This is a genomic window from Absiella sp. AM09-50, assembly GCF_003433845.1.
Classification (GTDB): Bacteria; Bacillota_I; Bacilli_A; order Erysipelotrichales; family Erysipelotrichaceae; genus Hoskinsella; species Hoskinsella hominis.
Genome location: NZ_QVFI01000005.1, coordinates 1 through 209,043, shown reverse-complemented (window position 1 = coordinate 209,043; position 209,043 = coordinate 1). Strand labels below are relative to the sequence as shown.

Annotated in this window: 198 protein-coding genes, 1 other RNA gene, 1 pseudogene, 1 riboswitch and 1 other annotated feature; of the genes and pseudogenes, 31 read left to right on the top strand and 169 right to left on the bottom strand. The window is 34.5% G+C overall.

From position 1 onward, the window contains the following. Nucleotides 1-435: 435 nt before the first annotated feature. The 32 genes from DW114_RS07060 to DW114_RS06905 all read right to left on the bottom strand — a co-directional run bounded on the left by DW114_RS07060 (nucleotide 436) and on the right by DW114_RS06905 (nucleotide 26,487). Nucleotides 436-738 (bottom strand): MazG nucleotide pyrophosphohydrolase domain-containing protein, encoded by a 303-nt coding sequence (locus DW114_RS07060; protein WP_117453070.1) that lies wholly within the window; start codon nucleotides 736-738, stop codon nucleotides 436-438. A 308-nt stretch (nucleotides 739-1,046) separates the two neighbouring features. Continuing rightward, nucleotides 1,047-1,429: a transfer-messenger RNA gene (gene ssrA, locus DW114_RS07055) on the bottom strand. Between the two features lie 52 nt (nucleotides 1,430-1,481). Then, nucleotides 1,482-1,931: an SsrA-binding protein SmpB gene (smpB, locus tag DW114_RS07050; protein WP_178695168.1), complete on the bottom strand. Its 450-nt coding sequence runs from the start codon at nucleotides 1,929-1,931 to the stop codon at nucleotides 1,482-1,484. A gap of 26 nt (nucleotides 1,932-1,957) precedes the next feature. Next, nucleotides 1,958-4,126: a ribonuclease R gene (rnr, locus tag DW114_RS07045; protein ID WP_117453068.1), complete on the bottom strand. Its 2,169-nt coding sequence runs from the start codon at nucleotides 4,124-4,126 to the stop codon at nucleotides 1,958-1,960. 58 nt (nucleotides 4,127-4,184) lie between these two features. After that, nucleotides 4,185-4,415 carry a preprotein translocase subunit SecG gene (gene secG / locus DW114_RS07040; RefSeq protein WP_117453067.1) on the bottom strand — a complete coding sequence of 77 codons (231 nt, stop codon included), beginning with the start codon at nucleotides 4,413-4,415 and terminating at the stop codon, nucleotides 4,185-4,187. A 94-nt stretch (nucleotides 4,416-4,509) separates the two neighbouring features. Next, a complete protein-coding gene (locus DW114_RS07035) occupies nucleotides 4,510-4,953 on the bottom strand; it encodes a chemotaxis protein CheW (protein ID WP_117453066.1) in 444 nt (147 codons plus the stop codon). Continuing rightward, entirely contained in the window at nucleotides 4,946-6,961 is a 2,016-nt protein-coding gene (locus DW114_RS07030; protein ID WP_117453065.1) for a chemotaxis protein CheA, read from the bottom strand. Before DW114_RS07030 ends, DW114_RS07035 begins: the two co-directional genes overlap by 8 nt. A 17-nt stretch (nucleotides 6,962-6,978) precedes the next feature. Next, a complete protein-coding gene (locus tag DW114_RS07025; protein ID WP_117453064.1) occupies nucleotides 6,979-7,905 on the bottom strand; it encodes a diguanylate cyclase domain-containing protein in 927 nt (308 codons plus the stop codon). A 23-nt stretch (nucleotides 7,906-7,928) separates the two neighbouring features. Continuing rightward, a complete protein-coding gene (locus DW114_RS07020; protein ID WP_117453063.1) occupies nucleotides 7,929-8,408 on the bottom strand; it encodes a chemotaxis protein CheD in 480 nt (159 codons plus the stop codon). Then, nucleotides 8,401-9,024: a chemotaxis protein CheC gene (locus DW114_RS07015; protein WP_117453062.1), complete on the bottom strand. Its 624-nt coding sequence runs from the start codon at nucleotides 9,022-9,024 to the stop codon at nucleotides 8,401-8,403. The genes DW114_RS07020 and DW114_RS07015 overlap by 8 nt, the downstream gene beginning before the upstream one ends. A 5-nt stretch (nucleotides 9,025-9,029) precedes the next feature. Beyond that, the gene (locus DW114_RS07010; protein ID WP_117453061.1) at nucleotides 9,030-9,401 is read right to left on the bottom strand and encodes a response regulator; all 372 of its coding nucleotides are present in this window, start codon (nucleotides 9,399-9,401) and stop codon (nucleotides 9,030-9,032) included. Beyond that, on the bottom strand, nucleotides 9,398-11,092 hold the full coding sequence (locus DW114_RS07005) for a methyl-accepting chemotaxis protein (RefSeq protein WP_117453060.1): 1,695 nt from the start codon (nucleotides 11,090-11,092) through the stop codon (nucleotides 9,398-9,400). Before DW114_RS07005 ends, DW114_RS07010 begins: the two co-directional genes overlap by 4 nt. Nucleotides 11,093-11,108: 16 nt before the next feature. Next, nucleotides 11,109-11,582 (bottom strand): chemotaxis protein CheD, encoded by a 474-nt coding sequence (locus DW114_RS07000; protein ID WP_117453059.1) that lies wholly within the window; start codon nucleotides 11,580-11,582, stop codon nucleotides 11,109-11,111. Beyond that, nucleotides 11,579-12,169: a chemotaxis protein CheC gene (locus DW114_RS06995; RefSeq protein WP_117453058.1), complete on the bottom strand. Its 591-nt coding sequence runs from the start codon at nucleotides 12,167-12,169 to the stop codon at nucleotides 11,579-11,581. The genes DW114_RS07000 and DW114_RS06995 overlap by 4 nt, the downstream gene beginning before the upstream one ends. Beyond that, the gene (locus DW114_RS06990) at nucleotides 12,166-12,531 is read right to left on the bottom strand and encodes a response regulator (protein WP_117453057.1); all 366 of its coding nucleotides are present in this window, start codon (nucleotides 12,529-12,531) and stop codon (nucleotides 12,166-12,168) included. The genes DW114_RS06995 and DW114_RS06990 overlap by 4 nt, the downstream gene beginning before the upstream one ends. Continuing rightward, nucleotides 12,503-13,528, bottom strand: coding sequence for a CheB methylesterase domain-containing protein (locus DW114_RS06985; protein WP_117453056.1), 1,026 nt, complete (start codon nucleotides 13,526-13,528; stop codon nucleotides 12,503-12,505). The genes DW114_RS06990 and DW114_RS06985 overlap by 29 nt, the downstream gene beginning before the upstream one ends. After that, nucleotides 13,518-14,333: a CheR family methyltransferase gene (locus DW114_RS06980; protein ID WP_158552342.1), complete on the bottom strand. Its 816-nt coding sequence runs from the start codon at nucleotides 14,331-14,333 to the stop codon at nucleotides 13,518-13,520. Before DW114_RS06980 ends, DW114_RS06985 begins: the two co-directional genes overlap by 11 nt. Then, nucleotides 14,326-14,730, bottom strand: a complete 405-nt coding sequence (locus tag DW114_RS06975) for a chemotaxis protein CheW (RefSeq protein WP_117453054.1) — start codon at nucleotides 14,728-14,730, stop codon at nucleotides 14,326-14,328. The genes DW114_RS06980 and DW114_RS06975 overlap by 8 nt, the downstream gene beginning before the upstream one ends. Further along, on the bottom strand, nucleotides 14,727-17,078 hold the full coding sequence (locus DW114_RS06970) for a putative bifunctional diguanylate cyclase/phosphodiesterase (protein ID WP_117453053.1): 2,352 nt from the start codon (nucleotides 17,076-17,078) through the stop codon (nucleotides 14,727-14,729). The genes DW114_RS06975 and DW114_RS06970 overlap by 4 nt, the downstream gene beginning before the upstream one ends. Beyond that, complete coding sequence (locus DW114_RS06965; RefSeq protein ID WP_117453052.1) at nucleotides 17,068-17,508, bottom strand: hypothetical protein; 441 nt, start codon at nucleotides 17,506-17,508, stop codon at nucleotides 17,068-17,070. The genes DW114_RS06970 and DW114_RS06965 overlap by 11 nt, the downstream gene beginning before the upstream one ends. Nucleotides 17,509-17,664: 156 nt before the next feature. Continuing rightward, a complete protein-coding gene (gene eno / locus DW114_RS06960; RefSeq protein ID WP_117453051.1) occupies nucleotides 17,665-18,963 on the bottom strand; it encodes a phosphopyruvate hydratase in 1,299 nt (432 codons plus the stop codon). An 88-nt stretch (nucleotides 18,964-19,051) separates the two neighbouring features. Beyond that, nucleotides 19,052-19,240, bottom strand: a complete 189-nt coding sequence (locus DW114_RS06955; protein ID WP_117453050.1) for a hypothetical protein — start codon at nucleotides 19,238-19,240, stop codon at nucleotides 19,052-19,054. 67 nt (nucleotides 19,241-19,307) lie between these two features. Further along, complete coding sequence (gene nusG / locus DW114_RS06950; RefSeq protein ID WP_117453049.1) at nucleotides 19,308-19,874, bottom strand: transcription termination/antitermination protein NusG; 567 nt, start codon at nucleotides 19,872-19,874, stop codon at nucleotides 19,308-19,310. Nucleotides 19,875-19,889: 15 nt separating this feature from the next. After that, on the bottom strand, nucleotides 19,890-20,066 hold the full coding sequence (gene secE, locus DW114_RS06945; RefSeq protein ID WP_117453048.1) for a preprotein translocase subunit SecE: 177 nt from the start codon (nucleotides 20,064-20,066) through the stop codon (nucleotides 19,890-19,892). A 12-nt stretch (nucleotides 20,067-20,078) separates the two neighbouring features. Continuing rightward, nucleotides 20,079-20,228 (bottom strand): 50S ribosomal protein L33, encoded by a 150-nt coding sequence (rpmG, locus tag DW114_RS06940; protein ID WP_117453047.1) that lies wholly within the window; start codon nucleotides 20,226-20,228, stop codon nucleotides 20,079-20,081. A gap of 52 nt (nucleotides 20,229-20,280) precedes the next feature. Then, entirely contained in the window at nucleotides 20,281-20,883 is a 603-nt protein-coding gene (locus DW114_RS06935; protein ID WP_117453046.1) for an RNA polymerase sigma factor, read from the bottom strand. A gap of 19 nt (nucleotides 20,884-20,902) precedes the next feature. Next, nucleotides 20,903-21,625, bottom strand: coding sequence for a 23S rRNA (guanosine(2251)-2'-O)-methyltransferase RlmB (rlmB, locus tag DW114_RS06930; RefSeq protein WP_117453045.1), 723 nt, complete (start codon nucleotides 21,623-21,625; stop codon nucleotides 20,903-20,905). A gap of 4 nt (nucleotides 21,626-21,629) precedes the next feature. Beyond that, nucleotides 21,630-22,010, bottom strand: a complete 381-nt coding sequence (locus DW114_RS06925) for a Mini-ribonuclease 3 (protein WP_117453044.1) — start codon at nucleotides 22,008-22,010, stop codon at nucleotides 21,630-21,632. Continuing rightward, nucleotides 22,010-23,344: a cysteine--tRNA ligase gene (gene cysS, locus DW114_RS06920; protein WP_117453043.1), complete on the bottom strand. Its 1,335-nt coding sequence runs from the start codon at nucleotides 23,342-23,344 to the stop codon at nucleotides 22,010-22,012. Before cysS ends, DW114_RS06925 begins: the two co-directional genes overlap by 1 nt. Before the next feature lie 278 nt (nucleotides 23,345-23,622). Continuing rightward, nucleotides 23,623-23,802 carry a hypothetical protein gene (locus tag DW114_RS06915; protein WP_117453042.1) on the bottom strand — a complete coding sequence of 60 codons (180 nt, stop codon included), beginning with the start codon at nucleotides 23,800-23,802 and terminating at the stop codon, nucleotides 23,623-23,625. A gap of 116 nt (nucleotides 23,803-23,918) precedes the next feature. Next, the gene (gene gap, locus DW114_RS06910; RefSeq protein ID WP_117453041.1) at nucleotides 23,919-24,932 is read right to left on the bottom strand and encodes a type I glyceraldehyde-3-phosphate dehydrogenase; all 1,014 of its coding nucleotides are present in this window, start codon (nucleotides 24,930-24,932) and stop codon (nucleotides 23,919-23,921) included. Between the two features lie 250 nt (nucleotides 24,933-25,182). Beyond that, complete coding sequence (locus DW114_RS06905; RefSeq protein WP_117453040.1) at nucleotides 25,183-26,487, bottom strand: esterase/lipase family protein; 1,305 nt, start codon at nucleotides 26,485-26,487, stop codon at nucleotides 25,183-25,185. A gap of 110 nt (nucleotides 26,488-26,597) precedes the next feature. On the opposite strand from DW114_RS06905, the gene DW114_RS06900 reads away from it, so the two are divergent. Beyond that, a complete protein-coding gene (locus tag DW114_RS06900; protein WP_117453039.1) occupies nucleotides 26,598-27,173 on the top strand; it encodes an ATP-dependent Clp protease proteolytic subunit in 576 nt (191 codons plus the stop codon). Here the strand turns inward: DW114_RS06900 and DW114_RS06895 are convergent. The 7 genes from DW114_RS06895 to DW114_RS06865 form a co-directional block, all read right to left on the bottom strand. Further along, nucleotides 27,160-29,721, bottom strand: coding sequence for an EAL domain-containing protein (locus DW114_RS06895; RefSeq protein WP_117453038.1), 2,562 nt, complete (start codon nucleotides 29,719-29,721; stop codon nucleotides 27,160-27,162). The genes DW114_RS06900 and DW114_RS06895 overlap by 14 nt on opposite strands. A 117-nt stretch (nucleotides 29,722-29,838) precedes the next feature. Then, a complete protein-coding gene (locus DW114_RS06890; RefSeq protein WP_117453037.1) occupies nucleotides 29,839-30,561 on the bottom strand; it encodes an ABC transporter ATP-binding protein in 723 nt (240 codons plus the stop codon). After that, nucleotides 30,554-32,104, bottom strand: a complete 1,551-nt coding sequence (locus DW114_RS06885; protein ID WP_117453036.1) for a glycine betaine ABC transporter substrate-binding protein — start codon at nucleotides 32,102-32,104, stop codon at nucleotides 30,554-30,556. Before DW114_RS06885 ends, DW114_RS06890 begins: the two co-directional genes overlap by 8 nt. 71 nt (nucleotides 32,105-32,175) lie before the next feature. After that, nucleotides 32,176-32,412 (bottom strand): hypothetical protein, encoded by a 237-nt coding sequence (locus DW114_RS06880; RefSeq protein ID WP_117453035.1) that lies wholly within the window; start codon nucleotides 32,410-32,412, stop codon nucleotides 32,176-32,178. Between the two features lie 17 nt (nucleotides 32,413-32,429). After that, complete coding sequence (locus tag DW114_RS06875) at nucleotides 32,430-33,944, bottom strand: serine hydrolase (RefSeq protein ID WP_117453034.1); 1,515 nt, start codon at nucleotides 33,942-33,944, stop codon at nucleotides 32,430-32,432. A gap of 221 nt (nucleotides 33,945-34,165) precedes the next feature. Next, nucleotides 34,166-34,816, bottom strand: coding sequence for a hypothetical protein (locus DW114_RS06870; protein ID WP_117453033.1), 651 nt, complete (start codon nucleotides 34,814-34,816; stop codon nucleotides 34,166-34,168). A 113-nt stretch (nucleotides 34,817-34,929) separates the two neighbouring features. Beyond that, nucleotides 34,930-36,000: a tyrosine-type recombinase/integrase gene (locus DW114_RS06865; protein ID WP_117453032.1), complete on the bottom strand. Its 1,071-nt coding sequence runs from the start codon at nucleotides 35,998-36,000 to the stop codon at nucleotides 34,930-34,932. Between the two features lie 249 nt (nucleotides 36,001-36,249). On the opposite strand from DW114_RS06865, the gene DW114_RS06860 reads away from it, so the two are divergent. The 6 genes and pseudogenes from DW114_RS06860 to DW114_RS06835 all read left to right on the top strand — a co-directional run bounded on the left by DW114_RS06860 (nucleotide 36,250) and on the right by DW114_RS06835 (nucleotide 41,697). Next, on the top strand, nucleotides 36,250-37,071 hold the full coding sequence (locus tag DW114_RS06860; protein ID WP_117453031.1) for a PTS sugar transporter subunit IIC: 822 nt from the start codon (nucleotides 36,250-36,252) through the stop codon (nucleotides 37,069-37,071). Continuing rightward, nucleotides 37,061-38,065, top strand: a complete 1,005-nt coding sequence (locus tag DW114_RS06855; protein ID WP_117453030.1) for a PTS system mannose/fructose/sorbose family transporter subunit IID — start codon at nucleotides 37,061-37,063, stop codon at nucleotides 38,063-38,065. The genes DW114_RS06860 and DW114_RS06855 overlap by 11 nt, the downstream gene beginning before the upstream one ends. A gap of 108 nt (nucleotides 38,066-38,173) precedes the next feature. Beyond that, nucleotides 38,174-38,839 (top strand): hypothetical protein, encoded by a 666-nt coding sequence (locus DW114_RS06850; protein WP_117453029.1) that lies wholly within the window; start codon nucleotides 38,174-38,176, stop codon nucleotides 38,837-38,839. Nucleotides 38,840-39,072: 233 nt separating this feature from the next. Further along, nucleotides 39,073-39,894, top strand: a complete 822-nt coding sequence (locus tag DW114_RS06845) for a PTS mannose/fructose/sorbose/N-acetylgalactosamine transporter subunit IIC (protein WP_117453028.1) — start codon at nucleotides 39,073-39,075, stop codon at nucleotides 39,892-39,894. Beyond that, a pseudogene (locus DW114_RS06840) lies at nucleotides 39,884-40,885 on the top strand (PTS system mannose/fructose/sorbose family transporter subunit IID). Before DW114_RS06845 ends, DW114_RS06840 begins: the two are co-directional and overlap by 11 nt. A gap of 113 nt (nucleotides 40,886-40,998) precedes the next feature. Further along, complete coding sequence (locus DW114_RS06835; RefSeq protein ID WP_117453027.1) at nucleotides 40,999-41,697, top strand: hypothetical protein; 699 nt, start codon at nucleotides 40,999-41,001, stop codon at nucleotides 41,695-41,697. An 83-nt stretch (nucleotides 41,698-41,780) separates the two neighbouring features. Here the strand turns inward: DW114_RS06835 and DW114_RS06830 are convergent, their stop codons facing one another. Genes DW114_RS06830 through agaB form a run of 3 tightly spaced genes read right to left on the bottom strand, consistent with a single transcriptional unit; the run spans nucleotide 41,781 to nucleotide 44,021 of the window. Further along, nucleotides 41,781-42,689, bottom strand: a complete 909-nt coding sequence (locus DW114_RS06830; protein ID WP_117453026.1) for a PTS system mannose/fructose/sorbose family transporter subunit IID — start codon at nucleotides 42,687-42,689, stop codon at nucleotides 41,781-41,783. Next, nucleotides 42,679-43,485, bottom strand: coding sequence for a PTS mannose/fructose/sorbose/N-acetylgalactosamine transporter subunit IIC (locus DW114_RS06825; protein WP_117453025.1), 807 nt, complete (start codon nucleotides 43,483-43,485; stop codon nucleotides 42,679-42,681). Before DW114_RS06825 ends, DW114_RS06830 begins: the two co-directional genes overlap by 11 nt. A gap of 59 nt (nucleotides 43,486-43,544) precedes the next feature. Beyond that, nucleotides 43,545-44,021: a PTS galactosamine transporter subunit IIB gene (agaB, locus tag DW114_RS06820; RefSeq protein WP_117453024.1), complete on the bottom strand. Its 477-nt coding sequence runs from the start codon at nucleotides 44,019-44,021 to the stop codon at nucleotides 43,545-43,547. Nucleotides 44,022-44,440: 419 nt separating this feature from the next. Here agaB and DW114_RS06815 point away from each other — a divergent pair, with 419 nt between their 5' ends. Both DW114_RS06815 and DW114_RS06810 read left to right on the top strand, forming a co-directional pair. Next, nucleotides 44,441-45,613, top strand: coding sequence for a helix-turn-helix transcriptional regulator (locus DW114_RS06815; RefSeq protein WP_117453023.1), 1,173 nt, complete (start codon nucleotides 44,441-44,443; stop codon nucleotides 45,611-45,613). Nucleotides 45,614-45,700: 87 nt separating this feature from the next. Further along, nucleotides 45,701-46,543, top strand: coding sequence for an SWIM zinc finger family protein (locus DW114_RS06810; RefSeq protein WP_117453022.1), 843 nt, complete (start codon nucleotides 45,701-45,703; stop codon nucleotides 46,541-46,543). A gap of 29 nt (nucleotides 46,544-46,572) precedes the next feature. Here DW114_RS06810 and yajC read toward each other — a convergent pair whose 3' ends face one another. Genes yajC through DW114_RS06795 form a run of 3 tightly spaced genes read right to left on the bottom strand, consistent with a single transcriptional unit; the run spans nucleotide 46,573 to nucleotide 48,521 of the window. After that, nucleotides 46,573-46,872, bottom strand: coding sequence for a preprotein translocase subunit YajC (yajC, locus tag DW114_RS06805; protein ID WP_117453021.1), 300 nt, complete (start codon nucleotides 46,870-46,872; stop codon nucleotides 46,573-46,575). Between the two features lie 10 nt (nucleotides 46,873-46,882). After that, nucleotides 46,883-47,311: a PTS galactosamine/N-acetylgalactosamine transporter subunit IIA gene (gene agaF, locus DW114_RS06800; RefSeq protein WP_117453020.1), complete on the bottom strand. Its 429-nt coding sequence runs from the start codon at nucleotides 47,309-47,311 to the stop codon at nucleotides 46,883-46,885. A gap of 31 nt (nucleotides 47,312-47,342) precedes the next feature. Further along, nucleotides 47,343-48,521, bottom strand: coding sequence for an SIS domain-containing protein (locus DW114_RS06795; RefSeq protein WP_117453019.1), 1,179 nt, complete (start codon nucleotides 48,519-48,521; stop codon nucleotides 47,343-47,345). Nucleotides 48,522-48,704: 183 nt separating this feature from the next. Between DW114_RS06795 and DW114_RS06790 the strand changes: the two genes are divergently transcribed. Then, the gene (locus tag DW114_RS06790) at nucleotides 48,705-49,247 is read left to right on the top strand and encodes a hypothetical protein (RefSeq protein ID WP_117453018.1); all 543 of its coding nucleotides are present in this window, start codon (nucleotides 48,705-48,707) and stop codon (nucleotides 49,245-49,247) included. 69 nt (nucleotides 49,248-49,316) lie between these two features. Here the strand turns inward: DW114_RS06790 and DW114_RS06785 are convergent, their stop codons facing one another. The 41 genes from DW114_RS06785 to DW114_RS06580 form a co-directional block, all read right to left on the bottom strand. After that, complete coding sequence (locus DW114_RS06785; RefSeq protein WP_233509485.1) at nucleotides 49,317-50,240, bottom strand: GNAT family N-acetyltransferase; 924 nt, start codon at nucleotides 50,238-50,240, stop codon at nucleotides 49,317-49,319. Then, entirely contained in the window at nucleotides 50,224-50,502 is a 279-nt protein-coding gene (locus DW114_RS06780) for a hypothetical protein (RefSeq protein WP_117453017.1), read from the bottom strand. Before DW114_RS06780 ends, DW114_RS06785 begins: the two co-directional genes overlap by 17 nt. A gap of 68 nt (nucleotides 50,503-50,570) precedes the next feature. Then, nucleotides 50,571-50,873, bottom strand: coding sequence for a helix-turn-helix domain-containing protein (locus DW114_RS06775; RefSeq protein WP_233509486.1), 303 nt, complete (start codon nucleotides 50,871-50,873; stop codon nucleotides 50,571-50,573). 62 nt (nucleotides 50,874-50,935) lie between these two features. Beyond that, nucleotides 50,936-51,451, bottom strand: a complete 516-nt coding sequence (locus DW114_RS06770) for a nuclease (RefSeq protein ID WP_117453016.1) — start codon at nucleotides 51,449-51,451, stop codon at nucleotides 50,936-50,938. A gap of 38 nt (nucleotides 51,452-51,489) precedes the next feature. Next, nucleotides 51,490-52,431: a DNA-binding protein WhiA gene (whiA, locus tag DW114_RS06765; protein WP_117453015.1), complete on the bottom strand. Its 942-nt coding sequence runs from the start codon at nucleotides 52,429-52,431 to the stop codon at nucleotides 51,490-51,492. Between the two features lie 2 nt (nucleotides 52,432-52,433). Beyond that, nucleotides 52,434-53,378 carry a gluconeogenesis factor YvcK family protein gene (locus DW114_RS06760; RefSeq protein ID WP_117453014.1) on the bottom strand — a complete coding sequence of 315 codons (945 nt, stop codon included), beginning with the start codon at nucleotides 53,376-53,378 and terminating at the stop codon, nucleotides 52,434-52,436. 4 nt (nucleotides 53,379-53,382) lie between these two features. Further along, nucleotides 53,383-54,237 carry an RNase adapter RapZ gene (gene rapZ, locus DW114_RS06755; protein ID WP_117453013.1) on the bottom strand — a complete coding sequence of 285 codons (855 nt, stop codon included), beginning with the start codon at nucleotides 54,235-54,237 and terminating at the stop codon, nucleotides 53,383-53,385. Nucleotides 54,238-54,307: 70 nt separating this feature from the next. After that, on the bottom strand, nucleotides 54,308-54,901 hold the full coding sequence (locus DW114_RS06750) for a hypothetical protein (RefSeq protein WP_117453012.1): 594 nt from the start codon (nucleotides 54,899-54,901) through the stop codon (nucleotides 54,308-54,310). A gap of 178 nt (nucleotides 54,902-55,079) precedes the next feature. Continuing rightward, nucleotides 55,080-56,000: a thioredoxin-disulfide reductase gene (trxB, locus tag DW114_RS06745; protein WP_117453011.1), complete on the bottom strand. Its 921-nt coding sequence runs from the start codon at nucleotides 55,998-56,000 to the stop codon at nucleotides 55,080-55,082. Continuing rightward, nucleotides 55,979-57,451, bottom strand: coding sequence for a prolipoprotein diacylglyceryl transferase (gene lgt, locus DW114_RS06740; protein ID WP_117453010.1), 1,473 nt, complete (start codon nucleotides 57,449-57,451; stop codon nucleotides 55,979-55,981). The genes trxB and lgt overlap by 22 nt, the downstream gene beginning before the upstream one ends. A 14-nt stretch (nucleotides 57,452-57,465) precedes the next feature. After that, nucleotides 57,466-58,410, bottom strand: coding sequence for an HPr(Ser) kinase/phosphatase (gene hprK, locus DW114_RS06735; RefSeq protein WP_117453009.1), 945 nt, complete (start codon nucleotides 58,408-58,410; stop codon nucleotides 57,466-57,468). Nucleotides 58,411-58,414: 4 nt separating this feature from the next. After that, a complete protein-coding gene (gene uvrA, locus DW114_RS06730) occupies nucleotides 58,415-61,237 on the bottom strand; it encodes an excinuclease ABC subunit UvrA (RefSeq protein ID WP_117453008.1) in 2,823 nt (940 codons plus the stop codon). Between the two features lie 133 nt (nucleotides 61,238-61,370). Beyond that, entirely contained in the window at nucleotides 61,371-62,963 is a 1,593-nt protein-coding gene (locus DW114_RS22060) for an ATP-binding protein (protein WP_117453007.1), read from the bottom strand. A gap of 102 nt (nucleotides 62,964-63,065) precedes the next feature. After that, nucleotides 63,066-63,920, bottom strand: a complete 855-nt coding sequence (locus tag DW114_RS06720) for a DegV family protein (protein ID WP_117453006.1) — start codon at nucleotides 63,918-63,920, stop codon at nucleotides 63,066-63,068. A gap of 66 nt (nucleotides 63,921-63,986) precedes the next feature. Continuing rightward, complete coding sequence (locus DW114_RS06715; RefSeq protein ID WP_117453005.1) at nucleotides 63,987-64,844, bottom strand: DegV family protein; 858 nt, start codon at nucleotides 64,842-64,844, stop codon at nucleotides 63,987-63,989. A 124-nt stretch (nucleotides 64,845-64,968) separates the two neighbouring features. Continuing rightward, nucleotides 64,969-67,089 carry a type I pullulanase gene (gene pulA / locus DW114_RS06710; RefSeq protein WP_117453004.1) on the bottom strand — a complete coding sequence of 707 codons (2,121 nt, stop codon included), beginning with the start codon at nucleotides 67,087-67,089 and terminating at the stop codon, nucleotides 64,969-64,971. A gap of 183 nt (nucleotides 67,090-67,272) precedes the next feature. Continuing rightward, nucleotides 67,273-67,947, bottom strand: coding sequence for a PspA/IM30 family protein (locus DW114_RS06705; protein WP_117453003.1), 675 nt, complete (start codon nucleotides 67,945-67,947; stop codon nucleotides 67,273-67,275). 72 nt (nucleotides 67,948-68,019) lie between these two features. Further along, nucleotides 68,020-69,000 carry a hypothetical protein gene (locus tag DW114_RS06700; RefSeq protein WP_147322619.1) on the bottom strand — a complete coding sequence of 327 codons (981 nt, stop codon included), beginning with the start codon at nucleotides 68,998-69,000 and terminating at the stop codon, nucleotides 68,020-68,022. Between the two features lie 231 nt (nucleotides 69,001-69,231). Beyond that, complete coding sequence (locus DW114_RS06690) at nucleotides 69,232-70,395, bottom strand: M20 family metallopeptidase (RefSeq protein WP_207732781.1); 1,164 nt, start codon at nucleotides 70,393-70,395, stop codon at nucleotides 69,232-69,234. A 93-nt stretch (nucleotides 70,396-70,488) separates the two neighbouring features. Beyond that, on the bottom strand, nucleotides 70,489-72,900 hold the full coding sequence (locus tag DW114_RS06685) for a glycogen/starch/alpha-glucan phosphorylase (protein WP_117452999.1): 2,412 nt from the start codon (nucleotides 72,898-72,900) through the stop codon (nucleotides 70,489-70,491). Between the two features lie 202 nt (nucleotides 72,901-73,102). After that, complete coding sequence (locus DW114_RS06680) at nucleotides 73,103-73,327, bottom strand: acyl carrier protein (protein WP_117452998.1); 225 nt, start codon at nucleotides 73,325-73,327, stop codon at nucleotides 73,103-73,105. 2 nt (nucleotides 73,328-73,329) lie between these two features. Beyond that, complete coding sequence (locus DW114_RS06675; RefSeq protein ID WP_199483539.1) at nucleotides 73,330-74,526, bottom strand: alanine racemase; 1,197 nt, start codon at nucleotides 74,524-74,526, stop codon at nucleotides 73,330-73,332. Next, a complete protein-coding gene (locus DW114_RS06670) occupies nucleotides 74,510-76,033 on the bottom strand; it encodes an amino acid adenylation domain-containing protein (protein WP_199483537.1) in 1,524 nt (507 codons plus the stop codon). The genes DW114_RS06675 and DW114_RS06670 overlap by 17 nt, the downstream gene beginning before the upstream one ends. Before the next feature lie 2 nt (nucleotides 76,034-76,035). Further along, nucleotides 76,036-77,169: a hypothetical protein gene (locus DW114_RS06665; protein WP_117452995.1), complete on the bottom strand. Its 1,134-nt coding sequence runs from the start codon at nucleotides 77,167-77,169 to the stop codon at nucleotides 76,036-76,038. 9 nt (nucleotides 77,170-77,178) lie between these two features. Next, nucleotides 77,179-78,834, bottom strand: coding sequence for an MBOAT family O-acyltransferase (locus tag DW114_RS06660; protein WP_117452994.1), 1,656 nt, complete (start codon nucleotides 78,832-78,834; stop codon nucleotides 77,179-77,181). A 95-nt stretch (nucleotides 78,835-78,929) separates the two neighbouring features. Beyond that, the gene (locus tag DW114_RS06655) at nucleotides 78,930-79,982 is read right to left on the bottom strand and encodes an NAD-dependent epimerase/dehydratase family protein (protein WP_117452993.1); all 1,053 of its coding nucleotides are present in this window, start codon (nucleotides 79,980-79,982) and stop codon (nucleotides 78,930-78,932) included. Between the two features lie 9 nt (nucleotides 79,983-79,991). Beyond that, nucleotides 79,992-80,717 carry an IspD/TarI family cytidylyltransferase gene (locus tag DW114_RS06650; protein ID WP_117452992.1) on the bottom strand — a complete coding sequence of 242 codons (726 nt, stop codon included), beginning with the start codon at nucleotides 80,715-80,717 and terminating at the stop codon, nucleotides 79,992-79,994. A gap of 70 nt (nucleotides 80,718-80,787) precedes the next feature. Continuing rightward, nucleotides 80,788-83,514, bottom strand: a complete 2,727-nt coding sequence (locus DW114_RS06645) for a CDP-glycerol glycerophosphotransferase family protein (protein ID WP_117452991.1) — start codon at nucleotides 83,512-83,514, stop codon at nucleotides 80,788-80,790. An 18-nt stretch (nucleotides 83,515-83,532) separates the two neighbouring features. Further along, nucleotides 83,533-85,188, bottom strand: a complete 1,656-nt coding sequence (locus DW114_RS06640; protein ID WP_117452990.1) for a CDP-glycerol glycerophosphotransferase family protein — start codon at nucleotides 85,186-85,188, stop codon at nucleotides 83,533-83,535. Then, complete coding sequence (locus tag DW114_RS06635; protein WP_117452989.1) at nucleotides 85,188-86,330, bottom strand: CDP-glycerol glycerophosphotransferase family protein; 1,143 nt, start codon at nucleotides 86,328-86,330, stop codon at nucleotides 85,188-85,190. The genes DW114_RS06640 and DW114_RS06635 overlap by 1 nt, the downstream gene beginning before the upstream one ends. A gap of 17 nt (nucleotides 86,331-86,347) precedes the next feature. Then, nucleotides 86,348-87,391 (bottom strand): acyltransferase family protein, encoded by a 1,044-nt coding sequence (locus tag DW114_RS06630; protein WP_117452988.1) that lies wholly within the window; start codon nucleotides 87,389-87,391, stop codon nucleotides 86,348-86,350. 57 nt (nucleotides 87,392-87,448) lie between these two features. Next, complete coding sequence (locus tag DW114_RS06625; protein ID WP_117452987.1) at nucleotides 87,449-88,288, bottom strand: ABC transporter ATP-binding protein; 840 nt, start codon at nucleotides 88,286-88,288, stop codon at nucleotides 87,449-87,451. Between the two features lie 12 nt (nucleotides 88,289-88,300). Beyond that, entirely contained in the window at nucleotides 88,301-89,119 is an 819-nt protein-coding gene (locus DW114_RS06620) for an ABC transporter permease (RefSeq protein WP_117452986.1), read from the bottom strand. Between the two features lie 140 nt (nucleotides 89,120-89,259). Next, complete coding sequence (locus DW114_RS06615; RefSeq protein ID WP_117452985.1) at nucleotides 89,260-90,213, bottom strand: DMT family transporter; 954 nt, start codon at nucleotides 90,211-90,213, stop codon at nucleotides 89,260-89,262. 267 nt (nucleotides 90,214-90,480) lie between these two features. Next, nucleotides 90,481-90,990, bottom strand: a complete 510-nt coding sequence (locus DW114_RS06610) for a hypothetical protein (protein WP_117452984.1) — start codon at nucleotides 90,988-90,990, stop codon at nucleotides 90,481-90,483. A 233-nt stretch (nucleotides 90,991-91,223) separates the two neighbouring features. Then, nucleotides 91,224-92,231 (bottom strand): hypothetical protein, encoded by a 1,008-nt coding sequence (locus tag DW114_RS06605; protein WP_117452983.1) that lies wholly within the window; start codon nucleotides 92,229-92,231, stop codon nucleotides 91,224-91,226. 70 nt (nucleotides 92,232-92,301) lie between these two features. Further along, complete coding sequence (locus DW114_RS06600) at nucleotides 92,302-92,487, bottom strand: hypothetical protein (RefSeq protein WP_117452982.1); 186 nt, start codon at nucleotides 92,485-92,487, stop codon at nucleotides 92,302-92,304. Between the two features lie 71 nt (nucleotides 92,488-92,558). Beyond that, nucleotides 92,559-93,536: a glycosyltransferase family 2 protein gene (locus DW114_RS06595; RefSeq protein ID WP_117452981.1), complete on the bottom strand. Its 978-nt coding sequence runs from the start codon at nucleotides 93,534-93,536 to the stop codon at nucleotides 92,559-92,561. Nucleotides 93,537-93,572: 36 nt separating this feature from the next. After that, nucleotides 93,573-94,448, bottom strand: a complete 876-nt coding sequence (locus tag DW114_RS22055) for a collagen-like protein (RefSeq protein ID WP_233509487.1) — start codon at nucleotides 94,446-94,448, stop codon at nucleotides 93,573-93,575. A gap of 28 nt (nucleotides 94,449-94,476) precedes the next feature. Next, on the bottom strand, nucleotides 94,477-95,562 hold the full coding sequence (locus DW114_RS06585) for a patatin-like phospholipase family protein (protein ID WP_117452980.1): 1,086 nt from the start codon (nucleotides 95,560-95,562) through the stop codon (nucleotides 94,477-94,479). A 79-nt stretch (nucleotides 95,563-95,641) separates the two neighbouring features. Continuing rightward, a complete protein-coding gene (locus DW114_RS06580; protein WP_117452979.1) occupies nucleotides 95,642-95,872 on the bottom strand; it encodes a putative signal transducing protein in 231 nt (76 codons plus the stop codon). A 184-nt stretch (nucleotides 95,873-96,056) separates the two neighbouring features. Between DW114_RS06580 and DW114_RS06575 the strand changes: the two genes are divergently transcribed. The 5 genes from DW114_RS06575 (at nucleotide 96,057) to DW114_RS06555 (ending at nucleotide 100,899) form a co-directional block, all read left to right on the top strand. After that, nucleotides 96,057-96,731 carry a response regulator transcription factor gene (locus DW114_RS06575; RefSeq protein ID WP_117452978.1) on the top strand — a complete coding sequence of 225 codons (675 nt, stop codon included), beginning with the start codon at nucleotides 96,057-96,059 and terminating at the stop codon, nucleotides 96,729-96,731. After that, on the top strand, nucleotides 96,721-97,737 hold the full coding sequence (locus DW114_RS06570; RefSeq protein WP_117452977.1) for a sensor histidine kinase: 1,017 nt from the start codon (nucleotides 96,721-96,723) through the stop codon (nucleotides 97,735-97,737). The genes DW114_RS06575 and DW114_RS06570 overlap by 11 nt, the downstream gene beginning before the upstream one ends. A gap of 141 nt (nucleotides 97,738-97,878) precedes the next feature. Continuing rightward, on the top strand, nucleotides 97,879-98,085 hold the full coding sequence (locus tag DW114_RS06565; protein ID WP_117452976.1) for a hypothetical protein: 207 nt from the start codon (nucleotides 97,879-97,881) through the stop codon (nucleotides 98,083-98,085). Then, a complete protein-coding gene (locus DW114_RS06560; protein WP_117452975.1) occupies nucleotides 98,082-98,849 on the top strand; it encodes an ABC transporter ATP-binding protein in 768 nt (255 codons plus the stop codon). Before DW114_RS06565 ends, DW114_RS06560 begins: the two co-directional genes overlap by 4 nt. Beyond that, nucleotides 98,839-100,899, top strand: a complete 2,061-nt coding sequence (locus DW114_RS06555; RefSeq protein ID WP_117452974.1) for an ABC transporter permease — start codon at nucleotides 98,839-98,841, stop codon at nucleotides 100,897-100,899. Before DW114_RS06560 ends, DW114_RS06555 begins: the two co-directional genes overlap by 11 nt. 28 nt (nucleotides 100,900-100,927) lie before the next feature. Here DW114_RS06555 and DW114_RS06550 read toward each other — a convergent pair whose 3' ends face one another. The 20 genes from DW114_RS06550 to DW114_RS06455 form a co-directional block, all read right to left on the bottom strand. Beyond that, nucleotides 100,928-101,587: a hypothetical protein gene (locus DW114_RS06550; RefSeq protein ID WP_117452973.1), complete on the bottom strand. Its 660-nt coding sequence runs from the start codon at nucleotides 101,585-101,587 to the stop codon at nucleotides 100,928-100,930. Further along, nucleotides 101,584-102,834, bottom strand: a complete 1,251-nt coding sequence (locus DW114_RS06545; RefSeq protein ID WP_117452972.1) for an AAA family ATPase — start codon at nucleotides 102,832-102,834, stop codon at nucleotides 101,584-101,586. The genes DW114_RS06550 and DW114_RS06545 overlap by 4 nt, the downstream gene beginning before the upstream one ends. Before the next feature lie 170 nt (nucleotides 102,835-103,004). After that, nucleotides 103,005-103,805 carry an ABC transporter permease gene (locus DW114_RS06540; RefSeq protein WP_117452971.1) on the bottom strand — a complete coding sequence of 267 codons (801 nt, stop codon included), beginning with the start codon at nucleotides 103,803-103,805 and terminating at the stop codon, nucleotides 103,005-103,007. Further along, on the bottom strand, nucleotides 103,802-104,686 hold the full coding sequence (locus tag DW114_RS06535; RefSeq protein WP_117452970.1) for an ABC transporter ATP-binding protein: 885 nt from the start codon (nucleotides 104,684-104,686) through the stop codon (nucleotides 103,802-103,804). Before DW114_RS06535 ends, DW114_RS06540 begins: the two co-directional genes overlap by 4 nt. Continuing rightward, nucleotides 104,683-105,303: a TetR/AcrR family transcriptional regulator gene (locus tag DW114_RS06530; protein WP_117452969.1), complete on the bottom strand. Its 621-nt coding sequence runs from the start codon at nucleotides 105,301-105,303 to the stop codon at nucleotides 104,683-104,685. Before DW114_RS06530 ends, DW114_RS06535 begins: the two co-directional genes overlap by 4 nt. 306 nt (nucleotides 105,304-105,609) lie before the next feature. Next, nucleotides 105,610-106,401 (bottom strand): DeoR/GlpR family DNA-binding transcription regulator, encoded by a 792-nt coding sequence (locus tag DW114_RS06525; protein WP_117452968.1) that lies wholly within the window; start codon nucleotides 106,399-106,401, stop codon nucleotides 105,610-105,612. A gap of 86 nt (nucleotides 106,402-106,487) precedes the next feature. Further along, nucleotides 106,488-107,120 carry an HAD family hydrolase gene (locus DW114_RS06520; RefSeq protein WP_117452967.1) on the bottom strand — a complete coding sequence of 211 codons (633 nt, stop codon included), beginning with the start codon at nucleotides 107,118-107,120 and terminating at the stop codon, nucleotides 106,488-106,490. Then, complete coding sequence (locus DW114_RS06515; RefSeq protein ID WP_117452966.1) at nucleotides 107,098-107,934, bottom strand: BtpA/SgcQ family protein; 837 nt, start codon at nucleotides 107,932-107,934, stop codon at nucleotides 107,098-107,100. The genes DW114_RS06520 and DW114_RS06515 overlap by 23 nt, the downstream gene beginning before the upstream one ends. Nucleotides 107,935-107,946: 12 nt before the next feature. Beyond that, nucleotides 107,947-108,783, bottom strand: a complete 837-nt coding sequence (locus tag DW114_RS06510) for a PTS system mannose/fructose/sorbose family transporter subunit IID (protein WP_117452965.1) — start codon at nucleotides 108,781-108,783, stop codon at nucleotides 107,947-107,949. Nucleotides 108,784-108,788: 5 nt separating this feature from the next. After that, entirely contained in the window at nucleotides 108,789-109,538 is a 750-nt protein-coding gene (locus DW114_RS06505; RefSeq protein WP_207732782.1) for a PTS mannose/fructose/sorbose/N-acetylgalactosamine transporter subunit IIC, read from the bottom strand. Beyond that, entirely contained in the window at nucleotides 109,538-110,023 is a 486-nt protein-coding gene (locus tag DW114_RS06500) for a PTS sugar transporter subunit IIB (protein ID WP_117452963.1), read from the bottom strand. Before DW114_RS06500 ends, DW114_RS06505 begins: the two co-directional genes overlap by 1 nt. A gap of 16 nt (nucleotides 110,024-110,039) precedes the next feature. Beyond that, complete coding sequence (locus tag DW114_RS06495; protein ID WP_158552201.1) at nucleotides 110,040-110,420, bottom strand: PTS sugar transporter subunit IIA; 381 nt, start codon at nucleotides 110,418-110,420, stop codon at nucleotides 110,040-110,042. Between the two features lie 331 nt (nucleotides 110,421-110,751). Next, a complete protein-coding gene (glgB, locus tag DW114_RS06490; protein WP_117452961.1) occupies nucleotides 110,752-112,608 on the bottom strand; it encodes a 1,4-alpha-glucan branching protein GlgB in 1,857 nt (618 codons plus the stop codon). A gap of 325 nt (nucleotides 112,609-112,933) precedes the next feature. Beyond that, complete coding sequence (locus DW114_RS06485; protein WP_117453072.1) at nucleotides 112,934-113,275, bottom strand: cupin domain-containing protein; 342 nt, start codon at nucleotides 113,273-113,275, stop codon at nucleotides 112,934-112,936. A 115-nt stretch (nucleotides 113,276-113,390) separates the two neighbouring features. Then, complete coding sequence (locus DW114_RS06480; RefSeq protein ID WP_117452960.1) at nucleotides 113,391-114,836, bottom strand: glycoside hydrolase family 1 protein; 1,446 nt, start codon at nucleotides 114,834-114,836, stop codon at nucleotides 113,391-113,393. Beyond that, nucleotides 114,833-115,474, bottom strand: a complete 642-nt coding sequence (locus DW114_RS06475; RefSeq protein ID WP_117452959.1) for a YczE/YyaS/YitT family protein — start codon at nucleotides 115,472-115,474, stop codon at nucleotides 114,833-114,835. Before DW114_RS06475 ends, DW114_RS06480 begins: the two co-directional genes overlap by 4 nt. A 3-nt stretch (nucleotides 115,475-115,477) precedes the next feature. Further along, on the bottom strand, nucleotides 115,478-116,914 hold the full coding sequence (locus DW114_RS06470; RefSeq protein ID WP_117452958.1) for a glycoside hydrolase family 1 protein: 1,437 nt from the start codon (nucleotides 116,912-116,914) through the stop codon (nucleotides 115,478-115,480). Between the two features lie 12 nt (nucleotides 116,915-116,926). Next, nucleotides 116,927-117,265: a PTS lactose/cellobiose transporter subunit IIA gene (locus DW114_RS06465; protein ID WP_117452957.1), complete on the bottom strand. Its 339-nt coding sequence runs from the start codon at nucleotides 117,263-117,265 to the stop codon at nucleotides 116,927-116,929. 22 nt (nucleotides 117,266-117,287) lie between these two features. Continuing rightward, entirely contained in the window at nucleotides 117,288-118,529 is a 1,242-nt protein-coding gene (locus DW114_RS06460) for a PTS sugar transporter subunit IIC (protein ID WP_117452956.1), read from the bottom strand. A gap of 113 nt (nucleotides 118,530-118,642) precedes the next feature. Beyond that, the gene (locus DW114_RS06455) at nucleotides 118,643-118,957 is read right to left on the bottom strand and encodes a PTS sugar transporter subunit IIB (protein WP_117452955.1); all 315 of its coding nucleotides are present in this window, start codon (nucleotides 118,955-118,957) and stop codon (nucleotides 118,643-118,645) included. Between the two features lie 223 nt (nucleotides 118,958-119,180). On the opposite strand from DW114_RS06455, the gene DW114_RS06450 reads away from it, so the two are divergent. Then, on the top strand, nucleotides 119,181-121,097 hold the full coding sequence (locus DW114_RS06450) for a BglG family transcription antiterminator (protein WP_117452954.1): 1,917 nt from the start codon (nucleotides 119,181-119,183) through the stop codon (nucleotides 121,095-121,097). A 39-nt stretch (nucleotides 121,098-121,136) separates the two neighbouring features. On the opposite strand, the gene DW114_RS06445 is transcribed toward DW114_RS06450, so the two are convergent. The 6 genes from DW114_RS06445 to DW114_RS06420 all read right to left on the bottom strand — a co-directional run bounded on the left by DW114_RS06445 (nucleotide 121,137) and on the right by DW114_RS06420 (nucleotide 126,012). Beyond that, entirely contained in the window at nucleotides 121,137-121,607 is a 471-nt protein-coding gene (locus DW114_RS06445) for a DUF1307 domain-containing protein (RefSeq protein WP_158552200.1), read from the bottom strand. Between the two features lie 137 nt (nucleotides 121,608-121,744). Then, nucleotides 121,745-122,344, bottom strand: a complete 600-nt coding sequence (locus tag DW114_RS06440; RefSeq protein WP_158552199.1) for a carboxymuconolactone decarboxylase family protein — start codon at nucleotides 122,342-122,344, stop codon at nucleotides 121,745-121,747. A 96-nt stretch (nucleotides 122,345-122,440) separates the two neighbouring features. After that, the gene (locus DW114_RS06435) at nucleotides 122,441-122,689 is read right to left on the bottom strand and encodes a hypothetical protein (protein WP_117452951.1); all 249 of its coding nucleotides are present in this window, start codon (nucleotides 122,687-122,689) and stop codon (nucleotides 122,441-122,443) included. 57 nt (nucleotides 122,690-122,746) lie between these two features. Further along, entirely contained in the window at nucleotides 122,747-124,441 is a 1,695-nt protein-coding gene (locus DW114_RS06430; RefSeq protein WP_117452950.1) for a phospho-sugar mutase, read from the bottom strand. 163 nt (nucleotides 124,442-124,604) lie between these two features. Next, complete coding sequence (locus tag DW114_RS06425) at nucleotides 124,605-125,477, bottom strand: nucleotidyl transferase AbiEii/AbiGii toxin family protein (protein WP_117452949.1); 873 nt, start codon at nucleotides 125,475-125,477, stop codon at nucleotides 124,605-124,607. Beyond that, nucleotides 125,449-126,012: a type IV toxin-antitoxin system AbiEi family antitoxin domain-containing protein gene (locus DW114_RS06420; protein WP_158552198.1), complete on the bottom strand. Its 564-nt coding sequence runs from the start codon at nucleotides 126,010-126,012 to the stop codon at nucleotides 125,449-125,451. Before DW114_RS06420 ends, DW114_RS06425 begins: the two co-directional genes overlap by 29 nt. Nucleotides 126,013-126,694: 682 nt before the next feature. Here DW114_RS06420 and DW114_RS06415 point away from each other — a divergent pair. Beyond that, nucleotides 126,695-131,095 (top strand): Ig-like domain-containing protein, encoded by a 4,401-nt coding sequence (locus DW114_RS06415; RefSeq protein ID WP_117452947.1) that lies wholly within the window; start codon nucleotides 126,695-126,697, stop codon nucleotides 131,093-131,095. 154 nt (nucleotides 131,096-131,249) lie between these two features. Here DW114_RS06415 and DW114_RS06410 read toward each other — a convergent pair whose 3' ends face one another. The 3 genes from DW114_RS06410 to DW114_RS06400 form a co-directional block, all read right to left on the bottom strand. Continuing rightward, nucleotides 131,250-134,612, bottom strand: coding sequence for a diguanylate cyclase (locus DW114_RS06410; RefSeq protein ID WP_117452946.1), 3,363 nt, complete (start codon nucleotides 134,610-134,612; stop codon nucleotides 131,250-131,252). Nucleotides 134,613-134,815: 203 nt separating this feature from the next. After that, entirely contained in the window at nucleotides 134,816-136,156 is a 1,341-nt protein-coding gene (locus DW114_RS06405; protein ID WP_117452945.1) for an MATE family efflux transporter, read from the bottom strand. A gap of 85 nt (nucleotides 136,157-136,241) precedes the next feature. Continuing rightward, nucleotides 136,242-137,060, bottom strand: a complete 819-nt coding sequence (locus tag DW114_RS06400; protein ID WP_117452944.1) for a polysaccharide deacetylase family protein — start codon at nucleotides 137,058-137,060, stop codon at nucleotides 136,242-136,244. A gap of 80 nt (nucleotides 137,061-137,140) precedes the next feature. Between DW114_RS06400 and DW114_RS06395 the strand changes: the two genes are divergently transcribed. Then, a complete protein-coding gene (locus DW114_RS06395; protein ID WP_117452943.1) occupies nucleotides 137,141-137,869 on the top strand; it encodes a UTRA domain-containing protein in 729 nt (242 codons plus the stop codon). Here DW114_RS06395 and DW114_RS06390 read toward each other — a convergent pair. The 19 genes from DW114_RS06390 to DW114_RS06300 all read right to left on the bottom strand — a co-directional run bounded on the left by DW114_RS06390 (nucleotide 137,866) and on the right by DW114_RS06300 (nucleotide 160,379). Then, the gene (locus tag DW114_RS06390) at nucleotides 137,866-139,089 is read right to left on the bottom strand and encodes a neutral/alkaline non-lysosomal ceramidase N-terminal domain-containing protein (protein ID WP_117452942.1); all 1,224 of its coding nucleotides are present in this window, start codon (nucleotides 139,087-139,089) and stop codon (nucleotides 137,866-137,868) included. The genes DW114_RS06395 and DW114_RS06390 overlap by 4 nt on opposite strands. A gap of 3 nt (nucleotides 139,090-139,092) precedes the next feature. Next, complete coding sequence (locus tag DW114_RS06385; protein WP_117452941.1) at nucleotides 139,093-140,508, bottom strand: PTS transporter subunit EIIC; 1,416 nt, start codon at nucleotides 140,506-140,508, stop codon at nucleotides 139,093-139,095. 105 nt (nucleotides 140,509-140,613) lie between these two features. After that, on the bottom strand, nucleotides 140,614-141,444 hold the full coding sequence (locus DW114_RS06380; protein WP_117452940.1) for a PRD domain-containing protein: 831 nt from the start codon (nucleotides 141,442-141,444) through the stop codon (nucleotides 140,614-140,616). Between the two features lie 215 nt (nucleotides 141,445-141,659). Beyond that, a complete protein-coding gene (locus tag DW114_RS06375; protein ID WP_117452939.1) occupies nucleotides 141,660-143,552 on the bottom strand; it encodes an ABC transporter ATP-binding protein in 1,893 nt (630 codons plus the stop codon). Next, nucleotides 143,539-145,278, bottom strand: a complete 1,740-nt coding sequence (locus DW114_RS06370) for an ABC transporter ATP-binding protein (RefSeq protein ID WP_117452938.1) — start codon at nucleotides 145,276-145,278, stop codon at nucleotides 143,539-143,541. Before DW114_RS06370 ends, DW114_RS06375 begins: the two co-directional genes overlap by 14 nt. 59 nt (nucleotides 145,279-145,337) lie before the next feature. Continuing rightward, nucleotides 145,338-145,766 (bottom strand): MarR family winged helix-turn-helix transcriptional regulator, encoded by a 429-nt coding sequence (locus DW114_RS06365; RefSeq protein WP_117452937.1) that lies wholly within the window; start codon nucleotides 145,764-145,766, stop codon nucleotides 145,338-145,340. A 98-nt stretch (nucleotides 145,767-145,864) separates the two neighbouring features. Continuing rightward, nucleotides 145,865-147,991 carry a sensor histidine kinase gene (locus DW114_RS06360; RefSeq protein ID WP_117452936.1) on the bottom strand — a complete coding sequence of 709 codons (2,127 nt, stop codon included), beginning with the start codon at nucleotides 147,989-147,991 and terminating at the stop codon, nucleotides 145,865-145,867. Nucleotides 147,992-147,996: 5 nt separating this feature from the next. After that, nucleotides 147,997-148,710, bottom strand: coding sequence for a response regulator transcription factor (locus tag DW114_RS06355; protein ID WP_117452935.1), 714 nt, complete (start codon nucleotides 148,708-148,710; stop codon nucleotides 147,997-147,999). 140 nt (nucleotides 148,711-148,850) lie between these two features. Then, the gene (gene uvrB / locus DW114_RS06350) at nucleotides 148,851-150,833 is read right to left on the bottom strand and encodes an excinuclease ABC subunit UvrB (RefSeq protein ID WP_117452934.1); all 1,983 of its coding nucleotides are present in this window, start codon (nucleotides 150,831-150,833) and stop codon (nucleotides 148,851-148,853) included. Beyond that, nucleotides 150,826-152,304, bottom strand: a complete 1,479-nt coding sequence (locus tag DW114_RS06345) for a S41 family peptidase (protein ID WP_117452933.1) — start codon at nucleotides 152,302-152,304, stop codon at nucleotides 150,826-150,828. Before DW114_RS06345 ends, uvrB begins: the two co-directional genes overlap by 8 nt. Before the next feature lie 94 nt (nucleotides 152,305-152,398). After that, complete coding sequence (locus DW114_RS06340; RefSeq protein ID WP_117452932.1) at nucleotides 152,399-152,800, bottom strand: hypothetical protein; 402 nt, start codon at nucleotides 152,798-152,800, stop codon at nucleotides 152,399-152,401. A 5-nt stretch (nucleotides 152,801-152,805) separates the two neighbouring features. Beyond that, nucleotides 152,806-153,315, bottom strand: a complete 510-nt coding sequence (locus DW114_RS06335; protein WP_117452931.1) for a LytTR family DNA-binding domain-containing protein — start codon at nucleotides 153,313-153,315, stop codon at nucleotides 152,806-152,808. Beyond that, complete coding sequence (locus tag DW114_RS06330) at nucleotides 153,312-154,751, bottom strand: hypothetical protein (RefSeq protein ID WP_117452930.1); 1,440 nt, start codon at nucleotides 154,749-154,751, stop codon at nucleotides 153,312-153,314. The genes DW114_RS06335 and DW114_RS06330 overlap by 4 nt, the downstream gene beginning before the upstream one ends. Before the next feature lie 146 nt (nucleotides 154,752-154,897). Next, nucleotides 154,898-155,800 (bottom strand): permease-like cell division protein FtsX, encoded by a 903-nt coding sequence (gene ftsX, locus DW114_RS06325; RefSeq protein WP_117452929.1) that lies wholly within the window; start codon nucleotides 155,798-155,800, stop codon nucleotides 154,898-154,900. Beyond that, the gene (ftsE, locus tag DW114_RS06320) at nucleotides 155,793-156,482 is read right to left on the bottom strand and encodes a cell division ATP-binding protein FtsE (protein WP_117452928.1); all 690 of its coding nucleotides are present in this window, start codon (nucleotides 156,480-156,482) and stop codon (nucleotides 155,793-155,795) included. Before ftsE (DW114_RS06320) ends, ftsX (DW114_RS06325) begins: the two co-directional genes overlap by 8 nt. Nucleotides 156,483-156,521: 39 nt before the next feature. After that, the gene (locus DW114_RS06315; RefSeq protein ID WP_117452927.1) at nucleotides 156,522-157,922 is read right to left on the bottom strand and encodes a murein hydrolase activator EnvC family protein; all 1,401 of its coding nucleotides are present in this window, start codon (nucleotides 157,920-157,922) and stop codon (nucleotides 156,522-156,524) included. Next, nucleotides 157,919-158,815, bottom strand: a complete 897-nt coding sequence (gene ftsX / locus DW114_RS06310; RefSeq protein WP_117452926.1) for a permease-like cell division protein FtsX — start codon at nucleotides 158,813-158,815, stop codon at nucleotides 157,919-157,921. The genes DW114_RS06315 and ftsX (DW114_RS06310) overlap by 4 nt, the downstream gene beginning before the upstream one ends. Next, nucleotides 158,808-159,497: a cell division ATP-binding protein FtsE gene (gene ftsE / locus DW114_RS06305; protein WP_117452925.1), complete on the bottom strand. Its 690-nt coding sequence runs from the start codon at nucleotides 159,495-159,497 to the stop codon at nucleotides 158,808-158,810. The genes ftsX (DW114_RS06310) and ftsE (DW114_RS06305) overlap by 8 nt, the downstream gene beginning before the upstream one ends. A 117-nt stretch (nucleotides 159,498-159,614) precedes the next feature. After that, entirely contained in the window at nucleotides 159,615-160,379 is a 765-nt protein-coding gene (locus DW114_RS06300; RefSeq protein WP_117452924.1) for a nucleoside phosphorylase, read from the bottom strand. Between the two features lie 120 nt (nucleotides 160,380-160,499). On the opposite strand from DW114_RS06300, the gene DW114_RS06295 reads away from it, so the two are divergent. Continuing rightward, nucleotides 160,500-160,943 carry a hypothetical protein gene (locus DW114_RS06295; protein ID WP_117452923.1) on the top strand — a complete coding sequence of 148 codons (444 nt, stop codon included), beginning with the start codon at nucleotides 160,500-160,502 and terminating at the stop codon, nucleotides 160,941-160,943. A 180-nt stretch (nucleotides 160,944-161,123) separates the two neighbouring features. On the opposite strand, the gene DW114_RS06290 is transcribed toward DW114_RS06295, so the two are convergent. The 22 genes from DW114_RS06290 to DW114_RS06185 all read right to left on the bottom strand — a co-directional run bounded on the left by DW114_RS06290 (nucleotide 161,124) and on the right by DW114_RS06185 (nucleotide 183,801). Continuing rightward, a complete protein-coding gene (locus tag DW114_RS06290; protein ID WP_117452922.1) occupies nucleotides 161,124-161,987 on the bottom strand; it encodes a YitT family protein in 864 nt (287 codons plus the stop codon). Between the two features lie 96 nt (nucleotides 161,988-162,083). Further along, nucleotides 162,084-163,185, bottom strand: a protein-coding gene (gene prfB, locus DW114_RS06285) for a peptide chain release factor 2 (protein WP_117452921.1) whose coding sequence is annotated in 2 segments (ribosomal slippage) — nucleotides 162,084-163,112 and nucleotides 163,114-163,185 — 1,101 coding nt in all. Because the reading frame shifts where the segments join, the coding sequence is not laid out codon by codon here. A gap of 12 nt (nucleotides 163,186-163,197) precedes the next feature. Then, nucleotides 163,198-165,543 (bottom strand): preprotein translocase subunit SecA, encoded by a 2,346-nt coding sequence (gene secA, locus DW114_RS06280; RefSeq protein WP_117452920.1) that lies wholly within the window; start codon nucleotides 165,541-165,543, stop codon nucleotides 163,198-163,200. Between the two features lie 127 nt (nucleotides 165,544-165,670). Then, nucleotides 165,671-165,868: a cold-shock protein gene (locus tag DW114_RS06275; protein WP_117452919.1), complete on the bottom strand. Its 198-nt coding sequence runs from the start codon at nucleotides 165,866-165,868 to the stop codon at nucleotides 165,671-165,673. Between the two features lie 193 nt (nucleotides 165,869-166,061). After that, nucleotides 166,062-166,418 carry a hypothetical protein gene (locus DW114_RS06270; RefSeq protein ID WP_117452918.1) on the bottom strand — a complete coding sequence of 119 codons (357 nt, stop codon included), beginning with the start codon at nucleotides 166,416-166,418 and terminating at the stop codon, nucleotides 166,062-166,064. Between the two features lie 166 nt (nucleotides 166,419-166,584). After that, nucleotides 166,585-166,782 carry a cold-shock protein gene (locus DW114_RS06265; RefSeq protein WP_117452917.1) on the bottom strand — a complete coding sequence of 66 codons (198 nt, stop codon included), beginning with the start codon at nucleotides 166,780-166,782 and terminating at the stop codon, nucleotides 166,585-166,587. A gap of 5 nt (nucleotides 166,783-166,787) precedes the next feature. Next, nucleotides 166,788-167,480, bottom strand: coding sequence for a ComF family protein (locus tag DW114_RS06260; RefSeq protein WP_178695145.1), 693 nt, complete (start codon nucleotides 167,478-167,480; stop codon nucleotides 166,788-166,790). Beyond that, nucleotides 167,481-168,629: a helicase-related protein gene (locus DW114_RS06255; RefSeq protein ID WP_117452916.1), complete on the bottom strand. Its 1,149-nt coding sequence runs from the start codon at nucleotides 168,627-168,629 to the stop codon at nucleotides 167,481-167,483. It lies immediately after the preceding gene. Nucleotides 168,630-168,865: 236 nt separating this feature from the next. Further along, nucleotides 168,866-169,528: a DNA alkylation repair protein gene (locus tag DW114_RS06250; RefSeq protein ID WP_117452915.1), complete on the bottom strand. Its 663-nt coding sequence runs from the start codon at nucleotides 169,526-169,528 to the stop codon at nucleotides 168,866-168,868. Continuing rightward, a complete protein-coding gene (locus DW114_RS06245; RefSeq protein WP_158552197.1) occupies nucleotides 169,529-169,858 on the bottom strand; it encodes a DUF4274 domain-containing protein in 330 nt (109 codons plus the stop codon). 10 nt (nucleotides 169,859-169,868) lie between these two features. Continuing rightward, nucleotides 169,869-170,678: a Cof-type HAD-IIB family hydrolase gene (locus DW114_RS06240; protein ID WP_117452913.1), complete on the bottom strand. Its 810-nt coding sequence runs from the start codon at nucleotides 170,676-170,678 to the stop codon at nucleotides 169,869-169,871. 33 nt (nucleotides 170,679-170,711) lie between these two features. After that, a complete protein-coding gene (locus tag DW114_RS06235) occupies nucleotides 170,712-171,089 on the bottom strand; it encodes a DUF3795 domain-containing protein (protein ID WP_117452912.1) in 378 nt (125 codons plus the stop codon). 71 nt (nucleotides 171,090-171,160) lie between these two features. Then, on the bottom strand, nucleotides 171,161-172,534 hold the full coding sequence (locus DW114_RS06230) for a polysaccharide deacetylase family protein (protein WP_117452911.1): 1,374 nt from the start codon (nucleotides 172,532-172,534) through the stop codon (nucleotides 171,161-171,163). A gap of 141 nt (nucleotides 172,535-172,675) precedes the next feature. Then, on the bottom strand, nucleotides 172,676-174,541 hold the full coding sequence (locus DW114_RS06225) for a PTS beta-glucoside transporter subunit IIBCA (RefSeq protein ID WP_117452910.1): 1,866 nt from the start codon (nucleotides 174,539-174,541) through the stop codon (nucleotides 172,676-172,678). Nucleotides 174,542-174,551: 10 nt separating this feature from the next. Beyond that, a complete protein-coding gene (locus DW114_RS06220) occupies nucleotides 174,552-176,216 on the bottom strand; it encodes an alpha-glucosidase (RefSeq protein ID WP_117452909.1) in 1,665 nt (554 codons plus the stop codon). Further along, nucleotides 176,158-177,060, bottom strand: a complete 903-nt coding sequence (locus DW114_RS06215; protein WP_158552196.1) for an HAD family hydrolase — start codon at nucleotides 177,058-177,060, stop codon at nucleotides 176,158-176,160. The genes DW114_RS06220 and DW114_RS06215 overlap by 59 nt, the downstream gene beginning before the upstream one ends. A gap of 103 nt (nucleotides 177,061-177,163) precedes the next feature. Then, a complete protein-coding gene (locus tag DW114_RS06210; protein ID WP_117452907.1) occupies nucleotides 177,164-177,931 on the bottom strand; it encodes a MurR/RpiR family transcriptional regulator in 768 nt (255 codons plus the stop codon). Then, nucleotides 177,921-178,658, bottom strand: a complete 738-nt coding sequence (locus tag DW114_RS06205) for a MurR/RpiR family transcriptional regulator (RefSeq protein ID WP_117452906.1) — start codon at nucleotides 178,656-178,658, stop codon at nucleotides 177,921-177,923. The genes DW114_RS06210 and DW114_RS06205 overlap by 11 nt, the downstream gene beginning before the upstream one ends. 8 nt (nucleotides 178,659-178,666) lie before the next feature. Beyond that, nucleotides 178,667-179,779, bottom strand: a complete 1,113-nt coding sequence (locus tag DW114_RS06200) for a DUF4261 domain-containing protein (protein ID WP_117452905.1) — start codon at nucleotides 179,777-179,779, stop codon at nucleotides 178,667-178,669. Between the two features lie 137 nt (nucleotides 179,780-179,916). Continuing rightward, nucleotides 179,917-180,693: an HAD-IIB family hydrolase gene (locus tag DW114_RS06195; RefSeq protein WP_117452904.1), complete on the bottom strand. Its 777-nt coding sequence runs from the start codon at nucleotides 180,691-180,693 to the stop codon at nucleotides 179,917-179,919. A 122-nt stretch (nucleotides 180,694-180,815) separates the two neighbouring features. Then, a complete protein-coding gene (locus DW114_RS06190) occupies nucleotides 180,816-183,032 on the bottom strand; it encodes an EAL domain-containing protein (protein ID WP_117452903.1) in 2,217 nt (738 codons plus the stop codon). Nucleotides 183,033-183,075: 43 nt separating this feature from the next. Further along, complete coding sequence (locus tag DW114_RS06185) at nucleotides 183,076-183,801, bottom strand: metallophosphoesterase (protein ID WP_117452902.1); 726 nt, start codon at nucleotides 183,799-183,801, stop codon at nucleotides 183,076-183,078. A 336-nt stretch (nucleotides 183,802-184,137) separates the two neighbouring features. On the opposite strand from DW114_RS06185, the gene DW114_RS06180 reads away from it, so the two are divergent. Beyond that, on the top strand, nucleotides 184,138-185,577 hold the full coding sequence (locus tag DW114_RS06180) for a hypothetical protein (protein WP_117452901.1): 1,440 nt from the start codon (nucleotides 184,138-184,140) through the stop codon (nucleotides 185,575-185,577). Between the two features lie 14 nt (nucleotides 185,578-185,591). Here the strand turns inward: DW114_RS06180 and DW114_RS06175 are convergent, their stop codons facing one another. The 3 genes from DW114_RS06175 to DW114_RS06165 are packed head-to-tail and all read right to left on the bottom strand — an operon-like array spanning nucleotide 185,592 to nucleotide 187,731. Then, nucleotides 185,592-185,879: a hypothetical protein gene (locus DW114_RS06175; protein WP_117452900.1), complete on the bottom strand. Its 288-nt coding sequence runs from the start codon at nucleotides 185,877-185,879 to the stop codon at nucleotides 185,592-185,594. Further along, nucleotides 185,879-186,682, bottom strand: a complete 804-nt coding sequence (gene proC, locus DW114_RS06170) for a pyrroline-5-carboxylate reductase (RefSeq protein ID WP_117452899.1) — start codon at nucleotides 186,680-186,682, stop codon at nucleotides 185,879-185,881. The genes DW114_RS06175 and proC overlap by 1 nt, the downstream gene beginning before the upstream one ends. A gap of 11 nt (nucleotides 186,683-186,693) precedes the next feature. Next, nucleotides 186,694-187,731: a suppressor of fused domain protein gene (locus DW114_RS06165; protein ID WP_117452898.1), complete on the bottom strand. Its 1,038-nt coding sequence runs from the start codon at nucleotides 187,729-187,731 to the stop codon at nucleotides 186,694-186,696. Between the two features lie 166 nt (nucleotides 187,732-187,897). On the opposite strand from DW114_RS06165, the gene DW114_RS06160 reads away from it, so the two are divergent. From DW114_RS06160 to trpA, 10 genes are all read left to right on the top strand, one after another. Continuing rightward, nucleotides 187,898-188,341, top strand: a complete 444-nt coding sequence (locus tag DW114_RS06160; protein WP_158552195.1) for a DUF2975 domain-containing protein — start codon at nucleotides 187,898-187,900, stop codon at nucleotides 188,339-188,341. A gap of 15 nt (nucleotides 188,342-188,356) precedes the next feature. After that, entirely contained in the window at nucleotides 188,357-188,563 is a 207-nt protein-coding gene (locus DW114_RS06155) for a helix-turn-helix domain-containing protein (RefSeq protein ID WP_117452896.1), read from the top strand. Between the two features lie 18 nt (nucleotides 188,564-188,581). Continuing rightward, nucleotides 188,582-189,892: a DUF4153 domain-containing protein gene (locus DW114_RS06150; RefSeq protein WP_117452895.1), complete on the top strand. Its 1,311-nt coding sequence runs from the start codon at nucleotides 188,582-188,584 to the stop codon at nucleotides 189,890-189,892. 526 nt (nucleotides 189,893-190,418) lie between these two features. After that, nucleotides 190,419-190,662 (top strand) — a binding site (T-box leader). A 140-nt stretch (nucleotides 190,663-190,802) separates the two neighbouring features. Further along, a complete protein-coding gene (locus DW114_RS06140; RefSeq protein WP_117452893.1) occupies nucleotides 190,803-192,248 on the top strand; it encodes an anthranilate synthase component I family protein in 1,446 nt (481 codons plus the stop codon). Beyond that, on the top strand, nucleotides 192,245-192,817 hold the full coding sequence (locus DW114_RS06135) for an anthranilate synthase component II (RefSeq protein ID WP_117452892.1): 573 nt from the start codon (nucleotides 192,245-192,247) through the stop codon (nucleotides 192,815-192,817). Before DW114_RS06140 ends, DW114_RS06135 begins: the two co-directional genes overlap by 4 nt. Further along, on the top strand, nucleotides 192,811-193,833 hold the full coding sequence (gene trpD / locus DW114_RS06130; protein WP_117452891.1) for an anthranilate phosphoribosyltransferase: 1,023 nt from the start codon (nucleotides 192,811-192,813) through the stop codon (nucleotides 193,831-193,833). Before DW114_RS06135 ends, trpD begins: the two co-directional genes overlap by 7 nt. Continuing rightward, on the top strand, nucleotides 193,830-194,579 hold the full coding sequence (trpC, locus tag DW114_RS06125) for an indole-3-glycerol phosphate synthase TrpC (RefSeq protein WP_117452890.1): 750 nt from the start codon (nucleotides 193,830-193,832) through the stop codon (nucleotides 194,577-194,579). The genes trpD and trpC overlap by 4 nt, the downstream gene beginning before the upstream one ends. Then, nucleotides 194,566-195,171, top strand: a complete 606-nt coding sequence (locus DW114_RS06120; protein ID WP_117452889.1) for a phosphoribosylanthranilate isomerase — start codon at nucleotides 194,566-194,568, stop codon at nucleotides 195,169-195,171. Before trpC ends, DW114_RS06120 begins: the two co-directional genes overlap by 14 nt. After that, on the top strand, nucleotides 195,168-196,352 hold the full coding sequence (gene trpB / locus DW114_RS06115; protein ID WP_117452888.1) for a tryptophan synthase subunit beta: 1,185 nt from the start codon (nucleotides 195,168-195,170) through the stop codon (nucleotides 196,350-196,352). The genes DW114_RS06120 and trpB overlap by 4 nt, the downstream gene beginning before the upstream one ends. Then, the gene (trpA, locus tag DW114_RS06110; RefSeq protein ID WP_117452887.1) at nucleotides 196,345-197,139 is read left to right on the top strand and encodes a tryptophan synthase subunit alpha; all 795 of its coding nucleotides are present in this window, start codon (nucleotides 196,345-196,347) and stop codon (nucleotides 197,137-197,139) included. Before trpB ends, trpA begins: the two co-directional genes overlap by 8 nt. 75 nt (nucleotides 197,140-197,214) lie before the next feature. Here trpA and DW114_RS06105 read toward each other — a convergent pair whose 3' ends face one another. The 10 genes from DW114_RS06105 to DW114_RS06060 form a co-directional block, all read right to left on the bottom strand. Further along, nucleotides 197,215-198,072 carry a sigma-70 family RNA polymerase sigma factor gene (locus DW114_RS06105; RefSeq protein WP_158552194.1) on the bottom strand — a complete coding sequence of 286 codons (858 nt, stop codon included), beginning with the start codon at nucleotides 198,070-198,072 and terminating at the stop codon, nucleotides 197,215-197,217. 117 nt (nucleotides 198,073-198,189) lie between these two features. Next, nucleotides 198,190-198,837, bottom strand: coding sequence for a CBS and ACT domain-containing protein (locus DW114_RS06100; RefSeq protein WP_117452885.1), 648 nt, complete (start codon nucleotides 198,835-198,837; stop codon nucleotides 198,190-198,192). Between the two features lie 6 nt (nucleotides 198,838-198,843). Beyond that, nucleotides 198,844-199,548 carry an ABC transporter ATP-binding protein gene (locus DW114_RS06095; protein WP_117452884.1) on the bottom strand — a complete coding sequence of 235 codons (705 nt, stop codon included), beginning with the start codon at nucleotides 199,546-199,548 and terminating at the stop codon, nucleotides 198,844-198,846. Between the two features lies 1 nt (nucleotide 199,549). After that, nucleotides 199,550-200,326, bottom strand: coding sequence for an ABC transporter ATP-binding protein (locus DW114_RS06090; RefSeq protein ID WP_117452883.1), 777 nt, complete (start codon nucleotides 200,324-200,326; stop codon nucleotides 199,550-199,552). 1 nt (nucleotide 200,327) lies between these two features. Next, entirely contained in the window at nucleotides 200,328-201,284 is a 957-nt protein-coding gene (locus tag DW114_RS06085; protein ID WP_117452882.1) for a branched-chain amino acid ABC transporter permease, read from the bottom strand. 12 nt (nucleotides 201,285-201,296) lie between these two features. After that, nucleotides 201,297-202,178: a branched-chain amino acid ABC transporter permease gene (locus DW114_RS06080; protein ID WP_117452881.1), complete on the bottom strand. Its 882-nt coding sequence runs from the start codon at nucleotides 202,176-202,178 to the stop codon at nucleotides 201,297-201,299. Nucleotides 202,179-202,266: 88 nt separating this feature from the next. Continuing rightward, complete coding sequence (locus tag DW114_RS06075; RefSeq protein ID WP_117452880.1) at nucleotides 202,267-203,448, bottom strand: ABC transporter substrate-binding protein; 1,182 nt, start codon at nucleotides 203,446-203,448, stop codon at nucleotides 202,267-202,269. Between the two features lie 230 nt (nucleotides 203,449-203,678). Continuing rightward, nucleotides 203,679-205,076: a hypothetical protein gene (locus DW114_RS06070; RefSeq protein ID WP_117452879.1), complete on the bottom strand. Its 1,398-nt coding sequence runs from the start codon at nucleotides 205,074-205,076 to the stop codon at nucleotides 203,679-203,681. Next, nucleotides 205,048-206,034: a hypothetical protein gene (locus DW114_RS06065; protein WP_117452878.1), complete on the bottom strand. Its 987-nt coding sequence runs from the start codon at nucleotides 206,032-206,034 to the stop codon at nucleotides 205,048-205,050. The genes DW114_RS06070 and DW114_RS06065 overlap by 29 nt, the downstream gene beginning before the upstream one ends. Before the next feature lie 253 nt (nucleotides 206,035-206,287). Beyond that, on the bottom strand, nucleotides 206,288-206,503 hold the full coding sequence (locus DW114_RS06060; RefSeq protein WP_117452877.1) for a hypothetical protein: 216 nt from the start codon (nucleotides 206,501-206,503) through the stop codon (nucleotides 206,288-206,290). A 33-nt stretch (nucleotides 206,504-206,536) separates the two neighbouring features. Next, nucleotides 206,537-206,621: riboswitch (cyclic di-GMP riboswitch) on the bottom strand. A 466-nt stretch (nucleotides 206,622-207,087) separates the two neighbouring features. Here DW114_RS06060 and glmS point away from each other — a divergent pair. Then, the gene (glmS, locus tag DW114_RS06055; protein ID WP_117452876.1) at nucleotides 207,088-208,902 is read left to right on the top strand and encodes a glutamine--fructose-6-phosphate transaminase (isomerizing); all 1,815 of its coding nucleotides are present in this window, start codon (nucleotides 207,088-207,090) and stop codon (nucleotides 208,900-208,902) included. Nucleotides 208,903-209,043: the final 141 nt, after the last annotated feature.

Here is a 209,043-nt window from a genome sequence, read left to right as displayed (position 1 = left end):
GGCTTTGCGGACATTTAAGAAGATATAAAAAGATAGTCAAAAACACATATATAATTTTTCGTAACTCTTCAAGTTTTTTCATTTGTTAAGTATCTTCTTTCATATAGTAAAAAATGACCAATTACATTTAATGATAACTGGCCATTCTCACGACTTTTTTACGACTTTTCACAGAAAAATCGTGTTTTTACGGAAAAATATTTACTTTTTATATGCGTTTGTATGCTACCTGTATGATGCCAAAAACCCTTTAGTTATCGGCTTTTTAACGTTGTATGCTATGTGTATTATTTATTCTGCATGCGCATGTGAGGAAAAGCTAACACCTACGTTCGCATGAATTACCTTTCTCGCTCCTTTTAATGCTTTAACATTTGACACCTTATTTACATTTATGGCATAAGATATTTACATCTAACACTGTACATCAGGATTTTACCAGCGCTTCATATTTTTTTCAAACTTTTCAACATAAGCGGATTTTAACTCTTCTGAAGATATATCATAGCATAATAAAATATCATTATAGTACATTAAAACATCAGACAATTCTTCAATTAATTCTTTTCTTACATCTTTACTATTGCTTGCTTTTAAACCTCCATGTTTTTTTACAATATCTATTACTTCGCCAATTTCTCCTACCATCCAAAGTAATTTGTTCTTACCAACTTCTGGAGAGATTCCTTCCCATTTATCTTTATACTTTTCCTGTAAAGTCCTTTGCATTTCTTTCATTTACGGTGGTTTCATCCATTTATCATAACCTCCATAATTTTAAATATGTATATTTTCACTGCACTCATATGTGTATTCATCATATCACGGTATACGTATCTCCTCAATAATCAATCTACCAAATATTTTTCATAATGACATCCAAGTTGGCACTATTCTTTGTAGATACGTGTCCAAAAACAGCTTGTTTTTCAGAAAATATAGATGACATCCACGGTGATGCGACAAATAAAAAAGACGGACAAATCATCGAATAAGCCTTTATTTATCGGCTTTTTTACGATGACATCCGTCCTGGCACTTTTATTTGGTGGAGGTGGCGGGAATTGAACCCGCGTCCAGAAACAGCACCACGTATGAACGTCTACAGTTTAGTTCATGTCATATATTCAACAGGTAATCATGAACAACTCCCATTGAATGTGCCTGATAAATTTTCGTGAAACAACTCTCAGGCGAAAGACAGCTTCCTTAACCTTCGTATCTTAAGCGCACATCCAAGCACCAAAGGTCAATGCATTGGCAGCGGCTGCGAACCTATGTCGGTTATTAAGCAGCGAAAGCAACTCTCTGGTTTCCACCAAAGATGTTAGCTAATTTAGTTTTTCCAGTTAAATTTATTTTGGTTATAACGTAACCACTCGACTGCAGTTCATACCATACATATCCCTGTCGAAACCAGTACACCCCCGGTTTTAGGAACAGTTGTAGTTTACCACAAAATGCAGTAAACTACAACAACGTTAATAATGATTTTTCAAAGCTTTTTCAATTTCACGTTTTGCGTCTTTTTCTTTTTCCGCATTACGCTTGTCATGAAGATCTTTCCCTTTCGCAAGAGCAATCTCAAGCTTAGCCATACCTTTTTCAAGATATAAAGAAGTTGGTACAACCGTATAACCTTTCAGTTTCACTTTCTGTGTCAGCTTCTGTATTTCACTTTTATGCAAAAGCAGTTTACGATCACGCGTTTCATCATGATTAAAACGATTACCGAATTCATAAGGCGGTACATGCATCATTTTGATGTATGCTTCTCCATCCTTAAAACTGATATAAGCATCCTTCAACTGCGCATGACCTTTACGAATTGCTTTGATTTCTGTACCTTGTAGAACAAGTCCAGCTTCAAAACGCTCCTCCAGAAAATAATCATGACTGGCTTTTCGATTATATGTAATCACTTTTCTCATAAGAAACAACGACCTCCTTTACTACTTTATGCGCGATTCTTTTTACGTATTCTTTGTTTAGGCAGCTCTTTTATATCATTTTTCTTCTTTTTGTTCTTTTTTGTTAAAATCTCAAAATCTATCTCACGTTTAAAGCGGTTTGCGCCAACACATTTCACACGCACTTTCTGACCCATACGATAAATATTAGCTGTATGCTCACCAATCAATGCTTTCATATTGTCATCATAATGATAATAATCATCAATCAAGGTAGAAATATGAACAAGACCTTCTACAGTATTATCCAATTCTACAAATACTCCAAATTTTGTAATACCACTGATAATACCATCATAAGTGCAGCCGATATATTTTTCCATATATTCCGCTTTTTTCATATCATCAACTTCACGCTCAGTATCTACAGCGATTCGTTCACGAACACTTGCCTGATTTGCGGCATCTTCACACCATGCTTCATCCTTTTTCATTTTATCTGGATTTTCACATTGTGTAAAGACATATTTTTTTAACATACGGTGTACAACAAGATCTGGATAACGTCGAATTGGGGAAGTAAAGTGTAAATATTCCTTTAATGCAAGCCCAAAATGTCCCAAGCAGCGGTTATCATATCTTGCCTTCTGCATGCTACGCAACATAAAACTACTCAAAACAGAATAGTTCTCCTGTCCTTTCGCTTCTTTCAATAAGTTAGAAAACTGCGCGGGATAAACAGACTGTATTCCACCCTGGAACGTATATCCCAGTGTCTTGGCAATTCTTGCGAATTCGCGCACCTTTTTAGGTTCTGGTGCTTCATGTATACGATACATAGAAGGCGTTTCCAGCCATTTTACATGTGTAGCAACACATTCATTCGCCGCAATCATAAAGTCCTCTATGATGCGCTCTGCCTGCCCTCTTTCACGTAATATAATATCTGTTGGTTTGCCTTTTTCATTTACAATGATTTTTGCTTCTTTTGTATCGAAATCAATGGCACCAAGTCCTTCTCTGCGTTTGCGGATGATATCAGAAAGAACTTTCATATGCATGCACATTTTCAATAAATGCGGATATTCCTTTTGCGCAGTTTCATCGCCTGCCAGTATGTCATTAACCTTGCGGTATGTCATTCGCTCTGTGGTTTTAATCACAGAAGGGAAAATCCGATAATTCATGACATTGCCTTTTTTATCAATATCCATCATACACGTCATTGCCAAACGCTCTACTCTTGGATTTAATGAACAAATGCCATTACATAATGCATGGGGAAGCATTGGTACAACCCGATCCACAACATAGACGCTGGTACCACGATGATATGCCTCTTTATCTATCGCACTGCCTTCCTTCACATAATGTGATACATCTGCGATATGTACTCCTAATCGATATCCACCTTCAATTTTCTCTACTGAAACAGCATCATCCAGATCCTTTGCATCATCGCCATCAATGGTAATGGTCAATAAAGAAGTCAGATCTTCTCGGTTTTTCTTTTCTTCCTGATCAATTTCTTCAGGAATACTTTTAACTTCCTGCATGACTGCTTCACTAAATTCTGGTACGACATCATGATCTAAAAGAATAGATAAAATATCTACACCTGGATCATATTTATATCCGATTACCCGTTCGATATGGGCTTTAATTGTTTGACCATAGCTGTCAATTGCCACCAATACTTTTGAATCATGCACAACCCGGAAATCCTGAAAGTTTGTAATTTTTATACGACGATTCAGCATTTCTGTATCTGGCAGAAAATATTTCTCACCACTCTCACGAATTTTTACAACACCTACCAAAGTCTTGGTATTATGTTCTAAAACCTCAATGACTTCGCCTTCTACACTTCCATCATAATTATTCCAGGTCTTTGCGTATACTTTATCCTGATCCATACCTAAATGAAGTGCTTCTCTTGCGATATAAAAGCTTTCCTCTCCGGTTTCCACAAATCCAAAGCCTTTCGGATTAATACGCAGAGTCCCTGTTACATACCCTAAATGTTCACTTGTGAAATAACGTTCACGCTGATCTCTTGCAAGGACATGTTCAGCTTCTAATTCATTTAAGCATTTCATCAGTTTTGTAAAGGAAGCTGCATCTTCCATTTTTAATTCTCTGGATAGATGTGATGCATCCATTCCTTTATATTTTTGACTCTGCACGATGTCCAGTATGATTTGACGTATATCCATCGATCATACCTCCTTTCTTTATATTAGTATAGTAAATAAAAAAGACCATATACGGTCTTTATTTCATAATACGAATGATTAATACCAAAGCGAAGAAGATGATACCTGTCACCAATGTCACATTAGACATTACTTTTTCTGCGCCACGTTCCTTTACGTTAGCGAACAGGTTTAGCCCTTCACCACCAGTAAAGGCACCACTAAGACCATCTGATTTTCCACTCTGTAATAAGGAGAGTATTATTAGTACGACCGCTGAAATCATTAACAAAATATCTAAAATGCCCATAATAATCCTCCTTTCTTACGATATTGCTTATTCATTATAACAGAGTTCTAGCAGAATTACAATCATTTTTATCTCAAAAGTAAACTTTAAAAAATTAGTCCTGCACATATCTGTCATCTAGAAGTTCCCTGCTTAAGTCATGAATAATATTTTTAATATCCACAACATAAACGATACCATATTTACTTTGGCATAACTCATCAACCTTTAACAGCCGGTCATTTTTCTGATATTTGGTTCTGACGGTTATCTCATCTTCATAAATCACTGTAGGAACATCATTCATCTGTAAGATAAATTGATCCTGTTCCAGTTCTACAAGTATCATACATTTTCTTGTTAATGGAATTTCTCTTTCACAAAGATGAGAGAAGGAAATCACAGGATAAATCATACCATTGTGACTGCATAGTCCAGTAAATGCATAATGTAAACATGGAACTGGCGTTACTTTCTGTTCCTCAAAGGTTTCAATGACATAATCTAGCGGTATGCCATATAAGCGGTTGAATGCAGAAAAGCATAGAAGATCACTCATAAACACCCACTTCCTTTCCTAAACAACGATCCAGCAGATATTCAATATTCAAGGACATACAGATACTTCCATCACCTAAAAGACTACAACCCGAAATACCCGTTGCTTTTTTAAAATCAATATTGATGATGGATGGTAATGGTTTATCTACAATATGTTGATATCCAATAATTTTATCCATGACGATACAAGCCTCTCTTTGAGAAGAATGAATATAGATAATAATCTTTTTTGTGGCTGGTGCAGCTTTTTTTATCCCGAAAAATTCATTTAAATCTATCAAAGGGATCGCTTTTCCATTATAGAAGAAAGTCGCAGAATTTTCATCTTCCTGCACAGTTCCATCATCTATATCATATGGAAAATAACGCAGAATATTGTAAGATGGAATAGAAAACTTATGTTCCCCAACCATAAACAGCATGCTTTCCACAATCGTCAAGGTTAACGGCAAATGCATGGTAATTCTGGTACCATGATGCAGACGGGTGGATAAACTGACATTTCCTCGAAACTGATCCACCATGTTTTTTACAACATCCATGCCTACTCCACGCCCAGATATCTCATTTGCCTGCTTTTTGGTTGAAAATCCAGGCATCATGATCATAGATAAGATCTCCTGCTCGCTGTATTCCTGATCCTCTTTTATCAGGCCTTTTTCTTTTGCCGTATTTCTAATTTTTTCTACATCCAGTCCACGTCCATCATCTTCAACATGAATTGTGATTTCTCCATTGTTATTTTCTACTGTCAGTTTAATAACACCTTGTAATGGCTTATTAATTCTTACACGCTCTTCAGGTGGTTCAATCCCATGATCAATCGCATTTCTTAATAAATGCATCAAAGGGTCAAATAAATGATCAACAATCTCTTTATCTATTTCTATATCTTCCCCTTTAACAACGAAAGTCACCTTTTTATCTTCTTTGTGCGATATATCACGAATCACACGATTTAGTTTTGGAACGATCGTTGATATCGGTATCAATCTAGCACTCATCACAATTTCTTCAAGCTCCATAAAGGCTTTATGAAAGCTTCGTTCAAACATGAATGATAATTCACGATCGTTATCCTGTTCCAGTCTTGTCATCATCACAGATTCCGCAACCATCAGTTCTCCTAATAAATTCTGCATTTTATCCAGTTTTTTTACCTGTACGGGAATAACAGATGATGATATTTCTTCATTTCGTTTATCTTTTGATAATACATTATCTTCATCATTCTTATTTTTTTGATTCAGCATCGCCATAAATTCATCACGCTGAATAATTTTACAGGACTCTACAAACAATGCACGATGCAGCATTTCTAATACTTTCTTGCGATTTGTAGATTGAAAACGTATAAAAAATCCAAATTCTTTAATAAATTTTGCCGCATCCGGATTATTTTCCAGTTTTTGTGGAATACTTTCCAGCTTTTCACAATAAGGTATGATCTGTGATATGATCATATAAGCACGGATATTTTCCATACTGGATTCTTTTTCATAACGCAATCGTATGAATACATCCTGTTCATTTATCCTTGTATCTGGTTGGGATGGTTTGGGCAGGACTTCCTGTTTTACTTCATTTGGTTCCTTCATTAATTTTTTCTGAATGGTTCTGGAAGTATGAATCAATTCCTCAGGACTTGCTGGCATATAGTTATCAAGTTTCATATGCTCTAGTTCCCCATGCATAAAATCAGATACATCATATAATAATTCAAACAGTTCACTTTTACAATAAGCTAATTTTGATTCATCATCTCTTAACACTACAAATGCATCTTCAACAATATGCATCAACTCCGCAATACCATCTAATCCCATCATGGATGATGAGCTTTTGGTGGTATGCATAATACGAAATATGGAATGAATGTCTTCTTTATTGATTGTTTCTTGCTTTTCCGATTCAATTAGTATTTTATCCAATTGTTCAAATAATTGGTTTGTTTCATATAAATATACATCCAGCATTGATTTCTGGTCATCATCAAATATCGTCATAGCTCATTTTCCTGCTTTCATTTATAAATGCCATCATACCAGATGGAGCAGTTCTTTCCACTGCGTTTTCCAGTATATAACGCTTCATCCGCATGTTTTAAGTTATCGTCAAAGTGAAGGGATGGTTCATAAAGTGCCAGACCAATAGATATGGTGCATTTGAAACGAATCCCCTCGCTGCTGAAAGGAAATGCTTCAATGCTTTTGCGTATATGTTCGCTGATCTGATAGATTTCCTCTTTTGATTTACCAAACAAGAATATCAAAAATTCTTCTCCACCCCAGCGTATCACACTCATATCATCCGCAGCACTCTCCAGAATATTTGCAATACCAATCAAGACGATATCCCCGATTTCATGTCCATAATAATCATTGATATGTTTAAAATCATCAACATCACACATCATCATGCCAATCTGGCATCTGCTGCTTAATAATTCACTTTTTAAGCGTTCGGATACATAGCGACGGTTGAATAAACCGGTTAAGGAATCACGAAAAGCCATGGAATTTAATTTTCGCATATTCGCTTCCATTTCTTCATTCAGTTTCCTTAAATCATCATTTTGCTGTTTTTCTTTTAAATGCACCTTGATCCTGGATTTCAATATTTCATTATGAAAAGGTTTATTGATATAATCACATGCACCTAAGGAAAATCCTTTTACTACATCACTTTCCTGAGCTCTTGACGTCAGAAAAATAATAGCAGCATAATTTTTATCTATTTCTTTTATTTTTTGATATAGATCATAGCCTTCAATATCAGGAAGTACAACATCCAAAAGGATTAAATCAGGTTGAAATGAACAGACTTTTTCCAGAGCTTCTATGCCGTTATTCGCAACTTCAAGGCTTATATTTTCATTTTCGAATATCTTTTTTATCTGTGCACAGATATATGCACTATCATCAACTATTAAAAGTTTCGGTTTTTTCATTTCAGCCTCAACCTTCCTTTCTTTTATATTACATACGTACCATGATTTACTGTTTTTACTTCTAAGGAGCCATCTTTAGCTTTAAACCAAATCGAACGTCCAAAGTTTTTACCTGTATCCTGTGCCACAATTGGTATGCCTGCAGTTTTTAATACTTTGATGACAGCTTCCACATTTTTAAGTCCGATTCCACTACTTTGTAGTCCATAAGTAGAAAACATTTCTGCCCCGCCTGCAATTTTCGCAACAATACTTTTTTTATTTGCACCTTGTTGAAGCATCTGCTCCAGCAGCTTTGAAATTCCACTGTCCGCAAATTTGTATTCGTTACTGTTTTGTATATCATGTCGTGATGGCAAAAGAATATGAACCATTCCTGCAATATGATTACGAAAATCGTAAAGACATACCCCCACACAGGAGCCCAATGCGTAGGTCACAAGTACATCAGGCATTTTTATGATGCAGGCATCTCCAATACCTACAGTAAAAAGATTACTCATACAATGATCCTAAGGTTTGAAACATAAAATTCAGGGATTCAAAATCCGGGAAGAACAGGATATGACTGACAACAGGAACATCATCCAGCTGGAAACGATTTTCAATAAACAAAAGCTCATCTCCCAAGTGTGCAAATTTAATCATTGGTACACTTAAGATTGCACCTGCCATATCACAGCATACTGCTGGTAAAGATACGTGAATATCCACATGAAGCAGTAATGATAATGCGTTGATATAGGAACAACACATAATATTTCCTATTTCACTGATAGCAGATTTACTAAGTTCATCTAACTCAAAAATATCTTCTACTTTGGCGTCCACAAGCTTTTCAATGATTGTCTTAGCGAATTCTTCATTCAAAAGAAACATAAATGTACCACTTAAATCCCCTGATACTTCTAATAAAATACCAACCTGTATCGTTTCCGCTCCCCCTAGCATATCCGGTACTTTTTGAAATGGTACGATACATACTTTGGGAATCTCCATTTCTAAAGGCTGATCAATCATCTGCGATAAGGAGGTGATTGCATTTCCGGTACCAATATTCCCCAGCTCTTTTAACATATCTCTTTTTTCTTCATCTAAATCAGAATATGATTGCAGCATGCCGTCTACCTCCCATTTTCTTCAAGAAAACAGTTTAATACTTCTTCTATTTCTTTATCTTTAAATGGTTTGACGATAAAATCTTTAGCGCCAAGTCTTCCTGCTTCTAATATTTTTGATTCCTGACCGATGGCAGAACACATGATTACAGGAATACTGTTATCATGCTCCATCATATAACGTAAAGAAGTCAATCCATCCATTTCTGGCATGGAGATATCCATAATGACCAGATTCGGCTTATGTTCTTTGAATAATTCAAATGCCTGTAATCCATCTTTTGCTTCTATGATCTGATAACCAGATGCTTCTATGATCTTTTTTAGCTTCATACGCATAAATACTGCATCATCGACAATTAATATGGTTTTGTTCATACATTTAGTCCTTCCTCATCTCGAAGTTCAAATTTATTTACCAGCTCTCTTAACAGCTGTGCCTGTGCTGCTAATTCTTCACTGGCTGCGGCACTTTCTTCTGATGTCGCAGAATTTCCCTGTACGATATCTGAAATCATGCCAATACTTTGGCGAATCTGAATAATAAAGTTTGCCTGCTGGATATTGGATTGTGAAATACGTTCAATTTTATTTGCGACTTCACGTGCTCCTTCCACAACATGCTTCATTGATTGCTCTGCGGAGGATATCAGGGTGCTTCCTTCTTCAACGGAAGTTGTTGATTTCTTAATCAGTTCTGCAGTTGTCTTGCTGGCTTCCGTCGTCTTGGTTGCTAATTTTCTAATTTCTGATGCAACAACACTAAAGCCACGACCTGCATCGCCTGCTCTTGCGGCTTCTACTGCTGCATTCAATGACAATAAATTGGTTTGGAATGCGATATCTTCAATATCTTTTACAATACCTGTGATATCCATGGAGTTTTGTTTTATTTCTTCGATTGCTTCTGTAACACGATCCATCTGTTGACTGCTGGCAACGATTTCATTTTCTACGACATCTGCTAGTTCACTTGCTGCTACGGTATCATCTGCATTATTTTTTACATTTTCAGATATTTCATTGATACTTGTCGCAAGTTCTTCAATAGAACCAGCCTGTTCACTTGCTCCCTGAGATAGCATCTGGGCACCATTTGATATCTGCTGGGCACCACCGGATACCTGTTCAGCACTATTGGCAATTTGTAACATAGATTTACTCAATAAAGAGGATATCTGGTTCAAAGATTCGCTTAGTGTGATAAAATCACCTTTAAATTCCACTCCAGCCTGATAATTCAGCTTACCTTTTCCAATCATCAGCATCGTTTTTTCTATTTCATTAACATAGACGCTTAATGTTGTAATCGTTTCCCGCATGCTGTCCGCAAGGGATCCTAATTCATCCTGTGAATGATATTCCAGTTTTGTATGTAAATTTCCATTTGATAGATCTTTTGCAGCTTTTTTCAAAGTTTGTATTGGTTTTGTGATACTTCTTGCGATAATAAACCATAAAGCTGATGTTAAAAGCAGGGTCACGATACTTAATACCACAAGGCTGATCAACATGACAGATGCGCTTTGATTACTTGATAAATAATAAGCATCTGCGGCCTTTTTGGTTTCTGTTTCCAGATCTCTCAAAAAGCTTCTTGCTTCTACTGCCTTAGGACTGTAATCATTTTGATAAACTTTCATCGCATCATCATATTTTTCATTTTCTAAAAGGGTCATGACTTTCTCTCTTGGAATTACCAGTTCTCCATGCAACTGTTTTAATTCTGACATCATGTCATTTTCACCATTTAATTTCATCAGATTTTCCATTGCCTGATCAACGATTGCCATACTGGTTTTGGCTTCTTTTAATTCTTCCGCTGTTGTTTCTGTATTTTTTTCATTTACAATAAGCAGCATATCTCTTGCGACAATGTATTGATTTAAGCGAAAATCCATAGACTCTTTCACAATCTGATAAGATTTGTTATAGAATTCATCAAAGTTGCCGGTAATCTTACGCACACCATAAAGTGCAGTAAACACTGTTGCCAGATATAATATCACAATCACAATAAAGGATATTAGTAGTTTTTTTGTAATTTTCATATTTTTTAATTTGTTCATTTCACGTTTTCCTTCCTTAAATAGTATATAAGTATTTATTTTTCGTCATGATATGAACCAGACCATCTTCCACTTGAAAATGTAATGTTCTTCCATATCTGTCACCAACATCTTCTCCGGCAAGCGGCAGTTTGAGTTCTTCCAGCATGTGATAAGCACTTTTGGTATTGGCGCGGCCAATGTCTGCTACAACTTCATCAGGAAACTGAAACAGTGTTGCACCACCTACCAGTTTCACTACCAGATGTTCATGCTGGCAGCCTTCCTTCAGCATCAGCTCATAAAGTTGTTTAAAAGCGGTATCAATATACTTTAAATCATTGTCATTTTGTTGCCTGGCTTTTGGCAGAAGGCTTTGTATAAAGCCAGCAATATGCTTCATCGTATCATAGATACAGATACCCATTCCACTTCCCAGTGCATAGGATGTGATCACTTCATCATCTTTCGCAATGATCAGTTCTGCCGGATGTGCAATTATCTCTTTCATTCCCTCACCTCCAAATACGTAAGTACCTGTAAGATGCTTTTTCTAGAAAGCATAAGAATTAAATCGTATGTATGTGATATTTTTAAACTGTGTATTAAATAAATGGCCTCATCATCCAGCATCAGCATATTGGATAATGCTTCGTTGATTATAGATTCTTTCATATCCCTTGAAATAGCCGGCTGTCGAATCTTCAAATGCAGATTGGAATAGGATGCTACCGCCGAAAGATATGACGATATCAAAATACTACTTATTTCCATTAATACTTCCAATACTTCATCATTTTCTGATTGTTCATCGATTCCATGAATAGAAGCGATATCCTCACGAATATTTTTTTCATCCATCAAAAACAACGCAAAGCCATTTAATTCTTTTTCAAGTGGAAAAAGGATACCAATCGTCTGTTCGTATGCATCTTTCCACTGGATAAATGTCTGTTCATCAATGATATTGACCTGAGAAGTTGTGGTTAAAATCTGTCTGCCCAGTAATGAGGACAGGGAGGTTGCGGCAGAGCCAATCCCAACATTTCCAAGTTCTCCTACAATATCCTGTATGATGTTTTCTTTATATGCTTTCATTGTTCTGTAATAGAAGCAATGGTACGGATGAGTCGTTCCTCCTGAAATGGTTTCACAATAAAATCTTTGGCTCCTTTACGTAAAGCATCCGCAATTACTTTTTCCTGTCCCATCGCTGAACACATGATGATTTTCGCATTTTCGTCCAGCTTTAATATTTCATTTAATACTGTGATTCCTGATTCATTGGGAAGTGTGATATCCAATAAGACAACATCAGGATGATGCGCCTGATATTGTGTTAATGCTTCTACACTATCCTTTGCAAATATGATATCCTCATAATCATGCTTCTTCAGCATGCCGCTAATCAGTTTTCTCATAAATAAAGCATCATCTACGACCATAATTTTCTCTTTCATTTGCGATCTCCTTATTTTTTCTTTTAAAACGACCATCCAGTCCATTCAAAAATGAACCAATCTGTTGTAATGGCAGCTCTATACAATGCGCCTGCATTGCTTTCGCAACTTTCGGCATACCATATACATCACAGCTGTCCTTATCCTGTATGATGGTAAATGCACCTTTATCCTTCATTGCCTTTAATCCTGCTGCCCCATCTTCTCCCATACCAGTCAATAAGACACCACAAGCAAGGCATCCTGCTTCTTTTGCGACAGATTCAAATAATACATCAATAGATGGACATACACAATTTATCTTCTGACTATTGGTATAATGTAAATGAAATCCATCTTTTTGCCGTTGTATCGTAAGGTGGCGTTTTTCTTTTGCGATATATACAACACCATTTTTTACCAGCTCATTTTCTCTGGCACCTACCACATGCGACGAACATTGTTTATTTAAATAGTCCGCAAATCCCTGTAAATTTTCATCATTCATATGCTGTACAATGATTACCCCATAACTTTGTGTCCGAAATACTTTTAATATTGTTTCAATTGCTCTTGGTCCTCCGGTAGAAGCACCAATCACAATGATATGGGTACTATGTAAATCTTCTAATACGTTTTGTTTTGCCGGCATGCTTAGAAACTTGATTTTCACAATCAAAGAACGGATAAAGGATACAGTTTCATGTTCTGGCTTATAGATAACCTGTAAATCCTGTAGTTCATGTGCATATACCGTTTTATTGACTTGTCTAATCAGCACCAGCACAGGCAGCTCTGCATTTTTTATTTTATTTATTTCGATGATATCCCATGATGTTAATATTTCCCCATCATATATAACACATAAGCTGGAATATAATTTTTGATAACGATTTAAACTAGATAATACTGTGATTCTATGTACCATAATGCCCTTTTCCTGCGATAAAATATCAAATAAAAGATTTTCTTTTCCATGATTTTTTTGATAAAGCAGAACATGAATATCATTCACCATGTACGCTCTCCTTTACCTGATAAATAGAAGCTCCATGGTACTTAAATAATACATGATTCTGTAGGATCATTTCTGCCATTCCCAAAATCAAAAATCCTTTTGGCTGCAGGCTGTTATAAAAGCGTTGATAAATCTTGTTTCGTGAACGTTCATCAAAATAAATCAATACATTTCTGCACATGATCAGATGAAACTTTCGTTTATCATAAGGCTCCATAATATTATGATATTCAAATGTTACCTGCTTTCTGATACATTCTTTTAACTGAATCGTTCCATCGCTTAATGAGCGACAAAACCTTTTTCTCCATAACTCTGGTAGATTCGCAATAGCTTCTTTAGGATAAATCCCTGTCTTTGCCTGTTCTAAAGCAACGGTGTTGATATCTGTCGCATAGATATTGATAGGGGGAAGTACCATTCCACTCAAACGTAATTCTTCTAAAATCATCGCCAGGGTATAGCATTCCTGTCCATAAGAGCATCCTGCGATCCAAACAGAAAATGGCTTACTCACACAGAGTTTGGGTAATATTTCTTTTTTGATAAATTCAAAATGCTGAGGTTCTCGCATAAAGAAAGAATAATTGGTTGTTAACTTGTTTAACATTTCTTCTTTCATCTTTCCACTTTTATCTGTACGTAATAATGAAAAATACTCCTGAAAACTATTGACCTGATACTTTTGCAGAATATTCATAAGACGATACTCAATCAACACGCGTTTTTTACGCATATTCAATCCATAAGACTGATACAATAATTCACATAAATATTGAAACTCATCATCCCTGATTTTAACCAACACCATCACCTCCCCATGCTTTAATGTCTAAACGATAAATCCTATGTCCCTTTATATTACATGAAAACTCAAATACCTCATCAGGCTGATGTACCCATGTATGATCACTAACAGCAATTTCTCTTTCAATACGATGTGCACCAATACCGATTTCATCATTACCCAATGATAAAATCATAAAATATTTTAATGCTTCTCTGCTTTCCCCAAAAAATGGTAGGGATTCATCCAAAATCAATACTGCTTTGTTGTTTCGTTGAAGTACGCCTTTTACATGAGGAATCGCAATAGGTAGTGGTGTAATCTCACATGCCGGTATGACTTCTACGATTTGTTCTCCTGGAACTGCAATAATTTTTTCTCCCAGATGACATGCGATATACAAATGTTCACTCATGATACATCTTCTCCTTCAAAGTTTCCCCATAAATCAAGCTGATTGATTTCATTTGGGCGAGCATAATAAAATCCCTGTGCAATTTCACAACCGATGGTTTTTAGGAAAGCTACATGTTGTCTTGTTTCAATTCCTTCTGAAACAATTGTCATATCCAGCTGCTTTGCCATACGGATAATATTGGTTAGAATAATTTTTTCTCGTTTATTCATCTGTGTCTGAAAGAAGGTATGATCCAGCTTTAATACATCCATTGGCAAATCCTTTAATAAGCTTAAAGAAGAAAAACCAGTACCAAAATCATCGATAGATAACAAGAAGCCTTCTGCTTTCAACTCTTTAGAACGCTCTATCGCAATGCTTTCATTCTCAAGGAAAGCACTTTCTGTAATTTCTAATTCGATCAGACTGCGATTGATCTGATAGGTATCGCATATTTCTACAATCTGTTTAACGATATCATTGTTTTTTAAATCTACTCTGGAAATATTGACAGATACCGGCAATGGTTTTTTCCCTTGTTTGATCCATGTATTGATCTGTATACAAACCTGTTCTAATACATACATATCTAAATCAATAATGAAATGGTTCTTTTCAAACAATGGAATAAATTCAGAAGGATAGATCATATTGCCATCCTGCCTTCTCCAACGGACCAATGCCTCAACTCCCACACATTGATTTGTATAGATATTGACTTTAGGCTGATAAAATACAATGAATTCATGATTTTTCAAAGACTGACGCATAATGGAAGATAAGCGGTGTTCTCTGATAAATTTTTCTTCCAGTTTTCCATTATAAAATGCAATACAGCTTTCATGAGAATCTTTAATTGATTTTCTTGCGGTATTGGCATAATCAATCATCTGTGCAATATCCATGGTGATATCGTTGATTAGATAAATACCCAGCATACAGCTGATATTCGTAATAAGATCATAGCGTATATTATAACGTTCGATTTTTTTGATTAATAAATTTAAGCGTTGTTTCAATTTCTCTATATCTTCATAATTTAACAATAAAATAAAGATATCCGCATCAATTCTTGCGAAGCATTCCTCATCTTCCATATACAGATTCAAGATTTCCACAATTGCGACCAGAATTCTATCGCCATAAGCATATCCATATTCCGAATTGATATATTTAAAGTTTTTGATATCCATGGTGATCAATGCATATTTTTTCTGATTTCCCACGCTCATGTTTTCTACAGCTTTTTGATAGAACTTCTTCAAATTCCATGCTTTTGTTAAGGTATCCTGACTGGATTTTTGATGATGCTGACGCAGCATACGCATCTGTAGAATCGCAGTATTTATGATTTTAATCAATAGAAAGAAAGTCGCAATTTCCTGACTTGTCCATATCCGTTCCTTTTCACAGTCAATCATGCAGATATAACCAATGAATGCTCTGTTTTCCTGCAGTTTTCCCTGCATCAATGATCTTGCGCCACGTATCTTCTCCCGTAGTGCAACAAAGGAATCATAATGAAACATATCCGATAACTGATTACATGCTAATATGTCTTCATACATAAAACAATTTTGATAATTGTCCCCGACAAACAGCGGCAACGTATTTAAATTTTCATTTTCCACCAGCATACTTTCCGGACGACATTCATATAACACTTTATATGCATCATCTTCCCGTTCTATTTCATAGATATACTGTGTATGGAAATAGGCACATATTTTTCTCAAAATAAGTGGAATCGTTTCAATCATATCTTTTCCATCATACATCTCATACATGATTTCTGCCGCAAATTCCATGTCTGCCAGTTTGGTATTGATTTTCGATGTCGCAAATGGCTTTGGGAAATTCAATGGGTATGGTTGATCCGTGTCCATACAGAATAATACATGGGTATGTAATGCTTCTTCATAACATGTACTAGCTTTATGCAGCAATTCCATAAATCCCGTTTCCTTTTGCACATGATAAACTCCTACATGCATATGTTTTTGCATATGTTCGGCATGTTCACAATTCAGTTGATGATATTGCTTGATCAGCTGTTTTAATTTACGCTCCATATCTTCTTCATTAAGATATCCTACTGCATAAACAAAAAACGCAGCTGGCCCTACTCTTACAAATAAATCTGTTTTGTCGAAAATCTTCGTTAAAGAATAAGCAGCCTCTGCGACCATCATACTGTTGTCAAGTTCTTCCTCACTCATGAATTGTTTATAATCAATTTCTATCAATAATGCCGTATCCACGCCATCTCCTGCACCATTTTTCAGATAGCGATCCATTTGTGTATCCGCTGCACACGGCAAATAGAATTTTGTTAAGGCATCCATTCGTTTTTGTTTATTTTCCATATACAGCCTCCCTATCTATGATTTGATGCTGATGAAGCAGTTCATCAAGATCTAATTGATATCCGATTTTTTGTGTATCCAATGGATAACAGGTTTCTATATAAGAAAAAGGTGGACGCTGCATGTAAAAAGGTAATGTACATGGTTCGTCCAACAATATAACATTTAACACTTTTGCGACAAACAAGATATAGTCCCAATCATCACATTGAATTAATATTGCATAATTCACCATTTCTTTATCCTGTTTCAATAATTCATACAAAAAATAACCAGAATATTCTACTCCCTCAAGTAGATACTGATTTTCATTTTTTCCCTTTACCTGCTCCATGGCATAAACTTTTTTTACCATTTGAATTGGTAGTAATACGATTACATTTCCACATGTAACTGCTAATGCCTGCCTATCCTGTTCTCCATTTTTCATACGCTCACCAATCTTACCCAATTGTCATATATATGTTTAACTATCTTATACATGATTTTCAGAATAATAGGGATTTTTTTTCAAATAATTCCGTTATTCTGTAAAAAAAGCATACAAAAAAAGACTGAGCATAATTTCTGTTCAGTCTTATGGATACTAATGTTTATAAATATTGTAGAATGCAGATTTTCCTGGGAATACAGCTACATCACCTAGTTCTTCTTCAATACGGATCAATTGATTGTATTTCGCAATACGATCTGTTCTTGACATAGAACCTGTTTTGATTTGCCCTGCATTGAATGCTACTGCGATATCCGCAATGGTTGTATCTTCTGTTTCACCGCTTCGATGTGAAACAACGGCTGTATATCCATGTTTTTTCGCAAGCTCCATTGCATCAAAAGTTTCTGTCAATGTGCCAATCTGATTAACCTTGATCAAGATAGAATTAGCAATATCTTTATCAATACCTTCCTGTAAAATAGCAGGATTGGTCACAAATAAATCATCACCAACTAATTGAATCTTTTTACCTAGATGTTCACTTAGTTTTCTCCAGCCATCCCAATCACGTTCTCCTAAACCATCTTCAATAGAGATGATTGGATATTTTTCCACAAGTTCATCATACCATGCAATCATTTCATCTGTTGTCTTAGAACCCTGTCCTGACTTATTTAAATCATACATTTTGGTTTCGGTATTATAAAATTCACTTGCTGCCACATCCATCGCAATACAGATTTGTTCACCAGGTACATATCCAGCTGCCTGAATTGCCTCCATGATACATTTTAATGGTGCTTCATTATCTTCCAGATTTGGAGCGAATCCACCTTCATCTCCAACCGCTGTGACCTGACCTTTATTCTTTAATACTTTCTTTAACGCATGGAATGTTTCTGCACCCATACGAATAGCTTCTTTCACGCTGCATGCCCCAACTGGCATAATCATAAACTCCTGGAAATCTACAGAAGAATCTGCATGACTTCCACCATTTAATACATTCATCATTGGTACCGGAAGCGTTTTTGCGTTGATACCGCCTAAGTAGCGATATAATGGAAGATCATAATATTCTGCAGCAGCATGCGCAACTGCCAAAGAAATACCAAGGATGGCATTAGCACCATATTTTGATTTATCCTTTGTACCATCTGCGTCAATCAATGCCTGATCAATTGCTGCCTGATCTCTTACATCTAAACCAATCACCACATCTGCCAAAATATCATTCACATTTTCTACAGCTTTTAAAACACCTTTTCCTAAAAATCTTGATTTATCTCCATCGCGTAATTCTAAGGCTTCACGCTCTCCTGTGCTGGCACCACTTGGTACCATCGCTCTGCCCATAAAACCACTTGCTGTTGTTACTTCTACTTCAATTGTAGGATTTCCTCGAGAATCGAGAATCTCTCTAGCGTGTACATTTGTAATTGTTGACATATATGTATCCTCCTTTATCTAATCACAGTATAACACAGCATTTTTCATTGCGAAAGAAGTTTGCTCAATCTAACACACTTTCACACATTTAACGTGATGTTCGTTTTTTCTTCTTTCTGGGTGTAATGAGAAGTAATCCAATCAAAATTAATACGATTGGCCAGTACATCATCGCAAGCTGTGTCATATCCTGAAGAATGATCTGTACATCCAGATCTGGTTGAAGCAATAAAATAGCTCCTGTTAATGCAAGGATCAAACCGATCCTTTGTTTCATGTTCATCACTCCCTATGATGCAGTATATAAAGGATTTTATGCAAAAGATGTCAAAAAAAAGAAGAATCTATTTAGATTCTTCCAATAAATCGATTTTTTCCAGATCAGCATAACTTAAATCTGTTGGTGTTTCTCTACCAAACAGAATTGTTAAGACTGTTGCTGTCTGATTTTCATCATCCAATGCTTCAACTGTACCTTCTACATTCGCAAAAGCACCATTCAATACGCGAACACGATCTCCAACTTCAAAATCAACCTGAACCTTGCGTTCACTCATACCTAAACGGCGTAAAATAGATTCCATTTCTTCTTCCGCAACTGGGAATGGTTTTGCTCCACCACCACTTGAACCGATAAATCCTGTTACACCTGGTGTATTACGTACAATGTACCATGCTTCATCTGTCATGATCATTTCCACAAACAAATAACCGCTGAAAAGATTATTTGTCTTTTCAACTTCTTTACCATTTTTGTATTCGATTTCTTTTTCTTCTGCTACAACGATACGGAACAGATAATCCTGTAATCCCATCGTTTCTACACGTCGCTGTAGATTTTCCTTTACACGATTTTCGTGTCCAGCATACGTATTAACTACATACCATTCTTTTTTAATTTCCTGTGCCATAAAATCCTCCTCGCATTACATTCCGATTAATGAAAGGAAACCTGAAGATACAAGCTGACATAAGAAAAAGAAAAGTGCCAGAATTGCTGTGAATACAATTACTGTCATACTGTCTTTTGCCAAATCCTTCATCTTTGGCCAGCGGATTCTTTTTGCTTCTGTCATGATACCATTGATACTAAACCATTTCATTCAGATCACTCCTTATTTCGTTTCTTTGTGAATCGTGTGTTTTCCACATTTTGGACAGAACTTCTTTAATTCGATACGTTCTGTATGGGTCTTTTTATTTTTTGTTGTTGTATAATTCCTTGATAAGCATTCGGTGCATGTCAATATTACTTTATCACTCATAAAAACACCTCGTTTTCGTGCTTATTAACTTTATCATAAAGTGGGACGATAGTCAATCAACGTATCGTCTTTTCTTTCGCTTTCGTATCTTGCATAAGGTATTATCCACCTTTTTCTTAGGGATATTCAATTTTTCCGCAATCTGATCATAAGAATAACCAAGCGTTCTTAAGCTCAGGATATCAACTTCTAATGGATTCAATCGTTTTTGTGTATATAACACATTTTCTTTGATATGTTCTTCCTGTTCATCTTCTTCAGCAGGTATTTCATCCACAATCATATCCATCAATCGATAATTTGTTTCACCCTCCTGAATATGCATATCTAAACTGACCATATACTTATCCTGTCTTCGACTATAGGTGTTCATTGAACGAATCATATCCACGGTTGTATGTTTTAAAACCTTGAAATAATAATTATGGAAACTTGATTGATCAGCTTTGTAGTCGTCAATTGATTCATGAAGCTTCAATAAGGCGATTTGATAAAAATCTTCCTGATCTTGATATCTTGGGTACGTACGTAAAATATGACGCAGCCATCTTCTTATTTCAACTTGATATTTATTAACCAGAAATGCAAATGCTTTTTCATTTCTCTGGCGTATCATGTAAATCAGTTCGTTGTCATTGAGTTCCTCTATCTGCATCTATTTACCTCACTTTACTTTATAACGGATGACGTTTACTGTGGATTTCATACAGCAGTATTCCACAAGCAACACTGGCATTTAAACTTGTGACGCTGCCTTCCATTGGAAGACGTACACAATAATCACAATTCTTCGCAACTAATGGACTAATGCCAAAGCCTTCTGAGCCAATGATTAAAACAAGTGGTACATCATATTGTCCTTCACGATAATCTCTGGAATTTTCAAGGTCTGCCCCTACGATCCAGAAGCCCTGCTTTTTCAAATACTTGATTGTCTGTGTCAGATTGGTTACCATGCTGACTTTTACTGTGTCAATAGCCCCTGTACTTACTTTCGCAACCGTTGGTGTTAATTTTACATTGCGATGTTTTCCAATAATTACACCATCCACCCCGACACAATCACAGGTTCTTAAGATTGCGCCTAAATTATGTGGATCTTCCAGGCCATCCAATAATACCAATAAAGGCATCTTCCCTTTTGGTACACTTTCTAATATTTCTTCTAATTCATATGTTTTATAGTCGTCAATTTTAGCCGCAATTCCCTGATGATTGCCACTCAGCATGGTATCCATCTTTTTCTTACCCATTGTTTTTAATGGAATCTTTTTTTGTTTGATAGCATCCACTAATTCTGTATCGCGAATGCCTTCTGCCATGATGATTTCATATATTTTTTTATCATCCTGTAACAGTTGTTTGACAACATTTTTTCCATATACATATTGTGTCATAGTCCTATTCTCCAATTTCTTTTATCGCCTGCCAAAGCTCGTTTAGACGTGTTTCTTGTTTCGTAAGATACAAATAGCCAAAAAGTGCTTCCAGTCCTGTGGATAAGCGGTAGGTCTGTACACTGGCGTTTTTCGCATGAGAGGAAATATTCGTATTTCTGCCACGCAGTATGATATTCCATTCCTCTTCTGTGAAGAAGTTTTTCTCTTTTAATTTCATCAAAAAATCAGCCTGCGCCTTTGCGCTTACCCATGCGACACTTTTTTTCTGTAAGACATTTGGCTTTTGATAGCCCAGTTCTAATAACATTTCTCTTACATACAGCGACATCACGGCATCGCCGATATAGGCAAGTGATGTTCCATTGTATTCTTTAATATCCATTAAAGGATTCCTCGCTCCATCAATTCTTTACGATAGCCATCTGCTGTATCAAAATCTTTTTCTTTGACTGCTGCTTTCCATTTTTGATGAAGTTCTTTATCTTCCTGCGTTAATGTTAATCTTGGAATATCGATTCCTAATACATCCATCATCTTTTCGATTGCACGTGTTTGTAAAGCAAGTTTTTCAAAATCAACATCACGTTGACGAATTGTCTGATTTAATACCTTCACCGCTTCAAATACTGCCGCAAATGCATTTGGCGTATTTAAATCATCCTGCATGGCATCCATAAAAGGTGCATAAAGTGCTTCATCATATGCTTCATCTACTTCTTTATCCGAAAGGCCCAGTTTCACATATGCCTGTTTCAAGGAAGTTTGTACCTTGTTTAATTCTTTCTTAGCAGCTTCAATTGCTTCTTCATTAATATTTAATGGACTGCGATAATGTGTTCCCAGCATTAACCAGCGAAGTACATTGCCTCCAATCTTCGCAATCATATCCTTCGCCCAGATGACATTACCTAACGATTTACTCATCTTTTCACCATCAATATTTACCATACCATTGTGTACCCAGTAATTTGCGATTGGTGTTTCATATGCTGCACGGCTTTGTGCAATTTCATTTTCATGATGAGGGAATTTTAAATCCATACCACCACCATGAATATCGATTAGATTTCCATCAAATTCCTGATTGATCATCACAACGCATTCTGTATGCCATCCAGGACGCCCTACAGACCATGGTGAATCCCATTTAATTCCTTCCTCTGTACGTTTCCACAGAGTAAAATCCAATGGATTTTCTTTTTTGCTGTTTTCATCAATACGGGCACCTACCATTAAATCATCGATTTGCTGGTGGGACAGGTTTCCATAAGATGGTACACTGTTTACACGGAAATAAACATCGCCATCTACTTCATAGGCATTGCCTTTTTCAACAAGCAGCTTGATAAAAGCAATAATCGCATCCATTGTATCAGTAACTTTAGGTGCTGCATCTGGCATCATTGCATGCAATGATAATCGGTCTTGATTATATGCTTTAATAAATTTATCTGTAATTTCTTTTTCTGTAACGCCACATTCTTTAGCGACCTTGATGATTTTATCATCCACATCTGTATAGTTTGATACCATCTTTACATCATAGCCTAAAGCCTGAAAAGTACGTTTTAATGTATCAAATACCACAATTGGTCTTGCATTTCCAATATGTGGATAGTTATATACGGTAGGTCCACATACGTACATATTGACCTTGCCTTCCTGCATTGGTTTAAAATCTTCAATTTTTTGATCCATACTGTTAAATAGTTTCATATCCATATCCTCCTTGTGAAATAAAAAAAGCTCTTTAATGTAAAGACGCATAACGCGCGGTTCCACTTTACTTGAAAGAAGCTTTCCACTTTTACACGTTAACGCCGTATTACGTATTCTTCTACTTTATCGAAAAATCCCTGAAAGGTGCATTCAACAAGTCGTTTTTCGCTTTCACCATCATCGAAAATCGCTGTTTAGTAACTGTCTACTTCTCCTTTGTCATCAGTTTGACTTTTTTATACTATACCAAAATATGCCATTATTTTCAATTGTTTCTACTTGTTTTCTTCTTTCTTTTCTTCCAGCTCTTTACTGATTGCCGCAAACTGCGCTAAAAAATCTTCATCTAAGCCATTCTTTTTTAAACCATCCACATAGACTGCATCTAAATCATCCAATACATCCAATCCATTATTGCCTTCTTCATTTGTATTTAATTTTGTTTTTAATGCCATGATTTTCACCTCGATATATCTGTTGATAGTTTACACCAGAAATGATGATTTGAAAACCCCTTTGCACAAAAAAACCAGGCATTTCTGCCTGGTAAACACTTACTTTATTTCTAGAATTAAGCCAATTCTGAGAAGTATTTAATTGTTCTAACCATCTGGCTAGTGTAAGAGTTTTCGTTGTCATACCAAGATACAACCTGTACCTGAGTATTTCCGTCTTCCATTTCGATAGCCATAGTCTGAGTAGCATCGAATAAAGAACCGAAACGCATACCAACGATGTCACTTGAAACGATTTCATCAGTGTTGTAACCGAATGATTCGTTAGCAGCAGCTTTCATAGCAGCGTTGATTTCGTCAACTGTAACTTTTCCTTTAACTACAGCAACTAAGATAGTTGTTGATCCTGTAGGAGTTGGAACACGCTGAGCAGAACCGATTAATTTACCGTTCAATTCAGGGATAACCAAACCGATAGCTTTAGCAGCACCAGTAGAGTTAGGAACGATGTTTACTGCAGCTGCACGTGAACGACGTAAGTCACCTTTTCTCTGAGGTCCGTCTAATGTCATCTGATCACCAGTGTAAGCGTGAACTGTAGTCATGATACCACTCTGGATAGGAGCCAAATCATTTAATGCTTTAGCCATAGGTGCCAAGCAGTTTGTAGTACATGAAGCAGCAGAAATAACTGTATCTTCAGCAGTTAAGATATCGTGGTTAGTGTTAAATACAACTGTTGGTAAATCATTTCCAGCAGGTGCAGAAATAACAACTTTACGAGCTCCAGCTTCGATGTGTGCGCTAGCTTTTGCTTTTGATGTATAGAATCCTGTACATTCTAATACTACGTCAACACCTAATTCTCCCCAAGGTAAGTTTTTAGCATCAGCTTCAGCGTAGATAGTGATTTCTTTTCCATCAACTGTGATTGAGTTTTCACCAGCAACTACTGTGTCAGCCTTTTCGTATCTTCCCTGTGAAGAATCGTATTTTAATAAGTGAGCCAACATTTTAGGAGAAGTTAAGTCGTTGATTGCAACTACTTCATATCCCTCAGCTCCGAACATTTGTCTGAATGCAAGACGTCCGATACGTCCAAATCCATTAATAGCAACTTTTACTGTCATCTTCAAAGTCCTCCTTTTTAACCACCCTTATTATACGTACTTCCTACCTAAATGTCAATTGAGAATTATTTCACGATACGCTTTTTTTTACAAATTTTCTGTATTTTACAAGCACTTCTTTTCAAACATGAAAACATCATTCATAAATTTAGCTTTTATGTTCATATTTTCTACCATTTTCCATATATTTTATAATTTCTGTGAAAGCGTTATCAATCCTTTATCTGTATTTCCCGGGTAATCTTACTTTCTAATATCCTTTATCTTTCAGTTCTTTTACAATATCCACATAGGTTTCACATACCTGAAATCCTTTATAATCTTCTCTGGTCAGATCAATGATATCCCCATGTGATATTCCACGATAATGTTCATTCTCAAAAGTTTTACGAAAGTTTCCCCATTTGGCACTTTCCTCACTAACCAGACCATCACTTTTTCCATCCACAAGTTTGATAAACAGATATGGAATCGTTAATAGTATATGAGAAAAGGCACCATGCATGAAACTCATATAGCTTTGATAATAGACATTTGGATCATCTTTGATATCTGTGTTGAATTGCTTTGCCCATGTTGTGGAAAACTGATGTGTGACTGTATAGAAATCAGGATATTCATCACCAATGCGATGAAAGAAACCATCAAAGATCGATGATAAACGCCGATAGATACCATCAGGTACAATTTTAATCAAAACATCCACAAAACGACATCCTCTGTGTGGAGTAGAAATCGTTGTCAATGATGCCACATGTTCTCCCATGCCACAGGCATGAATCACATAACGTGCATCTAGTCCACCTTTGGAATGTGCGATGATATTTACTTTATCACAATGCTGTTGTTCACAGATTTCAAGAATACGATGCTGAATCTGTTTCCCATTATGCTCGACAGTCGCAAATGCTTCCTGATTTCCATAATAAATAATGGCTCCATTTTCACTTAATACTTTAGGAATCCTTCCCCAGTAGTTTACATATTTAAAATCACGAAAGCCTACACCATGCAGCATCAATATTGGATATCGGGTTGCGCATATTTGTTTATTTGCGCGTAATGCCCGAATATCGACCATATATAGCTCATGATCCCATTCTTCTTTTGCTTTATAGCGAAGATAGCATAATACCGGAATATGAACGATAGGAATGAATAATACAAGACAGATCAATCCTCGTTTGATGATTCTTAACCGTTTGCTGAAAATAAAAATCAACCCTGCCCCACACAGAATATATAGATATAAGAAACAAAGCATCCAGATGATATCCGCAATATACCATGCTATATTCATAGGAACCTTCCAAATGATAATGATGGACAACAGATAGCCCCATAATCCATATGCGATCATTTTGCGGCCTTTCATTAATATTTGTATACGTTTATGTTTTTTCTTTATGACAGATAATATCCCCCATACGATATTGATTAGCAACAATATCAACATACCTGCAATCTGCCAAAATGTGCATTGTGCGATGATCCATGGCAAATGCGCACAAATGAGTAAAAGTGTCATTTGAAATAAAAGTTTGATATAACGCATACGCTTTCCTCCTGTCGTATTTACATGATACTCTTTTTTTTATGCTTTGTCTAAGATGTATTAAATGAATGCCTTTGTGCATACTCTTATATATCGGGAGGGACTACGCTATGGTGATTGTACCAACTATTATTGAACGAAATGCAAACAGTGAACGTGTTTATGATTTATATTCCTGCTTATTAAAAGAACGTATTATCATATTGACCGGTGAAATTGATGATGCAATGGCATCTAGTATAACTGCCCAGCTGCTATATCTGAATTCTTTAGGCAATGCGCCTATTCAAATGTATATCAATTCTCCTGGAGGCAGTGTTACCGCTGGTCTTGCGATTTTTGATATTATGAATTTCATCAATTGTGATGTTTCCACCATCTGTATGGGCATCTGTGCAAGTATGGCTGCAATTTTATTATGTGCTGGCACAAAAGGTAAACGCTGTGCTCTTGAAAACAGTGAAATTATGATTCATCAACCCCTTGGTGGAATGCAGGGGCAGGCTAGTGATATGGAAATTGCAGCTGAACATATGCAGTATATTAAACAAAAACTATATCATATTTTAGAAACGCAAACAGGCCAAAAACCTGAAACCATACGTAACGATTGTGATCGTGATACGTATATGAATGCGCAGAAAGCAAAAGACTATGGCATGATTGACACCATCATTCATCCATAGTCTTTTCTTCTATTAATCGTTTTGTGATTTCTTCTTCATTCACTGGTTTTCCAAACAGATATCCCTGATAATAATCAAGTTCAAGATCAGAAACAAAGTCGAGTTCTTCTACTGTTTCAATACCTTCTAAACAAACCTGAATATCAACACAATGACATATTGCGATAATAAACTGAATAAACAAGACATCAAATTCACTTTTCTGGATATCTTTCACAAAGGCCTGATCGATTTTCACAACATCACTGACTCCTTTTTTCAGGTTTTCCAATGTAGAGTAACCTGTCCCAAAATCATCCATCGCAAGTCTTACGCCTTGACTTCTTAAATCATCAAACATATCCTGAATGATCTGCATATTGCCAACTGTGTTACTTTCCGTTAATTCTAAAATCAAATTTTTAGATGGAAATGCCAGTGCATCCATCCTTTGTTTTACTTTTTCTTGAAAATCGCCTTTTAGTATTTGTAAAGCTGACACATTTACACTGACAGAGAATTCCGGTTCTACTGCCATCCATTTTTTACAGGCATGCATTGCCTGTTCTAGCACCCATAATCCCATGGTTTCTATCATACCATTTTCTTCCATGACTGGTATGAATTCTATTGGTGGCACAAAGCCTAGATTACCGCCATTCCAACGCATTAATGCTTCTACACCCATCATTCTTCCTGAACTAGTTTCTATCAGTGGCTGATATGCGACAGAAAAACCACGATAGTTTTCCGCAATACACTCACGAAGCGAACGCAGGATATCCAAAGATCGTAATTTGTTTTCTAGAATCTGTGGTTCAAAGAAACACAGACGGTTTTTCCCTTTGTTTTTTGCCAACTGTAATGCATAATCCGCAAAGGTATATAATTCTTGAAAATCTTGCTGTTTACTTATAGATATCGCACAGCCTGCGGATATCTGTATCACACATTGAAAACGTTCCTGCAGCTGTTGGTGTAATAATTGACGTTGTAATATCTGATACATCTCCTGAATTTCATTTGCCTGCGCGTTTTCTATCAAAACACCCATTTGATCATTATCCAGTTTGTATAAACTGGCATTTCCAGGCAGACTTGACTGTATCAATTGCGAAGTTGCTTTCAACACCATATCCCCAAAGGAGCGATCATATAGTTCATTTACATTTTTAAAGTCATCAATATCAAGAACAACAACGCTCAGTGTTTCAATTGCACGATCTTTTAATTTTTGTGCGCCCGCTTTATCAAATTCTTGGCGGTTTAATAAATGAGTCAATGGATCAATCTTGTTTTGACGATCCAGCTGTGTCATGATGCCCGCAAAAATACTTGGTTCCCCATATTCATCACGCATAAGCTGTCCACGACATTTTAACCAGATATATTCGCCTTCCACTGTCTTTGCACGAAATTCCACAGAATGATAATCCATTTGATTTTCACCTATTTGCATATTAGATTTATAGAAGCGCTCCCAGTCTTTTGGATGAACGATTTTCTTCCATAAAGGCAATGGGTTTTCAATAATTTCCTGTGGCAGGCCAAACAGTTTTACCTGTGCTGGTGAGTAACGGAAAATCCCGCTTTTCATATCACAAATATATATAAAATCATCTGTACTGTTCAATAATGCATCATACAAAAGATTACTGTCAAAATGAAATTCTTCTTTATGTTCTTTCTCATGACGGAAAGGATTTTCACGCTCTGCCATTCGGGTTTTATGAATTCTTAATTTTTGTTTATACATGATATCATCTGCATTCGCAATAATATCGTCAATATCTAAAGTATCATCCCATGTAACGGTATAGATGCCATAACAATAAGACATTTCATAGTCTTTATGATATGTTTTCTTCAATTGTTGTACATGCTGCATTTCCTTATACATAAAATGCGCTATCTGTTTTTCATCCATAGCAGTACTGACGATTACAAATTCATCACCACCCAGACGAAACATAAAATCTGATCCCTGTAACTGTTCTTTTAAAACAGAAGTCAGCGTCTTTAAAAGAAAATCGCCTTCTCGATGGCCATATTGATCATTTACAATCTTTAGATTATCGACATCCAGCAATACCAGTTGTACATTTTCTTTTTCCTGTTTTGCTTTATTTAACGTCTGACGCAATAATTCCTTGCCTGCTCGACGATTAAATACCTGACATAAATCATCTAAGCTGGCCATTCTATTTAACTCTACAGAATCTGTGATATCTAAAGATTGTTGAAGATGTGCCTTGCGTCCATCAAGCCATGTTACTAAGCAATCATAGTTTTCAAAATCTTTATCTAGTTTGGTATTATGCTCTTTCCATATGATATAACCATCCCGATCTTTTGATTGCATTAATTTCTTCTTAGGACAAAACTCACATGGTGTTTCTTTATGATCCTGTAATACTTTATAACAGATTTCTCCTTCTGGATGCTCTAGCTGAAAGATAGCCTTCATCCGCTGATTCATGAATAAAATTTCATCTGTTTCTAAATCTGTTACATAAATGCCAGTTTTTAAACGATCTAGAACATCTATCATATTATCTGTTTTTCCCATATTTCCTCCACATTACCACGAACACATATTCTATTCTTATTATACCTTTTTTACGTAAAAATTGGTAACGCATTCGATTGATTTATGAAAAAAGTCACAATTACATCTCATTTTGTGTTACATATATGACAACAATTGCTTCACGAAGGCAGTTTTGGGATGATTTCTTATATTCTGTGCTGTATCAAACTGTTCCACAACACCATCCTTCATGACAATCACACGTTCTCCCAAATACAGTGCTTCTTTGATATCATGTGTCACAAAGAGCAAAGTAAATGGTTCTCTTGCGTGAATTTTCAATAATTCTTCTTGCAAGGTATGGCGGGTAATTTCATCTACAGCACCAAATGCCTCATCCATTAATACAACACCCGGGTGTGCTGCCAATGCTCTAGCAATTCCAACACGCTGTTTTTGCCCACCACTTAGTTCATCAGGATATCGGCGCAGTAATTCTTCTTTTAAATCCACGATTTTCAACAATTCAAGTATTCGTTTTTGAATGCTTTGATGATCTTCTTTCTTCAGGTGTAAAACATAAGCGATATTTTCTTCAATAGTCATATGCGGAAACAAAGCAATACTTTGAATGACATAACCAATTCCCTGACGCAAGATATTAGGATTCATTTCTTTGATATTCCTTCCATCAATATAGACAGAGCCATGATCTGGTAGAATCAGTGCATTGATCATCTTCAACAGCGTTGTTTTTCCACTTCCACTGCCGCCAATGATGCTAACACGTTCATGTGTATGAATAGATAAGGATACATCCTTCACAACCTTTTGTGTCCCATAACTTTTTTCCACATGTTCCACTTTTATTTCACTCATGATGCTTCACCTCCAGCAAGCCTTTTTTCTCCAGGAATTCTTTTGCGACTTCTTGTTCATTTCGTTTAAAAGATTCTACCTGATCATTCATTTCAGCCATTTCCTCATCACTGATCAAATGATCCATCAGCATTAAGATATCCTTTAGTTCAGGATATTTGATAAGCGCATCCTCCCTTATCACAGTCCCTGCATAATAGGATGGAAAGAAGTGGTGATCATCTTGTAATAATACAATATCAGGATCATGTAATCGTCCATCTGTGGTAAATACTATGATGCTATCTACCTGTCCTTTTAATAACGCATCATATTTTAAGCCGATATCCAGATCCATGGTTTTATCAAAATGAAGCTGATATTCTTTTGCGATGGCATCATAGCCATCATCTCGTTCATAATAATCATATTCTCCACCAAAAGAAAGCTTTGATGATACCTTCGCAAGATCTGAATATGTTTTTAAATGATATTGATCTGCTGTTTCTTTTGTGACTGCGATGCCATAAGTATTATTGAATCCATATAATCCTATCCATGCCAGTTGGTATTTTTCATGATATGCCTGCTTTAATTTCTGATATAAGACATCATCTTGTGGAATTGTCTTTTCTTTCAGCACAAAACTCCATGATGTACCTGTATATTCTGGGTATAAATCAAAATCACCTTTGACAAGTGCAGGATGAATGTTGCTGGTGCCTCCACCAACCCCTTTGGTAATTTCCACCTGTATATCACTGCGATCTTCAATCAACAATTTCAACATTTCGCCAATGATAAATTCTTCACTCATTGGTTTTGTGGCAAGCTGTAATACTGCTTTTTTCTTAGGGGTATAAAACAGGGATCCTCCCAATACCATAAAAACAACAAGTACTATGAGCATCACGCGTTTTTTCAACTGTTTACTGTGATGGCGATTCCTTAAAAATCTTTCCAAACAGCCAATGAGTATATCGATCATAAATGCTAAAATGGCAACTGCCAGACTGCCGGCAAATGTCATCGTCATATTGTTTGTTGTAATCCCTCGATAAATTGCGACTCCCAAACCACCTGCGCCTATGAATGAAGCAATACCGGCTAATGCAATCGTCATAACACTCATGTTTTTAAAACCAGAAATAATGATGGGCATCGCAAGTGGCAGTTTGATTTTGTACAATATCTGTAGATCACTACTTCCCATACCTCTGGCTGCTTCCACAACATCTTGATCCACATTCTCTAAACCCGTATAGGTTGCACGAATAATTGGCAATAATGCATAAATACTTAAAGCAATGATGGCACTTTTATTTCCTATTCCACTTACCGGAATCAAAAACCCCAGCATAGAAATAGATGGTATCGTATATAAAAAGCTGACAATTCCTAACACAATCGGTGATAAACGTTTCTTTTGATGGATAAATACACCCAAGGATACACCTAACACACTTGCAATCACAATTGCGATAAAAGATATCTGTAAATGTTCCATCACCAATGACATGATAAAATCAAAACGTGTTTTATAAAATTCTAATAAATTTCCCATAGAATCACTTCCTTCCTTTATATAAAAGACAGGATATGAAACGAAATATTCATATCCTGCTCATCTAAGCATTAACAATGACCATCTAAATACATTTGTTCCTGATCTTGATATTTCTTTGCTTCCTCCTCACTTAAGAAAATAGTATGATGTATTTGGGAAGAATCTAAAATATGCAGACCACCACAACCTCCATAGCCTTCAATACTGAATGTTTCATGCTCCTTTGTTTTTTTCAGGTCAATTACTTTTCCACTCATTGCAAAACCATTTACTAGAAAATATACCTGCATGCCTTCTTTTAACATATCTATTTCTCCTTTCCTTAATATATGTTCGCAGCTTCACGAACCAGATCTTCTAAAAGTTTCTGCATCTTTTGAATTATTGGATGATTTTCCATACCATATGGTGCAGCTAGTTTCTGACTCTTTACAAATCCTAGCCAGATGCTTCCTGCCTCATCACGCCAAACACCAATTTTTAATGGCAACTCCAACGCAATGCTTTGATCCACCTGCATTAAATGGGTACCAACAGATGGAGCACCAAATACCAGAATCGTTGTTTCTCTTAAATCCATTTGTACATCTCTTGCATTTTGTGCATGATCGAATTTCGCAAATACTGGAATATCTCGTTTCTTTAACGCTTTTTCTAATCGTTCTATCGTTTCAGATACAGAAAACTGACTTTCCATCAAATATAGATGTTGATCATCATAATTCGTAGATAATAAATCTCCAAATGCGCCTGCAATTTTTCTTGCCAGATTAGTGAAATCAATACCTTCTTTATTCGCAAGCAAGGTTACACATACCAGTTCGTTTGGATCTGTAAAACGGCTCAAAAACATTGAATAACCGGGAATACTGCCTTTGATATCCATCAATCCACGATGATTATAAAACTGCCATCCTGCAACAGCCGGTATTTCTTTTCCATTAGCCAAAGTCCATGGTCCATATACCAAACGACGATTTTGAGGTTCATGAATCAATACACCACCAGCAAGCGCAATATCCCAATAAGAAATATCCTGTGCACTTGCCCACAAATCATGATAACCTTTCATGCCGTTTGCCTTTTTCACATCGATTTTATTTCCATCCTGATCATAGCTTTCTGCTATTTCTGTTGGATCAATCATTTCACTGTGCAATTTAAACAATTGATGAACCGGATTATTTTCTGTAATGTCCTCATGATGAAATGCATCTAAATCCTCATAGAAACCAGTATGTTTTAAACCAAGATAATCAATTTGATGTTTCCAGATAAAGTCATGATAGCTTATATGAGTGACACGTTCAATGATTTCACTTAATACCAAGAAGTTTGTGGCACTTTGTTCAACATCTTCATTTGGCATAAAATGCAGTTTATCTTCTACAAGCATCATCGCTTCTTCAAAGTTTTCCTTACCTGTATACGCTTGTGCTTTTGTATAGTCACTGCAGCCACTTGCATGATGCATGGCATCTAATATGGTGATATCATTCATAAAAGCAGGCAGTTCTGGTATCCATTTTCTGATAGAATCTTGTAGATCCAATTGTTTTTCTTCATACAGCTGCATGATAGCGACTGCGGTAAATGCCTGAGATATGGCGCCAATTGGCCACATGGTATTTACACTGGCCAGACGTTTTGTTTTAATATCACTGCATCCATATCCCGCAACTCTTGGAATATAAGGTGCCTGCACAATAGACAGCGTTAATCCATCAATTTCCTCCTGCTTCATAAAATCAATAATCATCTGGTCAACACTGAAATTCAAATAACTTACATCATAATCTCCACGTTGCTTTACAACTGTATGTTCCTTTGTATTCATAAAAATACTCCTTCCCAAAGACATCCTTCGATATCTTTATCATGAATGCGAAACGCTTACTGCTTGTGTTACTTGATACATGATCTTATCTGCCATATCATCGCCTCTTAACTGTAACTTTTATTATTACATTTATATCATAACTTGTGTATCTCTGTTCGTCAATTCATATACACTCAAAAAAAATACCATACAGATGTATGATATTTCTCGTTTTATGATTAAGCTAATTTGTGTGTAAGTTCTTCTACATGTTCTTTTGCGGATTTTGCATAATAATGGGATTCATTAAAACATCCTAAACAGCTTTGAAAATATGCCTGCGCCATCTCCCAGTTTCCCATTTGTTCATATTGTTCTCCAATATAATAAGCGCATGCGCCAAGTTCAAATGAACGAAGTGTTTCAACCAATGCTTCCATTTCTTCTAAATCTTCACTGTTCTTATGAAAATTGACATCAAAAGCATACTGGCTTACTTTTTTAAAATTGACATCCGTACTATTCATGATTTTGTCCAAAATAGCCTGTGCCGCCTCTTCATTTTGCTGATATAGATATAAATGATAATATGTTTCCATTATATCTTTTTTATTTTCTTCATTTACTTCATTTTTATATACGTTAAACAAAACTGACAGAAATTCAGAAGTTTCCATTTTCAGAAAGCTTGCCCGCAATAAATATAAATCACATGTATGTGATAACAACATTTTACGATTCCATTTGTTTTCTGCCATGGAAATCACAGCATCATAGTTTTTAGCTTCTAAACATGCATTGATCATCTTCAGTTTTGACTTTCTGATCATATCAAGGGAAAAGACTCCAATTAAAATAATTCCTATAATCAAAATGGATAATGTACTCATAATTTTTACCTCAATTCTAATGTCATTATTATACTATATTTTACCGGTAAAGGACATTGCTTTTTTATAGATGTTTTTTTACTATTTATCTTGTAGCTAACAAATAGCTAACACTAATCAAGAGCATTGATTGCTTTACGTAATTGAATTAAATCTTTGTGCGTATAAATCTTTTCCGTCATGGCATAAGATGAATGCCCAATCAGCTTTTTGATACTTGTTGCATTCGCATTTGCATTAGATAAACGTGTCGCAAAAGTATGACGACAATCATGTGGTAAATGATCCATATTCAATTTCTTCATGATAGGATCAAAGTACATATAACGATAATGATGATAATTGATTTTTTCATTGGTTTTTGGATGACGGAATAAATACTCATCTTTTGAATTCCAGTGCTTCATAACATATGGCACAATCAGGTTATGTAATGGCACCATACGGTTCTTTCCTGCTTCTGTTTTACTTCCACCTGTGATTGTCATCGTCTTTAAATTAACATCTTCATTCTTTATCTCAAATAATTCTCCAACGCGAAACCCTGTATAAATCATAATCAAAATCGTATCCACAAATGGTATTTCATCATGACGGAATAACTTTTTGATTTCACCTTCAGTAAAAGGTTTATGGATATCTTCAGTTTCTTCTTTCCGATTGATCATGACGTATTTTGCGTAATTTTTCGTGATTATATCATTTTGCATCGCATATTCACATACTGACACCATCAGACTTTTTAATTTTAAATCACTCGCCACAGAAAGCTCACTTTCATCCATGATCTGTTGAAAATGCATCGTCTTTAAATCTGCGATTTTCATATGTTTAATTGCCTCACATTTGGCATATGCAGCCTTATATCCATTTACCGCATTCTGGCTTAAATTTTTATATTTCATTTTTGACCATTGATCATAGATATTTTCAAAAGTTAATGCACCCAGCTTTTGCAGTTCTTCAAAAAGAACGGGATTTCGATTATATTTCCATAAAGAAAATTCTGCGGCCTCCTGACTTTCATAAAATCCGATAATTTTACGTTTCTGTTTATATTTAGATTCACTTTGTTCAATACTTGTCGTGACACATGCGACCCATGGTCGTCTACGATTTCCTTTCAGCTTATAGACACTACCCATGCCATTTGCCTTTTTTATCGTCTTTTTCTTACTCGACATGTCTACACTCCCTCAGAATATTACTTTTCCTTCTACTATACGATACAATGTTCTACTATCTAAATCAATTATATCAGGGAGTGTAGCAAACAAGTAGCTAACATATTTTTTCAAGAATTAATCTTTAGACCCTTTCATTTACAGTATTTTCCTTGATTTATTAATTTATAAGCGAATTCTTTAAATAAGAAATAAATAGATATTTCAAATTATTTAATCTCAAGAATTAAGTAATGAAAGGAGAAAAAAATGGATGTAAATTTTATACAGGCACTATTGATTTTCGTAGTTGCATTTATCATGGGTATTGACCAGTTCAGTTTCCTTGAATCATTGTATCAACCTATCGTTTTAGGCCCAATTATTGGTGCAATCTTAGGAAATTTTGAATTAGGTATTGTTGTTGGTGGTGCTTATCAGTTAGTTCAGATTGGTAGTATGCCAATTGGTGGTGCACAGCCACCTAACGCAATCATGGGAACATTGATGACCGCAGTGTTTGCTGTATCTATGCAGTTAGAACCAACTGCTGAAGGTGTCGGTTTAGCGGTTGGTTTAGCTATCCCATTTGCAGTATTTGGACAGTATGCAGTTACTTTAACATTTACGATCATGTCAGGTTTAATGGCAAAAGCTGATAAAGCTGCAGAAGAAGCAGATGTAAAAGCTATCGCTACAATCAACTATACTGAAATGGCTATCTTAGGTGTGTTGTTTGGTGTATTGGCTGTTGCTGGTGTTTATAGTGGAAAAATCTTAGGTGAAACATTACGTGACTTATCATTCCAATTCTCTTGGGTGATGGCTGGTTTAGATGCTGCTGGTGGAGCAATGAAGTTTGTTGGTTTCGCTATCCTGATGAAAGTTATGATGTCAAGTCAGATGTGGGGTTTCCTGTTTGCTGGATTTGTAATGGCAAATGTTTGCCAGAATATCCCTGCATTAAGTGGGGCAACTTTGTTATTGAGCGCATTTGTTGGTCTTGCAATCGCATTGTATGACTACCAGGTTCATTCAAAAATCAAAGAAAGCGCTGGATCAAATGTAGGAGGTGTTTCTGATGGCATATAATATTCCTGAAAAATATCAAGATTTGACACCTGCTGCTCAACTTGATAAGAAAACTTTAAACAAAATTGTATGGATGTCTTGTTTCCTTCAAGCTTCATTCAACTATGAAAGAATGCAGGCTTGTCGTTGGTTATGGGGTATCTTACCTGGCTTACAGAAAATTCATACAAACAAAGAAGATTTAAAAGCTTCTATGGCTCACAACCTGGACTTCTTAAATACTCACCCATTCTTAGTAACATTCGTTATGGGTATCGTATTATCACTTGAACAAAACAAAGCAGATACTCAAACAATTCGTTCTGTACGTATCTCTGCAGCTGGTCCATTAGGCGGTATCGGTGATGCATTGTTCTGGTTGACATTAGTGCCAATCACTGCGGGTATTACTGCTAATATGGCATTAAATAACAAGAGTATTATTGGTGCTATCTTATTCTTGGCAATCTTTAATGCTGTACAGTTCGCAATTCGTTATTTCTTGATGCACTGGTCTTATAACTTAGGTACAAAAGCAGTTACAATGTTAACTTCTAATGCAAAAGAATTTACTCGTGCAGCCAGCATTCTTGGTATTTTCACAGTAGGTGCATTAATTGCTAACTATGGTACGACTTCATTACGTATCATGATTGTTGATCCTGCAATCAACGTGCAATCATTATTAGATGGTATTCTTCCTAAATTAATACCATTATTGATTACTGTTGGTTTGTACTTCCTAATCAAAAAAGGATGGACACCTATCAAATGTATTATCCTGATTCTGATTACTGGTATCATTGGTTGTGCATTTGGTATCTTTGCTGGTGATTCTAAAGCAATCGACGCTGATGGCCACCCTATTCCTGGTGGATATAACCCATTAGTTCAATGGTATGATTATCCTGCACCTGCAGCACCTGAAAAAACAGGACAACAGGCTTGGGATGCATTACAGAACGTTGTTGATCAGTTGGCTAAAGAAGGTACAACTGTTACTATGCCAGAATAATTAAACGATAGAAAGCACTCTCCAATCTATTAACTGCAAAAGGTCATGGATAATCATGACCTTTTCTCTTAAAACTATAATAAATTTTATAAAGTTGAGGTCGATATTATGAGTACGATTACCATATTTATTGTTGCACTAGCTGTTTTTTTCACATTATTATATCAAGTGTTAAAGCGTATTGCATTGAGCATGTTACAGAAAAGTCTTGCAAAACAAGATTATGCGACGGTTATCACAGTTGCTGATATGGGGTTAAACAGGCGTTTATTAAAAGATTATCTTTGTGACTTATATAAACTAAGAGCTTATTATCTTGATAAAAATGAAGATGAATTTGATAAACAATTAGATCATATGATTCAGCAAAAAGGATATAAGCTTGAAGATAAAAAAGATTTTCTTACCAATTATTTCCACACTTTTTTAATTAAAGAAAATAAAAAATACGCAAATAAACTTTTAAAAGGGATACAGCTTATAGGTGATTCTGATTTTAGCATATACAATGAACAGGCATATGAAGTCATCTTTGAAAAGCGTACAGATTTAATCGATACTATGGTTGATGAAATTAATTCTAAAAAATACTATGGGTTTCCCCTAGGAGTTATCGTATATACCATAGCTAGACAATATTTATATTTAAATGACATGGAACATGCATTGATATATTTTCAGAATGCATTGGTCTGTTTTCATCCAAAATCCATATATGTTCCAGTAATCAATGATTATATCAAAGAGTTACAAGCACAAGAAAAAAGCACCTAAAAAATCAAGTTATTCAAGTCATTAATTTCAGTATTTACTGCATATTGAAATTAATGACTTTTTTATTTTTACGCAATTATAGTTATCTTCGTATAAACATTTAATTTCATGTGATATTTAAATATATTTCTAATTTATTTAATAAATTAAAAATGTTGCCTGGTTATTTAAATAAGAATTAAAAAATTTCAAATTATTTAATTGTAAGAATTAAGTAATGAAAGGAGAAAAAAATGGATGTAAATATTATACAGGCTTTATTGGTCTTTGTAGTAGGATTTATCATGGGTATTGACCAGTTTAGCTTCTTAGAATCATTGTATCAGCCAATCGTTACATGTCCAATTATTGGTTTGATCCTTGGTAACTTTGAATTAGGTATCGTTGTTGGTGGTGCTTACCAGTTGATTCAGATTGGTAGTATGCCTATCGGTGGAGCTCAGCCACCTAACGCAATTCTGGGTGGAATTATGGCAACTGTATTCGCTGTATCATTAAACATGGAAGCAACAGCTGATGGTGTTGGTGCAGCAATGGGTCTTGCTATTCCATTCGCAGTATTCGGACAGTATGCAGTAACTTTGACATTTACAATCATGTCAGGTTTAATGGCTAAAGCTGATGATTATGCAGCAAATGCTGATGTAAAAGGTATCCGTAATATCAACTTTATGGAAATGGGTATCTTAGGTGTCCTGTTTGGTGCTTTGGCTGTAGCTGGTTTATATGGTGGTACTGCTTTAGGTGCAACATTAAAAGACTTCTCATTCCAGTTCTCTTGGGTAATGGCTGGTTTAGATGCTGCTGGTGGAGCAATGAAGTTTGTTGGTTTCGCTATCCTGATGAAAGTTATGATGTCAGGCGAAATGTGGGGCTTCCTGCTTGCTGGTTTCGCAATGGCAGTTATCTGCAATAACATCGCTGCAGTTTCTGGCGCAACTCTGTTATTGTGTGCATTTGTTGGTGTTGCAATCGCTCTTTACGATTACCAGATTCACACAAAGATCAAAGAAAGTGCTGGATCAAATGTAGGAGGTGTTTCTGATGGCATATAATATTCCTGAAAAATATCAAGATTTGACACCTGCTGCTCAACTTGATAATAAAACATTGAACAAAATGGTATTGATGTCTTGATTCCTTCAGGCTTCATTCAACTATGAAAGAATGCAGGCTTGTGGTTGGTTATGGGGTATCTTACCTGGTTTACAGAAAATTCATACAAACAAAGAAGATTTAAAAGCTTCTATGGCTCACAACCTAGACTTCTTAAATACTCACCCATTCTTAGTAACATTCGTTATGGGTATTGTATTATCACTTGAACAAAACAAAGCAGATACTGCAACAATTCGTTCTGTACGTATCTCTGCAGCTGGTCCATTAGGTGGTATCGGTGATGCATTGTTCTGGTTGACATTAGTACCAATTACAGCTGGTTTAACAGCTAATATCGCAATGGAAGGTAATATCTTAGGTGCTATCATGTTCCTTATTATCTTCAACGTTGTTCAGTTCGTTGTTCGTTGGTGGTTAATGCACTGGTCTTATAGCTTAGGTACAAAAGCAGTTACAATGTTGACTTCTAATGCAAAAGAATTCACACGTGCAGCTTCTATCTTAGGTATCTTCGTTGTTGGTGGTTTAATCGCTGCTTATGGTACAACTTCTTTACGTATCATTGTTGGTAACCCTGCAATTAATATTCAGGGATTGATTGATGGTATCCTTCCTAAATTAATTCCATTATTGATTACATTAGGTATTTACGCATTAATCAAAAAAGGATGGACTCCTGTTAAATGTATCCTTCTGATTTTGGTTTGTGGTATCGTTGGTTGTGCATTCGGTATCTTTGCTGGTGATTCTAAAGCAATGGATTCTGATGGAAATACTATTCCTGGTGGATATAACCCACTTGTTCAATGGTATGACTACCCAGCTCCAGCTCCAGCAGAAAAGACTGGACAGCAGGCTTGGGATGCTGTTAAGAGTGTTGTTGATCAGTTAGCTAAATCTGGTGTAACTGTAACAATGCCAGAATAGTTTAAAACAATAGAAAGGCAACTCTCCGTTCTATGTAATGCTAGTAGGCATTTAAAGGTCATGAACTTTCATGACCTTTTTCTTAAAATTTAGAAAAGTCGAGGAATAAATCTATGAACCCAATTACGATTGCTTTGTTTATTATGATTGCATTGATTGCTCTTGTTTACTTAGGAATGAAACAATTTAGTTTAAATAACATGAAAAAAGCGTTAAACCGCCAAGATTATGAAACTGCAGTTAAAATATCTGATATGAAGGTAAGCAGAAGATTACTAGGTGAATTTGTATGTGATTTGCATAAAATCAGAGCTTACTATCTAGCAAAAGATGTAGAGAATTTTGATGAACTGCTAAATAAAATGATTCATAATTATAACTATGGCGATGAAAACAAAAAAGAATTTCTAACCACATATTATCATACTTTCCTTTTGAAAAAGAATCAAAAATATGCAGATCTTTTACTGGAAGGTATTAGAGAAACAAGAGATCAAAGATATATCGTTTATAATGAACAGGCATATGAGGTTGTATTCCATAAGCGTAGTGATTTATTAGAAATCATGGATCAACAGATAGATTCCAAGAAATATTATGGATTTCCTCTTGGTGTAATTGTTTATTATATGGCAATACAATACCTTTATCTTAATGATAAAGAGCATGCACTGATATATTTTAAAAATGCATTGGTTTGTTTTCATCCAAAATCAATATATGTGCCATTTGTAAAGGATTATATTAAACAATTAGAAGATGAGATCAGCGAAGAAAAAGCACGTATTGACGAAAGTATGACAACATATTAAATAAAATAAAGAGCCAAAATCGTAAGATTCTGACTCTTTTTTCATTAAGATAGATATAGTTAGAGAGCTATGGTAACTATAATTTACCCAATTACATTCCAAGGAACTGGAACTAATGGTGTATAAGTGCCAGCCCAGATACCGAAGATAGCTCCAACAATACCAATTACTAGGAATAATAAGATACATTTACTTGGTGTCCAGCCTTTTTTCTTGATTAAGAAATAGCACATTAATGTAAACAGTAATGGAATAATACAAGGCAAGATTTTATTCAAGTAATCCTGAATATTGATGAATACATCAACCATTTCACCAGTAGCAGCATCTAGTGTCTGACCATTTGGAATAGAGATACCTAATTTAGTTCCTCCACCATAGTTAGCAATCAATGCTCCAATTACGAATACACCAAGGATAGATGCAGCACGAGAGAATTCTTTCGCATTTGCTGTCATCATAGAAACAGCTTTTGTACCTAAGTTATAAGACCAATATAATAAGCCATAACGAAGAGCCATTTCAACACCGAAGGCAATAATGAAATACAGAATTGGTCCCATAATATTGTGGTCGATTGCCATGTTAGCAGTCATACCAGCAGTAATAGGAATTAGTGTAAACCAGAATAATGCATCACCAATACCACCTAATGGAGCTGCAGTAGAAATACGTACAGAACGAATTGTCTGAATATCCATTTTCTGCTGTTCCATAGATAATACCATACCCATAACGAATGTTACCGCAAATGGGTGAGTATTTAAGAAGTCCATATTGTGTGTCATAGATGCAGCTAAGTCATCTTTATTTGTATGGATTTTCTGTAAACCTGGTAAGATAGCCCACAACCATCCAGCTGATTGCATACGTTCGTAGTTGAACGCAGCCTGCAACTGCATAGAACGCCATACCATTTTATTTAAAGTTTTATTATCAAGTCTGGCAGCAGGAGTCGTATCTTTGTAAGTTGTCATAGCACTAGATTCCATCACTCATACCTCCCATTCCGTTTCCAGCATTTTCTTTAATTGCTTTCTGAGTCAAGAAGTCGTTCAGAGCGATAGCAATACCGATAAATGCTACTAAGATCAATGCAGCATCAGCAAGAGCTGGTATATTACCAAACAGTTGAACAAGTGCGAAACCTGCTAACAGATAACCCCACATGTCGTTTGATAACATGATCTTCAATAAGATAGCGAAACCTACGAAACGCATCATACCGCCGGCTGCAGCAAGACCACCCATTAACCAGCTAGCACTCTGCTGTAAGTTAGTTAATGTTTCAGCCATAGCTGTACCACCAGTGTAAGCAACAATAGCGATTACTGCGAATAATGTACCCATACCTGCCATAGAGATATTTAATACATTTGTAATTCCTTTAGGATTTGCTTCAGCAGCAGCTTTGTCAGCTTTTACCATTAATCCAGACATAACTGTAAACATGATTGTTACAACGAATTGTCCGAAAGTAGCGAAGATCATAGCTGTACCTAATGCAGCGTTTGTATCCATGTGCGCTTTTACAGCAAACACCATAGCTACAACACTACCGATAACGGCGTTAGGTGGCTGTGCCCCACCAACTGGCATGTTACCAATCATAATCAACTCATAAGCACCACCAACGGCTAAACCTGTAGGCATATCGCCAAGAATTAGACCGATAATTGGACAAGCGATGATTGGACGGTATACGATTTCTGTCAATGAGAACTGGTCGATTGCGAACAGGAATGTTACTACGGCCAATAAGACACATTCAATAATATTAAAGTCCATATTTTTCTCCTTTCATTACTTAATTTTTTCAATTAAATAATTTGAATTTTTTTTAATTCTTATTTAAATAATTTGTCAATTGATTCAGCTGCAGTGTCTGGAACACGTTTGATTTCCAATTCTACACCTAAATCCTGTAATTCTTTGAAGCAAGCAACATCATCATCATTAACTGCTACTGATGTAGCCACCTGACGTTTACCCTCCGCCATGTGCATGTTTCCGATGTTTACTTTTTTAATTGGCACGCCGCCTTTCACTAGTCTTAATACATCCTGTGGATTTTCACAAATGATTGCGATTTTCTGTGCTGGACTAGCTTTGTCGATAATTGCACAAGTTTTTTCAATTGAGAAGAAACGTGTCTGTGCATAAGCTGGTGCAGCCATGTTCATCAATCCCTGACGGAATTCATCTTTAGATACTGCATCATTAGCAACCAACAATAAGTTAGCTCCTACAACTCCACACCACTGTGTAGCGACCTGTCCGTGAATTAAACGGTTGTCAATTCTTGTTAAAACGATATTTGGCATTTTTGCTCTCTCCCTTCTATCTTTTTTAACATGAACTTAATGCGTAAGCGATCTTTGATGAGGAAGATCTTTTACGAAAACCCTTTCATGAAGTTCATTAAAATTTTATGTCAAAACAAGTCAAAATGCTTTACACTTTTTATGTTTCGATTTGCACTTTTTAACAATTTAACATCTTTTTTTATATCAATTTAGACAAATTCAAAAAATTCTACATGCCGACCGCAAGATTTTACATATTCTTAAGGATTGTTAAGATTGCATGTATTTTTTTGTCTAAATCTATGATAATCTCATAAATGTAAACTCTTTCATCAACTTTTGAAAATTTGTAATAAAATTCTTATTTTTATGTTTCTTGCTTTTCTCTTTTCGGATGTTAAATTTTTTGATATACTTAAGGCAATGAGGTGATTTCGATGTTTAATAAAACTACCAGCTTTATTTTCAATCGTTATGGGGAAATCATAAACGATCTGTCACGCCTTCGCCAGAAAAAAATGAGTCATACGATTATCAAATTAAAAGATAAGGAATTTGATGTTTTTTATCAATATAATAAAGATGTATATATACGTGTTGAATCTGGTATCGTCATGCTTGTCGTCAGTAATGATGATACCTGTAAAGAATTTGAACGATTTGTCATCCATCGTTTTATTAAAGTTAAAGCCGGTGTGAAATTCAATTTTCTTTGTATTTCCAATAATGCAAAAGTCATGATGGAAACAGATCCAAAAACCAAACGTACAACTGTAGATACTTTTGGAAAAATCCCAATTGTATATGAACCTATTACACCCTCCTTTGATATTAAAGAAATTCTTGGATATTATTATCAGGTACGTAATGCGAATTACACCTTCCCTGGAGAAAGCCACGATTATTGGGAGCTTACATTCATCGATAATGGTGAATTAGCAACAACCGTTGATGATGAACCTTATGAATTAGGTGAAATGGATTTAATCTTATTCTCGCCAGGGCAATATCACACACAAAAAACAGGGCATAGCCAGTCTGTATCTTACCTGACAATCCTATTTGATATGGAGATGGCTGATCCTTACTTAATAACAAATCGTGTATACCATGCACATCGTGATATTCACAATGCATTAAATGAATTTATCAAAGTAAGCAATAATGATATGATGTATGACAGTGAACTAATGCTATGTTATTTAAAAGAACTGATCATTCGTGTATTACAATATGATTTCTTAAATTCATCACCAATTGCTTCTACACCAATGCAGCAACGATTTGAAAATGAATTATTAAATGAGATTATCATTTATATCAATGATACGATATACGAGCAATTAACGATAGAAGAAATATGTCATAAGTTCTCCATATCACGAAGCAGTTTACAAACATTATTTAAAAACAATTTAAATGTTGCGCCAAAACAATATATCAGCGATTTAAAATTGAAGAAAAGCAAACTGTTGATCAAAGAAAGTATGTACACCATCAGTGAAATTGCCAGTATGCTGGGATTTACTAGCATTCATTACTTTTCAAGAAAATTTAAGCAGCAATATGGCATTACGCCTACAGACTATGCCAAAACAATTTACAATTAGACATGAATTTCATGTCTTTTTTTTCATTCTTACAAGAATGATGTAACAATATGCTATATACTTTAAATATAAGGAGGTATGCTCGAGATGAAAATCTATTTTGAAGATCAGTTCATGCCAGCTATATTAGAAAGAGGATATACCTATTTTTCAGAAAATCACGTACATGATGTAATTGTGGATGATAACACATATTCAGCTACAATATTGGGTAGTGAAATTTATGAAACATCTGTTACTGTGGAAAATAACACAGTAATATCCATGGAGTGTGATTGCCCTTTTGCAAGTGAGCATGGAAATTGTAAACATATGGCTGCTTTGTGTTATACCATCGAATCTTCGATAGTTGGAATAAAATATGAGGAACAAATCAAAAAATTAATTGCATCCTTAACTGAAGAAGAAATGTGCAATATATTAATTAAATTATGTAAAAAAGAGGAGAACTATGATATGGTGAAAAATATGCAAAAGCCACATGCTATCGATGATTTGTTACTACAACAGATTGACGATCTTTTGGAACAATTACAATACCCTTTGAATTATAATCAAATGATGAAGTGCTTTAATGAAACTGAAAAAATTATAAACAAACTACACAAATTGTCAACAGCTGATCAGTTTCCTTATCTGCTGTCATTGATGGAATTAAAAAATCTGGATGAGAATGAAAATTTCTATGAATTTTATGAAGAAGTAAAAGAAATGTTTTATGATGGAATTTATGATGAAGAACCAATATATTTAGATTGGTTCTGGGAACAAATGTCGCATCCATCCACATGCGATGATGATATCTGGGATATTTTCTATGAATTATTTGATACGGATACATGTATGATTCATTTGAAAAACATGTTGTCAAATTGCGAAAATAAGGAAGATAAGAAGATTTTACAACAGGCTATAGACTCCTGTAACTGAAAAAAACCGGCAATTATGCCGGTTTTTAATTATTTTGCTTTTTTGTTAGAAAGAACTTCGCTGACTGCAAGTTTTGAAATTGTGAATTCAACACCTTTTGAAACTTCTACATTTAGATATTCTTCTCCAACTTTTGTGATTTTTCCTTTGATTCCTCCAGAGAATAGCACTTCTTTGCCTACTTTCATGCTATCTAAGCGCTCAATCATTGCTGTTCTGCTCTTCTTCATTGCTCTTGCACTATAGATGTAATAGAAAATCAAGAACAAAATAATCATTACAACAATGGTAAAGCTTGACCAGAAGATTGTGTTCCAATCAAATGTCATACGCTACACCTTAAATGCCATCTTCAGGAATATCCTGTTCAACTGGTTTAAATTCATAACGAACAACCTGGTCTTTTCCTGTATTCATAGCCATTTCTGTAAGTGCAGGTAATTCTTCGATAAATTTACGTGCCATATTTACTTCAATCATCATTGGAAGGTTAGTTCCTGCCAATACTTCAACATTACCCTTTGGATAACCAATAGTAACAGCTGTTTTAAATGGAGAACCTCCACCTAAATCAGATAATACTAAGATTCCTTCACAGTCTTTCAATTCATCAAAAGCTTTGTTTAATTCTCTTTCCAGATCTTCTACTGAATATTCTGGTAAAAAGTCTACTGCAACATATTTTTCTGGATCTCCTGCAATTAATTTTAATGAACTAGTAAGTCCTGTTGCAAAATTTCCGTGTCCTGTAACGATTAATCCGATCATATAATATCCTCGCTTTCTTATTTGATTTTTCTTACGCTTTTGTGTATGGGTGTAAAATAACACCTTTTACTACACGGTTTACTTCTCCACTTGGACATGGATTGTCTGGTGTAATACCATAAGATAATGATTTAAACAATGCCAATACCTGTGCAGCTGTAATATAATCAAATCCTAACAACATATTGTCGTGTTCTTCATTTAATTCAAATGCATATGCATAATCTACTAATTCAGCTACTTCTTTATCCATCTTGTTCATGATTGCAACAATTTTGTTACCTTTACGCTGAGCGCTCATTTCTTTGATTAAGTCAACTTCATACTGACGAGTGTATGCGTTGTCACTTACATAGATAACAGTTAATGTTTCATCATTGATGATAGATTTAGGTCCATGACGGAAGCCCATAGGTGTATCAAACATTGTAGCAACTTTACCAGCAGTTAATTCCAGCATTTTTAGCTGAGATTCCTGTGCAATACCTTTTAAAGCATTTGCACCAAGGTAAACAATACGGTTAAAGTTATAATCTTTTACGATATTTGCAAAGAATCCATAATCATTTGCTAATGATTTTTCAGCAGTTGTAATTACATCTTCTAATTCTGCTTTTACAGCATCTAAATTGTCTAAGCAGAAGCATAATAATGTAGCAAGCATCATATTTGAGAAGCTTGAAGTCATAGCAAAACTCTGGTCGTGAGTTTCAGGAGTTAAGTTAATTGCAAATGCATTATCGCGTTTTTCAGCAGCTTTACTTAATGCTCCTTCATGGTTACAAGTTACAAATAAATGATAAACGTTATTGCCACATACTTCATCAGCAACATCAACAGCACCTACGGATTCAGGAGAGTTTCCACTACGTCCAAAGCTGATCAAAAGTGTTGGTTTGTTCTGTGATAAGTAGTTTTCAGGAGTAGCAACGATATCTGTTGTACCAAAAGATTTTGTTTTGTAGTTTGTCAATTTGTTCAGGTAAGAATAAAGTGCATTTCCAACGAATTCACTTGTTCCAGCACCTGTAAGAATAATGTCGTAATCTTCATTTTTCGTTACGTTTTCGATGAATGCCTTTAATGCATCCTTATTGTCTTCGATTTGTTTGATTGTCTTTCTCCAAGTAGCTGGCTGCTGGTTAATCTCCGTTGCAGTAAAGATTCCTTTCAAACTTTCCCATTCTGTGTTGTCTTTTCCAAAAATCATGTTCATCGCTCCTTTTCTATGAAATCCTTTTCATTACGTCTTCATTATAAAACAATGGTTGTAAAAAAACAACGGATGAAATAAATCATTACTAATTTGTGCAAAATAATTATTAATTTATAGACTGGTTTTGCTAGACGAATAAAAGGTTTACATATATAATGATACCTAGAGGTGAATAAAATGGCGAGAAAAGGTAATAAATATCAAAAAGATGATAAATTAAAATTAGGTGGCATTCATATTTATGAAGATAGTCATGGACGTGCTGTGTATTATGATGTTTTCACAAAATGCGGATATGTGCTGGATGATCGTGAACAGGCTTATCGTCCCTATGCAATGCGTTTTGTAATCGGTATATTTGCGGCAGTATTAACTTATATGTTTGAGCTTCCTTTATGGATGTGTCTTGGGCTTGGTGTTGTCGCATATGGTGTCATGGAAGTAAAATTCCGTAAGTTCTTAAAAACTGTGCCACAAATGATTGATTTCAAACCAAAGAAACGTATTGGTCTTGTGGAAAGTGCCGCAGACGACACAAAAAACAGAATTTTATTGAAAGTGTTGTTATATTTTGCATTGGCAGTATTGATCATATTAAATGCTTATCAACAAAAATTCACTGGCTTTATGCTGGGATTAAATTATTTAATCTCTGTATTTGGTGTTGTATTTGGTATTATTCAGATAATGGCATTTGTTAAAAAAGGAAAAGAAGCATAAAACAATAGAGGTGACAGTTAATTTACGCTGTCACCTTTTCTATAAACAAAAAGCCTTCAAAATGAGGCTTTAATAGTATTCATGAAGCCATAATGGCTTTTTTAAGATTTCAAATGCTTCTCTTGCATTTTTTACCTGCTTATTAAAATATTTATTAAATAATTCATAATTGTTTACCCGTACCATCATAAATCCCTGCTTTTTGGGTATCGCAAGAGGAAATATCTTTTCTAAATGTTCTTTCTCGCTCACTTCAATTAAAATTTCTCTTTCAGGTTCACTGATTGCTTTCAACATTCTCATTAATGAGATACTATCCTGATAGATTGCTTCTTTAACCTGTATTTCATCTTTGATGATCTGATAGATCAAATACCCACATACGCCCTGTACAGGGTCACGATAAACAACCATGCGTTTTTCTTTTAATTCCAGCTCCTCTAATAAACGTTCATAATATGCAAGATCACGTATATAATACCCATCAAACTTCACAATAAAGCGTTTATATGCATACAACAATTGAGAAGCAGTTGCTTCTTTTTGCGTATGTAAACAGCTGACTTTATTTAATTCTTCCGATTTGATCAAAAAATGACGGTGGGCATATACTGTTTCAAAACCATATGGTGCATAAAGTTTTGGATTAAATGCTTTAATGAAGGTAAATAAATAGTTATGACTAGTTTCATCAAGTGCTGCCTCCATTAAGGTACGCATGTGTCCTCGTCGACGATAATCTGGCAGGGTGCTTACGCCAAGCAGGTATGCAATCGCAATCTTGCGAGCGCCAAATGAAATCACATGTTCATTCATTTGAATGGATGAAATTACTTTATTATCCTGTTCCTGTAGTAGACAGGTGCCCTGATCAAACAGGGTTTTGAAATAATAAGTCAGATAATTCTGGTTCTGGCTGGGATAGCTGGCTTTCCATAGCTCATAGACCTGTTTTTTATCTTCTAATGATGCTTCTTTAATCATCACTGTCATCTACACTCTCTGTAAATTCTACATCGATGATGTCATCGCTTGATGATGAAGAATGATAATATCCAGTATCATTGCGATCATCATAATAGGTTTGATCTTGTTCCATTTCATCCAGCTGTTTTTTTACTTTATGTCTTGCGTAAATACCATATATCAAAACAGCAATCACCAAAATCGCAAGCCCTGTTAATAAAATAGGGGCAATCCAGATAACTACCGCAATAATTGCGACAAATATTAATAATGAAATCAAAGTTTCCATATATCCACCAACTTTCTGTTTTTATTATACAGGAAACCTGTAAGATTGACAAACAAAGAGAGAGTATTTCACTCCCTCCAATTAAAAAATTCTTTTTCATGCACTTCCAGTGCTTTTGCAATCGTTTCTATTACCCGTAACGTGACATTTCGTTTTCCGTGTTCTATTTCCGAAATGTAATTCTGATGGAGGCCACATCTTTTGGCTAATTCCACCTGCGTAATACAACGTTTTCTTCTTAAGAGCTTTACATTCACTCCAAAGCGGGCTTCAATACGCATGGGTGTTTCTATAATGTCTTCTTGTTTCTGCTTACAGTTCTTCAACTCCTTTGGCAAAGCAGAGGAAGTGACCAGTGGTTTATGTTCCATAGTCCTCCCTTACCTTTCTTTAGTCGTATTGTAACATAAAACAGCCAAAAGAAAAACTATTTTTAATCATTTTTTTGCTTTTTTTTGTGTAAAAAAATGAACAGAAAAATACACCATACACAGGATAGTATAAAAAGGAAAATTGGTGCATTTTTCGCATGTGCCTTCTTAACAATAGGATCACTTTCAGGTGCCATAACGGTATCTGTTTTCTCTACATCTTCCATTTGTTTTTCATAAGTATATTCTGGATTTCTAATCTGGATATATGCCTCTTGCTGCTTGATGAGTTCTTCCTGCACAAGGGTATCATCCGCAAACAGATAGACTGGAAGAGGCGATGTAATTGCACTGGATGGATCTATTTCAATTGTGATTTTTTTCGCTGATGACAACAGGTCACAGGTTTTATTCCAGACAGCTTCATCTTTCATTTTGATGTTGAATAATGCAACAGGTACTTCTTCACCCTGAAGTTTTAATATGATTTCTTCGCTTTTACAAGAAACAAGCTCACCATGATAGCTGGTGGCATGAAGAAAAGGAAAAAGCGCTAGTAACAGTAGGATTTTTTTCATAAGTTTCACCCTTACTATTCTGCGCCTTTTTTCTTATTTTATACTTTACTGCGGTATTGCTCCGCCATATCTTTGATTTTTGCCAAACGATGCTTCATCCCTGACTTGGAAATAGATTCCCCATATTCCTGTTCACAGAATTCACAAAGCTCCACAAGACTTGCCTCTGGCAGTTGTTTTCTTGCATTGACTACATGCTGCAGCTTTTCTGGTAAAGAGTCAATGCCCTGATAATTTTCAATCCATTCAATATCTTCCAGCTGCTTCTTGCCAGCTGCCATACTCTTCATCTCATTGGCCAGTTCACAGTTATCTAAACGTGTTAAAGAATTCATGAAATCCCGCTGGATACGACTGTCCTCAAAGGCAAACAGTGCATCACTTGCGCCAATACAACGAAGGAAATCACCAATCTTATCACTAGCCTTTAAATATACAACTTCCTGATTTCTGCGTTTGATATATTTCGCAGGCATATCAAAGCGAAGCATAAGCTTTTGAATAAACTTCGCTAAAGATAAAGATGTTGTACTAATCTCTAAATGATAATTGCTTTTATTGGGTGAATTTACACTTCCTCCCGCAAGGAAGGCACCTGCTAAATATGCTCTGGCACAACATTCCTTTCGCACCATTTTTGCGCTAGGATGCTCTTGCAGACCATCATCTGTCAATATTTCCAAATCACGCAGGATTTCCATTGCTTTATTTTTCACACGGATCATATAAACATTGTTTTTCTTTAATTTCATCTTTTTCAAGACAGACAGTTGTGTATCTACCTGATACATCTCTTTTAACATTTTAAAGATACGTTTTGCGGTGTTTGCATTCTCTGTTTGTACATGTATCTGCATACCTTCACTTGTGAAATTCATCGTCGCACACATTTGAATCAATGCGGTCAATTCCGCTTTCTTACAACAGGCATGCAACTCATTTCCTGCTATTTCGGCTTTTACTTCCGTAGTAAATGACATAGTTATTCATCCTTATCTAACCATTCCTGAATCACATCACGAATCTTATTGGAATCATGACGGATCAGTTCATCTTCAAATGATAAAACATCTCTTTCCAATATCTTATAGGGATGATTTTCTTCTGCGATTTTCACAGGTTCACTTCCCATTTCTTTATATTTATATAAGATTTCTTCACTTGCACGATTGGTATGAGTAATGACCACATCAACCGCACCTGGAAAGCTGTGTTTTTCAATTGCTCTTACATGATCTTCCAATGAGAAACCATCTGTTTCTCCCGGCTGTGTCATGGCATTACAAAAATATATTTTTTTGGCTTTATTCATACGTACTTCTTCACTGATGCCATCCACAATCAAATTAGGCATGATTGACGTATATAAACTGCCAATCCCATATACAATCAAATCTGCTTCATGTATCGCCTGTAAAGCTTCTGTTGTCGGCTCTACCTTGGTTTCATAAAAAACATGATCAATATGGTTATTGAAAGCTGGTATATTGCTTTCTCCACGTACAATCGTACCTTCCTCCATCATCGCATATAAAGTGATGATATCCAAAGATGAAGGTATGATTTCACCTTTTACATTTAAGAATTTTGAGAAGGTGCGAATAGCTTCCATAAAACTGCCTGTCGTCTGCGTTAAAGCGGTCAATATCAGATTTCCCAGATTATGTCCGCCAACATCGCTTTCCTCTCCATCAAAACGAAAATTCATCAGACTGGTAAAAATCGTTTCCTCCTGTGCCATGGCGCACATGACATTACGTACATCTCCCATAGCCGGGATATGAAACTGACGGCGTATTCTCCCAGTACTTCCACCATCATCCGCTACTGTAACGATTGCACTCAGATTGATATCCTTGATTTGTTTCAATCCACGCATCATTACAGAAAGGCCGGTTCCTCCTCCGATTACTACAACGTTTTTCATCTAGTTATCCCACTTTCTTGTCCCTATGTGACTTATAGCAGTGAAACTGATCTTTATAATGATCATACAGCCAGTTGGTGATAGATACACTGCGGTGATGTCCACCCGTACATCCGATACCAATCGTTAAATGGTTTTTCTTTTCATTCTTATACTGTACAAACATATAATCCAGGAATGCTTTCAGTTGTCTGATAAATTCCTTCGTCTGATCAAAGCTCATCACATATTCATAGACAGGTGCGTCATCTCCTGTCTGATTTTTCAGTTCTTCTATATAATATGGATTTGGTAAGAATCTGACATCAAAAATAAGATCCGCATCTAATGGAACCCCATGTTTATATCCGAAGGATACAAAGGAAATAGAGAATACTTCATGACTGTTTAAAGAAAGTTTTTCCATCAGGACGGTTTTTAATTCCTGCTGGGATAACTTGGTGGTATCAATATGCAATACCGCACGTTCATTTAATGCATCAAACATATCACGTTCTACTTCTATCGCTTCTTCTAGCGTATTCGCTTTCTTGAATAACATCATTGGATGATGTCTTCTTGTAAATTTATAACGCAGCAGCAGCTTATCATTGCTGGCATCTAAGAATACCACACGTACATTCACATCAATATTTTCAAAATACTGAAGAAATTTAGGATAATCTAGTGCTGTTGTTGCCAATGCGATATTGGTATATCTTGGATCTGGTTTTGTATTTATGATTTCACCTAAAGAATCAATCAGCTGAACTGGAAAATTATCAATACAATGATATCCCATATCCTCCAAGATATTCATCGCAGTCGTTTTTCCGGCTCCTGACATTCCGGTTATCAATACAACATTCTGTTCGTTCATAAGGATCACCTCACCATAAGTTTACCACATGCGTGTAAGATGTGCCATATTTAATCTGATGTTATATGGATTATTGAATATCTGTGATGCTGTATTTCCCATTTTGTTTTTGTATTATAAAAATTTTTTCACACACTTCATACACCGACTGATCAATTGCTTTCTTCATTTCTTTGATCAGATATGGCGCCTGTTTGATTCTGGCAAAACGTTCCATTTCCTGCATATCTCCATGATCTCTAATCTGGATTATTTCTTTAAGATTACGCTCATCCTGCATAATACAACGTGCTATTCCATCATAATCAATGGCCTCTACATAATTTTGAAAGGATTTCGCACTGGCGATTTCCATCTGTACAAGTATCTGAAAAGTATCACCCTTGGCTGTATAAGATTCTATATGCCATGTTCGATATAAGTGTCCATATAAATAATGAATGAGCTTTTCAGCTTCTTTTGCGGTTTCTTCTCCATACATATCCTGATTAAGAAATTCGCGATAGCCATCATATAAGGAATCCAACATTGCCTGATATGTTTTAAAACAGGATTCACTCATCAACACTTGTAAGCCTTCCATGCTGCCTGCCTGTATATTTGTGAAAAAGTTTTCCACAATTTGAATTTCTGGTAGTTTCATTTGCATTTTAGAATATATCATGCCACATTACACCTTTCTTTTAAAAACTGGAATTTGCATTATCATATCATAAATTCAGGCTAAGGAACATAAAAATCGAAAAATTTGGATATCATGAGATAAATTGTAAGAATTTCGTAAAAAAATGATGTCCATATCCAAAACATGAAGAAAGCATCCGATAGGGATGCTTAAGAAATTATAGTTTTTTGATTTCGTGAAATGCGTGCTGTGCCGCAATTGCGCCATCATTTGTTGCTGTGACCACCTGACGCAGTTTCTTATCAATAACATCTCCGGCACCATAGATGCCTTTGACTTTTGTTTCACAGTTTTCATCAACAATCATATATCCTGCTTCATTTAATACTGGCAGACCTTCTAAGAAAGATGTTGCTGGATCTAATCCGATATATGGGAAGATTCCATGTGTTTTAATTTCTGTTTGTACATGTGTATCTACATTTTCCACAACTAGACCAATCACACGTTTTCCATCATCTACCACTTTTATCGGGATATGTTTCGTGACAATCGTGATTTTAGGATTCTTTTTAATCGTTTCTTGTACAATACTGTCTGCACGGAATACATCTCTTCGGATAACAATGTTAACACGTGATGCAAACTGTGTCAGATAATTTGCTTCTTCTAATGCAGAATTGCCACCACCAATGACTACAACCTCTTGATCTTTAAAAAATGCTCCATCGCATACCGCACAATAGCTGACCCCACGACCGACATTTTCTTCTTCTCCTGGAATATGCATCATACGTTCCTGGGTACCAGTAGCAACGATTACCGCTTTTGCTTCATAAATATTGCCATCATCACAAATAACTTTTTTGTATTCGCCATCTTCTACTTTTACTACATTGCCATAAAGATATTCTGCGCCAAACGCTGTAGAATGTTCAAACATATCACTTGCAAGTTTTGCACCATTCGTACTTGTGATACCCGGCCAATTGCTGATTTCATATGTTTTCACAAGTTTTCCACCAGGTGCCCCCATTTCCAGCATTGCTGTTTTTAAACCAGCTCTTGAACCATAGATAGCCGCAGACATTCCTGCCGGTCCTGCACCAATGATAATTAAATCGTAACGTCGCTCCATTCGTGATCCTCCTTTACCAGAGTTATTAACTCCTGCATATCGTTTATGATAGCACATGGATGTGTATCCTGCATTTGTTTTGCTCTTGATTTATCCAGCACAAATGCCACAGAGAAAGCACCCATTCGTTTTGCTGCTTCTATATCTGTTGGTGAATCCCCAACATAGATGACATCATCATGAGAACGTGGAATCATGGCGCAAGCCTTTAAGATCCCACTTGGATCAGGTTTTGGCTTAACCACATCTTCTCCACCTAATACAACTGTAAAATAAGAAGTAAGACCAGCACTTTCCAGTCCCATCATCACAACATCTTTTAATTTATTGCTCATTACCGCAACATCATAGCCCTGCTCCTTCAGATAATCCAATACCTGTTTCACATGTGGTACTTCTTTTATATAGTCATCATGATACTGGTGGTTAAATTCACGATAATATGCAATGATTCCATCTACCTGACTGGCATCAAAATATCGTAAAAAACTGTCTTTTAAGGTTGGTCCTAAAAAGCTTTGCAGTTCTTCTTCACTTAGGGTATAACCTGGCTTAAATTTTTCAAAAGTATGCCTAAAACTTGCGTAAATTAAATCTTTTGTATCCACTAGAGTGCCATCTAAATCAAATACCACAACAGGTTTTGCTTTTTTAAACAGCCATAAGTTATGAAACAGCTTATCCCATACACCCAGTATTCCACATAAACCGATTACGATTCCCACAATCGATACTACCTGTGCAATACGTAATGGTCCTAACATCAAAGAATCTGTACGCATGCCTTCCACAAAGAAACGCACCATACCATACCATGTTAGATAAGCCCATGCCATATCTCCACGTTTTTTACGCCCGTATTTTTTATAAACAAAGGAAATTAAGAAGAATCCAATCAGATTGCCAATGCTTTCAAATAGGAATGTAGGCTGACGATAATGTCCATCAATATACATATTGTCTTTGATAAAAGCTGGAAAATGATCATAGAAGGAATCCGCAACGATTCCACCATATGCTTCATGATTCATAAAGTTTCCCCAACGACCAATTGCCTGTGCTAGCATTACATTAGGAAATATTGCATCCGCAACACGCAGTCCATTGATACAATGTTTTTTAAAGTACCATACACCAAACAATACACCGGCAATCAAGCCTCCATGTATTGCCAATCCACCTTCCCATATATAGAATGCATGAATTGGATTTGCGGCATACTGATTACTCCATTCAAAAATTACATAATAAATTCTTGCGCCAATAATACTGATTGGCAGCATCATGATAAAGAAATTTAGAAACAGATCTTCATCATATCCCCATTTTTTTAACTGGCGAATAGATAAATGATACGCCAGGAATGCCCCTGTTAAAATAATGACAGCATACCAGGTCACACGAAGCGGTCCTATGGTTAATACTGTTTGCATATCTGGAAATAATGACATGACGTTCCTCCTGTCTATTGTGCATTTTTGTTCTTTTCAATATAATCCAATACACGTTGTTCAAATTCTTTAGCGCTATCCATTCCCATTTCGGATAACATATAATTGGTTACCGCTGACTCAATAATGACGGCCATAGAACGACCTTCTCTGACTGGGACAACGATTTTAGGAATATCCACTCCCAGAATATTTTCGTGTTTCTTTTCTTCAATACCCACACGATCATAATCCTGATCAGGTTTCCACATTTCTAAATTCACCTGGAAATCCACCTGTGTTTTTGGAAGCACAGAACTTACGCCAAACATACGGGCAACATTGATGATCCCGATTCCTCGTATTTCCAGCATCCCACTTAACAGCTCTGGCGCTTTTCCCACAATCTTATTGTGGATACGATAACAATCTACACGATCATCTGCGACTAATAAATGTCCGCGTTTGATTAACTCCAGTGCAATTTCACTTTTTCCCATACCGCTTTCTCCACGAATCAGCACGCCTTTTCCATAGATGGATAATAACCCTCCATGCAGACATTGAGAACTGGCTAGTTTTTCATCCAAAAACGCTACCAGATCTACAATTAGACGTGTTGTCGCAGACTCAGAACTTAAGACTGGGAAATTTTTGCGTTTCGCACAACGTTTTAATACATCCGGGCATTTGTGTCCTTTTGTGATAATAATCGCCGGTGTAATTTCATTGGTGATAAAATCAAAAGCTCTGCGTTGTTTTTGTACACTCATTGTTGAGATATAGGCAATTTCTTTATCCCCTAATACAACAAGACGCTTTACCTGACTGTTTTCAAAAAAGCCGGCAAGCTCTAAACCAGGACGATTGGTATCAGCCATGACAATCTGACGATTCAGGCTTTCTTCATCTCCTGTAATCTGTTCAAAGTCAAAGGCCTCCACCAGCGCTTTGACGGATACACTTGTTATTTCTTCCATATCGTTATCCTTTCTGCAGTACCTTTTTTAAATACTGACCGGTAAAGCTTTCTGCCACTTCCGCTACCTGCTCCGGTGTTCCAGTTGCGATAATGCTTCCACCATCATCTCCACCTTCCGGACCAATATCTATAATATAATCTGCGCATTTGATGACATCCAGGTTATGTTCAATGACTAAGACAGTATCTCCGTTTTCCACAATACGCTGTAAAACCTCTAATAACCGCTTCACATCATGCGTATGTAATCCAGTTGTTGGCTCATCCAGAATAAACAATGTTTTCCCTGTCGCTTTACGCTGCAGCTCACTGGCAAGTTTTACACGCTGTGCTTCTCCACCAGATAAACTTGTGGCACTTTGTCCAAGTTTGATATAGCCAAGTCCTACATCTTTCAATGTCTGTAGTTTATGTTTGATTTTAGATACATTAGAGAAGAATTCCAATGCTTCATCCACTGTCATTTCCAAAACATCATAAATATTTTTACCTTTATACGTTACCTGCAAAGTTTCTTCATTATAACGTTTTCCACCACATTCCTCACAAGGCACATATACATCAGGTAAAAAATGCATAGAAATACGCAGGATGCCATCCCCTTGACATGCCTCACAACGACCGCCTTTCACGTTAAAAGAGAAACGTCCTTTTTCATAACCACGCATTTTCGCTTCTGGTGTATGCGTGAATAATTCACGAATATCATCAAATACTCCGGTATATGTGGCAGGATTACTTCTTGGCGTTCTGCCGATTGGATCCTGTGAGATGTCAATCAGTTTATCGATATAATCGATGCCTTTGATTTTTTTATGTTTTCCTGGTTTAATGCGTGTTCTTCCCAGAGCATGCATAATGCCTTTACTCAATACTTCATTCACCAAAGAACTTTTTCCACTGCCACTGACACCAGTCACAACGATAAAAGAACCTAATGGGAATTTAACATTTACATTCTTCAGGTTATTTTCACAAGCACCCATGACTTCTAATTTCTTGCCATTGCCTTTTCTGCGTTTCGCAGGTATTTCAATCTTCATTTTTCCACTCAGATACTGCCCTGTAATAGAATCAGGATTTGCCATAACTTCCTCAGGTGTACCAGCAGCTACAACATTGCCACCATGAATACCAGCACCTGGTCCTATATCGATAATATAATCACTTGCACGCATGGTATCTTCATCATGCTCTACAACAATCAAAGAGTTGCCCAAATCACGCATATCCTTTAAGGAATTGATCAAACGATCATTATCACGCTGATGTAAACCAATACTTGGCTCATCCAGCACATATAATACACCACTTAAATGAGAACCAATTTGTGTAGCCAGACGAATACGCTGCGCTTCTCCACCAGATAAAGTTCCCGCTAAACGATCAAGTGTAATATATCCCAGTCCAACATTGTTTAAAAAAGTCAAACGCTCTCTGATTTCTTTCACAATCAGTTTTGCGATTTCTTCCTGCTGTTTTGTTAATGTTAATTCATTCATAAATGTAATCGCATTGACAATCGACATCTGTGTCCATTCATAGATGTTTTTACCACCAACTATAACACTCAATGCTTGTGGATTTAAACGTTTTCCACCACATGTAGGACATGGTGCTTCCGCTAAGAAGGTCGCATACCACTCACGTGACATCGTAGAACTTGTTTCCATATAACGGCGTTCAATCAATGTACACACACCTTCAATAAATTCTGTTTTCTTTGTGACATTGCCACTGCGACTTGCCAGTTTATAACTGATCAAATCTTTAGAGCCATATAACATCACATCCATCTGTGCTTTACTTAAGTCTTTTAGCGGTGTATCAATACTAATATCATAATAATCCAGCAATGCCTTAAAACGCTGCCATTCCAGATTTTCTGTATTTACGATATTTTTATAATAAACAATACCGCCTTCACGAATTGATTTACTACGATCAGGAATCAGATAATCCAAATCTACCTTCTGTGTAATACCTAAACCTTTACATGTATCACATGCGCCAAATGGTGCATTAAATGAAAATAAACGTGGTTCCAGACGTGGCACAGAAAAACCACAATATTTACAGGAATAATTGCTGGAGAATAACATCTCCTGATCATGATAGGCAACAATTGCCAAACCATCACTTAGTTTCAATGCTGTTTCTAAAGAATCATGTAAACGGGAACGATCATTTCCTTTTACGATACGATCGATTACCACATCCACATTATGCTTTTTATTTTTTTCTAAAGCTTCCACATCTTCCAAAAGTTTTAATTCCCCATCCACACGGACACGGATATAACCTTCTTTTTGAAGATTTTCAAACAAATCTTTTTGTGTACCTTTTTTTCCATGAACAATAGGAGATAAAATTGTTAATCGTGTTTTATCTTCCAACTCCATTACTTTGTCTACCATCTGTTTAATGGTCTGTGATGTAATGGGTTCATGATGGGTAGGACAATAAGGTACCCCTACACGTGCATATAAAAGACGTAAATAATCATAAATTTCAGTCACAGTACCCACGGTAGAACGTGGATTATTACTGGTTGTTTTCTGATCAATAGAAATAGATGGTGATAATCCTTCAATAGAATCTACATCCGGCTTTTCACTTCCACCTAAAAACTGTCTGGCATATGCACTTAAACTTTCCACATAACGACGCTGCCCTTCTGCATAAATCGTATCAAACGCCAAAGAGGTCTTTCCTGAACCGGAAACACCAGTCATAATAACAAACTTATCTCTTGGAACCTTGATATCAATGTTCTTTAGATTATTCTCTCTGGCACCTTTTATATCTATATAATCATGTTTCATAATGGTAACCTCCAAACTTCTCTACTATTATACATTAGTCTTACCCAAAATTCCTATGATTTGACAATTTATTTTTGAGAACAATGTAAAAAAGACAGGGAAATAACTTTTGTAACCCCTGTCAGTTATATTCTTATGATTTTCGTTTATATCTTCGATTACGATTAGCCCCCAGCGTTTCGACCTTGCCTGATTCAATCAACGCCTTCATCAAAACCTTAACACGTGTTTCTTTCAGAGAAAGCAATTCACAAAATTCTATTAAACGATATTCCAAACCTGTTTCCATATAATCTAAGATTGCCTGTTGATATGTTTGTGTTTTCGACGTTACATCTTTTTTTATCGTCACTTTTTTATCGTCACTTTTTTCTTTAGGCACATGATATTCTGTTTCTGTTTCTTTGATAAGCATAGTGCTATCATCTGTAAATACTGTTTTTTTACGCTTATCGCCACTTTTTATCGTCACTTTTTTATCATCACTTTTTATCGTCACATTTCTTTTTGATAACGGCAGAGTCAAGATCGTACGGTTGGGATGAAATTGTTCTTCAATCATGGGCGTATCAAAATTTTCATTTTCCCACACCTGGAAGATATCAGGCACACCACTCCCTGCTCTTTCTCCAATTTTGATAAGATTAAACATTTTCATCAAAAGCTTATTTCTGGGATCAGATATACCACCTCGTATCATTTGCTGTTTTCCGGTTCTTATATCCCCGGGATTTTCGATAATAATTTGATCACTGCTTTTTTTGATCACGATTCCACGTTTTCCATAATAATCTGTATTGATAATACAATTTGCCAACGCTTCTCTTATCGCTTTATGAACCATCGTATCATCTATACGGTTTCCATGCTCAATTTGAAAAGGTACTTTAACATCTTTTGTTAGTTTATGATATACTCTAAAGTAAAAATCAAATAGATTACCCGTCCAATCTCCTGAATTAGAATGCATGCGATCTGTCCATCGAATGGTTGGATCCAGCAATTCCTGATAATCTAAAAAATATTCAGGAAATTCTCTTACGATGCAGTATTCTTCTCCAAACATCAATAAGCCTGCTGCTGTAGGATGTAACTTTTTATCATTTCTAGTTTCAGCAATCGCACCGATTCTTTGAAGATATTCATCTTTTTCCAGTTTTTCCCAAAGATGATGATGACTCAACAGAACATGCCGGTTACGATACGCTTTTATTGTATCCTCATTCAAAACATCAATATCAAAATAATCTAAGACTTTCATGTCCATTGTTTCTTCAGGCTGATCACGAAGCATCGCCATAACTTCATCTTTTGTACAACGATAATCTCCTTCATAATTTCTTCGATAAGTTCCTTTAAACATATCACCATTAATATAAATTGGCCGTTCATCTCTACCTGCTTTTGGTATATAAATTACCATGATAATGTTTCCATCTTGTTCATATATTTCAATATCATCATCACGTAATAAATTCATACTTACTTTTTGTCTATTATTTATAATATTCCAAAATTCTTTTAGTAATTTTGAAGAATCTGCTAAACCAGAAGCATGCCATGAACCATTTTTATTCTCTTCTACACCTAATATAATGACACCACCATTAGAATTCGCAAAAGAAGAATAAGTTTCCCATAAACTTTGTGGCAAACCGTTTTTGGCTTTTTTTACTTCATAACGATTATTTTCTCTATATTCATAAAATTTTTCAATTTGAAACATAACATCACCTCCATATTCTTTATACCTTATGTATGCTTAGTATACCATATTTTTATACCCTTGCAAGCTAAAAAAAGAAGAGCTTTCCGCTCTTCACATTTCTTAATCTTTGATCATTTTAAAATACTGTACCGCCTGACAGCCTCTGCCGGTGTGAACACCAACAACGCTAACCAATTTAATAATCTGATGCTTGGCATTAGGAAAAGCTGCTTTGATTTTTTCCATATATACATCAGCCTCTTTTGCGTCATCCGCATGTGCTACGGTAATCAGATAAGAATCATCCACATGTTCCTTTTTCATAATCTCTATGACATTATCCATAGCACGATGCATTGTTCTTACTTTATCCGCAACATCTATTTTTCCATGTGTTTCCTGATTAATCTTCAAAATTGGTTTGATTTTCAATAAGCCACCAAGTGTTGCGGCAAGTGGCGTTAAACGACCGCCACGTTTTAAATGCTGAAGATCATTTGGTAAAAGGATAGTATTGGTTGTATCTACGATTCTTCCCAATACTGCTTTAATTTCTTCCATGCTTTTGCCATCTTCAAATAAAGCCTTTGCCACTTTGATCATATATTCCTGCACAACTGCAGTTACATGGCAATCTACATATTCAAATACAATACCTAATTGTTCACAACACATCGCCATAGCATTGATCGTACCACTTAATCCACTACAAATTGGTACAGCGAAAATACGTTCATATCCTTCTTCTTTTAATTTAGAAAATAATTCTTCTATTTTACCTAATGATGGTAAAGAGGTAGATAACATCTTTCCATCCTTCATTAAAGCATATGCTTCATCTATTGTAATATCTTCCTGATCATGAAAGTTTTTACCATCATAACTTACCTGTAAAGGCACACTGTAAATCCCATCTGCCATCAGTTGTTCAACGCTTTTCCCACAACCACTATCTGTCACAAATGCTGTTTTCATTTGATTCAACCTCCCATTTTATAATTTATATTATACACTTTTTGATAAGAGAAAAAAACTGTATTACTACAGTCCTTTCACTTTTTTGATATATTGAATACCCAGACATCCTAAGCCGGTATGTGCTGAAATAACAGCCCCGATCAATCCATAATAGATATCCAGCCCTAGGAATGATTCTTGCATTAGTTCTTTTAACTTTTCACCAGCTTCTGGTGCGCCACTATGCAGAACAGTTAAGGTATAGGTTTCATCAAGATTGGCACTTTTAAAAGTGTCCAGCATTTTTTGTTGCGCTTTTGACGCTGTACGCACTTTATCAAATACATCCACTTTTCCCTGGGATGTTTCATTTAATTGAAGAATCGGCTTGATTTTTAATAATCCACCTAATGCTGCCGCTAATGGTGTTAATCGTCCACCACGTTTTAAATGCTGTAAATCATCTGGCATTATCAAAGTATTGCTGTTTGCGGCACTATCTTTTAAACGGGTTAAGATTTCATCTAATTCTATTCCTTGTTTAACTAACTGTATTGCTGATAGAGCAAGATAACGTTGAATATTGCAGGTTGTATATGTTTCGATTACTTCTAAAGGCAATTCACAGCGTTTTGCACATGCCTGCATTACACTGCATGTAGAGGATAATCCTGATGTCAAAGGTATGGCGATTGCAGCTTCATAGCCTTGTTTTTTGATTTCATGGAATACTTCTTCCATAATCCCCATAGGAGGCATTGAAGTAGTTGGCATTTCTCCATTTCTTAAAAATTCATAGATCTCTTCTACGGTTATATTTTCTCCATCCAAATACATTTTATCATTTACGATAATCTGTAATGGCAGATAATAGATTCCAAGTTCATTGGCCTGTTGTTTTGTTAATCCACTTCCACTGTCTGTTATTACGGCAATTTTCATAGCTTTCCTCCATTCCATCAGAATAGTTTATATTCTGACAATGTGTAAAAATTGATTTTTTTTACCTGTTCCATTATACCAAGTATAATTTGAATGTCAAACAAAAAGCCGAAATTATCGGCTTTTATACATATTTCTTTAAAAAGATCATGGTACTATATGGTGTAATATTTGCATATTGAATCAAGATATCTTCTGCAGGTCCATCATGGTATAACAATTGATATGCATCCGATAAATCATAATGGAAAGTTTCCCCTGTAGGATTAAAGATTGTGATAATTTCTTCGTTATCATCTTTTGCCTTATATAGCAGCACCTTTTGATCAATTGTATCGAAGGATACATTTTTTGCGACTTCTTCCGCATCTGCATAGCGAAGACATGGATGTGCTTTACGGATTTTAATCAAAGCTTTTGTACAATCCACGATATCCTGATAACGATTTCTTCTCGCATAATCTATCTTATTGATTTCATCGCTTTCTTCATATGTGTTGTTCATTCCATGTTTTGTACGGGCAAATTCCTGTCCACTGTGGATAAAAGGAATCCCCTGCGCCATTAATACTGCCGCAATCATCATTTTCTGACGAGATATCCGTACATCACGATCATCTTCTTTACAGCATTCTTTAACCTTATCCCAAGAAGTCATATTATCATGGCATTCTACATAATTTACAGCATTTCTAGGATGTTGGAACATTTTTTCCACGCCAATATCATTACAGCTTCCACATAGACAGTTTTTCATGATATCAATCAGATAAACAGCTCCTGTACAATATCCTTTCACATTTACTTCATTTACATCCGTTCTGCCTTTGATAACATCACGGAAACGATCAGAGAAATGTGCAACTCTTGGCATTTGTGCATTATTACGAATACTTGCACGTTGACGATAATCTAAAAAGCTTGGCATATCCCATCCTTCTCCATATACCATAAAGTCAGGGTTAATAGCTGCGCATGCCTGATATATCTGATTCAGAGTATCAATATCCAAAATACCCATTAAATCAAATCGTAGTCCATCAATATGATATGTTCTAACCAGCCAAACACATGTATCAATCATATACTTACGTGACATCTTTCTGGTAGAATCCACATCATTTCCACAATACGTTCCATTAGAAAAATCACCGTTTGCATTCATTTGGAAATAATAGTTTGGTACTGTCTTTTCAAAAAATGAATCTTCTTTATCATATACGTGATTGAATACGATATCTAAATTGACACGGATATCATTTTTATGACATTCTTCAATCAACTTGGAAAATTCAAATATTCTTCCATAAGGATTCGTAGGTTCTACACATAAACTGCCTTCTAAACAACGATATTGTACTGGATCATATCCCCAGTTATAGTGCATCAATGGATAAAGCTCATTTACTGATCCAAAATCAAGTACCGGCATCAGCTGGACATGGGTAATCCCTAAAGACTTTAAATACGTAAATCCGGTATCCAACTCTTTTGTAGTTTCATTTTCTTCCACAAATCCACTATATTTACCAGGCTTTGTGACACCAATACCTTTTTGCATTGTAAAATCACGCACACTTGTTTCATAAATAATTGCATCTGTGGCATGCTTCATTGGTGTCAGAGGATAATCTCTTATACGGATTTTATCAGGATCAATGACAGCTGAGCGAGCATTGTTTTCTACGCTGGCGCATGCATATGGATCAATCGTCTGAAGCCATTGTCCATTAACTCTTACAAGATATACATATGTTGCATTTTCTAGATTTTCTAATACAGATAATCGAAATACACCATAGTTACTGCGTCGCATTTCCAATGTTTTCACTACACCGTTTTTACATATCTCAACTTTTACACGAGCCGCAGTTGGTGCCCATAAGGCAAAAGATGTATGGTCACGATGATATACACAGCCTAAATCATCTCCATCATAGTAAAACATTTCATCAAAACGTTGGGTTTTAACGATTCCACTGTATTGCAGGACAATTGAACGTGCATGCTGATGTACAACATAATACTCTACACCAATTTCTAAAGGCTCATATAAAGATAGTGTAAATTTATTGTAGTTATTTTGCGTTGTTTCAATTGTTTGTATATGCAAATCAATAATCTGACCATATTTGTTTGTCAGATAAAATTTATTACTGATGCCACCATAGCTATTTTTAGATAAATAAACAATAACTTTATCAAAATCATCCAGGTAGGCCTCATAAAATGTTTGTTGTCTCATGTTCATCACCTTATTTATTATACCAAAAAAAGTGAAGCTACGCTCGCTTTATATGAAATTGATTTTAATTTTGTGCAGTTTTTTTTTAAACTTATCACGGTTATAAAATTCCTTAAGAAATTTATAAAGAAAAACATGCGATATGTGACATTTCACTTATCGCATGCTTCTGCATTTTTTATATTACAGACCCATTTCTTGTTTCATTTTTTCTAAAGCTTCATCTACAGAGGCTGAACTTCCTGCATATTTAGCTTCTAATTCTGAAGCAGCATCCGCTGGTTCTTCGTTTAATTCTGCGACTGCATTTGCTTCATCTAGCATACGGTCAGCTTTTTCTTCCATTCTTTCAAATGCACGCATAGAACCGCTGGCAGCATCCATAGATCCTGTAACTTTATTGATTTTTTCCTGTGTTTTTGCGACTGCCACTTTTGCTTTGACATTTGTTCTACGTTGTTCTAATGATTTTAAATCATTTGTTAGTTTATCGTGCATCTGACGCATTTTCACAGCATTTTCATGTGCAACTGCATAAGATTTTTCTAAATCAGCGCCACTTGCTTCATATTGCTGTTTCTTTTCAAGGAATACTTTTGCATCTCCTTCATTTCCAGCTGTTAAAGCTTTTCTTGCTAAGCCATCATACTTGGCAATCTGTTCTTTGTTTTCTTCTACTAAACGAGCTGTACGTTTTTCTTCAGCCATAATACTGGCTGTTTCTTTTTTCACTTCAGCTAACTGTTCTGTAACCTGACGCATATATTCGTCAATCATTTTTGATGGATCTTCACATTTGTCCAATAATGCATTGATATTGGCTGTCATAATATCCTTAAATCTTGCTATAATTCCCATAATAAATCTCCTTCCTCACGTGTTTTTATCACGGATATGTAAACAGAAAACATGGGATTTTCCGTTTATCGCCTAATCTTTGTATTTTTCTTCTAAATCACTTGTATCATCTCCAAAAGTTTCTAGTGGTTTCTCCAGTATATCTTTTGTGAAGTCTTCTTTTTCTTTTGCACGTTTCGCTTTAATTCTAATAATCATCACAAGTGCTACGATTACTGCAATGATACATAGTGCGATAACAGCTACTTTCATAAAGTCCCAACCATTGGTTGGCTTGCTCATAATTGTTTTCGCTGTATCGGTGAACGTTTTAGAAATCATTTTTTCCATGGAAAGAGAAGTATCTCTATAATTTTTTTCAAAATTACCCCAAAAGATTGAAATCGCTTCATTGTCCATGATTGTATCTGCGGAATAACCACTTAAATATCGGAAACTTCCATCCATTTCACTTCGAGAATCATTCCTGCAAGCAAAATATGCAAATACGAAATGTCCTTCATCTTTGAATGTATCAGAATATAGTTTCTCTAAATATTGATCAGCTTTATTCGCATTGATATCATTTCCATTCCACATATCACTGTTATATGGAATAATTGCAACATAAGGCTGTACACCTGTTTCATCATAAAAATCCTCTAATCCTTCGATCATCACTTTTTTATTATGAACCCAGCCCATATCATCCATATACCAATCACTCTTCGATACTACACCGCTTAATGGTTCTCGTTTTGTAGTATTCTTCTGTTGTGGCTTGCTGTCAGCCTTGAATGCAAATAACACTACTACCAGAACAATAATTGCTGCCAAAACATAAGAAATCAAAGGTGTTCTACGATATGGTCCTCTTGGAGGTCTTGGTCCTCCGCCATAGTAATATGTTCTATGGTATCTTGGACGATAGGATGAACGATACCCTGAATTGCTGCTGTGTCCACCACCAAAGCTTCCACTTGATCTTCCTCCGCCGCTAAAGCCGCCAGAAGAATGTCCGCCGCCAAAACCGCCGCTGCTGTGTCCGCCGCCACCGCCACTACTTCTGCCCATGACATCACCTCCATCATGTATATTCTCATTATATCAAAATTAGAAATAAAGGAAATCAATTTTTGAATTTAGGCCCTAAATTTGTAAATCAACTATGTAAAATATATATTTCTGATGATTTTGACCATCTCTTTCTGATTTTTTTATTTTTACAAAATGGAAAAACTGTAATTCATATCCAAAAAAAGTATCTCATCACATAAAATGACAAGATACTTTTTTTAATTTTTACTATTTACTGATTGTTTTTTTGAATTCCGCTTTTGCTTGATCTAGCAAACCATCTTCTACGATCAATCGACGAGCAAGATTAGATAATGCAATTGCTCCATCTCTTAATGCCTGTGTACCTGCTTCTGATATTGTTGCGCAAGCCATTTCTTTTGAATGACCATTGACATTCTCATCAGCAATTTTTATATATCCATGTAATGTTGGACAACAATAGCTGACACTTCCTACATCACTGGAACCGCAAGGAACTTCATCCACTGGTTCTACCTGTGTTCTTCCAAGCGCTACATATTCTTCTTTCAAAGCGTCTGCCAAAGTATAATTGATAATACAATCATCATAAGGACATTCATAAGTACTGACTTTATACGTACAGCCAGTAGCTGCACAAGCCCCTTCCACACATTGAATTGCCTTTTGGCTTAATTCTTTCACATATGCCATGGTTTCACCTCTAAAATAATATTCCATAGAAGCATATGCAGGAATAACATTTGCGGCTTCCCCACCATTGCGAATAATGCCATGGATATAAGTGTTAGGTAGTACATATTGGCGCATCATGGAGATTGCATTATATGTTAACACAGCTGCATCCAGTGCACTTTTCCCATGTTGTGGAGAACATCCATGCGTATTTACACCAAAAAATTCAAACTTCAATGGATTTAATGCTACTGTTCTTCCACCTAAACCATTTTTTGTATCTGGATGAATCATCATTGCGGCATCTACATCATCAAATACATGAGCATTTGCCATGGATACTTTTCCACCAAAATTTTCTTCAGCAGGTGTACCAATGACACGAATTTCTCCACCAATTTCATCAATAATGCTTTTTAAAGCACAGCCAGCTGCAAGTGAAGTTGCCGCAATCAGGTTATGACCACAGCCATGTCCTACTTCTGGCAATGCATCATATTCACACATAAAGGCAATGACTGGTCCAGGTTTATTGCTTTTATAAGTCCCAATAAAACCTGTTGGAACTACAAATGCTTTTTCTGTCTGAAATCCATTTTCTTTTAGTGTATTACTTAACAACTCCATTGCCTGAAATTCTTCATTTCCTACTTCTGGATGTTCATACAAAAATTTCACAATAGATGTATACGTATCCATATGTTCCTCGATATAATTTATTAATCTTTCTTTCACAAAAATACCTCCCTTATTTTCTTTCCTCTATTGTATCTTAAAAACCTAGAATATGACAAGAAAAAATAGAGACAAAACGTCCCTATCTTTTCTCTATTTTACCTTGATTGGATGAATATCCCAGATTTCATCAGCATATTGTTTAATTGTACGATCACTGGAGAAGAAACCAGATTGAGCGATATTAATCAAACAAGCTCTAGCCCATGCTGCTTCATCTCTGTATTTTTCTTCGATGTTACGCTGTGCATGTGCATATGCTTCAAAATCAGCCAATAATAAATATTCATCATTTTTGAACATCAATTCGTTATAAATCTGTTTAAAGTCTTTTGGATCATTTGAGAAAGTACTATCCACAAAACTATTTACAATTTTCTGGATATCTGGATTTTTATTGTATTTATCCCAAACATTGTAGCTGTTTTCATGTCTGATCAATGCTACATCATCTGCACGTAAACCGAAGATTTCTGCATTATCATAACCAACACGTTCCACAATCTCAACATTCGCACCATCCATTGTACCAAGCGTCAATGCTCCATTCATCATAAACTTCATGTTTCCTGTACCACTTGCTTCTTTACCAGCAGTAGATATCTGTTCAGAAACATCAGCAGCATTCATTAAGATTTCTGCAATACTTACACCATAGTTAGGAATAAATACCACTTTCATATAAGGATTAATGTCAGAATCATTGTTCACTTTATCTGCAACACAATGAATTAGCTTGATTACTTCTTTTGCAAATGTATAAGAAGGAGCTGCTTTTGCGGCAAAGATAAAAGTTCTTGGATAAATTCTAAAGTTTGGATCAGATTTCATCTTGAAGTACAAGTGAATAATATTCATCACATTTAACAACTGACGTTTATAAGCATGTAGACGTTTTGCCTGTACATCAAAGATAGAATTAACATCAACTTCAATACCTAATGTATCTTTGATATATTTTGCTAAAATCTTCTTACGTTCCATCTTCACTTCCATGAAATCTTTTTGAAGTCTTGGATCATCTACATAATTCATCAAATCGATTAAACGTTCTGGATTTTTCTTGAAGTCTGGTCCGATTGTTCTTTCTAGCAGCTTTGTTAACTGTGGATTAGAATAAATTAACCATCTACGGTGTGTAATACCATTTGTCTTGTTGTTGAATTTTGCTGGATAAATGTCATAGAAGTTCTTCATAACATCTTTTATTAAGATTTCTGTATGAAGTGCAGCTACACCATTGACACTGTGTGAGCCAATGATAGCAAGGTTAGCCATGTGTACCTGTCCATCTTTTAATACACAACATTCATTCATTAAATCTGCTCTTCCCATATCATGAGAAACCCAGTATTTGAAACGACGATCAATTTCTTCAATAATCATATATACACGAGGCAATAATTCCTGTACATATTGAATTGGCCATTTTTCTAAGGCTTCACTTAATACGGTGTGGTTTGTGTAGGCCATGGTTTTTGTTGTAATATCCCATGCCTGATCCCATTCGTATTTGTATTCATCCATCAAAATACGCATTAATTCAGGAATACATAATACAGGGTGTGTATCATTTAACTGAATTGCATTCTTTTCTGCAAAGTTATCCAAATTTGGATAGTTTTTCAGATGGGAATCGATAATGTTATAAAGTCCTGCTGATACAAAGAAATACTGCTGTTTCAAACGTAAGATTTTTCCATGTTCTGTAGAATCATCTGGATAAACATTTCTACAGATTTCACGTACTTCATTTACATATTCGCTTAAGCTAGCAGCATCACATGCATCATCTGCAACTTCAGCACTCCATAAACGAAGTGTATTTGTAACTTTAGTATCATAACCTACGATAGGAACATCATAAGGTACTGCACGTACAATCAAACTTGGGACATGGTTAACGATAGCTTTGCCATCTTCCCCCATCCACATATCAACATGACCGCCAAATTTTACATTAACAGCATGTTTTGGTTTACGTACTTCCCATACATTTCCTAAAGAAAGCCACTGATCAGGTACTTCGACCTGTTCGTTGTTTACGATTTTCTGTTTGAATAACCCGTATTCATAACGAATACAGTTACCATTACCAGCAAGATTTAAGCTTGCTAGTGAATCAAGGAAACATGCAGCAAGTCTGCCTAAACCACCATTTCCAAGTCCTGCATCGCTTTCTAAATCTTCTAATTCGTTTAAATCGATTCCTAGATCTTCTAGACCTTCTTTTACGATGTCATAGATTCCTAAGTTCATCAAGTTGTTTGTCAACAATCTCCCCATTAAGAATTCCATAGAGAAATAGTACATCTGTTTTTCGCCCTTATCAGATATAACATCTTTTGTTTCCTTAGAGTGGAAGCTGGCATAATCTCGTACCATTTCGCCTAGAATCATATATTTTTCAGTGATGTGCGCCTGTTCGATAGAACGGCCGTAGCGTTCGATGATTCTTCTCTTGAATTCCTCTTTGAATTCTCTTTGGTTTTTGAATTCGTTCATTTTAACTACTCCTCTCAACCTCACGTTTCATTTTACAATATTTAGCTTGTAATTACAAACGTATTTCGGTATATTCCAAGTGAAATTATAGACATTTTTTTAGATTTTATGCCAGTTTATGTTATGTCAACAATAAGCAAGCGGTTCCAAAAATTTGTAAGAAAAAAGCACAGATTATTTAAATTCTGTGCTAGATTTACGCTTATCCCTGTAAACGTTGAATCATTTCCCAAAGTGCTTTTGCGGAATTGAAGTTTTCTGGCACAATGTCTGGTGCAGATACTTCTACATCAAATTCATCATTGATTTCAGATACGATTTCCAAGATTGCAAAAGAATCTAATAAACCATCATCAATCAATGTTGTGCAATTTTCATAATCAACATCTGGGTTTACTTCATTTAAAATTTCTAATAATTTTTCCATTTCTATCTACCTCCTATGGATTTATAGTTCAACACATTTGTTTCAAATGTGTCTCGCATAAGTGTTAACCCTTCCTGTTTATCGTATAGATAAATTTTAGGAAGATCTCTGCTTAGGAATAAAGATATTCCTTCATACATGCAATATGCTCCAGTATTTTGAAATTCAATAATATCACCAATTTCAGGGTGATGCAGTGGAAGACTTTTCACAATATTATCATTCACTGTACATAATGAGCCTGAAATATTACATTTAACTTCTTCATTACCTGTTTCTTGAGCTTTTAATTGGCGATAATAAGGAATTTTCATTGCCATCATTTGACCAAAATAATTTATTTGATGCATACCACCATTTACAATACACCATATAATATCATTGTTTTTCTTCATATCAACGATTTTTGTATAATATGATCCACATGTTGCTGCTATAAATCTGCCAAGCTCTAAAGTAATTTGTCCTTTGAAATTCATATTGTTTAGAAGCTCTTTAAATCCTTTTAACAGTTCTTCTTCATCATAAGGTTTTGCGTCTTTAAAAAATTCGACATAAAATCCAGGACCAAATTCCAATTCTTCTGCTTCATATCCATATTCTACTTTTAATTTTGAAAGTAAATCATCTGCATATTTTAATTCTTCCTGATATCTAGAAAGTTTTTTTCTCTGTGTTCCAGAAAAATGTTGAATACCTATAATTCTTACACCTGTATATTGATTTCTGTCTTTCACTAATTGACACAATTCTGCTTCATCAATACCAAATTGATTGCCTGTAGTTACACGCAATAATACACGAACACAAATGTGATTTGTGTTAGCCGCCTCATCAATCAAATGAAACTGGCGTACTGATTCACAAGTATAAACAATAGCATCTTTATAAGTTGACACAATACGTTTTGTATCATTTTCCTCTTTATAAACACCTGATAAAACTACTTTATCCATAGGAACCTTTGCTCTTTCACAGATTTTAAATTCTCCTGGAGAACACACCTCATAGCGATCAATTGCATCTTTTATATTACCTACTACAAAAGGATTGGCTTTCATAGCATAACATAAATGCACATTTTTTCCTAGTAAATTTTTAATCTTTTGAATTCTTTCTTTCAATACATCTATATCAAATACATATGCTGGAGTATTCGTTGTAGACATTATTTCTTGATAATTAGGCCTGTACAACATCTTCACCTTCAATCTTTTTCTTTAACTCTGTACGATCTATTTTCCCGTTTTTTGTAATTGGAAACTGTTCTACTTGAATAAATACATTAGGTATCATAAATACCGGCAATGTCTTTTTCAAACCTCGCACAATTTCTTTTTTATCAATCGCTCCATCATAAAATGCATGGATTTTATTGTTTTCAAAAATACAGCACGCTCTTTTAATTTCATGTATACTTTCCATAGAACCTTCGATTTCGCCCAACTCTATGCGATGTCCCATGTGTTTAATCTGGAAATCCTTCCTAGATGCAAAACATAATAAACCATCTTCATTGTAATATGCTAAATCTCCAGTACGATATATTGTTTCCAGATAATAAGGATTCAATGGATTTTGTGTAAATGCCTTTTGCGTTTGTTCTGGGTTATTGTAATACCCTAATGTAACAGCAGTTCCACTAACACAAAGCTCACCTTTTTTTCCAGGTTCTTTAACTTCTTTATTTTCATCGTCTAATAAAAACACACGCTCATTTGGGAAAGGTTTTCCAATAGGAATTACATCCCCTGGTTCATAATCTTCTTTGATGATATGATAAGTACAATTACATGTTATTTCTGTTGGCCCATATAAATTAACATACATTGCATCAGGCAAGTATTCTCTCCAAATATTTAATTGTTTTACAGGCATTACTTCACCGGAAAACATTATTTTGTTCAATTTTGTAGGGACCTTATATTCAAATCCTTTTAATGTGCTGATAATACATATAGCAGATACTGCCCAAATAATCGTAGTCACTTCACGTTCACAAAGGAAATCAATCAACTTTGTTGGGAATGAGAAGAATTGTTTAGGAATAATCTGCATGGTTGCACCTGTAGCAATTGTTGAATAAATATCTTTTACAGAAACATCAAAATCCCAAGGTGCCTGATTTCCAATTACATCTTCACTCGTAATTCCAAAGGTTTCTGTAAATACATCAATGAAATCAATTACACTTCGATGAGCGACAATTACACCTTTTGGAATGCCTGTTGAACCTGAAGTAAAAATTCCATACAGTGGATCAGTATCTAATGCCTGTTCTTTGATTTTCATTAAGGAGTTTTCATTTATTACATTATCTTCTTCTAATTCTTCCAGATATATGACTTTTCCAGCAAATTCTATCTTTTTTAAATCTCTATCATAACCCATTGATGTAATCAATGTATTCACATTCAATGTATTTAATATATGATCTAATCTTGTTTTAGGTTGTTTTGTATCTAGTAAAACATAAAAACATCCTGCATATACTATTCCAAAGAACAATGAGATAGTATCCACACTTTTTTCCATAAAGACTGGAATAGGTGTTCTTGGTGAAAATTGTTTTGCTAATTGAGAACCAATCCCTTTAGAACGTTTTACTAATTCTTCATAGGTTATACTTTTATCTTTATCTGCGAAAGCAATTTTATCTGGATACTGTGCTGCTGACTTCTCTAAATAAGTTAATATATTAAACATAATTACTCCTCCCCATCAGAAAAAATAATATCTTCAAATTTTCTAATATCATATTTTATATTTTCATTATTTTGTATTTTATTTTCAACCCATTTAAATATACGAGAATATGTTTTATATTCGATATTCCATTTTTCTTTTGTTTTATCAGAATGATGATCTCCACTCAAATGATATTCTTTATCAAATAGAGAGGCTAGATAACGTGTAACTTTCTGCTGACCATATATATTTACATGATTATGATCATAAAAATCTTCATGAACATCTAGTCCTATCTTTTCTAAATCATAATCCAAATCATATACTTTATAGCCATACTGACTAATAACTTTACTAGCTTGTGTTAATGCTCTTCTTTGAACAAGCATTCTTTTTTCATAATATCTTGGAGTATTAACAAAAACTACATTCTTAATTTCATTTTCCTTTAAATAATCTAATAAATCATATAAATGCTTTCCAGATTCATTAAATAATGGTTGTGTTTCATGATAATTAGTGATATCTATAATATTTTTTCTATTAGCTTTTTTTGCAGTACCACTCATACCACTTACTGATAAATTATTCCTATCAAAGAAATAACGTGTTTCTAGTATAGACATTTTTATACAATACCCCAACTTTTCCCAGTTATTATGATATTTAAGAACTGGATTAATATAACTATCTCTTTGATCCTTTGGAACTAAATAATTAATAGTATCTATTTTATTTTGAGAATAAGGCATATTATCAATCCATAATCTTAATGAGCCTTCTTTAGTTTCTAAATTATCATTATACATAACTCCATTCATATCAACAACTATTAATTTAGGTTTTTGTGTTTTCATTGTTTCTATTAACATTGATTTCATAATTCCCATAGGCGCTCCAGAAGTAGCTAAAACATAACTAGTAAACCCATATTCCTTCCATGCTAAAGGAGAACTGAATGAAGTATAAACAGAACTGGAGCCAATAACTACCATATCTAAACTATCTTTTTCTTCTTTATAAAAATTCTTGACACGAACTTCATTTGGTGTCAATTGTCTATCAAACGCAAAAGCACAACTAGTAAAAGCTAGTAATAATGCAATGGCAATAATACTAATTTCTGCTAAATTTCTTAATTTTCTTTTCTTCATAAAGTCCTCCTAAAATTGCATATATACAAATTGATTAGAGCTCATACCAGGTCCATACATTCCTAAAGCAATAATGGCTGCAAATGCTATAAAGTAAATAAAAAATTTAAAGACCAAATTCCTTTTATTAAACCAATCACGTATTAACATCTTTTCTTGGAAAACATCAATAATAAATAAAATGATCAAAGATGCTAATAAAACTATGTAATTTGCTTTATTTAATCCAAAGGTTAATAATTCTGCTTTAATGTTTAAAGGGAAATCAATTATTTGGAAAGATTTTAAAAATATATCCCATGCTGCATGCAAATTCTCAGCTCTAAAAATGATGCATCCAATACATGTTATCCAGAAAGTTCTTAAGATTTGAAAACCAATGAATAATTTTGAGTTTGTTTTAATTTTCAATTTCGTATTTAACCAATCAAATATTGGTTTCATTAAACTAGCTATTGCGATTAATACGCCATAAAATAGCCCCCATACTATATAATTCCAATTGGCCCCATGCCATACTCCAACCAAAAAGAATACTAAAATATTTCCAATAGCAACAGGAAGTGTTCTTCCTAAATATTTACCAAATCTCTTTTTAGTTGCTTTTCCTAATTTACGCATAACTTTCGTCAATGAGAATGGATAAAAAACATAATCTTTCATCCAAGCACCTAAAGACATATGCCATCTTCTCCAAAACTCTGGAATCGTCCTTGAAAAATATGGTCTTTTGAAATTCTCTGCCATCTCAATTCCCATTGCTTGAGCACAACCTCGCGCTATATCTATACATCCAGAAAAGTCAGTATAATCTTGTATTGCATATAAGAAAATCCCAATTATTGTACCAACACCAGAGATGCTTAAATAATTTCCAAAAACAAAATCTGCAACTACAGCTACTCTATCAGCTATTACCATTTTTTTAAAATATCCCCACATCATTAATTGAACACCATAAACAATATTTTTTTCTGAGTTGGCATTAGGTTTATACAATTGTGGTGCTAAATCTTTAAATCTTCCAATTGGACCTTCTATTATTTGAGGAAAAAAAGACACAAATAAAGCTACTTTTCCTAAATTTCTTTCAGCATTCACTTTTCCCCAATAAACATCAATAACATATGACATTGTCTGAAAAGTATAAAATGATATCCCTAATGGTAGGATCAGATTAAAAGTAGGAACTCTATTCGCCAAAGAAATAGAATCAAATAATACATTTAAATTTTGTGCAAAAAAGTTAAAATACTTTAAGAATACTAAAATTCCAAAATTTAAAACAAGTAAAGAAATTAAAATGAACTTCCTATTTTTCTTGATTTTTTCTTTTTCTATTTTCTTCTCAGCAGCAGTTAAATCCATATCTTTGATTTTTCTTTCTTCAACATGTGTTTTATCAATCATAATAGCTCCAATATAAGAACTTATTGTTGTTATAATTATAAATAATGCAAATTTCACACTTGCATATAAGTAGAAAAAATAGCTAGAAAGAAGTAAAAAAATCCATCTATATTTTAATGGTACTATATAATATAAAATCAAAATCACTACAAAAAACAATAAAAATGTTAACGTATTAAATGCCATATTTATGCCCCAATCCTTATCTTTTTTTAATATCTGCTTAATTTCAAAGCCATTTTTAGTATATATCATATATATAACGTATGTCTACTTAAGAAATCTTAATTGATAATATAAATAAAAAGTATCATTAGTCATATGTTTGGCTTCATGATACTTTTTTAAATCTATAAACAACCTTTTTCTTTCTCAATTTCTAAATAATGTATAGTTCTTAAAAAGCCTTCTTCCAATGTATTATTCGGATTCCATCCTAACTTTCTTAATTTTGCGCTACTAAGTATTCCTCCAGTAAAAGGAGCACAGCCATTATTTTTTTCTTTTGGTATATCAAAAATCAATTTCAATTTCTTTTCTGGAGTTATCTTAACTAATAATTCTGCGAGTTCCTTAATAGAAACTTTGCCATTTTCATCGCCAATATTATATACCATGTCATCACTGTTCAATAAAACATAAAACATTCCAGCAATAGCATCAGCAATATAGGTATATGTACGTACACTTGTTCCCTCACTTTTTAATACAATATTTTCATTAAACAAAACATTTTTTAAAAAGTCTGCCTGAACACGGCCATCATAAATCGACATCCCAGGACCATATGTATGAGCTAATCGCGCAATTTTAGTATTTAGTCCATACTGTGATTTAAAACTTGAACACATAGTTTCAGCTGCTTTCTTTCCTTCTGGATAACAAGATCTTGGATCTAACGGATTTACAAAACCATAACTGTTTTCATCAAAAAATTCTTGTCCAGGATATGGTTGTCCATAAATTTCACGAGATGATATGAACATATAACCTTCTGATTTTTTTTCATGAGCCAATTGTAATGTATAAAATGCTCCTAATGTATTTGCAGCAACTGTACCTACAGGATCATCTTTCATAATGCTAGGGCTAGCAGGACTTGCAGCATGTATAATATAGTCCACGTTCCCATCATAATTAAATGGTTTTGTAACATCGTGCGATAATAGTTCGACATACGCATTATCTTTTATATCCTCAGCCACTTTTTTCACATTTCGTACGACTCCAATTACTTTAATACCCATATTCATTGATTCATTTAACTCTAATAAAGTTCTAACAAAATATGAACCAACCATGCCACTTGCACCTGTAACCATTACACTTTTATTTTTTAGAGCATTCCAATTAATATTTTGTTTTACGATTCTTTGTAAATCTTCTTTTAAAATACAATTCATAGTTACCTCCTATTTTAAACCTAAAATTTGTTCATTTTCTTTATACTGCAATAATGCCCTTAACACATAAAAATCTTCAGGTGTAGTAACTTTTATATTTCCTCTATTTCCTTGAACGATATAAACTTGTTTACCTAGATTTTTATATAGATTACATGAATCAGCGATGTCTATATATTCAGGATTAATTTTTCTCATTTCTTCATGTGCACTTACAATTTCTCCTAAATAAAAACTTTGAGGGGCTTGTGCAGTAAAGGTTTCTTTCTTTAATGGCATTTCTTCTACTTGATGTCCATCTTTACTTAGAATAGGTGTTTCAAAGAATGCAGTACACGTAATTGCACTACCATATTTTTTTACACTTTCAATATTCTTTTCTATAACCTCTTCACTAACAAAAGGTCTAACTCCGTCATGTATTAAGACAATAGAGTCTTTAGGATTCTCATTATACGCTGCTTTTAAAGCGTGAAAAATAGAATCCTGCCCTGTTACTCCACCTTCTACTATTTTAGCGACTTTTGTAATTGCAAATCTATTGGTTAAATTTTTTAAAGTTTCCATATAGTCTGCTTTGCAAGCTATATAAATTTTATCAATTGCTGGGCTATTTTGGAAATTATCTAATGTATGTATGATAATAGGCTTCCCATTAATTTCCAAAAACTGTTTAGGCATCCCTGCCCCCATTCTTACACCACTGCCACCTGCAAATATAATTGCTATATTCATATTTATTCACTCCTTACGGATTTTTCTAATCCTTCCTATTTTATTATAACTTTTTCAAATTGAAATGTCTTTATTTTTTTCTTGATTTATCAATATCAACCTGTTTTTGGTATTTCATAATCTCCTTATAAATTCTTTCACAATTATTATGATCATTATACACATAAAAATTATCTGCTCGTTCTCTGTACATATCTTTCATATTACATCCTTTTCTCATATAATCACATAAAACATCAACTAATTGATCTGATTTCGTACAAATTTCCCCAAATCCCATTGAATCATAAAAGAAAATACCATCATCATAATGTGGAGGTAATACCTCAGGATGAAAATAAACTATAGGTTTTCTCATATATGCAAAATCAAACTGCACACCAGAGTAATCAGTTACCATTAAGCTTGATTCTGTTAATATTTTTTCATAACTTAAATCTCCTACAGATGGAATTACTTCAAGTTCAGAATTTGGAGTAAAATCATCTTTTTGTGAACTCAAAATAGGATGCAAAAGAAATTTAATTTTATAACCATATTTTTTTGCACATGCAATTAATTTTTCATTATTGATTAAATCATTATATACATGAAAATATAGTGAATTTTTAAATTCTGGATTATATCCTCTCTGCTCTCCTTCACTAGTTGTGACAGGAAGAGCATTATACATTCTCCATGTTGGTGATAATAAAATTTGTTTTTTATCATTATTTTTTAAGCCATCATAACGTCCTATACCAGTTAATTTCAAAATATCAAAACCTTTATAACCATAAGCATGTTTAGATAAATTATCATATTCAAATTTACTTGCTAAAAAATACATCATTGTATTATCAATAATCCTTCTTTGAGCAATTGCACATTTTTGAACAGATAAACCATGTTGTAAACACATTGATCCAAAGTTGCATAATCCTCTTATATATTTAGAAGTTCCTTTATTATATCCATTAAAAGGGAATAAATGGGAATTTGTTATCAAAACAATATCAGCATTTACGAAAACCAGCTTATGCTTTAAACTACCATTTTTCAATGGTTTATAACCGTCTTTTACTAAATTTTTATAATCTATTGTATTTTCATTAATCAAATAATATTTTGTAATTCCATCTTCAAAATTTGCACAGTATCGATATAAATATTCACAACTATCTCCACCCTTATACAACTTATCTAACATTAACCATATTTTTTGTTTTTTGAAGTATGGATGTGTAATCCAATATAACCATCGAAAACCCAAAGCTTTAAAATCTTTTTTCTTATGGTTTCTAATCAAATTCAATTGAAACTGAATTTCTCGCTTCAAAACATTTGTTTTAGTTGCCAATTTTATATTAATACCATTATTTGCATGGTGACATAGATACTTATTAAATCTCCAATATGAATACCTAGGTGATTTAGATAATTTAGCCCAATGATTTGCAAAAGATATTTTCATTTGAAATTCTTCACCTTGAATCTTTGCATAAAAAGTTATCCTTTGCATTTTTTTGTTTTCATCTAAAGGTATTTCTAAATGATAAGTCAATCTACGATAGCCTGGAACGCCAAAATATTTAGTTAAAGAATAAGCATCGGTATCTTCTACTATATATTTTTTATCATTAAATAATGCATAAAACTGAACATCACTATGTTGAAAAATACTAATTAAAGAACCATCTATCCAAATTTTCCCATTAACATAATTCATTACATTAATAGTAAATCTGTGAGTACTTAATGTTGAAATTAAAAACTCTTTAAATCGCATATCGATATCTCTGCCCTCGATACTATCATATGCATAATAATTATATTTTACATTCTCTTTACCATATTTAATACGCAGATACATACATCTAATCTCTGGATTTTTTGTTATATAGGGCAATTCATCCTGATTTAACAAATAATAATCATCTATTTCAAGAAATAATTGATGAACTAAAATTAAATATTCTTCTAACGACTTACCTAATAAAACCTTTTTGTTTCTATTATCTTTATTAGCCATCATTCTACAATTTATATAGTAAACAAAATAATTTTGAAGAAAAGCTGGTAAACATTGTTTTTTTTCTTTTGCGTATTCTATAAGATCAAATACATAATCTTTTATCGATTCTTGATACCATTTTATATCATGGGATGGGACATGATATAAAACTTGATTTTCTCTTGGTGCATAATATTTGTAAAATGCTTTAGGAACAGAAATATATTTAGCATTATTTAATAAGAGTTTCATCACCATATCTGTACCATATTCAAAAGGAAGATTTTCTTTGAATTTTATACTTTTTATTTCTGTTGTTTTGAAAACAGATGAATCTAAAGCAGTAGTTAACCTCTCATATGTTTTGGTTAAGTCGCATATTTCATATTCCTCAATGAATTTTTTACTTAAAATATGCTGAATTTTATCCTTGGTCATTAATGGATTTATACAATAGGACTTTGTTACAGAAAATGATGCTTCTTTATATTGTTTCAATGCTTTTAAATTTTCATTTATAAAATTTGGGCTTAAGATATCAAATGATTCCATAAACATAACATATTGAGTAGTGACCATTTGAATTGCTTTATTTAATACTTCACCAGGGGTCCCTTCATATTCTAAAAACAAAAAATTATCTTTTGGTATTTGAATTAATTCTTGAACTTTTTTTATATCTTCCCCTACTATTAAAACATTATAACTACAATGCTTTTGCGATTTTATACTTTTGATTGTTTGAAGCAGGCCTTCTATACCGTTTTTTAGAGTTATAACAATTGTAATTTCAGTTTTATCCATTATATACACACCTCACTATTATTCCTTATTTAATAATATTTTATCTATTGCAATATCACTTGATAACCTTTTGTGATCATTAAAGCTTTCATTTAAAAAATCATTTAATTTATTCATGTCATATTTATTGTTTTTAATTACTTCTATCACCTCTTCAAATCTTTCGCAAACGACTCCAGGTGCCTGTTCAAGAGTTCTATGAACACCACGTGTTAATTGATAGAAATCTTTATCGAAAGCATAAAAAATCATAGGTTTTCTTTGTAATGCAAATTCATAAATATTACTTGAAAAATCTGTAATCAACACATCTGTTACATAAAACATTTCATTAATATCACCATAATTTGAAAGATCTTTTATATATTTATTATTTTCTTTAGGAATTTCAATTTTTTCAGTTATAAAAGGATGCATCTTGAAAATAAATGCATATTCATGTTCACATAGTTCTTTAACTAAATTCATATTAATTTTATCATAAGGATAGTATGCTTCCTTTTGTGTATTTCCTCTATATGTAGGTGCAAACATTATAATTTTCCTTCCTAATAATTCAGGAAAATCTTTATAAAATTGATTTTTAAATTCACTGATTTTGTTTTGATTTAAATAGTCATCTAGTCTAGGTAGTCCAGTTGCAATAAAATGATTTCTTGGAATACCAAAAACTTCCTCATAAACTGGTATTAAGCCATTACTTCCTACTAATGCGTAATCATATTTTCTATGGCAAGAATCTTTAGGTAACGGTGATCCTGCTTTTCCAAATCTGGAATATCCAACAGATTTAAACCCAACTCCAGCATGCCATACCTGAATTAACTTTGTATCTTTATACAAAGTTATTGTTTTAAATATAGGAACATAATCATCTACAAAAATGTAATCCTGTTTTGCAATAAGCCATAATAATCTTGACCATGTAAAAAAAGTTTTAAGTTTACTTTGCTGTAATGTTTTTGAAAAAGAATAACTTATTTTGAATTCTTTATCTAGACCTCGTTCCTTTATTCTTGAGTCTATCGCTTTTAAATTACCGCCAATAGGCACTCTAGTTTCTGACATAAACAAAATATGTTTCCCATCTTTTTTTCTTATTTTATTTAGTATTGCGTAAATACTTCTTATTGTTGATTTTGTAACTATAAAAACGATTTTTCGTAATCCTTGCTTTAATGAATTCGATTCCAAAATCACATCTTTTTTTTCTGGATGTTTATTTTTTTTCATGTATGTAGTAAACATGCAAAGTATCAAATCATTTTCATTAATAAGGAACTTATCACCAACTATATTTTGCTGGCTTATTTTTTTTTCTAAAATAGATTTATCTACTATCTGAAAATTTATAATATACGAATAACATTCACTTCCATATCGATATATTTTATCTAAATTTTCTAAGGTATATCCAAATTTAGGGTTTATTGATAAAATATTTTTTTTATCATTTTTCATATAATAAAAGTACCATTTACCATTATCTAATAGTTTTGTATCATTTATATTAACGATATTAATCACTAATTGATTATCATCTGCTTTTCCTAAATTATAATCATTTTTCAAATCTGTAACATAATAATCAAAATCATTGACTTCCTCACCTTCAAATTTAATTGTTAAATAAATACTATGCCATGACATTTCTTTTATTTTAACTTTTCCCATCAGGCGTCACCTCTTATCTTCATATTACTAATGATGAACTCCGCAATATCTTTACTTGCGTTTTTGTGATAAATCACATATTTTTTGCAAAATTTATCTAATTTATCAAAATCATAAGTCGTGTTCTCTATTGCATTTATTAATTTTTTAGGATCTTTACTAATGACACCTGGTAATTCATGCTCATAATCAATAGCCAATCCCCTTACACCAGTATACTTGTACATATCAAAATTATAGAAATATAAAGGAATATTTAATAATGCCGCCTCGTAGATAATGCAAGAATAATCGCTAATCAAAGCATCAGCCACAAATAGCATATCAAATGAATCAAAATCAGGTGTTAATAAAACTTTCAAATTATCTGTATTAAGTTTAGACAAAGGATGCAATTTTAGAACTAAAATTTGATCATCCTTTAAAGATATACTTAATTGTTCTACTGCTTTTTGCATTTCTGACTCATCTTTTCTAAAAGTTGGTGCATATAATATTACTTTTTTCTCTTTCAATTGTGGATATTTTTGGTAAATCTGTTTCTGTTTTTCAATTTTAAAATTTTTATCTTTTAAAAGATCTACTCTAGGTAATGGCATTATTTTAACTATTTCTTTTGAGCAATTAAAACCTTTAGCTAAATCACTAACATAAGCTGGTGAACTAGCTAAAACATAATCATATTGTTCATGCATCCTCATCATTTTAGCTATACTTTTTTGAGTTCCTTCAGCTGTATCAAGCGTAGTATACCCAAATTTTTTCATAGTCCCAATTGAATGCCACATTTGAATAATGCATAATGATTTTTTGTGTTTTAATAACGATACAACAATACAATAAGTATCTAATACAACTACTTTACTTGTTGCTATTTCTTTCATTTGTTTCAACATATGAAAAGCATATTTTATTTTATTTAGAATTGATGAATGTAATCCGCCATCTAAAGTATGGCATAGAAATACAACTTCAATATTTGGATTCAATTTATTCAAAGCGATTTTCAATAGTTTAAAATCTCTAGATGGTTCATTACTCTGTCTAGAAATCATAACAACTTTATCTCTAACGGGTAAAAGTTTTATAAAAAAATATATAAAATTTAAAATAGCTGTTAAAAATTTAATTAGTATTTGCATAATTATCCACCATTTCCTTAATCCTTTATAATTATTTTCTTTAAAAACATTGGCATTTTTATTATAAATTTCAAAAATTTATTTATAAACCAGATAATAGGTATCATGATTATAAATATAATTATTGAAGCTAATACTGCATAGACTTGATTTTTTTGAAACAAAGGAAAAAACGCTTGTAAAATGCGTAATAAAGGAATGTGTAATGCCAAAATAATTAACGTATTTTTCCCAATATATGATAAAGCCTTAAAATGCAAACCACTTCTGAAAACAACATAAATTAGAACAAACGAAAAAGATAAAGATGTAATTAAAGTATACGTAAAATTCCTATATAATTCATTAGATAAATCCACTTGTTTATTTATTAAGCAAAAAAACGAAGCTATGATAACAATTGCAAGAATTTTCAAAAAGGTTTTATTAGCTAAACATTTTTGAAAGTATCTAAAATTTTTCCTTAGTATATAGCCACTACCATAATAAAACTGAGCTACTAAAGCTACATCAAGATGTAATGGAGCATCAAATTCTTCTTTTCCTAAAGGTGCAATTAAACCAGTCAAGCATATAACGCATGACATTATAAATACAGATTTATCGTCCTTTAAATAATGATATAAAGTATAATAAATAATTTGTGTCAAAAACATAGTCATTAAAAACCAAGTTGCATTAGATGGAGCTCTTACAACACTAGCATTGGAATAGAAAATACCAATTAAAACTTTTATAAATGAATCATGTGGAACCATTCCAGTTATTTTATTAATATACCACAAAGGTAAAACCAAAATATTCAACATTATATAGGGATAAACTAATTTTATAATTTTATCCTTTATACATTCTGATATCCGTTCATATTTATTTGGATTAAAAGTAAAGCCAGAGATGATAAAAAATAATGGCATATGAAATGAATATATTACTTTAAACATTAAATGTTTTTTAAATTTTAGTAAAGAATGCCCTAAAATGACTAAATACATAGAAATAGCTTTTAACTGATCTAGCCAAATTAATCTTTTTGAATTAACACAAATCGTATTATCCATAAAAACCTCCTTTTTTATCATTAGATAGAGCAAAAGCAACAACTAATTGTTGCTGCCTTATTTCTTTGAAAATAGTCTATCAAAAAAACCTAGTTTAACATCATGTATAACACGTTGTTCAAATTTTTCTTCAAGCTTTTTTTTCTTTTCTTTATCACTTAAAGCATTATATTTATCCACATATTCAGAATAATGATCGCAAACCTCATCAATATTCCCAATTTCTACCAATTTTCCACCCTCAATCCACATTCCTGTTTTACAAAATTCTCTTACTTGTGGTAATGCATGAGATATAAAGAATATTGTTTTACCTTCCTCATCACGTAATTTTTTCATACGGTTCATACATTTTTGAGCAAACCCTTTATCACCAACTGATAATGCTTCATCTACAATAAATATATCTGGATCTAATGCCAAAGATATAGAAAATCCAAGTCTAGATTTCATTCCACTTGAATATTTTTTTACTGGTTGATAAAGAAAATCGCCTAATTCTGCAAATTCAATTACATCATCTGTTATTTCTTGAATTCTTTTTTTAGAAAGTCCCATTAAAGCACCTTTAACATTAATATTTTCTAACCCTGTAAGTTGCTGATTTAAGCCTGTATTGATAGATATTAGCGCTTGTTCCCCATTAATAGTCATTTCTCCACCATCAATATCAGAAATGCCTGCCAATATTACGGACAAAGTAGATTTTCCAGAACCATTTGTTCCTAAAATCCCGACAACATCGCCTCGTTGAATTTTCATACTTATATCCTTCAGAGCATAAAAGCTTTCATGATCATTACTTTTTTGACCATCTTTTTTTTGTAATTTATATATTTTAGAAACATTTTTTAATTCCACAGCATATTGACTACTCTCATACATATTTTTTGACATGATATCACCTCGTTAAATTAAATCAATAAATTTGCGTTTAAATTTATACATTAGCATACATCCTATACCAAAAAGCACTAATACTACACACCAAAAATATAAACCTTGAGCAGGATGTGCTAAGATTGATTTATCATAAAATACTGAATCACGATATCCATTCACTATATAGTATACTGGATTTAATTTCATTAAAGAATTTAAAAGATTATGAAAAGGTACTTTAGCATCAAAATGGCAATCCCATATAACGGGAGAAAAATACATTAACATTCGCATTAATGATGTTATTAGTTTTCTTACATCTCTCCACAACATAGTCAATACTGATAAGATCAAAGATACTGCTTCTACAAAAGCAAATGCACAAATAGCATAATATATCATTCCTAACCAATAAAAATTAGGATAATATCCGCATATCAACAATGTTACAATAGCAATTGCTAACATACATAAATGATTAAAAAATTCTTTCGCACATATTGTCGCAGGTAAAACACTTACTGGAAACTTCATTTTAGTAATAACGCTTGTTTTAGAAAATACAGCGCTACAACCATTTTGAATACAGGGTTGTATAAACCACCATGCTGCATAACCAATAACTAACCAAGGTAGATATTCAACTTTCCCAATTGGTTTTTTATGCCATGCAATTCCAAAAATCAGCCAATAAGTTAGAACTTGAATAGCTGGAGATGCAAAATTCCAAAATAAACCAAATTTAGAATCTCGCATATCTGCAAGTAATTCGTATTTTGCTATACAGAATATACGGTATAGATTTGTAAAATTTTCTTTTAAAACATATTGAATACTCTTAAACATAATAGTAACTCCTTCATCTTTTTTCATCATTGATATACAAAAATCATACACAGCCGACCATATTATACTACAGAAGACAATAAGAAACTAGAAAACTTTTAAATTTTCGTTATTTTCACATTTTCAGACTAATGAAACGCTTAATTTTTCTGATATTTCTGATTTTTTCCTTTCAAATTTACCACCATGATCCCTATTACAACAAGTAATAAAGCCATAATTCCCTGCAAACTAAAAGCCTGTGAGCCTTCCTGCAGAATAATTGCAGACAACAAAACACCAAATAATGGGTTCATAAAGCCATAGATACTTACTTTACTTACAGGATTATACTTCAACAGAATACCCCATAATGTATAGGCTACAGCTGATATAAAAGCCAGATATAATGTAATTAGATAAGATGATAAATTACCAAAACAGATTTGTCCACCCATCACAAATCCAATTCCAGCAAGTACGATTCCTCCAACAAAAAACTGACCTCCACTCAACATGACAGGATCATCTTCATTTCCAAATTTCTTAATAAAACCACTAGATAAAGCATAAGCAACCTGCGCCAATAATACAAAGCCTTCTCCCATAATCGAAAAAGAAGCATCTAATTGAGCACTAGGAGTTATATTGATGATAACAATTCCAGCAAATCCTAAACAACATCCTATCATTTTTCTTTTACTTAATTTTTCAAAATGGAAAATAAAACTGGAAACTAAAATCGCTAAAAAAACATTCATCCCTGTAATTATTGCACCTTTTACTCCACTTGTATGTGCAAGTCCTACATAGAAGAAAAAGTATTGCCCAATTGTTTGAAATAATGCTAAAATAGCAATTCTTTTTCCACTTCCTCTTTTAAACTGAATACATCTTTTTGTTAGTATCATCTGTAGTAGTAATACCATTACACCAGCCAGCATAAAACGAATACCAGCAAACAATAGAATTGATGGTGTATCTTGTGCATTAATCTGTAATAATGCGTAACCAGTCTTGATAGATGGTGTTGCACTTCCCCATAAAAAGCAACAAAGCGCTGCCAACAACAAAACAACTGGACCTTTACTTAAATATTTCTTCATTTCTACCATATGTTCTCTCCTTATTTCAAAACTTTGCTTATTATACTACAAAAATTGGAAAATTCTATCAATATATAAACTCATTATATGAGAAAAGCGATAGAATCCCCTTATACAAGCTTTGAAATCTAATTTTTTATTTTCCCATTAACAAATAAGAATCATAGCATATTTCAGCTTTTTTACTTTGCATAATTAGTAATCAATACTAATGGTGTCATATTTGACATAGAAAATAATGTTAGAACATCTTTTTAAAACACCACTTTTTCTTTATTATCGATCATCACAATATCTATTAAATAATTCTTTTGCTTCTGCTTTTCGCTTTAAAGGCTCATTCAGTAAATATTCAATCAATGTAGATATAGATTGTCTACAGTCCTTATCTTCTAATTCAGCTAACGAAACAATCAGTGAAAACAATAAATCTTCTGATTTTTCGTTATGATTTAGATCCTGATAAACCTTGTCAATATCTTCATTTAGTAAATCTTTGACAATCTTTGCACCTTTTTCATTTAATGTAAAGCATCTGTTTAAACAAAGCAGCATCTGTAATCTTAATTCAACTGATTCTACTTCTTCTATTTCATCATATAATGTATTCAATGTTTCATCATAATCTCCAAATTCTTCATCCACATCATATTCTGCTTCTGATACCCTTAATGCAAATTCCTCTAATTCCGTAACATCTAATGAATAAGGTTTTTTCATCACAGGTAATTGAGGATGATCTTTCAGATACATCAAAGCAGCAACCTCATGTTTACAATCATCCATATACTCACAATTACATTCTAAATTTACTTCTCCATCATCAAAATGAATGATTACTGTATAAAGAATTGTGCCTTTTACCTTGCATATGACAGTTTTTTCATCGAATGCATAAGCTTCTTTGACTTCACCTTCTTCATAAAGTTCTATACCTCTACTCTAGATTTTACCTTGAAATAGATTGAATACATATTCTGGCAACGTAAATGTGTAATACTCCATATGCCTTATCTCCTTTATCTTTTTAATTGTTTAATATCTACTTGTAAATCTTTGTAAGAATAACCATATTTTATACACCAGCCAATACAGGCTAAAGTGATTTCGTTTTGTTCATAGCATTCAAAATCCTTTAAGATATTATATTTTCGAAATGCATCTTTACAGTTGCGAAATGCTTTCCTACCATAAAAGCAATTATATAAATAATCTGTATCGTAGCGATTAGGATTTAGTCGATCAATAAACCGCTTTAATATTTCTTTCTTATCCAATTCTATTCGATATATTTCATCTTCTTCATCAATATCCATATACATCATATCATCATCTGTATAAAATGATTTTGTTGTTTCATCATAATATCCGTCATTTCCATAAGATGTTTCTTGCATTGATGCTTCCAATATCATGGTATCTATCTGTTTTAATTTCATATTTTTAAATGATGGTATCTTCTGTTTAGGAAACATTTTCTTGATTCGCTTTAGTAATTCCATATCAGTTTTATTTTCTGTTTCATATGCTTCTATATAACAAAGATAGTAACTTAATAAATCAGTTGCATATAAATACTTCAAATCATCAATGGTATCATAATGAAAATATGTACAGGTTTGTTCAATTTGATCAATGAATGATGGTAGCATTTCATGTGCTAAATACCAATTGCTTTCTTCATATTCATAATCTCCATTCAAAAAGCTGCAATCTTCACTGATATTATCAAAATATCGATAAGGTAACTTATCGTTTCGACAAGCAAGCGTTAGAATAGAATCCAGCATTTGATGTTTATTTATCATCGAATATTCTTCATCAAAACCTGGAAACATACAATCTTTTGAAAAAAGTTCTTTCATTGCATCTTCAACATTTGAAAATCTTTTAAGATGTTGTATACAATCCTCTTCATCTTTAAACAAACGCATATGGATCAAATATTGTATGGCATCTTTTGTATTCATTTGTGAAATCATCTTTTTAAAGTTTTCCTGCTGTTTGAAAAAGTCATGTTCTTTCATATACGTATACTCCTTTTCTAAAATTTATCGATTATCTTTGTATGCTTCATTTGTTCTTCAAAATTCATTATTATTCATACTCTTCATAATCCATATAGTTAGAAATAACATCTATTTGATGATATTCCCTAATCACTTCCTCCATCATATTTTTGCTTGTAATTTTATCATATCTAGTTACATTTTTGATTAATGTTGCTTTGACATCATACATTTTTTCCTTAGACCACTTATTTACCGTATCTAATAGTTTCATAAGTATTCCTCATTTCTTGTATAGCTTTATAGTATCACAGAAACAAGGATTCCATTAACAAAAAAATAATTTCATTTTATATTAAGCATTTCTTTACAAATCGCAATTCTTTTTTTAGGAAATTCATCATAGCATTCCCTTCGCACAAATCCTCCACTTTCTAAATTCATCTGACAATGTATAGCTGCCTCAAACCAGTACATTGCCTGCATCCACTGTCCTCGATCAAACAAATGCTGACCTATATCACAACATAATTCTGCACGTGGAACATCATATAAAAAACTTTCAAAATAACAACGTAGTGCATCTTCTTCCCGATTCACATAGTAACAGCAATACCCCATCATCTCACAGGCATCAATATTATTTTCAATCCAGCCTTGTTTCCCATTTAAAAAGGCTTGGAATTGATCAATTGCTTCTGCATATCTTTGATGATAGTATAATTCTCTTGCATAATAAAATTGTTCTCTTGGTGAGAAAGAAACACCTTTTTGTATCAAACCTTCAAATATTTTTATATTACGATCAGGGTCTGCCACATGTTCTTTGCGATGTGTAATCGCAATGTCTTCATATTGCAGTTTTCCTATCAAAGGAATCACTTCATGAATCACTCCCTGCCACTTTAAATGACTATTGGCATTGATCAAACGCTCCCGATAATACGTGAATACAGGATTCCCGTCTTGATCGAATGCGGTATGATATTTCATCAATACGATATCCACATCTAAAGTCAGACGTTGTTTTAAATCTTTGATTTTTTGTATATCCTCATCTAATATGACATCATCCGCATCTAACCACATCCTGAAATCCTTTGTTGCTTTTTCAAATGCGAAATTTCTTGCCTTACTAAAATCATCGCACCATACAAAATCAAATACCTTATCCGTATATGTTTCCGCAATCTTACGACTTTGATCATCACTTCCTGTATCAACAATAATCATTTCATCTGCGAATTGTTTTACACAGTTTAAGCAGCGTGCCAGAACATCCTCTTCATTTTTTATAATCATACAGACACTGATTTCTATCATATCCATCCCCCTATGTACAGGCAGGTTTCCCTGCCCTTATGCATTGATCTGATATGCCACCAGATAGGCATTCACGGTATTATTGCGACAGCATAATGTGATACAGTTTTGACTATCCGCAAGCAGACCTAATTCATCCCCCTCATTTAATGTAAGAATACATACCCCGCTGACAAGTGTATTCTCACATATTGCTGGCATTCTGCTTTCTTCTATCAACATGGAATGATTTAACTCCAATGCGATACTATCTCCATCACATGGTGCATTTCCAATCAACATACCATATTGGACCACATAAGTGCCTGGCTGATGAATGATTAAACTTTGAAAATCATTTGATACGCCTAATCCATAGTTGATATTACTGACATCAAAAGCTACTGGTGCTTGTGAACAGGCTTCTTTTCCACTATAGGAATATAACGCTCCACTGGCAAATTGTGGCATAACTGCAGACTCTCCAGCAGGACCTGTTGCTCCCATGACACCTTGTGGTCCTTGTGCACCTGTTGCTCCAGTTAATCCCCTAGGGCCTTGTAACCCCATAGGGCCTGTTGGTCCAGGAATCCCCTGCATACCAGGTGTGCCTTGTGGTCCTGTTACCCCTTGTGGACCTCTTGGGCCTTGTAATCCTTCTCTACCCTGTTGTCCTTGTAAACCACGCGGACCTTGCGGACCACGTGGACCTCTTGGACCCATTGGGCCTACACAACAGGATGACTGTGTACAATTCTGTTGAAAATCATCATTAAAATCATTGTTGAAATCATTGTCATAATCACAATTGCAGCCACAATCACAGCAATCCTCACATCCGCAATCATACTCATATCGATTCTGATACATAGCATGTCCCCTTTCTTGTGAAACACTTCTTTGCTGTTTCAATTTACTATATGCCTGATTCATAAATGTGTTCCTGTCCTATATTTTTCGCCTATGCAAAACAGCGCAATAAACACTCTGTCAACGTTTCCCCATGCTTCGCAATCATATCAAAATCCTCCGGTTTTACCCTTGTTAAGGTTGTCTTATAATCAGCTACTTTCTTTACATCCTGATCATTTAAAGCAGATACCAGTAATTCATCTTTTTGATTTTGTGTTAATTGACAATGATCTAATATTTCATCAACATGTGCATTGATTTTGATATACAGTCCTCGATGATACATTTGAAAATAATTCATAACACTTCTGCTTTTTAAAGATTCTACCTGATCCATATTGATATCTAATAACCGTTTTAAGTTTTGGATAGAAAAACTCATATGCCGGCTTTGATGTTCAATATTGCCAGAGGCATTGCTTATAATCAAATAGTCGATATCATCAGAAAGACCTGGATGTTCATCAATATGAAATAAGGGATCTAAGCCCATATTATCGTAAACCCCACCATCCCATAAATGTAAGATTTGGTCTTGTGGAATGATTGGATTTGCATGATCATCTATCCAGTGGTAATCTTTGGTTTTTAATTTATATGGACCAATGAACACAGGAAAACCTGCACTTGCTGCCATGGCATGTGTCAACATAAAATGAGGCTTTACGACATAGCCACTTTGTAAAGAACCCATCTGTGTGGTATCCATACGAAAATCCTTTCCTGTTTCATAAGCGGTAGTATTGATTGTCCATTTGGGATAGACAAAAATATCTTGTAGACAGCCACTTACTTTCCAGCGTTTTTCCATTACATTCGCTAACAGATTTACTTTCTTATCCCAATAATAAGGTTCTACGATTAAACGCAATATCGCATTCCATTGGATATCTTTTTGTGTAATCATCGCTTTAATTTTAGGCAATACAGAAGTTAAGAATACATCATCATTTGGCCAACAGTTTCTATTACAGCCATAAATCAAACCCATACAAATACTTGCGCCTGATACGGTAGAAATATGGGATACCTGAGCTAACATCTTATGCTTCGCCAAGGCTTTTAAAACACCCAGATGAAATACTGCTGCACGCATGCCTCCACCGGATAATGCCAATCCTATTCGCTTTTTCATTATTTTCACCTATTGCATTATATGAAAGCATCTTCTACATGTACAAAAAAGCTCAATCCAATGGATTGAACCTCCTGAATCATTCATGCTTTGGAAATAATACTTCTGTGACAAATCGTTGTGCTTCCTCAACATCTTTTTCATGCACATACAATTGATAAGCATCGCCTAACTCATCATAACCAAATTCTGATTTCGTCGTACGTACCAGATATTCAATATTCTCTTTATCTAATATTTCCTTTACCCGCTCTAAATTTTCTTTGGTATATGTGGAATATACCACAACTCTATTAAATATTGTCAACATGTATGTGACCCCCTTTTTTTCCTTTGATTCTTATATCTTCATTATACACTTGATTTTGTAAAAATTCTTAAAAAAACAATCAAATAATGAATTACTTTCTATTTACGTAAGAATGGAAGATTTGTATGAGAAAATAGAAAAAGCATCAAAACTTGTGTATAATAAGAACAGGTGGTGAACTTATATGTATAAAATAATGATTATAGAGGATAATGAAAAAATAAGAAATGAATTAAGTGATTTTTTAGGTAAAAACGGTTATGAAACACTTGCGCCTGATGATTTTGAACATGTTATGGAAACAATCCATCAACAAAAACCTGATCTATTATTACTGGATTTAAATCTTCCAGTATATGATGGTCATTTTATCTGTCGTGAAGTACGTAAAACCAGCAATCTGCCAATAATTATCGTCACAAGCCGTGATTCTGATATGGATGAATTGATTTCCATGAATTTAGGTGCAGATGATTTTGTGACCAAGCCTTATAATCTGCAGATTCTGTTAGCAAGATTATCCCGCGTACTTCAAAGGACCTATGAACATGCCAGCAGCAACATCTTATCTATTCATGATATTGCTCTTGATGTTAGTAAAAGTACCCTTACCTATCAGGGAAAAACAATTGATTTAACCAAAAATGAGCAACGCATCATGCATTGTTTGTTTCAGAATAAAAATAAAATCGTATCCCGCAATGAGCTGATGCAGCATATGTGGGATTGTGACTTGTTTGTGGATGATAATACTTTAACTGTCAATATCAACCGTCTGCGTAAAAAGCTGGAATATCTTCGTTTAGATGATCTGATTCAGACAAAACGTGGTATGGGGTACATCATTTATGAAGACTAGTGCCTATATTAAAGAAAAGCTATATTTGATATGCATTGCCTTTTTAACATCATGTATTACCATATTATTTCTATCCGCAATCAACGTCAATCATGAAATGATCTTGGTGGTATCTTTCCTGTTTTGGGGAATGGTGCTTGCTATTTTGATTATTGAATATCTTCGACGTGTGGGTTATTATCGTCGTCTACAAGAAACCCTTACGCAGCTGGATAAAAAATATCTTATCACTGAAATCATGGAAGAACCTCTTTTTATGGATGGAAGAATCATGTATGATACATTAAAAATTGTTGATAAAAGTATGAATGATTATGTAAACAGCTATAAGATCACACAAAAAGAATACAAGGAATATGTCGAGATGTGGGTACATGAAATTAAAACACCACTGGCTGCCGCAAAACTGATTATTTCTAATAATCCAAATGAAGTTACACATAGTATCTATGAGGAAATTGAAAAGGTGGAAACATATGTTGATCAGGCGTTATTTTACGCCCGCAGCACTTCTGTGGAAAAAGATTATGCGATCAAAGAAATGCAGCTTGCCCCAACGATTTCAAAGGTGATTCGTAAGCACTCTAAAACCTTTATCTATGAAAAAATCAAAATCACATTAACAGATCTGGATAAAACGATATACAGTGACTCTAAATGGCTGGAATTTATATTTGATCAAATTATCACCAATGCTTTAAAATATACTCCATCACAAAGTGGTGAAATAAAAATCTATACAAGTGAAGAACCACAAATGACTTATGTTCATATACAAGATAATGGTATAGGAATCCCTGCAACAGATCTGCCAAGAATCTTTGATCGTGGCTTTACTGGAAATAATGGAAGAAAGAATGAAAAAGCTACCGGTATGGGATTATATTTATGTAAAACCCTGTGTGATAAATTATATCTAAAGATTTCCGCATCCTCTGTGCCTTCAAAAGGTACCACAATCACCATTGGTTTTCCAGCAAGTGATATGTATCGAATGCATTCATAATCATAAAATCTTAAAGTTATGGAAGGGAAAATCACACCCTTCCTTTTCTTCCTTACAAGAATGTAAGGATAATGTAATAGACATCCATGGAAGAACTTTTCAGAAACCATTAAACTATAGGTGTAAGGAAGGTGAACCAAAATGGAAGCACTATGGAAATATCGTTTTGAAATTTGTATCGCCTGCTCAGGAGCTTTGTTATTTATCAATATACTGCTGCCTGATTTTCTAAGTGATGGCATCAATCTTTGTATGTTGTTTCTATTTCTGATGTCCATCATCCTATTGAAATTATCAACAATCAATGAACATTTGAAAACTAAAATTCATCAAGGAGGAAATTTATGAAAAACATTTTATCAGTTGAGCATATTGAAAAGTATTATGGTAATAAAGGAAATCTGACAAAAGCTGTCGATGACATTTCTTTTCAGGTAGATGAAGGAGAATTCGTCGGTGTCATGGGACCTTCTGGTTCTGGTAAAACAACCCTATTAAACTGTATATCTACCATTGATACAGTTACCAGTGGACATATCTTCATCAATGGTTCTGATATTACAAATATCAAAAAGAATAACTTAAGCAAATTCCGTCGAGAAGAATTGGGCTTCATCTTTCAGGACTTTAATCTGTTGGATACATTAACTGCCTATGAAAACATCGCTATCGCTTTAACCATTCAAAAAGTCAAAGCCAGTGAAATCGATCGTCGTATCAAAGAAGTTGCGATGAAGCTGGATATCATGGAAGTCTTGCAGAAATATCCTTATCAAATGAGTGGTGGTCAAAAACAACGTGTCGCAAGTGCGCGTGCCTTAATCACCAACCCAAGTCTGATTCTGGCAGATGAGCCTACTGGCGCATTAGATTCTAAAAGCAGTCGTATGTTGTTAGACAGTATGGAAAAATTAAACACAGAATATAACGCAACGATCATGATGGTTACTCATGATGCATTTACCGCATCTTATGCACACCGTATTCTGTTTATCAAAGATGGTAAAATCTTTAATGAATTGATTCGTGGAGAAGATTCCCGTAAAGAATTCTTTAACCGTATCATGGAAGTTGTGACATTATTAGGAGGAGAAAACGGCAATGTACTTTAAACTTGCCCTGCGTAATGTCAAGAAAAGCTTTCGGGATTTCTTGATTTACTTTATCACACTTGCCTTCTCTGTATGTCTGTTTTATATGTTTAATTCTTTCCAGGAGCAACAATATGTCATGCAGCTAACCACGGCACAGACAGATATCGTGGAATCTTTATCCCGAATCATGAGTAGTCTGTCAATCTTTGTGGCAGTTGTACTGGCTTTCTTAATCTTATACGCTAACAATTTTCTGATCAAAAGACGCAAAAAAGAACTTGGTGTATATACCTTGCTGGGTATGCCAAAACATCAGATTTCACGTATTCTGGTGTATGAAACATTCTTAATTGGTTTATTGTCTTTAATATCCGGCCTGATTATCGGCTTTTTCCTATCACAGCTGCTTACGGTTGTGACAGCTCATTTATTTGAAGTACAGTTGAACTATACCTTTGTCTTTTCCTTTAAAGCTACCATCATGACTATCTTGTCTTTTACACTTATTTTTGTGGTAATCATGATCTTTAATTCCTTTATACTGAATCGTTACCAATTGATTGATTTATTAAATGCTGATAAAAAACACGAACAGTTAAAAATCAAAAATATCTGGGTATCTGTACTAATCTTTATTATCTCCATTATCTGTATCGGATGGGCATATTATAAAGGAATTCATGAAGGCTTATTAGCAATCGAACTATTAGGACCAATCATTCTAGCAGGAAGTATTGGTACAGTATTGTTCTTTTTATCACTGGCAGGTTTTATGTTGACGATTCTACAAAACAGTAAGAATCTTTATTTCCGTAATCTGCACTGCTTTATCGTTCGTCAGATTCATGCCAGTGTCAATAGTAACTTTTTATCCATGAGCGTGGTATGTATTATGCTATTATTAAGTATCGGCGCATTATCCTGTGGAATCAATATGAGTAGTATTTTAAATAAAACAATAAAATTCTCTACTCCTTACGATTATACATATACCAATCATATGCATTACTATGATTATGAAAAAGATGAATTTGATTTATACACAACTTCTCCTTTAAATATTGAAAAAGCTATTGATGATATTCACTTAGATCCATCATATATTGCATCTAAAACGATAGCACGCACATATATGGATAAAGATTTATCCACTTCAAATCCAGTATTTATTGATCATATTAAAAAACAAGATATCAAAGATTACTTTAAAAATCAGATTGGTTTTGTGGAAATCGTATCCCTGCATGACTATAACACAGCACGCCAAGCTTATGGTATGGATCCCATTCAATTAAAAGATCATGAGGCTTACTTATATAGCAATTATGAAATGGTCATGGATGGTGTAAAAGAAATTATATCTAAACATCCTGAAATTTCTGTATTTGATCAAAAAGTTAAAGTCGTCAATGATGACTTTGAACGTGTATCCTTATTTACAACCGTTGATAATGGTTCCATGGAATATATGACGCTTGTTGTCCCTGATGCTATAATCCCTGCCAATGCAATTATACATGATGAATATTGGAACGCAAATCTAACAGATAAAATCACACCAGAAAAATTTAGCACATACTTTAAAGATCAGATGTATAAAACATATGATGTTCCTGAGGATATCCATCGTTTCCTACAGGAATATTACATAATGGATAAAGATAATGTTTATCAATCCAGTAAAGGATTATCCGTAACCTTTACTTATATAGGCATCTATTTAGGTATCGTATTTATGATTGCAAGTGCTGTGATTCTTGCGCTTCAGCAGTTATCTAATGCGGATGAAAATAAAAAGCGTTATCTTATCCTAAATAAAATTGGTACGGATCAAAAGATGATCAATCGTACAATTTTCTTAGAAATTGCAGTATATTTCTTACTGCCACTGCTGCTTGCCATTGTTCATAGTATCGTTGGTATTCAGATTGTGAATAATATTATGGTTATGTTTGGAAAAGGAAATATCTTTGTATCTGCTCTGTTTACCGCTGGTATCATCGTTTTAATCTATGGTTCTTATTTCTGTGTAACCTATATTGGATATAAAAACATTTTGAAGTCTTAACAAAAAAGTGCAAAAAAATTGCACTTTTTTAATTTATATATGATAGCAATTCAGAATATGCTTCTTTATGAAATTTAATATAGCTTCTTTTAAATTCTGCAAACATAGATTTTTTATCTAAAAAACCTTTTAGCGTTCGCTTAACTATGATTGAGTGGTCACCATTTCTATAACGCTCTAAAGTATCAAAAAAAACATTCATTTCACTCAATAGTGCATTTAATCTCATTTGACTTTTATTTTCTCTCATTCCTGTATTTTTTTTATTGAATACTTCCATCATTAATTTTGCAGTAATGACAGCCTCATAATCATTTTCATTTTTTGCTCTAACAACTATATTTTTCCCATTAAATATAAAATCTATGCATTTCTCAGGATCCCGTTTACAACAATCCAAAACATTATCATCATATATATCTTGATTTTTTATACTATTACAATGTCCACAAGACAAAAACAAATTGTCCCAATCAAATTTTCTATCTAAATATTTACCATTTTTATGCGGCAATCGATGTTCTATTTGAGGATCTTGTAATGGAGCTATACCACAGATATAGCATTTATTATGAAAATCATTTATTAATTGCTTTACAACATCTTTTCCATCATATCTCCCGTTTACCTTTTTAGATTCTGTTTCTAATGATTTTGGAGCTGGATAACTTCTTTCAATTTTGATCATTGCAAATCTGTTCTCCTTTCAAACTCCAATTTTAAAGCCTGATATTCTGTCGTAATATCTAATGCTAAATAATCCGGAATTTCCTCTAAAAACATTTGTAATCGTGCTATTTCACTAAAATCTTCATCCTCTAACTGCTCTTTTTTTACTAATTCTTTATAACGGTTAAATTTTTCTTCTAAATCTTTAGACAGTAAATTTACGTTAAAATAGCTTTCGATAATACCCTCATATGGAATATCGTTTAATCCATTTGGAATTAAGGTATGATTTTCTAAATCGTAAATTACTGCATTGTTAATACTGTTTATTACAAAAGGTGAATGCGTTGTAACGATAAATTGTATATTAGGAAAAAAACTAGTTAAAAGTTGCAAAATATTTTTCTGTAATTCCAGATGTAAATGTGTTTCTATTTCATCAATTAAAACAATACCAGGCATACGATATTCAAATTTTCTATTTGTATATTTTTCCATTCGCATGATAATATCTACTACGATATCTAAAATAGCTGCGTATCCACTGGATAAGGTATTAAAATCAAATTTTTCTCTATTTTGCATACTAATATAGAATTGAAATTGTTCTTCATCAAAAATCAATTTAATTGATTCATCTCCAAAAATACTTTTTAATAATTTTTCAAGAGATTGAAACCATTCATCAATCTGATCTGCTTTTTCTTTTTTATTGCCTGTTAATGCTAATGCCTGTGTAACTTTTAAATCAACTAAATATTTCACAAATTTCGTGCTCGGCTTTTCATTTATCGAATATTTTTCATTAAAATTAACTTTCTCGACATTTTTCACTTCTTCTGTTTTAAAAACTCTATCTGCGCTGTAATATGCTAGAATCATATTACCATTTTGAAACGCTCTATACATATCAGCTGTTTCCACATTAAAACTGATTTTTAAACCTTTTCTTGTTTCTTGAATTTTATCCTCATAAAATTGAATTTGTGCTTCACATTGATTTATTTCCTGAATATTATTTTGCTGTTTCAATTCTTCTAATCTGTTTTTATAAAACACAAGGGAATCTTCATAATCATTAAATGAACGATCATCAGCAACACTTTTTAAATAAATTGATAATGCTTCTAATACACTTGTCTTTCCACTGCCATTTTTACCTGTTATTATTAAATTTTTTCTCTTCTCACCAAATAAAGGAATATTAATATCTTTTAAATGCCTTACAGAATCAATTTTTATATTAGTGATATAAATTTGTTTCATAATTACCTCCAATGTCTCCTTTATGGTATTATTATAAAAGAGAACTACACGATTGTGTTTTCCATTTTATTATAGCCTTAAAAATAAGTTATTACAATAACATTCTCCCCATATATGTAATGCCACTTTGATAATTGAAGACAATATAAAAAGTGCAAATTTATGCACTTTTATATTGATAAATCTTTTCTTTTGAAAATCATCACACCCAATGTAAAAAGCAGAACTGCGCCAACATATAGGATGCCTACACTCCATAAAGCACCTTGATCCATAGTGATAATCTCTTCTGGTCGAAATAAAGTTAATGGTGTTACATATTTTAGATTTTCTAATTTATCTCCAACTTGTGACAGCATCTGAATCAATACAGAAACAATACATAAAGCAGCGCCTACCCCTGTCGCAAATCTTGTTTCATTAAAGATACATGCAAATAGAAAGCACATACTTGCAAAAAACAACATCATGCCATATAAACCAATATTTAATGTCAGGAAAGCAGAAAGATCAATTCCTTCATCAAACATTAAATTTCCACATATAATAACCAAAATCGTTACATACGCAACTAAAATCAATATACCCATTGCAAGCATACACAACTGTGTCAGAATGATTGTTGAGCGCTTGTGTGGTGTTGACAGTAAATAAGCCATAGAACCACGATCTACATAACGTACAATCAAACGATGACACATAAGGATTACGAAAATCAATGGAAAAACAATCAGGATAAACCCATATAAATAATTTGCGATGAATTCGATTAATGTTGAACCAGGGTTGCTCATTCCAAATGCTTCAAATACGCCTGGCATAGATTCTTTAAACATCTCTAAACTTTCTCCAAGTTTTGGATCATACATTGCCACAATCAATGAGCTATATAAGCTGAGCACCAGTAAAAACAATAAAATAACTTTTATATTTGCTTTGCATTCCCTTTTCCACAATGTTTTAGAAATCATTGATCTTCACCTCCATAATACTGCATAAACAGTTCTTCCAGACTTTGTGTACGCATTTGAAGATCCCGAATGGTATATTTCGATAAATCTTTGATAAATGCATCCACCTGTCCCTTTAAGGTGATCATGATTTCTTTTCCATCCCTTGTACATCCTTCATGGTTTTCCACAAATGCGATTGCATCCTGCTCATTTTCAAAACGCACTTCATAGATTTTTCGCTTATTATGACGTAATTCTTCCATATCTTTTGTGGCGATAATACAGCCATCTTTTATGATGACAACACGATCACATGTATGTTCAACTTCTTCAAAGATATGACTGGACATCAAAATTGTTTTCCCTTTGGCTTTTTCTTTTTTGATTAACTCCACAAATTTACTTTGCATCAAAGGATCGAGTCCACTGGTTGGCTCATCCAAAATTAAAATAGAAGGATCCTGCATAAAGGCAATCACAATGCCAATCTTTTGTTTCATCCCTTTTGACATTCTGCGAATCTTTCCTTTTGGATCTAATTCTAAATAATCAATCAATTCCTGTGCTTTGGAAAAATCTTTGATATGTTTCATATCTGCCATAAAATGGATAAACTCAATTCCTGTCATATCCTCCATAAAGGCAATTTCTCCAGGCAAATATCCAAGCTGTGCCTGTACCTTATCTGCATCCTTGAAACAATCTAGACCCATGATGGATACACTACCTTTATCTGGTGCAATAAATCCCATCAATTGACGAATGGTTGTAGTTTTCCCAGCACCATTAGGTCCTAGAAAGCCCACCACTTCCCCTTTTTCTACTGTAAAGCTTACATCAAATACACCTTTGTGATCCCCATAATCTTTGGTAATCTGGTGAATTTCTATCACACTCATAAATACTCCTTTCGATAGACCATCTGTTTAAACATTTCTTCCCAGCGATCATAATCTTCCATAATTTCATTGATATCCAGTTTTTCTTTTGTTTTTTGCTTCGTACGAATATAACCATCAGCCATCCATTGCAGCATCTGAAAGATATAAAATGGATCGATTCCTTCCTTGAATTTAAAAAGATCAATATGTGAAAAATAATCTGTAAACATTGTATTCACTTTTTGTTGGATATCCTGCGTTATTTTTTCTGCAATATTTTCATCATTCATATAATATGCTTTCATACAAAACTCCATAATATAAGCATGATTTGCGATTAATTCCATTTTCTTATCTGCGCCAAATCGCATAATTTCAAAGAAATCTGTTTTATTTTTTACACCTGCTTCATCAATTGTATCTACTAATAATTGTAGACAATATTGATAAACGTATTGATATAAGCTCTTTTTATTTTTAAAATAATAAAACAATAAACCTTTTGATATCCCTGCTTTTCTTGCAATTTCATCGGTCACTGCATGTTTGTATTCATTTGTGCCAAATACTTCCATTGCCGCATCAATGATACGCATTTGCTTTTCTTCTGTTAATTCCAGAAATTTCTCATTCATCTTTTTCCTCCATCACAAAGCATTAACTGACCTGGTCAATTACCATTGTAAAGCATTGACTATTTTTTACAAGCCCCCTTTGATATAAATTCGATATATTTATAAAAAGGCGTTGTCTATTTCTAGAAATATTCTTATTAATCATGCAGTCATGATGTTTATGAGCATATCCTATTTTGCTCATAGTTTATGCTGAAAAACGCCTTTTTATAGTTTTTGTACTGATATGACATACAATATAAAAGGCATAATAAAAAAATACACTTTATTCATATATATGAGTCAGTGTATTTTTATAAAACTAATTTAATTGTTGTTTTCTTCATTTACCAATATGATGTTTTCACATGCTTCTTTAATTTTTTTCAATTCTTCTGGTTGCATGCGATCATCACTAATCAATGTATCAATCGCATTAATATCACATAGACTCCAGCGCTTAACTAAGCCATATTTAGAACTGTCCGCACATAAAATGATATCTTTTGATGATTCCATCATTGCTTTTTTTATGAGTATATCATCATAATCTGTATGTGTGATACCACATTTAAAATCAAATGCAGATGTTGCCATAAAATACTTATTTGCATTCAATGATTTTAAGATATCTACAGCAGTTGGTCCATAAATATCAAATGAATCTTTATGTTTCATTCCACCTAAGATGATCAATGAAATATTTTCATTTTCAGACAAGGTATATGCTACCTTTAAATCATTCGTAATAACTGTGATATTTTCTAAATCTTTTCTTGCAAGTAATGCTCTGGCAAGATAATACATCGTACTGCCTGAATCTATGATAATAGATTGATTATTTTCAATCATTGATACTGCTTTTTCCGCAATTTGTTTTTTATAATCTTTATTATAAACTTCTTTTTTACTGCTGGATAATTCAAATACCTGTGAAGCTATTTTACTAACCACACCACCATGGACCTTTTGAATACTGCCTTCATTTTCTAAATCTGTTAAATCACGATTCAGGGTAGCTTTTGATACCTGAAATTTATCAAGCAGTTCCGCAATTGTCACATGTCCTTTCAAATTAATATATTGTTGAAGATCAATTTGACGCTGAAATTTCATCATATCAATTCCACTATCCTTCCATAATTAAACGTTTCAAACTTAATATACCATCTCTTTTCTATATTTTCAATCAATTTTAGCCCTGTTCAGGTATATAATTCACAGAAATTGTAAATTTCTTTATCCGCTTTCGATGTGTCTTGCTGTATAATAGAGCCTTTATATCCAATCACATACATATCTGCAGCTTTACCAGCCTTGATACCATTCACAGAATCCTCAATCACCATACATTCATCATGTTTACATCCTGCCTGCTTTGCCGCAAGATAAAATATTTCCGGATCTGGCTTAGAATGCTTTAGATTTTCTCCACTGATAATGATATCGAAATATTCCCGTACATGTATGCCATCTAGTACTGTATTGATCCAATGCATATCAGAAGATGATGCCAGAACAATGGTCATATCTTTTTCTTTTAAATATTTTAAATACGTAATCAAATGAGGCATAGGTGTAAGTATTGTTTCTTTTAATTCTTCATCAAAATATAAATCCTGTTTTTCCATTAATTCCTCCATTGGAATATGATGCAAATGATAAGTATTTTGTAGTTTTTGGGTAATATCTTTTGCATTCATACCAACAAGACAGGATAATGTTTGTAAGTCTTCTTCTATATCAAGGGTTTTCAAATACTTTTGTAATGATTTTAAATAGATCACTTCACTATCAATCAGTACACCATCCATATCAAAGATTACAGTCTTCATCATATTTTTTTCTTAATTCTTTTACTTTATTCATAAATTCAGATACACGGTTCTGATCAATTTCATTTCTGAATACACCATCTCGTTTGAAGCCAGTTCCAATAAAGAATCCATCTACAGTATCCATATAATCTTGCACATTATTGATTCTTACTCCAGTTGCCGCAAATATTATAGCATCTGGGAAAGCTTCCCTACATTTTTTCATAACATTAGCATCTGCTTTTTGTCCTGCTACCATACCTGCAACTGCTATCGCATCAGGTCGATCAAGGAAATATGTAGGCTTCATAATCGAAATAGCATCACGACAACCCAAATCTGCACTGGATTCTGGCATTAGATAATGTACTAACTTAAAATCAGGAATACTTAACTGATGTTTTAAACGTACAGCTCCTCCACCATCACTATTACAAAGTCCTGCGCTTGTGGCCCATGTTCCATGGAATACACCTCTAGTAAATAAAGCGCCGGTTGCACTTGCTAGAGAAATACTAGCCATATCATCACTGATACAGTCATTACCATAAGGCAGTTTGATTTCATCTTTTAATGCGCCCATTACATAAGCCATTGCTGCTACTGTTTCTGGTCCTACTTTAGAAAGATATGGAGTTGAAAATTCATTACTGAATAATAAACCATCTACACCGCCTTCCTGTAAACATCGTACATCATGTCTTGCCATTTCAATTACTTTTTCCATGCCACCTTTTTCATCATAATATGGATCACCAGGCAATGGCTGCATATGTACAAGCCCAATCACTGCTTTTTTTGTATGAAATGTTTCTTCTATCCAATTTTTACCCATAATGTTTCTCCTTTAAAATATGCCAACAAAGGCCCCTAAAATACCAATAACAACTAACACACCCATAATCTTTATCACAGAAACATTTTTTCTGATTAAAGCATATAGAATAAATACAGTGCCAACGCTTAGAATGCCTGGCATAATTTCATCCAACAATGCTTGAATTTCTATAACTGTATCACCAGAAGTAAATGTTGCGACTGTTTGTATCGATACATAATTTGCGATCATACAACCAGCAACCGTCATGCCAAGTACACCCATGCAATCTGTCAATTTTCTAATGATGGATGTATCACTGATTTTACTGAATGCATTTTTTCCAAGTTTATACCCAGAAAAGAACATGGTATATCCTACACCAAGGATATAGGCCGTATATAAAACGAAGAAGATAATGGATCCCCAGACATTGCCTTTTAATCCCATTTCAACACATATTGCCAACAGAATTGTTTTCACAAGTCCTTGTGTAATTGTATCTCCAACTCCGGCAAGTGGTCCCATCAAACCAATTTTCAACCCATTGATTACTTCATCAGAATAATCTGTGCCATTCGCACGTTCTTCTTCAACAGAGGCAATCATACCCGGAATCAAAGCACCAAACTGATTTTCTGTATTAAAGAACGCCATATGTCTTGTCATTGCATCTGCTAAATCATCTTTATCAGGATATAATCTTTTTAAGATAGGAAGCATTGCATGACAAAATCCTAATGACATCAAACGTTCATAGCTTAAACACATTTCAGATGTCAGTTCCCATATCGCAAAACTTTTCATTAAATCAGATTTTCTTAATTTAATTCTTTTTTCTTCCATAATTTCTTGATTTTCAGCCATGTCAATTAAACCTCCTCACTATTTTCTGGTTCACGATAAGAGAACCAATACATCAAAGCAAATGCAACACCTACAAGTGATACAGCTATCATGCCAAGTTCTAGATATGATGATAATACATAACCAATGATGAAATATGGTAAGAATTTCAAGTTGAAAATAGCTTTCATCAACATTGCGATTCCTAATGCAGGAAGCAACATACCAACAGCTTCAAGTCCAGTTAATATCACTTCTGGAAGTGCATCTAGTAAATCAGTTAAATATTCAGCACCAAAACGAACTGCCAAAAATGCTGGAATAAAATAGAAGAAGAAATTGATGATCTGTGGACATACCACATTATAGAAAGTAATGCCTTTCGTATCTGCCCTGGCGGCACACTTATCTGCACGATGGACAAAGATAGAACAAAGTGTCATTTTTCCAGATTCTGCAAGCATTCCAAATAACCCAAAAGATACCGCAATCGTAACCCCCATTTCCGGTGCAGCACCAGTCGCAACTGCAAGAGCTGTGGCAACACATCCTGCCATAGGATAATCCACAGAGCCTACACCACCAACCATGATGTTTCCCATGTATACTAACTGTGTTGCACAACCAATTTGTAAACCTAATTCCATATTTCCCATGATAGCTCCAACAATTGGTCCAAAAATGATAGGTGAACACAATTGGATAGACCAGCATGTAAATTCAATACCTGAAGCACAAACCCATGTACATAAAGCGACTAAAACTGCCTGTAGCATTATAACCCTCCTTTTATGAGTGAATGTAACTCAATCTGCTTATCATTTGGTGTCGCCTGAAAATAAACTTTCACACCCATTTCTTCGATTTCTTTTAGAATAGCAACTTCTTCCTTGCTTGCGGATACGTTTTTATAAAGCGCTTCACGTTTCGCATTAGCTCCCATTCCACCAACATTTAATTCTTTCAACAGTACTGGACTTTCAAATACTTTTTTTGCAGTATCTGGTGTTTTCATCAGAAGAATAGCATTTGCTTTATTTTCTTCAATTGCCTGAATTGTTTCATTCAAATGTTCTGTTCCTTTGATGATCAGATCCACACCACTAGGTTTTACCATTTTTAATACGTTCTTTAAAAACTCATCCTTTGCAACAATATCATCAATGATTAAAATTTTCTTTGCCTGATATGTTTTAATCCATGCGGTTACGACTTGTCCATGAATCAATCGATCATCGATTCTAATAAACTTAATTGACATTATCAATCCCTCCTTACTAACTTAAGATATCATCTTTTGTGATAATGCTTTGTATCCCTTTCTCTTTAGCAAACGCACATGCATCTTTTAAATCCTTGATTTCTGTATTTAATACGATTTCAAGTAACATCCCCAGATTGGTACCAGCAATAAATGATACTTGCTCTGATTTAAGTTCCTGAATCAGACTATTGAATGGCGTTCCTCCAACGATATCCAAAAATACTAATGTCTGATCATTCCCGATGCAATCAACAAGTCTTTCACGATAGTCATCCACTGACATATCAGGCTGAAGTCCTAAAGCCTGAATTTCAGGATGCTGTCCTACAATCATCTCCATTGTTGATTTTAATGCGTCAGCGAGATTTCCATGAGTCGCTATGATATATTTCATCATGTCCTCTCCTTTCTATACTCAAAGTATATCATAACATTTCATTTTATCAACAATAAATTTCATTATTATATCATTATATTTCTGTTTTATATCGATAATTTCATTATTTTATGAAACAATGAGATAATTCGAAACATTAAACACTTGATTAACATGCGTATTTACTGTCATTTCATAAGAACAGACGGAATTTACTCACAAATCATCTCATTTTTAAATTTTTTTATGAGATTTTTTCCAAATACTGTAAGCACCGTTATTTCAGCCATTTTAATCATTTCAAACATATAAAAACCATGAAGTATATTAGCCTCATGGTTTTTATAGTTTATTTTGTTGTTTTCTTTTTCGTTTTTGTTACTTTATGTTCCAACATTATGCCACCAAATGGAGGAACATTTACTGTAATCGTAAATGGCTGTTTATTGCATTCACCTTTCACAGATTTCACTTTCTGTTTTTCTGTAATTGCACCACCGAATACATCAGATTCTGTATTGATGATTTCATTATAAGTGCCTGCATAGCCTACGCCAAATGTATGAGCTTTATACGTATTAGGTGAGAAGTTTAGAATAATGATATATTCCCGATCTTCACTTACACGTTTGTAAGTAAACATATTTTCATCAGCATTATCCGCATCAATCCACTGGAAAGACTGCCAATCATATTCTTTTTCATACAGTGTTGGTGTCTTTTTATAGATTTCACCTAATTTTGCGAAATATTTATGGAATGCATCATGTACAGGATATTTCAATAAGAACCAATCACATTCTTTCGTTTCATCCCATTCTCTAAAGTGAGCCAGTTCATTACCCATAAAGTTTAATTTCTTACCAGGATGTGTAAACATATACAGATATAATGTTCTTAACTGTGAGAATTTCTGTTCATAAGTACCCCAGATTTTGTCTACGATTGTTTTCTTTCCATGTACAACTTCATCATGAGAGAATTCCATAATAAATTTTTCAGAATAGAAGTATGCCATAGAGAATGTAATATTATTGTGATGCCATTTACGATAAACAGGATCTTTTTCAAGATACTTCAAAGTATCATTCATCCATCCTAAATCCCATTTATAATCAAATCCTAAACCGCCATCCAGTGTGGATTTCGTAACATTTGGATAATCAGAAGAGTCCTCAGCAATCAGCATGACACCATGGAATTTCTGACTCAGATTCCAGTTCATACGTTTTACAAAGTCAATTGCGCCAGTATTTGCGCCTAATTCTTTATTTCCATGCCAGAAAATCACGTTACTGATTGCATCCATACGTAAACCATCAAAATGATATTTATCAATCCAGAATGCTGCCGCAGACATTAAGAAAGAACGTACTTCTTCTTTCCATAGATTAAAGTTTGCAGTTCCCCATTGAGAATCAGCATCTACAGCTTTCTCATATTCATATAATGGTGTTCCATCAAAATAAGATAGTGAGAAATCATCTCTAACAAAGTGTACAGGCACAAAGTCCATAATCACACCAATTCCTGCTTTATGGCAGGCGTTTACCAAATACATCAAATCTTCTGGTGTACCATAACGTGATGTTGCGCTAAAGTATCCACTACACTGATATCCCCAGCTTCCATCAAATGGATGTTCATTTAATGGCATTAATTCAATATGTGTAAAATTGTTCTCTTTCACATATGCAATCAATTCTTTTGCGATTGCTTTATAATTTACCCACTCTACATCTTCATCTTTTCTCCAGCTGCCAATGTGTAATTCGTAAATATTCACTGGTTTATCAAAGTTTTTATCTCTGGCAGCTAACCATTTTTCATCAGACCATTTCTTATAATTTAAATCCACAACAATACTTGCTGTATTCGGTCTAAGTTCACTATAGAATGCATATGGATCCATCTTATCCACAACACGACCTGTTGCCTGGGTTACACGATATTTATACATATCGCCAACTTTTGCACCACCTACAAAGATTGACCAAATACCCTCTTTATCTTTTCTTTTCATTTGATGACCTTTACAACTCCAGTCATCAAAACTTCCGATTACCTGGATCTTTTCCGCATGAGGCGCAAATGTCGTAAAACAAACACCCTTTACACCTTTTTCCACACATGGATGAGCACCGAAATAATCATAGGCATCTAATGCCTGTCCCTTATAGTAATTATCCACAATTTTATTTTTCACAGTCTTGTCCTCCCTGTCTTTTTCTATCTTCTATTTTACTCTATTTCACTCATAAAATATAGCATTTTTATATATTTTTAGTATTTTTTGTAAAGGGTTACATAATTTTTTGCGTTTTTTACGCATATTTGATTAATATTTCATAATACTTTGAAAACGAAAGTTTTCATGCTTTGATAGTAAAAGTTTTTTATTAATCTTGTTTTATCTGATATATTTTTCCCTCTTTAGGACAACTATTGTCATAGTTTTTTACCATATTTTAAATGCGCTATAATGTGGACAATTACTTCAAAAAAACATGTGCATAAAATCAAGCACATGTTTATTCATTTGGGAACACAACAACTAAACACATTTTGAAAGGTTCAATTGCATATACAGAATGTGGTTTATTTGCAGGCATAACGATGGATTCACATTTTGATAGTTCAAAGACTTTTCCATCAATAGTAAATCTCCCTTTTCCATACAAAACGCTAACCATAGCATCACCACCTGATTCATGCGTACTAATTTCTTCTCCCTGATCAAATCCAAATAATGTAACACTTACAGAACCATTTTGTGCAAGTGTTTTACTTACCACCTGCCCTGGCAGGATATCTATCTGATCAGCCAGACGTACTACTGTTTCATGATTCATATTTTTTATACCATTGTTCATAGGAAAGCCTCCTTGTTTTACAAAGCAAGCATAACATATATTCCATACCAATTCCGTTGTATTTCCAACATACGAAAAAAAAGATGAAGTCATTTGGCCTCATCTTTTCATCTTGTTATAATTCTTCACCATTTGTTTCAATTACATGTTGATACCATGCAAATGAATCTTTTTTCATTCGCTTCTGGCTGCCATTGCCAAAATCATCACGATCAACATACACAAAGCCATAACGCTTACTCATTTCTGCAGATGAAGAACTTACAATATCAATAGGTCCCCATGCACAATATGCAAAGATATCCACACCATCTTTAATACATTCTTTTAATTGTTCAATATGCTTTCTTAAAAAGTCTATACGGTATGGATCATGAATGCTTCCATCACTTTCTACTGTATCTAACGCTCCAAATCCATTTTCTCCAATCATCATAGGTACCTGATAACGGTCCCAGTATTGAGATAAGCAGTTATAAAATCCTAAAGGATCCATGCGCCATTCCCAAGGTGTAGGCTGTAAATTTGGATTTTGTTCAGCATCAGTTGGTGACATCCCATTTTTCGTACTATCCACAATTTTACTTGAATAATAAGATACGGCCAAGAATTCCATAGGATTTTCTTTGATAACTTCTTCATCCCCATCTTCCATATGAATATGGATATCGTGTTCTTCAAAATAACGAAGCGCATAAACTGGATATTCTCCACGTAGCTGTACATCTGTGAAGAAATACTGCATGCGATTTCTCTGCATTGTTAGTACTACATCTTCTGGTTTACAACTTGCTGGGTAATATGTGCAATCTGCAAGCATTGTTCCTAGTTTTGCTTCAGGATCAATTTCTTTTCCTAATGCTTTTACTTTTGCACATGCAACAAACTGATTATGTACTGCCTGATACATCAGTTCTTCCATATTTTCTGCTTGATCATCATAGATTCCCAGTGAACCAAATTGTACTGTAGGTACAAGATTAATCTGGTTACAGACAATCCAATATTTTACTTTGCCTTTAAATCTTTTTAATAACACACTTGCATAGTTCACAAATAAATCAATAACTTTACGATTCGCAAATCCTCCATATTCTGTTACTAGGTATAATGGCATATCATAATGTGACATTGTGATTATTGGTTCCATGCCATCTCTGATAATTTCATCAATTAAATCATCATAAAATTTTAAACCAGCTTCATTGGGCTCTGTTTCATCTCCATTAGGAAATATTCTGGACCAGGAAATACTTGTACGGAAACATTTAAATCCCATCTCTTTCAATAATGCTAAATCTTCTTTATATGTATGATAGAAATTGATTCCATAACGTTTAGGATAGTATCCTACCTGGTCTGCAGCTTTTGCCTTGATTTCTGCTAATGTTCCACCACCTTCTTTTTCGATAAATGCGCGATTTAAATTTTTCGTATATTCATGGATATCAGATGTAGATAATCCTCTTCCATCTTTATCATATTCTCCTTCACTTTGACAAGCAGCAAATGCGCCGCCCCATAAAAAGTTTTCAGGAAATGTCTTAGGTACTAGTTTCATATTGTTTGTTTCTCCTTTATTTTTAATATATTTTGTAATGGTTTATCCATGCTTTTCATAAAGAAATCAGAGCATGGTCCTAGTAATATCAATACTAATATTGTGCCAGTTGCAAAAGTTCCACCTAACAGGATACCAATAATCAGAAAACTTCCATCTATCATCCAGCGAACTTTTGTATATGTCAATTTATATCTTTCCAAAATTGCGAAGGCTAAAGAATCATAAGGATTATAGCCAACATTTGTCTTTGATCCAACTGCAATCGCTATTGCCATTAAAGCTATACCTGTAGACAACATAATGTAACATGCAATTATCTGATCACTTTCAGGTAAAATATTCAATCCAATATTCATTGTTGATGAACTAATCAATGGATATAGAAAGCTTACAATACCAAGTCTTGTTTTATCGATCAGAAAGGTTCCTGCCATCATTGCGTACATGATGATAAATATTGCGATATCCACACGGATTGGTGTGTGATGTTGAATGCCCAAAGCGAAGGTGCTCATTGCATCAGCCCCTAAATCTGCTTTAACAAAACATGCAGTACCAAGCCCCAATATCATAGCACTGATGAAAAACACAATCACATGTCGTATGTATGCTGTAAGGGACAAGTTTTGCTTCATAAATCAGTCTAAATCTTCTCCATTACTGCCAATCACTTTTTGATACCAATAGAAAGAATCTTTTCGAATCCTTGTACATTGTTTTGGATCATCATCGCTGCGATCAACATAGATAAAACCATAGCGTTTCTTAACTCCATTGCTGGTAGATAATAAATCTAACGCAGACCATGGCATATATCCAATGACTTCTGCACCATAGTGAATTGCTTTTTTCATTGCTTTTACATGATCTCTTAAATATGCAATACGATATTCATCATGAACTTTTCCATCTTCAGTCAGCGTATCATAAGCTCCTAATCCATTTTCTGTAATCATTAATGGCCTATTGTAACGCGTATATAAATCACGGAAGATATATTCTAAGCCTGTTGGGTCAATTGCCCAATCCCAATCTGTTGTATCTAGTTCAGGATTTTTACACATTTGATAGAAACCAGGCTGTGTTTCAAAACCTGAAATTTCTCCTTTTTTACCTGATTGATTGAATCCAGACCATCTGCGCTGAGTAGTTTCTGGACAGTATTTTGCACATTCACTTGCATAATAATTTAAGGCAAGGAAATCAGAAATTCCTTCTTTCATTAATTCTTCATCACCTGGTTCCATGATTGGTGCCAGATTATTTTCTTCTAAATAAATCCATGCAGATTTGTTGTAAAAACCTTTGAAGTAAACATCCAGATAATAAGAGTTACGTAAATCATGTGCATTTTGCGCTGCCATGACATCTTCTGGTTTACTGGTCAAAGGATAAACTGGCGCATATCCTAGTGCTGCGCCTGCCATACCACCAGGCACTAATTCATGTACCAGTTTTACAGCTATTGCATGGGCTAAATTCATATGATGATTGATCTGATAACGTAATTGATTGTTGTCTTGTAATTCAGGTCGTATATAACATTTCTGCGTCCAATATTGAACGATAATACTTTGTTCATTGATCGTTAGCCAGTATTTGACATCATCTTTAAATTCATTAATCACAAAGCGGGCATAATGTTCAAAGTCTTTCACAACTTCACGATTTACCCAGCCATCATATTCATCGACAAGTGCCATTGGCAAATCATAATGATATAATGTTACAACTGGTTCCATTCCATTTGCTTTTAATTCATTAATCAAATCATGATAGAATTTTACTCCTTCTGGATTAGGCTCTCCTTTTCCTTTAGGGAAAATACGACTCCATCCAATAGAGAATCGATAACAGTTAAATCCCATTTCTTTAAACAATGCCACATCTTCTTTATAATGATGGTAATGATCAGATGCAATGCTTGCATCTGCAAATCCTGTTTTCTGAGAGTATTCTTTATTGACAACATCCTGTTGCGACAATCCTTTTCCACCTTCTAATGCTGCACCTTCTACCTGATAAGCACTGGTTGCTGCACCCCATAAAAATCCCTTAGGAAATCCTTTTTCCATCTATATAGCCTCCTAGTTATTTTCTATTTTATTATTCATTATTTCAAAGAAATCAATCAGTTCTTTTGCAAGATTCAATTCACTCATGATTGTCATTAACGTATCCTGAGCATGTGCAAATAATAAACATGGTTCATAAGTTTTACCTCTTGTTTCATTCTGAATGACTTCTGTTTGTGAAATATGTGCCTGATGTATGCATTCTTCTGCTTCCTGAATTGTTTCTTTAGCTTGTGTAAAATTAAACTGTTTTGCCTGTTTTAAAGCTATTTCTACTTTAATTCGGGCATCTCCAGCATGCAAGATAATCTGCATTGCCACACTAACCAATTCGTTTTCCATGATATCCATAACCTTACCTCCTAGTTTGTTTCTATGCTATGTTTTTATTTTCTTCTTCTAATTTTTCTTTTTCAAATACCTTGAAGAATGGGTACCAAATTGCGAAGTATACAATGAATAATACAACTGCCCATAAGATACCACGCATATCCTGTGTGATCATAACGGTTGAAATTGGTACTGGTACTTGCCCTACCTGGTTCAATGTTGCTGGAATATTTAATAATCCAAGTTTCATAACAACATATACAATCGTTGGTCCAACAATTGCGTTGATCCACATAGGAAGCATCAATAATGGATTGAATACGATTGGCGCCCCAAACATAATTGGCTCATTGATATTAAAGCATGATGGTCCAATAAAGATTCTACCCAATGTTTTCAACTGTTTAGATTTAGAGAAACACATCATGACATTCAAGGCAAGGGTTGCTCCCATACCACCCATTGTAATTAATGCTGCAGTAAATACTGTTTCACTTGTAGCAATATTCGTTGCTGGAAGTCCTCTAGCAACTAAATCAATATTTTCCTGAATACCAGCTAAGAAAATTGGTGTAGTAACTGCACCAAATAACCAGGAAGAAATACCCATAGTATACAATACAGCTGGAATAAAACAACATAATACAAAGCCTGGATATGTCTGTGCAAAGCTTGCTAGTGGTGAGAAAATCCATAAAACGATTTCAAAGATATCAAAGTTACAGTATTTTGTCAGAATCATACCTAATCCTAAAGTAATCAATGTAGGCAGGATATAATTGATCCATCCAACTACAAAATCAGGAATAGAAGTAGAATCTTGTAATACATGTAATTTTGCATATAAGTTAAAGATGATAGATGTAAATAAACCAGCAACAATTCCTACCGCAATACCAGTTGCACCAAGTCTACCTCCTTGAATAATCATATTACCTGCTTCATCAGTTGTTGGTATGATGAACATCATAAATACAGCCATACATACAATTCCACAATTGGTTGTATAAAATGGATGTCCTAATTTTTCCATACATTGTTGACCAACTACAAATGCCAGAATTAAAGAAATTAATCCAAAGCTATAATCTGCGATCATTCCCAAATCAGGAAGCACAGTGATATATGAGCGGAATACGTTATAGAAATAAATAACAGAGCCAGTTAAGATAAATGGTATAATTTTCTGCATAGAAGCGGATACTGCCGCAATCCATGGTTTACTACAAATCTGATTCATTTTTGGTGCAAACGAATTTGCCAGCCAATTCATAAAACTTTTCATTTTTTTCTCCTCTTTTCTCTTTCTTTTTCTCCATAACTTCTTTATAATGGTTATGAAGAAATCTTTTATGAAGTCTGATTTCTTTAAGCTAAGACATCCCCTCTTAGCTTTTTTTATTTATTGATTGTTTTTACAGCAAGATCTAATAATGCATCCCCATTTAACTGGGCATAAACATCTTGTGGTATTACAACTACTGGTACATTATGTGGATCACATAATGTTTTCCATTTGTCTATTTCTCCACCATAGTGTGGTCCAAGCATAAGAATGCTGATAGATGATAAATAGCTTGCTACATCTGTGTGTGAACGTGCTTCAATTGTCACATCCATTTTCTTCTTTTTTGCTGCCTTTCTTGCCTGATTTGCCAAAAAACCACTTGACATTCCGGCACCGCAACAAAGCATGATAAACATTTTTTCCATGAGGTAATGTTCTCCTTTCCGCTTTTATAAGCTGATGTACCTCGTACGCCTATATTATTTCGTATTTCTTCATATCTCTCAACTTGGCTTTTGCACCACATGGTGAAAAACTCATCAATCATTTTTTTGCACCATGTGGGGAAAACTTTCAGTTGTAACACTTATAATGGTAAATTATAATAGTAATAGAAAACGCAAACGGCTGTATAAGGAGAATCATGTGATGAAGAAGAAACATATAGAATTGTTAAATTATTTGTTAAATCATATAAATGCTACAAGCAAAGAAATAGCAGCTGCTTTATCTATTTCCACACGCTCAGTAAAAAACTATGTGAATGAAATTAATTTATTAAATAAAGAAAAAGTGATTCTATCCAGTAAACAAGGATATACCATTCAGAAAACATTAGCTAGAAATTTATTATCTTCTCATGACGAAGAACTTCCACAAACCAGCGAACAAAGGGGCTTTTATATCATTAAACAGATTATGCTGGAACATTCTTCACACGTGGATATCTTTGATTTATGTGATAGTTTATACGTCAGTTATTCCACAATCAAATCAGATATAGCCAAGATGAATAAGACATTTGCAAATTTTCATATTCATTTTACATGTGAAAATGATGTTGTTCGTCTACATGGAAGTGAAAAAAACAAGCGTAAATTAGTTAGCTATGTCATGTATGAAGAAACAGATCAACAGTTCATGGATGCTGGTATTATCAAAGAAAGCTTCTCTGATGTATCGATTGATAAGGTATCTAATATCATCAGAAATACCTTTCAAAAGTATAATTATTATATCAATGACTTTTCTTTTGTAAATCTATTACTGCATTTTGCAATTATCATTGACCGCATGCAAGAGGGAAATTTATTAGAATCGCAAAACGAAGATTTTTATATTGAAAGTGAAATAGAACGTTCCCTAGTTCTTGAATTATGTCAACAACTGGAAGATGTTTTCCACATTAAATTTAATAAAAATGAACAATTTGAAATTTATATGCTATTCAAGACAAACGCCAATTACTCTATGCCCAGCTCAGAAGAAAACCTAAGGAAACTTGTAGGTAATGAAATTCTCCAGCTAACAAAAGATATTGTGCAGAAGGTTAATGAAAGTTATTTGATTGACTTAAATCATGAAAGCTTTGTTACACCTTTTTCTTTACATCTAAAAAATTTATTACTGCGTGCTAAAAATGAAACTTATACCAAAAATCCAATGGTTGACGCAATTAAATCCAGTTGTCCCACTGTTTATGATATTGCTATTTTTATTTCATTAGAGTTGATGCATCGCTATCAAATAGAAATTAATGAAGATGAAGTCACTTTTTTAGCATTACATATTGGTGCGGAGATTGAACGAGAGAAAACTAACGATAGTAAAATTAAATGTATTTTATTATGCCCTGATTATATGAATATGACTTCAATTATCTACAACAAACTATTAATTGATTTTGGGAATCAAATTAATATCATAAAAACAATATCTTACGAACATGAACTGGAAAAACTGCATTATGATATGTTGATCACGACAGTTCCCTTAAAAAACCAAAATGAACATGAGATCTGTACAATACCACCATTTAATTTTGAATCCAGTTTTTCACATCTTCAACAATGTATTGAAAACTTTAAAATAAATCAAAAAAATTTTATTTTAAAAAAGAATTTTAATGATTTTTTCTCAGAAGAACTCTTTTTGGCAAATCCTTTGGAAAATGAAAAAAATGCAGTATTACATCGCTTATGTGAGCGAATGGTAGAACTTGAATACGTAACATCTGATTTTGAAGAAAATGTTCTCGTACGTGAAAAAGCTGCCTCTACTGCTTTCGTAAATATTGCGATACCACATGCTATGGAAATGGAAGCGTTAAAAACATGTATTGGCGTTGTTATTTCTAAGCAAGGTATTCGATGGGATCAACAATGTATTCACCTTGTTTTATTAGTCGCTATCAATAAGGTGGATAAACGTATTTTTCACGACTTATACGAGGCGCTTGTCATCTTATTCAGTAATGATAAAGTGATGGAATTAGTATCTAAATGTACATCTTTTTCTGACTTTGAAAAATTAATTTACTCTAGTATTTCTTATCATGAGGAATAAAAAAAGCAGTTATATATAAGTAAATATAACTGCTTTTTTTTATAATTCGCATTTAAATCCGCTGGCTTTCATTCCGTTGATAGTTTTATCTAAATCAATTTTAAAACGTTTCCCGTCAATATTTGCCTGTCCATTTGTCACAGTATTATAATCATCTGCGGAAATCTTGGTAAAATCAATTGACATGATTTCTGATACCTGTAATTTTTCTTCATCATATTTCAATTCATAGGTAACGCCTTTCATATCTTTAGTAGAATCTTTCATATTTGCGCTTTCCATGTATTTTTTTGCGAAGTCATAATTTTCTTTATCTTTTGCGGTAATGACTGCATCCTGAGTTTGTTTCACTACAGTTTTATCTTGATAATCATATTTTGTTGTGATATCCATTGTCAATCCATTCTGCTTTGTTGTATTTGTACATGTTGCTGTCTTTGTTTCTACTGCCTTAGATCCACATCCACATAATGTAAGTGCGATCAAAGCCCCTGCTAATAACTTTTTCATAGTATTCTCCATCCTTTCCAATGTAAGGAAAGTATATCATAAAACTATTGAAAAATATCTGTATAAATCAAAATTTAGAAAACGGCTTTTGTAAGCGGTGCTAATTGGACATTAACGCTTATTCATATCTAAAATTTTTACATAGGATAAGCTGATATATGCAATATATGTGCAATACCTGCATGAATAACTCCTACAGGAATATACACAATCAACAACAGGATCATCCCTATTTCATATAATAATGAACTGCGCTGATCTACCTTATCTTTTTGTTTCGTGATTCTTCCTTTTAACGATCCAAAAATAATACCATATGTATTTCCTGCCATGATTACACAGATTGCGCCCATCATGGCTTTTGTTTTTTCTTTGCCATATTCCTGCATTATTTTTTCCTTAGAAGCCTTAGATGGATGTCCTCTTTGATCAGCATATGCCTGCGCGAACAAAATCGCATTCATTTCATCATCTGGAATATCCTTGAATTCACCATTCAACATAGCTATGATTTCATCATGATCCATACCGCTTTCTAATGCCATTTGCGTATGTGCATAAGAACACATTGCGCATCCATTTACCTCAGTTACTGCCAGCATAATACGCTCTTTTAACTGTTCATCTAATACACCAAATTGTATTGCTTTCTTTAATTGTAAAAAGCTTCGTAATGCTCTATATAAAATCATATATGCCTCAAGTGGCTGATATAACTTTTTACCTTTTTGTTTCATAGACATCATTCCTTTTGTTGTTGATATTATATGTCTATTGAAAGGATAACGTCAAAACATTTGCTTCATTTAAAAGAACAGGCATTAACCTGTCCTTTATCCTTTAAGAATATGTAAACAAACACGTAATCGATCTGCAAAGACCATTTCTTTTGGTACTTCTATAATTGTTTCGTCTTCACTTTTATGTACTTTTGCCAATCTTTTTTTGATTTTATGAACGGGCATCTTCTCCATTTTTTCTTCCATCTTTTTCATCGTGCGATAATCTTTGATAAAAGAAATTGCGGCACCTGCTGCAGCACCTACGGCAATCACACTCGCTACTTTTACAATTTTTTTCATATCCGTATCCTTTCTAAAATGGTAAAATGCACCGGCGAACCAGTGCATTTTCTATTTTTATTTGATCATTTCATCCATTGCTTTCTGATAAGCAAGCGTTTTGCTGTGTGCATCTTCTAATGAAGTTCCTTTTACACAGTAATAGAATTTACATTTTGGTTCTGTTCCACTTGGACGAATCGCAATCCAGCTTCCATCTTCCAGATAGTATTTCAATACATCAGATTTTGTAAATCCAGTTAATTCACTTTCTTTACCATCTTCAACGATACGACATTCTTTATAGTCTTCAAAACGTGTAACTTTTACACCATTGATAGCTTCCACATCGCTTGTACGAAGTGTTGCTAAGATTTCCTGAATGCGGGCAGCACCTTCTTGTCCAGCAAGTTTCAAAGAAGTCTGACTTTCTTCATAATAACCAAGTTCTGCATACAAATCATAAAGAACATCTACTAATGTTTTTCCTTTTTCTTTGTAGTAGCAAGCTGCTTCTGCAAGCATCAGGCAGGCCTGTGGTGCATCTTTATCACGTACGAATGGTTTGATTAAAGAACCATAGCTTTCTTCATATCCAAAAACATATTGTTTTTCATTTGTTTTTTCGTATTTTGCAACTTTTTCACCGATAAATTTAAATCCTGTCAATGTTTTTTCTGTAGCTACACCATATTTATCTGCGATTTTTTCTCCTAAATCACCAGTGACAACAGTATTAAACATAACTGGATTATTTGGCATACGGTCTTTATCAATCAATTGAGAGAAAATATATTCAATCAATACAGCACCACTCTGGTTACCAGTTAATAAGTGCCATTCACCTTCATGTTTTACGCCTACACCCATTCGGTCAGCATCTGGATCACATACCAGAATAATATCAGCGTCTTCACGTTTTGCATATTCCAATGCTAAATCATATGCGCCTTTTTCTTCAGGGTTTGGTGTTGGTGTATTTGAAAAATCTGGATCTGGTGTACATTGTTCTTCAACTGCAACAAAGTGATATCCAGCTCTTGTATACACTTCTTTTACAGGAATATTTGCTGTACCATGTTCTGGTGTAAAGATGATTTTTACATTATCTTTATTAACATTTGGGTTCAACTGAATACTCAATACATTTTCATAGTACTCTTCATCAACATCTTTTCCAATGACAGTAATCAGTTTTTCCTGATCTGCAGATGGATTTGCGGTAATTGCAAGTTCATCTTCTACTGCATTAACACGATCAATAACCTGTTGTGCAAGTGCTGGAACTAACTGACAACCTTTTTCATCATATAATTTGTATCCATTATATTCTTTAGGGTTGTGTGATGCCGTAACCATAATACCACCAAAGCAATTAAAATGACGTACTGCAAAGCTTAATTCAGGAGTTGGTCGTAAACTCTCAAATACATAGCTTCTAATATTGAAAGTTGCTAATACCTTCGCAGAATCCATAGTGAATTCATATGACATATGACGATTATCATAACCGATTGCCACACCACGTTCCATAGCTTCTTTACCATGTGCTACGATATATTCAGCAAATCCAACATTTGCTTTACGAATCGTGTGAATATTGATACGGTTAGTACCAGGTCCTAATAGTCCCCTCATTCCTGCGGTACCAAACTCGATGGTCGTATAAAAAGCATCTGATTTTTCTTTTTCATCCATGTTTTCTAATACTTCTTTATAAGAAGGATCAAGGTTAGGATGATGTAACCATTTTTCGTAAACATCTTTGTACATATTTCTATCGTCCTTTCCGTTCTCTGGTTCCATTATATCATATTTATCATTGGTTTTCTCACTAAATTGCATTTAAATGTAAGCGAATACATATTTTAATGATAAAAAGATTACCATTTTATATAAACGATATCTATAAAGTTTTATTTTTTTGAATACCCCTCTACATTACATAATCCCCTTCTAACATTAATGCTAATAGTTGATCAATATCGTCCAACATTTCTTTAAACGAAAGATTCTTCGCATATGTATGTTTCTTTGAGTAATTTCGCCATCGTTGATTCATAAGCTCATTCTTCCTTATTTCTGATAAAGTTTTTTCCATATCGCTTTTATCAAAATTTGTTTTTCTGTGATGGAATGTCTTTTGTACTGCATCAAAAAGGTGATGATGATTTATGTCTTTTTTACGAGTTGTTAGGATGATATGGATATCATAAAAATCTTTACATCTGCTATTCATTATGCCATTATTATATATCGCATGCAATTTTTCAGCTAATATCGTTTCTAGATTATATGCTGGTATATCGATCACCATATGATCAATCAAAGTCACATAGGAATATGATATTTTATCCGGTGTAATAGGATCACCAGTAGCTATATCAATAGAAAATCTTTCTTTGATATTAAACATTTTCGCAATAAAAGTAACATGAAATCCTTCATAGTCCTCTATCTTTTTTATATCACTAATATCCATAATTTCATATGTAACATCTTGGTCATTTACATGTGCAATAATATTTTCAACAATGGATCTAATATTTTCATGATTCAAAGGAATTTTCTGGATATTAAAATCTATATCTGTAGTTGTTCGTGTACTTAATCCTAAAATAGAAGAAAGTAAAAAGCCGCCTTTAAACACAAAATAATTCTGATAGTCACTTAATGAAATTCTTTTTATAAATTCTTCCATGAAAAAGAATAACAATAATGTATTGTAATTAATATTTTGTTCCTTGGCTATTTTCATTAGATGATAGCGTAGTTTTTGCTTATCCATTGGCAAGTACCATAAGATCATCTAATTTCTTCTGTATTTTCATAATATTTGCGTATTCATACAAGTTACTTAAATTCTTATCATTGCAAGCTAAATACATATAGATGGCCTTCCGAAATATTTCTTCATCAATATCATTCCTATGTTTTATCAAATCACAAATCGTACGTTCTTTATCGTAGACTCTTACTTTATTTCCATAAGCCGTTTCTACTTCTGTTAAGCCTAAATAAAAATATTTCTTATCAACGAAGTGTATTTCAATATCATTCTTTTTCATACTATGAGGATTATATCCTTTATACATTGTAACCTCAATTTTGTATGGAATGCGATCAGTTATTTTATGAAGATATAAAGCTGATTGATATGAGTAGATACTCTTTTTATACTTATTTTGAAAAAAATAATAATCATCTAAATCTCCATCATTGGAAATATAAATACCTCGATCGATTTTTTCCAACTTTTTTTCTTTTATCATTCTTGAAATATATATAAAAGGAATATTCATTTTTTTGCACTCTCGTGTGGTCAATATACCATTATTTTTCATAAGCAAACCATCTATAACTTCCATATTTGACATTTTATCAGTCCTTTCTATTTCACTTTAAATCATAACTTTATCTTTTTGTTCTCTTTATGCTAACATTATAACATTTTGTTAGCATAAATAGAACATTTATCCTTAACCTACTTATTTTTATCTTTTATATCACATACCTTTCCTTCTCTAATCTTTATGGATTTCCATTTTTTAAGTTAACGCGTTATGGATAGTTTAACATGTTTTTTTAGATTTGCAATAAGATTTTTTACATTTATTCAGGATAATTTTGCATTTATTAATTTTATGTCATTTATTTGATAATATTATACATTTATATATATAATATAAATGAAACTTTTTTTGTATTTTAAATGACGGAAAATGATACACTTTTTTGACGTTTCATTAATTATTTATCATAAAAATGTTTGTTATATGCTCACATGATGCAACAAATCATACACACTCATCGTTTATTGTGTATGATTTATTGCACATATAAATAATATAATTTCATATATATCCTATTTTTAAGTAAACCGGTTTTGCACTTTTTCTACTATTCACAGCAGTTTCTTCTCATATTTTTTATTTTATCCATGAAAACGCTTGCATTAATTTCAATAATCATCTAGAATATCTCTATGCATTAGTAAACCGGTTTATATGCAGTTGGGAGGTTCATATGTTAACAAAAATGAAAAAATGGATGTGTCTTGGATTTTCCTTTCTGTTGATTTGTTTCTCTGTCTTAGGCAGTACAAACATATTGGCGCAAGAAAAGAAAAACTACATCGCTAACCCAGAATTTCAGGATGTGGATGGAAATTCGCAATTTGATTCCTGGAATTACTGGAGCTCTGGGGGATCAGGCCGTGCGCAAAGCAGTGCTGATCAGGGTATTTTAACAATCAGTGCTAGTGGAGAGAATCTTGTTTTAAATCAGATATTATCGAATGTAACAGCAGAAAACAGCTATCATTTTCATGCCACATTAAAAACAGAAAAATTCACTCATGGAGCCGCAATCATTCGTTATCAATTTTTAAACAAATCCAACCAATCTTTATCAACAACAGAAATTGTAAAAGTCATGAACAATCAGGATTGGAAGGATATTGGTCAGGATATCACGATTCCAAAATCTGTGGATAATTCAAAATTCACGGATACGCTTGTCGCAAAAGTAAAACTAGAAATCATGGTATCATCGCCAACGACTGGCGTTATGCATGTAAAAAATCTTCGATTAGAAGATTCCATACAGCCAGCGCAAGATAACCTTTTGATAAATCCTACTTATCAGGATACCAATCAAGATGGTAAAATTGATCATTGGAATTACTGGCCTGCGACTGGTGATTATAAAGTAGCAGCAAAACAAGGTATCTTGACAATGCAAACGAATAATACAAATATTACATTGCATCAAAGCGTCATGCTTTCTTCAGAACAATTAAACAAAAAATATCATTTTGAAGGTGATATCGCTTCTGAAGATCTAAAAAGCGGTACAGCATCTTATCGTATCCAGATTGTAGATTGTTCTAATCGCAGCCTTATGGTGCTAGATACAAATATGAAAATAAAAGACACCACAGACTGGCAGCACGTTCAACTTGATTTTGATGTACCAGATACGCTAAATGGCTCTACCGTTGCGGGTATCAAGCTGGAGCATATCGTATCTAAATCTACTGGGACTGCCTATTTCAAAAATATAAAAGTATCATGCATTGGTGAAATGGATAAACATGAAGAAGGCGATCCTATGAATAGTCTTATATTCAATGGTGGATATGAGAAAGTGAATGGAACAATGCCTGAAAGCTGGAGCTTATGGAAAAGCAGCGGTGGTCTAAATGTGGAAAGTGATGAACATGTATTTAAAAATGGTTATCGCAGTGTACATATTCATGATGTTTCTTCTACCACACCATCAAGAGGAACGATTTACCAAAGTATTTCCCCAGTTTCTGATGAGATACAAATGCATGCTTTAAAAATATCTCAATGGATAAAAACAAAAGATTTTACTGGAAAAGGTTTATCTATTCGTTTACAATATGTCGCAGAAAATGGCAGTATACCAACCATGTATACGCAAATACTTCCTGTATCCAATACACAGGACTGGACACAGTATACGTATACAATTGATCTGCCGCCATTACCATTAAAAAGTATAAAACTGGAATATTTATATGATGAATCAAATGGTGATGTCTGGATTGATGATACATTAGTAAATGGATATATGAAAGCTGAAAACATTGAAATCACGCCTGCTTCCTGTATCATGAACGTTAATGATACGTTACAATTATCCGCTGATATTACACCAAAACAAGCAACCATATCTACACTGACTTTTGAAAGCAGTGATACATCGATTGTTTCTGTTGATGATCAGGGGCTGTTACATGCTTTGAAAAATGGAATGGCTGTTATTTGTGTGAAGCATGTAGATGGTATTGAAAAGGAAATCGCGGTAGTGGTAAATCCACAGGGAAAAGAGAATGCTCCCATCCATTTCACTACTAAAATGAATACCATGATTACAAAGAAATTACCGGCAAATGCTGAACTGCTTGCTTCCCCATCTCATGGCACGGTAATATTAGATCATGATCAAATGTCTTATTATCCTGAAAAAGATTATACAGGATCAGATGCTTTTACATTCGTCTTAAAATCAGAAGATGGTTCTGTTGCTTTACAGCCTGTAAATGTTGATGTCACTGCAGTCAATGAAGCTCCGCAAATGGAGAAACTCATTCTTCAGATGAATATGAATGAGCCGGTATCTGGTAAATTTCAGGCGATGGACAAGGAGCATGATTCTTTAAGTTATACGTTATTACAACCTGGATCTCATGGTACATTTGACATTCATGATGACACGTATACTTATACACCAGAAAAAGATTATCATGGATATGATCATGCAATGATTCAGGTAAAGGATACTTATGGCAATATTACAAACAGTGAAGTTATAATCTATATTGCTAACACACCTCAAGCACTCATCCAATCTGTAAAAGATGAGCATCCTCGACTTTTAGCTACTGCAAATGATTTTGATCATATCCGCACAAACATCCAAAAGGATACAAATGCCAAAGCATGGTATCAGGATGTATTACATACTGTTGATCCTTTACTAGAAAAACCGGTTGTTCCTTATCAGTTAAGTGATGGGGTGCGTTTGGATACACAGGGGTCTAAAGATGTTGTAAATCTTGCCTTTGTATGGCAAATCACACATGATGAAGCATATGCCAAACGCGCATGGAAAGAACTGGATTCCTTATGTCGTCAATATCCAGACTGGCATCCTGATCACTTATTAGATACAGCTATGACAGCAAATGGTGTAGCGATCGCCTATGACTGGCTATATGATTATTTAAATGAGGAGCAACGTAATGAAGTATCAAAAGCATTATATGAAAAAGGACTACAGGTTGCCTTGAGCGAATATAATGCAAATCATCGTTTTGTGACTGATGGATATAACTGGAATTTTGTCTGTAATTCTGGTTTTGCGACAAGTGCTCTTGCATTAGCGCATCATGAAAATCCTGATTATCGTAACTTATCTGGTATCATTCTTCAAAAAGCCTATCGTTCCATTCAATACGGACTTCCTCAATATGCACCTCAAGGAGATTCTCAGGAAGGTATTTCTTATTGGGATTATGGCACTAGATATCTAGTATCCTTCTTATCCTGTATCAGCTCAGCAACAGGTGAAAATGAATTTTTAGCTACACCTGGATTAAAAGAAACAGCATTATTTCCTATCTATATGAGTGGAAAAGCAGGTACCTACAATTATTCTGATAATGATATGATGGATGCTGCCGGTTACTTAAATCTATGGTTCGCAAAGATTTACAATGAGCCATCTTATACTTGGTATCATAAATACTATATGGAACAAAATCCACACAGTGCCAATATCTATGATTTACTATATTATGATCCATCCCTGTATCAGGGAGAAACACCCGTTCAATTAGACAAGCAATATGATGCACAATCCATCATCACAATGCGCCATGATTTCACAGATCCTGATTCTTCCTTTTTAGGTTTTAAAGGTGGATATAATGGTGCACCACATGGTGATTTAGATATTGGAAGCTTTGTCTATGATGTTGATGGTGAACGCTGGGCATTAGATTTTGGAAAAGAGAATTATAATCTACCCGGTTATTGGGATATGAATCAAGAAGGACTTCGCTGGCAATATTATCGTAAGAATGCCTTAGGACATAATACGCTGGTAATTCATCCTGAAAATGGCGCAAATCAAAGCTTACAGGTAAAATCTAACGTCATAGAAAGTCAGTTGAATGAACAAAATGGTGGATATGGTATCCTTGATATGAGTGATGCTTATCAAAAATATGCCGTTGATGTAAAACGTGGTTTTGCTTATTTTCATCGAAATGAAGTTTTGATTCGTGATGAATTTACTTTAAAGCATAAAGATGATATCTATTGGCAAATGCACACCGATGCAGATGTTACAATTGCAGAAGATGGACAAAGTGTTATCTTAAGCAAAAATGGAAAGCAGGTCAAACTGATGTTAATAGATGAACAACATCTTGGACAACGTTTTGAAGTCATGGATGCGAAAGCTTATCCGGGTATCACAACTGCACCTAATCAAAGTGAAAATACCGGTGTACACAAACTGTTTATTCATTCTATTGCTAAAAAAGGGACTTTCAATGTATGGATCATGCCTTTGAATCAAGATAATCAGGATATGCCAGAAATTCTTCCATTATCCAAATGGCATCAATATGATTTTAAAGGTACGAAAAAACCTGATGCAACTCCTGATGATGAAAGCAACACACCTGTTGTAAAACCAGATCATCCAGATACTACACCTGATGCTAATACTCCTTCAGACACTATAAATACAAATCATTCTCAACAAAATATCCACAACAAAGTTGATACCAGCGATCATACCCATATAGATCGCATAGTATTATTATTTAGCGCATCTGTTGTATTATTAGGCTATATTCTGTATCGTAAAAAAGCAATGAAGAAGTAAATCTTTCACCATAACAGCATATGTTATGGTGTTTTCTTTATATTACAGTCATACATATTTGTTCGTTTTATGCTAACTTTTATTATTTTTGTTAGCACAAAGAGAACACATCCTATATAAAAAGAATCCATCCGTAGACAGATTCTCTTCATGGCTATTCGCCATAAAAACCATAATTGTTTTTTCCACGTTTCTTTACTTGATATAACGCCTCATCTCCATGCTGATACAAAGATGTAAAATCTATGCCATGTAGGGGTGCCAGCGAAATACCAATCGTCGCAGAGATATGTACAATTTGATTTTCTCCTTTTACCTTCATACGCAGATGTTCACATAGCATTTCTGCTTTCTTTTCCGCAATTTCTCTTGTTGTGTGCTTCATAAAGACCACAAACTCATCTCCACCGACTCTTCCAGCGATATCTTCAGAACGGAATAAAGTTAAAATACGCTGACTGATTTCATGAATTACTTCATCTCCCATCGCATGTCCCAAGGTATCGTTGACATGTTTAAAGTTATCAATATCAATTAAGAAGAATGCGCATGATGTATCGGGATGCTCATTTAGATACTGTGCAATCATTTGTTGTGTGGTAACCTTATTAAACATACCTGACAATAAATCTTTTTGTGCCTGATCAATCAATCGTACTTCTTTTTCCTTTTCCTCCGTAACATTTTGTATATTACAAATCGCTAGAATATCATGACTTTCTTTTGACTGTAATAAGTGAATAATCGTATTTACCCAGATATAACTGGAGGACTGTCGATTGATTCGGCGTCGATAAGTAATACGCTCTCTTAATAATCCCTGTTCAAAATGTTCTAACAGACGTTTTCGATCCACAACTTTCGCAAAAGCGGCAGCATCATCTGGGTGGACATATTCTGATTCAATCCAGCTGTTGACTGCATCAAAATCATCACTTGGTATTAACATATCCTGTTTCCAGCGTTCATGCCCTTCCACAAATTTATTTCTGGACAGATTGATGACATAGAAATCTATTGCATCTTTTAAGATGGTTGCCCTTAATGTAGATTCTTTATCTGCGAATTGCTCCAGCTCTTTTTGTTCACTGATATCATGCAGGATACCAACTGCTTTTCTTGGATCATGATGATCATCGAATATCGTTACTAGTTTCAAGGAGAACCAGCGATTGCGATATCCTGCCTTTTGTAAACGGAATTCACAATATGCCTGTTTTTCTCCTAATTCAACCTTATAGAAACAATCCATAACAACGCCACGATCATCTTCATGGATCATGGAAAATTTCTGTATATCCTGTGGTATACCCTCAATACATTTTGGTATATGATACTTATCTTCAATCATATCATTATCATGCTTGATACAATGCTCCTTGATCAGATAATCAAATACAATACTATTCGTATTGGATACTGCGATTCGATAACGTTCTGCGTTAATTCTGATTTCTTCATTCTGTTTCTTTTCTTTACTGATATCCATACAGATCCAGATAATCCCATCCTGTAAATCTTTATATTGCTCCTTGATGTGTTTTCCTTTGCTGGATACCCAGATCAACTGGTTTTTACTAATCATGCGATATTGTACATCAATGGTTTCTTTATAATCTAACTGACGATGTATTTCATCTTTCAGCTTATCATTTACCTGAATTGGCACAAAGTCTAATAAATGAACACCCTGTGCAATTCTTTCATCATCTAATTCAAATGTATCCTTAAACACAGCATTCGTATATAGAATTTTAAACCGATCATCAAACTTTGTCACCAGCATCATACCATTCATATTCTCAGAAATATAACGCAATTCCAGATTCTTTTCATCTAATTGTTTTCGTATCTTTTCCTGTTCTGTAACATCAATTAATACGTTACAGAATTTCTCCTTCTGATGGTATTTGATCAATTCCCCACAATGATAAATACTGACATATCCTTTATTTTTGGTTTTAAGATGGTAATGAGTTTCAAAGTGAGTCTGTTTTTGTGTAAGTACATGTTGTTTCAGTTGATAGAAAGCTTCCTTATCATCCTCTCTGATCATAGCGGATAATGATTGATGGAAATCCTTTCTGATTTCTTCTTGTGTATATCCAACAATTTCAAGGAAACGATCACTCATTACCTGTATCGTACAGTCTGCATCATCATCACACAACAACACACCACCTGGTATATTATCAATTAGTGTCGCAAGTTCTTTTTCCTTCTCTATGACTTCTGAGATATTCTGGAAGGTTTCTATGAATCCAATCGTTTCGTTTTTTTCATTTTGTAAGAGCGAAGAATTTACCATGTAGGTACAATCATCCCTGATAAAAGAGCTGATTGGATTTTTATGATGCAACAGACGACACACAGCACAGTTCTGGGTATGGCAGTTTTGGGTTTTCCAGATAGAACATGGTTTACCAACCACCTCTTTTAAGTCTTTTTGTATCATATGTAATGCTGCCTCGTTCATAAAGGTAATATTTTTATCTTTATCCATAATCGTAATTGGTGATGGCACCTTATTCATGACATAGTGAAAATAGCGATTGCTTTTCTTAAGCTGATTGTTACTGCGGTAACGACTATAGAAAAATACAGCACTTAAGGCGATAAAACATGCGCCTACCTTGCCAAATAAAATTAATGCTTCTTTTTGAATATCAGAAGAATATGCAGATACCAGTTCTTTTGGCAGTTCACTAACAATATACCAGTTCTGGATACCAATCGGTGCATAGTATAATTCATGTTCTTTATCATTTAATGATATGTTCACAAAGCCACTTTTCTGTGCCTTGATATCCGCAAGAAATTGCTCATAGCTTGCGCCTTTCAAAAAATGGGCAGCGTTTAGTGTGTCCTGAATCATTTCATCCTGAAACAGCTGTTTTTCATGTTTGGCCTGGTACAAGAAAAGACCATCCCCGTTCATTACATTAAAATAGCTTTTTCCCTGAAAGATAGAGCTATTTAACATTTTTGATAAATGAGCTGGCTGATAAACACAGCGCAAGCCTGCGATCACCTGATTATCCTTATAAATCGGGATAATGGTACTATAAGAAATACCAGCTTCCACCTGTGTTTTTTCAATTTTCGTATGTACGATTTTCCCCTGCATAACCTCATCCAGATATTCTGAATCATTTATTTTTAATATATGACCATCACTGGTATATGTCATCTTATTTGGTAAATCAATAGCTAATCTCAAAATTTCTTCTTCCTGCTTTTTTACAACCGAGTCTAAATACTGTATATTTTCTTCGCATGTTAATGTGTCACTCCATGTCAGATTGTCCGCTATATCTTTTAAATGATTGCTATCATCTTCTAACCCATGCAAAATTAGTTCCACATGCTGATTGGCAGACTCCTTTAAACGTTCTTCATTGGAATCCTCACTAATGCGATAAACGTCTTTAGCATACTGGTAAAAAAAGAAGATTTCAGCGAAAGCGAAAACAATGAATAAGGCGATAAAAAATCTTAATGTTTGTTTCTGTTTCACGTACGGTTGCCCCTTTCTTTTTCATATCCTCTAATATTCTTATAGCACATTTTACAACAGAAATAAACATAAAAAAAGCTATTTTTATGAACTTTGTATTTATTAAATGTAAACTAATCATAACGATATATTTTTATGAATTTTGTTGTGCTTTGTCACTAGTTTTCTACATAAAAAAAGATGACATATATCATCTTTAAAAATCAATCTAGTTTTTTCAACAGTGCCCTTTCCTTATGATAATAACTTGGAATCAATAAAACAACAGCACCGATCCATGCAAATACCTCTACCGGATATAAACCATTTCTCCCCATCCAGATGGGCAATATCAATGCGACCGCAATACGTACGATCAATTCAAAGAAACCAGATAGCATAGGAATAAATGTATCGGATAATCCCTGAATGGTAGAACGGTAAATATGCAAAAGATAAAGGATAGGCAGACACGCTGCCATAATGCGTAAGAATGTCCATGCGACCTGCATGACTTCTTCATAATTCTCGCTTCCACTTGATATAAAGAAAGACAATAACGTTTTCCCAAACAGGAATAAAATCAATGTAATGACAAGTGCTGTCACAACACTTAATACCACTGCCGATTTTAATCCTTTCGCAATACGCCTGTAGCATTTCGCCCCATAATTCTGCCCTGTATAAGTAACCATTGCATAGCCATAGGATACCGCTGATACTTCTAAAATACCATATAATTTATTTACAGCAGTAAATCCAGCCAAGAACAGTGTACCATAACGATTGATGACACTTGTTAATACCATGCCGCCTATAGAAATCAATACATTTTGTAAAGCCATAGGAAATCCAAGCTTCATCATACGCAAATAATACTCCATATCTTTAATCAGATGATGTGGCATATAGGCTTTTATCTGAAGTAATTTATAGACACAATAGCATCCAGCTAAAAATTGTGCAATAATTGTCGCAACACCAGCCCCAGCAATGCCAAAATTAAATACCATAACAAACAGAATATCCAATCCAATATTCAAAACAGATGCCAAAATCATGGCATATAATGGCGTTTTACTATTACCAAGTGCTCGCAGGATTGCCGCAAATGCGTTGTATAGCATCGTCGCAGGAAGTCCTAAAAAGATAACTCTGGTATATAATAATGTCATATCATAAATCGTATCTGGTGTATTCAACAGATGTAATGCAAATGGTATACAAGGTAATGCGATACATACAAAAACCACTGTCACAACCAGACAAGATATCATCATGGCACAGATACTGTTTTGTATCTGGTCTTCTAATTTCGTACCAAAAGCATGGGACACCATAATCGAAAAGCCCTGTGCAAATCCTGTGATAATACCAAATCCCATCCAGTTTAACCAGTCACAGCATCCAAGTGCCGCAAGTGCATCCACGCCCAGCTTTTGTGAAACAATAATCGTATCCATCACCGTATATAACTGTTGACAGATATTTCCCAGCATCAATGGTAAAGAGAAAAAGAAAATCAACTTCAATGGTTTCCCTTCACACATATTCTTTAATTCCATATAATCCTCCTTCTTCATCCTCTTAATAGAATTAATTATGCCATATGGAGGGTCACATGGGCAAGAAAAAAGGTGAGAATATCACCTAATCTAATTGTATCGTTTGTCCAGATGCTATCTGATATATGCTTTCTCCATTTGATATATACACACAAATAGCACTAGGATTATAAACTTTACTTTGATCTGCGTAAAATATCAAACGCCTGCTGGCTTCTATGTAAGCCTGTAGCTCACCATTCGTGACATACCATACATTTTTATGCCCTGTAGCCTTTTGAAAAAATGTTTCTATTTGATTCCATGTTTGATCACGTTCAAATTCATAGCTGTGTCCCCACAGGTAAAATACATTTAACCGCTCTGCATGGTGAATGCCTAAAAACTTATCCAGAAACGCAAATATATCTTCATTATGATGACATGTTGGATGCCATTCTAAGAAATCCTGTGGTAATTCAAATTTATATGTACTTTTGGTTGTTCTTGCGTATTTTATTCCACATGAACGTAAAATTTCCTTAGATGTCTGATCGTAACAGCCATTTGGATAAGAATATCCAGTGACCAAAGTATCACATATGTTTTCCAAAGCGATGCGATTATCTATTATTTCATTTATATTTTGTATACTATTTCCTCTTGTCATCGTGATATGTGAACAGCTGTGACATGCGATCTCATGTCCTTGATATAAACTTTTCACTTCACTTTTTTTGATATAAGGATATTGATGACCTTCACTGACATCAAAATAATCACTGTTCAGATGAAAGGTTGCTTTGATTCCATAACGATTCAGGATTTCCACAAAGCGATGATCCATGATTTTTCCATCATCATAACTGCAGGTAAATGCTAATGTTTTTCCTTCTGGAAAACATGTGTAAATTCTTTTTCTCATAAATTTTCCTCCAAATTTGTTTAAACAACTTTTGACTTTTTTAAACAATCACGTTACAATTATCGTACGAGGTGATGTTTATGCCAAAAGCAAAATTCACAAACATATATGAAGCTTTAAAACAAAACATTTTACATGGTGATTATAATCACAGTCATTTACTTCCAACAGAAGAAGTCTTAACTGCCAGATTTCAATGCAGCCGCAATACTGTCCGACGTGCAATCGAAAAACTTCAGGATGAAGGCTATGTGCAAAGTATCCGTGGAAAAGGCGTTGTCTTGTTGGAAAACAAAGCAGCATCCTCTTTTAAAATCGATTTGCATAACTTCAAAGGTCTAGCATCCATTCAAACATATCAAGATGTAAAAACCGCAACCAGTGTTTTAAAGTTTCAAGAAATTGTAATTGATGATGCGTTATCCGAAACCACCGGTTTTCCAAAGGGCAGTGAAGTATATTATTTACAACGATTACGTTATTTCAATAATGAACCACTGGTGCTGGATATCAATTACTTCTTAAAAAGCATCATCCAAAATCTGAGCGTTGAGATTGCGCAGAAATCCATTTATGATTATATAGAGCATGCGCTTCATTTACAAGTCATTGCTTGTCGCAGAATGATCCGGGTTGAAAAAGCTACTGCATTAGATAAAGAGCTGATCAACCTTCGTGATTTTGATTGTGTAGGAGTTACCTTAAACAATGCATATCTGGATGATGGCAAAATGTTTGAGTATACAGAATCACGCCATGCTCCTGATCATTTTACTTTTTGTGAAACTGTGTCTTTAAAAGATCGCTAAAAATGATCTTTTTTTATATGTGAAACTATACAATCCATGAAATGTTCCCCACATCCCTTCGCAAATGGCGATATCACCGCCTCAAAGGCAATAGGATTTTCATCATATGCTGCCTGATCTGGCATGTAACTAAAATAATCCATAGCATAAGATACAAGAATGATTTCATTTGATAATAAACTTTTCAGATACAAAGCCAAAGAAGAAAACAGTTCTACAGGTACATATACATAACAGATTGTATCAAACTGCATCATATGGACTGGCAGGGATAGTTGTTTGTTTTCACAATAATATCGCATCTTTTCATATAAATCATAGAGTTCTTTTTCTCTAGAATTTCGTTGCTGTTTATTCCATAATACCTGTAAATCCTCCTGTGATATATACGTTCTTGCTTTACATGTATATGTAAATGAAGATATTTTTAAATCATTTACCTGCATTTCATTTTTATTCATAACTTCTAATATATGCTGTGCCAATAATGCTCCTAAGCGTTTCACTTCTTGTATACCACTTCCATTTTTCGTAAACCGGGTAGATACATCACCACATGCTCCGTTATAAAACATGGCTAGGGATACCTGTTTTTCCAACATCTCAAAAGCCGGTCCCAATAAGTCACAGCTATATTTTGTATTTTCTTCATGCATGATCGTTGGATGACATGCATAGGAAAAGATGATTGCCTGACAACCAGATTGATTTCTAATTTTCAACACAGATAAAGTATCATCAATTGCTTTATCTTTTTGATTTCGATTTGTGCCAATATCTCGAAAATGATCTTTTGAAAAATACAGCACTGCTTCCTCTTTTGTCTGATATGCTTCACTTGCTGCTTGTATTGCTTTTTCCACAAGCATGTCCACCAACGCTTCATCATAATCTCCATCGATATAATCTAATCGTTGATTCCAGCCAGACTTTTCTAATATTTGTGCCGGCCCACTGTGCGTATGAATCGCATTAACGATTACCTGATGCTTTTTTATAGAATATTGTTTCTGTAATCTTTTGATTAATTTATTCACCATCACACCATCTACATATAGTAAATCATATTGAAAGAGAAAGACTTCTTCCTTCTCTTTCAAATAGATACAGCGAACGTGCAAATTATCTAAGATTCCATCACTTTTTCTTAATCCAATATATCCAGCCATTGGAAGCTGTAAAGATGGAGTAATGATCGCTTTCGCAAATCCGGCAATCATGATCTATTCCTCTTCCATGAATTCTTTTGGTACGGTAAACAGCCAAGTTACTACAAATGATAAGATGGCTGTGAGTATTACCAAGGCAAAGTAAATGAACAGTTGATGTGCATCATACATATATAATAGGAAACCAATAAAGCCACCAGCTCCCATGCCTTTTGCACTTAAGCCAAGTATGGTTGCTAACATACCCGTACAGCCTGCCACAAGACATGCGCCAACAAATGGTTTCATGGTATAACGCAACAAGAAACCAAACATACCAGGCTCGCCAACACCTAACATCTGTGATAAAAATGCACCATAACCAGCAGGCTTCATACGTGTCTTTTTCGTTTTTATTGTAATCGCCAATACCGCAAAACCAAGGGCAAAGAAAATCATGTTATATAATGCATTCAACTGATTAAAGCCTGTACTAGCAAGTAAAGATACCTCTAATGTTGTCATGATATGATGTACACCTGTGATAACGATAAATGGATATAGGAAAGAAACAAGGAAACCACCAATCCCAAATGGCAAATGCAGTAAACCTTCCATTAGATTCAATACCAGCATTTCAATCTGATGGAAAACAGGTCCGATCACTAATAAAGAAACAATCATCATAATCAGAATTACAAGGAATGGAGATACCATGAAATCTAAAACATTAGGCATAATCTTTCTGATTTTTAATTCCAGTTTACTGCCGATTACCCCAACCATGATTGCTGGAAGTACACTTCCCTGATATCCTACTAATGGGATACATCCAAATGCCATAATTGGAACGACGCCACTATCTGGAGTTGCCACTGCATATGCGTTTGGCAAGGCTGTAGATACCAGCATTAACCCAATAATCAATCCTAATAATGGTGTTCCTCCAAATGTCTTAAAGGTAGACCAGCAAACAAGTGCTGGCAAGAATGCAAATGTCGTGTCACATAATACAGACAGCATCACTGTCATAGATTCTGATAAACCAGAGCTGCCAAGTCCTAATAAATCCAACAACATTTCATTTGTGATTAAACCACGAAGTCCCATACATAAACCAGTTGCCGCAATGATTGGGATAATGGGGACAAAGATATCTCCCAATAAGCGAATCAATTTCTTTCCTTTTGATTGATCCTGTTGTGCCAGTGCACTTTGATCAGCTTTATTTGTTGTTGATACACCCATTTTTTCCACTTCCGCATATACTTTATTTACAACACCAGCTCCCAGAATGATCTGATACTGTCCTCCTGTAAAAAACACCCCCTTTACTTCATCCACCTTTTCCACTTCATCATCATCGATAATTTCCCGATTCTTTACAATGAGCCTTAAACGTGTTGCACAATGTGCCGCAGATAAAATATTATCCACTCCACCAGTTTTTTCCACAATTTCCTTTGCGATTCGATCATATTGAATAGCCATAATTTTTTCCTCTCTTTCATAAAAAAACACCTGAAAAAGCACACTCCATACCATGACAGCCATGTGTTATTTTCAGGTGTTGCCTGCATTACCAGTGACAATCCTTTATTCACTTTGTATCATCTTTAAGATATGCATCATCAAATAAACTTCCTCACTTAAGGTGATTTGATAGGCATAATCTTTCTTCAACAGTTCACTTATGTGATGCATACATTTCTTCATATCTTTATGCTTCGTAATCAATAAGCGATACATGTCTTCTACATTTACAATTGTTGTTGTCTGATGATGCATCATCCTTTGATAGAAGAATTTCAGATGCGTTGCCAGTCGTTGATTATCCGTGCTGTTAACATCAAACCTGCAGTTAAAACTTTCCGCAATAATATCCGTTGTTTCTTTCACAAACATCAACATATCAGAAACATCTTCATTGGATTCATCTTCTCCATTTTGAATATGGATTGCGATAAAACCAGCTTCATCATCTGGCAAGGTTACATTTAGACGCATTTTTATCAATCGTAACGCCCATAAACCGACTTCATATTCTACAGGATACATCATTTTTGTTTCCACATGAATCAGATTCGGTACCTGCTTGCCTTTTTTCGTTCTTGTGATCGCTACATACAAATGATCCACTAGAGCAGGCAATATCGTATCGCTCACATGCTTAGAAAGCTTTCGGTTTGCCCTGTCTAAAATTGCTTCCGCAATTTCCAGATATTCTACCGGCGTTGTTTCCATCATTTGATACAACAATTTTTTTCTTTGGTTTTCTACATAATAATAATTTGTGATTTTTGATTGATCGACAACATCGCCGACCTTTTTTCCAAACCCGATGCCAGTACCACTTAATAGTGCCTCACGTTTTTCCGGGGTAATGGTGGCCACCAGATTGTTATTAAAAACTTTTGTGATTTTCATAACTATCACTCCCAGTAAACATGTAACCGCTTTAGGTTTGTACCTATATGATACCCTCACTTTTACTTAATGTCAACACATTTTTATACATTTTCAATATTTGTTTAAACAAATATTGATTAATAACACTATTTTTATCATGTAATATCAATATATTCTAGATTAGTATATTAGTTGTTTAAACAATTAAAAGGAGCATTTCTGCTCCTTTTTCATTAATCCAGCTCTAAACCGCCGGTATATAATTGATAATAAATCTTTTTCTCTTTCATTAATTTCTCATGATTTCCTCGTTCTATGATATGTCCCTGATCCATAACCATGATTACATCAGAATTACGAATTGTAGATAAACGATGCGCAATGACAAATACGGTTCTTCCCTGCATCAGTTTATCCATACCATCCTGTACGATTTTTTCGGTACGTGAGTCAATAGAACTGGTCGCTTCATCAAGAATTAAAACAGGAGGATTTGCCAAAGCTGCACGAGCGATGGATAATAACTGTCGCTGTCCTTGTGATAGAGATGCACCATCTCCTGTAATCATGGTTTGATAGCCATGATCTAAATGACGGATAAAACCATCTGCGTTCGCAAGTTTTGCGGCGGCAATGACTTCTTCATCGCTTGCGTCATTTTTTCCATAACGGATATTATCCGCAATGGTGCCGGTAAACAAGTGGGTATCCTGAAGAACAATACCTAAAGAACGGCGCAAATCATCTTTCTTGATTAATTTGATATCAATGCCATCATAGGTAATCATTCCTTTTTGAATATCATAGAAACGATTGATCAAATTGGTAATGGTTGTCTTGCCCGCACCTGTTGCGCCAACAAAAGCTACCTTTTGACCACGCTGTGCATATAAATTGATATCAAATAATATCTGTTTATTATCCACATATCCAAAGTCCACATGATCAAAGATGATATCACCAACTAAAGGAACATAGGTAATCGTTCCATCATTTCTAGGATGACGCCATGCCCATTTTCCAGTATGCTGTTCACTTTCCACAAGTTCTCCATTTTCTTCTTTTACATTTGCCAGTGTCACAATACCTTCATCTACTTCTAATTCCTCATCCATCAGCGCAAAGATACGCTTAGCACCCGCAGATGCCATAATAACAGAATTTAACTGCTGGGATACCTGTGTAATAGGTCCGGTAAATGATTTATTCAATTGAAGAAAACTTGCCAGCGCACCCAGTGTTAATCCACCAAATCCATTAATAGCAAGTACACCACCAATGAGTGCTGTTAATACATAAGAAATATTTCCTAAGTTTCCAAGTACCGGCATCAAGATATTCGCATACTTATTTGCCTGATAGGCACTTTCAAATAATGCATCATTTACTTCATCAAATTCTTTTTTGACTGCTTCTTCATGCGTAAATACTTTAACAACCTTTGTGCCACTCATCATTTCTTCAATATAGCCATTGACTTTACCAAGATCTTTTTGCTGACGATGGAAATAAATACTACTTTGTCCAGCGATTTTACTCATCACTGTTTTCATAATCAACACCATCACAATAACGATCAGCGTTAATGGAAGGCTTAAGATACACATGGAAATAAATACACCAATAATCGTAATCAATGATGAAAACAACTGGGGAATGCTTTGTGAAATTACCTGTCGCAAGGTATCTGTATCATTGGTATAAACTGACATGATATCCCCATGAAAGTTGGTGTCAAAATATCGAATAGGAAGTTTTTCCATATGGGCAAATAAATCATCACGAACACGTTTCATGGTACCCTGTGATATCTCAATCAATAGTTTGCTATACAGATATGTAGAAACAACACCACATAAATAAATACCTCCCATGGTACATAATGCTTGAAATAATGGGGTGAAGGAAGGATTGGCAGTTTCCAGTAATGGTGTAATATAATCATCAATCAGACTCTTAATGAATAAAGAACTGACAACAGTGGCAAGTGAACTGATGATGATAAATATCAATACGAATACACTGACTGCCTTATAATGTGCAATCGTATATTTCATTAAACGCAATAATACGTTCATGGAGTCCTTATCGGCCTTCACTCTACTTTGTTGTTTATTTACTCTCATCATCTTCACCTCCCTTTACCTGTGTTGCATATACTTCCTGATAGATTGGGTTGGTTTTCAATAGTTCTTCATGTGTACCAAAACCAGATACTTTACCATCATCCATCACGATGATTTTATCCGCATCTTCAATAGATGAAATACGCTGAGATATAATAAACTTTGTGATATGTGGAAGATCTTCTTTAAATGCTTTTCTAATCAGATAATCTGTACGTGTATCCACGGCACTGGTAGAGTCATCCAAGATTAATATTTTTGGATTCTTCAATAAGGCACGTGCGATACATAAACGCTGTCGCTGTCCTCCGGAAACATTACTGCCACCTTGTTCGATATGGGTATCATAACCATTAGGAAATGCTTGTATAAAACTATCAGCCTGCGCCAGTTTACATACATGTATCATCTCTTCATCACTTGCATCGCCTTTTCCCCAGCGAAGATTATCCTTAATACTGTCTGAGAACAGCACATTATTCTGTAATACCATGGAAACCTGATCACGCAATACTTTTACATCATATTCTTTCACATTATGACCGCCAACCAACAGTTGTCCTTTTGTGACATCATATAATCTTGCCAATAGCTGCACAAGTGAAGATTTTCCACTGCCGGTACCACCCATAATTCCAATCGTTTGTCCTGCTTCTATTCGTAAATCGATATCCTGTAAAGCATCACTTTCACAATGTTCTCCATAAGAGAAACTGACATGATCAAATACCACAGAACCATCTGGAACATCCATTAATGCATTGTCTGGTGATACGATATCACTTTTTTCTTCCAGAACTTCATGAATACGCTTTACAGAAGCAAATGACATAGACAACATAACAAATATCATGGATAACATCATCAAAGACATTAATATATTCATGGTATACGTTATCATACTCATAAGCTCCCCAGTAGTTAATGTGGAGCCAACGATTTTTTGTGCACCCAGCCAAGAAATTGTGATAATACATCCATACATGGCTAACTGCATAGATGGTGAGTTAAATATCAGGATATTTTCAGCTTTCTTAAACATTTTATATATCTGATAAGATGCGCTGTGAAATTTATTGATTTCATGGTCCTCTTTTACATACGCCTTGACTACACGCATATTGGTGATATTCTCTTGTACACTGGCATTTAAATCATCGTATCTTTCAAATACTTTCAAAAAGATCGGATGTGCAAAACGCATAATAATTATCAAGACAATTCCTAGAAATAAAGCCGCATAAAAGAAAACCATAGACAACTCTGAATTGATGATAAATGTCATACTCAAAGCGCATACCAGAGTCAATGGCGCACGTACACACATACGCAATACCATTTGATAAGCATTCTGTACATTGGTCACATCCGTCATTAAACGTGTCACAAGTCCTGCTGTGGAAAAATGATCCACATTCTGAAAAGAAAAATCCTGTATATTGGAAAACATTGCTTTCCTTAGATTCCTTGCGAAGCCTGCGGATCCATAGGCAGCATATTTTCCAGACATAGCACCACAAAATAATGAACCAAATGCCGCAACACTCATAATCAAACCAAACTTTACAACCTCTCCCATATCGCCTTTACTAACACCCAAATCAATGATATAAGACATTAAAAATGGCAGGGATATTTCTAAAAGCACTTCTCCCACCATGAATACTGGCGCAAGAATGGATGCTTTCTTAAACTCTTTTACTTCCAATAATAATCGTTTTACCATAAAGAACTCCTTTCTCTTTTATACCTATAGCATGCTATATATTTAGCCATAAAACGGCTTCAGGTGTTGCCGTATAAAATCTTTTCTAACATATATGCCAGACTTTTTACTTCTTCTTCACTCAAATTTTCTACCAGCTGTTGCTCATTTTCCTGAAATTTTTTACGTAATACCTTGTCTAATTCTAATGCTTCATTCGTGACATCAATATTTTTTACACGTGCATCTGCCGGATTTACTTTTCGTATGATCAATCCTTTATTCTCTAAACGATTTAATATACCTGTCACAGTAGGATTTGATATATCCATATCACGTTCAATATCTCTTTGATTGATGATTCTTCCTTGATCATGTGCCTTAAATAAATAAATCAAGGTAAACGTTTGTGCACCCGTCAAATCAAACTCCGCAAACATTTCATTTAAACGCACCTGATTCATATGGAATACTTGTTTGATTAAAAAGCCAATTCTTTTATCTGACATATCTTCACCTCATTTAAATAGTCAGCTATATGATAGCACGCTATGTATTATAATCCCAGATTTTATATTTGTCAAACAAAAGAAAACAAGACCAGGCATTACGCCTGATCCTGTACCTTCTTGAAATGTAAGATGGCTTTAAACAAATCACCATCAATTTCAATATGGAAGCTTCCCTGTTGAACCTCTGTAAAACTCTTTACAATCGCAAGACCTAATCCACTTCCTGTTTCATGACGGGACTTATCTCCTCGCACAAAACGGTCCACAATCTCTTCTGCGGTGAAATTCATCTGTTCCATGGATATATTTTTAAATATGATTTCTACATCATCCTTCACATGTACTTCAATATAAACACGACTATTTGGCATCGCATACTTACTTATGTTGGTAAACAGATTCTCAAAGATACGATATGTTTTATCTCCATCCAAATGACAAATGATTTCTGATTCCTCAAAGCAAGTAATGATATTCAGTCCTTTTTCTTCCAGCTGATCCATACATTCTGCCTGTGCCTGTTCGATTAAGGCAATGATATTAATATCCATCAAAGACAGCTTCATATTGCCACTATTTACTTTACTGACATCAAATAAATCTTCTATCAACGTTGTCAAACGATTAGAATATTGATTCAAATTCTCCAGATATTCATGTCTTGTGGCTTCATCCAACTGATCATCCTGTAGTAATACGATATAATTTTTGATACAGGTAAGCGGTGTTTTTAAATCATGTGATACATTACTGATAAGTTCTGTTTTCATATTTTGTGATTTTGTTTCTTCTTTTACTGCTTTCTCAAAACCATCACGAATATGGGAGAAATCTTCTTTCAATCCATTGAACATGCCTAAATCTTCCTGTATATTGACATCGAAATTACCATTTCCCAGTTGTTTTGCGGCATCTATGATTTTTAGATAATCCTGCTGTATCTTCTTTGCTTTCTTACTGATCCATACAAAACATAATAATGCATATACAATCGCAAGGAAATAACCAAATACCCAAATCGTACACATGATAAAGATGATAATGGTATTGATCAACACAAATTTAAGAATCGTTTTATCTAATGAATTGGATAAATCAAATTCACTAAGTCGATGACTGTAGCTTTTTATCTTTCGGATAAGGGAAGCTATTAATGTATCTTCTTTCAAATATCGCATGATGCCATGCGCAAAGATATACTTGATTTGGAAGATTTCAAGAGAAATAACCGCCAGTGTGATAAACCATACCACAAAGTTTATGATTGGGATCAACATATTTCCCCCACCAATGTTCATCTGATGAAAGAATTCATAGAATTCTTTGTTTATCGTGAATACACTTAACATGATTGTACTAGTAATCCAAATACTGATTAAAAAAGCCATCAATAAGATACGTAATCCAGCTTTCAAATGATAAATCCTTTTAAACAAAGGCGCATTTTCCACAACACGAACAGGATATATTAAGAAGTACATAAACAATATTCCACAACATACTGCCATTGCTGTAGCCGCAAATGCATAGGCATAAGATTCATAATACACATTGCCATAATAATGACTGCTTTTTGTGACTTCTTGAGGAAGTGCAAAACTCACAGATAAGTTTTTTGGAATATTTACTTTGATACTCTCATCGCCATAATGTACACCATGATAATCAAATCCATTCTCTACATCTTCAACAGAGTATAAATCCATATACCTATCACGATAATAATCTAAAACATTATTGGCAATAGATTCAAATATAGATTGATTAAATATTCTATCATCTAAATCACCTTTCATTTGTATACTGCTATCCGCATGAAATTGAATGGTGAATTGAAACAGCTTATCCGTTTTTTCCATATTTTCTTTGTGATGGGAAAGCTCTTTATTTGTTTTGGTGTCAACTGCCTGAAACATAAAGTCAGAATCACTTTGTATCACAGTAAGACTGTTTTTTAATACATCATTGATATACTCATCGCATATATTCTGCATATATTCTGGTACTTCTTTGCCATAACTTAGCACTTTATAATCTGGATTCATGGCTTTTTGTAAAGCTAATGCATAATAACCAAATTCGTCACAATAGTGTAGTGTAATATCTTCCTTTGACACTTTACTATGTTCTCTTACATTATCATAAAGTGATAAAACAGTACCACTCATGATGGCTAATAATAAACAAAAGATGACAAGAAATATCCCTTGTTTCTTTTTCATAATCTTCACCTGACCTTTTCTATTTTATATCCAATGCCCCAAACCACTTTTAAATATTCTGGTTTGCGAGGATTTACTTCAATCTTTTCTCTTAATTTTCGTACATGTACCATAATCGTTTCTGTATTAATAGCATCTTCTTTCCATACGGCTTCATAGATTTCTTCCGCTGAATATACACGCCCAGGATAGCTCATCAATAACTCTAATATTTGAAATTCTTTGGCAGTTAATCGAATCGCATTGCCATTCACAAATGCTTCTTTGCTGTATTGATCAAGTTCTAAACCACCAACAATTAAACGATGGCTTTGCTCAACCGGTTTTCCTGCATTCTTTTTTAAATCAAGAATCTGTTCATAACGGCGAATATGAGAATTGACTCTTGCGATTAATTCCATTGCCTCAAAAGGCTTGGTCACATAATCATCTGCCCCAAGATTTAATCCTGTAATCTTATCGATATCTTCTGATTTCGCACTTAAAAAGATAATAGGAAAATCGTAATTTTTTCTTAGCTGCATGGTCATCGTGATGCCATCCATTACCGGCATCATAATATCGACAATGGCAAGGTGTATTTCATGTTGCGCAACCATTTGTAGACCTTCTTCCCCATTTTGTGCCTGTATGACTTCATATCCTTGATTCTTTAAAAAGATAGATACCGTTTCTCTAATTCCCTTTTCATCTTCTACGACTAATATTGTATGTTTCATATCATCCCATCCTTTATACTTGCTTCTTATTATACCATTTTTTTGACTATTTCCTCCTTTATGTAACTAAAGTATAAAAAACAAATCAAAAAACAAACTTGCAGGAATTCTTAAAAATTTCTAAACAAAAAGAGATGATGTTACTCACCTCTCATCTCAATCAGGATATCACGAAGTTCTGCGGCACGTTCAAAGTCTAATACTTTTGCGGCTTCCTTCATTTCCTTTTCAATATTTGCCATCAGCTTCTCTTTATCTTTCTTGCTGACTTTATGCTTCTTATTCATATACTTCGCTGTCATTTCCTGCGTTTCTTTACTTCGGACAACTTCATGGATTGGTTTCACAATTGTCTTAGGTGTGATACCATGCTCCTTATTATAGGCAATCTGAATCTCACGACGACGTGCGGTTTCATCTAGTGCCTTTCGCATAGAATCTGTAATCTTATCTCCATACATGATAACTTCCCCATGCGCATTACGAGCAGCTCGCCCAATAATCTGGATTAAAGAACGCTCACTTCTTAAGAAGCCTTCCTTATCGGCATCTAATATCGCAATCAGGGATACTTCTGGAATATCCAGACCTTCACGAAGCAGGTTGATACCAATCAATACATCATATTTTCCTTTACGCAAATCACGAATGATTTCTGTTCGCTCAATGGTTTTTACTTCATGATGTAACCATGCCACCTTAAAATCCATGCCTTTTAAATAACTGGTTAAATCTTCTGCCATACGCACGGTTAACGTTGTAATCAACGCTCGTTCATTCTTTTCAATACGCTTTCTGATTTCATCTACCAAATCATCAATCTGTCCTTTGGTTGGACGTACTTCTACCACTGGATCCAACAAACCAGTTGGACGAATGATCTGTTCAATGACTTCTCCATGGGTTTTATCTAATTCATAATCTCCAGGAGTCGCACTGACAAAGATTGCCTGATTGATCATCTTTTCAAATTCTTCAAAACGAAGTGGTCGATTATCCAAGGCACTTGGTAAACGGAAACCATAATTTACAAGGGTTTCCTTACGTGCACGGTCCCCATTATACATTCCTCTTACCTGTGGTAAAGATACATGACTTTCATCCACAACCAGTAAAAAATCTGAAGGAAAATAATCAAATAAGGTATAAGGACGTTCGCCTGGTTTTCTGCCATCGATATGACGGGAATAGTTTTCAATACCTGGACATACACCAAACTCACGAAGTGCTTCTACATCATATCTTGTGCGCTGTTCCAGTCGTTGCTTTTCTAACAGCTTGCCTTCATTTTCTAACACCTGTATGCGATCTTCTAATTCTTCTTCAATCGTTCCAGCGGCGCGATTGATAATTTCCTGTTTGGTCGCATAGCCACTGGCAGGATAGATGACATATACCGTATAGGCATTCAATACTTTGCCAGTCAATGGATCTACTTCACAAATACGTTCAATTTCATCATCAAATAATTCAATTCTTAACACATAGCTGTCCGTATGTCCCAATGCAATTTCTATGACATCTCCACGTACTCGGAAAGTTCCACGAACCAGGTCCATATCATTACGTGTATACTGACGAGCCACCAGTTTTCCCATTAATTCCTTACGATCAATGATATCCCCCACACGCAGTGAGAAAAACATATCACGATATTGTTCTGGGTTGCTGGCACCATAAATACAGGCAACAGATGCGATAATGATCGTATCACGACGCTCTAAGATACTATTGACTGCGGCCATACGAAGCATATCCAACTCCATATTGGTTGTCGCATTTTTATCAATGTAAGTATCCGTACTAGGCAAATATGCCTCTGGCTGATAATAATCAAAGTTAGATACAAAGTATTCCACACGATTATGTGGAAAAAATTCTTTAAACTCACTGTATAACTGACCAGCTAATGTTTTATTATGTGCAAATACCAGGGTAGGTTTATTCACCTGTGCGATTACATTGGATATGGTAAAGGTTTTACCAGTACCTGTAGCCCCCAGTAATACCTGTTGTTTTTTCCCTTCCCGTATCCCTTCCACAAGATCATGAATTGCCTTTGGCTGATCACCTTGTGGCTGATATTGGGATACCAGATCAAATAATTTTTCTTCTTTATCCATTTGCTATTTCCACCGCTTTCTTCATTTGCGTATCATATTGATCTAAATGTGCATTCCATTCCTGAGAGATACTGGATAATAACGATGTAATGACTTTACTGTCAATGTTTCCATTGGCTTCCATTCCCATTTTTTTCTGATATTGTTTTAAAGCTTCACCTGATGCAATAGAAAAATACTCATCCGTGCGATCCACTGGATATCCTAAAAATTTCAGATATGTCTGAACTGATTTCGCCGCAAGACTCACACTGTCTGGCTTATACACTTCATCTTCATCTAATTTTGGTGCACCCAAAGTCAAAGCAGGATCAAGTTTTACTTCTACATCCGGTTCAATTCCTACTTCATTGATTTTATCACCATTTGGTGTAATCCATTCTCCTACCGTATATTTGAACATACTGCCATCAGAGAACGTTACAGGAATCTGTACAGTGCCTTTACCATATGTTTTAACACCGACAACTGTTGCGTTCATCTGTTGTTTTAACGCAGCCGTCAATACTTCTGCGGCACTGGCTGTTCCATCATTTACAAGCACCACCAGTTTATCAAATGTATACTGCTCTACATCTTTTGTTTTATAGTCTGTTACTTTTCCATTCTTGTCATCTTCTTTAAAAATCAGTTTATCCGGTCCCATCAAATAGCTGGCAACATCTTGTACAGCCGTCAGATATCCACCGCTGTTATCACGCATATCAATTACCAAACGCTTACAGCCAGCTTTCTTTAAGTCCTCTAAATGTGCTTTTACTTCTTCTCCAGTTGTTTCCGCATAACTATCAATTTCCAGAATACCGACTTCTCCATTCACAGAACTTAACACAGAATCATTGACTTTTCTTCGTTCTACTGTTTTCTTGATATGTTTATTTTCACGAACGATCTCGATTTCAATTTTACTGCCTGTATCACCTTTGATCATATCTGCGACTTCATCAATGGTTAAATCTTTTACTGGTTTTCCTTTGATGGCATAGATCTGATCGCCACTCATAAGTCCTGCTTCTTGTGCAGGAGAATCCTTATATACTTTTGATATGATAAATACGCCTTTGCTTTGTTCAAAATAAGAAACGCCGATACCTACAAAGCTTCCTTCCATGGAGCTTGTGAAGCTTTTGCTCTGGGTAGGTTCTAAGTACATGGTATGTGGATCGCCACCTGCATCTACCATTCCATTGATCGCACCTGAAATAAGTGTATCTTTCAGATCATCTTTATCTTTCCCAAAATAAAAGTTGGTACTCATTGTTTGATAAATATCAAAGAATTTTTTGAAATCTTCATCACTTGTGGCAGATGTAGACTTACTCCAAACATTGTTGGATAAAAATCCTCCAATAAAAAACACGATACATGCTGCAACCGTTAGGATCCTTCTTTTCTTGATTTTCTTTTCTGCTTCTATTTCATCCGGCCATTTATGACGTACCAGGTGGTAACGAACAACTTTTTTTGCCATGTCTTTCACCTCTATATTTGATAAGTTTTTTTACGAGTTATATCATACCATATTTATCCAGTATTGATAAGAGCAACACCCAAAGAAAAAGATGTCATTGGACATCCTTTTCCTGAATTTTTTGCTGTATGATCTTTAATTGTTCATTCGCCTGCGTATAAGCGAATAGCTGATACGCCATCAATATAGACACATAAATACATAACATATGAAGATATACAGAAAGATAGTATGGCATGATCCATAATAAGACATTCATGATCATGATGCCTATATAAACAAATCGTGTATGTTTTGATAGTACAGGAAGAAAGTAACACCAGCCCTCCATGATTCCTGCCACTAGCATAGAGGCGATGAATAAATAAGCAAACACATGGGGATGAAAACCATAGAATGAATCAGATATATGATTGAAATACAATATTTGAAATAATGTGAATGCCAAAGAAAAGAAAAATGTCGCAAACATATACGTGTAAATTCGATTTTTCATATTGATCACCTCATTCCTAATTTCTTTTTAAATGTTTTCCAATATTGACGAGAGCATTCTAACAAAATACCATTTACCATTTCCATGCTGTAGCATGCATTCAACGCCGGCATGATACTCTTAATCTTTGATATATTTACGATGGTGCTTTTATTGATGCGGATAAACATATCATCTCCTAATAATTCTTCTGCTTCATACAAACGATAATTGATTTCATAAGATGCTTTTTCTGTATGCAGATATGCTTCTCTTCGATATCCTTCTATATATACGATATCTTTTGTGGGAATCGGATACATACGATCATGAAGTTTTCCTATCATGATATGCTCCTGTTGATGAAGCATCATTTGCGCAACCTCATGCACTTCTTTTAAATGCTCGATATCAAAGTTGATACAAACACCGTCATAGAAACAGCCTTTTTCCACAAAGACGACAGGCAATGAGCGATAAGGCAGAAACTCCTGCTCCAGCATAGTTTGATGCTGCACTTCACAGATCAGCTTCATGGCTTACTCTCCTGTAATGGTATATGGAATGTTCGCTCATGCATGCCTTCCCCTTGATATTTCATAACGATAACTGCCTGATCATATGTTATCGTCTGTTCATATGTCATTACCCTGTCATCCCAGCTGGTATACCTGATTTGTCCTTCATCAATATGCTGGTGCACAAATGGTTCCCATGGAACATCTGTTAATTGAATTGTATTGCTTCTTGCCATAACTTTACCATATTGTAAATATTCTATATACATTTCCACTTGTGTGTATCCTTTTGTCTGTGCCATTTGAAATATATTTGTTTTGATGATTGGAGCTTGTAAGATTGCAGTATTTCCTGTGTATAGTTCTGTAATGGTGATTCCTTGTGCATTACCATGATATACATGTTCTTCATGTTCCTTAACAGGATAAGTTTCTTCCAATATCAGCTTTTCCTGTTCATCATATAATTGTACATGCATAGATATTTGTGATCTGCTGTCTGTTTGATATTCCATCATATCATGGCTGCCGGTTAATGCGATACGATATTCTCCATTATTCTGTTTTTCTACCTTCACAATATCCGGCTTCATAAAACGTTTATCTGATGGTTCTTCTTTAATAGGTTTGCCATCCACATACAGTTGATATTTCATAAGTTTTACCTGGTTTGCGATGGTTTCATCCTTTGTATAGAAGTTCACTTTTTCATAATTATAGAAATCGGAATCATTTTGATTTTTTGATATTCTGACTAATCCGGCAATTCGGCTGTTTGTTGTAGAGCCTTCATAAATACGGTCCTGATAAGCTGAAGATGGTGTAATCTGCATAGATGATAAATACAGACTCTGTGTTCCATATAAGATACCTGCGGATAAAAGAATCACTACCAGCATGATGATCGAATGCTTTTTTTGAAATGACAATGGTTTTTCATGAACTGGTAAAAGCTCCATATCTTTTAACTGTCGGTTGATGGATAAAACAAGCATAATAAAATATATATAATTGAAAATACGAAAGCATACGAGAATAAATAGGATTGCCTGTGCCAGTTCGCTATAGAAAAGCATCAAAGTTAATGAAAGATAAACGCCAACAAACATGATAAGATACAGAATTGTGAAATAACGTATCTGTTTTTTGGTTTTCTCACTACACTCATTTCGTGTACTGTAGAGAAGGTTTAATAAAATGACTGGTTCTACTATACTTGCGACTATGATTGACCAACGTGTGTCTTGAAAACACAATGTCATAAACAACAACACACTGCTTATCACTGCGATGAATAGTTTTCTGTTTTGAATACGTTGTTGAATCTGATATAATCCCATGAACAGAAAAGCAAAACCAATCAGCGACAAATTTGATGTTGAGAAAATCGTTGTACTGATTGTCAAAGGAAACATCATCAGAAAATATGCCAACGCAATATATCCATATCCCATGATCACACCCTCTTTCTACCTTTACTATACAATAAATTATCTAATATACCAGTGAAAATGGCTCCACTTGCATTTTTTGATGTTCCTCTTGCATTACTACTATTTTATCATATTTATAAAAAAGAGGATGTATCAATAGATACATCCTAACGTTTCCAATGTAAATATTTGGTTGTGGAGAAAAAACTTCCCACAAGACCAACGCCCATACCACCTAAAATCAATATTCCACATACTTTTAATGCGAATGGGTATACAGGAAGTAATGCGAACATGCTGGTAACAATTTGTCCATTTGCCATATCGTATAAATAAGCATATCCAAAATATGCGACAAGACATGGAATGATAGAACCAATTAATCCAATCAGCATTCCCTCTATCATAAATGGTACTTTGATATACCAGTTGGCAGCCCCGACATTTCGCATAATAGAAATTTCATTATTGCGGGCATAAATCGTCATTTTGATGGAATTTGATATTAAAAATATCGCCAGCGCAGTTAATAAAACCACAAAAATCATTCCACCGGTTCTTACTTTGTCTAACAGTTTGACCATATCAGAAACACTGGTACCACCATATACTGCTTCTTTCACAAAATCTTTTTTACTAATTTCATCCGTAATTGCTTTGATACGGTCTGCGTCTTTCACAGATACATAATATGCTGGAAATAATGGGTTTTCTTTTCCACGATACATTGCGAATTCTTCGCCCATTTCCTTGATATATAATTCCAGCTCCGCATCCTTATCAGAGAAGGTTGCTTTCTTTACACCGGAGATTGCTTCCAGTTCTTTTTTCATTTTTGTGATATCTTTATCTTTGGTATAATTCTTATTTAATTGCACGTGAATACTTAAGTCTTCCGCAATATTGTCTGTGAACTGTCCAACATTTCCCGCAATCAACAGGAATGCTGCAAATAAAATCAATGTGACTGTTACAGCACTAGAAGCACTTAAAGACATTGCTAAATGACGAAAGATACTAAGAAATGCCGTTTTTATATGTTTTGGCAATGATTTAAAGAAACTAATCATGTTTCAAGTATCCCCCCTTCATAATATCCGCAACGATATATCCTTCCTCCAGACAGATCGTACGTTTTTTAAATCGGTCTACGATTGTTGAATCATGTGTAACCATTACGATTGTTGTGTTTTCCACAGCGTTGATTTTTTCCAAAAGCTCCATGATTTCCGCACTCTTTTCAGGGTCTAGATTTCCTGTAGGTTCATCCGCAATCAATACTTTGGGATGATTGGCAATCGCACGCCCAATGGTTGCTCTTTGCTGCTGTCCTCCACTTAATTCATTAGGAAAAGATTTTGCCTTATCTTCTAAGGATACAAGTTCTAATACCTCACGAACACGACGGCGGATATCTACTTTGTTCATACCAATGACTTCTAACGCAAATGCGATGTTTTCAAATATTGTCAAACGAGGCAGTAAGCGATAATCCTGGAATACAACACCAATATTTCGACGATATACCGGCACCTTTGAATGTTTTAGTTTTCCTACATTGATGTTTTCCACCATAACTGTACCACTTGATGGTATTTCTTCCCCATCCAGCAGCTTGATCAATGTAGATTTTCCCGAACCAGTCGGTCCAATAATATATACAAATTCTCCATCATCAATTGCCAGATTCACATCGCGTAATGCATGTACCCCGTTTTTATATTCTTTTGAAACATTTTCTAAAAGAATCATCTTCTCACTCCTCACATTTGCTAAATCACTTGTGCTGTTTTAATATCCAAATACACTTTCCGGACGCTGTCTACATGGAGGTCCGCTGACTTCACATGTTCTCGATAATGCGGATGATCCCCATCCACAGCCCCATGCAAAATCGACTGTTGACTGGAAAGATGAGATAGCTGACGACAGACTCATTTTTCCAAGATTAAATACTTCCACATGAGAATGTGGTCCAGTAACATTTCCACTGGCGCCAACTGCGCCAATCTGTTGCCCTTGTTTTACTTCTTGTCCTGCACTTACCGGGAATGGTGATTGTGCCATATGCGCAAAACTTACAGCATAGGTAATACCATCTACCTGAGTTAAAAACATCAATGTGTTTCCACCGCCAAGTGGCCATCCTATCCAGTTCCCCAAAAAGCCATCATAGGTTCCAACTGGGTTATTGGCATATAGAATAATACCATCTGCAGGCGCATAAATTGGTGTTCCAACGCCTGCCGCAAAGTCCATACCCAGATGCACACCTCCACCAAAGCTTGCTGGATAATACCATGTACCTGCTGATTTTGATGCTTTGATTGGAGATACCATGGTACCATTTCCAGAATAATCAATTTTTTGTGCTACTGATGTATTGATATTGATGATATTTCCCTGCAACGCACTTAAATCAGCCTTTACACTACGCATCTTCTGATTTAAATCCGCTTCTTGTTTACGATATTCATTTAATAATTTTTCTTTTTCTTTTAACAAGTTTTCTGCTTCTTTTTTATCCTTTTCGTTTTGTTTCTTCTTGTCTGCTTCATCTTCTTTTAATCTTGTCTGTTCGGATTTATCCAGATCAAGCTTCGCTTTTTCTTCCTTTAATTTTTCAATTTCATTTTGATCACTTTCTGTGATTTTCTGAAGGCCTTCTGCCTTTCGTATCAAGTCCACCAAATCACTGGCACCCATCAATATTTCAATATTGGTATTTGTGCCAATCGTAGCCTGACCTTCCACCATACGCTTTTTAATTAGATCATTACGCTTTTTAATATCTGCTTCTTTTTGCTTGATTTCTCCATCAAGCTTTGTGATTGCGGCCTGTATCGTACGAATATTTGCATCATTCAATTCTATTTTCTTATTGATTTTCTTCACCAATGCATCCTGTTTATTGACCATATCCTGAATCGAATCAATATTGCCTTTGATACTTGCAATCTGTTTATCCAAATCATCTGCCTGATTGGCTATTTCATCGCTCAAGCCGGCATAATATGATTTGAATTCCGCACATTCTTGCGCCTGTGCACTGGTTTCCTGAGGAACAGAGCACCGCTTTAACCATGCATCCTCATTACCTTCAAAATCATTTGCGTAGAGTGCAGTTCCAGAAGAAGCTAATACACTCATACACAGCATCGATAGTGCCAATGTTATTTTTATTTTTTTCATCGTCGCCACCTCAAATATTTTGTTACCGCAAAGAAACTGCCTAAAATACCAACCACTGCGCCACACCCAAGCAGCATCAAAGAGATATACATGGTGAATGGGAATGGTTTTTCTAAAACAAACATACTGCTTAAAAATGCACCATGCATACTATCATATAAAACCGCATAGCCGACACATACAATCAAGATTGGAATTACAGCACCAATCATACCAATCAGCATGCCTTCAAACATAAATGGTGTTTTGATATATCCATTGGTTGCGCCAACATTTCGCATGATTGATATTTCTGTATTTCTTGTATAAATTGTCATTTTAATCGTATTGCTAATCAAGAAAACCGCAAGTAAAGACAACGCCAATACAAATACAGCACCGCCTGTACGAAGCGTATCAAAAATCTCAATCATATTATCAATTTGTTCCCCGCCATATTGTGCCTTTTCTACTCCCTCCATTTCATTTAATTTCTTTGTGATGACAGGAATATCACTCGCCTGATTTACCTCTACGATAAATACATTTGGCATAGGATTATTATCTTCATAACGTTTAAATACAGAACCACTTTCATCAATCAGCATGGCAAGTTCATCTTCCTTACTGGAAAAATCAATCTGTTTTACACCCTGCATGTTTTTGATTGTTTTCTGCATTGCTTCAATTTCTTTATCTGTTTTTATCTGGTCTATAGAAACGCGAATTTTCAAACTGCTTTCCACATTTACCGCAAAATTATTGACATTACCTGCTAACAAAATAAATAAAGCAATCAATACCAATGTCACAGTAACTGCAGATACACTGGATAATGTCATCGCAAAATGACGTCCCAGTCCTTTTAAAGCCGTAAGAAAATGATGTGGTAAATTCTTTATTCCTTTAATCATAGTTATGGTACCCGCCTTTAGTTAGGTCACTCACAATATAACCAGATTCCAGTGCTACTGTACGTTTTTTATATGAATTTACCAGAGATGAATCATGTGTTACCATTAAAATAGTTGTATTTTCTACTTCATTGATTTTTTCCAATAACGCAATAATTTCTTTTGACATTTCCGGATCAAGATTACCTGTAGGCTCATCTGCAATCAACACTTTTGGATGATTGGCGATTGCCCGCCCTATGGTTGCTCTTTGCTGTTGTCCACCACTTAATTCTCTAGGAAAGGCCTTTGCTTTATCTTCTAATGATACCAGCTGCAATACTTCACGTACACGTTTTCGTATCGTTACTTTATCCAAAGCCAAAACCTCTAAAGCAAATGCAATATTTTCAAATACTGTCATGGTTGGTAATAATCTAAAATCCTGGAACACAACACCAATATTTCGACGATAAATTGGAACTCTTGAATGACGTAATTTACCAACATTGGTATTTGCCACCCAGACTTCTCCACTATCAGGAATTTCTTCTCCATCTAATATTTTAATTAATGTAGATTTTCCACATCCTGTAGGACCGATAATATAAACAAATTCGCCTTCATCTATTTCAAGATTTATATCTCTCAGTGCTTTTACACCGTTTTTATATGATTTAGAAACATTTTTTAAAAGGATCATGCCATCAACTCCTTATGCATTTCATTATACCATAAAAACGCAATTTCATTGTTAGTAAATTCTTACAATTTTATGGGATACGAAAAACAGGGTGGAAAGTTTTCCACACCCTGTAACCTATGACAGATTCTTTGCGAGCTGTACTGCTAATTTTAAGATTTCTTTTTTTACATCAAAGTTTTCTTCATTCTTTAAACTGCGCATTTCATACTCTTCTTTTCCCAGATTATCCGCTGAATAAAAAAATTGAGCAATTCTTTTTTTACGAAAAGATGCCAAAGCCGCAATTGCAGAACATTCCATATCCACACATATACATCCCTGTTCTTTACGTTTTGCGATTTTCGCTCTTGTTTCACGATAAGGCGCATCCGTTGTCCATACTTTCCCCACATGATAATGAAGTTTACATTCATCAAAGAACTTTTTCATTCGATCAAGGGTGTCATGATTGACCATAATTTCATCACTTGCTTTAACATAATGATAGCTGCAGCCTTCATCACGTATTGCTGCATCAGGCAATATAATAGCACAATCATGAATTGTCGCATCCAAAACCCCACATGTGCCAAAAACCACAATTGTTTCTACACCCATCGCAAACAATTCCTCATATTCCGAAACACAAGCCGATGCTCCAACAGCAGACATAAACAATCCAATTTCCTGTCCATCTACATTTATTCTATATATTGGAAGTTTTCCATTTGCGGATGAAATACAACTTATGATTTCACATTTAAAAATCGATAATGCATGTTCAATCAAGTCATTCGCAAAACAGGTCACTACTGTTTTAGGACAGTTCTCTAATGGCTTTACGATATCCTCAGGGTTAAACAACGCTGTATCATTTGTATCAAATTCTTCTAATATCATACATTTATCTCCTCGTACCTTTTGTCTATTATTATATAGTAACATCTTTTTCTCTGCAATCAGATATATAAGAAAAGCATGAAATATGTTATATTATAGGTAACGAATGGAGGCAATTTCATGGATGATAAATCAACAAAACGTATCATTACAATTTTTTTCACAGCTATCATCCTATTGATGCTGTGCGTATGTGGTTTATTCTTGTATCAGTCTAATCAGAAAAATGAACAACATACTGCTTTTACCATTACATTAGAAAAAGATTCTATTAACTTTCATGGCGCAATAGGCGATGTTGTTTCTTGTAAAGATATTCAATCTATCCATTACTATGAACAAAAACTTCCTGCTGGAAAGAAACAAGGTGCTGGTGAAGCTACTTCGCATTATATTGTGGGTGATGCCAAATTTGATGAAATCGGAAAATGCAGGGCTTATTTATATACTGATAATTCTTCTTATATCAAGGCACAAACAAAGGATAATGTATATCTTTTTAACCTTGCTAATCAAAAAGATACGTATACATTATATGATAAAATCAAAAATCTGACCGAATGAAAAATCAAAATCTGACCGAATGAAAAGTAGAAATTAGACCGAATGAAAAGTGAAAATCTGACCGAATGGAAAATTGTAAACAAAAAAGTTCATATTTTTCAATTCTTATAAAGGAAAAGGAAGTATAAAATCAAACAATGATAAATTCATGATTTTATACTTCCTTTTTTATTTAGTTTTTTATAATTCTTGTTGATACGTAAAGCCTTCTCCTTGCACTTCATTTACATCACTGACAACCACAAAGGCTTCTGGATCTATCATAGAAATCACATGATTCAAGGTCGCAAACTGTTTTTTATAAACGACAATCATGATAACTGGTTTATCGGTATTTGTATAGGCTCCTTTTGCCTGTAAAATCGTGATACCGCGATCAATTTCTTTAAATATCTCTTTGATCATTTCTTCTCGTTTCTCTGTAATGATCATGATTTGTTTTGCATCATGTCCTCCAAATGATATGACCTTATCAATCATTTGCCCACAGATCCATACGGAAATCAAACCAATCATTGCGGCTTCTACGCCATAGGTACTAGCACCTAAGATCACAGTTAAGCCATCTACACACATAACCAAAGTCGGTAAAGGGATTCCTGTATATTTATTAATCACAAGGGGAGGAATATCCATGCCTCCTGTACTGCCACCAACACGATATACCAAACCAATGCCAATACCTATACAGATACCGCCATATAGAGAACCTAACAATGGATTGGTTGTAATCGTAACATCTTTTAGAATAAAAGTTGTGAATGTGATAAAAAACGGATAAATAATTGTACTAATCATTGTCTTTAACGCAAACTTTTTACCTAATGTGCATGCTCCAACGATGTATAGACCAATGGTCAAAGCATTTACTACCAATGTTTTATCTAAATGAAATATTGGTTCAATCGCTACTGCGATCCCTGCGACACCGCCACTTAATATATTCAATGGGAATATAAATAATGCGACACCTGCTGCAATCACGAAATTACCTGCGATCATCATTAAAATAGAGATCATATTCTCTTTCATACCTTTTGACATATTTACACACTCCTGATTTATTTTGCCCACCTGTTATTATAACACGAACATATAAAAAAGCATGGAAAATAAAAAGAATCTGAATTTCTCCAGATTCTATCGAATTAATGATTTTAAATATGCGAAAATAAATCCATCTAAATTACCATCCATAACACCCTGTACATCATTAGTTTCATAGTTGGTTCTATGGTCTTTTACCATACTGTATGGATGGAAAACATAGCTTCTTATCTGGGAACCCCATTCAATCGCTTTTTGTTCACCTTTGATTTCTGCTAGTTTTGCTTCCTGCTCTTCAATCAGCTTTTGATATAAACGACTCTTTAACACACGTAAAGCCTCTTCACGGTTTTCATGCTGACTGCGGCCGTTTTGACATGTTGCTACCAAACCTGTTGGTTTATGGACCATACGTACGGCACTATCTGTTTTATTGATATGCTGACCACCTGCACCACTGGCACGTTTTGTTTCCACAATCAAATCTTCTGGTTTGATATCAATTTCAATTTCATCATTGAACTGTGGCATTACATCTAAGGACGCAAATGAAGTATGTCTTCTGCCTCCTGCATCAAATGGTGAGATACGTACTAAACGATGAACACCTTTCTCAGCTTTTAAATATCCATACGCCATATCCCCCTCTACTAAGAAGGTTATGGATTTGATTCCAGCTTCATCACCTGCCAGATAATCCAATACAGACACTTTAAAGCCTTTCTTTTCCGCCCATCTAGAATACATACGATATAACATATCTGCCCAGTCACAGGATTCTGTTCCTCCAGCTCCAGGATGTAATTCTAAAATAGCACTAGAATGATCATATTCATGAGATAACAATACCTTGATTTCAAAGTCATCAAAAGCAGTTTCCATTTCCTGATATTCCATTTCATACAGTTCAAATATTTCCGGATCAAAATCGTCCTTTAAAAGTTCACCAGTTTCTTCTAATGAAGAAAGCGTGGCATTTAGTTTTTCATATGCACCAACGATATCCTTCAATCCATTTAACTGACGGATAATCCCTTGTGCATGAGATGGATCATTCCAAAATCCTTCTTCTAAAGTACGACTGTCTAATTCCGCAATCTTATGTTTTTTTTCAGCTAAGTCAAAGTGACTCACCAAGAGAATCTAATTTCTCCCGGTGAGTATTCACTCCTTGTTTTATTTCATATAGTTCCATAGGCGATTCCTCCTACGCATTTTGTCTTTGTATCTGAACCTTCAACGCAAAGAATACAACTTCTCTTGCGATACGACTCATCATATCCTCAAACATTTCATATCCTTCTTCAATATAAGCCTGTAAAGGATTGTTTTGTGCATAAGAACGTAAATGAATACCATTTCTTAATTTATCCATCATATCGATATGTTCGATCCAGTTACGATCCATGTTACGTAAAACGATGGTTCTTTCAAATGATGTAAATTGTTCACGAATATCCGCAACTTTTCCATCATACAGATTCCAAATTTTATCAGCACAATATTTAGCTGTTTCATCTGTAGATTTTCCACGGATTTCTTCTAATGCTACATTTTCTGTTGGTTCTAATCCAAGCATTTCCATACCCTGAATCACACCAGCATAATCAACATTATCATCACGTTTATTTTTATCTGTATTTGCTTCCACAACGTTTTGGATAACACGGTCAATCATATCATGCACAACACCATGTACATCTTCATTTTCTAAAACATAATTTCTTTGTTCATACATGATTTCACGCTGTTTACGCAAAACATCATCATAATCCAATAATTGTTTACGAACATCAAAGTTATAACCTTCGACACGTTTCTGTGCCTGAGAAATAGATTTTGTGACCATCTTAGATTCGATCTGCTGATCACCTAATGCATTAAATAATTTTTCTACTTTTTCTCCACCGAAACGAACCATCAGTTCATCCTTCAAAGATACATAGAAACGAGAGAAACCAGGATCTCCTTGACGACCACTACGTCCACGCAACTGGTTATCGATACGTCTTGATTCATGACGTTCACTACCAATAACCGCTAAGCCACCCAATGCTCTTGATTCTTCCGTTAATTTAATATCGGTACCACGACCTGCCATATTGGTTGCGATCGTTACAGATTTCACACGACCTGCTTTGGCGATAATATCGGCTTCTCTAGCATGGTTCTTTGCATTCAGCACTTCGTGAGGAATATGCATTTTCGTTAATAACTGGTGAACCAATTCACTCTTTTCAACGGAAATTGTACCAACCAGTACTGGCTGTCCTTTTTCATACAGTTCTTTTACTTCTTCCACAAGTGCATTAAACTTCAAACGTTCATTTGCAAAGATTGCATCTGGATAGTCAATACGAGCAACTGGACGGTTTGTTGGAATCACAATAACACGCATGTTATAGATATCTAAGAATTCTTCTTCTTCGGTTTTCGCTGTACCAGTCATACCGGCAAGTTTATCATATAGACGGAAGAAGTTCTGATATGTGATAGTCGCAAGTGTACTTGTTTCTTCTTTGATGCTTACACCCTCTTTGGCTTCAATTGCCTGATGTAATCCATCAGAATAAGCACGGCCAGGCATTGTACGACCTGTAAACTGGTCAACGATTACGATTTCATCATCCTGTACCACATATTCTACTTCATTTTTCATAATATAGTTTGCTTTTAATGCCTGTGTGATATGGTGAACCAGCTGTGTATGTTCAATATCATACAGGTTTTTGATCTTAAAACGGCGTTCTGCTGTTGCTACACCTTTTTCTGTCAGCATGATTTGTCTTGTCTTTTCATCGATTTCATAGTCATCGCCTTTTAAAGACTTTGCAAAAGCATCTGCCTGTAAATAAAGGTTTGCTGTTTTCTTAGCACCACCACTAATAATCAATGGTGTTCTGGATTCATCAATCAAGATAGAATCGACTTCATCGACGATTGCGACATGCAATCCACGTAATACACGATCTTTTACATCAGTAACCATGTTGTCACGCAGATAGTCAAATCCTAGCTCTGAATTGGTTGTATATGTAACATCACATTCGTAAGCTGCACGTTTTTCACTTGGTGTTAATGGTCTGGAATTGACACCAACACTTAATCCTAAGAATCGATAAATCTGTCCCATCCATTCTGCATCACGTCCTGCTAGATAGTCATTGACTGTGATAACGTGTACACCTTTGCCTTCCAAGGCATTTAAATACACACACATTGTAGAAGTCAAGGTTTTACCTTCACCTGTTTTCATTTCAGCGATATCACCGCCATGCATTGCAGCTGCACCCATGATCTGTACTTTATAAGGGAATTCTCCTATTGTACGTTTTGCAGCTTCTCGAGCTACAGCAAAAGCTTCTACCTGAATATCATCCAGTGTTTCACCATTTGCCAATCTATCTCTGAATATCTGTGTCTGCTGTTTTAATTCATCATCACTCATTGCAGCCATTTTATCTGCAAGTGCGATAACTGCATCAGCTGTTTTTTCCAAACCGTGCAGTATTTTCTTTTCTCCGCTGAATAAGCGTTCAAATACATTTGCCATACATAACCTCCATGTATCTTAATCTCATCTTTATAATATATAGTGAACTCATAATACCTTAACATTGTATCACAAACGAGGCAACTATCAAACAAAAAAAACAGGCAAAGCCCGTTTTTTCAGATAATTAAAGTTTAACGATATTGTGAGCCTGTAAACCTCTATCTGTTTCAACAACTTCGAATTCAACTTTTGCGTCGTTTTCGATTGTTTTAAATCCATCCATCATTAATTGTGAATAGTGGAAAAATACATCTTTGCCATCATCTAATGTGATGAACCCGAATCCTTTTTCCTGGTTGAACATTTTAACTTTTCCTTGCATTGCTTAAAAACCCTATACCTTTCTATGCTACTCAACTGCATACGTTCATTATAGACACTTTTTTTCCAAAAATCAATGCACTATATTCATAATTTACATTTTTTTCACAAAAGTTTTCTGTAATTTTTCCTATAGTGTAGAACCGCTTTCTTTTGTCCGTACTTATTCTTTTGAAAAAAAGCATAAGAATAACTTATGCTCTTTCCTGCTGTCTTTTGGCGACATGAAAAATCATAGACTGCTCGCCGCATTTCAATTCTTGTTTTGTATAGCTGCTCATGAACGTTAGTGCCTCATGAATCTCTTTTTCATCATTTAGCTTCATGATCATAAAACGTCCATTGAAATCATTAATCAGATGTTTATTTGCTTCATAATAATCCTGTAGATCAGTTAAAGCAATCACTTCTTCATATGTATCCAATAAAGAGTCAACTGTTGTTTCTAATTCACTAGTTCTTTTCGTCTTTAACAAAAAAACATGTTCATTTTCTATTGTCTGGAAACGAAAATTACCAGCTGATTCTAATACTACTGCCAGTTTTTTCATCGTACTCCTCCTCGTGTTAAAAAAACACGTAAGCATTATAACTGAATGGTACCGATCCCGCAACTACCCTTATACAAAATTTGGAAATTAACTTTCAAAGCAGCATATGTAATCGTTTACACAATATAAAGAAAGGCGTTTCTACAATTGGAAACACCTCATCTTTTTAACATTTTTCTACATTTCTGGCCTGTAATCCCTTATCGACTTCTACAATATCGAAGGAAACAGGTTGTCCTTCATCCAAAGATTTGTATCCATCCTGTAAGATATGAGAATAATGAACAAAGATATCTTTGCCATCTTCTGTCGAGATAAAACCATACCCCTTTTCTGTGTTAAACCATTTTACTTTGCCTTTCATAAACTTCACCTTCCATTTCTTACTACAGTTTCAAGTATAGAGAAACTTTTACGATGCCGCAAACCTTTTTTATCGCAGGATTCGACAAATAAAGGATGCGCACATAAGACCAGCGCCTCTATTTTATATGTATGCTCTTTTATCAAATCATATGCTCTTTTTAACGAAGAACCGCTTGTACATACATCATCTAACAAAAGCAAAGGGGTTTTAGGTAAAGAAATCTTGTAATCACGTTGAATAATACGATCGATATGTACCCTTTCTTCAAAGCTTTGTAAAGATTGTTTATGATCTTCACTCTTATAAAATGGTTCTACAATGTTCATGGGAATACCTTTCAACATTTCCTTTACTGGCTGAAACCCACGTTCTGCGTACTTCTCTTTACTGCTTGGCAAAAGCACAATGGTACTATGTCGATATCTGTCGATAATCTTTTTTCTAAATGAATGAAAAAACACAGGAGCCAGAGCAATATCTCTGCCCTCTTTCATCTGAAAGATCATACTCTCCATTGTTTCATTGTATTCATATAGAATATGTAAAGGCATTTTTTCTAATTGGGTATCTAACTGAAGTACATGCAGCTTTGATTTACATTTTCCACATAAAACATCATCCTGTCTTAACCAGTCGTGAAATGATAAATTGTTTTGAATATTCTCAAAACAATATAAACAGCGCTCCTGTTTCATTTAACCACCTTCATTCATCTTTCTTAATGATGTAATACATTGCGTAATATCCTTCGTTTTCCGCTTACAAAGAAACAAACCTTTTCCTGTGGGCATTTCTATACTTCTTCCTACCCGCCCAATCATCTGTATCAGACTGGCTTCATTGAATACAGGATGATCAGCAAACAAAATCACTACATAAATCCCTTTAATGGTGATTCCTCGTTCTAATACGGTTGTTGCGACAAGAAACTCATAGGCCCCTTCATGGAATTCTTTTATGATTTTTTCTTTGTTTTCTGTCTTAGATGTAAATGCACAGCAAGCATATTTCAAGGATAGAAAGCGGGTTAAACGATGGGCGATACGAATCGTTGGCACAAACACCAAAGTCTGTATCTTTGCTTTTCTTTGTGATTTTAGAAAAAGCAGCAGGTATGTAATCTGCATCCAGCTATATCCTCGTTTTACTTCCGGTACAATCAAAGGGTATCCATGTGGTCTTTGAAATAATTCTACCATGTTTAAATGGTGGGCAGATACCTCCTTTCGCATCTCATCATCTGGAGTGGCAGTAAGATAGATTTTCTCACCGACACATGCATGCATAGCAATTGCTTTCAATATCGCGTTGCCCCTGTAAGGAAAAGCATCGACTTCATCCATGATTAGCAGATCAAAGGTCTGATGATATCGATACAATTGATGCATAGTACAAATAATTAAATCGCCGTCCACAATATCGGTATATCCTTCACATACCGCAATGACACTAAGAGATGGAAAAGCTTCCTGCATACGTTCAGCTATTTCTAATACAACTTGTCTTCTCGATATCGCAAAACCAACTTTTTTCCCCATTGCTAAATAATCAGCGATTGCTTCCATCACAATCTCTGTTTTTCCCGCTCCACAACATGCAAAAACCAGGCTGTCTTGTTTTAATGTCAAATTTCTTCTTAACTCATCACTTGCCTTTTTCTGAGCTGGTGTCAATGGATACTTTAACTGTGGGTGACAAGTATGCCGTTTTCTTTGATATTGTTTACGCGGCAGTAACTCATTCACATTCACACGTCCAAAGGCGATGCACTTTCGACAATACCAGACATCTTGATCCTGATAGAAGTAGACTGGGTCTGTATTTCCACATCTAAGACATTTCATTTTTTTCACCTCCACTTATATACATACGTATTTTTATAGTGAAAATCCTAAATTATTTTGAAAAAAGTAAAAAAAACCTTTACATAATTAATTTCAAGGTATATTTAAACCACAAATAATTATTTTTTTTACCATTTCACTATTCATATATGACCATGACTTTTATAAGATATGCAAAAAGGAATAGATTATATTAGCTAAGTAATCATAATCCATTCCTTTTAATAATATATATTTCACAAATATTTACCTGCTTCTTTTATACTGAGCTTCGACATATCTTCCTGATGCTCCTTGATGAACGCCTTTACCCATGTTGGGTTTGTTTTAGAATATTCACGAAGACTCCATCCAATTGCTTTATTGATGAAAAATTCATCACTATTTAAGTTATGAACAATGATCTCACCTAATAATTCCTTATTTGTTTGATTTTTTCTATTCAGCTGATGGTCAATCGCAAGCCTTCTCATCCACATATTTTCATCTAATGACCAGCTTAACATGATTTGATTTACTCGCTGATCACTTAAGCCAATATCCCCTATGATGGTATCAAAAGCATCAATACTGTCCCACCATTGTTTATTTCTAACGTAATATTCGATTCTCTCAATATCTTCATAATGCAAATATTTCTGCATCATCATCAGATAATCAGATACAACATATTGCATCTCACGATGCGGATGATCAAAACACTGGTTTAAAAATTCCCAATCGATCACTTTAGACTGTTTCTCTTTTTTGAAAATATCTTTTTCTAATGCTTTTCTTTGTTTACTACCAATTCCAAAAAAACGAAAATGATTTTTCATATAGGCAGCCATTGCTTCCGCCTGTTTCTCATTTCGATGCTGCTCAAATAAGGATATAATCTGACTGTATTTTTCACTCATTTAATCACCTTCATATCCTTCATAAAAAACAGGTGGAATATTCATCTTTTTCATCTTATATACTTGAACTTTTGTGAGTGGTATCTCATAAGGATGATTATTTTTATATTTACCTGCTAATATGTCTTGATACAGCTTCTGCATCAATGTATTCCAAGCATTTTGACAGCTGTTTCCATTTATCAAAAAGCCATATCCATCACCGAGATAAAATATCTTGATTGCTAATGCTAAATCACATAACGGCTCATTTAGTAGGTTTTTCACAAACTCAAAGACATCATCCCAATTATATTGGTCAATTTGCTTTTGCATATCTTCATAAGTCATCATAAATCACCTATAGTATAGAGGCAGGATCATTGAAATATTGTTCAATGATTTCTAATACACCATCTGATTCATGATGTGGCGCATGTCGATGAAACTTCGCCAATAAATCCGGGCTGCCATTTTCCATTACATAGCCATATTTAGCGATACGAAGCATTTCTTCATCATTTCCAGCATCACCAAATGCCATAACTTCTTCTGGTTTGATATGCCATTGTTTCATCAGCATTTGGACAGCATTACCTTTATGGATGCCTTTCACAATCAAATCGATATCTTCATGACCGCTGCTTACAACGCTGATATGATCATCAACAGCCTGTTTCAATTGTGATAATACATGTTCAAAATCTTCATTGGCCACCAAAGCAAATTTTAATATTTGATCATCTATTTCATGAAGGGAATCCTCTTTCTTTAATCTTGGAAAATAATTTATATAAAACGCATACTCTTCATCTTTAATATTTTTTAACGTATATGCACTTTCTTTTCCACAAACGATCGTTAATAAAGATGGATAGTGATCCAATACATCTAAGATATTATTGAAAGTATCCTTTTTTATTTCTGTGGAAAATAGTTCTTTTCCCTGATCAACGATATAAGCACCATTTTCTGATACAAATGTTAATTCATCTTTTATTTCATCAAAGAAAGATATTAACTGATAATATTGATTACCACTAGCGACCACAAAGTGAATACCCTGCTGTTTCATTTTTTCATATAGACGCATAAAGCGTGCTTTATCATACGTTAAATCACGATGGTAAAAGGTACCATCTAAATCCGTTACAATCATTTTAATACTCATAAATTTTTTCTCCTCTTTTTTCAATTACCACAATCATTCTTTTTTTCCTTTTAAAATAAATGTGATTAAATCTTCTACATTCTCGAACTCATCATAATCACCAACAATGCCTTGTCGATGGTATACAATACCATTTTGTTCATTGCGCATTAAGCAATCTAATAATTTCTCTAATCCATATCGTTTTATAAACAATGTAAAACCATATGGTTTTATCTTTTGAAGCAGTCCTTTTCTACAAGGTTCTTCACATTCATAACAAGCATGAAGGTGCTTATTGATGACACATTTACGATTTTCACAATTTATTTTATCTGCGCAGTCTTCTTCTATACACCCTTTACATGTTTCATTTTCACTACATAAGCAGCACGCCAGGCCACATCTGGCAATTCCCAGTTCTCGTTTCATTGTATTTTCCTTCTTCCTATTGCTTACATTGTAACATATAAAAAGGAAAGTCAAAACTTTCCTTGCGAATCTTATTTGCCATTAGCGATATCTTTTGGCACACCATAATTTTCATCTAATTGCAACAGGTAATCTTTTTCATGCTGCATCAATGTAGAATATGTCACAAACTGATATCCATCTTTTGATAAGGCTGCTAAAATGGGTTCAATACTGTCTTTAGAGAAATCGTGGATATCATGTAAAAGCACGACCATGTTTCCAGCTTTTGTGGATTTTACTACAGAAGTTTTTATAGCACCAGCTTCTTTCAGCATCCAGTCCTGAGAATCTACATCCCAGAATGCATAACCGGTTTGATTTGCATTCAATACCGTTTCATTTAATGCCCCATAAGGAGGTCTGAAATATGTTGGTTCATAGCCTGTCAGCTTATAAATAGCATCCTGTGTATCATAAATTTCTGAAACAACTCCTTTTTTATCTAATGTTCTTAAATCTTCATGATCCCATGAATGGTTTCCAATTTCAAAGCCGCGTTTATATACATCTTTTACGATATCCGCATTGATTTCCACATTTTTCCCTAACATAAAGAAAGTTGCACGACCATTATATTTTTCAAACGTTTTCATAATTTCTTCTGTATTTTCATAATGTGGTCCATCATCAAAGGTAATCGCAACCATTGGTTTATTTGGATCAACTTTTGGCTGCGCTTTTGGTGTTTCTACATTCCCCTGATATAAGGAAGGAATATTTTTATCCGCAAGCTTCATATAAGCGCTGTTATCTTTATAATTTACAGACATCTTTTGATCAAGATTATCATTCAGATAGAAAGTGACTGCATTTTTACCTAAAATAAAATTAGATAATTGATCGCTTTTTAATGATTTTACATCCAGCTTCGCTGTTTTTGCTTTATCATTTAACAAATTTAAATAATCTCTGCGCAATACATCTTTTACACCTAAGATTTTATCTGTTTTCTTATCATAATTAAATGAAGTATCTTTCTTCGCAACGACTTTATCATCTTTATCTTTTACAATCTGATGAAATGTTACTGTCGTGAATCGATCAAACAGCTGTTCACTGTCATAATCAACACAGATGAAATGCATTCCCTCATGCTTGATATTGGTCAATAGTTCTTTTTCTTTAAAATCCTTAATTTTTTTATCCAATACAGGTATATTAAATTCTGGATAATAAACAGAAAGATAATATTGATCCTCGACCTCGTTTGTATCATGCTCCATGGAACCAGCCAGTTTTGTTTCTTCATTATATTCTTCATATTTTGCATATGGTGAACTGCTTGTTAAAAATTTTACAATTCCCAAAATCACACCAACAGGAATCAATATTACCAATAATAATATCAATACCCGATCGATCCTCAATTTTCTTTTACGTGTACTTCTTTTTACTTCCTGCATATTCCGTTCTCCTTCATGTTTTGTTTCATTATATCATGAGTTTGTATACAAGTTGTAAAAAAACGCTTAAGATACCTTAAATTTGTAAATTTAAAAAAAACTGTGCAGATTTTTTACATCTACACAGAATATTTATGATTTTTATGAAAAAGAAAGATGCATTTTATTTCCTGCAGTTATCTGATTTGCTGCTTCTATTTGAAGTTTATCTTTATTGGTAAAAATGATCATTGTCATGCCTGATTTTCCTGATTCTTTTAATTTTTTCAAATCTACCTTTACTATTGGCTGTCCTTGTTTCACACTTTCTTTAAGTGATACCAGAGGTGTAAAGCAACTTTCTTGTAGATCTACTGTATTGATGCCTATGTGTATTAATATTTCCATCCCATCTTTGCCTTTAATTCCAAATGCATGTCCATCTGGAAAAGCAGTGACGACTTCCCCAGCAACGGGTGAAATGATGAATTCATCCTGTAGATCTATCGCAAATCCATCTCCCAACATCTTTTTTGCAAAAGTTTCATCTGGCACATTTTCAAGTGGCACGAATGTTCCACTGGCAGGGGCGATGAAATAAGCATTTTCTTCTGCAATTGTATCTTCCACCATTACCTCTTGTGGAATTCCAAATAAACAAGTTAACACAAAGCACAAAATCGTAGAGAATAGAGAAATCAAGAAATACCAAATTAGCTGATGTCCCTCATATATGTACATTAAATAAGACGGTAATACTGCCAGTCCATATGAATTTGACTGTATATTCATAATGGATAATAAAGCTGCACCAATGCCTGAACTAAACAGCATGATACATAAAGGCTTTAAATTAAATCTTAGCTGGATGCCAAAAAGTACTGGTTCACTTATTCCAAACAACTGTGACAGCATCGCGCCAATACTAGTTTGTTTGATATTCTGTTTTTTAGCTTTAACAAAAAATGCTAAACATGTTCCAACATTGGCAAATCCATACATTGCACATAAAGTAATCAAAGGGTTGAATCCTGTATTGGCTAATAAGGATGTTTCAATCATGACATAGGTATGATGTAAACCGGTAATTACAGCCAAAGGATATGTAAATCCTATGATAAATCCACCAATACCAAATGGTAAATGAATCAGATTTTCAATAATTCCAACCATACCAAGTTCAATAGTATGCATGATTGGTCCCACGCCTAATAAAATTACCAGCATAGTAATCAGCATTACAAAGAATGGTGTAAAGATAAGATCTAATACATTTGGCATTATCTTTCTTAATTTTTTTTCTAATGTTGCGCCAAACCATCCTGTAACGATTGCTGTTAATACACTTCCTTGGCATCCAACCAACGGGATAAAACCAAATGCCATAATTGCTTCCACACCACTATTAGGATCAGCGACCGCATAGGCGTTTGGCAAAGCTGGTGCAACTAACATCAATCCAATCACAAGTCCAATAACCGGTGTTCCATGAAAAACACGAAATGCTGACCAGGTGATGATTGCTGGCAGAAATGCAAATGCAGTATCGGTAAGTACTGTCACAAGTGTTTGAATATAGGTGGGAATCTGTGTTGTGTCAGCTCCAAATAATGCCAAAACATTATCATTAAATATACAGCCTTTTAACCCTAGAAATAAACCTGTTGCCGCAATAACCGGGATAATTGGCACAAAGATATCTGCCAATATCCGCATGAGTTTTTTTATGCCTTTTTCCTGATTTTTAACTGCTTCTTCCTGTTCCTTTTTGGATACTGTATGTAAACCTATCGTTTCTAATTCAGCGTATACTTTGTTAACGATTCCTGTGCCTAAAATAATTTGATATTGTCCACTAGTAAAAAACACTCCCTTTACTTCTTCGATTGCTTCTACTTTTTTATCGTTGATAGCGTCACGATCTTTTACCATAAAACGAAGTCTTGTTGCACAATGTGTTGCGGATAGGATATTGTCTTTTCCTACTACCTGTATGATTTCCTGTGCGATACGATGATAATCTTTCATAATGTCCTCCTTATTCTACCTCTATCAATAATGCCTGAAATGGTTGTAATATAATGGTATGTTCTTTATATTCTGCATGCTTTAAATTGTTTAACACTACTGTTTTTATATTTGATGTACATGTTTGCGAAATCACTTCATCTGAGAAATTGAAGTAACAGTGAATACATTCATAATTGCTTGTCCGTTTATATGCAATTACTTTTTCATGGCTTTTTATTGGTTCTATATCGCCATAAATCAAGCATTCCTGATATTTACTGTGTTGCCTTAATGTAATCATATCCTTATAAAAAGATAATACGCTTTCTTTATCATATTGTTGTGCTTCTACATTAATACGTGTATAAGAATCATTCATTGCTAACCATGGTGTTTGATCGCTGAATCCTCCATAGATCTCATCATTCCATGGGAATGGTGTTCTTGTATTATCTCTACTTCTTAAATTAATATAATGTAATGCTTCCTGTTGTGTACATCCCTCCTGTATAGATCGATGATATTGATCAACACTTGATATATCATTAAATTCTTCAATGCTGTTGCGTGTTGCATTGATCATTCCAAGTTCCTGTCCTTGATAAATAAATGGTGTTCCTCTTAAGAAGAAATACATGGCTCCCATCATTTTCACAGCGTCTTTATGTTCGGCAAACGTTTTTAAATATTTTGTAGTGGCTCTTGGCTGATCATGATTTTCAATAAAATTTGCCGCCCAACCAACCTTTTGAATTGCAAGTTGTGAGGTCATAATACGTGTATTTAAATCTTTTATTGTCCAGTCAACACGTTTAAACCATTCAGAACCACTCGCAACATCCAGATCCGCATGTTTAAAATCAAAGATCATAGAGAAATAGCCTTGATCACCAATAAAATCATCCAGTTCATCATATTGCACCCCTGGTGCCTCAGCTACTGTGACACAATGATGAGTTTCAAAGGTATTTTCTTTCAATTCTTTTAGAAACTTATCTATACCAGGCTGATTACGACATGTTTTTGTACATTTTACAAGATGGTCAACACCATCACTTTTACGACTTTGATAGCTTTGATCTTTTTTTATGAAGGTAATGGCATCTACCCGAAAGCCTGCTATACCAAAATCAAGCCACTGATTCACCATTTCATACAAAGTTTTTCTGACTTCAGGATTTTCCCAGTTTAAATCAGGTTGCTTTTTCCCAAAACAATGTAAATAGTATTCATCTCTTCCTTTTACCTTCTCCCACACACTTGTACCAAAAACAGAACGCCAGTTATTTGGTATTTGGGTTCCTTGTTTAAAAATATAGAAATCATGATATTTACTATTTGGATTTTTTAATGCTTCCTGAAACCATGGATGCTCATCACTTGTATGATTGATCACCAGATCTAATATAATTTTAATGCCTTTTATTTTTGCTTCATCAATTAATTGTTTTAAATCATCCATTGTGCCAAATTCTGGCGCTAATGAAAAATAATCGCTGATATCATACCCATTGTCATCCATGGGAGATTGAAAAATCGGACAGATCCACAGCATCGTAACACCCAATTCTTGTAGATAGTTTAATTTTGAAATAATGCCTTGTATATCTCCGATTCCATCGTGGTTACTATCTTTAAAACTTTTTGGATAGATCTGATATACAACTTCCTTCTGCCACCACTGTCTTTTCATAACATTCCTTCCTTTCTACGATTTTCCTTCTTACTAATTCATGATAAATCCCATCTTCTTGTACAGATTCACATATGGCATCTGCATATGGATATACATGTACATCCGCATTTCCCATTGCAATTCCTGTTTCACAATACGCTAACATTTGTGCATCATTCATCCCATCACCAAAAGCAATTGTCTGTTTTTGATCAATATTCAAGTAATTACAAACACGCATAACTGCTTCTTTTTTGCCGCAATCTCTACAGATTATTTCATAATACTGCATATTTTCATATGTATCTGACTGTGCTAACATCATATCCGTTTGAAGCACTCTTTGTATTTGTTTAAAAACGGTACCATTTGTCCATAAACAGATTTTATGAACAGCTTTTCCATCATATTGAGATAAGTTATTTTCATATCGAATTTGCTCATTTTGTTGATATTGTTGATAAGTTTTTTTATCACTTTCTTTATGCTTCATTTTATTCATCTTTTGAAAAATCGCACAAGCTTTTTCATTCATAAATACTTTTGTTTTTGTTTCTATCGCCAAAGCACAATCATTAGCTTTGCTTATATGCAATACCTGCATGATTTGTTTTGTTTGAAATCTTTGGTCAAGCAATACGTTGCCATCGTACTCTATATAGCATCCTCCTCCTGCAATCAGACAAGGAATGGAAAGCTTTAAAATATCTGGCTGTATCATTGCTTTACTTCGCCCTGTACACAGACAAAGTTCATGACCATTTGCTTTACAATTGTTGATTGCCCAAATTGCTGAAGCTGGTATTCCGAAACGTTCATCACGTAATGTTCCGTCAATATCAAAGATGATTAACTTCTTCACAAGATCCCTCCCTGCTTTTGACATCTATAGGATAACACGTAAAAAAAGGGCTTACAACAATGTGCAAGCCTTTAAAAATGATGTGCATTTTTTGAACTTATTTTCATTTTGTGGGAATATGTTCATAACGCATATATTTTTGATATTCAATAAACAGCATCTCGATTAGAATAAAATAAGGTGTAGTAATCTCATAATTTACACCATATTCTTCTGGTACTTTTAATGAGTGAATATATAAATTTTCATTACATAATAATGAGAGAGAATTCATTTTCATCTTTGTGATGGATACACTTGGAATTTGGTTCAAACGTAAGTATTCAGCAATCTTTAATACATCTTCAGATTCTCCATCTAATGATATTAATAAAACTAAATCAGCTGGCTGTGCCATTCTCGCAAAGGATTGTGCCATATCATATCCATGAATATCATAAATAATTTTATGTGTTGGTAAAAAGATACGTTTCCATTCACTGGCAACTTTTGCCTGTGCATACCCACTTGCAAAAATCAAAATACGCTGTGCCTGATCAAATTTTTGAAATAAGGATGTCATATCTTTTTTTCGCATGTCCTCAATCATTGCATGGTAATTATGTATTGCCACATCAACAAATGATGATGTATTTACTTTGTTTTTCCCCTGATCCATACGCAGCATAGACCTTAATTCACTATAGCCTGGAAGTTTCAGCTTTTGTGAAAACCGTGATAGTGAACTTTTAGAAACATGGTATTTATCTCCAAATTCTTCAATCGATAAATGGATACAATCAGCTTTATTCTGTAAGATGCATGCCGCGATATATTTATCATTTTCACTAAAGCTTTGATAATGGCGATTCATCAGTTCTTCAACTTTCATGATCCACCTCCCTGCAATAATCCAGATAATTGATAAATAACAAATCTAATAAAACATAAAAAGCACTCACAAGTTCATAATCCTGATCCAATACTTTTGTGGCAACATACAGGTTTGTTTCACAAAGAGAAGATATGGTATTATTGGCCAAACGTGTTATTGAAACACGCTGTATTTTCGTTGCTGCAATATGTTCTAATATACGAATTCCCTCTTTTGTTTCTCCTGATAATGATATAATAAAAAACATATCATCTTTTTTAAAAGAATACTTCATGAATTCTACTTCGCCATCATCGAATAAATCAATGACGCATTTACCAACTGTTAGAAATATTCTTTTGCATTCTTCTGCCAACGCTTTTTGTTCATTTCCGGTTCCATAAATATAAATCGTTTTCGCTTGATATATTTTTTCACAGATAGAACGATAAGAAAACTTTCTCAATTCTTCAATCAGCGCATGATAAATATCATAGATATTTTCTTCACTTTGTGAAGGCAGCGTTTCTTCTTTTATCAATAGTTTTAAATCTGAAAAAGATGTTAAGCCTATTTTACGACAGAAGCGAAGTAAGGTAGCTCTTGACACATGACAATTATCCGCAAAATCCTGACTTGTATATTGCGCAAAACGTTCTCTATTGGATAAAATTGTTTGACAAATTGTTTTTTCATTTTTATTCAACTCATCAAAATGCTCATTTAATAATTGTTCTAATTTCATAAAGATTCCTAATCTAAATGTATCTTCAGGCTATTGCCTTCCACTGCTTCTCCTTTGGAGAACGTGATTGGTAAGCGCTGATCCTGTGAAAATCCAATCGTTTCGCCATCTTTTAATACAACATTGCTTGTTAGAACATAATAGGCAATATCAAACAGCATATTGCGCAAATCCATAGGATCCATATCCACATGTAAGATTTCCATTTCTTCTTTGTGGAAATCCTGCATACCATACGTGTATGCATTCCAAAGATGATCTTTTTGATACAATCCAAAATAAACCAGATTGTCTAAAGGAAAGTCCTGTTCCTTTATCGCTTGGGCACAATCGATATAAAATGCAGGTTCAAAAACCGTTCCGGCTGTATAAATACCTAGTGCATGTTCATTTTTTAATGCACTGGACGCAATCTTTACGAATAGTTCTCCTGCTTTACGACATGGTTCTCCATGCCCCAATACCGCAAGAAGGATCTGTGAAACATGACGTTTTGTGACTTCTACACCATCTTTCCAAAAATAATTACTTTGCGCAAAGTACTCTGCTTCATTATCTGGCACTGGTGCGTCAATAAAACTAATAGCCACCAGCATATCATCGATATCCATCACAATTGCATCATCACTTTGATCCTGATCACTTGACAGCTCTACATTTAGATTCCAGTCCTCTTTCATCTGCTTCACAACATTTAAAACATCAAAATGATGGGTATCCATCAACACAAAGCCGTTGAAATTTCCACTTTCTTCATTAGATTGCACATCCTGATGATTATTATTTCGCTGAATTTCTTCATCTGCACGTTTCATCCAGTAATCCCGTATCATCTCAACAATGTCAATTGCATCTTGTACTTCTGTTTCTTTGTGATATTCAATATATCGTGAAAATACATGACCACAATGTTCATGTTCATCCACTTCATAACCACCACATACTCCTAATAGCCATGGATCATGCTTTTGTTCACGAAAACGGAAAATATAGTAATGTAACTGGTGAAGATCAAATTCATTTGTGCATTCTAAATCTTGTGGTATCTGTTTCAATACATGGTCATCCATTAACCATGATAACATAGCATTTACTGCAGCATCTTTTTGTGTTGTCATCATGTTCACCCTCTTTTTCTTCGTATTTATTATACTTCGTAATTGTAAAATGGGATATCATTTTTGTTAAAATTACGTAAAAAAACATAAAAACTTTATTTTTGTCTTTATGCCTTTTTTAAAACATATAAATTTACATATTAAATCCAGCCAAAATGTTTACATGCAAGATAGATTCCATCATGATCACTATCTTCACAAACATAATCCGCAATTGCTTTTAACTCAGGAATCGCATTTCCCATCGCAATGGAAAAAGGTGCTTCTTGAAACATCTTACGATCATTCATTCCATCCCCAAATACCACAACATCGTTTTCATCTTTTCCAAGACGTTTGCACATCTTGGTGATACCTGTGTATTTATGATCTGGTTCTACGATGATGAATTGATCATTTCCATAGTGCATTCGACCAATCAGATCGATTTCAGGAATCATATCTTCTTTTCCTTTGGGAATGGTTAGAAACAGACGACGGATTATACCGGCATTTTGATAATCCAGTTTTTCATCAATCACAACATCCATGAAATCATGGAAATCTCCAGCATCTTCAATAAAGCGCTTATTTGGTGTAAATCTGACACGTGTATCACTGATGGATATCGCAATGCCAAAGTCATATGCTAATGCTTTTTCACAAATTGTCTTTGCCACTTGTTGATCAATTGGTGTATACTCCACGGTTTCCCAGTTGATGATCAATTGATTGCCACCTTCACAAATCATATTTTCTATGCCAATTTCTTCTTGAAACATACGTGCACGAAACGCTGCACGACCTGTCGCTAATGCCACAAAATGCCCGTTTGCCTTTAATTGTCTGATTGCCTCTTTTGTGCTTTCATAAATATAACCGGGTTTTTCTACACCTGTTAATGTTCCATCAATGTCAAAAAAGAATAATTTTCCCATATCCAACCCGCCTTTCAAACGGGTTCATTATAACAGAGATTTCCTGAATGTGAAAGGTGAAATACAGAAACAAAAACAGTAACCAAATCATATATTATTTTCGGTTACTGTTTTTCATTTGTTTAATTATCATAAAGATGCTTGCTGTATTCGATTTTATCAAACCCATCATCTAATGCAATCAATGTTTCAAATTTTTCAATTTTCATTGGCGCATAGAAATAGAAGCCCTGTACCATATGACAGCCACATCGATTGACAAAATCCAATTGATCTTTTGTTTCAATTCCTTCTGTAATCACTTCTACTCCAAGACGATTTGCCAGTTGTATGATAACATCCACGATGGCGCGTCCTTTTTCTTCATTGTTTTTTTCTGTTCTAAAGAACCCCTGATCTATTTTTAAGATATCAAATGGAATTTGTTTCAACATACTCAATGATGAATATCCACTGCCAAAATCATCCATGGCAATCTTAAAGCCATAATGCTTCATTTCCATGATGATATTAATCAACTGATCAGGTTTTTCAAACAACATGCTTTCTACGATTTCCACCACGATGTTTGATTTATTCACAGCGTAGATATCTGCGATATCATTCAATCTTCTCGCAAAGCCTTCTTTAAATATATAAGAACGTGAAATATTAAACGATATTCTCAGATCAGGATCAATTTCCCGATTCCAACGTGCAAGGTGCATACAAATCACATCAAAGGTATATAAATCCAGATTTTCTAAAAAGCCATTATGTTCAAAAAGTGGTATAAATCTTGATGGCTGGATATATCCTTCATCAGGATCACGCCATCGTACAAGTGCTTCTGCGGATATGATCTTATTATTTAAATCTGTATCTACTTTCGGCTGGACAAAAACCTCAAATTCTCCTTTGCCCAGTGCATGATACATACGATTTTCCAAGCGGCGTTCCATCATCCGACTTTCATACATGGAATCATCATAAAACATAATCTTCATATCTGGTTTACAATAATTCTTACAGTATTTTGCTTTATCAATACATTTCACAAAACTGGAATCTGTATCTTTGATAAGGTATACGCCATAGTACAATAATAATTCTTCATGGAATTTTCTTATAGGGAAGGAATTGGTGATTTCTGAATCCAAACGTTCTATTCGTTCACGAATGGCTTTTTCATCATGTAAATGCCATAACACAACAAAGCGGTCCGCTTCTACACGTGTACAGCATTCTTCCTCCTTACAATCTGATTGTATAATATCAAATACATTCTTTAATAGACGATCAGCTTCAATGTATCCTAACATACTGTTTATAATTTTAAAGTCTTTGATATCAAAATGAATAATACACCAGTCATTTCGATTACCGACTCTGAGCCATTTTTTAACTTTTGTTAAATAGGCTGTATAATTTTCACTGTCTGTGACCTCATCATATGTCGCTAAGCGCTCCATTTCCCGTTTGGTATTGGCTTTCGTTTTTAGATATTGATAAATAAAGAATATGACCGCTACCAGTATAATCAATACAAATGCACCTGTCAGCATTCTTGCGTCCCTTGTCTTATCATTGATGATATTTGCGGAAACAATACTTGCGGAATACCAGTTATTATAATCTAAAGGTTCATAATATAATAGAAATTCGTTATCATTTTCATCATAATAATGATATAATTGTTCACTCAGATTTGTTTCATCTATTTGTGATAAATGTGTCTGAATATGATCTTTTACTTCTTCATCCGCAGTAATCATTTTCCCATCTTCATCAATAATCGCCGTATGAATCAGTTCTTTTTCGTTCGTCAAGGTAATCGTACTAATGAAACTTTGTTTGGATTGAATCATGATCAATCCACCCTGATAAACATCACGATTCAGAAAAGGTGTAATGAAAACACAGTCATCATTGGTATTAATTGCCTCATTTGTGACAATAGATTCGCCATTTTTTACCTTATGAAAATATGCAGTATCCGCTAATGAAAATTCTTTGCCACTATTGACAAGCACAACATTTCCATCCACATCAAAATATCCGATATCCTGATATTCTATTTCTTTCTCTGATTCTTTTAAATCTTTGATAATTTTATCCTTGTCATAGTAGTTTCCATGAAAAAGACGTTTTGTCATGCCTTTTAATACATGCACGTTGTTTTCTATCTTTAAATTCATGATTTCTGAATTTTGTATAGATACATCTTTTAGATAATTGTAAAGCTCCTCTTCAAAGCGATTATTTGTCTGATAAATAAAGGAGATACAAGTAAAAAAGAATAAGCACCCACAAAACAATAGAAATATGACATGTCGTAATCGTATTTTCGTCTGTCCCATTTTAGCTCCCTCTCAATTCGTTATTCTCGTCCTTGTATACGACTTAGAAATATCTTACTTCACGATTGTCTAAATTAAACAGTGCCAATTGTGTCCCAGCATTATTGGCGGCACAACCGCAGTCGATATTTATTAAATCCGTATCTTTACATGAAGCCCCGCGATACCATATCTCATATGGCATACAGGATTGATAATACAGTGTAGGTGTATGACCCACAATCACACATCGATCATTAAAGAATTTTTCTTTACCTTCCATGCGATTCCACACAGCACTTTCTATCATATATCCCTGTTTTTCAATATCCTGACAATTCCATGTACCCTCATGTAATTGTTGAATCGGGCACCCATGTACCAGATAATATATCTGATCATTGATATGTAAATCCGCAATGATGACAGGCAGCTGTGCAATGAATTTTAATATTTCTTCCTGCGTTGTGTTTGGAAGCTTTTCAAATGCCTGACGTGTTGGTTCACTATGGTTCATTTTCCAGCGTGTAGTGACCTCCTGTTTCATCATTGGATCTTTTATCAAATCATATTTTGCATCATAATACTGCTTCATCATATACTCATGATTACCTAGCAACATGACAACATTTTTTCTTTTCATAACATCCAGTAAAATCGCAATTCCATCTTTTCCACGATCTATGACATCACCTAAAAGATACAAAGTATCTTCCTCTTTGATATACTCCATCATATGATCATAACGTTCTTTTAAACCATGGATATCACTGCATGCATAATTTGTCATAATTGCCCCTCTTTCTTCTCTATTATTTTAACACGCTTTGTGCTTTCAGGATACGTTGTTTTCAAAATTTGGAAATTATATGAAAAAAGGCAGCAGAACTGCCTCTTTTCATCTATTGAAACCAATTTTCTTCCCAAAAAAACAAAACAATATTAATAATTAAAAGAATAATATCTATCGATAAGATATGCATGAGGCAAGCTACATTCCCTTTAGCTTACATTAATAGTTTACGGTGTCAAACAAAAAAAATCAACATGTGACAAAGATTGTGACATTGTTTCTGTCACAATCAGAAATAATTTGTTATAATAAATGCAAAAGGTTGGGATATTTATGAGTGATTTTTCTAATTACTTTAAAGACTGTATTCATCAAAACCATGTCAATGTTTCCTTACTGTCCAGACAAAGCGGAATCAATCGTACACTGCTTCAAAAAATCATAACAGGCGCAAGGATTCCATCAGAGGAAAGCTTCTTTGAAAAGGTGCTGCCTTATATGATGCTTTCTCTTCGTCAACAAGAAGAACTAATGCGCTTATATCACATTGAAAAGATTGGAAAGGAAGCTTATTCTCAGCATATGATTATCAAATCCTTCATTGAACATCTACAGGCAAATGCCCATGTAGAATCGCCAATGTTGAAGATGAGTATCGAAAGCGAACCAAAAAAGGAAACCTATTGTGTATATGATAAATACAGTTTGATTCAATGCATGTCCAGTGCTCTTGGACGTGTCAAAACAAAAAAAGATCCTGTAGTCTATCTATTAATGCAGGATGCTGATCCAAGCATTTACGATTTTATCGCAAGTGCCCTGTACGGTCGTAAAGATGTTACCTTAATTCATCTGTTGTGCTTTCAAAGCGCAAATGTGGATAGTAAAGCAGAACTGCTGTTCAATATCAAGTTGTGTGAAAGCTTTACACCTTTATTACTATGTGGATGTAACTATCAGCCATTATGCTACTATCATAGTTCGGCAGTTGATCAATCTTATTATGCGCCTTATCCATATGTTTTCTTAACAGATGATTGTGTCATCAATTTCAGAAAAGATTTATCTGGTGCGTTAATCACCCATGAACCTGGTATTTTAAATCAGTTTCAGGATTTCATTGAAAAGCGCAAGTCTATATCGATTTCTATTATTCAAAGACATCACAGACCAACAGAAATCTTACAGCCGTATCTTCAGGAGCTGAATAAAACATCTTTTGATGATCCAATATGTTCATTCATGCAGGAGCCATGTGTATTGCCTTTATTTCCAGTGGAAGAGATCATTAAGAAGATAAAACCAGAAATACGCAAAGATCAACATGCGATGCATATGTTGCAGGATTATCTGGAAAAGCTTCATCAAATGGAAGACATGACCATCTATTTCACAAGAACTGGTTTATATCGATTTATGGAAACTGGACAGATATCAGAAGTGCCAAGTTATATGTATGAGCCATTTAATAAGCAGGAACGCAAAATGATTTTGAAAAAAATGATTGAACAACAGGAAAGCAGTCATTATCATGCCTATCTGGTGAATAACAAATTTACCTTTCATCAATCCTTATCCATTGCCGTGTATAGTGAAAATCGCATACTGTTTCGCTATGGCATGGATGATCGTGGCACAAGCTTTTTGTTTCATGAATTAAGTTTTGGGACAATGCTTTCTGATTTCTTTCAGTTCTTAAAAACCAGCTCCATGGTAGAAAAGCCTGAAGATACCATGGCTTTCCTATTAAGTGTTTATCAACAAACATTATAAAAAGAAGTGTAGACTTATTTACACTTCTTTTGCTTATATTGATATATAAGCAGGATGATCAAAGATATCAAAAACAATACTATGGCAATCATCCATGCCAGCATGATATCTGGAATATAGACAACAAGTGCCGCATTCACGAACATGACAAGACCCCAGAAAGATACAGCCTTTCCATCGCTTTGTCCTTTTTCCATACGGATACGATTGCCATATCGCATAATGACAACACCAATTATCAGCCATAAGATAGCAGATAAAATTGAATAGATTTCCGTTGATGCTAAATGAATGCTTTCCATTATTTTTTACTCATTTCCTTACCACGGTTTGCGCAAGCTCTCATACCTTCTATAATTGCACTGCGTAATCCCATTTCTTCCATTTTTGCGACTGCTTCAATCGTTGTGCCGGCTGGTGAACATACCATATCTTTTAATTCACCCGGATGTTTTCCCGTTTCTAACATCATCTTTGCGCTGCCAATCATTGCCTGTGCGGCAAATGCATAGGCATCATTTCTAGAAAGCCCCTGCATCACTGCCCCATCTGCCATGGCTTCTAACACCATGAATATATAAGCAGGGGATGAACCGGAAACAACCATGACAGCATCCATCAAACGTTCTTCTACTTCTCGACACTGTCCAAAGCTTTCAAAGATTGCGATGACATCCTCTTTATCATCTTGATCACAGTTATCACTAAAGGATAACGCACTCATTGCCTCCTGTACCATTGCAGGAGTATTTGGCATGGCTTTTACTGTTTTTACTTTACGTCCAAACATTTCTACAACATCCTGTGTAGAGATTCCGGCCGCAATATTGATGATAATGACATCATCCTTCACAATATCTTTGATAGAAGTAATTACTTCTTTATATAAATATGGCTTAATCGCAAGTACCACAATATCACTGTTTTTCGCAACACTTTCATTATCAGATATATAACAATCATAAATTTCTGATAATTCACTTAATCTTTCGGGATGAGCATTACTGACGATCATATGATCTCCATCTACTAGATTTGCTTTCATAATACCTTCCACCATGGCTCTTCCCATGTTTCCACAACCTATAAATCCTATCGTTTTCATATTTCTTCTCCTTACATTATATAGCGCTTTGTTTCACATATATGCTTGATCAGCGCTTCACGTTTTACTTTATCATGTGCATCTTCAAATTCCTGTTGACTGATTCCTGCAATCCATAATAGGTGAACACCATCTTTCTTTATATCTAAAGGAATGGGATGTTTCATACAGGCATCATCAATAACAATCGCATAAGGGTACTCTTTAATTTTCATATCCAGCGTATGCCCATGTGCCACACAGCTGATGGTATGCCATGGCACCCCACATAATCCAGCTAAAGAAGCGTAAAGATCCAAGCGCTGCTTTTCATCAAAATGTGCCTGATCTGTAGCGATAATATATTCTGCCTTTGCCTCCATCATGCTCTCATAACAAGCAAGTCCCTGTGGCATTGGAAACATTCCACAGCCAATACTTACACCATAACAAATATTTTGTTTTTCAAATGTTAACAGCAGTCTGGTTGGAAATTCATCTTTATTTAAATCGAAACATTGCTTTGCTTTCCCAAAGTAATCATTTAAGTTTTCAAAAAAGGAATTATTGTAGGTTTTCCACTCCAAATTGAATTCCTGTTTCCAAAACTGTTTCCCTTTTTCCACATCCTCGATATATCGTCTGCCTTCTTCCATCTTCATAGCTGCCAGACTGTTTTCTTTTACATATTTAGAAAAACCACTGCTATTTTGATTTTTCCTATATGGCATAACGCATATAAGCTCATCATCATGATATAATCCAGCAGTTTCCCCAGATGGACTCCATACGATTTCAAGGGCCGGGGACAACCATTCTACATGATCATGCTCCTCATAATAACATTTTGGTAATACCGGCTGTACACCCTCCAGCATTTCATCAGGTTCAAAACGTTCCTTTGCGTCTACCAGATTTTTTATCCAGCAGCCACTATGAGCGATAAGCCGTTCACTTTCAAAATCTAGATCATAAACATACATATAAATACTTTGTCCATCACTGATAACATCCGCCGCTAGAGGACACAGCGGTGATTGTGAAAATATTAAACTTTTTTCATTTTCCATAAAGCTCTCCTTACGTTTGTTATATTATACCAAGATAATGAATCAAAAAACATACGTTTTTCATAGTTCATTGCATTTCAATATAAATTTATCGTTTTTCAATAAAAATATATTGATTTTCATATTATCTCATGATACACTAAACATGTAGAAAGAGGTGATTTCCTTGTGGAATAAAGATCATTCCTTACAATTATCCCTATGGGCTATTCGTATCTTCTTTGTTTTATGGATATGTTTTTGTGTATTTGGCTATTTCATTGTGAAAGCTTATGTCGAATACAATCATGTCTATGAAGCTTTTGAAGTGATATTGATCACATTATATCTGTGTCTTGCCATCGCAATCTTCTTATTGTTTGACTTATACAAGCTATTGACCAATATTAAACAAGAAAAAATCTTCATCCATGACAATGTCTATTGTTTGCGCAGGATATCCTGGTTATGTATCATAGTGGGCATCATTACTCTTATATCCACCATGAAATATATGCCATTTATCATGGTATCTGTAACCTTTGCGTTTATCGCCTTAATTGTTCGCGTAGTAAAAAATGTTATGGAGCAAGCAATCTTTATCAAAGAAGAAAATGATTACACCATATAGAAATGAGGTGCCTGTATGCCGATTATTGTAAATCTGGATGTCATGATGGCCAAGCGCAAAATTTCAGCTGGTGAACTGGCACAAAAAATTGGTATTACCAATGCCAATTTATCCATCTTAAAAAACAACAAAGCCAAGGCAATTCGTTTTTCCACACTAGAAGCGATTTGTGAAGCCCTGGATTGCCAGCCAAGTGACATTTTAGAATATGTAAAAGACTAAAGAAAAGAGGAACATATCATGTTGAAAAAAAGCATCACATCTGATGTGGGTTTTCGTGTACCCAAAATGAACCATAAAACACTGGATATCCTGTTTAGTATCACACTATTTATCCTGACACTGTTATTTATTTATCAAACATCCTTCTTCCACACAGACACCTTAAGTGCCTTATATATGTTGGTATTATTAGGTATTTCCTTACTGTATCAATACTTAAGGATGAAAAAGTTAAGGAAACAAAGCTTGTATCTTGCGATTTTTCTATTTGTGGATATACTGCCAAATATCATCTATCAAAATCAGCCTTTCCTGAAAATGGTCAACTTTCTATTCTTCAATATCATCTATGCCTATTGGTTTCTAGATTGTGGAAATCATCTGATTAAAGAAAAAGAAAGTGATTGGATCATCAATGATATCCTACATGCGATTCTGCATGCGCCATTTCATTATCTGTCCACAAGCTTTCAATTATTTAAATCCGCATTTCCTTTCAAATTCAACGACAGCTTAAAGATTTTACTTGGACTATGTTTCAGTATTCCACTGCTATTTTTGATTATTCCTTTATTAATGCGTGCAGATAATATGTTTGCTTATTACATTGAACAGATCCATTTTGATGAGGAATTTATCTTTCGTTGGCTTATGACCCTGTTTTTTACCTTTCCATTGTTCTTTTATTATCTGTCTTTAAGCTATGGAAATATTGCTCATCAATCTATTTCATTATATCAAGAGGATATCATGCTACAACGAAGAAAACGTCTTTGTTTTCTGCCTTCTACCATTTGCACAACCATAGAGCTGGTATTATGTGCGACATATTTCTTGTTCTTTATCGCAGGTATTCAAGGCATTATATCCTCTATGGGAATGAATCGTGATGTATTCAGTTTTTCCGATTTTGCACGTCAGGGATTTTTTAAATTATGTGTGATTGCCACCCTTAATTTAACAATCATCATTATGATCAATGTCACAAGTGAATATCGTACACAGTTTGCGATATGGGTAGAAAGATGCTTGATTATCTTGACCGTTTTATTGGTGCTTTGCGCTATGACAAAACTTTATCTTTATATTTCTGCCTATGATGCCCTTACCTATTTGCGTATGTATGCTGCATGGTTTTTATGTTTATTGTTAGGTGTTTTTCTATTATTGTTATTTCGTAAAAAAGATGGTACGCCACATATCCTGTGGATTACACGCTTTGTGATGGCAGCCTTTCTCATATTGAATCTTATAAATGTACCACACTGGGTAAACAACAGTTATGATGAAACTGCACCATATACCATAAAGGAATACCATGAAGAATGATATCAAAGGATTATTATCCTGTAGTATCTTTAGCTTTCTGTTTGTTCATCTTCAGGTCAGTATCGCAGAAATACCCTGTTCCCTATATCAGATTTCCGTTGTATTTTCTGTGATTTCATGGATGATATCCATCGTGTATCTGTTTATATCCATGATCTGTAGTAATAAGTATTGCACCTGTATGCAGATGCTGATTAAAGATTTTTTATACCTGGGAATTTACTTAACCCTCTTATTACTATTTTCCCTATTTGATGCTGGCAAAACATTCGCCCTATGGCTGTGGATACCATATCCCCTTTGTGCGATGCTGTTATTATGTTTTTTCCTTTTACAATTTTCAATATCTATTCTGATGAAGTGCTATATGACCATTATTTCTTTTCAGGATATCCTAAACCAATCGTCTTAACCATCTTAGACAAATTATTCATTATGTAAATACATTGTAAACAAATTTGAAAGAATTTGAAAAATATTTGAAAAACCATTGACACATGTTTCTTATCGTTTTATAATCAAACCAATAAATTTGATGATTCAGGAGAAGTAGCATAGATAAATGATTTTATAGAGAGTTGGCGATGGTGGAAAGCCGATAAATGATCCTATGTGAATGGACCTGATAGAAGCACAGGCGAACGTAATCACTATTAGCTTGTGACGCAATTCCAGCGTTATCAAAGGAAACAGACATGGTGGTGTTTGTATAAGAGTGTTTGATAACACAAAATTAGGTGGCATAACGAAGCAGATTCTTCGTCCTATTGTGGATGGAGAATCTTTTTTATATCCACTCTTATACATCCTGAAAGAAAGGACGTATGAAAAATGAAGAATAAAAAATTTTCCATGAAGGTGAAACGATGGTGTAGATCATAAACTGCCACCTGATTGGAAAGGAGCAAATATGTATTACCCAGATAAAAAAACATTGCGTATATTACGCAGTCAGTATGATACGATTCCTGTATATGCAAAACTTCCCTATGATGGAAAAGATATATTGGAAATCTATCAGGCATTTCATGGACCTTATGCCTTCCTATTGGAAAGTGAAACCCAGATGTACAATGGACATTATTCTATCATTGGCCTTCCTTGTGATCATCGCTTTCTCTATGATGGGATGCATAGTTATGATATCCATGAAGATAAAAAGATACAATTACATGGTCATCCAATGAAGCATTTAGAAGCCATGTTAGAGAAAAAAAGTCCTGTATATCCCGACATTCCTGTATTTACAGGAGGAGCCATTGGACATTTCAATTATGATATTGCCGGACTTTATGAAAATATTTCAAATCATGAACAGGAATCACTTCATCTGCCAATGATGCATTTTGGGTTTGTGAATGCATGTATCATCATTGACCATACCCAGAAAACTGTTTATTTCATCATCCATGCAGATGCAGACACCTGTTTAGAAAAATATGATACTATCTGTGAAAACCTTCAACAGATGATAACACGCTATAAACAATCCACACCTTATACAATCTTAAAAGATACAAAGCATAGAGCGTTTCAGACAAGTCATGATAAAGAAAGCTTTATGCATATGGTAGAAAAAGCAAAGGACTATATTTATGAAGGAGATATCTTTCAGGTTGTTTTAAGTCAAAGAATGGAATGTGATTATGATGAAGACCCACTCAGCGCATATGCGAAATTACGCACGATGGGTTCTTCTCCCTATATGTATTATTTAGATTTTGACAGCTATGTGATTGCTGGTGCATCTCCAGAATTACTTTTACAAGGTCGAAAGGACCTGATCACGACCAAGCCAATTGCTGGCACTAGAAAACGTGGAAAAGACACAAAACAGGATCAACAGCTGATGGAAGAATTAATACACGATCCTAAAGAAAATGCCGAGCATATGATGCTGGTAGATCTTGGAAGAAATGATATTGGTAAAGTATCTAAAAGTGGTAGTGTTGAGGTAACTTCCTTAAAACAAATAGAATATTATCCCTCAGTTATGCATCTATGCAGTGAAGTTTCAGGCACCTTAAAAGATGAAATGAGTGTTTTTGATGCATTTGCATCTGTATTACCTGCCGGTACTTTATCTGGAGCACCTAAAATCAAAGCAATGCAGATTATCAATGAATTAGAAGCGATACAACGTGAAATTTATGGTGGGGCGATTGGTTTTCTGGGATATAACCAATTGTTTGATACCTGTATTACCATACGTACTATCTTGTTTCATAAACAAAAAGCCTATATACAGGCAGGCGCTGGTATTGTGAAAGATAGTCAACCAGATAAAGAATATGAAGAAACATTTCATAAAGCTACTTCCCTTCTACATGCTTTGGGTTGTGAGGTTGCATTATGATACTTGTCATTGATAATTATGACTCTTTCACATATAACCTTGTACAATACGTCAGTGAAATAGAGCCTGATATATGCGTGAAACGAAACGATGCTATTACACTTAATGAAATTGAATTATTAGCACCAGATGCCATTATATTTTCACCCGGCCCTGGCATTCCTTCCAAAGCTGGTATCATGGAAGATATCATCCAAGCGTATTATCAAAAAATCCCAATGTTAGGCATCTGTCTTGGTCATCAGGCAATCGCAGAAGTGTTTCAAGCGACCATTACACATGCGAAAACAATGATGCATGGAGAAAGCAGCAGGATTCAAATCATAGATACTGGTGGAATATTTGAAAATATGACAGATACCATCATGGCAGGTCGTTATCATTCCTTAATTGTAGAGAACATCAAAGCTCCCCTGATGATTACCGCCATCAGTGAAGATCAGGAGGTTATGGCAATCGCCCATCAACACTATCCTGTATATGGCGTACAATTTCATCCCGAAAGCCTGTTAACACCAAATGGTAAACAAATCATTATGAATTTTATAAGGAGGATTTCAAAATGTTGAAAAAATATATTAAAAAAATCAGTGAAGGACAAGACTTAAATAAAGCGGAAATGATCGATGCTATGACTTCCATCATGGAAGGAAATGTCAGTCCCGAACAAGTCAGTGCCTTTTTAATCGCAATGAAAATGAAAAAAGAAAGCCCAATAGAAATTGCTGCCAGTGCTCAGGTCATGATGGAAAAAGCCACAAAGCTTCCTGTGCATATCGATGATGTACTAGATATCGTTGGTACTGGTGGAGATTGTTTAAATACATTCAATATTTCTACGACTTCTGCTTTTGTCTTATGTGGAGCAGGTGTTCATGTCGCAAAACATGGAAATCGTGGTGTATCAAGTAAAAGCGGTAGTGCAGATACCTTAGAGGCACTTCATGTCAATATCAGCTTAACCCCACAAAAAGCCGCTTACCTTTTAAAAACTGTAGGCATCACCTTCCTGTTTGCCCAGGTATATCATCAGAGTATGAAATATGTAGGCCCTATACGAAAAGAGCTGGGAATCAAGACCATGTTTAATATTTTAGGCCCTTTAAGCAATCCTGCATGTCCAGATACCTATGTCATTGGTGCTTATAATAAAGAAATGGCAGATATGATGATTCGTGTATATCAGGAGCTACAGGTGAAACGTGCCATTGTTGTACATGGAGAAAATGGTATGGATGAGGTATCCTTGAATGGTCCTACTTATATTACAGAATTAAAAGATGATAAAATTATTTCCTATACGATTCAACCTGAAGATTTTGGTATGAGAAGTTGTGAATTATCTGATTTAATTGGTGGTGACAGTGAAGAAAATGCTTCTATATTTATGGACATCCTACAAGGTAGAAAAGGACCAAAGCGTGATGCTGTCATCTTAAACAGTGCCCTTGCTTTATATGCACATCATAAAGCAGATACCATAGCAGATGGTATTACTCTAGCAAAACAAAGCATTGATACCAAAGCCGCTCTTCATAAATTTGAACAGTTTCGTGAATTATCCAATCAAGAGGTTGCCCTATGATTTTAGATACCATTATTGAAAAGAAAAAAGAAACGCTGGAGCAGTCTTTTCAAAATCAAAGTCTTTTGTATCATCCCATTGCGCACCAAATGAAAAACAAAGAAGATTTATTCGTGATTGGAGAGATAAAAAAAGCAAGTCCCAGCAAAGGCGTCATTGTAAAAGATTTTAATGTAGAAAAGTTCACGAAAGAATATACGATGGCAGGTGTGGATGCCCTCTCTATCCTTACTGAAGAAAATTTCTTCCAGGGTTCTTTAGAAAACATCAAGCTTGCGAAAGCTTTCAGCCATATTCCTGTGTTACGAAAAGATTTCATTATGGATGCCAGAGAGATCATTCAAAGTAAACAAGTCGGTGCCGATATGATTCTACTCATTACAGCGATGTTGAGTGATGAACAGCTTCGTACATTTTATCAGATGGCGAATATGTTATATCTTGAATGTATTGTGGAAGTTCATAATGAAGAAGAATTGACGCGTGCCTTAAAGATTCATCCTGAAATCATCGGCATCAATAATCGTGACTTGTACACATTTGAAGTATCCTTAGAAACCACAAAGCGCTTAGCACAAAAGATTCCAGATGATATATGTATCGTTTCAGAAAGTGGTATTTTTACCCACGATGATATGGAATTTGTGAAAGCTGCCGGCGTAGATGCGGTACTCATCGGAGAAAGTTTTATGCGATGTGATAACTTTATGGAGCATCTGCAGCATCTACGTTATGGTTCATATTAAAATCTGTGGCATGTGCAGCATACAGGATATTCAATGCGTTAATGAAGTAAAAGTAGACTATGCCGGCTTTGTATTTGCATCTGGGAAACATCAAATATCCATTAACGAAGCAAAAAATCTTATTCCACATTTAAACCACAGTAAAAGTGTAGGTGTCTTTGTGAATGAACAGGTAGATGAAATTGCACATATTGCAAATACAATCCATCTGGATGTGATACAGCTACATGGAGAAGAAAGTCAAAAAGATATACAATATCTGAAAGAAAACACCCCATGTGAAGTATGGAAGGCGATTCGCCTTCACACTTTGAAAGATTATCAATTATTTCATGAACTTCATCCCGATTGTTTCCTTGTGGACAGCTTTGATAGATCAAGCTATGGTGGAACCGGGAAAAGAATTAAAAAAGAATTACTGGCATCCTTAGATTTAAGCGATAAAATACTGGCAGGTGGTATCAATACACAAAATGTACATGAAATACTATCGTATCATCCTTATATGATTGATGTATCCAGTGGTGTAGAAACAAATGGCAGTAAAGATATACAAAAAATAAGAAAATTAATAAGCGAGGTAAAAAAATGATAAAAGGTATGTATGGAAGTTATGGCGGTCAATATGCCCCAGAAACTTTGATGGTTGCGTTAAATGAACTAGAAGAAGCCTATGCGGCAGTAAAGGATGATCCATCCTTTCAAGAAGAATTAGCATTTTATTTAAAAGAATATGCCAATCGTCCTTCTTTATTCTATTATGCGAAAAAGATGAGTGAAGATTTAGGTGGCGCGAAGATTTATTTAAAACGAGAAGACTTAAATCATACAGGTGCCCATAAAATCAATAATGTTTTAGGACAAACATTAATTGCGAAACGTATGGGAAAAACCAAAATTATCGCAGAAACAGGAGCTGGTCAGCATGGTGTTGCCAGTGCGACTGCCGCTGCATTATTCGGTATGGAATGTGAAGTATTCATGGGGGAAGAAGATATCAAAAGACAGGCATTGAATGTCTTTAAAATGGAACTTTTAGGTGCGAAGGTAACCAGCGTATCTAGTGGTACTGGAACATTAAAGGATGCGACCAATGAAGCCATGCGTACATGGGCACAACGTTGTGAAGATACATTCTATGTATTAGGTTCTACCGTAGGACCACATCCCTACCCGATGATTGTACGCGATTTTCAAAAGATCATCAGTGAAGAAACCAAAGCACAATGCTTAAAAAAAGAAGGTAGATTACCTGATTATGTCATTGCCTGTGTAGGCGGTGGCAGTAATGCCATGGGCAGTTTCTATGATTTTATTGAAGATGAGCAGGTACAATTAATTGGCTGTGAAGCAGCTGGAAAAGGTGTAGATACAGCATTACATGCTGCCACGATCACAAAAGGCAGTACAGGTGTTTTACATGGTATGAAATCCATATTCCTTCAAGATAAATTTGGACAGATTATGGATGTATACTCTATATCTGCTGGTCTAGATTATCCAGGTGTTGGACCTGAACATGCGCATTTAAATGAAATCAAACGTGCAAAATATGTGCCTGTCACAGATGAGGAAGCAGTTAATGCATTCTTGTATTTGACAAAGACAGAAGGCATCATACCAGCTATTGAAAGCTCCCATGCCTTAGCATACGCAATGAAGCTGGCGCCAACGCTTTCAAAAGATAAAATCATCGCTGTCACGCTATCTGGTCGTGGAGATAAAGATGTAAAAAGTATTGCGGAATATATGGAGGTACAAATCAATGAATAGAATCGATCAAAAAATGCAAGACCTGAAAGCGAAACATCAAAGTGCTTTTATTGGCTTTTTAACTGCTGGTGATCCCGATATCCCCACATGTCTTGCCTGTTTAAAACAAATGGAGGATAACGGCTGTGATATCATAGAAATCGGGCTTCCCTTCAGTGATCCCATCGCAGAAGGACCATTGATTCAGGCAGCAAACCTGCGTGCATTGACTCATGGCATTACCACAGATGATGTCATGGAAATGGTAAAAACATTTCGATTACAAAGTGACATTCCTTTATTATTCTTATTGTATTACAACCAGATTTTCACTTATGGCATAGAGAAATTTCTAAAAGCCTGTCATGACGCAGGTATTGATGGACTTATTATTCCTGACTTGCCATTGGAACATCGGGAAGAAATCGTACCATACGCAGATGCATACGATATCGATATCATTTCCCTCGTTACTCCTGTATCCAAACAAAGAAAACAAGAAATCGTATCTAACAGCAAAGGCTTCTTATACTGTGTAACTTCTACTGGTGTAACAGGTGAACGTAGTTCTTTTAAAACAGATTTAAAAGCCTTTATTGATGAATTAAATCAATATACAGATACACCAAAAGCACTGGGCTTTGGTATATCTACACCTGAACAAATTAAAGAAATGAAAAATTATGCGGATGGTATTATCGTTGGTAGTGCAATTGTTAGAAGAATTGAAGCAATCACAACCCAAAATAAAACCCCGGAGGATGTCGGTGAATTTGTGAAAACATTAAGTGATGCCTGCCATGCTTAAACTATTTCCCAGGAAATAGACAAAATTAATGAATTATTCCTATATAAAGACTAAAAAGGACTATTTTAGTCCTTTTTAGTCTTTGATATCATGATAATACAAGTCTTTTAATTCTTCTTTTACATTGCGTGAACCAAGTTTACGCATAGCTTTATTTTCAATCTGACGAACACGTTCTCTGGTAATGCCATAAATTTTACCAATATCCTCTAAGGTCATTGGTGTTTCTCCATTTAGACCATATCGTCGTATGATAACATCTCTTTCCCGCTCTTTCAAAACAGATAACGATTTTTGTACAGTTTCTTTCATATACATAGCATCTGCATTTTGTTGCGGTGTTAAGGTAGCTTCATCGGATAACATATCTCCAAGACTAGTATCCCCATCCTCATCTATTTGAGCATCAATGGATACTGTTGTTTGTGTTAATCCCATTAAATCGCGAACTTCTTCAGGTGTCATATTACAATCTTTTGCAATTTCCTCGATGGTTGGCTCTCTTTGCAGCTCTTTCATCAAACGATCAATCGCCTTACGGATCTTAAATTCACTTTCTGCGATATGCACAGGTATATGAATAATCTTTTCTTTATCTAAAATATAACGTGTGATATACTGGCGAATCCATTGGGTTGCATATGTGGAAAACTTAAACCCTTTACGATAATCAAACTTTTCTACAGCACGAATTAATCCAAGATTTCCTTCTTGAATCAAATCCATAAATGGTACATTATAACGGTTAAACTGCTTTGCGATATTTACGACAAGCTTTAAATTACAATCAATAAAATACTCCTTCGCATTTTCATCGCCTTCTTCAATTTTCTTGAAATATTCAATTTCTTCTTCATGTGTCAATCTAGGATATCCACCAATAGAACGCAGATAGCTTTGTACATTGCCACGGATAGATTGTGAATTTCCCATACTTCCGCCCTCTTTCATGTATCCTTCTATGCCTTTATTTTATCGTATCCACTCTTGAATTACAAGAAAAATAAAAGCCCTTTTAATGAGCCATGAGCTTTAAAAGGGCAATTTATTTTAATTAGGATTCTTAGTAATACTTAATACTTTATAGCCACTTGCTTCTAAATCTTTTTCCAATTCATCTGTTTGGAATGTATCAATACGAATGATCATATCCGCAAAGCCGTTATGTTGTGAATATACCCCTAAGTGGGTAATATTGCAGTTATTGCGAACAAAGATTTCTGACAAGCTTCCGATTGTGCCAAGTTCATCTTTTACTTCGATACAAACGCGGCTTCCTCTTTCGCGATATCCTAAGATATCAAGGAATGCGCTTAATACATCGTTGCTTGTTAAGATACCAACAACTTCTTTATCATCATTTACAACTGGTAAACATCCGATATCATGTTTATACATCAACAATGCTGCATCTTCCAAGAAAGAATCTTCGTGGATGGTAATGACATCACGAATCATGATTGCATCAACGGTTGTTTTACTTAACAGATAATTTAATTCATAGATACTCAGACTGGTCGCTTTTGTTGCGCCATTCTTTGAAATCATTCCTTCTGTCACTAGACCTACTAATTTTTTGCCATTGACAACAGGAATACGGTGTAATTTTTTCTCATTCATGATATCGACGACTTCACTGATCTTATTGTTTACACCAATACAAATAGGATTTTTCGTCATTCTGTTTTTTACATACATGGTTTCTTATCCTCCTAAGTACGCTTTCTGGATTTCTTCACTTTCAGATAGTTCTTTTCCTGTACCACTCATTACAATATTTCCGGTTTCCATAACATAAGCACGATGAGCGATGGATAAAGCCATACGTGCATTCTGTTCCACCAGCAATACAGTTGTGCCCTTCGCATTGATATCTTTGATGATATTAAAGATTTCTTTTACAAGAATTGGTGCTAAGCCCATACTTGGTTCATCCAGCAACAGAATTTTTGGATTTGCCATCAATGCTCTTCCCATGGCTAACATCTGTTGTTCACCACCGGATAAAGTTGCTGCATTTTGTTTACTACGATCCTTCAATATTGGAAAACGGTCATAAACTGCTTCTAAATCACGTTTGATACCATCTTTATCTTTTCTCTGATAAGCTCCAAGCTCCAAATTTTCTAATACAGTCATTCCAGCAAAGATTCTTCTTCCTTCAGGAACATGACTGATACCTAGTTTCATTATATCCTGTGCTGAACATTTATTCAACACTTTCCCATCATAGGTAATCGTACCGGCACTTGGTTTTACAAGTCCACTTAAGGCTTTTAATATACTTGTTTTCCCAGCCCCGTTCGCACCAATCAGGGTTACGATTTCGCCTTCATTTACTTCCAAGTCAATGCCTTTTACCGCATGAATAGCACCATATTTTATATTCAGTCCTTCTACCTTTAACATACTATATCTCCTCACCCAAATAAGCTTCGATTACTCGTTTATTTGTTTTGATTTCTTCTGGTACACCTGATGCGATAATCTTGCCATAATCTAATACATAGATTCTTTCACACAGATTCATAACCAGTGACATATCATGTTCAATCAATAGAATACTGATATGGAATTCATCTCTGATAAAACGAATCAGATTTGTTAATTCAGCGGTTTCTTGCGGATTCATACCGGCAGCAGGTTCATCTAAGAATAATAGTTTAGGATTTGTTGCCATGGCACGGGCAATCTCTAATCTTCTTTGTTCCCCATAAGGCAGGTTGCTAGCAAGTTCATCCTTTTTATCCTCCAAATGGAAGATTTTTAATAACTCCATTGCTTTCTTACGCATCTTTTCTTCTTCTTTATAAAAGGCAGGTAAACGTAACAATGCTGTAATGGTTCCATATTTTACATCTTTGTTCATGGCAATTAAAACATTATCTAAAACTGTCATTTCTTTAAACAGACGAATATTCTGGAATGTTCTCGCAAGACCCATAGCTGTAATCTTATATGGTTTTACACCATTTAGTTTTACTGCTTTTCCATCTTTTTCAAATTCAATTGTTCCCTCACTTGGAACATATACCCCAGTTAACATGTTAAACAATGTTGTTTTACCAGCACCATTTGGTCCAATCAGACCAACTAGTTCTCCTTCATTGATTTCCATATTTACATTGGAATTTGCACAAAGACCATCAAAGTTCTTTGTTAATTTTTTTACAGAAAGTAAAGGCATATTAATCTACCTCCTTTTTCTTTTTCCACTTCGCAGGAAGAAAATCTGTGATTTCTTTATTGCCGAATAATCCCTGTGGTCGATATACCATGATTAAGATAATCGCTAATGCATAAATGATCATACGAATTTCCGCATAACTCTGTAAGAACAGGTTGATTAATCCTAATACGATTGCCGCAAGGATACTTCCAGATAGAGAACCCATTCCACCAAATACAACGATAACCAAAATATCGATGGATTTCATAAATCCAAACGTAGATGGTTTTAATACATAGAAATATGAAGCGTATAATGCACCAGCTATGGATGCCAGTACAGCACCAATAACAAATGCCAATGTTTTATATTTTGTTGTATTGATACCCATAGATTCACTGGCAATTTCATCTTCACGTACAGAAATACAGGCACGTCCATGTGAAGAACGAACAAAGTTGTGTACAACCAGAATGCTAATGACGATAAAAATAAATACTAATGGAAATGTTGTCAGTTTAGGAATACTGCTTAAGCCAGCAGCACCACCCGTGATTTCCATATTTTGAATTGCAATACGAATGACTTCTGAAAAGCCTAATGTTGCGATGGCAAGATAATCTCCACGCAAACGAAGAGTTGGAATAGCAACGATTAAAGCAACAATAGATGTAATGATCGCACCAATCAACATTCCTAAAAATAGCCCTCCCATATTAGGGATTTTCAATAATGTAATAGCTGCACAATATGCGCCAATTGACATAAAACCTGCATGTCCTAAAGAGAACTGTCCGGTAAAACCGATAATCAGGTTAAGTCCTAATGCTAATATAATATTTATACCAATCGTAATAATTGTTACCTGATAAGTATTTGGAATCAAATTTCCCATAATCATTGCCTGAAAGATACCAAAGATCACACATGCAATGATGGTCCATATCAAATTGCGTTTTGTAAATTGATTTTTCATAGACGATTCCTCCTAAACTTTCTCTTTCACATTTTTACCAAGTAAACCACTTGGTTTGATGATCAGAATAATGATCAGGATCAGATATACGACAGCATCTTTTACCATAGAGAAGCCATATCCACTAGCTAATGTTTCAAGAATACCAATAGCCTCTCCACCTAGCATTGCGCCAGGAATAATTCCGATACCACCAAATACTGCGGCGATAAATGCTTTTAGACCTGGTATCATCCCCATTAAAGGGTCAATAGAGTTATAATACATACCAATCATAACACCAGCAGCACCGGCTAATGCACTACCAATGGCGAAAGTAAATGAAATTGTGTGATTTACATTGATTCCCATTAATTCTGCTGCATCAGGATCTGTAGACACGGCACGCATTGCTTTACCAATTTTGGTTTTCTTAACGATCAACTGTAAAGCAATCATTAATACAATAGAAGTAATGAAAATCATAATCTGATGATTACTGATTTGAAGTCCAGCAACGGTATACACTTCTTTAGGGAAGAAATCAGCTGGATATGTACGAATGTTTGGTCCCATTACATACATCATTGCATATTCCATAAATAAGGAAACGCCAATTGCAGTTATCAAAGATGTAATTCTTGATGCGTGACGTAATGGCTTATATGCAATCTTTTCAATTAGTACACCTGTAAACATACAGATCAACATTGCGATAATCAAAGTTGGGAAAAATCCTAACCCCCATGATGTAGAAGCAAAGAAACCAACATATGCACCTAACATATAAATATCACCATGTGCAAAGTTAATTAATTTGATAATTCCATAGACCATGGTATAACCTAGAGCGATCAATGCGAAAATACTACCTACCGACAGACCATTGATCAGCTGTTGTAAAAATATTGTCATACGAATACCCCTTCCTATATACATTTGAAACGTCAAATAAGGTGAAAGTGCGCTTTCACCTTATTTATGTTGTTTATCAAATATCTTCTTATTTTGTTACATCAACATCAACAGCAGAAGCCTGTTCGCCATCTTTTAATTCAACGAATTTAATTGATTTAATAGGTGTGTGATCATCATCCATTGAGAATGTTCCTGTAACACCTGTGAAGTCTTTATATGCAGCAATTGCATTTGTAATTGCTTCTGGATCATCACTACCAGCTTTTTCGATTGCATCTTTAACAAAGTAAGCTAAGTCATATCCTAATGCAGCAAATGTATCAGGAGCTTTATCATATTCATCTTTATAAGCTTTCAAGAATGCATCAACTTTTTCGTTCTTTTCTGTAGTAGAGAAGTGAGTAGTGAAGAATACGTTATTTAATTTATCTGCACCAACAACTTCTTTTAATTTAGGTGAATCAAATCCATCAGGTCCTAAGATTGGTTTTTCAATACCAGCTTCACGAGCCTGTTTTACGATCTGACTTGCTTCTTCATAATAACCTGGAATCAACATTGCATCATAATCTTTGCCTTTGATTTTTGTTAATACAGAACTGAATTCTTTATCACCCTGTGTATAGCTTTCATTTCCAACAATGTTTCCACCTAATTTTTTGAATTCATCAGAGAATACTTTTGTTAAACCTTTTGCATAATCACTTGAGTTATCAGAATATACTAATACATTTTTCCATCCTTTATCAAAAGCAGCTTTTGCTAATGCTTTCCCCTGGAATGAATCAGAGTAACAAATTTTAAAGCCATATGGCTGTACACTTCCATCAGTTTTCAAAGTCGCATCATCTGCTGTAGCTGAAGCTGAAAGTGTTGGAATTTTGTTTTCTGAAGCCATTTCAAATGCCTGTTTTGTCAATGATGAAATTGCAGGTCCTAAAATAACCTTAGATCCATCCTGTACCAACTGATTATAAACGGTTGGCATGTCTGTATCACTTGTTTTATTATCCAATACATCTAAATCAATTTTCTTTTGTTTGTCGCCGACTTTTACACCGCCAGCAGCATTGATTTCTTTAACAGCTAATTTAATGCCATCAACGTGACTTGTTCCATAAGTAGCTGCTGTTCCTGTTTGTTCATAGTTTACGCCCCATTTAACTGAATCTTCATTAGAGCCTTCATCTTTACTGCCGCAACCAGTCATTGTAAATGCCATTGCCGCACATGCTGCCATTGCAACATATTTCTTAAAATTTCCCATGTTTTTCTCTCCTTCTCTTTTTTTCTTTCCTCAAAATAATCAATACGTTTAATTGATTAACAATATTATAGCGCATTGAAATTACATTGCAAGTGTTTTCTGCAAATTTTTACAATAATTTTCAGTAATACTATCATTTTATTTCAAAGTTTTCTAAAATAGTTAAAACCTCCTGTTTTTTCATAATTAAAGGAGTGAACCTGGGCAAAGTCCACTCCTTCTCATGATAATTAATATTTACTCATACCTCTTCGACGAAGATAATTTTTTATTGGTTTATAATAATACAACAATAAAGCCGGAATCAACAGACATAATAATCTTCCAAATATCGTATTTGCAAATAGCAGCAGTACACCAAGCCAAGGATTTCTTCCTGTAAGCGTTCCATACACATCTTCCTTGCATATGATGATATCCTGCTTTTGGGCTGTATGCTTTCTGGTTTCTACAACCATATTATGATTTTCATCGATTGTTTTGATAAATCCTGTCCTTGGACCCTCTTTTGTTTCGTAAAGAATGATTTCATTTTCATATACTGCATCTGTACGTCCAATGGAATCAAAGAATGCCAGATCATTACAAAGTAAATCAGGTTCCATTTCATCTGTTTCTACTATATATGCAATTTTACCAAATGCCTCTGATTTTTTCTCAGGTGATGCAGTGGAAACATATAATACAAATAGATTCACAACAATGCTGCAGGTAATCGCAGCAATCAAAACAGTCATAACCAGCTGATCAAATCCCTTATGACGCTGATTTCTTACGAATTGATTTACAATATCTTCATAGCTGTCTTGTTTCGGTATCACGATACGAACGCCATCATCTAAATCCATGTCTTTTTCATAAAAGGGGAAATTTGTATATTGGGATATCTTTTGAGCACGCACGACCAACGTAATCAAAGCGATGATGACAACGATCAGAAAGTAGAATAAGTAATTTGACTGTCCAAAGTAATCAAACAGATGGGTAATGTTCTGCATACTGACAGGATCACTTATCAAATTATAGTAGCCACTGCTTAAGCGTAATATCCAAATGATAATTGCACTAATCACAATGACATATCTTGCATCACGCTGTTCTGTTATAAATAGCGAACATTCCATCGTAACAACCGTAACAAATATGATATCAACAAGCCCTACCATATAGAGCGATATCATGTAATTCACAATGAATGGATATTGTAACAACATGGTCAACAGGATAGTAACGATATATCCTATTGTATAGTAGATAACGATTTCCTTTAAACGTATCAACAACTTGGTCAAAATCATCTTCAACGGATCATATCCGTTTTTTGCCAGTGTGTACCATTTATTTGCTGATATCTCCGCAAATGTAAGTAAATCGAAATAGCGTATCATATAGACAATATACATAATGAAAGCAACTAAAACATAAAGACTAATCGTAGAAAAATAGCTTGGCATCATAAACTGTGGAACACTTTGTGACAGGACACTGCGCGTTAATGCCTGTAACACCAGATGAATAATAAAAGAAAGAATAGCAATACTCACTCCGTACCATAGAATGCTTTGACTTTTTCTTTTCTTTTCAATATATGACAATTTTCTATCCGTTTGTTTTACTATTTTGTTCATACTGATATACGATCTCTTTCCACGCGTTTTCAACACAATATGGGTGCTGTTCTATAAACTTTGGGTAGTAGTAGTTCTTTCCCAGCGTTGCACATATTGCATCATATCCAGCAATATTATTATGCTGATCCCAAACTTCTAATCGATTGCCATTTCTACGATATTCATAATCGGGCATTGTTTTCATTAGATATTCTTCCATTTCCTTTGCACGATCGTCCCTTATGATTGCACACAGGTGATCCCAAGTTTTGATAAAATCCTGTACGGGAGAATTACAAAGAAATCTACCATCATACAAGGGGGAAATATGGGTTGCACAGGCTTCTATCATTTTGTAATCAAAAGAAGAAAATAACAATGTCCGTTTTTGTCTTTGCAATTCCTGACATATCGTTTGAATCGCAAGAATACATTTCTCATCATAATATAATCTTGCTAAATTCCAGATAATCAGTTTGCTTTCTGTATAGTAACCAGCCATTAATTCCACTACGCTTTTTTCCGGTGGAGTTAATGTACTGATTTCTCTTTCACTTAAATAACCTAGATTAACATCCAACAAATCTTTGGCAATCTGATGCTTCCTTTCATCAATACTGCCAGGCTCCTTTGCTGTAATAAATGTGAGATATTCAAGAACACTCATGTTCTCAAACATCATGTTTGTACTTCCTATATAGTAGACATGCGGTAAAATCAAACGTTTTTTCCGCATCATCCCTGTCTCATTTAAAACACATCTGCCATCTTTATACGGTCTGGCATTCGCAACGATTTCAAGAAATAAACGCACTTCAAATGCTTTATTTCCAATAATCGCCCAGATTTCGCCTTCTAAAGCTTCAAAATTCAGGTCCTGAAATACTTGGACAGGCTGCTCGTTATCCTTTTGGTAAAATTCCATACTTGCAACATGTTCCATCAGAACACTTTGTTTTCTCCTCTGTTCCTCCATACGCCACACCTATTTCATTTCCACAGATGGATATGACAGTTTCCAACTGTTTACGCAATTCTCAGCGTTCATATGCCATCAACAGGAAAAACAGTCCTTTCCCTACACACTAATCATAACTTCCAGGGACACAGACTGTCAAACGTTACTTTTATTTTTACGTTCCTGTCTATCAGCAATAATCGCTTTTCGGCCACTATTTGGTTATTTATTAAATTTTGACAACTCGTTTCCAGCTTATGATTTCACTATCCTAGCCGATAGCGAATCCTAAGACTTTCTCGTTAAATATGCTTTTCTTAATAAACGCCGCTGGAATTTGATTGCCTAGGGAAGGTGTATGTAAAGATATCCATTTAGCCAAAATGTTTGTCTTCATTACCTTAGCGTTTCTGCATATAGCCTTTATGCAGCTTTCCGCATTCCCATTTGGAAGTGCCAACGCACCATCAAATAAAGTTTTTTTCATGTTTCTCTCTCCTCCATTGAACATGCTTTATTCTTCGGCAACTGGCTGTCGTATTTTCTAATAAATAGACCCTATAGCTTTGCGTCACCAGATCACTCTGGCTTTGCCTTGTTTCCTCCAAGTGGTATATACCACTTGGTCTATACCAATTATAGACCATGTCTTATTTTAATGCAAGCGTTTACTTAAAATTTTTATCATTTTTTTGTAAAAATCGCTTTCATTTGTTACAAATCTTTTTCAAAACTCCAATTTTCCTTATAATAACGGCATATATTTCAATAACCTGCTCTTTTTTTTATCTATGGAATTGTATATATGTCCTATACTTCTCATAAAAAAACCTATTGCAATTTCAAATAATCATAGTATACTAATACCAGTTATTATTTTTACCAAGGAGGATCGTGGGTAGTAATAATGAGCGCCTGGACCTACGGGTTGACGAGGATAACAGTTATCGAAAGATTCGGCGGGTACTGTTACGGTTATTGTGGATCGAAAGAGAATAGACAAAAGCAACATCATAATGCTACAAAAACTATTCTCAACACACTATTTTTTATCATGGAGGAACATAAAATATGTGTGGAATAATTGGCTATGTGGGATCAGAGAAGATCTCAAATAGTGTTTTGATTGCGGGTTTACACGCCTTAGAATACCGTGGGTATGACTCTGCAGGATTAGCACTGGCACAAAATGATCAGGTAACAATTATCAAAGCAAAAGGAAATGTCAGCTTTTTAGAGGAAAAGCTTGAAAAGATGAACACAAAAGGAACAACATTGGGAATTGCCCACACACGTTGGGCAACGCATGGTGAACCAAATGAAACAAACAGTCATCCCCATCAAAGTGGATTGGTAACGCTTGTTCATAATGGTATTATTGAAAATTATAATACGATCAAAGAAGAACTGGAAAACGCAGGTTATGATTTTTATTCACAAACAGATAGTGAAATTGCGGCAGCTTATATTGACTATTGTTATTTTCTGACAAAAGATAAAGTGTCTGCTTTAACGAAAGCTTATCAGCATTTCAAAGGAAGTTTTGCATTTGCTATCATCTTTCAGGATGAACTGGATGTAATATATGCTATGCGAAAGAATTCACCGCTTGTTTTAGGTGTTGGTGAACATCAGAACTTTCTGGCAAGCGATATTTCAGCTTTCTTAAAATATACAAACCAATATATTGTGTTAGAACATGAAGAAATTGCTGTTCTTCATAAAAATCAAATTACCATTCAAAATCTGAATGGTGATCTGTTGGATAAAGAAATACAAACTAGTGAAATGGATATCACAGATATCCAAAAGGGCGGCTATGAACACTTTATGTTGAAAGAGATTCATGAAGAACCAGATGTTGTGAAAAAAACAATCGATTCACTTATGCAAAATAATCTATTGGATCTATTGAATACAATGCCCAATTTAAAACAATATGATCAAATACATATCATTGCCTGTGGCAGTGCGATGTATGCTGGTATGATAGCGAAATCCTTGATTGAATCAAGAGCACGCATTCATGTGGATTGTATCTGTGCAAGTGAATATCGTTATGCAAATCCTATTTATACAGGCAATACATTAGCCATCTTCATTAGTCAATCTGGTGAAACTGCGGACACAATAGCTGCTTTACAACTAGCAAAAGCAAATGATGTCGCAACCCTGGCAATCGTCAATGTCATTGGTTCTACTATTGCTCGTGATGCTGATCATGTTATTTATACGAAAGCTGGACCTGAAATCTGTGTGGCAACGACAAAGGCTTATTGTACACAGGTAGCTGTCTTATCTTTACTTGCCTGCTATCTGTCCTATGTTCATGGCCATATGCAGGATGATGAAGTTATGCAGTTAAGTAAAGAAATCAAAACTTTACCGAAATTAATGCAACAGCTTATTGAAAAAGATTATTCTGCATTTGCAAAGAAAATATATCAGCATAATGATGTGTTCTTTATAGGGCGTGGATTGGATTATTCTTTATCCATGGAAGGCAGTTTAAAACTAAAAGAGATATCTTATATACATAGTGAAGCCTATGCGGCTGGTGAATTGAAGCATGGAACGATTTCTTTAATTGAAGAAGGCACCCCTGTCATCGCACTTGCGAGTGATGAGGATTTATATGAAAAAACGATTAGTAATATCAAAGAAGTAAAAGCCCGTGGTGCTTATGTTTTATTGATCATCAGCGATGATTTACAGATAGCACATGATGGATATGATGATATTTTGCGTATACCAAAAACTGATAAATTGATTCAGGCAATACTGGGTGTCATACCATTACAGTTATTAGCTTATGAAATCGCTAGACTTCGTGGTTGTGAAATAGATCAGCCCAGAAACCTGGCTAAATCGGTTACTGTTGAATAACGGTATTTACCTGTAAAGTGCCTTGACTTCCTAATATTACACACACTTTGGTACTTTACAGTTAAATATATAAAGAAAGAAGCGACATGAATGATCAGCTTGTGTCAAGTAGACACACAAAATAATTAAAACATTTTTGTC

Excerpts from the sequence above, each read along its gene's own strand:
- DW114_RS07060 (WP_117453070.1), bottom strand. The coding sequence starts at position 738 with ATGAAAGAAATGCAAAGGACTTTACAGGAAAAGTATAAAGATAAATGG.
- smpB (WP_178695168.1), bottom strand. The coding sequence starts at position 1,931 with ATGAGAAAAGTGATTACATATAATCGAAAAGCCAGTCATGATTATTTT.
- rnr (WP_117453068.1), bottom strand. The coding sequence starts at position 4,126 with ATGGATATACGTCAAATCATACTGGACATCGTGCAGAGTCAAAAATAT.
- secG (WP_117453067.1), bottom strand. The coding sequence starts at position 4,415 with ATGGGCATTTTAGATATTTTGTTAATGATTTCAGCGGTCGTACTAATA.
- DW114_RS07035 (WP_117453066.1), bottom strand. The coding sequence starts at position 4,953 with ATGAGTGATCTTCTATGCTTTTCTGCATTCAACCGCTTATATGGCATA.
- DW114_RS07030 (WP_117453065.1), bottom strand. The coding sequence starts at position 6,961 with ATGACGATATTTGATGATGACCAGAAATCAATGCTGGATGTATATTTA.
- DW114_RS07025 (WP_117453064.1), bottom strand. The coding sequence starts at position 7,905 with ATGAAAAAACCGAAACTTTTAATAGTTGATGATAGTGCATATATCTGT.
- DW114_RS07020 (WP_117453063.1), bottom strand. The coding sequence starts at position 8,408 with ATGAGTAATCTTTTTACTGTAGGTATTGGAGATGCCTGCATCATAAAA.
- DW114_RS07015 (WP_117453062.1), bottom strand. The coding sequence starts at position 9,024 with ATGCTGCAATCATATTCTGATTTAGATGAAGAAAAAAGAGATATGTTA.
- DW114_RS07010 (WP_117453061.1), bottom strand. The coding sequence starts at position 9,401 with ATGAACAAAACCATATTAATTGTCGATGATGCAGTATTTATGCGTATG.
- DW114_RS07005 (WP_117453060.1), bottom strand. The coding sequence starts at position 11,092 with ATGAACAAATTAAAAAATATGAAAATTACAAAAAAACTACTAATATCC.
- DW114_RS07000 (WP_117453059.1), bottom strand. The coding sequence starts at position 11,582 with ATGAAAGAGATAATTGCACATCCGGCAGAACTGATCATTGCGAAAGAT.
- DW114_RS06995 (WP_117453058.1), bottom strand. The coding sequence starts at position 12,169 with ATGAAAGCATATAAAGAAAACATCATACAGGATATTGTAGGAGAACTT.
- DW114_RS06990 (WP_117453057.1), bottom strand. The coding sequence starts at position 12,531 with ATGAAAGAGAAAATTATGGTCGTAGATGATGCTTTATTTATGAGAAAA.
- DW114_RS06985 (WP_117453056.1), bottom strand. The coding sequence starts at position 13,528 with ATGGTGAATGATATTCATGTTCTGCTTTATCAAAAAAATCATGGAAAA.
- DW114_RS06975 (WP_117453054.1), bottom strand. The coding sequence starts at position 14,730 with ATGAGTGAACATTTGTATATCGCATGTCATCTGGGAGAAAAAATTATT.
- DW114_RS06970 (WP_117453053.1), bottom strand. The coding sequence starts at position 17,078 with ATGGAAAATAAACAAAAACGAATGGATGCCTTAACAAAATTCTATTTG.
- DW114_RS06965 (WP_117453052.1), bottom strand. The coding sequence starts at position 17,508 with ATGAAAAATGGAGAACAGGATAGGCAGGCATTAGCAGTTACATGTGGA.
- eno (WP_117453051.1), bottom strand. The coding sequence starts at position 18,963 with ATGTCAACAATTACAAATGTACACGCTAGAGAGATTCTCGATTCTCGA.
- DW114_RS06955 (WP_117453050.1), bottom strand. The coding sequence starts at position 19,240 with ATGAAACAAAGGATCGGTTTGATCCTTGCATTAACAGGAGCTATTTTA.
- nusG (WP_117453049.1), bottom strand. The coding sequence starts at position 19,874 with ATGGCACAGGAAATTAAAAAAGAATGGTATGTAGTTAATACGTATGCT.
- secE (WP_117453048.1), bottom strand. The coding sequence starts at position 20,066 with ATGAAATGGTTTAGTATCAATGGTATCATGACAGAAGCAAAAAGAATC.
- rpmG (WP_117453047.1), bottom strand. The coding sequence starts at position 20,228 with ATGAGTGATAAAGTAATATTGACATGCACCGAATGCTTATCAAGGAAT.
- DW114_RS06935 (WP_117453046.1), bottom strand. The coding sequence starts at position 20,883 with ATGCAGATAGAGGAACTCAATGACAACGAACTGATTTACATGATACGC.
- rlmB (WP_117453045.1), bottom strand. The coding sequence starts at position 21,625 with ATGACACAATATGTATATGGAAAAAATGTTGTCAAACAACTGTTACAG.
- DW114_RS06925 (WP_117453044.1), bottom strand. The coding sequence starts at position 22,010 with ATGGATATTAAAGAATACAATGGAACATCACTTGCCTATATCGGCGAT.
- cysS (WP_117453043.1), bottom strand. The coding sequence starts at position 23,344 with ATGAAACTATTTAACAGTATGGATCAAAAAATTGAAGATTTTAAACCA.
- DW114_RS06915 (WP_117453042.1), bottom strand. The coding sequence starts at position 23,802 with ATGGCATTAAAAACAAAATTAAATACAAATGAAGAAGGCAATAATGGA.
- gap (WP_117453041.1), bottom strand. The coding sequence starts at position 24,932 with ATGACAGTAAAAGTTGCTATTAATGGATTTGGACGTATCGGACGTCTT.
- DW114_RS06905 (WP_117453040.1), bottom strand. The coding sequence starts at position 26,487 with ATGCGTTATATCAAACTTTTATTTCAAATGACACTTTTACTCATTTGT.
- DW114_RS06900 (WP_117453039.1), top strand. The coding sequence starts at position 26,598 with ATGGTGATTGTACCAACTATTATTGAACGAAATGCAAACAGTGAACGT.
- DW114_RS06895 (WP_117453038.1), bottom strand. The coding sequence starts at position 29,721 with ATGGGAAAAACAGATAATATGATAGATGTTCTAGATCGTTTAAAAACT.
- DW114_RS06890 (WP_117453037.1), bottom strand. The coding sequence starts at position 30,561 with ATGAGTGAAATAAAAGTGGAACATGTGGAAAAAAGTTATGGGACACAA.
- DW114_RS06885 (WP_117453036.1), bottom strand. The coding sequence starts at position 32,104 with ATGGGAAATTTATTAGAATTTTATAAAACACGTTTTGATTTTATCATG.
- DW114_RS06880 (WP_117453035.1), bottom strand. The coding sequence starts at position 32,412 with ATGTTAAAAGAAGGCATGCAGGTATATTTTCTAGTAAATGGTTTTGCA.
- DW114_RS06875 (WP_117453034.1), bottom strand. The coding sequence starts at position 33,944 with ATGAATACAAAGGAACATACAGTTGTAAAGCAACGTGGAGATTATGAT.
- DW114_RS06870 (WP_117453033.1), bottom strand. The coding sequence starts at position 34,816 with ATGAGTACATTATCCATTTTGATTATAGGAATTATTTTAATTGGAGTC.
- DW114_RS06865 (WP_117453032.1), bottom strand. The coding sequence starts at position 36,000 with ATGTCGAGTAAGAAAAAGACGATAAAAAAGGCAAATGGCATGGGTAGT.
- DW114_RS06860 (WP_117453031.1), top strand. The coding sequence starts at position 36,250 with ATGGATGTAAATTTTATACAGGCACTATTGATTTTCGTAGTTGCATTT.
- DW114_RS06855 (WP_117453030.1), top strand. The coding sequence starts at position 37,061 with ATGGCATATAATATTCCTGAAAAATATCAAGATTTGACACCTGCTGCT.
- DW114_RS06850 (WP_117453029.1), top strand. The coding sequence starts at position 38,174 with ATGAGTACGATTACCATATTTATTGTTGCACTAGCTGTTTTTTTCACA.
- DW114_RS06845 (WP_117453028.1), top strand. The coding sequence starts at position 39,073 with ATGGATGTAAATATTATACAGGCTTTATTGGTCTTTGTAGTAGGATTT.
- DW114_RS06835 (WP_117453027.1), top strand. The coding sequence starts at position 40,999 with ATGAACCCAATTACGATTGCTTTGTTTATTATGATTGCATTGATTGCT.
- DW114_RS06830 (WP_117453026.1), bottom strand. The coding sequence starts at position 42,689 with ATGGAATCTAGTGCTATGACAACTTACAAAGATACGACTCCTGCTGCC.
- DW114_RS06825 (WP_117453025.1), bottom strand. The coding sequence starts at position 43,485 with ATGGACTTTAATATTATTGAATGTGTCTTATTGGCCGTAGTAACATTC.
- agaB (WP_117453024.1), bottom strand. The coding sequence starts at position 44,021 with ATGCCAAATATCGTTTTAACAAGAATTGACAACCGTTTAATTCACGGA.
- DW114_RS06815 (WP_117453023.1), top strand. The coding sequence starts at position 44,441 with ATGTTTAATAAAACTACCAGCTTTATTTTCAATCGTTATGGGGAAATC.
- DW114_RS06810 (WP_117453022.1), top strand. The coding sequence starts at position 45,701 with ATGAAAATCTATTTTGAAGATCAGTTCATGCCAGCTATATTAGAAAGA.
- yajC (WP_117453021.1), bottom strand. The coding sequence starts at position 46,872 with ATGACATTTGATTGGAACACAATCTTCTGGTCAAGCTTTACCATTGTT.
- agaF (WP_117453020.1), bottom strand. The coding sequence starts at position 47,311 with ATGATCGGATTAATCGTTACAGGACACGGAAATTTTGCAACAGGACTT.
- DW114_RS06795 (WP_117453019.1), bottom strand. The coding sequence starts at position 48,521 with ATGATTTTTGGAAAAGACAACACAGAATGGGAAAGTTTGAAAGGAATC.
- DW114_RS06790 (WP_117453018.1), top strand. The coding sequence starts at position 48,705 with ATGGCGAGAAAAGGTAATAAATATCAAAAAGATGATAAATTAAAATTA.
- DW114_RS06785 (WP_233509485.1), bottom strand. The coding sequence starts at position 50,240 with ATGACAGTGATGATTAAAGAAGCATCATTAGAAGATAAAAAACAGGTC.
- DW114_RS06780 (WP_117453017.1), bottom strand. The coding sequence starts at position 50,502 with ATGGAAACTTTGATTTCATTATTAATATTTGTCGCAATTATTGCGGTA.
- DW114_RS06775 (WP_233509486.1), bottom strand. The coding sequence starts at position 50,873 with ATGGAACATAAACCACTGGTCACTTCCTCTGCTTTGCCAAAGGAGTTG.
- DW114_RS06770 (WP_117453016.1), bottom strand. The coding sequence starts at position 51,451 with ATGAAAAAAATCCTACTGTTACTAGCGCTTTTTCCTTTTCTTCATGCC.
- whiA (WP_117453015.1), bottom strand. The coding sequence starts at position 52,431 with ATGTCATTTACTACGGAAGTAAAAGCCGAAATAGCAGGAAATGAGTTG.
- DW114_RS06760 (WP_117453014.1), bottom strand. The coding sequence starts at position 53,378 with ATGAAAAACGTTGTAGTAATCGGAGGAGGAACCGGCCTTTCTGTAATG.
- rapZ (WP_117453013.1), bottom strand. The coding sequence starts at position 54,237 with ATGAACGAACAGAATGTTGTATTGATAACCGGAATGTCAGGAGCCGGA.
- DW114_RS06750 (WP_117453012.1), bottom strand. The coding sequence starts at position 54,901 with ATGATATATTCTAAAATGCAAATGAAACTACCAGAAATTCAAATTGTG.
- trxB (WP_117453011.1), bottom strand. The coding sequence starts at position 56,000 with ATGGAGCGACGTTACGATTTAATTATCATTGGTGCAGGACCGGCAGGA.
- lgt (WP_117453010.1), bottom strand. The coding sequence starts at position 57,451 with ATGTCATTATTTCCAGATATGCAAACAGTATTAACCATAGGACCGCTT.
- hprK (WP_117453009.1), bottom strand. The coding sequence starts at position 58,410 with ATGGAAGAAATAACAAGTGTATCCGTCAAAGCGCTGGTGGAGGCCTTT.
- uvrA (WP_117453008.1), bottom strand. The coding sequence starts at position 61,237 with ATGAAACATGATTATATAGATATAAAAGGTGCCAGAGAGAATAATCTA.
- DW114_RS22060 (WP_117453007.1), bottom strand. The coding sequence starts at position 62,963 with ATGTTTCAAATTGAAAAATTTTATGAATATAGAGAAAATAATCGTTAT.
- DW114_RS06720 (WP_117453006.1), bottom strand. The coding sequence starts at position 63,920 with ATGAAAACAGCATTTGTGACAGATAGTGGTTGTGGGAAAAGCGTTGAA.
- DW114_RS06715 (WP_117453005.1), bottom strand. The coding sequence starts at position 64,844 with ATGAAAATTGCCGTAATAACAGACAGTGGAAGTGGATTAACAAAACAA.
- pulA (WP_117453004.1), bottom strand. The coding sequence starts at position 67,089 with ATGAGACAACAAACATTTTATGAGGCCTACCTGGATGATTTTGATAAA.
- DW114_RS06705 (WP_117453003.1), bottom strand. The coding sequence starts at position 67,947 with ATGGGAATTATAGCAAGATTTAAGGATATTATGACAGCCAATATCAAT.
- DW114_RS06700 (WP_147322619.1), bottom strand. The coding sequence starts at position 69,000 with ATGGGCAGAAGTAGTGGCGGTGGCGGCGGACACAGCAGCGGCGGTTTT.
- DW114_RS06685 (WP_117452999.1), bottom strand. The coding sequence starts at position 72,900 with ATGAACGAATTCAAAAACCAAAGAGAATTCAAAGAGGAATTCAAGAGA.
- DW114_RS06680 (WP_117452998.1), bottom strand. The coding sequence starts at position 73,327 with ATGGAAAAATTATTAGAAATTTTAAATGAAGTAAACCCAGATGTTGAT.
- DW114_RS06675 (WP_199483539.1), bottom strand. The coding sequence starts at position 74,526 with ATGTTGTACAGGCCTAATTATCAAGAAATAATGTCTACAACGAATACT.
- DW114_RS06670 (WP_199483537.1), bottom strand. The coding sequence starts at position 76,033 with ATGTTTAATATATTAACTTATTTAGAGAAGTCAGCAGCACAGTATCCA.
- DW114_RS06665 (WP_117452995.1), bottom strand. The coding sequence starts at position 77,169 with ATGAAGAAAAGAAAATTAAGAAATTTAGCAGAAATTAGTATTATTGCC.
- DW114_RS06660 (WP_117452994.1), bottom strand. The coding sequence starts at position 78,834 with ATGATATATACTAAAAATGGCTTTGAAATTAAGCAGATATTAAAAAAA.
- DW114_RS06655 (WP_117452993.1), bottom strand. The coding sequence starts at position 79,982 with ATGAATTGTATTTTAAAAGAAGATTTACAAAGAATCGTAAAACAAAAT.
- DW114_RS06650 (WP_117452992.1), bottom strand. The coding sequence starts at position 80,717 with ATGAATATAGCAATTATATTTGCAGGTGGCAGTGGTGTAAGAATGGGG.
- DW114_RS06645 (WP_117452991.1), bottom strand. The coding sequence starts at position 83,514 with ATGGATAAAACTGAAATTACAATTGTTATAACTCTAAAAAACGGTATA.
- DW114_RS06640 (WP_117452990.1), bottom strand. The coding sequence starts at position 85,188 with ATGGGAAAAGTTAAAATAAAAGAAATGTCATGGCATAGTATTTATTTA.
- DW114_RS06635 (WP_117452989.1), bottom strand. The coding sequence starts at position 86,330 with ATGCAAATACTAATTAAATTTTTAACAGCTATTTTAAATTTTATATAT.
- DW114_RS06630 (WP_117452988.1), bottom strand. The coding sequence starts at position 87,391 with ATGGATAATACGATTTGTGTTAATTCAAAAAGATTAATTTGGCTAGAT.
- DW114_RS06625 (WP_117452987.1), bottom strand. The coding sequence starts at position 88,288 with ATGTCAAAAAATATGTATGAGAGTAGTCAATATGCTGTGGAATTAAAA.
- DW114_RS06620 (WP_117452986.1), bottom strand. The coding sequence starts at position 89,119 with ATGTTTAAGAGTATTCAATATGTTTTAAAAGAAAATTTTACAAATCTA.
- DW114_RS06615 (WP_117452985.1), bottom strand. The coding sequence starts at position 90,213 with ATGGTAGAAATGAAGAAATATTTAAGTAAAGGTCCAGTTGTTTTGTTG.
- DW114_RS06610 (WP_117452984.1), bottom strand. The coding sequence starts at position 90,990 with ATGGATGATTGTAAACATGAGGTTGCTGCTTTGATGTATCTGAAAGAT.
- DW114_RS06605 (WP_117452983.1), bottom strand. The coding sequence starts at position 92,231 with ATGAAAGAACATGACTTTTTCAAACAGCAGGAAAACTTTAAAAAGATG.
- DW114_RS06600 (WP_117452982.1), bottom strand. The coding sequence starts at position 92,487 with ATGAAACTATTAGATACGGTAAATAAGTGGTCTAAGGAAAAAATGTAT.
- DW114_RS06595 (WP_117452981.1), bottom strand. The coding sequence starts at position 93,536 with ATGATAGAAATCAGTGTCTGTATGATTATAAAAAATGAAGAGGATGTT.
- DW114_RS22055 (WP_233509487.1), bottom strand. The coding sequence starts at position 94,448 with ATGAATCAGGCATATAGTAAATTGAAACAGCAAAGAAGTGTTTCACAA.
- DW114_RS06585 (WP_117452980.1), bottom strand. The coding sequence starts at position 95,562 with ATGAAAAAGCGAATAGGATTGGCATTATCCGGTGGAGGCATGCGTGCA.
- DW114_RS06580 (WP_117452979.1), bottom strand. The coding sequence starts at position 95,872 with ATGTTGACAATATTTAATAGAGTTGTGGTATATTCCACATATACCAAA.
- DW114_RS06575 (WP_117452978.1), top strand. The coding sequence starts at position 96,057 with ATGTATAAAATAATGATTATAGAGGATAATGAAAAAATAAGAAATGAA.
- DW114_RS06570 (WP_117452977.1), top strand. The coding sequence starts at position 96,721 with ATGAAGACTAGTGCCTATATTAAAGAAAAGCTATATTTGATATGCATT.
- DW114_RS06565 (WP_117452976.1), top strand. The coding sequence starts at position 97,879 with ATGGAAGCACTATGGAAATATCGTTTTGAAATTTGTATCGCCTGCTCA.
- DW114_RS06560 (WP_117452975.1), top strand. The coding sequence starts at position 98,082 with ATGAAAAACATTTTATCAGTTGAGCATATTGAAAAGTATTATGGTAAT.
- DW114_RS06555 (WP_117452974.1), top strand. The coding sequence starts at position 98,839 with ATGTACTTTAAACTTGCCCTGCGTAATGTCAAGAAAAGCTTTCGGGAT.
- DW114_RS06550 (WP_117452973.1), bottom strand. The coding sequence starts at position 101,587 with ATGATCAAAATTGAAAGAAGTTATCCAGCTCCAAAATCATTAGAAACA.
- DW114_RS06545 (WP_117452972.1), bottom strand. The coding sequence starts at position 102,834 with ATGAAACAAATTTATATCACTAATATAAAAATTGATTCTGTAAGGCAT.
- DW114_RS06540 (WP_117452971.1), bottom strand. The coding sequence starts at position 103,805 with ATGATTTCTAAAACATTGTGGAAAAGGGAATGCAAAGCAAATATAAAA.
- DW114_RS06535 (WP_117452970.1), bottom strand. The coding sequence starts at position 104,686 with ATGAGTGTGATAGAAATTCACCAGATTACCAAAGATTATGGGGATCAC.
- DW114_RS06530 (WP_117452969.1), bottom strand. The coding sequence starts at position 105,303 with ATGAATGAGAAATTTCTGGAATTAACAGAAGAAAAGCAAATGCGTATC.
- DW114_RS06525 (WP_117452968.1), bottom strand. The coding sequence starts at position 106,401 with ATGATGAAATTTCAGCGTCAAATTGATCTTCAACAATATATTAATTTG.
- DW114_RS06520 (WP_117452967.1), bottom strand. The coding sequence starts at position 107,120 with ATGATGAAGACTGTAATCTTTGATATGGATGGTGTACTGATTGATAGT.
- DW114_RS06515 (WP_117452966.1), bottom strand. The coding sequence starts at position 107,934 with ATGGGTAAAAATTGGATAGAAGAAACATTTCATACAAAAAAAGCAGTG.
- DW114_RS06510 (WP_117452965.1), bottom strand. The coding sequence starts at position 108,783 with ATGGCTGAAAATCAAGAAATTATGGAAGAAAAAAGAATTAAATTAAGA.
- DW114_RS06505 (WP_207732782.1), bottom strand. The coding sequence starts at position 109,538 with ATGCTACAGGCAGTTTTAGTCGCTTTATGTACATGGGTTTGTGCTTCA.
- DW114_RS06500 (WP_117452963.1), bottom strand. The coding sequence starts at position 110,023 with ATGTCAATTAAGTTTATTAGAATCGATGATCGATTGATTCATGGACAA.
- DW114_RS06495 (WP_158552201.1), bottom strand. The coding sequence starts at position 110,420 with ATGAAATATATCATAGCGACTCATGGAAATCTCGCTGACGCATTAAAA.
- DW114_RS06485 (WP_117453072.1), bottom strand. The coding sequence starts at position 113,275 with ATGAACAATGGTATAAAAAATATGAATCATGAAACAGTAGTACGTCTG.
- DW114_RS06480 (WP_117452960.1), bottom strand. The coding sequence starts at position 114,836 with ATGAAACTAGTACCTAAGACATTTCCTGAAAACTTTTTATGGGGCGGC.
- DW114_RS06475 (WP_117452959.1), bottom strand. The coding sequence starts at position 115,474 with ATGAAGCAAAACTTGTCCCTTACAGCATACATACGACATGTGATTGTG.
- DW114_RS06470 (WP_117452958.1), bottom strand. The coding sequence starts at position 116,914 with ATGGAAAAAGGATTTCCTAAGGGATTTTTATGGGGTGCAGCAACCAGT.
- DW114_RS06465 (WP_117452957.1), bottom strand. The coding sequence starts at position 117,265 with ATGGATATCATGGAAAACGAATTGGTTAGTGTGGCAATGCAGATTATC.
- DW114_RS06460 (WP_117452956.1), bottom strand. The coding sequence starts at position 118,529 with ATGAAAAGTTTTATGAATTGGCTGGCAAATTCGTTTGCACCAAAAATG.
- DW114_RS06455 (WP_117452955.1), bottom strand. The coding sequence starts at position 118,957 with ATGGAAAAAATGTTTATCATGCTTTGTTGCGGTGCCGGAATGTCAAGT.
- DW114_RS06450 (WP_117452954.1), top strand. The coding sequence starts at position 119,181 with ATGAAGAAGAAACATATAGAATTGTTAAATTATTTGTTAAATCATATA.
- DW114_RS06445 (WP_158552200.1), bottom strand. The coding sequence starts at position 121,607 with ATGAAAAAGTTATTAGCAGGGGCTTTGATCGCACTTACATTATGTGGA.
- DW114_RS06440 (WP_158552199.1), bottom strand. The coding sequence starts at position 122,344 with ATGAAACAAAAAGGTAAAAAGTTATATCAGCCACTTGAGGCATATATG.
- DW114_RS06435 (WP_117452951.1), bottom strand. The coding sequence starts at position 122,689 with ATGAAAAAAATTGTAAAAGTAGCGAGTGTGATTGCCGTAGGTGCTGCA.
- DW114_RS06430 (WP_117452950.1), bottom strand. The coding sequence starts at position 124,441 with ATGTACAAAGATGTTTACGAAAAATGGTTACATCATCCTAACCTTGAT.
- DW114_RS06425 (WP_117452949.1), bottom strand. The coding sequence starts at position 125,477 with ATGATCTTATGGTACTTGCCAATGGATAAGCAAAAACTACGCTATCAT.
- DW114_RS06420 (WP_158552198.1), bottom strand. The coding sequence starts at position 126,012 with ATGAAAAATAATGGTATATTGACCACACGAGAGTGCAAAAAAATGAAT.
- DW114_RS06415 (WP_117452947.1), top strand. The coding sequence starts at position 126,695 with ATGTTAACAAAAATGAAAAAATGGATGTGTCTTGGATTTTCCTTTCTG.
- DW114_RS06405 (WP_117452945.1), bottom strand. The coding sequence starts at position 136,156 with ATGGAATTAAAGAATATGTGTGAAGGGAAACCATTGAAGTTGATTTTC.
- DW114_RS06400 (WP_117452944.1), bottom strand. The coding sequence starts at position 137,060 with ATGAGAAAAAGAATTTACACATGTTTTCCAGAAGGAAAAACATTAGCA.
- DW114_RS06395 (WP_117452943.1), top strand. The coding sequence starts at position 137,141 with ATGCCAAAAGCAAAATTCACAAACATATATGAAGCTTTAAAACAAAAC.
- DW114_RS06390 (WP_117452942.1), bottom strand. The coding sequence starts at position 139,089 with ATGATTGCCGGATTTGCGAAAGCGATCATTACTCCATCTTTACAGCTT.
- DW114_RS06385 (WP_117452941.1), bottom strand. The coding sequence starts at position 140,508 with ATGGCTATTCAATATGATCGAATCGCAAAGGAAATTGTGGAAAAAACT.
- DW114_RS06380 (WP_117452940.1), bottom strand. The coding sequence starts at position 141,444 with ATGAAAATCACAAAAGTTTTTAATAACAATCTGGTGGCCACCATTACC.
- DW114_RS06375 (WP_117452939.1), bottom strand. The coding sequence starts at position 143,552 with ATGAGAGTAAATAAACAACAAAGTAGAGTGAAGGCCGATAAGGACTCC.
- DW114_RS06370 (WP_117452938.1), bottom strand. The coding sequence starts at position 145,278 with ATGGTAAAACGATTATTATTGGAAGTAAAAGAGTTTAAGAAAGCATCC.
- DW114_RS06365 (WP_117452937.1), bottom strand. The coding sequence starts at position 145,766 with ATGTCAGATAAAAGAATTGGCTTTTTAATCAAACAAGTATTCCATATG.
- DW114_RS06360 (WP_117452936.1), bottom strand. The coding sequence starts at position 147,991 with ATGAAAAAGAAACAAGGGATATTTCTTGTCATCTTTTGTTTATTATTA.
- DW114_RS06355 (WP_117452935.1), bottom strand. The coding sequence starts at position 148,710 with ATGAAACATACAATATTAGTCGTAGAAGATGAAAAGGGAATTAGAGAA.
- uvrB (WP_117452934.1), bottom strand. The coding sequence starts at position 150,833 with ATGGATAAAGAAGAAAAATTATTTGATCTGGTATCCCAATATCAGCCA.
- DW114_RS06345 (WP_117452933.1), bottom strand. The coding sequence starts at position 152,304 with ATGGCAAAAAAAGTTGTTCGTTACCACCTGGTACGTCATAAATGGCCG.
- DW114_RS06340 (WP_117452932.1), bottom strand. The coding sequence starts at position 152,800 with ATGAAAAATCGAATTTACACGTATATGTTTGCGACATTTTTCTTTTCT.
- DW114_RS06335 (WP_117452931.1), bottom strand. The coding sequence starts at position 153,315 with ATGAAGCTGATCTGTGAAGTGCAGCATCAAACTATGCTGGAGCAGGAG.
- DW114_RS06330 (WP_117452930.1), bottom strand. The coding sequence starts at position 154,751 with ATGGGATATGGATATATTGCGTTGGCATATTTTCTGATGATGTTTCCT.
- ftsX (WP_117452929.1), bottom strand. The coding sequence starts at position 155,800 with ATGATTAGTTTCTTTAAATCATTGCCAAAACATATAAAAACGGCATTT.
- ftsE (WP_117452928.1), bottom strand. The coding sequence starts at position 156,482 with ATGATTCTTTTAGAAAATGTTTCAAAAGAATATAAAAACGGGGTACAT.
- DW114_RS06315 (WP_117452927.1), bottom strand. The coding sequence starts at position 157,922 with ATGAAAAAAATAAAAATAACATTGGCACTATCGATGCTGTGTATGAGT.
- ftsX (WP_117452926.1), bottom strand. The coding sequence starts at position 158,815 with ATGATTAAAGGAATAAAGAATTTACCACATCATTTTCTTACGGCTTTA.
- ftsE (WP_117452925.1), bottom strand. The coding sequence starts at position 159,497 with ATGATCCTTTTAAAAAATGTTTCTAAATCATATAAAAACGGTGTAAAA.
- DW114_RS06300 (WP_117452924.1), bottom strand. The coding sequence starts at position 160,379 with ATGATATTAGAAGAATTTGATACAAATGATACAGCGTTGTTTAACCCT.
- DW114_RS06295 (WP_117452923.1), top strand. The coding sequence starts at position 160,500 with ATGGATGATAAATCAACAAAACGTATCATTACAATTTTTTTCACAGCT.
- DW114_RS06290 (WP_117452922.1), bottom strand. The coding sequence starts at position 161,987 with ATGTCAAAAGGTATGAAAGAGAATATGATCTCTATTTTAATGATGATC.
- secA (WP_117452920.1), bottom strand. The coding sequence starts at position 165,543 with ATGGCAAATGTATTTGAACGCTTATTCAGCGGAGAAAAGAAAATACTG.
- DW114_RS06275 (WP_117452919.1), bottom strand. The coding sequence starts at position 165,868 with ATGCAAGGAAAAGTTAAAATGTTCAACCAGGAAAAAGGATTCGGGTTC.
- DW114_RS06270 (WP_117452918.1), bottom strand. The coding sequence starts at position 166,418 with ATGAAAAAACTGGCAGTAGTATTAGAATCAGCTGGTAATTTTCGTTTC.
- DW114_RS06265 (WP_117452917.1), bottom strand. The coding sequence starts at position 166,782 with ATGAAAGGCAAAGTAAAATGGTTTAACACAGAAAAGGGGTATGGTTTT.
- DW114_RS06260 (WP_178695145.1), bottom strand. The coding sequence starts at position 167,480 with ATGAAACAGGAGCGCTGTTTATATTGTTTTGAGAATATTCAAAACAAT.
- DW114_RS06255 (WP_117452916.1), bottom strand. The coding sequence starts at position 168,629 with ATGAAATGTCTTAGATGTGGAAATACAGACCCAGTCTACTTCTATCAG.
- DW114_RS06250 (WP_117452915.1), bottom strand. The coding sequence starts at position 169,528 with ATGAGTGAAAAATACAGTCAGATTATATCCTTATTTGAGCAGCATCGA.
- DW114_RS06245 (WP_158552197.1), bottom strand. The coding sequence starts at position 169,858 with ATGACTTATGAAGATATGCAAAAGCAAATTGACCAATATAATTGGGAT.
- DW114_RS06240 (WP_117452913.1), bottom strand. The coding sequence starts at position 170,678 with ATGAGTATTAAAATGATTGTAACGGATTTAGATGGTACCTTTTACCAT.
- DW114_RS06235 (WP_117452912.1), bottom strand. The coding sequence starts at position 171,089 with ATGAAACGAGAACTGGGAATTGCCAGATGTGGCCTGGCGTGCTGCTTA.
- DW114_RS06230 (WP_117452911.1), bottom strand. The coding sequence starts at position 172,534 with ATGCAGGAAGTAAAAAGAAGTACACGTAAAAGAAAATTGAGGATCGAT.
- DW114_RS06225 (WP_117452910.1), bottom strand. The coding sequence starts at position 174,541 with ATGAAAGATTATCATCGTATCGCACAGGAAATCATACAGGTAGTAGGA.
- DW114_RS06220 (WP_117452909.1), bottom strand. The coding sequence starts at position 176,216 with ATGAAAAGACAGTGGTGGCAGAAGGAAGTTGTATATCAGATCTATCCA.
- DW114_RS06210 (WP_117452907.1), bottom strand. The coding sequence starts at position 177,931 with ATGAAAGTTGAAGAACTGATGAATCGCCATTATCAAAGCTTTAGTGAA.
- DW114_RS06205 (WP_117452906.1), bottom strand. The coding sequence starts at position 178,658 with ATGAAATTAGAACAATTATTAAATGAGCATTTTGATGAGTTGAATAAA.
- DW114_RS06200 (WP_117452905.1), bottom strand. The coding sequence starts at position 179,779 with ATGATGACAACACAAAAAGATGCTGCAGTAAATGCTATGTTATCATGG.
- DW114_RS06195 (WP_117452904.1), bottom strand. The coding sequence starts at position 180,693 with ATGGGAAAATTATTCTTTTTTGACATTGATGGAACATTAACAGGTGTA.
- DW114_RS06190 (WP_117452903.1), bottom strand. The coding sequence starts at position 183,032 with ATGGGACAGACGAAAATACGATTACGACATGTCATATTTCTATTGTTT.
- DW114_RS06185 (WP_117452902.1), bottom strand. The coding sequence starts at position 183,801 with ATGACAAATTATGCATGCAGTGATATCCATGGTTTAAAAGAACGTTAT.
- DW114_RS06180 (WP_117452901.1), top strand. The coding sequence starts at position 184,138 with ATGAGTGATTTTTCTAATTACTTTAAAGACTGTATTCATCAAAACCAT.
- DW114_RS06175 (WP_117452900.1), bottom strand. The coding sequence starts at position 185,879 with ATGGAAAGCATTCATTTAGCATCAACGGAAATCTATTCAATTTTATCT.
- proC (WP_117452899.1), bottom strand. The coding sequence starts at position 186,682 with ATGAAAACGATAGGATTTATAGGTTGTGGAAACATGGGAAGAGCCATG.
- DW114_RS06165 (WP_117452898.1), bottom strand. The coding sequence starts at position 187,731 with ATGGAAAATGAAAAAAGTTTAATATTTTCACAATCACCGCTGTGTCCT.
- DW114_RS06155 (WP_117452896.1), top strand. The coding sequence starts at position 188,357 with ATGCCGATTATTGTAAATCTGGATGTCATGATGGCCAAGCGCAAAATT.
- DW114_RS06150 (WP_117452895.1), top strand. The coding sequence starts at position 188,582 with ATGTTGAAAAAAAGCATCACATCTGATGTGGGTTTTCGTGTACCCAAA.
- DW114_RS06140 (WP_117452893.1), top strand. The coding sequence starts at position 190,803 with ATGTATTACCCAGATAAAAAAACATTGCGTATATTACGCAGTCAGTAT.
- DW114_RS06135 (WP_117452892.1), top strand. The coding sequence starts at position 192,245 with ATGATACTTGTCATTGATAATTATGACTCTTTCACATATAACCTTGTA.
- trpD (WP_117452891.1), top strand. The coding sequence starts at position 192,811 with ATGTTGAAAAAATATATTAAAAAAATCAGTGAAGGACAAGACTTAAAT.
- trpC (WP_117452890.1), top strand. The coding sequence starts at position 193,830 with ATGATTTTAGATACCATTATTGAAAAGAAAAAAGAAACGCTGGAGCAG.
- DW114_RS06120 (WP_117452889.1), top strand. The coding sequence starts at position 194,566 with ATGGTTCATATTAAAATCTGTGGCATGTGCAGCATACAGGATATTCAA.
- trpB (WP_117452888.1), top strand. The coding sequence starts at position 195,168 with ATGATAAAAGGTATGTATGGAAGTTATGGCGGTCAATATGCCCCAGAA.
- trpA (WP_117452887.1), top strand. The coding sequence starts at position 196,345 with ATGAATAGAATCGATCAAAAAATGCAAGACCTGAAAGCGAAACATCAA.
- DW114_RS06105 (WP_158552194.1), bottom strand. The coding sequence starts at position 198,072 with ATGGGAAATTCACAATCTATCCGTGGCAATGTACAAAGCTATCTGCGT.
- DW114_RS06100 (WP_117452885.1), bottom strand. The coding sequence starts at position 198,837 with ATGTATGTAAAAAACAGAATGACGAAAAATCCTATTTGTATTGGTGTA.
- DW114_RS06095 (WP_117452884.1), bottom strand. The coding sequence starts at position 199,548 with ATGTTAAAGGTAGAAGGACTGAATATAAAATATGGTGCTATTCATGCG.
- DW114_RS06090 (WP_117452883.1), bottom strand. The coding sequence starts at position 200,326 with ATGCCTTTACTTTCTGTAAAAAAATTAACAAAGAACTTTGATGGTCTT.
- DW114_RS06085 (WP_117452882.1), bottom strand. The coding sequence starts at position 201,284 with ATGAAAAATCAATTTACAAAACGCAATTTGATATGGACCATCATTGCA.
- DW114_RS06080 (WP_117452881.1), bottom strand. The coding sequence starts at position 202,178 with ATGACAATATTTTTACAACAGCTGATCAATGGTCTGTCGGTAGGTAGT.
- DW114_RS06075 (WP_117452880.1), bottom strand. The coding sequence starts at position 203,448 with ATGGGAAATTTTAAGAAATATGTTGCAATGGCAGCATGTGCGGCAATG.
- DW114_RS06070 (WP_117452879.1), bottom strand. The coding sequence starts at position 205,076 with ATGAACAAAATAGTAAAACAAACGGATAGAAAATTGTCATATATTGAA.
- DW114_RS06065 (WP_117452878.1), bottom strand. The coding sequence starts at position 206,034 with ATGGAGGAACAGAGGAGAAAACAAAGTGTTCTGATGGAACATGTTGCA.
- DW114_RS06060 (WP_117452877.1), bottom strand. The coding sequence starts at position 206,503 with ATGAAAAAAACTTTATTTGATGGTGCGTTGGCACTTCCAAATGGGAAT.
- glmS (WP_117452876.1), top strand. The coding sequence starts at position 207,088 with ATGTGTGGAATAATTGGCTATGTGGGATCAGAGAAGATCTCAAATAGT.